We start from the raw sequence: 225,620 nt of genomic DNA, 5'->3' as shown, positions 1-225,620 counted from the left end.
CCGTCTGGCGCCCCGTTGGTGCATCTCTGCGCCGCCGGTATGGGGGGTTCTAAGGTTAGTGACGCAGACCCGCAAGCAGAAATTTGAGAAAAGGCGACATTTCTGGGAACTTATAGGTAAGTGACTGTTTATAAGGCTGTTTTATGGGCGCCAGCTGCTTGAATTCAGCCCCTGCCCTCGAAGTTACGCTATGCAGAGGCACCGAATGAGGGTGAATCGGCCGCGATTCCGGCGATGCCTGACTGAATCGCGGCGGACGAGATCAGATAGTCACGACTGCTTCGATGCCCCTGCCCTACACTACACTATATAGACATTAATCTTCGCCATCCTCTTGGCGTGGACGGGTCAGCGGCAAAGGCTCTTTGAAAGTAAGCGTACGGTAAGGGAATGGGATTTCCAGGCCGGCGTCGTCCAACCCACGTTTCACGGCCGTTACCACTTCGTCCTTTGAGCGCCGTTGCTCGACAGGGGTCGAACCCGTCCACCAAGTCACTTCAAAGTTAATGGATGAAGCCGCGAACTCTTGAGCGAAGATTTGGATCGGATGGTCGCCTTGCTCAACCGTCTCACAGCTTTCTACGGCTTTGGTGATAACGCTACGGGCCTCATCGACATCCACATCATAGGCCACACCGCAGATAATTGTTTGGCGACGGTGATCTTGGTCGGTTCTTACATAGACAGGGTTTTTGAAGAGCATCGCGTTGGGTACGATCACCAACTGTCCGTCGGTCTGACGGATGTGGCTTTCGCGGATGGCGATATGAGCCACCTTTCCCTCGATCCCCTCACATTCGATATGATCCCCCATACGCATCTCGCGACGAAAGAGAATGATGATGCCTGCAAGGAAGTTCTCAAAGACATCTTTAAACGCGAACCCAATGGCGACCGAGCCGATGCCAAGCCCTGCAAGAATGCTTGCTGGTGTCAGACCAGGGAAGACGATCACTGCCGCGATCATAATCCCAAACACCCAGATTAAAATCGAGGTCAAAAGAATGAACAGGTCTTGCAGACTGCGGCGCAGCTTGGTCCGGGACAGCGCTCTATTCACCAGCGACCGCCCAAGTGCGGCGAGAGCCCAGGTTAAGACCAGAACCACGACAGCGACGGCTATCTGCGGCAAAAGCGCAATCGTGTCCCGCGCCATCTCAGTCACTTGGCGCCACATGATCCTGACTGGCTCCATCTCGTCCCTCCTCCGGCTTTTTATACAGCCTGCAACAATTCCCGCGCTGCGGCGAATGTTTTATGCCGCCCGCCCAATATCCCCCGACTGGCCAAAGCCGGGGCGCGGGCTAGCTCTCAGCAGAGATTAGGTTTTAAGGAAAGGACCCCGGCCGAGCTGGGGTAACGCTATGGATATCATCCGCATCATCGTCGCGATCCTGCTTCCCCCGCTTGGAGTGTTCCTGCAGGAAGGACTGGGGAAACATTTCTGGATCAACATTATTCTGACGCTGCTGGGCTATCTGCCCGGTATCGTTCATGCGCTCTATATCATTATAAAGAGATAGCAGCGGGTCGACACCCACCTGAGAGAGCAAAAAGCGCGTCACTGAAAATCAGAGACGCGCTTTTGTGATCAATCGGACAGTTTGTCCTTCGCATCGCCAGCACCTTTTTGCACTTTACCTTCGACCTGATCGGCCTGGCCTTCGCGCTTGAGGTCTTCGTTGTTCGTTGCATCGCCAGCTTCTTCTTTCAGCTTGCCGCCGATGTCTTTTGCTTTGCCTTTAGCTTGGTCTTCATTCGCCATGGGTGTTCTCCTCTATCAATGTAGAAGAGCAACGTCGGAAAGCAGGATGAGGTTCCGCAATGTCGGGCTGAGCGCAAATCAAAAACATTAAGATAGCGGGGGCGTTGTGATCGAGATGAAACTCTTGCAGGTTATGTAGAGATGGCTGATGCCGAAGTGCTTCAAACACCTATCAAAGGGGTGGCAAGCTAATCGAAGCTTCTTTCAATCGTACATCTCTCCAAATATGCGATCTATGACACCAGAGTTTCAGTTGCTGAACCGGTCAGGCCGCTTAAGGCGCAGCCTGCTTCCGTCTTAGTCCTGATTTTGTAGATCGGAGGTGTCGGTTTTCTCATGCAAGCCAGTTACCGCGCTGGAATCACTACATGAATCCCTTAAGAGATTTGTACAACAGAGCCCTGTGCGGTTCTAAAGCCTGTCAGGGGGCGTTTCGCCTCGGAAGAAGGCGTCGAGGTTATCGAGCGCCTTGAACCCCATCGCGTCGCGGGTCTTGACAGTGGCGCTGCCGACATGGGGCATCATCACGATGTTCTCATGCACCGCGAAAGCTGGGTTGCCGCCTGGTTCAGCGACAAAGCAATCGAGTCCGGCGGCACCGATGTGGCCGCTTTCTATTGCAGCGATAAGCGCGCTTTCATTAATCAGGTTGCCACGTGCGGTGTTTACGATGACCGCGCCCTTGGGCAGGCGAGCAAGCCGCTCTGCATTCATCAGGTTAACGGTTTGTGGAGTGGCGGGGCAATGCAGCGTCAGGAAATCGGAAGCTGCCAGCAAGCTGTCGAGGTCGGCATGGTAGGTCGCGCCTGCCTCTTCATCCGCATCAAGGCGGCTTCGGTTGTGATAGTGGATCTCCATATCAAAGCCTTGGGCCTTTCGGGCAAAGGAGCGGCCGACGCCGCCCATCCCGATGATCCCCAGCCGTGCGCCCGTCACTTGCTTTCCGACCAAAAATGCGGGGGACCAGAAATCCCAAGCACCGGAACGCACGATCCGGTCGCCTTGAACCGCATGTCTGGCCGCCGCCAGCATCAACATCATCGCAAGTTCAGCAGTCGCATCCGACAGCACGCCAGGGGTGTTGGTGACCACAATGCCCTTGGCCTTCAGCGCGTCCAGATCGCAATGATCGACGCCGACAGAATGGTTCGCCACGATTCTAAGCCGTGGGCCCAACTGCCCAACGACTTGTGCGCTAAAATATTCGGAATGGCAGGGGATGATCGCGTCGACCTTTGCGCTCATCTCGATGATATCCTCAGCAGTTCCAGGGCGGTCCGCAGGGTCCCATATGACTGAGTAGTCGCGCTGCGCACGTTCCAGCGTGGCGTCAGAGAGGGTGCGCGTGATCCAGAGTGTGGGTTTCGTCATGCTATTTCAGTCCCGCTTGTTACGGCTGGATGTGGCGAAATCATAGGCGACGAAGCCAAGCGTGATGAGGATGATAATCACCAGATCGGGGCTTGACACGTTGACGGCGAGGATCAGCAGGAACGCTGCGATGGTTAAGAAGGCCAGAAGGGCGAGCAAACGGTTCATATCATATCTTCCTTATTGTTCCACGCCATCGGCCCAGTTGAAGAGCCATTGGGCAGTCCGCATCAGGCGCGCGTCATTATCGCGGGCGGCGACCAGTTGGACGCCCATTGGCAGCCCTTCTTCCGAGGTGAGCAGCGGCAACGTGATGCAAGGCGTCCCACAAAGTGTCCATAACCCGTTGAAGATCGGATCGCCGGTTGTTTCCAACCCATTGGGGGCGGGCCCGGTGGCAGCAGGGCAAAGGATCGCATCGCAGCGCGTCAGCATCTCGTCTAGGGCCGCGTTCAACAGTTTCGGCATGTCGCAGGCCGAAAGATAATCACGCGCCGGAACGGCGTTGCCTTCTACGATTGCGTCGCGTGTTACTTGACCCAAGCTATCGCCCATGTCGCGGGCGTAGGGGTAATAGTGATAGGCCATTTCGGCAAAGTTGATCTTTTTGCGTTGCTCTGCGGCGTCGTCGAAAATCGCAGGCAAAGGCATCTCGAACGCCTGATCGCCGAGAGCGTCGACCAATTCATCGAAGGCACTACGCATCTGCTGATCTGCCGTGTCCCAACTGGGCGGTTTTACGAAACCAAAGACTGGGGCAATGGGCGGCTTGGACAGCGCCGCCGTGTGCAGCGCCGGGGTGGGCAGCGGGGCCGTCGCACTGTCCTCGGGATCGTCACCGAACAGTATCTCGGCCAGCAACGCGGCACCGGCGGGGTCGGAGGCAAATACGCCAACAGTGTCTAGTGTCGGAGACTGCGCAAGAATACCGCGCCGGGGGATTGCGCCGTATGTGGGCTTATAACCCGTGACGCCGCAAAAGGACGCCGGCCTGATAATGGACCCGCCGGTTTGGGTGCCAATGGCAAGCGGCACCATACCGTCAGCGACAGCAGCGGCGGAGCCTTGGGAGGACCCGCCAGGGGTATGTGCCAGATTATGTGGATTTGCCGTCTTGCCGGGATGCATGAAGGCAAGCTCGGTCGTGACCGTCTTGCCCATGATAATAGCCCCTTCCTTCTTGAGCCGCTCCACGACGAACGCATCCCGCAGAGGAATCCGGTTCGCATCACGAGTGCAGCCGTTCTCTGTCGGGATTTTCGCCGTATCGATCACGTCCTTCAATGCGACAGGCAGCCCGTGCAAACGCCCAAGCGGGCGACCGCTTCGGCGGTATGCATCGAGATTGCGTGCCTGCGCACGGGCAAACTCGGGGTCGAACCATGCCCACGCGCCGACTTCAGCCTCGCGGGCCTCAATCCGCGCGATGTAGCTGTCTACCAGCGTCAGCGCGTCCAGCGCACCGGATGCCAGACGATCGCGCAGCAGCGTCACACTGGGTGACGCTGCTATGCCTGCGGATTGGGACCTATCAGCGGCCATAGAACAACTCCGGCAGATAGAATACGATCTGTGGGAAGGCATACATCAGAACCATCGATAGGATGACGCAGAACAGGAACGGCATGACGCCGCTGAAGATCTGGGTCAGTCGCAGTTCCGGCGGCGCAATCCCCTTGAGGTAATAGGCTGACATCGCCATCGGCGGGGTTAAAAAGCTGGTCTGCAGGTTCAGGGCAACAAGGATGCCGAAGAACAGCGGGTCAATTCCAAACACCTCAAGCAGCGGCAGAAAAATTGGCACAAAGATGATGATGATCTCGGACCATTCCAGTGGCCAACCCAGCAGGAAGATGATCAGCTGCGCAAGGATCAGGAACTGGATTGGAGTCAGGTTCATGGATTGCACGAACTCGGAAATCACATGTTCTCCGCCAAGGTACGAGAACACGGCCGAGAAGGTGTAGGACCCCACGAACAGCCAGCAGACCATCGCGGTTGTGCGAACGGTCAAATAAACGCTTTCGCGCATCCGCTGCCACGTCATCGCCCGGTAGATGAAGGCAAGGAAGATACCGCCAAGGGCACCGATCGACGCCGCCTCCGAGGGGGTGGCCAGGCCGAACAGGATCGAGCCCAGAACGGCGAAGATCAGGAAGGCAAGCGGCACGAATGACGTGATAATTAACCAAATCAGTTTGCCCATGGGCACATCCGGCACTTCGTCGTCCGTAGGCTTTGGGGCCGCGGAGGGCTGGAGGATTGAGCGACCAACAATGTAGACAAGATAGAGACCTACCAGCGTCAAGCCGGGAAGCAGCGCCGCTGCGTAAAGCCGCACGATGGAGACGTTGGTCGCCGCCGCATAGACAATGAGCATGATAGAGGGCGGGATCAGGATCCCCAAGGTGCCACCGGCGCAGATAATACCAGCCGCAAAGGACGGATCATAGCGCGCTTTCAGCATCGCGGGCAGAGCCAGCAGGCCCATCAGCGTCACCACCGCGCCAACGATACCTGTGGCCGTGGCGAAAAGCGCACAGGTGATCAGCGCCGCCACACCCATGGAACCCGGTATGTTCTTGGACGCGATGTTCAGCGTGGTAAACAGACGGTCCACGATGTTGGACCGCTCAACGATATACCCCATGAACAGGAACAGCGGGACAGCCGTCAGAACCTCGTTCGACATGACCGTGAAGGTCTGGTTCACGAATAAGTCGAATATTCGGTTATTATAGAACCCTTCGAACCATAAAGACCAACTGTCCCAACTGCTTGCAGTTTCATCCAGCCGGTCAAAGCTGCGCCACATGCGGCCCGCGTCGTAATAGGCGTAGTAGCCAAAGCCGATACCCATTGCCATCAGCGTGAACGCAATGGGAAAGCCGAGGAAAACAAAGATGATGAACAGCCCCAGCATCATCAGGGCAATTTGCGGATCGGTCATGTGATATGGTCTTTCTCGGCCTTGTTGGCAGCGCGCATCAGAAGATCTTCGGTCTCGAACACGTCTTCATAGGCTTCCAGCCAGTAGTTATTGCGCATAGCGAGGATGCAGCGGCAAACTTGTGCCATCCCCTGAATAAAAAGAAGAATTCCAGCAGCGACGATCACCGTTTTGAACTGATAGATCGGCACGCCCGCCGGACTGTTGACCGACACTTCGCCGTATTGCCAGGACCGCGCGGCATATTTCCAGCCAGACAGGATGAGAGCGGTTACACCGGGAAAGAAGAAGAATATGTAAAGCACGATGTCGATCTTGGCCTGCGTCTTGGGCTGCAATAGCCGGTACAGGAAATCGCCCCGTACGTGACCGCCCCGCGACAGGGTATAGGCTCCGCCCATCATGAACAGAGTGCCGTACATGATAAACGACACGTCCAGCGCCCAGGCAGTGGGGTCGTTCAGCACATAGCGCACGAACACCTCGTAACCTGTGCCCAAGGACATCAACAGGATCAGCCAGGCAAATGCCTTGCCGAACCATGCGGAAAGATTGTCGGCGAACCGAATGAATGAGACCATGATGCTGGGATACCTCGTGTGGAAACCCCGGCACAACAGGTGCCGGGGCTCGTTCCAATCTACTGCCTTAACGGATCACATCTTGATCTTGCCGGGGAAGTAATGCTCGTACGCGAGGCCGTAGTCGGGCGCGTTCATCAGCTCATAATAAGACACGCGGCTGACCCAGTCGCGCTGGCTGTCGAGTGTCTTTTTCATAAACGGATCGGATTCGAGCTCGGGGATCAGCTCGTCCCATGCTTTTAACTGTGCGTCCAGAATTTCCTTGGACGTCCGGTGTACGGTTACACCCGCTTCGTCCTGCAGGAATTGCAGATCGGCAGAATAGCGGTCCATCGCCTTGGCGGTGTTGGCTGTGGAAACAGCCTCAACGCCATATTTCAGAATCGCCTGCAGATCGGGATCAAGGTCTTCGAGGAACTGTTTGGAGAACAAGAACTCAAAGCTTTCCGATGCCTGATGGTACGAAGAGAGGTAGTAGTTCTTGGCAACGTCATGCGCGCCAAAGTCCTTGTCCGACGATGGGTTGTTGAATTCAAAAGCGTCGATCACGCCACGTTCCATCGCGGGGACGATTTCGCCACCGGGAAGCTGAGCAACAGACATGCCCATCTTCTGCAAAAGGTCGGCAGCAAGGCCTACTGTGCGGTATTTGAACCCCTGAAGGTCAGCGACTGTGTTGACCTCCTGCTTGAACCAGCCGAAGGGCTGCGCGAACATGGGGAAGCCAAGGTATCCCACGACGTCGAGGCCCATGATGTCCTGTGTTAGCTCGTTATAAAGCTCCTGACCGCCACCCTGATAGAACCATGACAGCATCGTTGTAGCGGAACCGCCGAAAACGGGGCCTGTGCCGAACAGGGATGCGGCCTTGTTCTTGCCGTACCAGTAGACTGGCACGGAGTGGGCCGCGTCAATCAGGCCGTCGTTCACAGCATCCAGCACCTGGAACGCGGCGACAACAGCACCGGCTGGCAGCACGTCGACCTTCATGCGCCCGCCAGACATTTCCTCGACCCGTGTGGCGTAGTCGCGTGCGAAATCCTGCCAAATGTTCGCATCATTCCAAGACGTCTGCATCTTCACGACGATTGGAGCTTGCGCCAGTACGGCTGGTGCGGCGAGCATGCTGCCAGCAGCAGCACCCCCGGCAACGGCGGATTTCGTCAGAAACGAACGCCGGTTGATGGTTCTAGATTCTTTCATTTTTTCTCCTCCCAGAGTCTTCGTTGGTCGATCTTTTTTGGTTATTAAAACTACCAATTGACTACATGTTAGTTGGTTGGAGCTTCATCGCAAGAAATATCTCAGAGCCGTTTGTGAAAGCACCCGCATGCAACCCTGGGCGGTCCTTCCGATGCGCGGGAGCAACTCACCGGGATGCTACTCGACCTTGGCGACAACACGGCGAGGCTTGTCCCAAGACACCGCCTGATACTCAAAGTCGTCATAGATACGCCTCACACCTTTTGGCGGACCCACCGGGCGCTTGACCATTTGGGCGGCCCCGCCCTGGAGAACACGATTGGTGCGGAGGCGAATGGGCGAAGGTAGCATCGCCCCGGAAGAACCGCATAAGGTGACGGTTCGCATCTCGCGCTATGTACATTAACGCGGCGCGGAGCGCAGCGTTCAAGGTGGCCATGTTGGTTGAAGACGAACAGCGGGTGATAACACATACAGCCGAAATGACTGTTCCATGACGTGCCTTCCTGTGCGCCGTGTTCTGGCTGACAGAAGTGTCCAACTCGAGTGTGATATACTTCGACGGCTTGCGCTCATGAAAACGGTTGATCCATTGTCCTGACATATCAGCCAGTGCAGTGCGTTTTACAGATGGGTAAGAGAACGTCTTTTCAAAGACTTACTTACAGGTCTCTATATCGAATTAGCCAGTAAGGACTTCGCGCGGTCACCAACATCGCCAAGCCTTCACGCAACTGCTTAGTCTTTAGTATTCGATTTTTGGAAACTTCGGCCAAAATGAGACCGTGATAGAAGGGTATAAATGTGTACTATCTTAAGGGCGAGCTCGAAAAACTTCAGAAAGCCAAAAATTCAATATTTTCAAGTAATTAATGGTGCCCGGGGGCGGAATCGAACCACCGACACGAGGATTTTCAATCCACTGCTCTACCCCTGAGCTACCCGGGCACGGGTTACCTCTTTCGAGGTTGGGTGAGCGGGTTCTAGGATCTGTGGCGCGGGGTGTCCAGCCCCATTTTACCCTGAAACTCACTTCTTTTCCCGAAACGGAAATTATCTCGCGTTAATGGGACCTTGCGGGGTTGTCTTGTGCTGCTTCGATGGCGTCGATGGCCGATTCAACGTCTTCAGGATCGCGCGAGGGAACCGCATAGCTGCCGTTGAACCAACGCCCCAAATCAATGTCGGCACAGCGGCGCGAGCAGAAGGGACGGTGCGCTTTGACGGTCTCGGCTTTGCAGATCGGGCAGCTCATTGATCTTCCCCCGCAAGAACCTCCGCCAGCACCGGGCGGGCGCGTTTGCGCTGCAGCTCGTAATGGCCCAGCGGCGTCCAACCGACCAGCGTCGTGTCCACCTCATCGGCGCGAAACGCGGCACGCAGGGCACTCTCGAAGGTGCGGCGATCTTTTTTGGGCATGGGGGCAAGATCAAGTGTGATCTGCCCGCCCAACCCGCGTAGACGTAGCGCACGTGGCAGCACGCGGGCGCAGGCCATGTTGGCTTTAACCCCGGCGGCGAGGGATGCGTCGCTGCCTGTGTTCACATCCACGGCAACAAGCGCGCGGGTCGGCTCTACGTAGATCGACGCGCCATTGCCGAGCGGCACCTGAGGCGAAGTCAGCCGGTCGAGCTCTTCCAGAACCCCGTGCTCTGCAAAACTTCCGGCCTCGGTCACGATCTCAGCAGGTGCTACCCAGTCGCGCCACGCCAGTAGATGTGGGCCATCACCTTCGCTCAGCACGTCCATCTCCTGCGCGTCGTCGTTGGCAACGGTGTCGGCCAAGGCCATCATATTGGCGATGTCTTCCGCGATGTCATCGGCATCAGCACCTGCGCAAGAAGACCGTAGGATCAGGCCCAATTCTGCTCCGCCCGCTGCTTCATGGGCGATTTCGAGCAGCCGGTCGCGCTCTTGCTCGTCCTTGATAGAGCGCGAGACATTCAACCCCGGCGCATCGGGCGTCACGATAGCATAGCGCGATTTGAACAGCAGTTTGTTCGTGACCGGAATCGCTTTGCCCGGCTCTGCATGGCCCGAGACCTGCACGAGGATCGTCTGACCGGGTGCCAAACCTTTGATCTGGCGCAGAAATGCCGCGCCGTCAGGGGTTTTTAGGAACATGCCCCCCTGCCCTTTCACTGGGCGATCCGCAATCGCGCGGTAAACGGTACCGACACGCGGCGCATCGCTGTCGATTAGAAAATCATCAAGTTTTCCGTCCACCATGAGTGCTGCGGCTTCAACATCGCCAAGATGGTCGAGAATAATCGTTCGGCCCTTCATGCGGCACCTCCGTCAAATGGGTAGCCTGCCGCTTGCAGCAGGTTCGCAGCCTCGGCCAATGGCAGGCCGACGATTGCAGTGAATGAGCCGCTGATCCATGGGATAAGCGCGCCAGCGGGGCCTTGGATCCCATAGCCACCCGCTTTGCCGCGCCAATCGCCGGTGGCGAGGTAGCGACGGATTTCAGGCTCGGAGAGGGATTTCATCTTTACGATACTTTGCACATCGCGCTGCCAGAGCTTTTCGTCGCGCTTCACCGCCACGGCGGTGATTACTTTGTGACGACGGCCCGACATCAGACGCAAAAAGGCCTCGGCCTCCGCTTCATCCGCTGGTTTGCCCAAGATACGCCGGCCAATTGCAACTGTAGTGTCCGCGCAAAGCACGATATCATCTGCCTCAGCAGGCACTGCCGCCACTTTTTCGCGCGCCATCCGGGCGCAATAGGGGCGCGGCAGCTCGGCCTTGTGGGGGGTCTCATCAATATCAGGAGCGCGGATCGCATCGGGGACCACACCGATCTGGGCCAAAAGCTCCAACCGGCGCGGTGATCCTGATCCGAGAATGAACTGCATCTTATGGGCCTCTTTGTCTGAGGCCGGCAGCCCGGTCGGGGCCGCGCACGGCCCCGCCTGCGCCGCGCAACGCGCGAACGCGGTGCCGCTTACTTGAAGCGATAGTTGATCCGACCCTTGGTCAAATCATAGGGTGTCATTTCCACCTGAACTTTGTCGCCAGCCAGAACACGGATGCGGTTTTTCCGCATCTTGCCTGCCGTATGCGCGATGATCTCATGGCCGTTTTCCAGCTCGACCCGAAACGTCGCGTTAGGCAGGAGTTCCTTCACGACACCGGGAAATTCGAGCGTATCTTCCTTGGCCATGGTCTCTCCTTGAGCATAAAACCCTCCAATTTGAGGGCGCAGGCTTAAATGGGCGCATTTTGCCGCTTTTTCAAGGGGGATTCAGCGCAAAGCGACGTTTATCGCCTTTCCGTCGCGGCCAAGCTGATCCTGCCAATCCCTGCGGTTCAGCACGATGCCATCTGCACGCACCTCGGCAACCTGTGCCAAATCGGCGTCTGCAATGGTCCAGCCGGGGGCATTCACCTCGCGCAGGCCCAAAATACCCGTCGGCGGGAAGCCCCGATCGGGCGGGCAGAAAATGCCACCCGCGCCAAAAGATTGACCCAACGCGTCTGACCAATCCGCCGCGCCGACCACCGAAGACATTGCCGTAATGCACTGATTCTCCAGCGCGCGGGCCATGGAGCCGATCCGCACACGCCAATAGCCTGCCAGTGTTTCTGTCACGCTTGGCACGCAGATCACATCGCAGTCCGCCAGCGCACGACCCAGCAAGGGAAACTCACTGTCGTAACAAATTAGGATGCCGATTTTGCCGATCGCCGTCTCGAAGACCTGGAGCGCATTGCCCCCGATCACGCCCCACTCTTCACGTTCGAACCGGGTCATGATCTGCTTGTCCTGCACGCCTACCCGCCCCGAGGGCGTGATCAGCCGGGCGCGGTTGACGGGGCGGCTGTCAGTAGCCGCGGGGCCGGAGCCTGCAACGATATGCACATTGTGCTCCGCCGCGAGTTTCAAATGCAGCCGATCAGCCTCTGGCAATTTTTCCGAAACGGAAAAGAGTGAACGCTCTAAATCCCCGGCCACCTCGGCCCCATCAAGCGTGGCCAATTCCATCGCGGCGTATTCGGGGAACACCAATAGGTCCGCCCCCTGCACTGCTGCCTCTGCGACCCAATGGGCGAGCTTGTCTTCGTACTGCGCCCAAGAGGTCAAAATTTCGAGCGGATAGGCGGCTGTGGCAATTTTCATTTCGTGCTCCGGGACTGCATTCGGCGCAGTCTGCGCGGCTTTGGCGGGGGCTTCAAGGGGCGGCTAAAGGGATCAGGTGGGGGCCTGCGCATTTTCGCCATTTCCAAATCCGGCCAGCCAGTTCCTCGGGCAAACACTTGACCTGAGCGGCCCGTAGTTTCACAAGATCTGAAAGAGATGGGACGCATATGCTTAACAAAGGCATCACCCTTCGGGGCATCGAAGTGTTTGAAGCGCTAGCGCGCAGCGGATCGGTGGCACAGGCTGCACAGGCCACGGGGCTCAGCCAACCCGCCGTCAGCCAGCAAATGCGCAACCTTGAAGCCGCCGTCGGCGCGGAACTGGTCGATCACACACGCCGTCCAATGCGTCTGACTCAAGCCGGACAGATGTTCCTACGTCGTGCCGGGTTGGCGCTGTCGGAGCTTCGGCAAGCGCAAAGCGAAGTGACCGTGATGGACCTCGCGCATTTAGACGCACTCAATCTCGGCGTGATTGATGATTTCGATGATGACCTGACGCCGCGCCTTGCCACGATCCTTGGCGATAGCCTGACCGGATGCCGCTTTCGCATGATCACTGCAGGCAGCAATGAGTTGGCCGATGCCCTGCGCGAGAAAAGCCTGCATATGGCGCTTTCTGCTCAGATCGACAGCAAGCTGGACGCGGTGCTGGAATACCCGCTGGCCCGCGATCCCTTTATCATCGTCACCCCTGCAGCGACGCCACATGATCCCGCGGCCCTGCTGAGCGGCGACACGCACCTGCCTTTCCTACGCTACGCCGAAGACCAGTTGATCGCGCGCCAGATCGAAGCCCATCTTGCCGCCCAAGGCCACAGCCTGCCCGCACGGTTCGAGATCGGCAGCCATTTGGCGCTGATGGCCATGGTGGCGCGCGGCATCGGTTGGGCAATCACAACGCCCTTGGGCTACATGCGCGCCGCGCGGTTTCACAACAAGCTGGCCGCTTGCCCCCTGCCCACCCCAGTGCCGGCGCGGACCATCTCGCTGTTCGCCGGGGCCGAATGGTCCGGCCCCGTGCCGCGCGACATTGCCCAAACCGTGCGGCAATTGATGCAGACCCATATGATCGCTCCCGCCATAGCAGAACTTCCGTGGCTGGCAGAGGGGTTTCACCTGCTTGAAGACGACAACCGGATCGGAGACTAATTAGACATGACCAAAATCGTGATCCTTACCGGCGCGGGCATCTCTGCCGAAAGCGGGCTTGAGACCTTTCGCGCCTCTGATGGCCTTTGGGCGCAGCACCGGGTCGAAGACGTGGCCACGCCCGAGGGCTTCGACCGCAATCCCAAACTCGTTGTCGATTTCTACAACGCCCGTCGCGCGCAGGCGGCAGAAGTGTCGCCCAACGCCGCACATCAGGCGCTGGCCCGGCTGGAAGCCGAGCTTGATGGTGAAGTCGTGGTCATCACCCAAAACGTCGACGATCTGCATGAACAGGGTGGCTCGCAGAATGTAATGCATATGCACGGTGCCCTTAAAGGTGCGCTTTGCGCTGCTTGCGATCATCGCTGGCCTGCCCCGATGGTTATGGCGCCCGGCGATCCCTGCTCCGCCTGCAACGCCCCTGCCGCGCGGCCCGATATCGTCTGGTTTGGCGAAATGCCCTATGAGATGGATACGCTTTTTCAGCACTTGGCCGAGGCCGACATCTTCGCCGCAGTCGGCACCTCAGGCAACGTCTACCCCGCTGCCGGTTTCGTCGCCGAAGCCCGCCGCGCCGGGGCGCATACGATAGAGTTCAATCTAGAACGCTCAGCCGTGGGCAATCAGTTTGAAGATCACCGCATCGGCCCCGCCAGCCAAACAATCCCCGCGTGGGTTGACGAAGTCTTGCGCAGTTAAGCGCAGGCGCGCCACGAAAAGGCGCGCCTGCCTGATTGTTTACCGCGGCTCGCTGCTGAGCCCTTTGTAAACCGTGTAGCACATCACCAGCATCAGGATGGCAAAGGGAACCCCCGTGGCCGTAACGCCGGCCTGCAGCGCAGATAGGCCGCCACCGATCAGCAGAACGATGGCAATCAATCCTTCAACAATGCACCAAAAGATTCGCTGAGGCACCGGCGCGTCGATCTTACCGCCCGCCGTGATCGTATCCACGACCAGTGAACCCGAATCCGACGACGTCACAAAGAACACCAGCGCGAGAAGAATCGCGATGGTCGACGCTACCTTGGTAAAGGGCAGTTCATTCAGCATCCCAAAGAGTGACAGTTCAGGTGAGTAGCTGTCGATCACATTGGCTTTGACCAGCGAGGTCTCAGGGCTGGTAAGGATTTGTTCAATCGCGATACCGCCAAAAACACCCATCCAGATGAAAATGATCAACGAGGGGATCAGCAAGACGCAGATGATAAACTCTCGCACCGTCCGCCCGCGTGAAACCCGCGCGATGAACATGCCCACAAAAGGCGCCCAAGAAATCCACCACGCCCAATAGAAGGCGGTCCAGCTTTCGCGGTACGCATCGTCCTCACGCCCGAACGGGTTTGATAACGGTATGATCTCTTGTGTATAGGCGACCAGACCGGTCCAAAAGCCATTGAGGCCCACCAAAGTCGGGCCAACGAAAAGCACGAATAGAAAGAACAAGATCGCCACGACCATGTTCACTTCGGACAGAATCTTGACCCCGCCGTCCAACCCACGCCAAACCGATACCAACGCCACAGCGGTCACCAATAGGATGATGATCACCTGTGCATTGGTCGAAATCTCAAGCCCGAAAGCAAAGTTAAACCCGGCGTTGGCTTGCTGTGCGCCAAGGCCGAGCGATGTGGCCAGTCCAAAAAGCGTGGCAAACACGGCCAAGATGTCGATGATATGACCCGGCCACCCCCAAACGCGATCACCGAGGATGGGGTAGAAACACGACCGGATAGAAAAGGGCAAACCCTTGTTATAGGTGAACAATGCGAGTGCCAGCGCCATGATGGCATAGACCGCCCAGCCATGCAGGCCCCAGTGATAAAACGTCGCTGCAAGCCCCATGGCACGTGCCGCCTCGACATTCTCAGGAATAATCGAGCCGTCTTCGGCAATCGGCAACGGCACCCCCAGAGGGCCGGAGACGTTCATATGATACACAGGCTCAAGCACACCGAAGAACAAGAGCCCGATCCCCATGCCCGCCGCGAAAAGCATGGCAAACCACGCGGGGTAAGAATACTCCGGCACAGCGTTTTTGCCACCCAGCCTAACTTTTGAGACGGGCAGAAAGATCAACGCGATACAGAAAATCACGAAGATATTTACGATGATCATGAACAGCCAATCCAGCTTGGTGGTGGCAAAATCCCGAACGGCGAGAAAGAGCACCCCCGCCTGATCCGGGAAGAGCATCGTGAGCAGAACGAAAGCGACAGCCGTCAATCCCGAGACCATGAAAACCGGGTTGTGGATGTCAAAACCAAGTGGCCCGAGAGTGCCGTCGATATTATCTTGACCGACTTCGAACTCTGTTTCGATCTCGCTGTTGCCGGGGGTGGGCTCAGTCATGATGTCTCCAATCTTGCACGCACGGTCTTGGCCCGCTGCGACAGCCCGCATGGCCAAACCACCAAAGGTCAGAGGGTTAACTAGCTCTGCTTACAGAGATTCCCCGAATAAAAACATCAATCTGCGAAAGAAAATCTACAGATGCAGCCGTATTGAGCGCACTTCTTAAACAAGAGCGAGGTTAACAAATCTTGAACCGGAAACAAAAAAGGCCCCGATCCTTTCGGATCGAGGCCCCAATCTCGTCTGTGTTAAGCCTTAGCTCAATACATCGGCAGTCGCGCTGGATTTCGCGATCGCTTTTTTGATCTTCAACGCATTGTCAGACAGTTCAACGTCCTTGGCTTTCGCCAGGAACTTGTCCAGACCACCGCGGTGATCGACGGTGCGCAGAGCTGCGGCAGAGATGCGCAGCTTGAACGCGCGGCCCAGTGCTTCGGACTGCAACGACACGTCGTTGAGGTTCGGCAAGAACCGACGGCGTGTACGGTTGTTAGCGTGGCTTACGTTGTTGCCCGTCATCGGGCCTTTTCCGGTCAATTCGCAACGGCGCGACATGGGTTCATCCTTTTGCTGTTGTGTCCTTCCAGCGATCCGGAAAAACACATAACGTGGGGGCCGCGCAGAGCCGACCCTGAATTGGTTCGCTGGCTTTAAGGGGAATCGCGGTAGCCGTCAACCCGAAGCGCAGGAGTTGAGCGCTTTTCCTGTGGGTTTGGCTGTGACGTCAAGGCCAGCCCCCCCTCCCCGCTACTCCTACGCCGGTTTTTGCCACCTGTAATTGAGTTTCCTTTGCATCCCCCTGACGGATTTGCGATGCAGACACATGACCACACAAATGCGCGCCCTTTTCGTTCACCTTTTTACTGCCACGGGCGCAGTCTTGGCGATGCTCGCCATGCTCGCCGCCGTGGAAGAAAAATGGGATCTGATGTTTCTCTGGCTGGTGATTGCCTTTTTCGTAGATGGCATCGACGGGCCATTGGCGCGCAAATACGATGTAAAGACCAACGCGCCCGAGTTCGATGGCGTCTTGATGGACCTTATCATCGACTACCTCACTTACGTCTTTATCCCGGCATTCGCCTTGTTCACTTCGGGCCTTATGGATGGGTGGAGCGGTTGGGCGATGATTATCATCATCACCTTTGCAAGTGTCATGTATTTCTCCGACACCCGCATGAAAACAAAAGATAATTCCTTTAAAGGCTTTCCCGGTTGCTGGAATATGCTGGTGCTGGTGCTCTTTGCGTTGCAACCCGAGTGGTGGGTCAGCCTGATCGTGGTGACGGTCCTTGCCGCGGCGATGTTCCTGCCGATCAAGTTCGTGCATCCCGTGCGAACGGAGCGCTGGCGTCCGGTGACATTGCCGATGGCGCTGGCATGGACCTTCTTTGCGGGCTGGTCCGCTTGGGTGAACTTTGACCCCGAAAGCTGGGCGCATTGGGGTCTGGTTGTGACATCAATTTACCTTGTTTTCGCAGGTGCTGCGCAGCAGTTGATGCCCATTGGCGAAGATTGAAGCCACTTAAATCAGCAAGCCCGCAGCACCTTCATGGCGCAGCAGGGCAACCTTGGTCTCGACCCCGCCTGCCCCGCTAAACCCGGTGAGCCCTTTTGCACCCATCACCCGGTGGCACGGGATAATGAGTGGGATCGGATTGCCGCCACAGGCTCTACCCACTGCTTGTGCAGGTACATCGAGATCACGGGCAATCTCTCCGTAAGTGCGTGTATCGCCGAACGGAATCGCGAGAATCGCGGCGCAGACCTCGCGCTGGAAATCGCTGCCCTCGACGCGCAGTGGTAGGTCGAAGCTCTGGCGCGCGCCTGTCGCGTATTCCTTGAGTTGGCCCAGTGCGGCATCAAGCAGGTCCGAGCGGTCCTGCCGCGCCGCCTGCCCCCAGCCGAGCGCCGTGATCGCGCCGTCGTCTTCGGTTAAGATCAGATCGCCAAAGGGCGTGGAGAGGGAGGCTTGTTTCATCGCCCCACTCTGCGCCAGAAACCCCGTCCGCGAAAGAGCGCTAAGGGCATCGCCCTCCCTGGCGGGCGTTAATACTTATTTGGTTGGTATGGGAGCGCAGAGAACGCCGAGGCAGCGATCTGTGGAGACGTTGCAAAATCGCCCTCCGGGGGAAGGGAGGGCGATGCCCGGCGTTCCACCGGGCGGGGCGGTTTGAGAGGTAGCAAAGAAAAACGGGCGGCGGCTAGACCGTCGCCCGTTCTATCAGTTCGGTCGCAAGGCTCAGGCTTCCGCCAAAGCCTCACGCACAGCCTCATCACAGCGCCCGCAAACGCCGGGATGTTCATGGGTGCCGACATCGGGCAGCACCTTCCAGCAGCGCTCGCATTTGGCGCCTTCGGCCTTTTCAAACACCACGGCCACACCTTGGGTCTCGGGCATCCGGAACGCCTCAGCCGGGGCCGCGTCGCCGGTCACGGTGATGTCAGAGGTGATGGCCACGTCTTCGAACGACACGCTTTCCAACGCTTCACGCTGCGCCGCGTCGTCGACATGCACCACGGGGGCGGCCTCAAGCGAGGCCCCGATCACCTTCTCGGTCCGCTGCACTTCCAACGCTGCGGTCACCACACGGCGCGCGGCGCGCACTTTGGCCCATTTTGCCGCCAGTTCAGGGTTCAACCATGCTTCGGGCGTCTCGGGCATGTCGATCAGATGCACCGAGGACTCATCTCCCGGGAAGCGCTCCAGCCAGACTTCTTCCATGGTGAAGACCAGCACGGGGGCAAGCCATGTCGTCAAACGGTGGAACAGGATATCCAGTACCGAGCGCGCGGCGCGGCGGCGCAGGGTGTCGCCATCGCAGTAAAGCGCGTCCTTGCGGATATCGAAGTAGAAGGCCGAGAGATCGACGGTCGCAAAGGTGAACACCGCCTGAAACACGCCTTGGAAGTCAAAGCGCGCAAAGCCGTCACGCACGACCTTGTCCAACTCCGCCACCCGGTGCAGCACCCACCGCTCCAATTCCGGCATATCGGCGGGATCAACGCGATCCGCCTCGCTAAAGTCATTCAACGCGCCCAACATATAGCGCATGGTATTACGCAGGCGGCGATAGCTGTCGGCCACACCTTTGAGGATCTCATCCCCGATCCGCTGGTCGGCGGTGTAATCGGTCTGCGCCACCCAAAGACGCAGGATATCCGCGCCATACTGCTGCACGATCTTCTCAGGCACGATGGTATTGCCGATGGATTTGGACATCTTCATGCCCTTGGCGTCCAACGTGAAACCATGCGTCACGACATTGCGATACGGCGCGCGGCCCGTGGTGCCGACCGATTGCAGCAACGAGGAATGGAACCAACCACGGTGCTGGTCGGTGCCTTCCATATAGACATCCGCGATGCCGTCCTCGGTTCCGTCCTCGCGGTCGCGCAGGGTGAAGGCATGGGTCGAACCGCTGTCGAACCAGACGTCGAGAATGTCCGTCACCTGATCGAATTCCGCCGGATCGACGATGCCCTCAAGGAAGCGCTCTTTGGCGCCCTCGGCATACCACGCATCTGCGCCTTCGGCCTCAAAAGCCTCGACGATGCGCTGGTTCACTTCAGGATTGCGCAGCAGGAAGTTCTCATCCGTCGGTGCGACACCCTTGCGCACGAAACAGGTCAGCGGCACGCCCCAGGCGCGCTGGCGGCTCAGCACCCAGTCGGGCCGCGCCTCCATCATCGAATGCAGGCGGTTGCGGCCAGATTTTGGCGTCCAATTGACGTTGTCGATCTCGGTCAACGCGCGCTCGCGGATGGTCTTGCCGTGCATGTCCAGCCCGTCGCCGACCTCTTTGTCGATGGCGGCAAACCACTGCGGCGTGTTGCGGTAGATCACCGGCGCTTTGGAGCGCCAGCTATGCGGATAGCTGTGCTTGATCTTACCGCGTGCCAGCAGGCCGCCGACCTCGACCAGCTTGTCGATGATGGCGCTGTTTGCGTTGCCCTCTTTGCCGTTGGGCTTGAGGATCGCCTTCCCGCCAAAGAACGGCAGATCGTCGCGGAAACGGCCGTCTTCCATGACGTTATAGGTGATCACCTGCGGTAGCAGGCCGAGGTCGCGGTAGAGCTCGTATTCTTCGAGGCCGTGGGAGGGTGCGCAATGCACGAAGCCCGTTCCCTCATCCGAGGTCACGAAATCAGCGGCACGGAAATCACGCAGATCGTCCCATTCGCCGTTTGCCCCTTCGGCCCCGGCCAGCGGGTGCAGGAGCGAGATTTTGGCCAACTCTTCATTCTCAATGCCCCGAACGCGGTTCCACATGCCCTCCTCAAGACGGGCACGGGCAAAGACATCCGTCGCAAGATCATCGGCCAGCAGGAAGCGCTCGCCGACATTGGCCCAGCATTCGTCCGGCGTCGCGGTTACTTCATAGAGGCCATAGGAAATGCCCTCGCCGTACACCACGGCCTTGTTGCTTGGCATCGTCCAAGGCGTCGTGGTCCAGATCACCACCTGCGCGCCGTCCAGATCGCTCTCGGTGCCGACGACCTTGAACTTCACCCAAACCGTGTGGCTTTCCTTGTCGTGATACTCAACCTCGGCCTCGGCCAGCGCGGTTTTCTCAACTGGCGACCACATCACGGGCTTCGAGCCTTGATAAAGCGTGCCGTTCATCAAGAACTTCATGAATTCCTCGGCGATCACGCGCTCGGCGTGGAAATCCATCGTGAGGTACGGGTTTTCCCAGTTGCCGGTGATGCCCAGACGCTTGAACTCTTCACGCTGCACGTCGACCCAGCCACGCGCAAACTCACGGCACTCAGCGCGGAATTCGTTGATCGGCACCTGATCCTTGTCGCGGCCCTTCTTGCGGTACTGCTCTTCGATCTTCCACTCGATCGGCAGACCGTGGCAATCCCAGCCGGGGATGTAGCGCGCGTCATAGCCCATCATCTGATGGCTACGCACGATCATGTCCTTGATCGTCTTGTTCAGCGCGTGACCGATGTGCAAATGCCCGTTGGCATAGGGCGGACCGTCATGCAGCGTGAAAGGGGTACGCCCCTCTTTCTCACGCAGGCGGTCATAGACGCCGATCTTTTCCCACCGCTCCAACCAGCCGGGCTCGCGCTTGGGCAATCCGGCGCGCATGGGGAAATCGGTTTTGGGCAGGTTCAGCGTGGCTTTGTAGTCGGGGGTCTCGGCGCACATGGGGGGCGTCCTCTAGGCATATGGGAGTTATTCAATTTGGTTCGGTGCGAGCGGCTCAAACACCTCTGCCCGGCGGCTCAATAGATCAGAGCGCCGGGGATATAATTCGAATAATGATCGCGGTAAGGCGTGTCATAGGGGCGCTTATAAACAGCCCCCCCTGCCCCGACAAGCCCCGGTCGAATGGCCGAACTCCGCCATGAAAGCCGCGCCGAACACCGCCAACAGATAATTTAACATTTATTATGATTTCCGGCCCTCTCTTGAATTTTTCGGTAAAATCAGCATCATACGCTATTCGATAGATTTATGAGCGCGCGGGCCTGATACGTACGGCATCCGCGCCATTTCGATTGGGCGGAAAGGCCTTCATGTGACCACAGAACAGCTCAATTATAACGATATGTCCGTCAAACCCTCTGGCATGGTCGATCACCTCAGTGATGCGCAGTGGGCCAAGGTTGCGCCCCTGTTGACCCAACATATGCACTTTGCGCCCGGTGAGGTCATCAGCCGCCGAGGTGATTTGCTGGATCACAGTCTTTTGCTCCTGGATGGTTTGATTGCGCGCAGTGTCCCAAGTGGCCAGCGCGCCCGGAATACGTTTGTCGCCCTGCAATTCCCCGGTGAATTTGTTGACCTACATGCCTTCCCGCTGAAGCGGCTTGACCACGATGTCGTATCACTGACCGATACCCGTGTGGCCATAGTTGCGCATGAACCGCTGCGCGAATTGCTGAATGGCGATGTTGAGTTTGCGCGGAAGTTGTGGCTGATGACCTTGGTCGATGCCTCCATTCACCGTCATTGGGTGATGCGCAACAGCGCCATGCGGGCCTTGGCGCGGGTCGCGAATTTCCTAAGCGAGTTTGACGCCCGCATGAGCATCGCGTATGGCACGGAGCGGCAGAGCCTGCCCTTCAGCCTGCGCCAGACTGATATCGCAGATGCGACTGGCCTTACGTCGGTGCATGTCAGTCGTACCCTGCGCGAGTTGCGCGAGCATGGGTGTTGTACGGTGGCAGGAGGGGAGCTTTTGATCCACGACCGAAAGGGGTTACATAAGGTCGGCATGTTTGAGGCCGCCTACCTTTATGCTCCCCAGTCCGAGATGGCCCCCTAACCCGCTTCGGCCAATGGCTGGCCAATCGCTTCCACCTGCAAGGCAATTGCCGGATATGTTGTGCGCGGCATGGCCACGTCATGTTGGGCGAGCGCCCCTCGGTAAAGCCGCTCGAACTTGGCAACCATGACTTGCGCATCGAACAATCGCGCCACCCGAGCGCGCGGCACCTCTGCCGGAATCGTACGCGCTTGGTGCAATGCTGCGGCCAAGGCTTCGGGACTGTCGTTTTCCGCAATCACCCCCGCATCGCCGAGCACTTCTTCCACAGCGCCATGCGGGGTCGCCGCGACCGGCAGGCCGGTTGCCATCGCCTCCACCGCAGCGAGGCCGAAGGGTTCCTCCCACTGGGGCGTGAAAAGCGCAACCGACGCCCGGCCATAGGCCCGCCCAAGCGCGGCTGTATCCAGATGCCCAACATAGGCCACATCGCCGTACAGATGCGGTTTTACCATATCGTTAAAGTAATCCTGATGCTCAACCGCGCCGTAGATACGCAGCGGCACACCGGCGATCTGCGCGGCCTCTGCCGCAAGATGCGTGCCTTTTGTCGGCGTGATCCGACCGGCCCAAACGGCACTGCCGTCGCCCGCCTCCCCTTCTGACCACTCAGAAAGGTCGATCCCATTGTGCACAACATGCGCCGTCTCGGGCGCGCCCTCGGGCCACCAGATGCCGCGCTGCCGCGCTGAAACGACGGTCGAAAAATGCCACGGTGCAGCCCCATCCATCAACGCGCCACGTAACACTTTGAACGGCGGGATATGCAGCGATGTCACCATCGGCATCCGCTCTGCCCGTGACAGGCGCGGCAAGTAGCGGTGCAGCGCGTTGTTGTGCACTACGTCAAAGCGCCCTTCTAGCAACAGCCGCGCCGCACGGGCATAGCAGGCATCAAGATGGTCATTCAGCGCCTCGGTGCCATGAAAATTATGCCATGGAAAACGGGCATCGTAATGAGCATCGCAAATCGGCAGCAGTTTTACCCCCGGTGGCAACCCTACCCCGCTATCGCCGCTGGCCAATAGGGTCACATCATGGCCCCGCGCGGCCAGCAGCCGTGCAAGCCCGTGTGTAAACGCCTCCATCCCCCCCTTAAAGGGAGGTGCGATGGGATGGCGGATATGGCCAACGATGGCGATGCGCAGGGTCATTCCGCCGCGATCTGCTCTTCGCCGCGCAGATGGCGAAGTACGCGCGCAGTATTGGCGTAGGGCTGATCCGACTGTTGTTCGCAAAGGGCAAAATCATCCGCATCCGGCTCGCGCAGCTGCACCAATGCATCCCCATCGCTGCCCACCAGCCCCATCAAACGAAAGGCCGTGAGCCAGTGGTTCATCGTGCGATGCCCCCATTTGTCTGCAAAAATCTCGGTGTTGCGCAGGATCGACGGGATGTGATGAATGGGCGGCATGCAATGCGCGTGGTGCTGGTGGAACACCTTTGCGCCCTTCGCCCAATGGATCGGCACGCCGCGCGCGTCCAGCTCTCGGCCAAAGTCGGTGTCCTCGCCCCCATACCCTGTAAAGCGTTCATCGAAACCGCCGGATTGGTCCCAGTCTTCGCGGTGGATGGCAAAGTTCAGCGACCAAAAGCAGCGGTAGTCATTGCAGCGTTTCAACCCTTCGGCGGGTGGCCCTTGGCGGTCAGAATGGCGCACGGCAACCGCTTCGAGTTTGTCATAGCTCCAGCCTTCGCTGGCCGTGCCTGCGGGCAAGTAGTTCACCTCGCCCATGATCAATCCATTGCCGGGCCGCCCATAGCCCATGTAATCGGCGATGAGGTCGGGCGCAGGAATGCAATCTACGTCAAGAAAGACGAGGCATTCGCCCGTTGCGTCAGCTGCAACTGCATTGCGAGCGCGCGACAGCGGCAGTTCGCGGCCTGTGACCTGCACCTGTCTGATTGGGAAATCGGTCTGCGGAAGATCATCATACAGGGCTTCCTGCATCACCCCAATCACCAGTTCATCCGGCTGCCGGGTTTGACGGGTAAGACCAAGGATCACATTGCGCAAATGTGCCGCGCGGCCCCGCGCAAGTGTCAGCGCGCTGACCAAGATGTCATCAGGCGCGGATGGGGTGAACGACGTCATTTAAATCTCCGGTTTCATTTGATGTTTTGGGAAGTAGCTGATTGACCAATCTGCACAGCCAATCAGCCGTTTCGGACGCGGCATTCTCGTTCACTAAAGACCGTTGCAGTGCCGGGTCATGGGTATCGAATGCGGTTTTGATCGCCGCGCGCCACGCATCGGCAGACGACGGGAAATGCGGTAGATGATGGGCGCCGCCGGCGCGGGCAAGCGCGTTGGCCTTTTCAATCTGCTCATCGAAATAGCGCCATTCTGGCACAGCCAGCCACGGCTTTTCCGCCGCGAGGATCTGATGACAGGTGGTATTGCCGGTAGAGGCCACGATCAGGTCTGCCGCCGCAAGGTAGTCTGGCGCGCTTTCGACCCAGCCATGGTGGTGCAGGTTCGCAGGCTCGGTTGCGTGCCAGTCCCGTGCCATTTGACCGATGGTGATAAACGTCGTTTCAGGCATGGCCCGCGCAGCGATCCCAAATGGGGCCGAGGCAAAGCCGGTGCCACCCCCTCCCGACATGACCACCACCAGCCGTTGATCAGCCGCGATGCCCATGCGTGCACGCAACGCCGCGCGCTGTGCCGGATCGGGCCGCTTTACGTCTACCCCAAGCCCGCCCGCAAAATGCGTCTTGACCAAATGCCTTTCTGGCCAATCAGGTTGAGCCAATGCCTGCGCGCCGGGGCAAAGAAGACCAACCGCCCCGTCATAGGCCGCTTGATGCCCCACATCCCCGCGCTGCCCATGCTGCAGCACTTTCACGTGCGGCACCGAGCATAGGCGCGCCAGCTGCGCCACTTCGGCAGACACATCGCTGATCATCAAAACTGGATTGGCGTTGGCAAACCAAGTTACTATTTGAGCCATTGCTTGCCGGATGCCGGGCCAGCCCAACGGGGCGCAATGCACTGTATCCGGCGCGCTCGTTGTGTCGTTTATATCCTCCGCCCCCGTGGCTTCGAAAAGCGATGGCAAAGTGATAACCTCAACCTGACGGGTGAAATCGGGGAATATGTCCGGTTTTGCGCAAAAGACAGTCACTGGCTGGTTTTCGGGCAATGCATTCACCACCGCCGCGCAGCGCTCGGCATGGCCTCGGCCCTGATGGTGCACGAAATACCCAATCGGCCGCGTCATTGCGCCACCATCTTAACCGGCGCTTCCATCGCGTTGGGCGCAAGGCCAAAGGTTTCCAACCCCTCCAACACACCCGCGGCATGGGCTGCACGCGCGTAGTAAAGTCGCCCGCCTCCCAAACGTTCGCGCAAACCGTCCACGGCATTGCCAACCAAAATGCCCCGACCCGGCCCGTCTTTTACCGCCTGCAGCATGTCGAAATCATTGCCACTGTCCCCGGCGACAACCAAACGGTCCATCGACATGCCCAACTGCCGGGCCGCAGCACAGACGGCGGCGCCTTTGCCCGCGGCCAAGGGCAGCACATCAATAAGCCGACCATGCGAAGCCACGATCTGCGCCGCCACATTCCGCCGCGCCAGATGGCGTTCCAGCCGCAGCGCGGTGCGCATGTCGCCAAATCCGCTCAGTTTCCATCGCCGCTGCTCGACCCGCGCTTGCCAATTAAACCCGAAATCCAGAAGGGCGCGTTTCACCCGATCACGCTCCCACCCTGCATCAAGTTTGCGAGCGAAACGCGCATCTAAACAAAGACGCCCTTGGCTATCGGGTAGGTAAACTTCAGTACCGACCGAGGTGATGAAGACACGCGGCATCGGCAGGTGCCACGCGCGCAAAATGCGACGGGCTTCGGGAAGACTGCGCCCCGTGGCCACGGCAAACACCGGACGATCACGCCGAACCCAAGCATCGAACAGAGCAGCCGATGGAGCGCAGCCGGTCAGGGTGTTGTCGATGTCGCTCGCCAACATGACCGGCGCGCCCTGAAGCGGCTTAGACTGGCGGATATCCTCGCAAATAAGCTGCACCTCATCGGCCCATTTCGACCAATCGTAGCGCCCCACATGCGCACGTCCGGCCTCTGCCGCCTGCTTCCAGACGGCCCGGTTATCCAACAGCTTCAGCAACGCAGCCTCGATAGCCTCTACGTCACGTGGTGGCACACAGATGCCATGGCCAAGGTCCGCCACGATATCGGCCGGGCCACCTTCCTGCGTGGCCACGACTGGCAAGCCATGAGACGCCGCTTCCAACATGGTCAGGCCAAAGGGCTCATGCAGAGCAAGGTTCACGAAAACCCCACCCGTCTGTGCCGCCATTTCATAAAGGGCTGCCACATCAGCTTGGCTATGACGCGGCGGAAGGGCGACCTGACCGCGCAGACGCGGTGTCCCCAAAACCTCGTGTAGTTGCGCCAACTCTGCGCGCGCCTCGGGATTGGCCTGCAAGGCATCGCCATGTTGTCCAGCAACGATCACAAGGTTCGCACGTTTCTGCAACGCAGAGCTGTCAGCATATACCTTTGCCAAAGTGGCTAGATTTTTACGGGCCACGGGGCGCGCCACTGCCAGCAGTATTGGGCGGTCGGGATCGCTGAGAGTGTCGGCCAGAAACGCGCGCCCTGCGCCCGCCCCTGCGGGGCGGCGCAACGAAACACCCGGAGAGACGCGATGAACCCGCGCTTGCGCGCCAGCCCCATAGGCCGCCACCTGAACCTCCGCCTCGTCGCGCGATGACAGCACGACGGCATCCGCCTCCAGCAAAGCACGCCGCTCGGCCTCGATCCGCGCAGTATCGACGACCGCTCCGGATTTGCTCAGTGCCAATGAGTGCGGCGTGTAGATCACCGGAATGCCGAACCGCTCCCGCGCCGCCAGGGCCAGTTGCGCTGCATCCGCAAAATGCGCATGGATCACATCCGGCCGTCGCGCCGCCTGTGCCAAGTCCGCCAGGAACGCGTCCACCAGCGCAGGGATTTCAGCGGCTAGATTTTCTTTGCTCAGATACCCCCGCTGCGCCGTCCACAACCGCCGGATCGACAAACCGCGGCCGACCTGTTGGTCGGTCTGTGCATGGACCGCCCCGAGGCTGGGGTCATCAAACGCACGGGTTACGATTTGTACCGCATCCACATCCCCCCGCGCCGCCTGTGCGCGGGCTGCCCCCAAGATATAGGCGATGTGACCGCCGGTATCTTCGGTCACGCCATAATTAACAGTCGGAGCTGTGAGACAGCCCCCGAGGGCGATGTGACAGATGAACATGATGGGTCTCCTTGTGAAAGGTGAACCCCCGATGACAGCCTTTGCGTTCCGATAACAAAAGTTAACCCCCCAGCCGCTGGAAAGGGGCGCCCACGGCACTAGTTGGCTACCCATAGCGCCGTGGGGCGCCCGTTAATGAGCAACTGATGGCCCCGAAAATTCCACCTCGTTATCTGTTTATCGGCGGGCTGCATCGGTCTGGCACATCCTTGGTCAATCGGCTGGCCAATGCCCTGCCCGGCGCGGGCGGTATCACCGGATCGGCAGCTCCTGAGAACGAAGGCGTCTATCTGCAGGGTGCCATCGCCCATACTGCGCAGTCCGGTCGGCCCATGCATTTCGCGACCAATCCGGCAGAGCATTTGACCGAAGGACATCCGCTGAACTCTTTAGAAACAAAGGCGCGGCTCGAGCGTGACTGGGCCCCGTGGTTCGACCCAGCCCTGCGCTGGCGGGTTGAAAAATCGCCGGTAAACCTCACCCGTATGCGATTGATGCAGCAGCTGTTTCCTATGTCGCAATTCATCGTTGTTCTGCGCCATCCCGAAGCAGTCGCGGCCTCGGTCGCATCCTGGGTCGATGCCCCGCCGCAGCAGCTGCTGGATCACTGGATCGCGGCGCAGGCACAGATGTTGGGCGACCTGCCCTACCTTCATGCGGTGATGGTGCTGCGCTATGAGGATATCGTTACCAATGCCCCCCGCAGCATGCGTCAGATCGCGCGGTTCCTTGACCTGCCCGAGGCGGGGTTGCCGGAGGGGATCGCAGACGGCAATCAAAACTATGCCGGGGCCGCGAAGATGACTGTGGCGCAGGCGAAGTGCGCTGCCCGCTGGGGCTATGAACCGGGGTTAAACGTGGCCCCGTGGCCGGGCCTGCTACAGCATCCTCTCCGGTCGGTACGTGACGCAGTTTCCGCCGCCTAACCCGTTTAGTTGTTGCCAAAAACCCCTGTAAGCGCACGTTTGACGATTCCCCGCACGCCGGGGCGCTTTTCACGGGCAAAGGGCAGCGGGCGGCAGACTTCAATCGCAGCCACGCCCACCCGTGCGGTCAATGCGCCATTTACCAAACCTTCCCCGAAACGTCGGCTCAATTTGGCAACGATGGACCCGCCCAAAAGCGGTTCGATCAGGTCATCGCCGACCGCCACAGCACCCGTTGCCACAAGATGCGACAGCACCGCGCGGGTCAGCCGCCATGAGCCAAAAAAGCCCGAGCGCCCACCGTAAATCTCTGCAATACGTCGGATCATCCGCAGGTTGCTGCTGAGTGCAGCGGCCACGTCGGCAAGCGCCAAGGGCACCAGCGCAGTGACGGCTGCGACCTGCCGCGCCGCTGCTTCGACTTCGCGGGTCGCGGCGCGGTCTAATGGGGCCAAGACCTCTCTCTCGGCCAGCCCCAACAAAGCCTCTGCGTCGAATTGGTCGCCGCGCAGTTCCGCCAATCGGTCGCGGCCCCAACGGGTGTCTTCGCGGTGTTTATACAGCGCTTCAAGCCGATCCGTCACGCTGCGCGCTGCGGCCAAATCAGCCTGCGCCAGTGCCTCGCCTGCGTCATGGCGCAGCCCGTCAAGCCGCGCAAGCCGGCCAAAGGCGGCCATTTCGCGCAAGGAAAGCAGCAGCAGGACCAGCAAAAAAGCCCCGAGCAGTAGGGTCATCGCCCACCCCAGCACCGGATAGCGCGCCATTAGATCAGTCACGAAGGTCCATGCGGCGATCGACACAAGCGCCGTCACCAATGCGCCCGCCAGCGCCCAGAACAGCCGCACCAGCCGCGAGGGTTTGCGTGCCGCAAGCTGCGCGGCAATCTGCATTGCTTGCCCCTTGGGCGGGGGGACGTCGGTGTCAAACTCCGGCACGGCGGGCGCATCGGCGACCGAGGGCTGGGGTTTGCTGTCTTCCTCTAGGTCGAATAGGATTGGTCCGCGGGCCATTAGGCGGCCTCCCTTTGCCAGTGCAATGTCAGATCGGGCAGCCCTTCGTCATTGGCGCTGCCATCGCCGCGCGCGGTCTCGGCAAACCCGTGGTGGCGGTAGAAAGAAATGGCAGGCGTGTTCGCCTGAAATGTCCAACATGTCAGCGCCTTATGACGGGTTTTTAACCCCCCGATAAGGGCGGAGCCTATGCCCTGCCCCCGCGCATCATCTGCAACATAAAGCGCATCCAACTCGCCCCCTTTGCAGGCTATGAAACCGGCGATCCGGCCTGCCTGTTCGGCGACAGTTACCCAGCCCCGTACTATCATCGCATCGGCATGGGCGATGTCTTCAGCCGCGGTATGAATGCGCGGCAACCAATTGGTCTGCCTTGCGAAATCGCTCATTATCCCTCCCACCGCGCCTGCGTCCAAGGGTTGTGCTGCGCGCAGCGTGGCGGGGCGTGTCAGCAGCGCGCTCAAAGCCGATCTCCGATCAGGAACTCTGCCGCGCGGTCCAGTCGAATATGCGGCGGGCCGTCACCGGGGCGTAGGTCCAGCACCGCCGGGGCAAAGCGCATGATCTGGTAATCCGCACCCAACCATTCCTGCGCGCCCTGCCGCGCGGGGGTCAGCAGATGCGCCGGGTCTTCGGGCAACTCACCAGGGTAGAATGCCGCCTGCCGCCCGCGTGTTTCATCGTCATTCAAAAGCGTCCCGCGCACCACATCAAGCGGCTCGCCCCCATGGGTCATCACATCTTCGGTCGTGGCGCGCAGGCTGGCGATGGCCATGGCCCGCGTGCCGGCCCCGGCGTATTGCGCCCGGTCCCGTGCATCGCGGATCAGCGCCTGCATGATGCCGCTTAGCCGCGGGTGCTGGCTGTGATGCAGATGGTCGGCCTTGGTGGCAGCAAAGAGTACTTTTTCAACCCGTTTGCCGCGCAGCAGGCTGGTCAGGAAGTTATTCTTCCCCGGCCTGAAGGCGCTTAAGATATCAGCCATCGCGCCGCGCAGGTCTTCGACCGCGCGCGGCCCTTGGTGAATCGCGCCAAGCGCGTCGACCAGCACGACTTGGCGGTCGATCCTAGAGAAATGATCGCGAAAGAAGGGTTGCACCACCTGTTTCTTATAGGCCTCAAACCGCCGCGCCATCTCGCGGATCAGCGATTTGCGCGGCGCGCCATCGGACCCGGGCAACGGCGCAAAGGTCAGCACCGGCGAGCCAGCAAGGTCTCCGGGCAGCAAGAAGCGCCCCGGCGTGCAGTCAGAATAGCCATTGGCGCGGGCGGTTTGCAGATATTCGGCAAAGCTGTCGGCAAGCCTGCGCGCTGTGGTCTCTTCCAACTCGCCATGGGGATCGGTTTGCTCAGCAAGCGTCCGGTAGCCCGCAGCCTCCTCGCGGTGCGCGATGCGTTCAATCACCTGCGCCGACCATTCGGCGTAAGTGACATCCATCAGCGCCAGATCCAGCAGCCACTCACCGGGATAATCCACGATATCCAAATGCAACGTGCGCGGCCCCTGCAGCCCCGCCAGCAGCCCATTGGGCCGCACCTTGAGCGACAGCCGCAGTTCCGAGATCGCCCGCGTGCTTTCCGGCCAATGCGGCGTCTTGCCGGTCAGCGCGGCGAGGTGGTTCTCATAGTCAAAACGCGGCACGGTATCGTCGGGCTGGGGTTGCAAAAACGCCGCCTCGATCCGCCCTTCAGAGGCCGCCAGCAGCCCCGGCATCCGCCCCCGGTCCAGCAGGTTCGCCACCAGCGAGGTGATGAAAACCGTCTTGCCTGACCGCGCAAGCCCCGTGACCCCCAGCCGGATGACCGGCTCGAAAAAGGTCTCGCCCACCGTGTCGGTGACATTCTCAAACTGCCGCCAAATGCCATCGGCAATGCCCGTAATACCCAAAGCTGCGCCCGTCCCTTTGTCTTTGCCGTTAACATAGGGTCGGCAGGCGGGGATTGCCAGAAGCGCCAACCCGCGCTAATCCCGCGTCCATGCCCAGATATGCCTTGAAAATCGAATACCACGGCGCGCCGTTCAATGGGTGGCAGCGTCAGGTTGATCAGCCTACTGTACAAGGGTTCATCGAAGCCGCCTTGGCGCGTTTGCAACCCGGCACACACACCATCGCCGCCGCAGGGCGCACTGACACAGGTGTGCACGGGCTGGGCCAAGTCGCCCATTGCGACATGTCGCGCGAGTGGTCACCGTTTCGGCTCAGCGAGGCGTTGAACTATCATCTCAAACCTCAGCCCATTGCGATCACCGACTGCGTGCTGGCACCTGAGGATTTTCACGCACGGTTCTCGGCACTAGAGCGACGCTATCACTTCCGCATCCTTTCACGCCGCGCCCCTGCGGTACATCAGGCGGGGCTGGTCTGGCAGGTCAAACACCAGCTTGATGTCGAGGCCATGCAGGCAGCCGCGAACCTGCTGGTGGGCAAACATGATTTCACCACCTTCCGCTCGACCATTTGCCAGGCGCAAAGCCCCGTGAAGACGTTGGATCGGCTGGATATCTGCGAGGTCGAGACCGTGGGCGGGACGGAATATCATTTCGATGTGCGCGCACGGTCTTTCCTGCACAATCAGGTGCGGAGTTTTGTTGGCTCTTTGGAGCGCGTCGGAGCCGGGTCTTGGAGCGTAGATGATATGAGCATGGCACTTGCTGCGCGGGATCGGGCCGCCTGTGGGCCAGTTTGTCCGCCTCAAGGACTGTACCTGGCGCATGTAACTTACCCGGTGGACCCGTTTGCCGAAGAATAACGAGGCCCATAGCCTGCCTGCGGGCAGGCGATAGTCTGGCGCCTATGGTTTACCTTCGGAACGGAGCAGCACTTTTACGGCAGAGGGTTCCACGTGCCATGAAATTTACCTTCGCCTTCTGTCCGCTCAAACCCATGCGCGCCAAAAAAATCGCGCTGCGCTTGGATCATGTTCGCCGTGCCACGCGCCCGCCGCATGCTGTCGTACCATGCGAGTGCAGCCGAAAGCGCGGGCAACGCCACCCCTAGCAACGCGCCCGCTGCCACCACACGGCGCAACGCTGGAATGCTTTCCTGCAGCCGTTTGCGCATGGCGGGCGCGAGGATCAGATGCCCGCCGGGTAATTCCCCGCGAAATGCGTCAGCAAATTCATCCAGCAGCGCCGAGCGGATGATGCAGCCCGCGCGCCAAATCTCAGAGATTCTTGCCATGTCGAGCGACCATTCAAACTCTTCCGAAGCCGCGCTTAGGATGCGAAACCCCTGCGCGTGGCCGATGATCCGCCCTGCCAGCAGCGCCATTTCCAAATCATCCGCCTCAGGCAACGGCGCATCTTGCACGCCTTCGGGCAAAAGCGGCTCGGCCATCTCGCGCACCGCCTTCTCGCTCGACCATCCGCGCGCACCGACTGCCGCCTCAATGGTATTGGCCGACTGCCCCATCTTGAGCGCTTCGATCAGCGTCCACCGCCCCGTGCCCTTCTGCCCCGCCTGATCGCGGATCACATCGACCATCGGCGTGCCGGTTTGCGTGTCGACTGACAAAAGCGCCGCGGCGGAGACCTCAATCAGATAAGAACTCAGCGGCCCCTTCTGCCATTCAGCAAAGAGGTTGCCAATCTCAACCGCGCCCTGCCCACCAGCGTCGCGCAGCAGGCCGTAAACTTCGGCAATCATCTGCATGTCGGCGTATTCAATGCCGTTGTGCACCGTCTTAACAAAATGCCCTGCTCCGTCGGGACCAAGATGTGCCACGCAAGGGGAGCCATCGAACCGCGCGGCAATCGCCTCGGCCATCGGCTGGAACTGCCGCCAAGAATGATCGCTGCCCCCAACCATCATAGAGGGGCCGTTGCGCGCGCCAGCCTCACCACCCGAAACGCCCATGCCCACGAAATGCAGCCCCGTACCGTCCAGTTCAGCACTGCGGCGGCGGGTGTCGTGGAAATCTGCGTTGCCGCCGTCGATCAGCGTGTCGCCTTTATCGAGCAGTGGTTTGATCGCCTCAATCATCGCATCGACCGGTGCGCCGGAGGGGATCATGAAGAGGATACTGCGCGGGCGCGCAATGGCGGTGACGAAATCTTCAAGGCTCTCGGCCCCGGTCAGACGCTCGGCCAGTGGCCCGGCTTCTGCCAGAAAGGGCGCGATCCACTCCGCCTCCCGGTTACTGACCGCCACGGTAAAGCCGCTGTCCGCCAAATTCAGCGCCAGCGCCGACCCCATGGTGCCCAGCCCGTAAACCCCGATATCGGCGCCCGTGCTCTGTGCCGCGCCCCCGCTCGCCTGCGTGCCAGTTGCCATATCGATTATGCCTCATCTTTAGCCGGTCATACTGTCAGCCCCCCGATCCGAAGCGCTGCAGTTTGATTTGCGTTTGGGAACACTATATAATGTGCTCATAACAAGAAAAACACCCGACCGAGGCATAGTCCAGTAATGACACACGTATTTAGACGCGCATGGGAGGATATGGTCCTCCCCATTTTTAAACGCCCCCGCCGTGTGCAGGTGGCAGCCCTTTGCTACCGCGCCACTGACGCGGGCAAAAAAGTACTGCTTATCACCAGCCGCGACACGGGCCGTTGGATCTTGCCCAAAGGCTGGCCAATCGACGGGCTGGACGGGGCCGGAGCCGCGCTACAAGAGGCATGGGAAGAGGCCGGGGTGACAAAAGCGGATATCGAATCCGATCCAATGGGCATTTTCGATTATGACAAGGGCCTCGGCGAAGGCTTGACCGTGCCCGTGACCACACAGGTCTATCTGACCCGCGTACGTGACCTGAGCGAAGAATACCCCGAAGCGGGCATGCGCAAGCGCGCTTGGTTCACGCCGCAAGAGGCGTCTGAGCTGGTGGATGAGCCTGATCTTAAAGCGATTTTGGCCGCATTTCATTGACGGATTTTGGCACCGGACCTCTGTTCGGTGCCCATTTAACTCCCCGCTGCCCTCAAAATTCCCCATATCCCGCATGTTACAATTTTGTGACAGGGTGACTTGCGCCCTCGATAGCCTTATGTCACCCCCCGCTGAACATAAGGATCTTTGGGAGATCATCTAGGAATGGCATCGGAACCGCAGGGCAGCCAGTGGAAGACACTGGACAAAGACCTTAACCGTATTTCTCAAGTCGAATTGGCCGCGACCTATGTCGCCCGCCCTCTCGTTGGGCCGGGCATCGCGCTGGCCTTTATCGTGGTGGCCGGGGCTGTCGCGGCGGTTTTCTTTGGGCATCAACCATCAAGCTTCGTCGTTATCGCCGCCGCCGCCTTTGGCGCTTACATGGCGGTCAACATCGGCGCCAATGACGTGGCCAACAATATGGGCCCGGCTGTGGGGGCCAATGCGCTGACCATGGGCGGTGCTATCGTCATCGCGGCCCTGTGCGAATCTGCGGGCGCGCTGCTCGCCGGGGGCGATGTGGTTTCGACCATTTCTAAGGGCATCATTGACCCGGCCAGCGTCGCTGACACGCGGATTTTTATCTGGGCGATGATGGCCGCGCTGATCTCATCGGCGCTTTGGGTGAACCTTGCCACATGGGTCGGCGCGCCGGTTTCAACCACGCATTCGGTCGTGGGCGGCGTCATGGGTGCTGGTATTGCAGCAGCCGGGTTTGGTGTCGTGAACTGGAGCTCCATGAGCCTGATTGCCGCGAGCTGGGTGATCTCGCCCGTGCTGGGCGGTACGGTGGCCGCGATGTTCCTTGCGTTCATCAAAGCCCGCATCATCTACCAAGACGACAAAATCGCTGCTGCGCGTACTTGGGTGCCGGTACTGGTCGGTATCATGGCCGGGGTATTTGCGGCGTATCTGGCGCTGAAGGGTCTGAAAAAGATCATCTCAATCGATATGCCCATGGCGCTGATCATCGGTCTTGTCGTGGGTCTGGTGACCTATGCGATCTCTGCCCCGCTGATCCGCAAAAAGTCCGAAGGGATGGAGAACCGCAACCGCTCGGTCAAAATTCTCTTTGGTCTGCCGCTGGTCCTTTCTGCCGCCCTTCTCAGCTTTGCCCATGGCGCCAATGATGTGGCCAATGCGGTTGGCCCGCTGGCCGCGATTGTTCATGCGACAGAGTTCGGCGGCTTTGAGGATAAAGTCAGCATTCCCACATGGGTGATGATCATCGGCGCCTTCGGCATCTCGTTTGGTCTGTTCCTTTTCGGTCCAAAACTGATCCGCATGGTCGGCAGCCAGATCACCAAGCTGAACCCGATGCGTGCCTATTGCGTGGCGCTCTCGGCGGCGATCACGGTCATTGTCGCCTCTTGGCTAGGCTTGCCCGTGTCGTCGACCCATATCGCCGTGGGCGGGGTCTTTGGCGTGGGGTTTTACCGTGAATGGCATATGGAGCGGCGCTTGCGCCTTATCGGCGGCCAAACCAGCGAAGTGAAACGCATCGCTAAAGAAGAACGCCGCCGCCGCAAGCTGGTGCGTCGTTCGCATTTTATGACCATCGTTGCTGCTTGGGTGATCACCGTGCCTGCCGCGGCGCTGCTGTCGGCGCTGGTCTTTTGGGTGCTTAATACCCTCGTGAGCTGAGGTCAGGCGCTGTTGCGCCTCACCGCTTCTGCTGGTCCTGCCCCGCTGCGATTTCTGCGCGCAGGGCGGTGACCGGCAAATGCGGCAACCCTTCGCCCGCAAGCTCTGCCCAGCCCATCACCCGCAGCACCATATCCGCCACCGGCGTCGCTCGGCCAAGCACCCGCCCGCGCCGCTGTACCTCGCCTTGCAGCGCGTCGATCTCGGTCGGGCGGCGCGCGGCGAGGTCTTGGGCCATTGAGGTCCGCGCCTGTGGGTCGATCTGCAGCATGGCCGAAGCGATGCGCGTGAACAGGGGCGTCGGCAAGCGCAGCAGCGCCGGGAGGAGCCGCGCAGGGATCGGCGTGGTCATGACAGGGCGGATTTTCTCGGCCCGCAGGACGGAAAACGCCTCAGCCCATTGATCGGCCATTAATTGGCGCCATGCCCGGTCACGCAACTGCGTCTGTAATGGCAGCCCACTCAACGCATTCAGCGCGTTGTTGAGATTCATCAGAAACTTGCCCCATTGCAGGGCGGTGATATCCGCGTGCTCAATCACCCGAAGATGGGGCAGCGACAACCGCGCGGCCAGATCCGCCGGGCCGCGCTCAATTACCAGATCACCCGAGCTCGCCCTATGGTAGCACCCCTGCCCCATGGCCACGACGTTAAACGGCACCAGCCCCGCGCGCAGATCATGCTGCGGCAGATGCTGGGCCAAGATCGCGCGGTTGCCCATGCCGTTTTGCAGGCTGATGACCTGCACGCCCTGCGCTGTATAGCGGGCGATAAGCCGGGCCATGTTTTCGGTATCGCGCGACTTGACCGTGACCAGCATGATATCGGCATCGCGCAGACAGGTCTCATCACTCGCTAGGGTCAGTTCATCCGACGACAGGTTGCGGGCCATGCCGCCAAAGTCCGTCAGGGTCAGCCCGTGGGCGCGAATCTCGGCCTGAATGCGGGGCCGGGCCAGCAGGGTTACAGAATGCCCCGCCCCGGCCAACAATCCACCGATGAAACAGCCGATCGCCCCCGCGCCCGCGACAACGATGCGGGGGCCGTCGCTCATGCGCCCAGACACCAGCGCATGACAGCTTTCTGAGCGTGCAGACGGTTTTCGGCCTCATCAAAGATCACCGAATGCGGCCCGTCCATGACCGAGCTTGTCGCCTCATCGTCGCGGTGCGCGGGCAAGCAGTGCATAAAGAGTGCGTCGGGCTTGGCCAGAGACATCAGCGCGTCATTCACCTGATAGCCGCGCAGCTGGTTGTGGCGGCGCTCGCGGGCCGATTGCGGATCATGCATGCTGACCCAAGTGTCGGTGACCACCAAATCAGCGCCCTCCACGGCCTTCTGTGGATCGCGCTCGACCGTATAAAGGCCATCAAGCGCCGCTTCCGGGTCCAGCGTCTCCGGCCCGGTAAAGACCAGCTCGAAGTCGAACTGTTTGGCCGCATGGGCGAGGCTTGCAAAGACGTTGTTACCGTCACCCGACCAGACCACTTTGCGCCCTTTGATCGGGCCGCGGTGTTCTTCGAATGTCTGGATATCGGCCATGATCTGACATGGGTGCGTGCGGTTGGTCAGCCCGTTGATCACTGGCACGGTGGCGTATTCGGCCATCTCGACCAAGGTCTGCTCTTCAAAGGTCCGGATCATGATCATATCGACATAGCGCGACAATACGCGGGCGGTGTCGGCGATGGTCTCGCCGTGGCCCAACTGCATATCCGCGCCCGACAGCAACATGGTCTGCCCGCCCATCTGGCGCACGCCCACGTCAAAAGAGACCCGCGTCCGGGTTGAGGGTTTTTCAAAGATCAGCGCGACCATCTGGTCTTTCAACGGCTGATCATCATCCGGCGCGCCCCGCGGGCGGCCTTGGCGCGCGGCCTTCATGGCGGCGGCATTGTCGATAATCTGCCGCAAATCGGCGGGGTCGGTTTGGTGGATATCTAGGAAATGGTTCATCTGTCGTCTCTGTCTTGCGGGTAACGGGAGCATTTGCCCCGACGCCCGAGGAATGTTTTAGGCGAAAGGCGCTTAGGCCGGGGTCAGTTCACGCGCGATGGCGTCAAGGCGGGTCACGGCCTCGGCAATCTCATCGTCGGAAATGGTCAGCGGCGGCAGCAGGCGGATCACATTGTCGGCGGCGGGCACGGTGATCAACTCGTTGGCATAGCCCGCAGCGACCACATCAGCATTCACCACCTTACACTTCAGCCCCAGCATCAGCCCCGCACCGCGGACCTCTTCAAAGACCTCGGGGTACTCCGCCACCAGCCCTTCAAGGCGCTGACGCATCAGCCCGGCCTTGCGGTTCACTTCGGCCAGAAATGCCTCATCAGCCACCACATCCAGAACTGCGCAGCCGACAGCGCAGCCCAGCGGGTTGCCGCCATAGGTCGACCCATGGGTACCTGCGGTCATCCCCGACGCGGCCTTTTCGGTCGCCAACACAGCACCCAAAGGGAAGCCCCCGCCGATGCCCTTGGCGACCATCATGATGTCGGGTGTTACCCCGGCCCATTCATGGGCAAAAAGCCGCCCTGTCCGGCCAACGCCGCATTGCACCTCGTCCATAATCAAGAGCAGCCCGTGCTGATCACAAAGCGCACGCATCTGCTGCAATTCCGCGTCAGGCACGGCGCGGATACCGCCCTCGCCCTGCACCGGCTCGACCATGATGGCGGCGGTATTGTCGGTGATGGCGGCCTCCAGCGCGTCGCTGTCGCCAAGGTCGAGATGCACAAAACCCGGCAGCAGCGGGCCAAACCCCTTGGTCATCTTCTCAGACCCTGCCGCCGCGATCCCAGCGGAAGAGCGGCCATGAAAGGAGCCGGAGAAGGTGATAATCTCAACCCGTTCTGGCTGACCCGCCTCATAGAAATACTTGCGCGCCATTTTGACGGCCAGCTCACAAGCCTCGGTGCCGGAATTGCAAAAGAACGCCGTGTCGGCAAAGGTTTCAGCAACCAACCGATCCGCCAGCGCCTCTTGCTGCGGGATATGGTAGAGGTTCGACGTATGCCATAGCGCCTGCGCCTGATCGGTCAAAGCCTTCACAAGCGCCGGATGCGCATGACCGAGCGCGTTCACCGCGATCCCCGCACCAAGATCAAGAAAGCGTCGCCCGTCCGCCTCGATCAGCCAAGTGCCTTCGCCTTTGACAAAGGTCAAAGGGGCGCGGTTATAGGTCGGCAGAACGGAAGCGATCATCTGTTTGTCCTTAGGAAGGGGCCATATCACGCCGGTAAAAGGGCATGGGGTTGGCGCCGGGTCAATGGGATTTGGAGGATTTTGAAAGGGTGCAGCAGACATGCTGCGTGATCAGGCCCCACAGGGCCGCGCAGTTATCGGACGGTGCGTCGTCGGATGGAATTTGTGGCGCTTTTGATCATAGGCCTTGCATAGCCGCCCTTCATCCCCCACGTAAAGCCCCAATCGCAGCCTGCCGCCCTTATGGGGATCGGCGCTTGCACCTGCGGCCCCACAAGATAAAATGGGGGCCGATACACTGACAAAGCGGTCCGGGCTATGGGGCCGCTTTTTAACTGGGGAACCCCGTATGTCCTGGACTGATGAGCGCGTAGAAACACTGAAAAAGATGTGGGGCGAAGGCCAGTCCGCCAGCCAGATCGCGAAAGAGCTGGGCGGGGTGACGCGCAACGCGGTGATCGGCAAGGTGCACCGTTTGGGCCTGTCGAACCGCACCGCCGGTGCGCCAGCCGCCGACGCAACGGCCAAGCCGGAGCCGAAAGCCAAGCCCACCGCCCCCAAGGCCGAAGCCAAGCCAAAGCCCGCAGCCAAGCCTGCGCCCGAACCCGAAGCCGCCCCCGCAGCGGAAGCTGAAGAGCCCGCCGCAGCCCCGGCGCCAAGGCCCAACCTGCCCGCGCGCAAACAGATCATCCCAGCGGGCCAGCCCCTTCCGCCGCAGCCGTCGGCCAATGAAATCAGCCCCGAGGCGCTGGCCAAAGTTAGCGAAGTTGAGAAGAAGGCCAAGAAGATCGGCCTGATGGACCTGACAGAGCGGACCTGCAAATGGCCTGTAGGTGACCCCGCGACCGATGATTTCTGGTTCTGCGGTCTGCCTGTGCAGCAGGGCAAACCCTATTGCGAGGCCCATGTAGGTGTGGCCTTCCAGCCGATGAGCGCACGGCGCGACCGCCGCCGCTAAGACCGGCTCAGGGAAATGAAGGAAGGCGGGCGGGCATGATTGCCCTGCCCGCCTTTTTCTTTGACCGGTGAAAAGATCAGCGCAGTTTTGGCGGTTTCGCCGGATCACTGCCCGGTGCCATCCGCGGGGTGTTCTGCAAAGGCTCCATCTGTGGCAAGTCAAAGCGCAGGCCAACGCGGGCCAGTTTCTCGACCACCGCATCCTTGGGGCCGAAAAAACCCACGTCCATAGCGCCCGCTTCGATACCTGAGAAGGTCAACGCCTCGGACGCTGCCCGCACCAGCGCGTCCTGCGCACGAGGAATCGCACCGACGAAGGCCAGCAGATGCCCCCGCCCGCCGCCTGTATATTCGACACCCACAAGAAATGCGCCCGCAGCCATGCCGGTCGCCGTCGCAAGCTTGGCATCAATCGCGGCGATCAGCGTTTCGGGCAGCCCCTGCGGTGGAAACACCCGGTCAATGCCCGCCTCAACTTCGCCGGGCGCATGGGCCAAGGTGCTGCGCAACCAATCCATCGCGTCTGCCGGCAACAGGATTTCCGAAGGCGCTACGCCGATGTTCACCGCCATGCCCAAGGGCTGCCCCGCGAGCATCGTGGCAATCGCCCGGCCCGAAAGCGCCACGTAGGGAGACGCCTCCCCCACATGCGCTGAAAGCCGGGCCGCGCGATCAAAGACCATGACATAGCTCTCGTCCAGTAGCACCGGGCTGATCTGATCGCCCTGCGGCTCATCCTCCAACAGCATAAAGAGTTCGACATCCGCGATCCGCTCGTAAAACCGCAGGCGGGCAGCATCATCGTCGGGAGCGGCCACCATCGCGGCATGGGCTTGGTCCAGCGGGGTCGGCTCAATCAGCCGGGCAGTTTGGGGGTCAGCTTGGGGATCGGTCATTCATCACCTCGGACACGGCGGCGCGCAGACGGGGCAAGACCTCTTCCGCGAACCAGGGATTCTTGTTCAACCATCCGGTATTGCGCCAGGACGGATGAGGCAAGGCAAAGACCCCCGGCGGATGGTCCCGCCAGCCCGCCACGGCCTCGGTCACATTGCGAAATCCGGGCAGGTGATATTTCATCGCATAGGCCCCGATCAGCACCGTCAGGCGCAGGTTGGGCAACATATCCAACACCGGTTCGCGCCATGTCTGCGCACAGATGCGCGGCGGCGGCAGGTCACTACCCTTGGTGTCATAACCGGGAAAACAAAACCCCATCGGCACGATGGCGACGCGGTTGCGGTCATAAAACGTCGCCTCATCCAGCCCCAGCCAATCGCGCAGGCGCGTGCCGGACATATCCCAAAAGGGCTTACCCGCTTCATGCACGCGCTTGCCGGGCGCTTGGCTTGCGATAAGCAGCCGCGCCCCGGGCTTGAACCAAACGATGGGCCGCGGGCGATGCTGCGTCGCCGTCACGGCAAACCGTTCGGCGCAAAGACGGCAGGCCGCCAGATCATTTCGGATATCCTTCATGGTCAGGAGATAGGCAAAAGGTTCAGAAGATAAAGGGGAGCGGCCCCTTACTTCTACATTTATCGAAATAAAACTTGCCTCAAGCCTATATTTCGATAATTCTAGAAACATGAAACATGAATCAGCAACCCCCGCCCTCACCCTCGCAGCCAGCAGCTTTGCAGCACTTGGATCAGAACAACGCCTTTTGGTACTGCGCACGCTGGTGCGCGCCGGATCAGCGGGGCTGAGCATTGGCACGCTGGGCGACCGCACAGGCGTGACCGGCTCAACGTTAACGCACCATCTCAAACTTCTCGCCTCGGCTGGACTGGTAAAACAGGAAAAGCAGGGCCGCAGCACGATCTGCGCAGCCGTCGCTTACGAGGAAGTGCGCGCCTTGGCGAATTTCCTTCTCACCGAATGCTGCGCAGACGCAATCGATGAATGCACGGAGCATGATCATGGCTGAAACCACTCAATCTGTCCCCGCCCTCCATCGGTTGGCGTTTCTGAAAAGCGCTTGGGGCATTATACTGGGCCTTCTAGCCCTCATCGCGCTGCTGGATCCCCCGCAATTTGTACCGACCGTTATCTTCACCGGCCAAGCGCTTTTGGGCACCGCCCCTTTCATCGCCTTCGCTGTGCTAGCGGTCGCCTACCTTAAAGCCAGCGGCGCCGAGAGCCTGCTCGCCCGCGCGTTTGAGGGAAACCCCGCCCGGATGGTCGTCATGGCGGCGACACTTGGCGGGCTATCCCCGTTTTGCAGCTGCGAGGTCATCCCCTTCATCGCCGCCCTGCTCGCCGTGGGTGCACCTTTGGGCGCGGTCATGGCCTTCTGGCTCGCCTCCCCGCTGATGGATCCGGCGATGTTTGCGATCACGTCCGGCACGCTCGGATTCGATTTCGCAGTTGCGAAAACCATCGCCGCGCTCGGCGTTGGAATGTTCGGTGGCTTCACCGTCTTGGCCCTATCACGAACCCCGCTCTTCAACGATCCGCTGCGTGCCCAGCCTGCGAAAAGCAGCTGCTGTTCGTCGGCCAAACCCTTCTCCGGCACGCCGGTTTGGAAGTTCTGGCAAGAGATCGAGCGCCGCGCGAGCTTTAACGACACGGCGTTGAGCAATGCGCTGTTCCTCGTGAAATGGCTCACGCTTGCCTATGTGGTCGAAGCCTTAATGCTGACCTATGTGCCCGCAGAGTGGATCGCCAATATCTTGGGCGGCTCCGGGATCATGCCGATCATCCTTGGCGCTTTGGTCGGCGCCCCCGCCTATCTCAACGGCTATGCCGCTGTGCCACTGATCGACGCGCTGCTGGCCCAAGGCATGACCCAAGGGGCGGCCATGTCCTTTGTCATCGCAGGCGGGGTGAGCTGCATCCCGGCGGCCATCGCGGTCTGGGCACTGGTGAAACCACATGTCTTTGCTGCCTACCTTGCCTTTGCCTTTGTCGGTGCGATCTTTGCCGGCATGGCTTGGCAGTTGGTGGCGTGATGTGATGGATCACAGGCATCCTCGCGTGATCCCTTGGGCGGCGACCCTAGTGTCGCCGCCCAAGGGATCAGCGGGCCCATCCGTGACGCAGGGCACTACGGGATGCTAGCTAACAGCTCGGCATCCAGCGCCAAGTCATCGGCTTTTTCACAGAGATAATCGCCTTAACGTTACTGTGATAATCGCCTTAACGTTACTGTTCGCAGCGCCTCCGGTCGCACGCCGCGCAGCAACTGACCTCTCGTGTTAGCGCAGATCGCTTAAATCACATTGGTCATGAAGAGTTTCCATCTCGTTAAGAAACCCCCACCGTTTTTCGCTGATCCGTCTCACGCCGCGAGATGGATCACTCTGGCGGTAACATTAACAGTAGTGGCCGTGGCCCTCGCTCGCCAATCGCAGATCACGTCGCCGCGCGTTAAGCCGCCGCGCGATCGCCTGTGGCTTTCTCTGCCTCTTCATCGCCAATCGGACCGGCACCGCTGACCATGTCTTTGATATGCATCCCATGCGCCAGTTCGCGACCAGTTCCGTTGCCCAGAGGCATATCGATGTAGAACGTCGTGCCGGGGCCTTCGTTCTTAAAGTAATCGATCTGCCCGCCCAGGGCTTCAATGATCCGCTTTGAGATATTCATCCCCAAACCGGTACCACCAACGGCACGCTGGTCGGACGAATCGATCTGCGAGAACTCGTCAAAGACCTTTTCCCGCTCAGATTCAGCAAGACCAATTCCCTCATCGATTACACTGATGCGCACTTTCTCGTCTTGCTTGACAGACGTGACCTTCACAGTCGATCCCGCAGGCGAAAACTTGGCCGCGTTGGACAAAAGATTGGACATCACTTGCTGCAGGCGCTTTTCGTCAGTGGCGATGCCCGCCGCGTCCGACGGTTTTGCATAGCGCAGCGTGACACCTAGGTTCGACGCAAACGCCTGATTAAGTTCAATTGCGTCTTCAATGATGGTCTGTACTTCAAGCGGTTCGATGTCGAAGCTCACCTTACCTGCCTCAAATTTTTGCAGGTCGAGGATCTCATTGATGATCGATGTGAGCCGCGCCGAATTGCGCTGCGCGATCTTCAGCACCTTTTCCATCTGCGGGGTCATGTCGCCCAAGACCCCCGCGCAAGCCATATCCAGCGACCCCTTGATAGAGGTCATGGGCGTGCGCAGCTCATGGCTGATGGTCGAGACGAATTCAGTTTTTACCTTAAAGGCGATCTTGGTCTTCTCGTGTTCTTCCTTCAGCTCTTCCAACTGCCGGAGGTTGGTGCGGTACATCTTCATAAAGATGCGGGAACAATCGACGATAAAATAGAGCACAAAAACAACGGTGAACAACTGTGTCCATAGCTCGGATTCTATACCCGCCCCCGTGCTCACGATGTCCCAGATGGGGATAAACAGAAAGGTTACACCATAAATCGCCAGTCGCAGCATTAGCACCGGCAGGATGTGGTAATTGTTCATCGACGCGAAAAGGGCCGCTGCAAACAGGAAGAACAGCGGCAAAAAGTGCGTCGTCGCCCCCTGCTGCAAAGCGATACCAAGCGCGAAATAACTGATCACACCCGCACTAAGCGCTGTGCCAAGGTAGATTCGGTTCATAAACACCCGCGCCAAGCGAGGGCTGCGCCCACGCCATCGGGTGATGCGTAGAAACAGAAGGTAATCAAATGTCTCGGAAATTGCGATGAGGACAAGCGTCGAGATCGACAGCCAAAGTTCGTAGTAGAACGCGGACAAGCAAATGGCCGCCGCAAAGATCATCTGCCGCTGCCAAAAAAGGCTGACACCGACTTGAGAATAGTCGCGCATCTGCTGCACCTTCCTGGCATCCGCCAGAAGGGGTGACTGTGTCGGCCCGTATGTTACTTTTTTCTGCGCCATCGCTCTCGTTTTTCTTCGGTCGGCTTCCCGTATCTCGGCATTCTGCCGTTTATTTGCACGTTCAACATGTTGCATTTCGGCACCGCAGTACATGTTAGACGCGATCATCCCCCCTTCTGCACATGGAAATGGGACATAAGTGTGGCCATTTCATGCAACTAGAGGTTAGCGTCCTGATAAGATGCATTTTTACAGCGATTTTTTGAGGCCCAATATGAGTCTGCAAGGACGACACTTTACCGGAAGATCATGGCAAGATGTTCTCCCTGAACTGACACCGCAGGACGCTAAGGCGTTAGAAGTTAAAAACAAACGCTTTCCTCAAAAGCTTATTAACACCAAAGGCGCTGAAGCCGATCCCTACAGCCCAGAGGCCCTCGCCCAGGCCAATCCGTATATGCGCGCGACGACTTTATCGTTTTTAAACATGCATCAGCACGGTGAATTATTTGTAAATTTCCTGCGTGCCCGGCGTCGAATCTTTATCGACGACAAGCAATGGGATCTCCCCCAGGTTGATGGGATGGAATTTGATCAATACGACACGCCGCGCGCGCGGTGGATCGTGCTGCACGAATATGGCGAGGTCATGGGCGGCGTGCGCCTGATGCCAACCACTTCGGTCTGCGCGCAATACAGCTACATGCTGCGGGATGCGCAGTTGGGCATGCTGCCCGATATTCCACAGGACGTGCTGTTCTTCAAAGCACCCGTACGCGACGATATCTGGGAAGCGACCCGCCTTTTCCTCACCAGCGCAGTGCCTGCACAGCGCCGCATTGCCGTACAACGTATGCTGATGAACCAGATGGCCGGCGCCGCCTATGCCATGGGAGCGAGCCATGTTCTGGGCATTGTGCCTGCAACGTTCAGCCGCTGGATGACGCGGCTTGGCCTAATGAGCGCCGTTCCCGTGGGCCCGGTGCAAAACATCGACGGCGACCGTACACAGGCAGCTTTGATGAATGTCAGCTATATCGGCGAGATGACCCCTACTGAAAGCACACATACGCTGCACTGACCTTCAGCGCTGCTGCACAAATCAAATTGCCGTACCCGGCCCTCTCCTCCAGATCACGCCGGGGCGGCCCGATATCATGCCGGGGCGGCATTTTACCCTTTCTTTGACAGCCCCTACCCCTTCCCGGAGGTGGCTCTTGCCTGCATTTCGACATATTGTGGTCAAATTCAGTGAATAGACGGTTAAGATACCTCTGATAAAAGAGGCGCCACGAGGCCGCGCTCAGCACCAACCGGAGCAGGGAATGCTGGAATTTGAAAATGTGTCCAAGTCCTATTGGACGGGATCGCAACATAAGGTTATTCTTGACCGGGTGTCTTTTCGCGTGGAACTTGGCCATTCATTGGGCATTCTGGCCCCGAACGGCACAGGCAAAACGACGCTGATTAACATGATGGCCGGGCTTGAGAAACCTGACGAGGGTGAGATCAGGCGCAGCTGTAACATCTCGTTTCCATTGGGGTTTATGGGCGGCGTGGTCAGTAAAGTCTCTGCTATGGAAAACGCCCGCTATATCGCGCGTCTCTATGGGCTCGACCCTGATTACGTCGAAAGCTTCTGCCGCTGGCTTTGTGGACTGGGCGAATATTTTGACCAGCCCCTTGGCACTTACTCCGCCGGAATGCGGTCCCGGTTCTCTTTTGCGCTGATGTTGGCGCTGGATTTTGATATCTATCTGATTGACGAAGGTATGCCCGGCACGACAGACGTGGAGTTCAACCGAAAAGCGGGTGATATTCTTAAAGAACGGCTGCGGACCACGACGATTATCATCGTTTCACATCAGGCCCATACGCTTGAGAAATTCGCCCGCTCCGCCGCTGTCCTTTTGGACGGTAAACTGCATATGTTCGACACCTTGGAAGAAGCGAAACAGCTCTATGACTACGAAACCCAAGGCTAGAAAATTCCGCATCCGCAAAGCGCCGCCACCTTCGGCGACCAGCGCGCCCACAGGCAATGCCGCAAAGGCACCGATCGCGCAAGCTGATGCCGAGCGGGCAGAACGAACGGCCAAGCTGCGCGCTGTGGCGGACGCGACCGATGTGAAACCTTCCTATAGTAAAGAAGCCCTAGAACATGCTGCCAAATCCGGCAAAGCCGACCAATCAGAGGCCAGCCGCGCGGGAGAGGTATCTTCGGCCAACGAGGTCTCGGCCGAGCAAGACTTGGATGCGATCCGACGAGAGGGCCTGACAGGCCGCCAATTGCGTATGGCGCGCCGCGTGGCACAAAAACATGGGCTTGCCCCCACCTCGGACTTTGATGCGGTACGGTTGCTGCGCGTCAAGGGGATCGACCCGTTCCAGCGCTCTAACATGCTGGAACTCGTGGTGCCGCAATCGGGCGATCAAGACGCTGCCGGATTGCCTGCCACCCGCGGCCAACCGGGGGTCGCGCGTGTGCAGTTGCCGCAGACAACACCAGCAGGCGGTCGCAACCTGCCCTCCACCGACGTCAGCCCTGCCGAGCGTCGCCAGCGCGAGATTTCCGATATTCAGCGCGACATTACCCGCCGCCGCCGTCGCAAAGCGACGATGCTCCTGGTGCGGCTGGCCTTCTTTGTCATGCTACCAACCTTTGCAGCGGGCTATTATTTCTACAAGATCGCCACGCCAATGTATGCAACCGACAGCCAGTTCTTGATCATCCAGAACGAGGGCGGCGGCGGGTCCAGCCCCTTTGGCGGGCTGCTGCCCACGCAATTCGCCAACAGCGCCGACAGCATCGCCACGCAGGCCTATCTGCAGTCCAAGGACGCGATGCTGCGTCTTGACGAAGATGCTGGATTCCGCGCGCATTTCGCCAACCCTGACATTGATCCGATCCAACGGTTAACTGAAAACCCAACCAGTGAAGAGTCTTATAAAACCTATAAAAAGAACGTCAAAATCGGATACGATCCGACCGAAGGCGTAATCCGGATGGAGGTCATTGCTGCCGACCCGCAGCTGTCCGAAGAGTTCTCCAAACGCCTGCTGACCTACGCCGAAGAGCGGGTCAACGATCTCAGCAAACAAAAACGCGAAGACGGCATGCGGGACGCGCTTGCAGGCTATGAAACTGCGTTCCAAAATCGCCGTGATGCGCAAGAGGCGCTGATCACATTGCAGGTTGATAACAACGTCGACCCGGAAGCGATGATCGCCTCAATTCGCACGCAGATCACAAGCTATGAAACGCTCCTGATCGAGAAGGAACTGGAACTCGCCGCCCTGCTCGACAACCAGCGCCCGAACCAAGCCAAAGTCGATGGCGCGCGTGGTGATGTGCGGCGACTGCGTGAACAGTTGACCAAACTGCGCGAACGGATGACCGCTGCCAATGAAGGCGAAAACTCGCTTGCCCAGCAGGCCGTTGCAGCGCAGCTTGCGCAAGCCGATTTGGCCGCTGCCGACATGGTGCTGCAAAGCGCGCAAACCGCAATGGATCAAGCCCGAACAGAGGCCGGGCGGCAGGTGCGTTACCTTACCGTAGCGGTCAATCCTGTGGCCCCGGACGAGGCCACCTACCCTCGCAAGTTCGAAAACACGATATTGGCTTTTCTTATCTTTGCAGGCATCTACCTGATGCTGTCCCTGACGGCGTCCATTCTTAGAGAACAGGTAACTTCATGACCCAGCTGCGCATCGGAAATCTGACTGTCGGCAACGACCGGCCCCTCACCGTGATCGCTGGCCCCTGCCAGTTAGAAAGCGAAGACCACGCGCAGATGATTGCGGGCGTATTGAAGGAAGCCTGCAACGCGGCGGGCGCGCAGTTCATCTTCAAGGCCAGCTATGACAAAGCCAACCGCACTTCCCTGTCAGGTAAACGCGGCTTGGGCATCGAAAAGGGTCTTCAGGTGCTACAATCCGTGGCCCGCGCCAATGATGTGCCGGTGCTGACGGATGTTCATAACGAGGCACAATGCGCGCAGGCCGGTGAAGTCGTCGACGTGCTGCAAATCCCCGCCTTTCTGTGCCGTCAGACGGACATCCTGCTCGCCGCTGGCGAAACCGGTAAGGCCGTCAACGTGAAAAAGGGGCAGTTCCTTGCCCCGTGGGAAATGCAGAACATCGTCGATAAGATCGAAAGCACCGGCAACAAGAACATCCTGCTGACCGAGCGCGGCACGACCTTCGGCTACAATACGTTGGTGGCCGACATGCGCAGCCTGCCGCAAATGGCCCAGACCGGCTACCCCGTGGTGATGGACGCGACACATTCCGTCGCGCAACCAGGCGGCAAGGGCGGATCGTCTGGCGGCCAGCGCGAGTTTGCTCCCGTTATGGCCCGCGCGGCAGCCTCCATCGGCGTCGCGGCGATCTTTATGGAGACACATGAAGACCCTGACCGCGCCCCCAGCGATGGGCCGAATATGATCTACCTTGATCAAATGCCGGGGCTGATTAACTTGCTCATGCAATTTGATGCGCTGGCAAAAAGCCATCCGCTGACATTCTAAATTTATTCAAAAAGCGAGTATTTGACGTGACCAAACCGGCTTCGACCGTAACCCCAAACACTTGGGAATTTCTACGTGATGCGATGATCACCCCCACGGGCTTCCGGGAGTATGACGCGCGGTGGAAGTATCCCGACGACATCAATCTGCCGGGCATCACGGCGCTCGGCCTTGGCCTTGGCACTCAGATGCACGCGCGCGGCATTGAGCCAGTCATCGCGGTAGGCAATGACTACCGCGACTATTCGCTATCGATCAAAAACGCGCTGATGTTGGGCCTAATGCAGGCCGGGATTACGGTTAAAGACATCGGCCCTGCCCTGTCCCCCATGGCCTATTTCGCGCAGTTTCACCTTGATGCGCCCGCAGTGGCGATGGTCACCGCCAGCCACAATCCGAACGGCTGGACCGGCGTTAAAATGGGCTTTGAGCGCCCCCTGACCCACGGGCCCGATGAGATGGCCGAACTGCGTGACATCGTGCTGAATGGCCGAGGCGAAAAGCGTCCGGGCGGCGCTTATGAGTTCATTGAGGGTGTGCGCGAAGCCTATCTCGACGATCTCGGGGGCGACTTCAAAATGACCCGGAAACTCAAAGTGGTTTGCGCGACTGGCAACGGCACTGCCTCGGCCTTCGCACCCGAGCTGTTCCGCCGTTTGGGCGTTGAGGTGGTCGATAGCCACAACGCGCTTGATTACACTTTCCCCCATTACAACCCGAACCCCGAAGCCATGGAAATGCTGCACGACATGGCTGACAGCGTCCGCGCTTCCGGTGCTGATTTCGCGCTTGGCTTCGACGGCGACGGCGACCGCTGCGGCGTGGTGGATGATGAGGGTGAAGAGATTTTTGCCGACAAAATGGGCGTTATCATGGCCCGCGATCTGGCCAGATTGTACCCCAACAGCACCTTCGTCGCGGATGTAAAATCCACCGGCCTCTTCGCCTCTGATCCCGAGTTGCAAAAGCATGGGGCCAAGGCCGACTATTGGAAAACCGGCCACAGCCACATGAAGCGCCGCGTCAAAGAACTTGGCGCGTTGGCAGGATTCGAGAAATCCGGCCACTACTTCCTCGCCGAGCCGATTGGTCGTGGCTATGACTGCGGCATGCGCGTCGCCGTCGAGATCTGCAAGCTGATGGACCGCAATCCCGACAAAAGCATGTCTGATCTGCGCCGCGCCCTGCCCCAGACTTGGGCCACGCCCACCATGTCGCCCTATGCCTCGGACACCGAGAAATACGACATCCTCGACCGTCTGGTGCAAAAGCTGGTCGCGAAAGCCGATGCCGGTGACAAGATCGGCGGTCGCGCGATTGCTGAAGTCATCACTGTCAATGGCGCGCGGGTTATGCTCGACAACGGCGGCTGGGGTCTGGTGCGGGCGTCCTCGAACACGCCGAACCTAGTTGTGGTTTGCGAAAGCCCCGAATCTGAGGCCGAGATGCGCGCGATTTTTGCTGATATCGACGCGGTGATCCGTACTGAGCCAGCGGTTGGCGACTACGACCAGTCGATCTGACCCGCGGGTGAGCTACTCATCAAAACGACGAAGGCCCGGGGCAATGCCACCGGGCCTTTTTGCTATCCTAGGTGTCGGTTCTTACTTGAGCGCGGCTTCGCAGAAAGCACGGATAAGGTTCGCATCCTTCACACCAGGCGCGCATTCCACGCCGGAGGAGACATCCACCTGTCGCGCGCCAGTGAGAGCAATCGCCTCGCCGACGTTGCCCGCATTAAGGCCACCTGCCAGCATCCATGGTTTCGGCCAACGACGGCCGGCAATCAGACGCCAGTCAAAGGCCAGCCCATTGCCGCCTGGCAAGACCGCGTCTTTGGGTGGTTTGGCGTCGACCAATAGCTGGTCGGCCACGTCAACATAGTCGTTCAACGCAATAAGATCATCACGATCCGCCACGCCTACGGCCTTCATGACTGGCAAACCATAGCGTGCTTTGACCTCAGCCACCCGTGCAGGACTTTCGCTTCCGTGAAGCTGTAGCATGTCCAAAAATGGCACCGCAGCAAGCAGCGCGTCCAGCGCCGCATCATCGGCATTAACTGTCAGCGCAACCTTGCAAATGCCATCGGGTGCCGCCTCGGTCATATGGGCCGCTGCTTCCAGCGAAAGGTGGCGTGGAGATTTCTCGAAAAACACAAATCCCAGCGTCCGTGCACCCGCCAACAAAGCAGCAGGCACATCGGCAGGATCGGTCAAACCGCAAATTTTTACGTTGATATTCTCAGGCATAGAAAAGGCTTAACCCGCTTCATCCAACAGCGCCAGAACCTCATCCTTGCCCTGATGTTTTTCTTCTTTCAGGCGGATCACTTCGCGCTCCAACCGGCGGCGCTCACGCGCCTGACGCGCAGCCTCTGCGCGATGGCCATGTTCGCGGATCCACTCCCAAACAAAGCCCACAAGAAGCCCGACAATGATGCTGCCTAAAATGACAATAAACAGCGGCAATTGGATGGACGGGTTCACCGCAAACCAGCCGGAAATCTCGACCGGCAAGACCTGCAAGGTCACAATATTACGGTTCGCCAGAGCAACAGAAACCAAGGCCACCGCAAATAGCGCGATGCAGGCATAACGAATATAACGCATCAGCTTTTCCCGTTCAGCCGGTCGCGCAGCAGCTTGCCAGTTTTAAAGAACGGCACATGCTTTTCGTCTACATTCACGGTCTCGCCGGTGCGCGGGTTGCGCCCCACACGGGCGTCACGCTTTTTCACCGAAAAAGCGCCAAAGCCGCGAAGTTCTACGCGGTCCCCACGTGACATGGCACCTGTAATCTCATCGAAAACGGTGTTTACGATCCGCTCAACATCACGTTGATAAAGATGCGGATTGTCGTCAGCGATCTTTTGGATCAATTCCGACCGGATCATGGCACGTCCCCCGAGAGTTTGTTGATGTCTTAACCGACTATAGGAAATAACGCTTCACTCGGGAAGGTGTTCCGCCCGTTCGGCGGTAGATTTTTTTGGGCGAAACCCCTGTTATTTCGGCTTTTTTCCGCCACCTTGCCGGACGTCGTGCTGCAAAAAGCAGCAGTTCCGCCACCCATACCCTCAAAGTCACCCCGATTCGAGCAAGCTCGATGAACAGCAAAAGGCCCCGCATGTTGCCATGCGGGGCCTTCGCTAACGTCACACATTCAACGTGGAATGTGCTTACTCGTCGTCGCCTTTCAGCGCCGCACCAAGGATGTCGCCCAAGCTCGCGCCGGAGTCGGAGGAACCGTACTGCTGTACCGCCTCTTTCTCTTCTGCAATCTCGCGCGCCTTGATGGAGACGCCCAGACGGTGTGCTTTCGCGTCGACGTTGGTGATACGCACGTCAACCTTGTCACCGACCGAGAAACGCTCAGGGCGCTGTTCGGCACGGTCACGGCTGAGGTCGGAACGACGGATGAAGCTCTTCATGCCTTCGTATTCGACTTCGATGCCACCTTCTTCGATAGAGGTCACGTTTACAGTCACGATCGAGCCGCGCTTCACGCCACCAACGGCTTCAGCGAACTTGTCACCGCCAACGTTCTTGATCGAGAGCGAGATACGCTCTTTCTCAACGTCGACTTCGGAGACAACGGCCTGAACCACATCACCTTTGCGGTAGTCCTGGATCGCCTCTTCGCCGCGCTGGTCCCAGCTGAGGTCGGAGAGGTGAACCATACCGTCGATGTCGCCTGGCAGGCCAACGAACAGACCGAATTCGGTGATGTTCTTGACTTCGCCTTCGACTTCGGTGCCCTCGGGGTGTGTTTCAGCGAACACTTCCCATGGGTTGCGCATGGTCTGCTTGAGACCAAGGGAAACACGGCGCTTGGCACCGTCGATTTCCAGCACCATGACTTCGACTTCTTGCGAAGTGGACACGATCTTGCCGGGGTGCACGTTCTTTTTGGTCCAAGACATTTCGGACACGTGAACGAGACCTTCGACACCCGGCTCCAGCTCGACGAATGCGCCGTAGTCGGTGATGTTGGTCACGCGGCCAGTGTGCACCGACTCGAGCGGGTACTTGGCGCCAACCAGATCCCATGGATCTTCCTGCAGCTGCTTCATGCCGAGGCTGATACGGTGGGTTTCTTTGTTGATCTTGATGACCTGAACCTTGATGGTCTCGCCAATCGCCAGGATCTCGGACGGGTGGTTAACCCGGCGCCATGCCATGTCGGTGACGTGCAGCAAGCCGTCAACACCGCCAAGATCAACGAACGCGCCGTATTCGGTGATGTTCTTGACCACACCATCGACGGTCTGACCTTCGGTCAGGTTGCCAATGACTTCGGCGCGCTGTTCGGCACGGGACTCTTCGAGGATCGCACGGCGCGATACCACGATGTTGCCACGACGGCGGTCCATCTTGAGGATCTGGAACGGCTGCTTGAGACCCATGAGCGGGCCCGCGTCGCGCACGGGGCGGACGTCAACCTGGCTGCCGGGCAGGAACGCAACTGCGCCGCCGAGATCGACGGTGAAGCCACCTTTGACACGGCCAAAGATCGCGCCTTCGACACGCTCTTCTGCGGCATAGGCTTTTTCCAGACGATCCCAGGCTTCCTCACGGCGGGCCATTTCGCGGCTGATGACAGCTTCGCCACGCGCGTTTTCGACTTGGCGAAGGAAAACTTCGACTTCGTCGCCAACTTCGATTTTGGGGGATTCGCCGGGATCAGCAAATTCTTTCAGATCAACGCGGCCTTCCATTTTGTAGCCGACGTCGATGATGGCCTGGCCCGCTTCGACAGCGATCACCTTGCCTTTAACGACTGTACCCTCTTCGGGTGTGTCCATCTCGAAGCTTTCGTTCAGAAGCGCTTCGAATTCGTCCATTGCTTTAGTCATGTAGCTTTTCGTTTCCTTATCAAATGTTTCTGGCCGCGCGGTTGTCTCCGCCGGTCTGGAGTTGCAATTGGTCATCGAGGTGGCACTGTGCTGATCATGCCGGAGGAACTCCGAAACAAAGGCACAGCGGTGAACCCGCAGTCGAACGCAAACAAAAGAGGGCCGGTTGAAACCGACCCTGCCCGTTATATCGCGTCCGAAGCTGTAACCGCCCCTTAGACAAGGCGCGTATAGGGGAAATTTTGCGCTCCTGCAAGGGCCATGGGTGCTCATGGCGGGTGATTTGCAGGGGTTTGCCGGAGGTGGCGTATGGGATTACGTTTGCAACCAAGGGGCTGCAAGAAGCGTCTCCCCAAAGCGCAGATCGAGTGTGGTTTTTTCCTTCGTTGCCGCTGTTTGCCCCTTTAGCAGGGCATCAAGGGCTTTACAAAACCGCCCCCGTTGAAAAACGCCCATGGCAAATAGCCCCGCAAAACAACTTCCTATCCAAGGCCCCCACCCCACCCGGCGCCCAGTCCCGGCGTCGGCTTTGGCGGATCGCTAAGATCCCCATCAGCAAGCTCACTGCCTTGAAAGCTCGCCAAATCCTCAACAAACTCCCACAGCCGCAAAAATGTATAGTCAACCTTGGCGAGCTCTTCCTCTATTAACGCGGGATTAGATCGATCGAGCGCGCGCAGGTCGCGCATCATGTCGCTGACCATCGGCTTGATCTCCTGCGCGCATTCTTTGGTGAATCGCCGCAGGACGCTTTGAACCTCAGTCCGTTTCTGCTCCTGCGTGGCGACACCCAATTGTAGAGCCGACTTTTGCAGCGCGTTGAAGGCAGAGCGCCGCAGGGTGCTTTGCGAAAGTTCATCCTTGGCGATGTAGTCGCTACAGCCGCCGCGCAAAGCCCCAATCGCCACGTCGGTCTGATCCGTTCCCGTGACCATCACTGTCGCCACATTGCCGTTCCGCGCATGATCCCTGATGAGCTGTAGCCCGCGTAAGCCATCCCCGTCCGGCAGGTTGTAATCCAGCAGGATCAGGTCAAATTCGCCCTCGTCCAACTGCTGGGCAAGTGCGGCAAGGCTCTCCGCCTCTGCTAGCCGCGTGGGAAAATCGAGGCCCCCGCATAGTCGTTTGATCCGCATTCGGTCAAACCGCTGGTCATCTACGATCAAGATACGCGCCGCTGCGCCCGGTTCAGCCGCGCCGCCTGCCCGACCCCCGCCCGTCTCTTGCTTGGCCACGCCCATCTGCCGTCCCCCTGCTTTGCCCCGCCATCTACGCCCATGGAGCCTAACAAATGTTTAACTTCGCCAAATCGTCGCCCCCAAGCAGAGGATTGTTGCGAAGGACCAGCGGGGCCGCTACATGAGCCGCCATGAGTGAAACAGCACGCCCCCGCCGCAACTTCTATGGCCGCCTCAAAGGCAAATCCCTAAAGAAGTCGCAAAAGACCTATATCGATGAGGATCTCGACGCATTGTCGCCGGGGGCCGTTGATTGGGAGAGCAATCCCGACCGCACACCGCTGGACCTCGACACGCTCTTTGGTGGGCGCAAGGTCTGGCTGGAAATCGGCTTTGGCGGTGGTGAGCATCTCGTGCATCAGGCGGGGCAGAACCCGGATGTCGGCATCATCGGCTGCGAGCCTTACATCAACGGCGTCGCCATGCTGCTGGGCAAAATCCGGCGGGCGGGCGTGGATAACCTCGCGATCCATCCCGGTGACGTGCGCGATATGTTCGACGTGCTGCCCGAAGCCTCGATCGACCGGGCGTTTTTGCTTTATCCCGACCCTTGGCCGAAAACACGCCACCACCGCCGCCGCTTCGTCACGCCCGAGCATCTAGAGCCGCTGGCACGCGTGCTCAAACCCGGTGCGATCTTCCGCGTGGCGACCGATATCGAAGACTACGTGCGCCAGACCCTCGAACAGGTGCCGCAGCACGGGTTTGATTGGCTGGCCGAAGGGCCGGAGGACTGGCGCGCGCCTTGGGACGATTGGATTTCGACCCGCTATGAGCAAAAAGCTCTGCGCGAGGGGCGCACCCCACATTACCTGACCTTCCGCAAACGCTGAGCCCGAGCGCCTGATACCACCCTGATTACAATCCATTGCACGCGCGGCGATGGACGCTGCCGTTCGCCTGCGATAATAGGGGCCTCAAGCAGATCAGAGGTACCTCATGTCCAGTCACGGCAGCCCCATTCCCATGTCATCGCGCGCCTGCGGGCCGCTTAGCGGCACTGCCGAGGTGCCCGGCGATAAATCCATCTCCCACCGTAGCTTGATCCTTGGCGCCATGGCCGTGGGCGAGACCACGATCACCGGGCTTTTGGAAGGGCAAGACGTGCTCGACACCGCCAAGGCGATGCGGGCATTCGGGGCCGAGGTGATTGACCACGGCGGCGGCTCTTATTCCGTGCACGGGGTTGGCGTTGGCGGCTTTGCCGAGCCTGACAATGTGATCGATTGCGGCAACTCCGGCACCGGCGTGCGCCTGCTGATGGGCGCCATGGCGACCTCTCCGATCTCAGTGACCTTCACCGGTGACGCCAGCCTCAACAGCCGCCCGATGGCGCGGGTGACCGACCCACTGGCCCTTTTCGGCACGCAATCCGTGGGCCGCGCCGGGGGCCGCTTGCCGATGACCCTCGTGGGCGCGGCTGAGCCAGTGCCGGTGCGCTATACCGTCCCGGTCCCTTCCGCGCAGGTCAAATCCGCCGTGCTGCTGGCGGGGTTGAATGCCCCCGGCAAGACCGTGGTGATCGAGGCCGAAGCCACCCGCGACCATACCGAGCGGATGCTGGCAGGATTCGGCGCCGAGATCACAGTTGAGGATACCGATGAGGGCCGCGTCATCACCCTGACGGGCCAGCCAGAGTTGAAACCACAGCATATCGACGTGCCGCGCGATCCCTCTTCTGCCGCCTTCCCCGTTTGTGCGGCGCTGATCGTCCCCGGCTCTGACGTGCTGGTGCCGGGCATCGGGTTGAACCCCACGCGCGCGGGGCTGTTCACAACCTTGCGCGAAATGGGCGCAGACCTGACCTATGAAAACGAGCGGACCGAAGGCGGCGAGCCTGTCGCTGACCTGCGCGCGAAATTCTCCCCCAATCTTTATGGCATCGAAGTTCCGCCCGCGCGCGCGGCAAGCATGATCGACGAATACCCCGTGCTCTCGGTCGTGGCGGCCTGTGCGACGGGAGACACCGTGATGCGCGGCGTCAAGGAATTGCGGGTCAAGGAAAGCGACCGGATCGAGGCCATGGCCAGCGGGCTGCGCGCCAATGGGGTCGAGGTCGAAGACGGGCCGGATTGGTGGATCGTCAAAGGGTTGGGCCACGGCAATATCCCCGGGGGTGCGACCTGCCAAAGCCATCTCGACCACCGCATCGCCATGTCTTTCCTGATCCTTGGCATGGTCGCGCAACAGCCGGTGCAGGTGGATGACGGCGGCCCCATTGCCACGTCTTTCCCGATTTTCGAGCCTCTGATGGCGTCCTTGGGTGCGCAGGTCGAACGGCTGCCTGCGTGACAGGGGACAGGCTCATTTGGCTCAGCATTTGCGCCGCGTTGGCCTTTGCCGCCCTTGCGGGATTTGCCGAAACCCAACTGCGCGCGGCGGGCATGGGGGTCTTGGACGGGCGGCTTTTGGGCTATGCTCTGGCCGAGGCGCGCGCCTATCTCGCCGCCCTCAGCCCGAGGCAGACAGCCCTTTACCTCGGCCAGTTCCGGCTGGCTGACACCGCCTTCCCCGCGCTTTTGGCGCTGGCGCTGTTGCTGTGGTTTCGGCGCTGGTCGGCGGGCGGGCTTCGGCTGACGCTGACGCTTGCCGTCGCACTCTACCTCGGGGCGGATTACACCGAGAATATGCTGATCGCGCGGCTGGTTGAACTGGGGTCAGAACGGCTGACTGAACAAGCGGTTGCGACCGCCAGCCTGTTTACGCAGGTAAAATGGACAATACTGGCCGCCTGTTTCGGAGCAGCCTTGCTGCTTGGCCTCAGGGCGCGCAACGAAAGGAATGTACAATGACGAAGAGTACCAATGGCGGCATGACCGTTGCCATCGACGGCCCCGCAGCGGCGGGCAAAGGCACGGTCGCAAAGGCGGTCGCGGCGCATTTCGGCTTTGCGCATCTCGACACCGGGCTTTTGTACCGTGCTGTGGCAGCCAAAACTCTCAAAGGGATTGACCCCGAAGAGGCCGCACGAACGCTCGCCCCTGTCGATCTCGAAGACCCCAGCCTGCGCAACCCGGATGTGGCGCAGGAAGCCAGTAAAGTGGCTGTGATTCCGGCAGTGCGTGCGGCCCTCGTGCGGTTCCAGCGCAGCTTTGCCACCCGCGCAGGCGGTGCAGTGTTGGACGGGCGCGACATTGGCACGGTGATCTGTCCCGACGCACCGGTGAAACTGTTCATCACCGCCAGCCCCGAAGTGCGCGCACAGCGCCGCTTTGCCGAGCTTTCGGGCAAGGGGATCGAGATCACTTATGAAACCGTCTTGGACGACGTCAAACAACGCGACCTGCGCGACATGAGCCGCGACCAAGCGCCGCTAAAACCGGCCGCTGATGCTAGGCAGATCGACACCACCGAAATGGCGATCGAGGATGCGGTGGCCGCAGCGGTGGCTTTGGTCGAGGCCAAACAGGCCGAGCGGGGCTAAGGGCCGCTAAGCTTAAAGGGTGGGCGCAATCGCCCACCCTGATAACTTTACACTGCCGCCTTCAGCTGATCGACCAGATCACGGCGTTCCCAGCTAAAGCCGCCATCCGCGTCAGGCGCCCGGCCAAAGTGACCATAGGCCGCCGTGCGCTGGTAGATCGGTTTATTCAACTGCAGATGCTCACGAATGCCGCGCGGGGTCAGATCGATGATCTGGCGGATGGCCTTCTCAATCGCCGCGTCATGCACATCGCCGGTGCCGTGGGTGTCGCAATAGATCGACAGCGGCTCGCTCACGCCAATCGCATAGCTAAGCTGGATGGTACATTTTTTAGCCATCCCCGCTGCCACGACGTTTTTCGCCAGATAGCGCGCGACATAGGCCGCCGAGCGGTCCACCTTGGTCGGGTCCTTGCCCGAGAACGCACCGCCGCCATGGGGGGCCGCGCCGCCATAGGTGTCGACAATGATCTTACGACCCGTGAGGCCCGCGTCACCATCCGGTCCGCCGATTACGAAAACCCCGGTGGGGTTCACATGCCAGACGGTCTCATCGTCGATCCAGCCCTCGGGCAGGACTTCGCGGATGTAGGGCTCAACAATATCGCGAATGTCGGCACTGGACTGGCTCTCGCTTTCATGCTGCGTCGACAGCACGATAGAGCTTACGCCAACCGGTTTGCCGTTCTCATAGCGCACCGAAAGCTGGCTTTTCGCATCCGGGCGCAGGGTCGGCTCGGTGCCGTCTTTGCGCACTTCTGCCAGACGCCGCAGCACCGCATGGGCATAGTGGATCGGCGCGGGCATCAGTTCGGGTGTCTCGTCGGTGGCGAAACCGAACATGATACCCTGATCGCCCGCGCCCTCTTCTTTGCCGTCAGCCGCATCAACACCTTGGGCGATATGCGCGGACTGTGGGTGCAGCAGGTTGGTGATCTCACATGTCGCGTGGTGAAATTCGTCCTGCTCATAGCCGATATCTTTGATGCAGGCGCGGGCGATGTCTTCGACCTTGCTGAGATATTCATCAAGCTTGGTCTTATTGGCCAAACCGACCTCCCCGCCGATAACGACACGGTTGGTGGTGGCAAAGGTTTCGGCGGCGACCCGCGCTTCGGGTTCCTCGCTGATGAAAGCGTCGAGGATCGCATCCGAAATCCGGTCGCAGACCTTATCCGGGTGCCCCTCGGAAACGGATTCCGAAGTGAAAGTATAGTTCTGACGGGACATGTAGTGCTCCAATAAAAATTACGCACCACGTCAGGAAGCCGTTGTGGTGCTGTGCCAACGGCTTAGACAACCGCTGGTGGATGGTCAATCGGCATTCCCGGGCCTGCGGCGGCGGGCCACGGCAAGCCCTGCAAAGCAAAGCCCCAAGAGCAGCGAAAGCGGCAAATCTCCGCTGCGGCTATAGAGTGTTGGCGGCAGTGGCGCGGGCAGCGGCGCGTCAATGAACCCTGCGGAATTGAGCGCCAGCGAAGCGGTCACGCGCCCCTGCGGGTCGATCATCGCCGAGATGCCTGTGTTGGCCGCACGGGCCATGGGCAGCCCTTGTTCAATCGCCCGCATCCGCGCTTGGGCAAGGTGCTGGCGCGGCCCTGCAGCCTTGCCGAACCATGCGTCATTGGTGACCTGCATCAAGAAGGCGGGCCGCGCCGGGGCGGCGTTCACATCATGGGCAAAGACGGCCTCATAGCAGATCAACGGCAATGCGGCGCCGAGCGGCCCCATATCAAGAAGCTCCGCGCCCGGCCCGCTGGAAAAGCCGTTGCCCTCTTGCGCGGCGAGGCCATGGATCCCGAAACGCGCCATCAGATCACCCAGCGGCATGTATTCGCCAAAGGGCACGAGGTGGTGTTTGTCATAAAGCTGATCGACAGCGCCATTGGCATCCAACACCACCAGCGAATTGTAATAGCGCATGTTAGACCGGCGCTGCACACCCAGCACCACCGGAACGTCAGAAGCCGCACCGATCTCGGCCAGTGCACTGCCCGCCATATCCAACGCCCAAGGGATCGCCGTTTCGGGCCAGATCACCAGATCAGGCGCTTGGCTTGCGTCTTTCGGCGCGGCGGCGGTGTAATCGAGCTGCCGTGAGAAAAAGAATTCAAATCTGTCCGCGTTCCACTTTTCCCGCTGCGTTGCATTGGGCTGGACCAAGCGCACCACCTGATCGGTCAACACCGCAGGCGGCACTTGCGGCGACAACAGCAAGAGCAGACCGGTCGACAGCGCCAACGTCCCCTGCCCCAAGCGCAGCGCCAAAGGGCCACGCAGCAACAAGGTCGCGGCAATGGCAAAAAGCCAGAGGTTCAGCGCATAGGGGCCGACCCAAGCCAACCCCTGCCCGGCCATCACGCCGACCAGCGCCTGCGCGGGCATGGCCCATGGAAAACCGGTGAAAATATAGGCGCGCAGCAGTTCCACCGCCGCCCAGGTCAGCGCCAAGGCAAGCCCGCGCCGTGGTGCAATCCATCGGGCAAGACCGAAGGCCAGTCCCCAGAACAGTGCCATTCCCGCCGCCAATAGGATCAGCGCAAAGGGCGCCATCCAGCCATGGCGTTCCACATCGACCATGAAGGGCGACACGATCCATTGCAGCGCGTGCAGAAAATAGCCGAAGCCAAAGCCCCAGCCCAAAAGCGCCGCGCGAAACGGGCCAGCCGATTGCGCACGATACAGCCAGAACGCCACCAGCAGCCCGGCAAAGAGCAGCAGCGGCAGCTCATAGGGCGCTTGCCCGAAGGCGGCAGCAGCTCCGGCGATCGGAGCCAGCAACATGCGGCCCCGCATCGCCAGCCGCTGCATCATCCCCCGGCCCCTTGGGTGCGGACCCGTAGACGTTTGATGCGACGCGGATCGGCGTCGATTACCTCAAACTCAGGGCCGTCGGGGTGCAAAACCACCTCGCCGCGTGCCGGAACCCGGCCCGACAGCATGAAGACCAACCCGCCAAGCGTGTCGATCTCCTCTTCGTCGACGGTCTCATGATCGGTCAGCGAATGGCCAATCTCAGCCTCGAAATCACCCAATGGTGTCTTGGCGAGTGCCAGATAGGTACCGGGTTTTTCAACCGTCCAATAGGTGCCTTCGTCGACATCATGTTCGTCTTCGATTTCGCCGATGACCTGTTCGATCAGGTCTTCGATGGTGACAAGCCCGTCAACACCGCCATATTCATCGATCACCAATGCCATATGTCGCCGCTCGGCCTGCATCTTGGTCAGCAGCACGCCGATGGTCATCGACGGCGGCACATAGACCAAAGGGCGCAGCATGGCGCGCAGATCGAATTTGGTGTTTTTACCATTAAAACCGTGGTTCAGCGCAAGGTCTTTCAGGTGCACCATGCCCACCGGCGTGTCCAGCGTGCCGTCATAGACGGGCAGCCGGGTCATGCCGCTTTCCTTGAACACCGCCACCAACTCATCCAGCGTGGCGCTGACCGGCACGGCGGTGATATCCGCCTTGGGCACCGCCACATCATCAACCCGCATCCGGCGCAGGTTGATCATGCCGTGCCCGGTGGGCCGCTCGGTCTCTGCCGATGCCTCGGGGGTGTCATCCTCGCTGTCCGATGGGCTTAATGCCTCGAACACTCGAGAAAAGAAATTGCCGGTGCGCATTGCACTATCATCCGGCAGCTCATGTCTATCTTCATCCGCAAGCGCGCTCTGCGCCGCCTCAGATGATCCGTCTGTATCGCCCATTGGGTCCCGTCTGTGTTACAAGCCCCCTAAGGGCCATTTTCCTTATATGGGTCATCATAACCCATTTTGCCAAGTATTTCGCGCTCTAACCCCTCCATCAACATGGCGTCGGGGTCATTTTCGTGGTCATAGCCCAGAAGATGCAACAGCCCATGTACGATGAGATGGGTCACATGCGCATTCAAAGGCTTGGCCGCCGCATTGGCTTCGGCGGCACATGTCTCATAAGCCATGGCGATGTCGCCCAGTTCAAGCATTCCGTCAATGCCGGGGGCGACGGGCAGCGGATCGCCGCCCGGCGCGGCGGCACCGCGTTCCTCCGCAGGCCAGCTGAGCACATTTGTGGCACGCGCCTTGCCACGAAAATCTTCGTTCAGCACTGCAATGCGCGCATCATCGCAGGCCAGTAGGGTCATCTCAGCGGTTTCCGCGTCCAGCCCCAGATGCCCAAGCGTGGCTTGCGCGGCGGCATGCGCCAGCGGCTCAAGGTCGACCGCCTCCCAGCGGCCGTCCTCAATCACGATATCGAAATCTTCAAGCATCACGTCAAGCGGCACCGCTATCCGCCTCATAAGCCTCGATAATCGCCGCAACCAGCGGGTGGCGCACAACGTCTTTAGAAGTGAAGTAATTGAAGCTAATACTCGGGATCGTTTTTAGCAAACGCTCGGCATCCTGTAACCCCGATTGCACCCCGCGCGGAAGGTCGATCTGGGTGCGGTCGCCAGTAATTACCATGCGGGAATTTTGCCCAAGACGCGTCAGGAACATCTTCATTTGCATCGACGTGGCGTTCTGCGCCTCATCCAACACGACAAAAGCATTCGACAGCGTCCGCCCCCGCATAAAGGCCAGCGGTGCGATCTCGATGCGCTTTTCTTCCAACAGTTTCGCCAGTTGCTTGCCCGGCAGGAAGTCATTCAGCGCGTCATAGAGCGGCTGCATGTAAGGATCGACCTTGTCCTTCATGTCACCCGGCAGATAGCCCAGCTTCTCTCCCGCTTCGACCGCAGGACGGCTGAGAATAATCCGGTCCACATGGCCACCGATGAACATCGATACGCCCACAGCCACGGCCAGATAGGTCTTGCCGGTACCCGCAGGGCCGATGCCAAAGGCCAGTTCATTGTCGAACAGCGACTGCACGTAAGCCTTCTGCGCGTCAGTGCGCGGCTCGACCCGTTTCTTACGTGTCTGGATCTCAATCGCGTCGCCCATTGGCATTTCCAGCTGGTCGCCCTGACGCACGCCTGTGCCAGCGCTGGAATTGCCCATGCGCAACATGCCGTCCACATCAGCAGCCTCAACCGAGCGGCCGCTTTCAAGCCGCACATAAAGCGCATTCAGCAGGCTTTCGGCTTTTTCAACGGCCTCGCCCTCACCCAAAATCTGCAGGTGATTGCCGCGCCGGATGATCTGCACCTCGAGCGATTTCTCGATAGCAGCCAGATGCGCATCATAAGCGCCGCAGAGGTCGATCAGCAGGCGGTTATCGGGAAACTCCACCACCCGTTCGGCTGCGGTTTCCGGTGTCATCAGATCAGTTGAAGGCAATGCGCGTATCCTTTGTTAAGCATTAAAAGGAGAGATAGGCAGGCGGGCAGGATTTACCAACCCGTTCCGACAAAAAGGGCCGAAGCGCAACGCGCTCCGGCCCGGTGTGTTTGATATGGACCACAGAGGTCAATTCGGGTCTTTGATGCTAGAGCCGCCTTTGAAATCTCCGGCGGTATGCGTGGGAGGGGCGACGCCCGAACAGACCGGCTTGCCGAATTTATCAAGCCGCGCCGAAAGATAGCCCTCAACCCCATCGTCGATGATCCAATGATCACAGCCATTTGGATCAACCCAGATGCCCGCCTGAAGCTGGCTGAGGTGCTTTTTGTCGATGCCCCGGTCAAAAGTCTTGTCCGAAGGATAACCCCGGCCCAGACCGCCTTCGTAGTCGGTACAGGCCGACAGGCCGACGGCACAGGCGGTGACCATGAGAAGTTTCGTCTTAATCACTTTTTTGGTCCCTTCAGCGAATGCAGATAATTTCGACACGGCGGTTTTTGGCCATGTTCGCAGCGGAATTGTTCGGCACGGCAGGCATCCGTTCGCCGTAGCCCCGTACATCGGCGATCCGTGCGCCAACTTGGTTGGCGACATGCGCGACCGAATTTGCGCGGTTGTAGGACAGGCGCATGTTATAAGCGTCCGACGCGCGGCTGTCGGTATGGCCGGTGATGATATAGGAAACCGCCCCGGTCGACTGGAAGAAATTCGCCAAACGCGCGCGGCCCTGAGCGGAGATGTTGTATTTGTCGGTGGCAAAGAACTGGTCCGCCTCCATCACACCGCAAACATCGCCACGGCGGCACACGGGGATGCCCTGACGGGTGGTGTGCGGGGTCATATACCCCTCGGCCCCGTCATCCATCACCCAATGTTCGCAGCCGTCGGGATCAACCCAGATGGTCGGCGTGTAGACGCCCTTGTCACGGCCCTGTTGTGAGCGCGTCTGCGCATCGGCCGACGTACTGGCAACGGTCAGCGCGGCTGCCATCGTCAGGCTGGCGATGGCGCGCAGCGCATTGGAAAAAGTGGGTCCCACAGCGTTAGTCCTCATTCTAAATTTTGGCAAATGCGGCCCCGCCCCGAAGCGGCATCTACATAATATGATGTCAGGTTAGGCAAAAACTTGCCTGCTGTGAAGCTGTGAAATCAACATTTTGTGGCTTGGACACTTTAGGTCACAACGAATCTGCTGCGGCGGGTGACTGGGGAAAGACAGGTCGCTCCGGGCCTCGCGCCTGAACCGCCGACTTAGAAAACACCCCATTGATCACTGCCCTAGCGACAATCAACCGCGGCCCTTCAAGATTGTTCGCAGCCCCCTGACAGTTCCATCGAATTTTCTTGAAATGCGCACGGTTGGGTCTAAGCCTCTAAGCATCGGATCGCGAGGGTGGGACTTTCGCGCGGCTTTGCTGATCTGGACTGACGCTGCAATAATCACTTGGGGGACCAACTCATGATGAAAACAATACTCGCCACCGCCGTCACCGGCCTGCTTGCCATGCCTGCTTTTGCTGGTGGTGTGACATACGCCTACCACCATCAGGGCAAGGCGCATCCAACAGGGAACGTGATCCATGTCAGCTGCTTTCGCGGCCCGTGGAAGGGCGTGATCTGGGACCGCCCCAATTCTGTCTTCGTGGATAGCCTCGTGGCCGTGGGCTACGATTTCTCGACCGCCCATGCCGTGGCCGAGCGCATCTGCCGCGACGACAAACTGGTGGGCAACCCTGCTGGCATGAAAGCGGAGATGGAGCGGATCTTTGCGGATGCGTCTTCTCACCGCAAGCACAACTACTGAAGCACTCAGGGTGCGCGGCAACGCGCACCCAAGGCGGCCCTAATCTTTAGACCTGAACAGCGGCCAGAGAGTTCGTCTTGGCCTCGGTCACCCGCACGCGCTGGATGTCACCAATCGCCGCCGTGCAGTTCTCAATATGCACCGCATGAAGATACTCTGACTTGCCGAGCATCTGACCGGGCAAACGGCCCTGCTTCTCAACCAGAACCGAGACTTCGCGCCCAACCATCGACTGCTGGATCTCACGCTGGTGCTGGGTAATCAGCCCCTGCAAGCGTTGCAGGCGGTCGTCCGCTACTGCCGGATCGACCAGTGGGCGCTCTGCCGCAGGGGTGCCGGGGCGGGTGGAATATTTGAACGAATAGGCATAGCCGTAGCGCACTTGGCGGACCAACTCCATCGTGGCCTCGAAATCGGCGTCGCTTTCTTCGGGAAAGCCGACAATGAAATCGCCTGACAGAAGGATATCAGGCCGCGCTTCGCGGATGCGTTCCAGCAGTTTCAGATAGCTTTCGGCAGTGTGGCTGCGGTTCATCCGTTTCAGGATGTGGTCGCTGCCTGATTGCACCGGCAGATGAAGGTAAGGCATCAATTCTGGCACCTCACCATGCGCCGCAATCAGATCGTCGCCCATGTCGTTGGGGTGGCTGGTGGTGTAGCGGATGCGCTCTAGCCCATCGACCTTGGCCAAGGCGCGGATCAGATCGGCCAGTGTCATGCCGCCGTGGTAGGCGTTTACATTCTGCCCCAGCAAGGTGACTTCTCGCACCCCTCGCTCAACCAGATCCCGCGCTTCTTCCAGCACTTTTTCAGCGGGCCGCGAGACTTCGGCACCCCGCGTATAGGGCACCACGCAGAAAGCGCAGAACTTGTCGCAGCCCTCTTGCACCGTCAGGAATGCTGCCGGCGCGCGTTTCGCCTTGGGGCGGCTCTTGAGGTGATCGAATTTGTCTTCGGCCGGGAAATCGGTGTCGAGCGCGCTTTGCCCGCTGCGCACCTTCGCCTCCATCTCTGGCAGACGGTGATAGCTTTGCGGGCCCACCACCAGATCGACTGCAGGCTGGCGGCGCATGATCTCGGCCCCCTCGGCCTGTGCTACGCAGCCCGCCACACCGATCTTCAGATCAGGGCGCGCGTCTTTCAGCGGCTTCAGGCGGCCCAACTCGGAATACACCTTCTCTGCCGCCTTTTCGCGAATGTGGCAGGTATTGAGCAGGATCATATCAGCGTCATCGGCCTTGTCGGTCGTGACATAGCCCTGACCGCCCAGGCTTTCGGCCATGCGTTCGCTGTCATAGACGTTCATCTGGCAACCATAGGTCTTGATGAACAGCTTTTTCGGTTGTGTCATGGCGGGGATCCAACTGGCTTTGGCAGTATATAGGCAGATGGCGTCGTCTAACAGCGGCAGCCGCGTCTTGCAATGCGCCCGGATTTGACCGACTTTGCCCCACGGAATTTCCAGCGGGGGCCTATGCGGTATCGCGATCTTGATCACCTTATCAAAGAGGCACGCACGGCGCTGAACGCGGGCCCCGTCGCGATGGTGCTGGTCGAGGACGATGTCGAGATCGACACCACCCTGCGCCATCACCAGCAGGCCGGTTTTGACACGGTGCTGGCGCTCATGCCCCCGCCGTTCGACCTGCCGCGCGATTTGCAGCAAAGCGTGCTTAGGGTCGATTACGACACCACCCGCGACGGCGCGTTAGAGCAGGCGGTGAACCAGATGATCGCGGCGCTGCCGGGGCAATGGCTTTATTACTGTTACAACGCTGAATACCTTTTCCACCCCTTCAGCGAGACGCGCAATATCAAGGAATTGTTGGCTTTTCACACTGAAGAGCGGCGCGATGCGTTGCTGGGCTATGTGGTTGACCTCTACGCGCTGGATCTCAAGCGGCACCCCGATGCGGTCTCACTTGATCAAGCGCACCTGGACCGCTCAGGCTATTACGCATTGGCGCGCAAGGACGCGGAGCAGCAAGGGCACCCAAAGGAACGGCAGTTGGATTTCTTTGGCGGCCTACGCTGGCGGTTCGAAGAACACGTCCCCCCGCAAAGCCGCAAGATTGACCGCATCCCCCTGTTTCGCGCCAAGCCGGGGTTAATGCTGCGCAGCGATCACACGTTCAATGATGAAGAATACAATACCTACGCCTGTAAGTGGCACCACAATATAACCACGGCCATTTGCTCGTTCCGCACTGCCAAAGCGCTGAAAAGCAATCCGGGCAGCCGCTATGATATACCCACTTTTCAATGGCATAACTCAGAGCCGTTTGAGTGGCATTCACGACAGTTGATGGATTTGGGTCTGATGGAGCCGGGCCAATGGTTTTGAACAGAGCCCGGCAACCACCGTGCCGCCTGTAGGCATCTGCAGGTTCATAGTCTGAGGCAAACCCTTTGCATAAATGCGATGTTGCTTATCGCCCTTCAACGACTGCGATGCCAAGGCTGTGCCCGCCCTGCCCAAACCCGCCGCTTTCCCAAAACCGACTTGCACTCGCGCGCTATGCACCTATGACGGAAGACAGCCACCACGGGAGGGTCCGATGTCCGTCAACATGCTCGACACATTCATCAAACCGATGCACCGCGAGGGCGTCAAATTCGTAGCGATCTTTGCTGCCATCACACTGGTACTTTTTGCCATCGCGGATGTGCTGGGCTGGATCGGCGTCGGTCTGACCGTCTGGTGCTACTACTTCTTCCGCGATCCAGAGCGTGTCACCCCCGATCGGCCCGACCTGATCGTCAGCCCCGCCGATGGCATCGTATCCCTGATCGAGCCTGCGGTGCCACCCGCCGAACTGGGGATGCCCGATGTGCCTCTGACCCGCGTCAGCGTGTTCATGAGCGTGTTCAACTGCCACATCAACCGCGCCCCCGTCGCGGGCAAGGTGCAGGCCGTGGCCTACCGCCCGGGCAAATTCTTTAATGCTTCGCTCGACAAGGCCAGCGCCGACAATGAGCGTAACAGTCTGTGTATCCGTATGGACGACGGGCGTGATCTGGCCGTGGTGCAGATCGCGGGCCTCGTGGCGCGGCGGATCGTCTGTTTCGTGAAATCCGGCGACGGGTTGGAAACTGGCGAACGCTTTGGCTTGATCCGCTTTGGCTCACGGCTAGATGTCTACCTGCCCGAAGGTGTCGACCCAATGGTGCGCATCGGGCAAACCATGGTCGCCGGGGAAACCGTGCTGGCCGAGTTGAAACAGCCGGTGGCCCAGTCCACCCCCGTCTAGGATTGCTGCATGCGCCCCTCTTCTGAAAAGTCCGGCGCAGACCTTGCGCTGATCCAATTGCTTCCGAATGCGCTGACCATCACCGCAATCTGCGCGGGGCTGTCTGCGATCCGTTTCGGGGTGCAGGGCAACTATGTGTTGGCCGTGCAGCTGATCCTACTGGCCTGTGTGCTGGATGGTTTGGACGGGCGGCTTGCGCGGCTGTTGCGCTCCTCCAGCCCGATGGGTGCGGAACTGGACTCGCTCGCCGACTTTCTGAACTTCGGCGTGGCACCGCCGCTGATCCTCTATTTCTGGGCGCTGCAAGATATGCGCAGCGCGGCTTGGATCTCGGTTCTGGTCTATGCAGTTTGCTGTGTGGTGCGGCTGGCGCGGTTCAATGTGAACGACAAGGCCGAGGCAGAGAAGGCCAAGAACGGGGATGCGGTGGGCGAATCCGGCTCCTACTTCACCGGCATCCCTTCGCCCGCCGGTGCCCTGCTGGTGCTTTTGCCAATGACGCTGTCCTTTGCTTTCCACAACCAGCCCATTCTGCCGGACTGGATGATTGCCGCGCATATGGTGCTGATCGGCTTTCTGATGATCAGTCGCATCCCCACATGGTCATTCAAAACCACCAAGATTTCGCGCCGCCATGTGAAATACCTGCTCGTCGGTGTGGCAATTTTTGCCGCAGCACTGGCGACCTATGCTTGGACCACATTGGTCGCAGTATGCGTGGCCTATATCGGCATGGTGATCTGGGGCCTGCTGCGCGGCAAAAAAACCAAATAAAACCAAAAGGAATTAAGATGGATATCAAGGCGGTCGAGACTTCTTATGCCCGCTGGGCGCCGATCTACGACAAGACCTTTGGCGCGCTCACCAGCGGTGGCCGTCGCCATGTGGTCGCCCATATCAACAAGGGCGAAGGCACCGTGCTCGAAGTCGGCGTTGGCACCGGATTATCGCTGCCGCATTACGCGCCACATCTTTCGGTCACAGGTATGGACTTCAGCGATGAGATGCTCGCCAAGGCCCGCCAGCGCGTTGCGCGCGAAGGGCTGACGCATGTAGCCGGCCTGCGCCAGATGGATGCCCGTGACCTTGATTTTCCCGACGCCAGTTTCGACACCGTCGCCGCCATGCATGTGCTGTCGGTCGTGCCCGAACCTGAGCGCGTGATGGAAGAGATCGCCCGCGTGCTCAAACCCGGCGGTCAGGTGGTCATCGCCAACCATTTTATGCGCACCAACGGCGTCTTGGGTTTTCTTGAAAAAGTGTCCGCGCCCTTTGCCAATACGCTGGGCTGGCACTCGGATTTTGAGATGGAAACCGTGCTGCAACAAGATGCGCTGCAAGTCGAAGACGAACGCGCGCTGCCGCCAATGGGCATGATGACATTTCTGGTGTTGCGCAAACGCGGCTAGCAAAGCAATCGGTGGGGCTTGCCGCCCCGCCGCTCAGGACTTCCGGCGCAGGCGGATCACCACATCGACCGAGGCAATTTCAGCCCCCTCCGGCGCATCGGGAAGCTGTGCAATCACCAACTGTTCTGACGGCGCGTCGGTCAGTTTGCTGTCGTCTTCCCAAAAGAAATGCGGGTGGTCGTGGGTGTTGGTGTCAAAATAGCTTTTGGAGCCATCAACGGTCACTTCCTGCAGCAGCCCAGCATCGCAGAACGCCCGCAGCGTGTTGTAGACCGTTGCCAGCGACACGGCTTCGCCCTGCCCTTTAGCCGCCTCAAACAGGCTTTCGGCGGTGACGTGACGGTCTTGACCATCGCCCACCAGCAGGCTTGCCAGCGTGACACGTTGGCGTGTGGGGCGTAGTCCAGCCTGCGCCAACCAGCGCGTCCCGACCTCTTGTTCCTGTTCGGACATCAATTTCCTGCCTTTCATGGTCATATAAAGGATGAAATCCCCGGTTTTCAATTGAAAACCTCGCACCAATCGTCGCAGCCGCCTTCGCGCGGCCCTTGCAGCATGCTGGAGCGCGATGCTAAACGGGACCCAAGTGATAACAGACCAGCAGGAGAGCCGCAGTATGGCCGACTACCCCACGAGTTTCGACAAGGAAGATCTGCTGAAATGCGCCCGCGGCGAGCTTTTCGGCCCCGGTAACGCGCAGCTTCCCGCCCCGCCGATGCTCATGATGGACCGGATCACCGATGTCTCGGCCGATGGCGGCGCCCATGGCAAAGGCCATATCACCGCCGAGTTCGACATCACCCCGGACCTGTGGTTTTTCGAATGCCACTTCCCCGGCAATCCGATCATGCCCGGCTGTCTGGGTCTTGACGGTCTGTGGCAATTGACCGGTTTCAACCTCGGCTGGCGCGGCTGGCAGGGGCGCGGCTATGCGCTTGGCGTGGGCGAAGTGAAGCTGACCGGCATGGTCCGGCCTGAGCGTAAGATGCTGACCTATAAGATTGATTTCACCAAAGCGATCCAAACACGCCGCCTGACCATGGGTGTGGCTGACGGCATCGTCGAAGCCGATGGCGAAGTGATCTATCAGGTGAAAGACATGAAAGTCGCGCTGAGCGAAAGCTGAGCCGACATCATCTTGGAATAAAGAAAAGGGGGCCGCGCGGCCCCCTTTTGCATCTTTGACATGACCTTAGAGGGACTGCATTTTCTGAACCCTACCGTTATGACGACCTGTCACTGCCGCCTCGGCCAGCACGGCAGCCACATCTGCGCGGCGGGCTTGGCCCTTTTGATCGACCCCCTCGCCCAAATTGATCGCATTGGTCTTGGGATCATCGGTCAGCGCCACGGGGCGCAGGATTGAATAGGTCAGTCCCGAGGCTATCAGATGCTCATCCGCCGCCTGTTTTGCCTTAAGGTAGTGGGTCATCTCTGTATCCTCGGGTGGGTTGTCGGCCCCGACCGAACTTAGCATCACAAACCGATCCACATTGGCATCGCGGGCCAGATCAATAAGATGCTGCGCGCCTTCTCGGTCGACCTTCTCGGTCATCTCTGGGCCGGTGTTGCCACCCGAGCCTGCGGCAAAAACAACAACATTAACACCATCGCAAACGCCTGCCTGCAGGTTGGTCAAATCTCCTTGGCGCTCAGCCGTGCCTTCGGGCAGAACGGAAGTGTCAGAGCCCTTCCGCACCAGCGCAATCGGCTCCGCCCCTCGATCTTGCAATTCACTCACAAGCAAACGCCCGGTTTTGCCGGTCGCACCGGCAACAAGTACCTTAATCGTCATTTGGAACCTCTCGAATAATCGTTAATACCACAGCGGGCGGCAGGAAGCCGCCCGCCTCAAATCTGCGAGTGCTGCTTATGAGGGCAGAAAGATCGCCTTGGCGTTGACAAATTCGCTCATGCCAAAGCCGCCATGTTCGCGTCCATAACCGGAGTTCTTGACCCCGCCGAAGGGCATATTCGGATCCGCCAACCCAAAACCGTTGATCCGGATCATCCCGGTGTCAAACTCTGCTCGGGCCAACTCCAACGCGCGGTCTTCGTCTTTCGAGAAGATACCGCCGCCAAGACCATAGCGGCTGTCATTGGCAATGCGCATCGCATCTTCGTCATCCTTGGCGCGGATCACCGAGGCAACGGGGCCAAAGATTTCATCGTCATAGGCGGGCGAGCCGGGCTTCACGTTGCCCAGGACGGTCGATGGATAATAGGCACCAGTACGGTCAGGCACGTCGCCACCGCAGAGCAGTTCGCAACCCTTCTCGACGCTTTCCTTGACCTGATCGCGCACCGTCTCGAACTGCTCTTGGCTCGACAGCGGGCCAAGGCCGGTGCTCTTGTCCATCGGGTCGCCCATCTCGATCGATTTCATCTGCTCGACAAAGGCTTTCACGAAGGCATCGTAGTTCTTGTCGGTCACGATAAAGCGCTTTGCCGAGATGCAGGTCTGACCATTGTTGTAAATCCGGCCAGCAGCAGAGAATTTCACCGCCGTGTCGATGTCTGCATCATCCAACACGATAAAGGCATCGTTCGAGCCCAGTTCCAGCACCGATTTCTTGAGGTGTTTTGCCGCCAAAGATCCGATGTGGCTGCCCGCTTTGTCCGAGCCGGTCATGGTCACGCCGCGCACCAGATCATGGGCGATCAGCTTGTCGCTTGTGTCATGGTCGATGATGACGACGTTAAACAGGTCTTTCGGCAGCCCTGCTTCTTCACAAATCTCCTTGAGACGCAGCGCGCTGCCGGTACAAATTTGGGCGTGTTTCAGGACGTTGCCGTTGCCCGCCATCAGGTTTGCCGCCAGAACGCGGACCGGCTGGTAAAAGGGGAAGTTCCACGGCTGGACCGAATAGATCACGCCAATCGGCTGATAGGTCACCACGCCGTTTTTCTTGCCATCCATCAACTCGCGGGTCTCGTCCTTAAGCTTTTCTGGGCCCGCATCGGCGGTCCAGTCGAAGATCGCGGCGCAGAGGTCAACTTCGTCAAGGCTGTCTTGATAGAGCTTACCCACCTCGCGGGTCATCAACTCGGCCAGTTCCTCCTTATTATCGCGAAGCTTTTCAGCAATCTTTTTTAGATAGGGCGCGCGCTCATCATGGGAGAGCTTGCGCCAGTCCTTAAATGCTTCATGCGTGGCCTCGACCGCGCGGATCGCCTCGGCTTCGGACATGACGTTGTAGGTGTTCAGGACCTCTTCGGTGGCGGGGTTTACCGTCTTGATCTCGGGCATTCTGTTCTCCTTTATGTCTCGTTGGGCAAACACCGCCCGTCCATCGCGCGTTCCATCACAGAACCTTGACCGGCAACTTCTGCGCATGTGGTTTCGGCAAACCGCTTGCGCCGTCCCGCCGTGCTGTCATACACCGGGGCTGATAAAACAAAGGAGTGCTGCCCATGCGCCGCGTCGTCGTCACAGGGTTGGGGATCGTCTCATCCATCGGAAATAACGCCGAAGAAGTGCTAGCCGCGCTGAAGGACGGCACCTCCGGGATCGAAGCAAGCCCGGAGATGGCCGAACACGGGTTCCGCAGCCGCGTGGCCGGGACGCTTAAGATCAATCTGGCCGATCATATCGACAAGCGCACGCTACGCTTCATGGGGCCGGGCGCAGGCTATGCCTATGTGGCGATGGATCAGGCGATCAAGGATGCCGGGCTGAGTGAAGATCAGATCAGCAACCCGCGCACCGGTCTGGTGGCAGGCTCGGGCGGTCCGTCGACAAGCGCCATGTTCGCCGCGCATAACATCGTGAAAGACACAGGCGCGACCAAGCGCATCGGGCCGTTTGCCGTGCCGAAATGCATGTCTTCAACCGTCAGCGCGAACCTCTCGACCGCTTTCAAGATCAAAGGCATCAACTATTCCATTACTTCGGCCTGCTCCACTTCGCTGCATTGCATCGGCAACGCGGCTGAACAGATCATGCTGGGCAAGCAAGATGTGATGTTTGCCGGTGGCGGCGAAGAGTTGGACTGGACGCTGTCCTGCCTCTTTGACGCAATGGGCGCGATGTCGTCCAAGTACAACGACGCCCCCGAAACAGCGAGCCGCGCCTTTGACGCGGACCGCGACGGTTTTGTGATCTCTGGCGGCGGCGGCATGCTGGTGCTCGAAGACCTCGACCACGCACTGGCGCGCGGCGCGAAAATCTACGCCGAGGTGACGGGCTATGCCGCCACCAGCGATGGGCACGACATGGTGGCCCCTTCCGGCGAAGGCGGCGAGCGTGCGATGCGTCTGGCGCTCGACACGCTGCCCGAGGGCCGCAAGGTCGGCTATATCAACGCACACGGCACCTCCACCCCCGTCGGCGATGTGGGCGAGATCGAAGCGGTTCGTCGCGTCTTCGGCCAGGGCAGCACGCCGCCCGTTAGCTCGACCAAATCGATGACAGGCCACGCGCAGGGCGCTGCGGGCGCGCTGGAAGCGATTTTCTCGCTGCTGATGCTCGACAACGATTTCATCGCCAAGTCGATCAACGTGCAAAACCTCGACCCGGCGCTTGATCCTTCCGAGATTGCGCTGGAGCGGGTCGACAACGCAGGGCTCGATTCCGTGATGACCAACTCCTTCGGATTTGGTGGCACCAACGGGTCGATGATCCTGTCAAAGTATAAGGGCTGAGGGCGCGTTATGTCGGGAATGCTTGCAGGAAAACGCGGCCTCATCATGGGTGTCGCTAACGAACGGTCCATCGCTTGGGGCATCGCCAGGGCGATGGCCGAGGCCGGGGCCGAACTGGCCTTCACCTATCAGGGCGAGGCCTTTGGCAAGCGTCTTGAGCCGCTGGCGCAGAGTGTCGGGTCCGACTTCATGGTCGATGTCGATGTGACCGATGACGCCTCGCTCGACCGCGCGTTTGACGAGTTGGGCGCGCGCTGGCCGACGATTGACTTCGTCGTGCATGCCATTGCTTTCTCGGACAAATCCGAGTTGACGGGCCGGTTCTTGAACACCAGCCGGGCGAACTTCAAGAACTCGATGGATATCTCGGCCTATTCCTTCATCGACGTGGCGCGGCGCGCCCATCCGCTGATGGTTGAGAATGGCGGCACGTTGCTGACGCTGACCTACATGGGGTCGAACCGTGTCACGCCGAACTACAATGTCATGGGTGTGGCCAAGGCGGCGCTGGAGAGTGCAACGCGCTATCTGGCGAATGATCTGGGGCCGGAGGGTATCCGCGTGAACGCGATTTCGCCGGGGCCGATGAAGACGCTGGCGGGGGCTGCCATCGGTGGCGCGCGCAAGACCTATAAGCACACGGATCAGAACGCGCCGTTGCGGTCGAATGCGACGTTGGAGGCTGTCGGTGGCACGGCGGTTTATCTGGCATCGGATGCGGGGGCCTGCACGACGGGTGAGATTGTCCGTGTGGATGGTGGTTTCCACGTGTTGGGGATGCCGCAGGCGGAGAACCTTTAAGGGTTTAACTATCTCGGCCCGGAATCAAGCCGTAGGCGCCGGGCCATCGCCTGCCCGTCCCCACGGGGAGGCGATTTGGTGAGGCCGGGCGCGCCTTTTCGAGGGTGCGCTAAAGCCGCACCATAAAGTGGGACGGATGAACGCTGCAATCGCCACCCCACGGGCAGGCGCTGACCCTCGGTCTCTACCGCAGCGCATCCGTCTGCCAGAGCCAAATCTTCATCCCGCCATGGGCAATCGCTGGCCCTTGCGGCTTCCACGGCAGCCCTGTCGCCCGTGCCAAGGGTGGCTCTGACGTCACCAGCCCCACGCGCCACCCGCGGAATCGCGTCTTCAGCGTCTCACCCAAAGTCCCATAGAGCGGATAAAGCAGCTTCTTATTCCCAATCCGCCCCCCATAAGGCGGGTTCACGATCACCAGCCCCGGCGGACCCTCTGGCGGCTGCACCTCCCCTGCCCCGTGGCAGGCGAAATGGCACCACGCACCCACACCCGCACGCTCGGCATTGGCCGTGCTCATGCGGATTGCGCCTGCGTCCCGATCCGAGCCGTAGAACCGCGCCGCAGGCTCGGCCACCGCCCCACCGCTGCGCATCTCCTCCCAAACTCCAGCATCAAAACTCGCCAAGTCCTCAAACGCAAAGCTCCGGCTGCGACCCGGCTTCACCCCCGCCGCGATCTCTGCGGCTTCGATCAGAAACGTCCCCGAGCCGCACATCGGGTCCACCACCGGCTCGCCCGGCGTGTACCCACATGACCGCAGCATCAGCGCCGCCATATTCTCGCGCATCGGCGCCTTGCCCACCGCCTCCTTGTGGCCGCGCTTGTGCAACGCCTCGCCCGAAGTATCGATGCTGAACATCACCGCGTTGTCGTCGATCCGCACCTTCAGGACCAAGGCCGCCTCCGCATCCACCGTAATCCCGTGGCTTTCACGCAGCGCGGTCTCGACCCGCTGCTGCGCGGCCCCGGCGTGGTAAATCTTCGACGCCTTGCACGTCACCTGCACCTTCACCGGCACATCGGCACGCAGCACGTCACCAAAGGGAAACTTGCGGCAGCGCTTGTCCAACTGCGCCAGATGGAAGGCCATAAAGCCTCCGATCCGCGCCAGCACCCGACCCGCGCCGCGCAGCTCTAGGTTCGCGCGCCAGACCTCGGGCCAACTGCCCTGAACGGTCACGCCACCGGGCTGGGCCTGCGCTTTGGCAAAGCCTTTTTCCTGCGCCTCGGCGCAGAGCAAATCCTCAAGCCCGGGCGGGCAGACAAGGAAAATCTCGAATGTATCTGGGGTATCCATGGCCCTTACATAAGCGCCTGCGCGGCGCGGTGCGAGGGGAAAAAGACGCGCATCGCGTCTTCTAGGCCCACCGGGGAGGCATCCCCCCCGGCAGGCAATGTCAGATCGCTCAGGCGATTTTGACCAGTTCGATATCGAACTGCAGGTCTTTGCCCGCCAGCGGGTGGTTGGCGTCGAGCGTCACGGTGGTCTCGTCCACTTCCACGACGGTTACGGGCAGCGCCTGACCTTCGGGCGTCTGCATCTGCAACTGCGTACCGGGATCAAGCGGGATGTCCGCTGGGATACCGTCGCGCGGCACCGACTGGCGCATCTCAGGGTTCACCGGGCCGTAGGCTTCTTCGCTGGGCACCTGAACGACCTTCTTGTCGCCTTCGGTCATGCCGGGCAGCGCGCTGTCGAGACCGGGGATGATCTGACCCGAACCCACAACGAATTCCAGCGGGTCACGACCCTCAGAACTGTCAAAAGTGGTGCCGTCCTGCAGCGTGCCGGTATAGTGAATCTGTACTGTGTCGCCGGATTTGACCTCAGCCATTGTCGTCTCCAATTTGTCAGGGGAAAAGGGAAGGAGGCCGCGTATCTGCGCGGGTGCTCCAAATTCCGCGACAGCATGAAGATTGTGCGCCTGAGAGTAAACCCCCAGTCCTGGCCGATTGGGGAATTCGCCCCTTTTCGCCGCTGCGCCTGCGTGCAACTGTGCCGCGACATGGAAAGGGAGAGCCAGTCAGATGCCTATCACCACCTGCGTTTTCGACGCCTATGGGACCCTGTTCGACGTGGCCGCCGCCGCCCGTGAGGCGGCCAAGGAGCCTGCCTTTGCCGCCATCGCCGACACTTGGCCGCAGCTGGCAGAACACTGGCGCCTCAAGCAGTTGCAGTATTCATGGTTGCGCGCCGTGACCGGGGCGCATGATGATTTCTGGCAGGTGACCCAAGACGGGTTGGATTGGTCGCTGGAGAAATTGGGCGTGGCGGGTGACCCTGCCCTGCGCGAGCGCCTGCTGGCGCTTTACTGGGAGCTTCAGGCATTCCCCGAAGTTCCCGCCATGCTGCGCGCCCTGAAAGACGGCGGCATGAATACCGCGATTTTATCGAACGGCACACCCGCGATGTTGGATGGCGCGGTGCAATCGGCGGGAATCAGTGATCTCTTGGACGTGTCGCTGTCGGTCGAAAGCGTGGGCGTCTTCAAACCGCATGCGTCGGTCTATGATCTTGTGGGGCAGCACTACGGCTGCACCAAGGACGAGGTGCTGTTCGTCTCCTCCAACGGCTGGGATGCAGCGGCGGCCACGGGCTATGGTTTCACAACCGCGTGGGTCAACCGGGGCGGTGATCCGGTGGACCGGCTGCCATGGAAACCGGCGCATCAGTTGCATGAACTCAGTGGCATCCCCGCATTGGCAGGTCTCTGATGGCGCGGTTCACCACCTCCGACGGGCTGTCGCTGCATTACACGGACGAAGGCGACGGCCTGCCCATCCTCTGCCTTGCGGGCCTTACCCGCACCGGCGCGGATTTCGACTATCTGGCCCCGCATTTGGCCGATCATCGCCTGATCCGCATGGACTACCGTGGCCGAGGGCGTTCGGATTTCGACAAGAATTGGCAGAACTACACGCTGCCGGTGGAATGCCGCGACGTGCTGGAATTGCTGGCGCATCTGGGGTTAGACAAGGTCGCCGTCATCGGCACTTCTCGCGGCGGGCTTAACGCTATGGGGCTGGCTATGGTGGCGCATGATCACCTGCTGGGCGTAGCGCTGAATGACGTGGGTCCCGAGCTTGACGCCAAGGGCATTGAGTTCATCATGGGCTATCTGGGCCGCAACCCCGCCGCTAAGACCTATGAAGAGGCCGCCGCCGCCATGGCGCGCGCCTTCCCTGAATTCCACGATGTGCCGGAAAGCCGTTGGATGGAAGAGGTGCAGCGCCACTACACGGCGACCGAGGACGGGCTGAAAATCACCTACGACCCTCACCTGCGCGATGCCGTCGCCACGGCTGGCCAGCCCACACCTGACCTTTGGCCGTTTTTCGAGGCGCTCCAAGGCATGCCGCTGGCCGCGATCCGCGGGGTCAATTCCACCTTACTTAGCCACAAGACGCTTCTGCAAATGCAAGAGAAACGACCCGATATGATCGTGGCCGAAGTGCCGGGCCGTGGCCATGTGCCATTTCTCGACGAACCCGAAGCGCTGGCCGCGCTGCACGAATGGATAGGACAACTGCAATGAACATCGACATGATCCGCGCCTCCGCCGCCCGTGCGGAAGGCCATGTGCGCCGCACGCCCCTGCTGAACTCGCATTTTCTGGACGAGATCGCGGGCCGCCGCGTCTGGGTCAAACCTGAGTGTCTGCAACACACCGGCAGCTTCAAGTTTCGCGGCGCGTGGTCAGCGCTCTCGGCGCTAGACCCCGAGGCGCGCGCCAAGGGCGTCATCGCCTATTCCAGTGGCAACCACGCGCAAGGCGTCGCACTTGCGTCGAAAATGCACGGCGCGCCTGCCGTGATCATCATGCCAAAAGACAGCCCGCGCCTGAAAATCGCCAACACCCGCGCCTATGGGGCCGAGGTGGTGCTATACGACCGCGCGGGCGAGAGCCGTGAAGAGATCGGCGCGAAATTGGCCGAAGAACGCGGTCTGACGCTGATCAAACCCTATGACAATCCGCAGGTCATCGCGGGCCAAGGCACCACGGGGCTCGAGATCGCCCAGCAGGCAGCCGAGGCCGGGATTAAGTCTGCCGATGTGATCGTTTGCTGCGGCGGCGGTGGCCTGACCTCTGGCATCGCGCTGGCTTTGGAGGCCGAGGCCCCCTCTCTTCGTGTGCGCCCGGCAGAACCGGAAGGGTTCGACGATGCGGCCCGGTCGCTGGTGCAGGGGAAGATCGTGGGTAACGACCGCCCCCTCGGATCAATCTGCGATGCCATCGTGACGCCACAGCCGGGTGATCTGACCTTTCCGATTATGCAGCGCTTGGCCGGTCCCGGCCTGGTGGTGAGCGACGACGAGGCTTTGCAGGCGATGGCGCAGGCGTTCAACCGGCTGAAACTGGTGGCTGAGCCGGGTGGGGCTGTGGCGCTGGCGGCAGCCCTGTTCCGCGGCGATGAGATTGAAGGCGAGGATGTGATCGTCACCATTTCTGGCGGGAACGTGGATGCGGACATGTTCGCCCGCGCGCTGCAGACGTTGGGGTAAAGACAAGGGTAGCGCCGACCCGCGGGGTGGTGCTGAAAGCGCCGCCCCATGGGGGCGGGTCATGCCGGAGGCATGCCTTTGGCATGACGCTGCCCGGTGTACCACCGGGCGGGGCATTTCTAGATTGTCGTATCTTTGACCTTCCGCGTTCGCGCGATATGCTAGCCACCACAGCCACCCACAGGAGACACCCCATGCAGATATTCGACACCGGCGAGGTGCAACTCCACTACCGCGTCGACGGCCCCGATGATGGCGCGCCCGTGGTCTTCGCCAATTCGCTCGGCACCGACATGCGCCTGTGGGATCCGATCCTGCCGCTGCTCGCCCCCGGCCTGCGCATCATCCGCTTTGACAAACGCGGGCACGGTCTGTCGTCCTGCCCGCCTGCGCCCTATTCAATGGGGTCGCTGATCACCGATACCGAGCGTCTGCTCGACCACCTCAACGTCCGCGACTGCGTCTTCGTCGGCCTATCGATTGGCGGCATGATCGCGCAGGGACTGGCGGTTAAACGCCTCGACATGATCCGCGCGCTGGTGCTTTCCAACACCGCCACCAAAATCGGCAACCGCGATATGTGGGCCGAGCGGATCGCGGCGGTGGAACAAGGCGGTATCGAGAGCCTTGCCGATGCGGTGATGGAACGCTGGTTCTCTGCCCAATTCCGCGCCACGCCGGAACTGGCGCTGTGGCGTAATATGCTCACGCGGCAGCCTGACGCGGGCTATGCGGGCTGTTCGGCGGCGATCTCGCACAGTGACTTCATGACCCCGACCTCTGGCCTGCGCCTGCCCGCGCTTGGCATCGCCGGGACCGAGGATGGCTCCACCCCGCCCGATCTGGTGCGCGAGATGATGGACCTGATCCCGGCCTCCAAGTTCAAACTGATCCGCCGCGCGGGACACCTGCCTTGCGTCGAGCAGCCCCAAGAATACGCCGAGACGCTGAACGAATTCCTCGCCAGTGTCGGGCATATCTCTAAATCGCGGGGCTAAAAGTGGCCGCCAGCGTTTTCAACGGTTCCCTTTGCGCGCGTCTTTTCGACTGTGGCGCGGTTGGACGGCGGTTCACAGACAGTGCTGCCGTGCGTGCCATGCTGCTGGTCAAAAGGCGCTTGCCAAGGTCCAAGCTGTGATCCCCGAACTCAGCGCCGCCGCCATCCACCGCGCCAGCTTGGAGAACCGGATCGAGCCCGGTGCGCTGGCCGAGGCGACGGGACAAGACGGCGTAAGCTTGCCTCCCCTGATCGACCGGTTTCGCTCTGAGACGCAGGCCCCCAAACCTGCGCAAAACGTCCCTTGGGGCGCGACCGCGCAGTACAGCATCGACACAGTGCTGGTGCCGCACCTGCGCCAAGCCCCCGCCGATGCCCTTGCCTTTGCCACTCGCGCGGACCACATCTAACCGGATGCCGCTGCCGCTGATCTTTATTCTTCTGACCGTGATGATCGATGCCATGGGCGTTGGTCTGATCCTGCCGGTGATGCCTGACCTGATCCGCGAAGTGCGGGGCGGCGGGCTTAGCGATGCTGCGCTCTGGGGGGGTGTGTTGGCGACTGGTTTCGCCGCGATGCAGTTCCTATTCGGCCCCGTTTTGGGCGGGCTTTCCGACCGCTTTGGCCGCCGCCCGGTCTTGTTGCTGGCGCTGGTGGTAATGACTTTGGACTATGGTGTCATGGCGCTGGCGGGCAGCATCTGGCTGCTGTTGATCGGGCGGCTGGTGGGCGGTGTAACGGCGGCGACCCATGCCACCGCCTCGGCTTATATGGCCGATATTTCTTCCACACAGGACCGCGCCGCGCGGTTTGGGCTGATCGGTGCGGCCTTTGGCGCAGGCTTTGTTCTGGGCCCGTTGATGGGCGGCATCTTGGGCGAATATGGCACCCGCGCACCCTTTTGGGCGGCGGCGGTGCTGGCGGCGGGCAATGCAGCGCTTGGCTGGGCAGTGCTGCGTGAGACCCTACCCCAAGAGCAACGTCGCGCGTTCGACTGGCGGCGCGCCAACCCGCTGGGCGCATTGCGCGTCCTTGGCCGCCTGCCGGGCATTGGCCGGATGCTGTTTGTCTATTTCATCTATCATGTGGGTTTTGCTGCCTACCCGGCGGTCTGGGCCTATTTCGGTGTGGAGCGTTTTGGCTGGTCACCGACGATGATCGGCCTGTCGCTGGGTCTGTTCGGGGTGCAGATGGCACTGGTCCAAGGCGCGCTAATCGGCCCGGTTATCCGCCGCCTTGGCGCGCGCGGGACGGTCATCTTGGGTCATGTCTTTGCCATTGCGGCCTTTGCGGCGCTGACCCTGCTGACCTCGGGCACTTGGGCGCTGATCATGACCCCACTTGCATCCCTAGCTGGCGTCATCCCTCCCGCACTGCAAGGCATCATGTCGGCCCGCGTCAGCGCAGATGCGCAGGGCGAGCTTCACGGCGCGCTCAGTTCCTCCACCGCGCTTGCAATGATCATCTCCCCCCTGACGATGACAGCGGTCTTTGCCTATTTCACCGCGCCAGAGGCGCCTCTCTATCTGCCCGGCGCGCCCTTCCTACTCGCGCTTGTTCTGACCTTCGGTGGGCTGGTGATCTTCGCCAGCCGCCCTACCCCTACGTCACAGGCCGATTCACGTGCGTCCTAAGCCATTCCCAGTCTTGCACCGCGCGTCCATCCGGGCCACGCTGAGCCAAATTGAGATAAAAGGACAGGCCATTGCAAACCATAAAAGCCGCCGTCTGCCACGCCTTTGACAGCCCGCTGAGCGTCGAAGATGTATTGCTCCGCGCGCCGGTGTCGGGCGAAGTCGAAGTCACCCTTGATGCCGTGGCGATCTGCCACTCCGACATTTCTTTTGCGGATGGCGCTTGGGGTGGCAGCTTGCCTGCCGTCTATGGCCACGAGGCCGCAGGCCGCGTCAGCGCCGTGGGGCCAAACGTACAAGAACTGGCAGAAGGCGATAGCGTGGTGGTGACCCTGATCCGCGCCTGCGGCAGCTGCCCCAGCTGCGCCTCGGGCCAGCCAACAATCTGCGAAACCCCACAGGATCCCGAAGGTCCATTGCAAACCGCCGATGGCACGCCGTTGTATCAAGCCATGGCGACAGGCGGCTTTGCCGAGAAGGTCGTCGTGGACCGCTCACAAGTCGTTAAAATCTCGCATGACATCCCCAAAGAGGCCGCTTGCCTGATCGCCTGCGGTGTCATCACCGGGGTCGGCGCGGTGGTCAACGCGGCGGGGCTGCGCGCTGGCCAAGACGTGGTGGTGATCGGCGCGGGCGGCGTTGGGTTAAACGCGATCCAAGGTGCGCGTATCGCCGGGGCGCGGCGGATCGTGGCGGTCGACATGACCGAAGACAAGCTTGCCATCGCGCGAGAATTTGGCGCCACCGACACGGTGCTGGCCACCGATGCCAAACCTTGGCGTGCGGCGACCGAGGCGATGGGACGCGGGGCAGATGCCGTTATCGTCACCGTCGGCGCGATCCCCGCATATGAGACTGCCATGCGCTATCTCGCCGCCGGGGGCCGTGTGATCATGGTCGGCATGCCGCACAGCGGGGCGCGTGCCAGCTATGAGCCGGTGATCCTTGCCGCGATGGGCCAAGGGATGGTCGGCTCGAAAATGGGTGATGTAGTGATCCAGCGCGATATTCCGTGGATGGTCGACCTCTACCTACAGGGCCGCTTGCAACTCGACAGCCTCATCTCAGGGCGCTGGCGACTGGATCAGATCAACGAGGCGATTGCCGATACCAAAACCGGTGCCGCGCGGCGCAATGTAATCCTGTTCAATCAACTCGGCTGACTTAGCTCTCCGGCAGATCGCCGATCAGGATCGCGCGAAAATCATTCACATTGGTCCCTGTGGGGCCAGTTTGAAACAGCGCTTCAATCGCTGCAAACGCGCCATAAGCATCGTTGCGCTGTAGCGCGCCGCGCGGATCCACGCCTGCCCCACGCATCGCGCGCGTCGTGCCGCCGTCGACAAAGGCCCCGGCATTTTCCTCTGACCCATCGATACCATCTGTATCTGCGGCCAAGGCGGCAATCTCCGCCTGCCCCTCTAAGCCGAGCGCCAACGAGAGGGCGAACTCGCTGTTGCGCCCGCCGCGGCCCTTGTGGCGCAGGGTCACTGTCGTCTCTCCGCCCGAAAGCAGGACCAAAGGCGCGCGATGCGGGAAACCGCTTTGGGCGGCCTGTCGGGCCAAAGCCGCATGAACCAACGCCACATCCCGTGCCTCGCCTTCGATAGCATCAGACAAAATCCAAGCGTTCACCCCCCGCGCGCGTGCGGCTTTGGCGGCGGCGGCGAGCGACTGACCGGCAGAGGCGATGACATCTGTGCGCGTGTTGCTTGGTGCGTCCAACGATGGCAGCAGCATCGCCTCCGTCAGAAAGGTCATGCAGCGCGGTGGCAACTCCAACCCACGCGCGGCCACCTCCTCCAACACATCCCCTGCGCTGCGCCGTCCCGGCACGGTGGGACCAGAGGCAACAGCGCCCGGATCATCTCCCGGCACATCCGACACGACAAGGCTCACCACCTGCGCCGGATAGGCCAATTCCGCCAGCCGCCCGCCGTTCACGGTGCTAAACTGTTTGCGAATGTCATTCATGACTGAGATCGGTGCCCCTGAGGCCAAGAGTGCGCTGTTCAACGCCTGCAAATCCTCCAGCGTCAATCCCTCGGGCGGCGCGGGCAACAGCGATGACCCACCGCCACAGATCAGCGCGATCACCTGATCCTCTGGCCCCAAGCCTTGCAAAGCACCTTGCAATGCGCGCGCAGCCTCTACCCCGGCCTGATCGGGCACCGGATGGGCGGCCTCCAAAACCTGAATGCGCTGACACACGGCGCCGTAGCCATAGCGCGTTACCACCACGCCTTCATAGGGATGCGGCCAAAGCGCTTCGAACGCTTGCGCCAATTGCGCCGCCCCCTTGCCCGCGCCGATCACCACTGTGCGCCCCTTGGGCGGCGGCGGGAGCCTGTCCTTCAAGATCAAACGCGGGTCGGCCGCGGCAACGGCAGTGTGAAACAGCTCTGCCAAGAACTGACGTTTCGGGCTATTGAGGTTGGACATAGGGCAAGGGCACTCCGACGGCTGCGGCAATCTTGGCGGTGTGCGGCCTGCTGTCAATCCGGCAGAGGGTGATCGCGATCCGCAAACAGACAGTTGCGCGCCCCAAGCAGACCAAAATCCGGGTCATGGCACAGGCCAAGTGGCAGCGCTTCGCGCCATCTGCTGTGCCGCCCGCCTGCGTTGAACGCCGCGAGAAAGGCCGCGTCAAATATCCATGCATTCTGCTGTGCCACGCCGCCCGTCAAAAAGACCCCGCCCCGCGCGCCCATAACCAAACCCAGATCCCCCGCAACACCCGCCAGATAGCGCGCCATCAATCCCACCGCGCGGCACGCGTTGGCATCCTCTCCGGTCTTGGCCGCCGCGAAAATTGCCGCTGCCCCGTCCAACGTCGCCGCTTCGCCGCGTGCCTGAGCAATGGCACGATACCAATAGGGCATACCGGTGCCTGAAAGGATCGCCTCGGCCTCGACCGCCAATGCGTAGCCCATCTGAACCTCAGGCCAAAGCGCGATCAGCGCCTCGAAATAGGCCACTTCCTCGGCGCTATGCGGGGTGAGCCGCACATGCCCCCCCTCGCCCGGCACTGCCACTGGCCGCGCGCCTTGCCAGACCAAAGCCCCGACGCCCAAGCCCGTCCCCGGCCCGACGATCACCCGCGGGCCCGGCTGCGGGGCGGGACCGCCCTGTAGATAGGTTACTTTCTCCGGGTCCAATGTGGCCAGTGACCATGCCGCCGCTTCAAAATCGTTAAGCAGCATCACTTTGGACGGCGCGATCCTACAAGCCTTCGCCAGATCACCGCGCGAGATTGTACGATTGGCATTGGTCATACGGACCCGGCCATCGACAACGACACCGGCCACCGCAACTGCGACCCCCTCTGGCGCGCCACTCATCTTCGCACAGAAGTCGGCGCAGACCTCAGGCAGCGCTGTCCGACCGTCAGTGGCATGCTCGCTTCGGCTTATGACCGCGCCTGCCGCATCGACCGCTGCCAGCCGCAGGTTCGTGCCGCCGATGTCCCCTACGAGATACCACATATGTCTGCCCCGATGCCCTGAATGCTGACGCAAGATGGCCCACCCGCGCGGCAAAGGTCAAACAGCAAAAAACCCGAAAGCTTTTGGCTTCCGGGTCTGAATTTTAATCAGGCCGAGGTGCTGTCAATCAGGTGCGACGGGCACGGTTGTAGTACTCTCGCCCTCGATTGCAGTGCCGTCATCAACAATCACCTCTTCTTCGGTGCCCGGCGCGGTCGCGACTTCTTCGCCGGTCCAAAACACAATGATCCCGATGCCAAAGATCACGACGATCGCCATACCGATCAGCGGCCATTTATGACGGCTTTCTTGCTTTTTCAGATTTGTGTCTGGTGGACTCATGATCCGCTCCCTTTCGATTGCTTCGATCTGCGCCGCGAAATATGCGTCGCGCGACCTTGTTATAGGGCAAACCCGGCAGACCATGCCAAAGTTCCCAGAGGCTGGAAGGTTTCCGCGGCGCGCCGTCAATTCCACAATGGCACGTCGAAACCTGACTTCAGTTTATCGCGTGCCGGTGCCGCCCGTCCGTCACAGCGTGAGGGCCTGCCCAAGCGCCACATTCTGCTCCGTAAGGGTGGAAATCGCCGGGTCGAAGGTACAGGACTTGCCTCACCAAGCGTTTGCTGAAAAATTGCCAGCCAAACAGCCCACTGCTTTCGGAAGGTCATCCATGCGCGCGCAATCTCGGAAACTCACGACCACCGTCCTAATCATGGGCCTTGGCCTGCTTGCTGCCTGTGGCAAATCGCCTGAGGCGGCTTCGGTGCCTGCGCGTGATGTTGAGTGTATGGCACGCGCGATGTATTTCGAATCTAACCGCTCCAGCCGGGATGGGATGATTGCCGTGGGCACGGTGGTGATGAACCGCGTACATTCCGACGCCTTCCCTAACACGATCTGCGGCGTGGTTGGGCAGGCGAACCAATTCGCACCGGGCGTCATGAGCAAACCCATGAACGACCGCTCTGCCCCGCTGGCGCGCGCCACGGCACTGGCGGTGCTGCAAGGCGAACGTCATCCCAAGGTCACGCGTGCCAAGTTCTTCCACGCCGCGTGGTACAATGCCAATTACAACAACATGCATTACGTTGTGACGGCAGGCGGGAATGCCTTTTACGAAAAGCGCCGCCCGGCCCTTGTGACCACGCCCAACCCGCTGCCGCCGCTTGAGGGCATCACACCGCTTTGATCCTCACAAATAACCACGTGCGATCAGGATCAGCACAAGGTAGCGCCCACCTTTTGCAAGTGTGACGATCAGGATAAAGCGCCAAAGCGGCTCGCGCAGAATACCCGCAGCCAAAGTCAGCGGGTCGCCAATGATGGGAACCCAACTGGCCAGCAGGCTCCAATAGCCCCACCTCTGGTACCCGTATGATGCGCGTTCCATCTGCTTGGCCGAGAAGGGAAACCAGCGGTGATCAGCATGATGGCTAAGGTAACGCCCAAGCAGCCAATTCAGCACCGACCCCAGGACGTTTCCCACAGTCGCTACCAACCACAAAAGCGCAATCGCATGCGACCCCGACCACATCAGCCCCAGAAGCAGCGCTTCGGATTGAGCGGGGATCAATGTCGCCGCCAACAGCGCCGCGAAAAACAGGCTCAGAAGGGCCAACACGTCAGCAGCTATCTTTGTGTAGGATAAAGGGGCCAAGCATGGCGCTCAATTAAAGATGGCGCGCCGTCAAAGCAAGCCACAGACGCACCATGCGGCACCGAGCTGAGAGCCGCCCCAAAGAGAGCCGCAGCTTACTTCGTCAGGATCAATTTCCCCGCCCGTGTGATGCGCAACGTATAGGTTTGACCGTCCAGCACAATATTGGCCGTGGTGCCGTTGGGCACCAATGCACGGGCATCATGAACGGCCTGCTCGACCGGTTGGTTTGCAGGTGACAGATCGGGTAGCTTTTGCATAAGGCTCATCGTCCTACCTCCGCCCGGCGCAGCGGCTGCTGGTCAATGAGATGCCCAGGCGCGAGGTCGCGCAGATTTCTGTGTTGCGCGGCGCGCAGGGCATGGGATGGCAATTCGGGGGTGGTTAAGGATGTTTTCACGGGGGCGGGCTCCTTTGCGGTGACATCCCGGCTGCCGGAAGCGGTGGCTTGGACGGTATCAGCGTAAATTGTCTAAGCGCCCGAGGTTTTTACCGGGCCTCTGAACAAGTTACTTAATCCGATTATTTTAGTCAAGTATCGATGCTGGCCCTATCAAGTCCTTACTCTAGCTAAGAAGCTTCAATCTTTTGAATGGCGCGGAACCCCTCGAAACGCGGCGACCCCTCGTGCAGCTTGCGGGTTTCTCCTGCCCGCGCATGGGCAGCACGAAAAGCGTCGCTGGTTGTCCACGCCCGAAAATGCGCCTCACTCTCCCAAACCGTGTGAGAGGCATAGAGAACCTGCCCCTCCTCCTCTGGCCCTTTGAGCATGTGGAACGAGATAAACCCTTCGGTACCTTTCAGACGGCTCTCGCGGCCCAGCCAAAGGTCTTCGAAATCGGCGGCGTTGTCGTGCAGCACGGTAAAGCGGTTCATGGCGAGGTACATGGGATGTCCTTTAGTCTTTTATCAAGGATTTGCAGGGATCTTCCCGCTTAGCGGGCGGAATGATATGGGTCTCGTCATAGGGGGCGGCGCCCCGGGCTTCGACAAAGCCGATGGCATGGGTCGTCACCTCAGGTGCGGCCAGAGCGATCAGGGCCGGAATGCCCCAATCGGTGCGGGCATGACCGTTGCCAGTTATAACGGCAACGGGTGGGCCATAGAGTTTCAACGCGTCCAACGCCGCGCGGGCGAATGTGGCGTCGCGGTAGCGTTGCACCTCGACCATGCCGCCCAACATCTCACGCGGCATCGCTTCGCAGTGGGCTGTGAACTGCAGCTCAATACGCGCGGTTTGCTCAATGTCCGGCAGCGGCTGGTCAAGACCAAAACGCCCAGCCTCAGGCCCAAATAACGCCGCCGCCCCATCACGATAGACAGCACGCACCGCCTCGCGCGGGGCAGCGGCGCCGATGATGCGCGCGGCCCCCATTGCATCAAAGATCGGCGCGTAGATATCGAATTCCTGCCAGCCGCTGGCGCGCCAAGCTTGTGCGATCTGACTACGGTCGGCATCGGCTTTTGCCCCCTGCTCGGCCGTCAGCATCTCAAACACAACAGCCGTAGGGTGCAGCGTTTCCAACACGGCGGCCTGTTCAAGATGTGCATGGGAATTGTCGTGGACCTCGCCCAAGATAACGATGTCGGCGGTGGGGGCAGCACCGGCTGGCAAGGCAAAGCAAAATAGAAACGCACTCAGGCCTATGGGCGTCATTTCAGGGAACGAGATGCGGAAGGGTGCAAAATACTGTGGCAGGCAATTGTCTCGAACCATGTAGTTGAGCTCCAGCAAGGTGAGATACGTCTTCGTCCGTCCGGCGCCGTCTTTTTCGTTGCAAAGCATAGAGGTTTGTTCAACCACCACCCAAACATGGCACACCTGCATTCATGAATCTTACGGCAATATGCCTGACAACCGCAAAGAAGGCGTTCGGAAGATCACCAACGTCGCTCTATTCCCCTTCAGCCATCCGAGACGTCCCTCCCCAGATCAGGCCTTGGGCAGTTCCGTTTCAACCTGCGGGTCGATATCGTTTTTCACTTCAGGATCGTTGTAGTTGTTGGGGTCAAAGTCATCAGGATCATACGGGTCCTCATGATCAGCAATGCCGCTCACATGGGTCGTGCCGCTTTCCTCATCGTAGACCAACCCATAGCTCGCCTTACCCTCGCTTTTATAGCGCTGAAACTCGTGGATGCCTGCATAGATAAAAACCAATGTGATCGGCAGCAGAATCAGAAATGCGATAACTTGTGCGCTCATAAATGCGCTCCTTTTTTTCGTTTGCGGGGGCCGTATCACCGATGGGGCGCGTGGGATGGGCGCTGCACAAGCCGGTGATTTCGCCTAAGATGATTTAGCCTGCGCGACATTGCGCAGCTGGACAAGATGTGGCCCTATCTAAACGGCCCTACGAGTGAAAGCCCGTATCGCGGTATTTAGTTCCATAATCCCTTATTTTTCTGCGCCTCGGCGCTGAAAATTGGTTGCCTTACGAGCCAAGAAAACCGCACCCGCAAATCCCCAAAACCACGCTCTGCACAGCTGCCCGCGCCAGACCGAACGCGCTACGTGCTCCGCAGGTTTCTCAAAAAATGGCGCGTTACAAAAGCTTCGCTAAACTTAAACATTCGTGACATTCACCCCTGCGATAGCTCGCCCCGCAAACCCCGGGGGACTTATGCTCGTCATTTCTGAACTGACCAAAACATTCGGCGCGAACACAGCGGTAGCCCGCGCCAACCTGCAGGTCGACAAACCGCAGATGATCGGGATCATCGGCCGCTCCGGCGCGGGGAAATCCACGCTGCTGCGGATGTTGAACCGGCTGACCGATGCCTCCTCTGGGCAGATCCTGTTCCAAGGGCGAGATGTGACCGCCCTGCGCGGCGCCGCCCGGCGCGGCTGGCAGGCGGAATGCGCAATGATCTTTCAGCAGTTCAACCTCGTCCCACGGATGGATGTGGTGTCGAACGTGCTGCACGGCACGCTCAACCGCCGCTCGACGCTCAGCAGCATCTTCAACCTCTACCCCGACGCCGACATCACCCGCGCGATCGAAATCCTCGACCGGCTGGGCATCGCGCAGCACGCACCCAAACGGGCTGAGGCGCTCTCGGGTGGCCAGCAGCAGCGCGTCGCCATCGCCCGCGCCCTGATGCAGGACCCGCAGATCATTTTGGCCGATGAACCCATTGCCAGCCTCGACCCGATGAACGCGCAGGTGGTGATGCAATCGCTGCGCCGCATTCACGAGGAAGACGGCCGCATGGTCATCGCCAACCTTCACACGCTGGATACCGCGCGCCGCTATTGCGACCGCGTGGTGGGGATGCGCGACGGGAAAATCGTCTTTGACGGCACGCCCGAGCAGCTGACCACCAGCATGGCCCGCGAAATCTACGGTGCAGACAGCAGCTTTTCCGAAGCCGCCACCTCAACCGAGATCGAAACGCTGGACAAGGTGCCAGCCTGACACGACCCGCCCCAAGGGGCATATTTTCAAACTGGAGACGACAAAATGAAGAAGCTCATCGCCGCCGCACTGGCAACCACTGCCCTGACCGGCGCTGCACTGGCTCAATCCGCCGATGTCACCGAATTTCGCATCGGCATCCTTGGCGGGGAAAACGCGCAGGACCGGATGAACTCCTACGAATGTCTGCGCGGCTACACCGAAGAGCGCCTTGGCGTTCCGGCCAAACTCTTTGCCCCTGCCGACTATAACGGCGTGATCCAAGGTCTGCTGGGCGGCACGCTCGACATGGCATGGCTCGGTGCATCGGCCTATGCCGCCGTTCACCTGCAAGACCTCGAGGCGGTTGAGCCGGTGCTGGTCAAGATCAACCTTGATGGCTCCTACGGCTACCACTCCATCGGCTTCGCGCGCAAAGATGCGGGCATCAACACGCTTGAAGACATGCAAGGCAAGGTCTTTGGCTTTGGCGATCCGAACTCCACCTCCGGCTACCTGATCCCTTCTATCGAAATCCCCCAGACAACCGGTGCCACCATGGAATCCGGCGACTACTTCGGCGAAGTGAAATTCACCGGCGGGCATGAGCAGACCATCGTCGCGGTCAACAACGGTGATGTGGCGGGCGGCGTGACATGGGCCGACGGTCAGGGCAACTGGGAAGACGGCTACAACTCCGGCGCGCTGCGCAAAGCCGTGGACGCGGGCCTGATCGACATGAACGATCTGGTGGAAATCTGGCGCTCCAAGCCGATCCCCGAAGGCCCGGTCGTGCTGCGCAAAGATCTGCCCGAAGAAGTCAAAGCGACCATGACCCAACTGGTGGATGAGCTGCACGAGATGGATGCCGACTGCGCCTACGGCGTGGCCGCGGGTGAGAGCCTTGGCTTCGATCCGATTGCCCATGACGCGTATGTCTCGATCGTCGAAGCGCGCAAGGCGAAATCCAACTGATCCTAAGGGACAAAAGACATCTGGCAGGTCCCGGCAACGATTGTCGGGGCCTGTCGTCATAGGGGGACGACAGATGCACCAGACCACCACCGCGCCGCAGATCACGGCGGATTACCTTGCCCATACCCGACAGAAGCGGGTGATGAATATGATCCTGCTGGTCGTTTTCGTGGCCCTGCTGATCGGCGGTTTCGGCACCGCCAATGCCCGCAACGCTGGCGGGTTCTGGAACGGGCTGCCCAATGTCTTTGACTTCCCTGCCGATGTGCTGAGCGAGGCGTGGGAGCGCGTCCATCTGCTACCCGGCTACTTTGTGAAATACATCCCCTCCCTCATCGAGACGGTGAACATCGCCGGGGCCGCCACACTGATCGGCGCACTTTTCGCGTTCTTCGCCGCCCTTCTGGCCACCCGTGGCCTTGCCCCCGCGCCATGGCTCGTCGGCCACCTGCGCCGCCTGCTCGACGTGCTGCGCGCGGTGCCTGAGATTGTTGTAGCCCTCGTGCTGATCTTCCTGCTCGGCGGCGGCCCGGTGCCTGCGATGATCGCCATCGCGCTGCATACCGTGGGCGCGCTTGGCAAACTTTTCTCTGAGGTGAACGAGAACGCCTCCCTCAAACCTGTCGACGGCCTTGCCTCCGTCGGGGCGGGCTGGCTGCAACGCATGGTGCTGGGCGTCGTGCCGCAGGTCGCGCCCAACTACCTCTCCTACGCGCTGCTGCGGTTCGAGATCAACATCCGCGCCTCTGCCATCCTCGGCTTCGTCGGCGCAGGCGGCATCGGCTATGACCTGCGCAACACGATGTCTTGGGGCCAAGGCAAATTCGACGAGGCGGCGGCGATCTTTTTGCTGCTCTTCGGCACGATCATCATCGTTGACCAAGTCTCAAGCCATTTCCGCAACCGGCTGACCCATGGCCGCGCCTATAAGGACAAGGGAGCCATCCTGTGACCGACCTTACCGCTTCCACCCTCCCCGCTCAGCAGGTCGCCAGCCGCAGCTTCCGCCGCAAGCGGATGGCGAGCCTTGCCGCTCCGGTGCTGATCCTTGCCTACCTCACCTACGTCTTCTTTGCCTTCGACGTGGCGGGGCTGGGCGATCGCATCAACGTGTCGAACATGAAGACGCTGGTGGCCGACAGCTACAGCTACAAAACCCATGTCGCCCGCGACAACCGCAACGGCGAGATGGAGATCGCCATCGAGGGCGAGCGCAAAGGCCGCTATGCCCCCGGCACCGCCCCTGATTGGGTCACTTTGGGTGCGACTTCTATCGTCGAGCTGGGCAACGGCCATACCGTCGAACTTGGCCCCGAAGTGCGCTATGACGTGCCGGGCTACGGGCTGATCACCGCCACGCCGGGGCGCAGCGGCGTCAACGCCACCCTGCCGGGTGGCCCCCTGCCCGAGTGGATCAACGCCTCCAAAAACCGCCTTGCGGTGACCACGGAGGCAGGCCGCCTGACGATCACCCGCAACCGGGCCGAAGTGTTCCGCTATTTCAACGGGTGGGAGCTGTTCTTCTTCACGCTCGACAGCCCCTATCACGGCATGTCCCCGCTGGAACTGCTGCGCAGCGGCGACTATGGCGCGATCTGGCAGGACTTCTGGACCAACAAAATGTGGCGTCACGGCGATGTTGCTTGGGCATTGGTTGAGACCATTCTCATGGCTTTCCTCGGCACCTTTGGCGCGGCGATGATTGCCCTGCCGCTGGGGTTCCTCGCGGCCAAGAACTTCACCCCTCTGGGCGGCCTGCGCTTCGCCGCGCGACGGCTCTTTGACTTCCTGCGCGGTGTCGACGGGCTGATCTGGACCATCGTTCTCTCCCGTGCCTTTGGCCCCGGCCCGCTGACCGGATCACTGGCGATCCTGCTGACAGACACCGGCACCTTCGGCAAAATCTTCTCAGAAGCGCTGGAGAATGTGGACGACAAGCAGATCGAGGGCATCGCCTCCACCGGGGCAGCACCCGTGCAACGCTACCGCTTTGGCGTCATCCCGCAGATCACCCCGGTGCTGCTGAGCCAAGTGCTCTACTATCTGGAATCGAACACCCGTTCGGCCACCATCATCGGCGCGATCACCGGCGGCGGCATTGGCCTGCTGCTGACCCAAGCGATCATCACCCAGAAGGATTGGGAGGAAGTCAGCTATTACATCGTGCTGATCATCCTGATGGTCGTGGCGATGGACAGTTTCTCGGGCTGGCTCCGCCGCAAGCTGATCGCGGGCACCGAGGCGGGCCACTGATGGCGCGTCTTAAACCCGACGCGCCCTTCCTCCACCCCGACTGCGAAATAACGGACACGCAGTTCGGGCGCTATGTCGAGATTGGGCGCGCCAGCCGCCTCGCCCATTCCGAGATCGGCGACTACTCCTATTGCGACCGCTGGTGCGACATCGCAAACACCCAAATCGGCAAGTTCAGCAATATCGCCGCCAGCGTGCGCATCGGGGCCACCGATCACCCGATGGAAAAGGCCAGCTTGCACCATTTCCACTACCGCGCCGGGGACTGCTTCGACGGGGCCGAGGATGACGCCGACTGGTTCGCCCTGCGCCGCAGCCGCCGCACGGTGATCGGCCATGACACATGGTTGGGCCACGGCGCGCAGGTCCGGCCCGAAGTGACCATCGGCCCTGGCGCGGTTGTCGCGGGCGGAGCCATTGTCACCCGCGATGTGGCGCCCTATATGATCGTTGCTGGCATCCCCGCCAAACCCCTACGCCGCCGCTTTTCCGAAAGCATCGCCACGCGGATGGAGGAATTGGGGTGGTGGGATTGGCCCCATGACCGGCTGCAAGCATCGCTCAAGGATTTCCAGACCATGCCCGCCGAAGCGTTTTTGGAGAAATACGGCTAGTCGCCGGGGTTGAGGGTCAGCGTCACCCGATCACCCGCGAACCACGTCACCCCGTATTCCACCGGCACGCCCTCGGGGTCCACGTTGATCCCGGCAGAGCGCAGGATCGGCGCGCCTTCGGTCAGCCGCAAATGCAGCGCCTGCGTGGCATTGGCAAGCTTCGCCGTCAGCCGGGTCGAGGCGCGGGTGTAATCCGCCACCCCGCCCTGCGCCAAGGCCGTGGTGACCGAGCGGCTGGCCTCAAGCGCCGCCAACAGGTCGGGGAACCGCGCGGCGGGAAAGATGCTGCGAAAGATCGCGATGGGCTGCTCATCGGCCAGCGAAAGCCCTTCATAGACATGCACCAGCGCCTCCCCATCCAGCCCCAACTGCGCGGCCTCATGGGCCGAGGCCGCGCGGGTCTCCAAGGTCAAAACCTCCTTGGCCGGCACCCGCCCCGCCGCCGCGAGGTTCTGGTGAAAGCGCACCCGTTTGCCGATGGGATAATCCGTGGGCCGCTGCGCCACGAAGACCCCCGCACCCCGACGGCTATAAGTCAGCCCGCTCTCGTTCATATCGCTGATTGCGCGGCGCACCGTGTGGCGGTTCACCCCGAACCGCGCGGCCAACTGCGCCTCTGTCGGGAGCCGGTCGCCGGGGGCGTATTTCCCCGTGGCGATGTCATGGGTCAGCGTGGCGGTGATGGTTTTCCAGATCGCAGTTCGGGCCATGTCGCAGAAGTTTCACATATCCAAGCTTGCGCCAGCAGGAGGCCAGCGGCTAATACTTGTCTAGTTGTATAGTAAATTAGACAAATGCACAAGGTGTCTAGATGACGGTTGAAACCAAAGAAAAGACCCGCGATCGGCAGGCTTGGATGGGCCTGCTCGCGCGGGCCGAGGCCGCTGATCTGGCCCAGCTCTGGGCGCGCTACGGCGCAGTCCCCGCCCATGACCTGCTCCGAGCGCCAGAGATCGGCGGCGTCATGCTGCGCGGCCGGATGGGCGCTGTGGGCGACGCCTTTAACATGGGCGAAATGTCGGTCACGCGCTGTTCGGTCCGGCTGGCGGAAGGCCCCGACGGCCACGCCTATGTGCAAGGCCGCAGCCGCGACAAGGCGCTGCAAGCCGCCCTCGTCGACGCGCTGATGCAAAGCGAAGCCGCCGATGAGGTCCGCGCCAAACTGCTCGACCCGCTGGCCGAGATTGAGGCCCAACGCCGCGCCAGTCGTGCCGCCAAAGCCGCGGCCACCAAGGTCGATTTTTTCACCATGGTCAGAGGAGAAGACTGATGCAGACCCTATCGCTGGCAGGCGGGTTTCGCGACGCGCCCAAAGACGCCGCTTTTGCCTTTCGCGCCGTGATGAACGCCATGGCCAAACCGGGTGAGATCAGCAGCGTTGCCGGAGCCGAACCGCCCGCGGGCCTGTCGATCGCTGCCGGGGTCGTTCTGCTGACGCTCTGCGATCCCGAAACGCCTATTTACCTCGCCCCAAGCCTCGACCGCCCCGAGCTGCGCGACTGGATTACCTTTCACACCGGCGCGCCCTTCGTCCCGGCCAGCGCCGCGCAATTCGCCTTAGGCACTTGGGCAGAGCTGCCCCTCAGCGACTTCCCCCTCGGCAGCGCGGCCTACCCTGACCGCTCTGCCACGCTGATCGTCGAGGTGGATGATCTGCGCAGCGATGGCGCGACCCTCTCCGGCCCCGGCATCAAGGACAGTGCTGCGCTGTCGCTGCCCGACCGCGCGGCCTTTCAGCAAAACGCGGCGCTCTTCCCGCGGGGATTGGATTTCATTTTCACCTGCGGCGACCGACTGGCGGCGCTGCCCCGAAGCACGAAGGTGTCCTGATGTATGTAGCGGTAAAAGGCGGCGAGCGGGCGATCGACAACGCCCACGCATGGCTCGCCGAAGAGCGGCGCGGAGACGCAAGCGTGACCGAACTCAGCGTCGCGCAAATTCGCGAACAGATGACGCTGGCAGTGAACCGGGTAATGGCCGAAGGCTCGCTCTATGATCCCGACCTTGCTGCGTTGGCGATCAAACAGGCGCGCGGTGATCTGATCGAAGCGGTGTTCCTGATCCGTGCCTATCGCACCACCCTGCCGCGTTTCGGTACCTCGCGCCCGATGGACACTGGCACCATGGCCTGTGACCGCCGCGTCTCGGCCACCTTCAAGGATGCGCCTGGCGGTCAGGTTTTGGGGCCGACATTCGACTACACACACCGCCTGCTGGATTTCAAACTTGCCGCCGATGGTGAGGTGCCCCCCGCCCCCGAGGTGACCGATGCAGAGCCGCCCAAGGACACACCGCACATCATGGAATTCCTCGACCGCGAGGGGCTGATGCAGCGCGATACAGATAGCACGACCCCGCCGCGCGACTTAACCCGCGAACCGCTGGAACTGCCCGCCACCCGCGACCTGCGCCTGCAAGCGCTGACCCGCGGCGACGAGGGTTTCGTGCTCGGCATGGCCTACTCCACCCAGCGCGGCTATGCGCGCAACCACGCTTTCGTCGCGGAACTGCGCATCGGCAAGGTCGCGGTGGAAATGGACATTCCCGAACTGGGTTTCGCCATCGAGATTGGCGAGGTTGAGCTAACTGAATGTGAAACGGTGAACCAATTCACAGGCTCCAAAACCGAACCGCCGCAGTTCACCCGCGGCTATGGGCTGGTCTTCGGCATGTCTGAGCGCAAGGCGATCTCCATGGCCCTGGTGGACCGGGCACTGCGTTGGGAGGAGTTGGGCGAGGACAACGTCGGCGCGCCTGCGCAGGATGCGGAATTCGTGCTTTATCATGCGGATAATATCCAAGCGACGGGGTTCTTGGAGCATATCAAACTGCCCCATTACGTCGATTTTCAATCCGAGCTTGAACTGATCCGCAAGCTGCGCCGCGAGGCGACAGCGGCCCAAGACGCGCCCCGGGAGGCCGCAGAATGACGCAGGCCATGACCGAAAGCGAACAGGACACGAATGAGGATAGCGGCATGAACGACTACAACTTTGCCTATTTGGATGAGCAGACCAAGCGGATGATCCGCCGCGCGATCCTGAAAGGGCTGGCGATCCCCGGCTATCAGGTGCCCTTTGCCAGCCGCGAAATGCCGATGCCCTACGGCTGGGGCACGGGCGGGGTGCAGGTGTCTGCCGCCGTGCTGACGCCCGAGGATACTTTCAAGGTGATCGACCAAGGGGCAGACGACACGACCAACGCCGTCTCGATCCGCCGCTTTTTCCAAAAGACCGCCGGGGTCGCCGTGACCGAAGCCACGACAGAGGCCAGCGTCATCCAAACCCGCCACCGCGTCCCCGAAGCCGCGCTGCGCGAAGATCAGGTGTTGGTCTATCAGGTGCCGATCCCCGAACCGCTGCGTTTTCTTGAGCCTTCGGAGGTTGAGACCCGCAAAATGCACGAGCTAGAGGAATACGGGCTGATGCATGTGAAGCTTTACGAAGACATCGCCCAGCACGGCGCGATTGCCACGGCCTATGCCTATCCGGTCAAGGTCGAGGGGCGCTATGTAATGGACCCCTCGCCGATCCCGAAATTCGACAATCCGAAACTGGAAATGGCCGCGATTCAACTCTTCGGTGCAGGGCGCGAGCAGCGGATCTATGCGCTGCCGCCCTATACGCAGGTCGTGTCGCTAGATTTTGAGGACTACCCCTTTGAGGCTAGCAAAGCCGATCATCCCTGCGGCCTCTGCGGGGCCGAGGACAGCTATCTGGATGAGTTGATCGTCGATGACGCAGGCGGGCGTTTGTTCATGTGCTCCGACACCGATTACTGCGCGGCGCGTCAGGCGGCTGGGCATCGCGGCGCGGAAGCGGCCCCCGTGTTGGAGGGCGTGGCATGACCCCCTTGTTGCAAGTTGAAAACATCGCGAAATTCTATAGTGCGCGGATTGGCTGCACCGATGTCAGCTTTGACCTCTACCCCGGTGAGGTCATGGGCATCGTCGGCGAAAGCGGCTCGGGCAAATCCACGCTGCTCAACACACTGGCAGGGCATCTGACCCCTGATCGCGGGGCGGTGCGTTTCGATACCCGCGCCGATGGCCTGCGCGACACGGTGACCATGAGCGAGCCGGAGCGCCGAATGCTGTCGCGCACCGATTGGGCCTTTGTGCACCAACACGCCCGCGACGGGCTGCGCATGAACGTGAGCGCGGGCGGCAATGTGGGCGAGCGGCTGATGGCCGTGGGCGCACGGCACTACGGCGACATCCGCGCCAGCGCCACCGATTGGCTGGGCCGGGTGGAAATCAACGAAGATCGGATCGACGACCGGCCTTCGGCCTTTTCAGGCGGGATGCAGCAGCGCTTACAGATCGCCCGCAACCTCGTGACCGGGCCGCGACTGGTCTTCATGGACGAACCCACCGGCGGTCTGGACGTGAGCGTTCAGGCGCGGCTGCTCGACCTGCTGCGCGGATTGGTGCGCGAGATGGGGCTGAGCGCCATCATCGTGACCCATGATCTGGCGGTGGTGCGACTGCTCGCCGATCGGTTAATGGTGATGAAGGACGGCCATGTGGTGGAAACCGGGCTGACGGATCAAGTCTTGGACGACCCGCAGCATGGCTATACGCAGCTTTTGGTCTCTAGCGTGCTACAGGTTTGACAGCGCAGGAAAATGTTTCGCACGCGAAACAAATGACAAACGTTAACAATAAGTTAAACAAGGCTGAACCCATGATACGCGTGGAAAATGTGAGCAAATCCTTCACCCTGCACAACCAAGGTGCGGCGGTGATCCCGGTGATGCGCGGCGGTGAATTGACCGTGGCGCGCGGCGAATGCGTGGCGCTGACCGGGGCCTCGGGGGCCGGGAAATCAACGCTGATGCGGATGATCTACGGCAATTATCTGACCGCTTCGGGCCGGGTCATGGTGGGCGATCTGGATGTCGCCCGCGCCGCCCCGCGAGAGATTTTGGACCTGCGCCGCAACGTGCTGGGCTATGTCAGCCAGTTCCTCCGGGTGGTGCCGCGGGTGGCCACGCTTGACGTGGTGGCCGAACCGCTGCGCGCGGTGGGCAGCAGCGAAGCCGACGCACGGGCGCGGGCCGGAGAGTTGCTGGCGCAGCTCAACATCCCGCAGCGGCTTTGGCAGCTCAGCCCCACGACCTTCTCGGGCGGGGAGCAGCAGCGGGTGAACATCGCGCGCGGCTTTGCACACCCCTACCCAGTCTTGCTGTTGGATGAGCCGACAGCGAGCCTGGATGCCACCAACCGCGCCACGGTGCTGGCGCTGATCGAAGAAGCCAAAGCCCGCGGCACGGCGATCTTGGGCATTTTCCACGATGAGGCCGCCCGCGATCAGATCTGTGACCGCGAAGTAGACGTGACCCGCTTCACTCCCGGATTGGCCGCATGAGCGGGCGTTTCATCGCGGTGGTCGGCCCGTCAGGCGTCGGCAAGGACAGTGTCATGGCAAAGCTGGCGGAAGGGCGGCCAGACCTCTTCCTCGCCCGCCGCGCCATCACGCGGCCCAGCGAGGCTGGCGGCGAGGATTTTGACGGGATCAGCGAGAGCGAATTCCTGTCGCTTAAGGCGGAGGGTGCCTTTGCGCTGAGTTGGGCGGCGCATGGGTTGCATTACGGCATTCCCATCGCGATCGAGACGGCGCTGGAAGACGGGCGCGATGTGCTGGCCAACCTCTCGCGCGGGGTGTTGGCTGAGGCAAAGCTTCGGTTCGCGCGGTTCGAGGTGCTGTCGCTCACTGCCTCCCCTCAAGTGCTGGCCGCGCGGCTGCGCGGGCGTGGGCGCGAAACGGAAGAAGAAATCACCGCCCGTTTGGCACAGGCCGAGCGCGCCCTGCCCGATCATATCGCAGCGATCAAGATCGACAACTCTGGCCCGCTGGAGCAAACCGTGGCGCAGGCGGCGGCGGCACTTTACCCCGAGAGGGTGGCGCGATGAACCTCGTGGAACATACCGTCCTTGGCCTGCCCCACCAGCGTCAGGCTGTCCAGCATGAAGGGCTGCGGCAGATGTGGCGTGATATAGGGGGTCAGCGCTGCTGTGACTTGTGGCAGGTCGGCTTTGGGCAGTTTGCTGGTCAGGGTGATGTGGAAGCGGAAAGCGTCCATGACGTAAGGATAGCCCCATTGGATGAGGTTCGCCTCCTGCGCCGGGGTCAAGCTGGCTTGGCGGCGGGCGGCAAGGTCAGCCTCAGCCGGGGGCGCGCGGAAGGTATCGAGGCCACGCACCACCTCGGCGGCCATGGCGTTGAGCGCGGCGGTATCGCCCTCGGGCGTCAGCGCCAGAAAGCGACCCAGCCGGGTCAGGGTAAGCCTGTCCAGCGTGACGGGCGCAAGCCGCGTGCAAAGCGCCTTGAACGCGGCTTGCAGGTCGTCCGCCATGACCCCCTCGGCCAAAACGAAGGGCGGTTTGATCGTCGCATGCAGCCCGTATTTGCGCGGCGTCTCGGTCAGGGCGGCCACGTCCAGCCCGGCCACATTCGGATGTGCCACAGTCTGCCCGCGCGCCACATCCCAGCCCAGCCACGCGGCACCGGCCTCGGCCAGACCGCCCTGCGGCGTATAATAGATCGCATAGCGGTCAAACTTCATTCATCTTCTCCTTGCATCCATGGATGCGCAACTAGCGTGACGTTCTCATGACAAAAGAAACCATTCTCGCCAATGCAAAATTGATCCTGCCCGATGCGGTTATGACCGGCAGCGTGGTGCTGCGTGACGGGGTGATCGCGGATATCACGGAAGGCACCGCCGTGCCAAAGGGGGCAGCCGATTGTGAGGGCCGCTACCTCGCGCCCGGTTTGGTGGAACTGCACACCGATAACCTTGAGCGCCACATGAAGCCGCGCCCAAAGGTCGACTGGCCACATCGCGCAGCAATCATCGCCCATGATCGGGAACTGGCGGGCACCGGGATCACCACGGTCTTTGATGCGATCCGGGTGGGGTCGATCGTCTCGGACGACGGGCGCAAACGCTATGATAAATACGCCCGCAACATGGCCGATGAAATTCTGATGATGCGCGACAGCGGCGCGCTGTCGATCAGCCACCATATCCACCTGCGCGCCGAGGTATGCTCGGAAACGCTGGAAGAGGAATTGGCCGAATTCGGCCCCGACGACAAGGTCGGCATTGTTAGTCTGATGGACCACACGCCGGGGCAGCGGCAATTCCGCGATGTGCAAAAGTTCGAGGATTACGTCTGCGGCAAGAACGGCCTCCCGCGTGAGGACTTTGGGGACTACGTCACCTTCCTGCGCGGGCTGCAAGACCGGCTGGGCGCGAAGCATGAGGCGGCGGCGGTGGCGGCAGCCAAGCGCTATGGCGCGGCGCTGGCCAGTCATGATGACACCACGGCCCAGCAGGTTGCCACGAGCCACGCTCATGGCGCGCGCTTGGCCGAATTCCCCACCACCCGCGAGGCGGCGCAGGCTTGCCATGCCCAAGACATCGCCACGATCATGGGCGCGCCCAATCTTGTGCGCGGTGGATCGCATTCGGGCAATGTGGCGGCGCGGGAATTGGCCGAACTGGATCTGCTGGATATCCTTTCGTCAGACTACGTGCCTGCTGCCCTCCTCTTGGGCGCGGTGCAACTGGGCAACCTTTGGGGCGATATGGCCCGCGGGCTTGCCACCGTCACCCGCACGCCTGCACATCATGTGGGGCTGACCGACCGGGGGGAGATTGCACTTGGGATGCGGGCCGATCTTATCGAGTTCGAGGTGATGAAAGACGCGCCGATCCTGCGTTCAGTTATTGCCATGGGCAAGCGTGTCGCCTGACCGGCGCAGATGGCTATTTCAGCGTACCCGCCCCTCAAGGCGGGTGCCGCCACGCGCATCACCCTCCCTAACCTCAGGGGCAAGCAGCACAAAAATTTGTTGCTAAGCGGAAAAGTGGCCCTTTTCGCTCGCCTTGCCGCGCCTTAAAGCTAAATTACACCCACTCTGCATCTCGCAGGTGGATGTCAGCCGGTTATTGCAATCGACAAGCTTGAGGGAAAAGGTGCAAGAAGCAATCAAATTGGCGAGCGATCGTCTGGGTCAAATCGTCGAAGACGCGGCGAGCGAAGTTTACCTATTTTCAGCCGAAGACTTCACTTTCACTCTCGTTAACCGCGGCGCGCGTGAGAACTTGGGCTATTCGATGAGTGATCTGCGCGACATGGTCGCGTGGGACATCAAACCCGAACTGTCGCGCGACAGCTTTTTAAGCCTTGTGCAGCCGCTATTGCGGGGCGAAAAAACCACCCTTGAGTATGAGACCGTACACCAACGCAAAGATGGTTCGCGTTATCACGTCTTGACGCATTTGCAATTGATCGTCACCGAAGGCGAGAAGGTGTTTTATGCGGCCATTCAGGACATCACCAAACAAAAAGAGACCAACGCGGCGCTGACCAAAGTCTCGACTAGGCTGGACGCGATCCTAAGCAACACCACCATGGCGATCTTCATGATGGACGACCAACAGCAATGCGTCTTTATGAACCGCGCGGCGGAAGAACTGACCGGTTATAAGTTCGAGGAAACCGTCGGCAGGTCACTGCATGATGTGATCCATCACACCCACCCCGACGGGCGGCACTTCCCCATCGAAGACTGCGCCATCGACCGCGCCTTTCCCGAAGATCACCAGACCCAAGGCGAGGAAACCTTCGTTCATAAGGACGGCAGCTTCTATCCCGTAGGTTTCACGGCGTCGCCAATGAAGAACGAAGACGGCAAGACCGTTGGCACGGTGATCGAAGTCCGCGACCTGCGCGAAGAGCTTCGCGCCCGCAATGCGGAGATTGAATTTAGCAACGCGTTGAAGACCAAGATCGAAGAGGCCATGGCCGAGCGTGACCGGCTAGAAGCGCAGCTGGTACAGGCCCAAAAAATGGAAGCCGTCGGTCAACTCACCGGTGGTATTGCCCATGATTTCAATAACCTGCTTCAGGTGGTGGGCAGCAACCTTCAACTTTTGTCGAAAGAACTGGCCGAAGGCGACGCCAAGCGACGTTTCGTCGATAATGCGATCGCAGGCGTGTCGCGCGGGGCGAACCTTACGTCGCAACTGCTGGCCTTTGGGCGACAGCAGCCCTTGGAGCCGAAACCGCAGAACCTTGGCCGTTTGGTGCGGGGCATGGACGACATGCTGCGCCGCACCTTGGGCGAAGGGATTGAGATTGAGACGGTAATCTCAGGCGGGTTGTGGAACTGCCTTGTCGATCCGGCACAATTGGAAAACGTGATCCTTAACCTTGCGATCAACGCGCGTGATGCGATGTCGCATCATGGCAAGCTGACGATTGAGGTGGGCAACGCATCCCTCGATGACGCCTATGCACGGAGCCAACCCAATGTGACCCCCGGCCAATATGTGATGCTGGCGATCACCGATACCGGCTCTGGCATCGCGCCCGAGATTATGGAGAAGGTTTTTGACCCCTTCTTTACCACCAAGGAAACCGGCGAAGGCACGGGGCTTGGCCTCAGCATGGTGTACGGCTTTATCAAACAGTCCGGCGGGCACATCAAACTTTACAGCGAAGAGGCGCAGGGCACGACTGTGCGTGTCTATCTGCCGCGCACACAGCGCCAAGAAGAGAGCGTGCGCCAGCCAGTCACAACCGAAACGCCCATTGGCAGCGGTGAGGTGATCTTGGTTGTCGAAGACGACGCCGCCGTACGTGAGACCGCCGTCGATCTGCTGCGCGATCTGGGCTATGCCGTGCTAACGGCTGAAAATGCCGACAGCGCGCTGGCGATTGTCAAAAGCGGTGTGAAGATCAACCTGCTGTTCACCGATGTGGTCATGCCCGGCAAAGTCCGCAGCCCCGAGCTTGCGCGCGAAACCAAGGCACATTTGCCGAACGTTGGCGTTCTTTTTACCTCTGGCTACACGCAAAACGCCATCGTTCACGCCGGCCGGCTGGATGAAGGTGTCGATCTGCTGAGCAAACCTTACACCCGCGAACGGCTGGCGTTGAAAATTCACGAGATCCTGTCCCGCCATGCCAGCGCCGAAGCGGCGCTTTCGGGGCGGCAAGCCGAGCAGGCCCAAACCAGCGATGCTTTGAAAGTCTTGTTGGTCGAAGATGACGCACTGATCTGCATGGCTACGGCAGATATGCTTTCTGATCTGGGGTATGCTGTGACCGAAGCGGACAGTGTGGCCACCGCCGAACACTGCCTTGCGCAGGAGCGTTTTGACATCATGTTTACCGACCTTGGCCTACCGGATGGATCTGGCATGGTTCTTGTAGAGCAGGTCACGCAACTGCGGCCAGAGATCGCGGTCATCATCGCGTCGGGGGCCGATCCGCGAGAATATGCCGAAGGCGAGACCATCGCGACGCGCTTTGTAAGCTTGATGAAACCCTATGATGAGCATTCGTTGAAACGCGCGCTCGAGCAATGCAAGGCGAACGGGGCATAAGGAGGCTAGGATCAGCCCGGTTTTCGATCTATGACGGGAGAAAACCAAAGAGAGGCAGATCATGCGCGGGATCACATTCGCAACCGTTTCCACCCTTATGTTCGTCGCAGGTTGTGCGGGCATCGCCGCCGATCAGGTGATGGTGCACCGCACCGGGCCGGATGAGCTTTTGAAACTGCGCAGCGGCCCCGGCCTCGACTTTGGGGTCATCATGGGGCTGCCGGATGGCACCATCCTGAACCGTCGCGATTGCGTGACTGAGACTGGCCAGCTTTGGTGCCGTGTGTCCTTGGCCGATGCGCCAGAGGTGAGCGGCTATGTCTCGGCTGATTATATTTCCGACATCTGACGCGAAAGCCGGAGCGGGGCGGCGCACGCCCCCCTCCCTTTCAGACGGTCCTACGGCGCCGCTGTCCGGCACTTGGCTAGATTTACCTGCACATCACTCTATCTGAGGGCTTCACACCCGCTGTGACAGTCAGTGAAACCTCTCAAGAGTAAGGACAAATATGTGCCGCTTCCTCGCCTATATCGGACCCGAACTACCAATCGACGCGCTGCTCCTTGCGCCTGAGAACTCTCTGCTGAACCAAAGCCTTGATCCTGAGCTTCACCCAAGCCTGCAACTGGCGGGCTGGGGTTTTGCCGCGTGGAGCGACCATCTGCTGAAACCCGAAGCGCCGCTGCTGTACCACCGGCCCAAAGCGGCCTTTCACGATGACAACGCCAAGACTTTGATCCCAAGCCTGCAAGCGCACACGCTGCTGTCGCATATCCGCGCAGCATCTTATGACGCGAGCGTTGTGCAGGCCGATGAGAATTGTCACCCGTTTTCCTTTGAGCATACGCCGTGGATCATCGCCCAGAACGGCGCCCTGCCCCATTGGCGGCAGCTGCAGCGCGAGCTTTTGCAGCATTGTGAAGATCGCTATCTGACCCAAATGCGCGGCACGACTGATACGGAATTTCTGTATGTGCTGCTGCTGTCCCTCTTGGAAGGCGACAGTGACGATGATGTGCAACGCGGATTTGAAAAACTGTTGCGGGTCATTTGTGAGGCTGCGCGAAAACTTGATCTGGCGGCACTGACCAAGCTCAAAATCGCGCTGGTCAGTTCAGATCGCATTATCGGCGTAAACTATGGCTGCGGGCATGACGGCGAGACGGATGTGACCGGCGACTGGAAGAAGCTGCGCGACGAAGACTTGCCCCTCTCTATGCTGCTTGAGCCGGTCTATGTACTGACAGGCGCGAACTTCGAGGATCATGCAGACTCCTATAAGGTCGACGCCTGCCCCGAGGGCGAAGCCACATCGGCGATCTTTGCCTCTGAGCCGCTGACCGAAGACGGTGAGGAATGGCAGAAAATCGAGTTTGGCGAGATCGTGTTTCTGGAGCGGAAAGACGGGCGTATCTCCAAAACGGTGCGCAAGCTCGACGTTTGATCGCCGCCCCCAGCCGACAGGAGCCAATTCATGACGGATCGTTTCCAAAACTATGCCGACCTCTCTGCCGAAATGCTGCGCGATGATGATTACCAGATACGCGCCGAGGATCGTGAAAGCGCAGTCATCATCATCGCGCCCCATGGCGGAACGATTGAGCCTGAGACCAGCCTGATCGCTGAGGCCATCGCGGGGCGCGATTATTCCTACTATCTGTTTGAGGCGTTGAAAGCCGGGGCGCATGGGGATTTTCACATCACCTCGCACCGCTTTGACGAGCCGCAGGCGTTGGAACTTGTGGCAAGCGCGCAGGTCGCCGTGGCCATCCATGGCCGCAGGGATGATGGCACCGAGACGGTCTGGCTGGGCGGGCGGGCCGAAGGTTTGCGCGACGCAATCGGCACGGCCCTGCGTGATGCGGGGTTTGAGGCGGCGTTGAACACCACGCTACCCGGTGTGCATGAGACGAACATCTGCAACCGAACCCGCTCTGGCGAGGGGGTGCAGCTAGAACTGCCCCGGTCGTTGCGGCGCACGCTTGCCGAAGATCCCGACCTGTTGGAGAGCTTCAGTCAAGCGGTACGGAAGGCGCTGTAACCAGAGAGCGGCAGGCCCAGCGCGGGCCTGCCCTCTTATCATCCCCGTTTTTGAAACAGGATCAGCATCAGCGCCAAAAGCGATGAGCCCAGCATCAACAGCAGTGACACGGCGTTCAGCAGTGGGGTCGAGCCTTCCTTCAACCGGTCGAACATCGCAATCGTCAACGGCGCGTCAGAGCCTACCAGCATCAGCGTGGTATTGAAGTTCTCAAAGCTCATGAGAAACGCCACTACGACCGCGCCAATCATCGCAGGTGCAAGGAACGGCAGCGTGATCGTGCGCACAGCCGTCAAACGATCCGCGCCAAGGTTCAGCGCCGCCTCTTCCAGGGTGCGGTCAAACTTTTGCAACCGGGCCGAGATGACGAGTGTGGCGATGGTGGTGATAAAGCTGAACTGCCCCAAGATCACCAGAAGCAGACCGGGGCGCAGCGCCTGAATGTCAATCTGCGCAATGTCCCAAACGCCATTGGCCAGCGTGGATGAGAACACCAGCACCGAGATGCCCAGCACGATGCCAGGGATCACCAGCGGCAGCAGCATCAGAACATAGAGAAACCCTTTGCCGCGAAACTCATAGCGGTTGAACAAAAAGGCGTTCGTCGTGCCCACGCAGACCGACATGACCGCCACGCAAAGCGCCACGAAAGCAGAGGTGCCGACCGACCGCAGAATGCCGCGTTCTTGAAAGACGCCAATCTGCGGGCGTTCCTCGCCAAAGAACCAGTTCCACGTGAACCCCTCCCACGGGAGGGAGGGGAACTGGCTGTCGTTAAAGGCAAAGACCGCCACCACGGTCAGCGGCAGGGCCAGATAGAGAAAGAACAGCGCCACATAGCCGGCATAGAGGATGCGAAAGCTGCGCGATTGCGGGATTGTCGGGATCATTGGATCACCCCATCGTTTCCTTGAGGGTCCGGCCCGTGAGCCAGAGCATCCCCCAGACGATCACCGAAGACAGCACCAAAAGCATAAAGCCAAAAGCGGCGCCAAGCTCCCAATTGGAGCGCACGATGAACTGGTTATAGATCATTTCGGTGAACCACAGGCTGTCCTTGCCACCAAGCATTGTTGGCGTCAGGTAGTTTCCCAAGCTCAGCATAAAGACCACGATACAGCCCGAGACGATGCCGGGCATGGCATGGGGTATGATGATCTCGCGCAAGACCGAAAGCCCGCTTCCGCCCAGATCATAGCCTGCTTCAATCACACTGTCGTCGAGGCTTTCCAGCGTGGTGACAAGCGGCACGACCATGAAAAGCATCGAGGTATAGACCAGCCCCACCATCATCGTGGCATCGGTATAAAGCATCTCAACCGGGCGATCCGCCAGACCCACCCATTGCAGCAGGTTCGAGACGAGACCGGTCTCACGCAGCAGGATCATCCAGCCAAAAGTACGCACCAGCTCAGAGACATAAAACGGGATCAGGCAGAGCAGGAACAGCACCTGTTGCAAGCGCCCCTTGGCCATCTTGGCGATGTAATAGGATACCGGAAAGGCGATCAGTAGCGTCAGCGCGGTTGCCAGCACCGACATCACCGCCGTGCGCCAGAAGGTCCGCAGATACAGCGGTTCGGTCAGCGCCTTTTCAAATTGCGCAAGACTTGTTTCATAGACGCCAAAGCTGATCCGCTCGCGCAGCGAAATCAGCAACATGTCGATATGCGGAATGATGATAAGCAACCCCAGCCAGAGCACCAAAGGCGTCAGCAGCAGGTAGAATGTAATTCGAGATTGGCTGCGCATCAGGCGGCCCCAAAGCAGGTCGCCTGCCCCGCGCCCCAGCCGATATGCACCGCATCGCCACGTTGCAGGCTTGAGAATTCTCCCGATTGCGGCAGCGTGACTTCGAGAGTTTCGCCAACATCGTCCTGCACCAACACACGCGAGGCCGCGCCGTTGAACAGCAGGCTCGTGACAGTGCCCGTCAGTTGATTGTCAAAGCCCGAGAGCGCATCGGCGCTGGCGGCCAGGCGAATGGATTCAGGCCGCACGAAAATCTCGGCCCGTGCGCCTTGGGCAAGGCCCGCGCCCGTCGCCCGCATCGCCAGCCCGCTGTCGGTGCGCAGTTGCAGCGCGTCGCCCTCAACCCGCTCGATCCGGCCCTTCCAGCGGTTCGATTCACCGATGAAGCCCGCGACGAAGGGCGTCTCGGGGCGGTAGTAGAGATCTTGCCCCTTACCGACCTGCTCAAACTGGCCATTGCTCATGACAGCGATTTGGTCGGACATCACCAGCGCTTCGGATTGGTCGTGGGTGATATAGACGAATGTCGTGTCAAAGGCGGCTTGCAGCGATTTCAGCTCAACCTTCATATGCTCGCGCAGTTTCAGATCCAGTGCGCCCAGCGGCTCATCCAGCAGCAGCACGTCAGGCTCCAACACCATGCAGCGCGCGATGGCGACCCGCTGTTTCTGCCCGCCCGAAAGCTCATCCACCTTGCGGGCGCCGATCCCCGGTAGGCCGATCCGGTCGAGCGCCTCATCAACCTTGTGCGCGATCTCTCCCTTCGCCATGCCGCGGCGGCGCAGGCCGTAGCCGATATTCTCGGAAATCGTCATCATCGGGAAAAGCGCTAGATGTTGAAACACCATGTTCACCGGGCGCTTGTTCGGTGGCGTGTCGAGCACTGAGCCGCCCTTGATCCGAATGTCGCCCGAGGTCGGGTCAAGAAACCCCGCGATCATCCGCATGATCGTCGTCTTGCCGCAGCCCGAAGGCCCGAGGATGGAGAAGAAACTGCCCGGCGGCACCGTGAAGGAGACGTTGTTAACAGCGGTGGTATCGCCGAACCGCTTCACGAGGTCGACGCATTCCAGATCTGGGGTCATGTGAATTCCGTGTAATGGAGCGACACCCCCAAGATGAGGGTGCCGCCCGATGGTCAGTTATCAGTTGGCAGCTTGGACGCGGTCCAGCACTTCGCCTTCGATCGTTTCCAGACCGGCAGGCACCGGCGGATACCATTTGATGTTGTCGATCGCTTCTTGTGGGAAGCTGGCCTGATACTTGGCTTTCAGGCTGTCTTCGGCAAACTCATCCGCGCCGGCGGAGGCGGTGAAGTTGCCCGCCGCTGCGGTGATCATCGCCGCGACTTCGGGCTGCATGACAAAGTTGATCCACTCATAGGCCACATCGTCGGCCTGCCCTTTGGCGGGCAGAACGAAGGTGTCAATCCAGCCCAGAGCGCCCGAGGCCGGGGCCACGAAGGTCAGGTCAGCGTTGTCGTCGTTCAGCTTCCAACCGCCGGTGTCCCATGCCATCGACGCGGTCACTTCGCCCGAGCGCAGCAGGTTCATCAGCTCATCGCCGCCGCCCCAGTAGGTTTTGACGTTCGCTTTGCATTCGATCAGCTTGGCTTCGACCTTGCCCATGATCTCGGCGTATTTGGCTTCGTCGCCATAGGCGGCAAAGGGGTCTTCGCCCATGGCGAAGGCGAAACCGATGAGCGTCGGACGTTTGAGACGGTAGGAGACCTTACCCGCCACTTCCGGCGCGCAGAGGTCGGTGTAATCCTTGACCGTCTCGCCCGCTTCGGCGGTGTTTATCACCAGACCGGAGGTGCCCCAGACATGCGGCACGCCGTAGACGTCGCCGTTTACAGTGGTGTTCGCCATGGTCGAGTCGAGCATGGAGGTGATGAAAAGCTCTTTGTTCAGCTTGGAGACATCAATCGGCTTGTAGATGCCGAATTCCATCTGCGGGCCCATGATGCGGTCTTGCGACGGCTGAGCGAGGTCAAAACCACCGCCGCCCGTCGCGCGCAGCTTGGCGATCATTTCTTCGTTGTTGGATTTCGTGACTTCGACGGTATGGCCGGTCTCTTCTTCGAATTTCGCGACCACGTCCTCAGGTGCGTAGCCGCCCCATGTCAAAAGACGCAGCGTGTCGGCTTGGGCCACGGAGGCGAGACCCGCCAGCATAGTGCCGGCCAGCAGAATGGTTCGTGTCATGGGAAATCCTCTTTCTAGTGTACTAATTGTCGGCAGAATGCGCGCGTTAGACCGTTTGGTCAATTTATACTTCAGCGCGCATCGGGCCCTTGTCGCCTGATATTGCGAAACATTTGTGACAGAGGGGGAGATTGCCGTTTGTTCTGGCATGGTTGTCTTGGAAGCAGGCTTCGCCACGATGCCTCTTAAAACTGAGCGATCATCCTCGCTCTGGTTCTGGGACGTTGAAGCGAAAGACCCTGCGCCAGCGAAGCGGTCGCTTTACGGGTCGAGACCGTGCTAAGGCTTATGGGCCAGTTCAGTCCAGCGGCAAAGATAAATCCGGTTTCGACCAGGAATGCCGGTTAAAAGCACAGAGACCGAAGACCGTCGGCCCCCATTATTGTAAGAATTAGTAAGCCATATTGCGCTGATAACGACTAAATCTTACTAATCTGACGATTATACATTACAAATATTGACATATCTCTCTTCCTTATGTAGCTCCAAGGCTCAATGCTCTTGGAGGAGCGGGCAAAAATTCGCGAGACTTCGCGGCCAGTGTCGTTCGCGGCGACGGCCTGGGGGAGAGCACTCTAGCGCCTGATCTTTCCAAAAATGCAAAACGCTACACCATGGGGAAGAAAAATGAGCGATTATAACTTGTCAGACGAAACCCGCGACAAATTGCGCAAGGTGTCGACGGCCTCCGTGGCCACGGCGCTTTACAAACGCGGGCTGCGCAATCAGTTCGTGCAGGGTGTTACCCCGGTCGAGCGTAAGGCGGTGACCATGGTCGGTCAGGCCTTTACCCTGCGCTACATTCCGGCGCGCGAAGATCGCAATCCGATCACTGTGTTCCGCAACCGCGACCACAAACAGCGCGTCGCTGTTGAGACTTGCCCTGAAGGGCATGTTTTGGTGATGGATGCGCGCAAAGATTGCCGCGCGGCGACGGCGGGCTCAATCCTTATTACCCGGTTGCAGCAACGCGGCGTCGCGGGCGTGGTTTCCGATGGCGGTGTGCGCGACGCGGCAGGCATTGGCGCGCTTGATATGCCCGCCTATTTTGCCCGTCCTTCGGCCCCAACGAACCTGACCCTGCACGAGGCGATCGACATTAACGTGCCGATTTCCTGCGGCGATGCGGCGGTCTTTCCCGGTGATGTGATGCTGGGCGATGGCGATGGCGTCATGGTCATCCCGGCTCATCTTGCCGACGAAATCGCAGCGGAATGCATTGAAATGGAAGCCTATGAGGATTTCGTCCTGGAGCAGGTCAACGATGGGGCCGGGATTATCGGTCTCTACCCGGGCACCGACGACGAGAGCATCGTGAAATTTAACGCATGGCGCGAACAGAAAGGCCGATAAACATGACATTTACCCCACATGGCGACCACCTGATTGCTGGCGAGCGCGTGAGTGCTGAGGCGAAATTCACCTCTTCTCCGGCCAGTGGCGACGCCTTTGAATATTCAGCCGGCTCGCCCGAGCTGATCGCCGAGGCCTGCGATGCCGCGCATAAAGCGTTCCGGGCCTTTGCTGCAACTTCGCGCGAAGAGCGCGCAGTGCTGCTGGAAACCATCGCCGACGAGATCGATGCGCGCGGTGAGCAAATCACCGAGATCGGCACAGCCGAAACCGGTCTGCCCGAAGCCCGGCTTCAGGGTGAGCGTGGGCGCACCACGGGCCAACTGCGGTTGTTCGCGACCCATATCCGCGATGGCGCCTACCTGGACCGTCGTCACGATACGGCGCTGCCAGACCGTCAACCGTTGCCCCGGCCTGACCTGCGCATGATGCAGCGGCCCATTGGCCCGGTGGCAGTGTTTGGCGCGTCCAACTTCCCGCTGGCCTTTTCGACCGCTGGTGGTGACACCGCCGCGGCATTGGCGGCGGGTTGTCCGGTTGTCGTCAAAGGCCACTCCGCGCACCCCGGCACCGGCGAGATCGTCGGCGACGCCATTGTTGCGGCACTGTCCAAGCTCGGCATGGACGGTGGCATCTTCAGCTTCGTGCAGGGCGGCAGCCGTGCAGTTGGCGAAGCGCTTGTGACCGATCCCCGGATCAAAGCCGTTGGCTTCACCGGCAGCCTTGGCGGCGGGCGCGCATTGTTTGACCTCTGCGCCAAACGCCCCGAGCCGATCCCGTTCTTTGGCGAGTTGGGCAGTGTAAACCCGATGTTCGTACTGCCTGAGGCCGCCGCTGCACGGGGTGCCGACCTTGGCACGGGCTGGGCTGCAAGCCTAACCATGGGCGCGGGCCAATTCTGCACCAATCCCGGCATCGCGATCGTGGTGGACGGGCCAGAAGCGGATGCATTTGTGACTGCCGCCAGCGAAGGTCTGAAAGCCGTGGCCGCCCAAACCATGCTGACCGATGGCATGGCCGATGCTTATCGCAGCGGCGCGCGCCGCGTGTCTGAGGGCGCGGGTGTGAAATCGTTGTTGACCACCGCCTGCGAAGGCCGCTCTGCCGCGCCGTATCTGTTTGAGGTTTCAGCCGAAGACTGGACGTCAAACGAAGAGCTTTCGGAAGAGGTGTTCGGCCCGTTGGGTCTGGTGATCCGGGTTAGGGACGCGGATGAGATGCAGACCGTTGCCGCCAGCTTTAAAGGTCAATTGACCGCGACCTTGCAAATGGACGAGGGCGACACCGATCTGGCGCGCGCGCTTTTGCCGGTGCTTGAGCAGATGGCCGGGCGCGTATTGGCCAATGGCTTCCCCACCGGGGTCGAAGTCGCCGACACTATGGTGCATGGCGGGCCATATCCGGCATCGACCAACTTTGGTGCAACCTCGGTCGGCACCCTGTCGATTCGCCGGTTCTTGCGCCCGGTTTGCTACCAGAACCTGCCCGAGGCGCTGTTGCCTGCCGATCTTCAGGCAGACTGACAAACGGCGCAGATACGAGCCCGCCGACCCCATGTTGGCGGGCTAATACCGTTCATTCTGACGCGCAGCTTTACAACTTTCCCAAATCGCGCCGTCTGCTGGCAAGAATTTGGCAGGAATTGTAAGTATGTGTATGTTTAATGAACAAATACTAGGCGATATAGCGCTATTAATACGCCTTATCTGTTAAATTTGTGTTGATTTGTAAATATACGCTGTTTAATGTGACCAAAGCTTCACCGTACCCGCCCCAGCAGGCGGCCACCCGGAGAGGCAATTTGCCGAAGCGGAAGGGGGAGGATCGCAACAGTCGCATCGGAGACACAGCCACCTGTGTATCCACGCGAAGAATAAGTCGGGACAGGCGCAGTTCGTGCCCACACCGCGACCAGATCCAGCCAAAGCCGTACAACAGCCAGTCTATCTGGCCCGATGGCAAATCCCACTGACGACAACGCTGACCAACGTCATGACGCCGAACCGGTAAAGCCCCGCTTTTCCGGACCAGTCGGTGCACGCAAGACGCCAGACCTTGTCTGGCACACGACATCTGTAGAGGAGGAACAGATCTATGTTTTACAAAAGCTTGAAAACCACCCTTGGTGTTGCGCTTGGCGCAGCCATCCTTGGCACATCCGTCGCGGCGCAGGACTTTCCGATGCGCGACATTCGCCTGATCGTCCCTTGGCCCGCCGGCGGCGGCGCTGACGCGATCTCGCGCAAAATCAGCAACCTTGCCGAGCAGGATCTGCCGAAATCCATCTATGTGGAAAACATCGCTGGTGCGGTTACCGCGACGGGCCTGATCCAGATGACCAATGCACGCCCCGATGGGCATACGGTCGGTGTGCTGACCTATGACAGCGTCATCACCCTGCCCCGTGGCCAAATGGTGCCGGGCTATTCGCTCGACAATATGAAGCCAATCGCGCGCATCACCTCTGAGGCTGATGCGATTGTCGTCTCCAAACATTCGGGGATTGAGAGCTACGAAGACCTAATCGCCCGTGCCAAGGAGAACCCCGGCCAAGTGCGTGTCGGCGTGGCCCCCAAAGGCTCCGGCCCCTACCTTTCGGTGATGCAGCTGGAAAAACTGCTGGATGTGGATTTCAACGTCATCACCTATGCAGGCTCATCCAGTGCCGAAGCCGAGGCGCTGCTCTCGGGCGAGCTGGATGCGGCCATCTCAAGCCTTGGTGACTTTAGCGGCATCCTAGCCTCTGGTGACGCCAAAGGTGTGGTCGAACTGACGGGCGTGCAGAATGCCACCTACACCGACGTGCCGACGCTGAAATCCAAGGGCCATGACCTGCAGACCGGCAGCTTCATTGTACTCGCAGCACCGGCCAACACGCCGGATGAGGCGGTCGAGACGCTGGAGACCACGTTCAAGACAGCCTATGACAGCGCGGAATTCCAAGACTGGCTGGCACAGATTGGCGTGACCGCCGATTGGCTGGGTTCTGGCGAAGTCAACGCTTGGATCGACGAGCTGCAAACCAAGACGTTCACGCTGATGGACGAACTGGAATTGTAAGCCACCACGCCCACCATGTCTTCGGTCCCGAGGGGCCGAAGACATGCTCCCCTGTCGGGGTCAGAGACGCAGAGTCACTGACCACAAGCCGGTTTTTCATACTTTGGGATCGAACAAGTGGCCACCTGCCGCAATCGCACCCACCGCACTGACAGCCGCCTTGCGCAGACGCCCCTATCACACCCAGTTCGGGAGACGACGATGCTTTTAAACAGGCAATTGGTATTTCTGTATGTCACTCTTGCAGTGTCTGTTGGCTATTTGGTGACGGCGCTCAGCCTGGGCGCACCGATCGCCGACAACGGGCTGACGCCGGCCTTTTTTCCGATCCTTGTAGGCTGTGCGGCGATTGTTTTTTGCAGCATCCTCATTGTGCAGGCGCTGCGGGTCCCGCCCGAGGCTGCGCCCGATACCGAGACCGCGGACGAGGCGCGCAGCTACACCCATGTTTGGGTGGTGGTGGCGATTTTCTTCTACATCGTCGCTTTCAGAACCTTAGGCTATTTCCTGTCGTCGGGCCTGTTCGTCTTTGCCCTGATCCTGCTGTTTTCAAAGTTCGAAAAGCTGGTCCTCAAGGCTGTCATATCGGCGGCGATCGTTGGGGTCGCCTTTGTCATGTTTCAACAATTGTTCGGGGTTCGCCTCCCGACACTGTGGGGTTAAGTCATGGATTTCATCATCCTCGTTTTCAGCAGCTTTTCCCTGCTGGCCGATCCGGTCAACTTTACTTATGTGATCCTTGGCTTTGTCATCGGCACGATCTTTGCCGCCGTTCCGGGGCTGACCGCGACACTGGCGATGGCGCTCTTGCTGCCCCTCACCTACACACTTAGCGTTGAGACCGCGCTGATGGCCTGTGCCAGTATCTATATGGCGGGCATGTGCGGCGGGTCTATCACCGCGACCACGATCAATATCCCCGGCGCACCATCCTCAATGATGACCGCGCTCGACGGCTATCCGATGCAGCAGCAAGGCAAAGGCGCGCTGGCGCTTGGCCACGCGGCGCTCGGCTCAATGTTCGGCGGCGCAGTCGGTGCGCTTTTGTTGATCGCACTCGCGCCTTTCGTGGCCGAACTGTCGCTTTACGTCAAAACAACGGGCAAGTTCTCTCTCTTGGCCTTTGCTTTGATCGTCGTCGTGATCGCGCAACGGGGACGCATTCCGCAAGCCGGTCTTGCGGCTTGCATCGGTCTGATGCTGGCGACGGTCGGGCTTGATGCCATGGAGCCGATCACCCGGTTTACCTATGGCTATTCCAGCCTCACGGCTGGAATCGATCTGATGCCCGTCATCATCGGCACCTTCGCCATTGCCGAAGTGCTGACCCAAGCAAGCGCGCGCACGGATATCACTGCCGCCGCCGCAGCCGCCGGTAAGGTCAAGATCCGTCGCCGTGACTTCCTGCCGCCATGGTCGGACATCCGCAAAATCGGTTTCGGCTGCTACTTTAAATCTTGCTTGATTGGCTATTTCGTCGGCACGTTGCCGGGTGCGGGTGGCTCGATGGGATCGTTCCTCGCCTATACCGAAACCGTGCGCACCTCGACGGAGCCTGAGACCTTTGGCAAGGGAAACCCCAAGGGCATCGCCGCCTCTGAAAGCGCCAACAATGCGGTCTGTGGCGGCGCCATGGTGCCGATGCTGACCTTTGGTATTCCCGGCGATCCGATCACCGCGATTATGCTGGGCGTGCTGGTGATTAACGGCATTCAACCCGGACCGCAGTTGATGACCGATCAAGCGGGGCTTATTGCGCCGATGCTGGCCGCCTTGTTGTTCAGCGCGGTGGTACTGATCCCCCTAACGCTGTGGCTGATTGGGCCATACTTCATCAAGATCGTCTCAGTCCGTAAAGATGTGCTTTATGCGGTGATCGCGCTTTTGGCGGTCGTGGGCAGCTATGTCGCCACCTACTCGACCTTCCAGATGTTCATGGCGCTGGCGATGGGGGTTCTGGCCTTCTATCTGCGCCGTAACGGCTTTCCGGTCATCACCATGCTGCTGGGGTATATCCTTGGGCCAAATCTGGAAGAGTTCCTGCGCCGCTCGCTGGCGCTGTCGAACGGTGATCCGACGACCTTTTTCACCAATCCCGACAGCCTGTTCTTTGTCGCGCTGACGCTGGTGTTCGTCTACTTCTTGGTCATCCGCACGCCGGCAAAGAAGCCAGCTGTCGTCAATAGCAAGTCGTAACCAATGCGGGGACCGCCTCTTTCTGAAGGGGCGGTCCCTTAGATTGCTGTCCCGCGTGTGCCGCCCCCCTGTATTTTAATCAAATGCGGTTTATAAGGGTCACTCCGAACGCCGGGCCACAAGCAAGGAGATCACTTTGTCAGAGACACGTCGCCCCTCACTGGCAGATCAAGTGTACGATCAGCTCCTGACAAAGATCCTCGAAGAGGAATATCCAGTACACAGCCGACTACCGACCGAAGAAATGCTGGCCGAAAGCTTTGGCGTGTCGCGACCCGTTGTGCGCGGGGCGCTGTCGCGACTTAGAGACGATGGCATCGTCCAATCACGGCGGGGGTCGGGCAGCTACGTTCTGCGCCGTCCCGACCGCGAATTGATTAGCTTCGTGCCTCTGGAATCGGTTTCAGATGTTCAACGCTGCTATGAGTTTCGCATTGATGTCGAAGGTGCCGCCGCCGCTTGGGCGGCACGGCGCCGCGATGATGAGGATCTGGCCGCGATGGATGCGGCCTATCTTTTGATGGAACAGACCTATCAACAAAACGCTCTTGGGGTTGATGCGGATCAAAGCTTGCATTTGGCAATTGCCCGTGGCGCCAAGAACCCGTTTTTCTCGTCTGTGCTGGAGTCTCTGAGCGAGCAAATTGCCTATGGCGTTAGGCTGTCGCGTTCACTCACCCTTCTGGACGCCCCCGTCCGGCAAGAGCTGGTTTTGGCAGAGCATCGCGCGGTACTCGAGGCGATCCGCCTAAAGCAACCCGACGTGGCACAAGCCACAATGCGCCACCACATCACCGCCGCAAAGGACCGGATGTTTGTGGATGCACAAGAGGACTAGCGTAGTAGCGCGCCGCTCGATGAGGCAAGAAGCGGTATGGGGTATCTAGTCAGAAAATGCCGGAACGGTCGTGCGCGCGGTTTGCCCCTTTTGGAAACAGAGTTGAGTTGCGCAAGACGCTGAACTATCCCCTACACGTTGGCTTCCGAGGCGTCGATCGACAAAACACTCCGGTCCCAAAGGTGCTGACATCAGACACCTTGTCGCTTCGTATAGGTATCGAGCTTTGTTGCCTTCCCACTGCTCAATAAGTAACAACTGTCAGGGTGCATGCAAATCGCAACCACTTCGCCCTCCTCTGGGCCCCGTGACGCCGAAGTTAGCATAGCCTCATGCACTTCATTCTTCTCTCGCCCCAGAACTTCCGAGTTCTCAGCAACGAGGCGCTTTAAATGAGAACCGCATTTGTTACCGGGTCGTCCGGGTTCATAGGGTATTTTGTCTCTCTGGCCTTTCTTAGATTGGGTTGGCGTGTCGTCGGTATCGACAGCCTTTCGAATTATTATGACCCCAATCTAAAACTGGAGCGTCAATCTCAGCTCTGCGCATACGGTGAGTTCAGCATCGTGAACGAAAAGCTCGAAACGCCGCAAGCGCTGATGTCTCTCTTCAAAGAGCACCGTCCGGAGATGGTGATCCATCTGGCGGCGCAGGCAGGCGTGCGGCACTCCATCGACGTGCCGCGTGCCTATGTAGATGCCAATATCATCGGTACCTTCGAACTGCTTGAAGCCGCACGAGCATTCCCGCCCGCTCATATGCTACTGGCCTCAAGTTCTTCCATTTTTGGTGCAAACAGCCAGATGCCATACAAGGAGGCGGACAAGGTAGATACCCAGATGTCCTTCTATGCCGCGACCAAGAAGGCGACCGAGAGCATGGCGCATTCCTACGCGCATCTTTACAATCTGCCGACAACTATGTTCCGTTTCTTTACCGTGTACGGGCCATGGGGGCGCCCCGATATGGCATACTTCAAGTTCACCAAAGCCATCCTAAACAGGGAGCCGATAAACGTTTACAATCATGGCAAGATGAAGCGCGACTTCACCTATATCGATGATCTTGTCCACGCTATTATCGCCCTAGTTGATGCCATTCCCGACCCTGCCAATCCGGTAGCCAACGACAGCATTTCACCTGTCGCCCCGTTTCGGGTCGTCAATATTGGCAATGCGTCCCCAGTGACGCTGATGGATTTCATCGCGGCGATTGAGACCGCTTGCGGGCAGGAGGCAATCAAAACATTTCTCCCGATCCAACCCGGCGATGTGCCCGCGACATGGGCCGATACCACTTTGCTACAGACCCTCATCGGCAAGCAGCATTCGACACCGGTCAGTGAAGGGCTGCAGCATTTTGTCGATTGGTACCGCGCGTTTTACAACGTTTGAGCGGAGCAAAGGCGAGCGCTGAGGCGCTTCAATGAATTTTGATGTTGAGCAACACGCATTCCGAATAGAGCATGTCGATCTCGCTTGGGTCCAAAAGCCCCTGCTGGCAATATCTGGGCGTCGCGAACGCCCTGACCTCGTCGCAGACAATACCCTCGCGCGCAAAACGGCGATCCAAGGACAAAATTGCAGCCTCTGAAGGCAGGACCGAGCGGGCGATCTGTTTCGCGTGCCGGGCAAAAAGCGGCTGATCCGCAAGATACATGATTTCATGGGTCACATAGTCGTCATGCTTTTTCTGCGGGTAGATCACCATCGTACAAAGCCCCTCAGGGGTCTCCACCGCCAAATGCCGCAGCCGCAGCCCTTGATGGTCAGCAATGATCCGGCGGTCCTTTGCGGGCAGACGGTCGCCTAAGGATAGCGGGTCTTCATGCACTTGAAAGCCTGCCCCTTGCGAGGGAAGCCAGACCAGACGTTCCCGATCCAACTCCTTCAGCCCCGCCTTTTCCAAGACATTGACTGCCGCTTTTGCACTGGAGAAATTTGTCACCGTCACATCCGGGTCCTGGGTCGCCAAAGCGATCATCTTTTTGCCGATCCCCTGCCCCCGGTAATCCTTGAGAACATACCATGAGGTCATATCAGCCGTGGTTCTTAGCCCCCGGGAGGTTTGGCGCTCCGCATAGACCAATCCCAAAACACCGATCAGCTTTCCGGCATCACGCACCGTAATGGCATAGCGCCCCTCCGGGCCGCACCATCTGCCGGCCAGCAAGCCGCGCCAGCTTTCGATGCCCCATTTTGCGCGAACAAAGACCGCGTTCATGAACTGGGCAACTTCCTCGCGTTCAGCGGGGGATGCATAGGCAATGTCTAACATGTCGGGCTCATCTTATGTGGCGGTCCAAGGATATCCACCGGGTCGCGGCATCCCGTGTCAGTCGCTGCATCAAGGCTTCGGTGAATTCCCACGTGTCCGCATCGGTTTGCAGGTGATGGCTCACAAACCCCGTCGGCTCGTCTTTGTATGTGGTTTCCATGCGGCGCTTTCGCAAATGGCGGACGCATTGCTCCAATGTCTTTTCGACACCTGCAAACTTGGCCCCCTCTTTCCATCGGATCGGGTCGATGTGGCCGTTGAAATGTTGCAACCCCGCGACCGGCTCGGGATGGGGGCGCGCGTCGAACCCCGAAACGGCGGCATAGCCCCATTGAGGCAAAAGGGGGAGGACCTGTTCGCCGATCCGGTTCCACGGCGGGACAAAGACCGGCAGCAGGTTTGGCAATTGCGCTTGCTGCATACGCCGCCAGCCCTCGCGCAGGTCCGTTTCGATCAAGGCCATATCGCGCAGCCTGCCAACCTCGGAGGCGCGGGTGCCTTTAGGTTCGTGGTTCTTATGCGCATAGCCATGCTGCAAGCAATAGACCTGCGGGGAGGCGCGCAGGCGATCCGCAAGGTCGGGAGCAATCGCAACGGGGATGACCGCGAGGTGCAAGGGCGCGGCAATGCGCTCGGACAGAGCAATCAACCTCTCCAAGTCGGCCGTGCAGGCCTCGGTGTCATCGTCGCGCCACCAGAATGTCGGTGTTTCCCCCTGCGCGGCCCAAGTTTCGAGTTCTCCGTCTAAGTCCGCCCAAGTCGCCAAGAGGTGCCCCTTTCAGGTGCTGTCTGCAGATCAATTGAACCATCCAAGCGGCTCAATGTACACTCACTTTTCCCCGCAGACCCTTTCGGCGCCCGTCTAGGTCAAATATGGGGCCAACAGCCTCGTGAGACTGGACGCCCCCCCGCAAATCGGCTTCACTCCTTTTGCGAACCGCGCTCTTGCGGACCTAGAATGGGACTGCGATGGCACCTTTATTGGAAGTTGACGGATTGACGATCGGCTTTGGCAAGGCCGACCCGGTCGTGCGCAACGTCAGCTTTTCGCTCGACGCCGGGGAAACGCTGGCCTTGGTCGGAGAAAGCGGCTCGGGCAAGACCCTGACCTGCCGCAGCGTGCTGCGGATCCTGCCCGATGCCGCAGACATCCGCAGCGGCCGGATCGTCTTTGCAGGCGATGACGCGCCGGTCGATATGCTGGCACTGGCAGAGCCCGCGATGCGCCAGATCAGGGGCAACCGCATCTCAATGATCTTTCAAGAGCCGATGCGCTCGCTCTCGCCGCTGCACCGTTTGGGCAACCAAGTGGCCGAAGTGCTGCGTTTGCATCGCTCCATGGGCCGCGCGGAGGCCAAGCGCGCCGTCCTCGCCAAGTTCGAACGCGTCGGCTTTGCCGATCCGGAGCGGGTCTGGCGAAGCTATCCCTTTGAAATGTCCGGCGGCATGCGCCAGCGCGTGATGATCGCCATGGCGATGGTGGCCAAACCCGACTTGCTGATCGCCGACGAGCCTACGACGGCGCTTGATGTGACAACACAGGCGCAGGTGCTGGGTCTGATCAAGACCTTGCAATCAGAAACCGGCATGGGGGTGGTTTTGGTCACCCATGACCTTGGCGTGGTCGCCAATATGGCCCAACGGGTCGTGGTCATGAACGGCGGCCGGGTCATGGAAAGCGGCAGCGCAGCCGAGGTCCTGGGCAGCCCGCAACATGGCTACACCCGCAAGCTTTTTGCCGCCGCTACCATGATCCCCGAAGTCGCGGCCCCGGCCCGTGCGCTGCCCCATGAAGACCTGATCCTCGATCTGCGAGAGGTGAACAAAACCTATGCCATGCGCAGCGGTGGATGGCGCAAACCGATTGCAATCACCGCCTGCAAGGATGTCAATCTGCAGGTGGTCCGGGGCAAGACGCTGGCGGTGGTCGGGGAAAGCGGCTCGGGCAAGACGACCTGCGCACGCATGGCGCTTGGCGCCGAGCTTCCCGATCCCGGCGGCGAGGTTCTGTTCTACCCCGAACCGGGCGCCCCGCCCCTGCCGGTACACGATATGTCCAAGGCGCAACGCACCGCCTTTCAGCGCCTAGCACAGATGGTGTTCCAAGACCCTTATTCCTCGCTGTCGCCGAGGATGCGCATTAGGGCTGCGCTGACAGAACCGCTGGACATTCACGGCATCGGTACACGCAGTGACCGGCGCGACAAGGCGGCCCGGATGCTGGAATTGGTGGGCCTCAACCCCGATATGATGACCCGCTATCCGCATGCGTTCTCAGGCGGACAACGCCAACGTCTCTCGATTGCCCGCGCCTTGACGCTGGACCCCAGACTATTGATTTGTGACGAGCCGACCTCAGCTTTGGATGTCTCCGTGCAGGAGCAAATTCTGAGCTTGCTGGAGGAGATCCGTGAACGCGCCGCGCTGAGCTATCTGTTCATCAGCCATGATCTGGCCGTCGTGGCCCGCATCGCGGACGAGGTCGTGGTGATGCGCGCAGGCGTGATTGTGGAACAGGCCCCGCCCGAGACGCTGTTTTATGACCCGCGCCATCCCTATACCAAAGCATTGATCGCAGCACAGCCCGAACCGGACATGGCGCGACCGATTGACCTCGATTTGGTCGCCAAAGGGGCCGGGGCGCCCTCGACCTGGCCCGAGATGTTCCGCATTGATGGGGCTAGCGTGCCGGGCCTGCAAGACATCGGCGCCGGCCATAAGGTCCGCTGTCATGTCTAGGCTTCTCGCCTTGTTGGTCTGTCTGGCCGCACCGGCATGGGCCATGCCGCCCTTGCAAGAAACGGTCTTTTGGGCGGCCGAAGTGAAAGACGGCAATTTGCCTCCGATCGCCGAACGCCTGCCCGAGCAGCCCCTGATTGTGGATCTGGAAGCCAAGGGGCGCAGTTTTGGCACCCAAGGCGGCACCCTGCGGACCTTTGGCACGCGGTCTAAAGATGTGCGTCTAATGTCGGCCTATGGCTATGCCCGGCTTGTGGGCTATGCAGCTGATTATACGCTCGCCCCGGATATCCTGCGCGACGTCGAAGTGACCGAAAACCGCAGGTTCACGCTGCATCTGCGCCCCGGTCACCGATGGTCGGACGGCGCCGCCTTTACCTCCGAAGATTTCCGCTATTGGTGGGAGAACGTGGCGCAGGACCCCGACATCACGCCCTCTGGTCCGCCGGACTTTATGTATGTCGATGGTGTCTTGGGGACAGTCACCTTCCCCGATGTTCATACAGTGGTTTTTGAATGGGCGAACGCAAACCCCAATTTCCTGCCGCAGCTGGCCCAAGCTAGCCCGCCCTTCATCTACCGCCCCGCGCATTACCTGAGGCAGTTCCACCAGAGATTCACCGGCCCCGAGGCGCTGCATGACGCCATCACCAAAGCGCGCGTCAAAAGCTGGGCGGCGCTGCACAACAAGCGCGACAATATGGGCAAATTCGACAACCCCAAGCAACCGACCTTGCAGCCTTGGATCAATGCCACGGCTTCGGGCAGGTCCCGGCAGTTGTTTGTGCGCAATCCATATTACCACCGCATTGACGCGCGCGGGGTGCAGCTGCCCTATATTGATGTGGTCGAAATGACGATCGCCACAGGCGGTCTGATCGCCGCAAAGGCCAATGCGGGTGAAACGGATTTGCAGGCGCGTGGCCTCGATTTCCCCGATATCTCGATCCTTAAAAAGGGTGAGGCGGATGGCGGCAACTACCGCACGTTGCTGTGGGAGAACGGGGCGGCAAGCCAAATCGCGATTTTTCCCAACCTCAACTTCGCCGACCCGGTCTGGCAGGAGGTGATGCGCGATGTGAGGTTTCGCCGCGCCCTCAGCCACGGCATTGACCGGCATATGATCAACCGCGCGCTTTATTTCGGACTGGCTAAAGAAGCCGGTATGACGGCGCTGTCGACTAGCCCTCTGCACGATCCCCAAAATGCCTCTGCCTACGCCGAATATGCGCCCGCCAAGGCAAACGCTTTACTCGATGAAATGGGCCTGACCCAACGCAGCCAAGCTGGCATCCGCAAGCTGCCCGATGGCCGTCCAATGGAATTTGTCATTGAGACCGCAGGCGAGCGACAAGAGGTAGAAAATGCCCTGGCGATCGTCACCGACACTTGGCGGGAATTGGGGATCAAACTGGTGATGCGGCCCTTGGACCGCAATATCCTGCGCAACCGGGCCTATGCCGGCCTCAGCATGGCCTCGGTCTGGTTCGGCTGGGACAATGGCTTGCCCACCGCCGAAACCTCTCCGATGTATCTTGCGCCCACCCATCAAGAGTTTTTCGCTTGGCCGATGTGGGGGCAATATTACCAATCCAAGGGCGAATTGGGCGAGAGACCGCAGGGCACAGCGCCGAACCATCTGCTGGCCTTAGCTGACCGCTGGAACCGCGCGACCGACACGGCCACAAGGTCCGCTATATGGCGCGAGATGCTCCAGATTCACGCCGAGCAAGTCTATGCCATTGGCGTTCTTTCGGAAGCACCCCAGCCCGTGGTTGTCTCAAAATTGCTGCGCAATGTCCCCGAACAGGGGGTCTGGGCCTATGATCCGGGCGCCCATTTTGGGGTTCACCGGATCGACGAATTCTATTTCGAGGAACCATTCCAGCAGGTTGTCCAATGATGTTCCTCCGCTACGCACTCTACCGCTTTGCCACGATGTTGCTGACCCTATTGGTGGTCTCGGTCCTGATCTTTGTGATCATCAACCTGCCGCCGGGCGACTTCCTGTCCAACCAGATCGCCGAATTGCGCGCCACCGGTCAGGCCGAAGGCGTTGCCAAGGCGGAATTCCTGCGCAGCGAATATGCGCTCGATCGCCCGCTTTGGGAGCAATACCTGATCTGGGTGGGCTTTGCTCCCGGCCCGCAGGGATTTTCCGGTCTGATTCAAGGCGATTTTGGCTGGTCTTTTGAATTTGATCGCCCCGTCGGCGAGATCGTCGGGGATGCGCTGTGGCTGACGGTCTTGATCAATCTGGCCGCTGTGCTCTTTGTCTATGCGGTGGCTTTGCCCTTGGGTGTCTTTGCTGCCGCCAAGGCCGAGACTTGGGCCGATTACACGGCAGGGTTTGTTGGCTATCTGGGCCTTGCGACACCGAACTTCCTCTTGGCGCTGATCTTGTTTTATTACGGTCATAAATACCTCGACCTGCCGATTGGCGGCCTGATGGACCCGGCATTTGAGGGCGCTCCGATGTCTTGGCCCAAGGTCAAATCCATCCTGTTGCATATGATCGTTCCCACCTTTGTCATCGGCACCTCAGGTGCGGCGGCGATGATGCAAAGGCTGCGCGCGAATATGCTGGATGAACTGAGCAAACCCTATGTCGAGACCGCCAAGGCCAAGGGCATGGGCCCAGCGCGTCTGCTGGCCAAATACCCGCTGCGGATGGCCTTCAACCCCTTCGTGGCGGATATCGGCAACCTGCTGCCGGCGATGGTCTCGGGGTCGGTGCTGGTCTCGGTTGTGCTGGGCCTGCAGACGATCGGACCGTTCCTGCTGACTGCACTCAAGTCGCAAGACCAGTTTCTGGCCGGTTTTGTGCTGATGTTTGTGGCCTTACTGACGCTGATCGGCACGATGGTTTCTGACATGCTGCTGGTTCTGCTTGATCCGCGCATTCGCTATGGGGGGCGCGCCAAATGAGTACCCAGCCTTCCAATCGTTTTGTCGACACGACACCTTGGGTCGATAGCCCAGACATCTCGGCGCCGGAGCGGTCAGATATGGACGCGCCCGCATGGCGTCTGATGTGGCGCAGTTTTCGCCGTCACAAACTGGCGCTGATCTCCGGCATCTTCTTGCTCTGTGCCTACCTGATCCTGCCCATTGCCGGATTTATCGCGCCCTATACGCCCAACGAACGCAGCGCTGATTATCTCTACGCGCCCCCGCAGAGCGTCAACCTTTGGCACGAGGGGTCTTTCATTGGCCCCTATATCTATCCGATCACCGCTGAGGCCGATCTGGAGAATTACCGCTGGAGATATACCACCGATGAGACCCAGCCCCTGCCCCTGCGGTTTTTCTGCGAGGGCCAAAGCTACAAGCTTTTTGGCCTGATCCCCTCGGACACCCATCTAGTCTGCGCGCCCGAGGGCGCAAGCCTGTTTCTGTGGGGCTCTGACCGGCTGGGCCGCGATGTGTTCAGCAGGATATTATACGGCGCCCAACTGTCGCTCACCGTGGGGCTGATTGGCATTTCCGTGTCCTTCGCACTTGGGATAAGCTTTGGGGCAATGGCGGGTTATTTTGGCGGCAAGACCGATTGGATCATCAACCGCGCCATCGAGATCTTGCGCAGCCTGCCCGAATTGCCGCTCTGGCTTGCGCTCTCGGCGGCGGTGCCGTCCAGTTGGGGACCGGTGGCGGTGTTTTTCATTATCTCGATCATTCTTGGAGTTCTCGACTGGCCCGGACTGGCGCGGTCGGTGCGCGCCAAATTCCTGTCCCTGCGCGAAGAGGAATACGTCAAAGCTGCCGAGATGATGGGTGCCAAGCCGGGTCGAGTCATTCGCCGCCATTTGCTGCCCAACTTCATGTCGCATCTGATTGCCAGTGCGACCCTGTCGATCCCCGCCATGATCTTGGGTGAAACGGCGCTGAGTTACCTTGGCCTCGGCCTGCGTGCGCCGGCCGTCAGCTGGGGCGTAATGCTGAATGATGCCCAAAACCTCGCTAGTATCGAGATCTACTGGTGGACGGCCATTCCGATGCTGCCGATCATCGTGGTGGTCCTGGCGTTCAACTTTCTCGGCGATGGGCTCCGTGCCTCTTTGGACCCTTACAAGAACTGATCCGGCAGCGCTGCGCAGGGCGCAAAAGAGGGTCGCCTGCGGTCTTAAAGCGCCGCTCAGCGGTCGTCCCCGCTGCTTTCGCCCGCATCGTCTTCGTCCAAAATGTCCTCGTCGAGCGAAGCATGGGCAGCCGCCGCAATTTTGTGCTTTTGCGCCTCGGTCAAATCCTCCGCCTTGGCATCGGCCAAACGTACCGTCACCTCCCGGTGCGCAAACTTGATGCCTTCGCGCTCAAACAAATCGCGGATTTCTTGATAAACCTTCTTGCGTACCAGCCATTGGTCCCCCGGTTTGGTCATGAATTTGACCCGGATGATCATGGCGCTGTCTTGCATTTCGATGACGCCCTGAGATTTCAACGGCAGGATGAAGGCCTCTCCGATTTCAGGATCAGTCAGAAGCTCCTGCCCTAGTTTCTTGATCAGCTTGCGCACCTGCTCCACATCCGTGTCATAGGTCACCCGCAACGGCAGTTTCATCATCACCCAGTCGCGCGAGTAATTGGTGATCACCTGCAATTCGCCAAACGGAATGGTGTGCAGCGCCCCCAGATGATGACGCAGTTGAAAAGACCGCACCGAGATTTTCTCGACCGTCCCTTTGACGTCGCCGACATCCAGATACTCGCCTTTGCGAAAAGCATCATCAAATAGGAAAAACGCCCCTGCAAAGACGTCGCGCACCAGCGCCTGACTGCCAAAACCGATGGCGATGCCAATGATCCCAGCACCGGCAAACAGGGGGCCGACATTGACGCCAATCTCCATCAGCACAATCAGCAGGATCGTGATGATCACAAGGATCAGGGTGAAATTGCGGAACAAGGGCAACAGGGTCGCCAAACGGCTGGCGCCCGAGCCGCCGCCCTCGTCGCCCGGTTGGATCTCAGCCTCTTCGGGTGTTTCTTCCTTGATCTTGCTGTCGATCCAGATCCGGAAGGCATGATAAATCACATAGCCGATAAAGATGACGACCAGGATGTCCAGAAGCTGGGTGGCAAAGTTCTCCACCATCTCGGCGCCGTCATTGTCCCAGATATAGAAAAACGCATAGGTGCCCGCGACAAAGGACAAGATGCCTGCCACCCGGCGGGCCAGTTCTTCAAACGTCGTCAGGGACGGCTGCAGCGCCAGCGCCTCCGCCTTCAGATCGTCTTGGGCGGGTCTTGAGGGCTCAGTCTCTGGAGCCAAAGCATCCGGCGCGCTTTGGTCCACTGCGGCCTCGCGCGGCGGGGCGCTTTTCGTGTCGCGTTCGGCATTCAGGCGCGCGAACGCGCGAGAGCGGGCAAAGCTGCGCTCGATTGCAAAGTTGATCAGCCCGTAAACCACGATGATTGTGATCAAAATCCCGTAAGCGCCTGCGATCAGCGGGATCGAACTGGGGTTGCCCAAGACAAGATCAACGGTCAGTTCAAACCACGCGAAGATGACATAGAAAAATACAAACGGCGCCCAGGCCCGCGACAGCAGGCGGACGATGGTCGAAGTTTCCTCAGGTGGCTTGCCGTTGCGCAGCGCGCCGCTGATGGCGCGGCCATTGACCACCACCAAAAGCATGTTCAAAATCACCAGCACGGCGGACAAGACCGAGGCAAAAAACGCATAGGCTTCGTAGTTCAGTCCAAGCTCCGCGATCCAGAAGCTGAACAACAGCGCGCAGATGTCGAAGGACCCCATTAGCCAGAGCCAGAGGTGCAACCTCTTGGCGTCGCGGTCGTTCAGCGCGGGAATACGGTACTGGGAGAGGAAGGGCGATAAGATCATGCGCCACAGGCCCGCCACAAAGCGGCAGGTGAAATAGCCGATGTTAATCAGGGTTACGGTGTATTGCATTGCCGTGTCGGTGAGCGGGCCAAAAATTGCCGCGCCCAGCAGATAGGCCACCGCCATGGACACAAGCACGCCGCCCAGCCCGACCACAAAGCGCAGCACGAGAAAGGGGATTTTATCGCGGTAGCCCTGCGGGTCCTCGTTAACCCGCCGCGTGACCAGCCCCCGCATCAGGCGTTTTCCATAGATCTGGCGCTCCACAAGGACGCCGACGCCAAACATCAGTAGACTGAGCAATAGGGCTTCGGTAAAGGCCCAGAGCGTACCGTCGGGACTGGCGGCGCGCAGAATGTAGAGCACTTCGTTAAAGGCGACCGGGAGGGTCAGCACCCGCTGCACAAGCGCGTCGCGAAATTTGGCCGCGTTGTCCTGCATGCGCATCAGTGAAGACGGGCTGTCGGCCTCGGCCAAGGCGGGTTCAGTCCCGGGCGCGTCGCTCAAGAGTTGACCGGTGCCGTCGATCACCACCACGCCAACACCGGTCTCAGCCGCGCGGCGCATCAGCTGGTCGATCTCAGAGGCCGGCGCGCCGTCTGCCGCTTCGCTGTCAAAGAACATCGAGCTGACGCCCTGCGCCTGCCCTGCAATCGGCAGCAGTAAGATTAGCGCTAAACACAACAGGCCGGCATTGAAAATGGTGCGCATGTTATTCCTAACCAGATCCACCCAGACCACTATCAGGCTATGCCAGAGCGACCGACCTTGCAATTCTGCAGGTGCCAATCTATCCGTTATTGCGCGCGGCGACCCGCTTTTTGCCTCTGCATACTGGGCTGCGCGGACTGACACGACCCCAAGGATATACCGTTGCCCAGCCCCGCTCCTGATACCCGCATCGCAGTTTTGGGCCTTGGATACGTCGGCCTGCCCCTCGCGCTGGCGCTCGCCAGAAACCAGTTTGACGTCGTTGGGCTCGATTCCAGCGCTGCAACAGTGCAGGCCCTGCGCGGGGGACGTGATCCCAACGGCGAAGTGTCTGACGCTGCCGTGGCCGGAAGCACCGCAACCTATACCGATAATGCCGCCGATCTGGAGGGATGCAGCGTTTTCATCATTGCCGTCCCAACCCCGATCACCGACGCTAAAGCCCCCGACCTGAACCCGATCCTGAACGCCTGCGCCACCATTGCCCCGCATCTGACCGACGGGGCGATGGTGATCTTGGAAAGCACTGTCTATCCCGGTGTGACCGAAGAGGTCTGCGGCCCGGCGCTGGCGGCGGGCAGCGGTCTGGACGCGAGGCGCCAGATCAAGCTCGCCTATAGCCCCGAGCGGGTGAACCCCGGCGATGCAGAACATTCGATGGAGAATGTCGTCAAGATCATTGCCGCGCAAGACGCCGACACTCTGGCCCGGGTCGAGGCGATTTACGCCCCCGTGGTCAAAGCCGGGTTGCACCGCGCCTCATCGATCGCAACGGCAGAAGCGGCCAAGGTGATCGAGAACACGCAACGCGATTTGAACATCGCGCTGGTCAATGAATTTTCGCTGATCTTTTCGCGACTTGGCCTGGATACCCTGGAAGTCCTTGAGGCGGCAGGCACCAAGTGGAACTTCCTACCATTCCGTCCCGGTCTTGTTGGCGGACATTGCATCGGGGTCGATCCCTATTACCTCACCTACCGGGCCGAGCAGATGGGTTATCACCCGCAGGTCATCCTTGCAGGAAGGCGCATCAACGACCAGATGGGCGTACATGTGGCGCAGACGCTGGTAAAGGCGATGCTGGGTCGCGATATTGGCGTGCGCGGCGCCCGGGTTTTGATCATGGGCTACACCTTCAAGGAAAACTGCGCCGACACCCGCAACACAAAGGTCGCCGATATCGCGTCAGAGCTTGCTGCCTATTCTGTCAGCGTTGATGTGCATGATCCGTGGGTCGGGGTAGAGAAACTGCAATCAGAGCACCGCGTGAACGGGATAGAGGCCCCAGAAGCTGGCGTTTATGACGCCGTGATCGTGGCAGTGGGGCACGCAGAATTTGTCGAATTGGGCAGCGACGCCCTGCGAAAATTGGGCAAACCCAGCGCGGTATTGTTTGACATCAAGGGTATTTTCGGAAAGTCCGGTAGTGACTTGCGGCTTTGAAGGCGGTTGAGATGGATAAACGCGCGGACCAAAAAGCTGCCCAACATCACCGTGAAGACTTGCCGCCGCGCCGGATCATGTTCTACAGCCACGACACTTTTGGGCTGGGCCATCTGCGCCGCTCTCGCACCTTGGCGACCGCGCTGACGCAAAGTGATCCCCGCGCCTCGGCAATCATTCTGACGGGTTCTCCGGTGGCCGGGCGTTTCACCTTTCCCGAACGTGTCGATCACATCCGTCTGCCGGGGGTGACCAAACTGCCCGATGGCAGCTATATCAGCCAGTCCCTCGGCACCGGCATCGACGACACGACCTCATTGCGCGCAGGTCTGATACAGGCGGCGATTGAACGCTACGAGCCTGACCTACTGGTGGTGGACAAGGAACCAACAGGGTTTCGCGGCGAATTGCTGCCTTCACTTGAGGGGCTGCGCCAGCGGGGACAGACCCGCTGCGTTCTAGGGCTGCGCGATGTGTTGGACGAACCGACCGCCTTGGCCGCCGAATGGGCGCGTAAAGGCGCTGTGCGTGCGGCCGAGGAGCTTTATGACGAGATCTGGGTTTACGGCATGCGCGAGATGTATGACCCAACCGAAGGCTTGCCGCTGTCGAAAGAAACCCGGGCGCGGATGCATTGGACCGGCTATCTTCGACGCGAGATCGCGAATGAGGCAGAGATCCCCGCGACGCCCTATGTGCTGATCACTCCCGGGGGCGGCGGCGATGGGGCCGCGATGGTCTCGCTTGTCTTGTCGGCTTACGAGCAAGACCCGACCCTGAAACCAAACGCCGTGCTGGTCTATGGGCCCTTCCTGTCGGGCGATCTGCGCGAAGGCTTTGAGGCGCGGGTCGCCAAACTGGGCGGGCGGGTCACGGCAATCGGCTTTGACAGGCATATCGAAAACCTCTTTGTCGGCGCCGAGGGCGTGATCAGCATGGGCGGCTACAACACCTTTTGCGAGGTGCTTTCCTTTGACAAACGCGCCGTGATCGTGCCGCGCACCACCCCACGTCTCGAACAATGGCTGCGCGCCAGCCGGGCTGAGGAGATGGGTCTGGTGCGGATGCTGGACGAGACCCGTGACGGCATGACCCCGCAGACCATGATTGATGCGATCCGCAATCTGCCGCAGCAGGGCAAACCCTCTGAGGCCGGGGCCAATGATGTGCTCGGCGGGCTTGAGACGGTGATCGCGCGGGCCGATGCGCTGATGAGCAAAAGAGAGCCACGATGACCCAGCCCCGCCTTGCCGTCGTCGTCAAAGGATGGCCCCGCCTTTCAGAAACCTTCATCGCGCAAGAACTTGTGGCGCTGGAGGAAGCGGGCCTTGAACTGGACATCTGGTCGCTGCGCCACCCCACAGATGTAAAGACACATCCGCTCCATGCCCGCTTGCAGGCGCCAGTGCGCTATCTGCCGGAATACCTCCGAGACGAGCCGCGCCGGGTGGCAGAGGCCATCGGCGCCGCGGTCGCCCTGCCCGGTTTTGATGCTGCCGCCGAGGCCTATGCTCGGGACGTCGCCCGCGATGACACGCCAAACCGGCGGCGACGCTGGGGGCAGGCCTGCGTCATGGCACATGAGATGGGCCATGATGTCGCTGGTCTCTATGCGCATTTCCTGCACACGCCCGCATCGGTGGCGCGCTATGTGTCGATCCTGCGTGGCTTGCCGTGGTCTTTTTCGGCTCACGCAAAGGACATCTGGACCTCTCCTGAATGGGAGTTGCGCGAGAAGCTGTCGCCGGATCACTATGGCGCGACATTCGGCGCGACTTGTACTGGTTTCGGAGCAGAGCATCTGCAAGGGTTGGCCGACAATCCGAGCCGCGTCAGCCTTGTGTATCACGGGTTGGACCTTGCCCGTTTTCCTGCCCCGCCAGATCGCGCTATGCGCACGGATGGCAGCCCAATCAGGTTGATGTCGGTCGGTCGACTGGTGGAAAAGAAGGGCTTTGACAACCTGATCGATGCGCTTGCGCTGCTGCCGGGCACCCTTGATTGGCATTGGACCCATATCGGCGGTGGCACTCTGGATGTGCAGATGCGCGACCGCGCCGCCGACCGGGGTGTCGCAGACTGTATCACGTGGCGGGGCGCGTGTGACCAACTTGAGGTGATTGAAGCGATGCGTGCCCATGACCTGTTCGTTCTTCCGTCTCGGGTGGCCGAAGATGGCGACCGGGATGGTCTGCCGAATGTCTTGATGGAAGCCGCAAGCCAGAAACTCCCTATTCTGAGCACGCCGGTTTCCGCCATCCCAGAGTTCATTGAGGATGGCACCCACGGGTTGCTGCGCAGCGACGACCCGATCGTGCTGGCACAGACCATCGCCGCCTTTGCTGCCGACCCTTCCACCGGGCCCCGTCTGGCCGAGGCCGCGCATCGGCGCTTGATCCGAGACTTCACCATGGCGCCCGGCATCGCACAGCTTGATCACCGTCTGCGGGCCATGCTAGGCCAAGCGACCGAATGACCCTGGCCTTTTATGCGCCGATGAAGCCACCGGACCATCCGGTGCCGTCTGGTGATCGCACAATGGCGCGCGCGCTGATCCGGGCGCTAGAAAGCGCGGGGCATACCGTCATCCTTGCCAGCCGCTTGCGCAGCCGCGACGGCAAAGGCGATGCGGCGCGACAACAGCAGATCATGGCAGAGGCGGATGCCACCCTGCCCGCCCTGATCGCCCGTGGCCGGGCGGAAGGCTGGCGCGCGTGGATCACCTACCACACCTACTACAAAGCCCCTGACTTGATCGGCGGGCCGGTGGCACAGGCGCTTGGCATTCCGTATGTACTTGTCGAAGCCACCCGCGCGGCCAAGCGGCTTAGCGGGCCGTGGGCGCATTATGCAATGGCCGCCGAACGCGCCTGCGATCTGGCGGATGCTATCTTTTATCTTACCGTCCGCGATGCCGAAGCCCTGCGGAAAGACGCGCCGCCTGCGCAGAATTTGATCCACTTGGCTCCCTTTCTGACAGATGACACACTAGCTGCCGCACCCTTTGCCCCAGATGGCCCGATGCTGAGCGTGGGCATGATGCGTGAAGGCGACAAGATCGCCTCCTACCGCATCATCGCCCAGACACTGGCGCTGCTGCCGGACGATACTTGGCGGCTTGAGATTGCAGGTGATGGCCCCGCGCGGGATGAGGTAATGGCCCTGATGGCCCCCTTTGGCAAGAAGGTGACTTTCCTTGGCAACCTAAACGCCGCAGAACTCGACGCGGCATATGCCCGTGCGTCACTGCTTTTCTGGCCGGGGGTGAACGAAGCCTTTGGGTTTGTTTATCTTGAGGCTCAGGCCGCAGGGCTGCCGGTTGTGGCACAGGATCGCCCCGGTGTGCGAGAGGTGCTGGCACGCAGAAATTATCCATCCGCAGAAGATGGCCCCGTAGCCCTCGCCGCCAATCTGTCGCGTCTGTTAGATGATCCTGAAACCCGCCGTATTGCAGGACGTGCCGCGCACAAACACGTGGCCGAAAATCACCTGCTGCCCACTGCCGTTGCAACCTTGACGCGAGGCCTTGCCAGCGTGGGAGTCACCTGATGCCCCGTTTGGCACTTTTGCGTCATGGGCATACCCCTTGGAACCGGGAGGGGCGGATACAAGGCCGGACGGATGTGCCGCTCGACGATGCGGCGCGCGCGCAATTGCAAGGGTTTTGCCTGCCTGCGCCATGGGACAGCGCAAAGGTCTGGTCAAGTCCGCTGGCCCGCGCCTTTGAAACGGCCCAGATTGTCAGCGGCCAACACCCAGTGACTGATCCAGCTCTTATTGAGATGGATTTCGGAGACTGGGAAGGACGCAAGAGCCATGACCTCTTCGCAGACACCACTTCCGGGTTTCGCCACATTGAGGACTGGGGCTGGCAGTTTTCCCCGCCGGGGGGCGAGCGCCTAACAAACGTGAAAAACCGCCTGAACCGTTGGGCAGAGGCACTGACGGAAGACGCGCTTGCGGTCTGCCATATTGGTGTGATGCGTGTCTTGATGGCGCAGGCAACGGGCTGGGATTTCGACAGCCCGGCCCCGTTTCAGATCAAGCGCAATCGGCTCTATACCATACACATTGCAAAGAGCAGCTGGCAACTTGAGGACGGTTTCACCCGCCTTGTGGAGCGTGGCTTATGAACGTGATGATCGTCGTCACCCATCTGCTAGGAACGGGCCATCTGGCCCGCGCATTGAACCTTGCCCGCGCGTTTCAGGATGCGGGGCACGCGGTTACTGTCGTGTCGGGCGGCATGCCGGCCCCTTTGCTCGATCGCGGCGATGTGCCCCTCGTACAACTCCCCCCGCTGCGGTCGGATGGCGTGAATTTCTCCCGGCTGTTGGACGCAGATGGCACTCCGGCTCATCCTGCGTTGCTGAATGCCCGCAAGGCCCAGATACTCGACGAATTTGAGCAACTATGCCCCGATGTTTTGATAACCGAACTTTTCCCCTTCGGTCGCCGCATTCTACGCCCCGAATTCTTCGCCTTGCTTGAAGCAGCCGATGCGCGGGCCGACCGCCCGCTCATTTGTGCTTCGGTGCGCGACATCTTGGCGCCGCCCTCATCACCGGAAAAAGCTGAAAAAACGCATAATATTGTTGACCGGTTCTATGATGCGATTTTGGTTCATGCCGACCCGCAGGTCATGAAGCTTGACGCATCTTGGCCTGTTTCCGATGGCCTGCGTACAAAGCTGCATTACACAGGTTTCATCGCTCCAACCGCCGCCGCTCGGCACAGCGAACAGGTCGGCAAAGATGAAATCATCGTCAGCGCGGGGGGCGGCGATGTTGGCGCGCATATCTTTCTTGCGGCTCTGCGCGCTGCTTTGAGCGGCGGGCGGGTATGGCGACTGTTGATTGGTGGGGCACAGGCAGACCAGCGCATCGCCCAATGGCGCGCAGACGCGCCTGCCAACGTCATTATTGAAGCCGCACGGCCTGATTTTCGGTCGCTGCTCCCTCATGCTGCCGCTTCGGTTTCGATGTGCGGATATAACACCGCGATTGACGTATTGCAGGCCGGGTGCAAGACCGTTTTCATCCCCTTCGATGCAGGGGCAGAGGTTGAGCAAACCATCCGGGCAAACGCGCTGGCCCAATTGCCGGGGATTGAGGTTCTGGCCAGTGCCGACCTGACGCCCGACAGCTTGCTGGACACACTCAGCCGTCTTGCGCCTTTGCCCGAACGCGCAGGAGTGAGGACCGGTTTCGATGGTGCGGCTGAGACTGTTCGGCGTGTAGCGATGATGCGGACACAGAAAGCGTGACGGTTAACTGGTCCCCTTTGCGGACGGAACTGGCCCGCTATCGCGCGGAGGGGTTGAGCCTGCCAATCTGGTGGCGGGACGATGATGCAACCGCCCCTACCCCCGCTTTGCACAAGCTGTTGGGGGTCAGCGAAGAAATCGGCCTGCCCGTACATATTGCCGTGATCCCCAAAACAGCCACGTCCGCGCTGGCCGAGATCGCAAAAAACAGACGTTCCATGATCCCCGTTATCCATGGCTGGGCGCATGAAAATCTTGCGCCAGAGGGGTCTAAGAAGGCTGAGTTTGGACACCCACACCCAGATGCAAGCACCAGAACCCAAGCCGGTTTGGCGCGCATGCGGCAGCTTTTCGGCCACGATATGCTGGCGATGTTCGTCCCGCCGTGGAACCGGATTGACGCAGAAGTGACAGCGGGCCTCGCCGCGCAAGGCTATGTGGCGCTTTCGACCTTCACGCCCCGCCGCGCCCGACACGTAGCGGGGCTGGTACAGATCAACACGCATGTCGACCCAATCGCTTGGCGCGCAGGCGGGGGGCTGGTGCCACCGGACGAGGTGATCGCTAAGACGGTCGCGCTCTTACAAGACCGGCGCGCGGGGCGGACGGATGACACTGAACCATTGGGGTTTCTCAGTCACCATCTGGTTCATGACAAAGCGATCTGGGATTTCTCGCGCGAGTTCCTGACCGAGCTGCTGGAAGGCGGCGCAAAACCATGTGACTTTCTACGACAGCCTATTGACCTGCCTTAGTTTTTCATGGCTAACGCCTCTTCCCGCACGCTCGGCTAAACAACTCTGCCCCTAAGCCGGAAAAATCGGTATATACCTCTGACCCTAGAATAACGGATGGCCTTGATGGATAAGAGCCTCTTTCAGTTCATCTGGAAAAACTCCAAACGAAACCAGTTTGTGTTGCTGGCCATCACATTGCTGACGTTTCCGTTGCTTTATATCTCGCTAGAGCTGCCCAAGCGTATCATCAACGATGCGATTGGCGGCACCGGCGCGGATATCGATGTTCTGGGGATCACCCTGACCCAAGTGGAATTTCTCTTGGTTCTCTGTGTCGGGTTTCTTCTATCGGTACTGGCGAACGGGCTGCTGAAAATGCGGCTCAACACGATGAAAGGTGTCCTATCCGAGCGGTTGCTACGGCGGTTCAGGTTTCAGCTTTTATCGCGCATGGTAAAGTTTCCGCGCCCATTCTTCCGTTCGACCAGTCAGGGCGAACTGGTGTCTATGGTGACATCAGAAGCCGAGCCGATGGGTGGCTTGATGGGCGATATGCTCTCGCAACCCGTCTTTCAGATCGGGCAGATGCTTACGATTCTGGTGTTCCTCTTCGCCCAAAGCTTTTGGTTCGGGCTGGTGTCCATCGCCCTTATCCCCTTGCAAGCCTGGATCATTCCAAGATTGCAGCGTCAGGTCAGCTTGCTCAACAAAGACCGAATTCAAGAAGTGCGCAAACTGGCCGCCGAGATCGGTGAGACGGCAGCCGGTGTAAGCGACATTCGCAGAAATGGTGGCGCGCGCCACAGGATGTCGCTGTTTTCCAACCGGCTTGGTTTTTTGTTCAGCATCCGCCTAGATCTGTACAAAAAGAAGTTTTTCATGAAGTTTTTGAACAACTTCATTAATCAGCTGACGCCATTTTTCTTCTATTCTGTCGGGGGATACCTCGCGATCATCGGGGAAATCACCGTTGGCGCGCTTGTCGCGGCATTGGCGGCCTATAAAGACCTGTCGTCGCCGTGGAAAGAGGTGCTTACCTACTACAACCAAACCCAAGATATGTCTCTGCGTTGGGAAGTCGTCACCGAAAAATTCGCCCAAGATACGATTGTAGACGAAGCATTGTTCGAAGGCACGCCCGACACCTTACCGGATCTAAATGGCGATATTGAACTGCGCAATGTGACTGTGCTGAATGACAACGGCTTCCCGGTTCTTGAAGACATCAACCTCGTCCTGCCTAAAGGCGCGCGCATTGCTATCAAAGCCCGGAATGAGACCGCTGCGTTGGCGCTTGCTGATGTCCTAACGCGTGAGGTTATCCCCTCTCGTGGTGAAGTGCGGATCGCCGGGCAGGCGCTGAATGACCTGCATCAAGCCACTATTGCCAACAAGATCGGTTATGCCAGTTCGACCCCCTATATCTTTCAAGGGACAATTGGCGAAAACCTGTTGATGCCTTTCAAAAACAAGCCCGTCGTCGCTGAACCCTTTCGGGATGACATAGCCCTTTGGCAAGCAGAAGCCGCCCTTACAGGCAACAGTACCGACCCGTTCGGCATGGATTGGATTGAGCCCGGGCTTGCGGGTCTGACCACCTCAAACGAAATCCGCGACTGGTGGTTCCACTTGGTCGAGGCCATGGGCATCGACGATTTTATGGTGCGGCGTGCCTTAAGCTCTTGCGTGGATCCCCACACCCAATGGGAGTTGACGAATGCGATTGTCCGGCTCCGTCCAAAGATCGCCAAACGGCTGTCTGAGGCAGGGCTAAATGATGCCGTAGATGCTTTTGACCCGGCCAAGTTCAGCCCGGTATCGCCGTTGGGCACCAACCTCCTTTATGCTCTCCCGACCCGCAGGCTTCCGCAAGAGACGTTGGCACAGGAGAAGAAATTCATCCAGATTTTGCGCGATCATGGACTTGTCGATGAACTGGTTCAGATTTCGGCAGGGGTTATCGAAGGGCTGACCGCGACCTTCGGCACAGAAGACATGAACCACCCGCTGTTCCGACGTCTTAATCTGTCAGATGAACTGTACCTCCGTCTGGGCGAGATCGCGGCAAAGCGACGAGAGGTCGGCGACGCTGGGCTGCCACCAGAGGATTTTGCCCTGATGCTGACAGTGCCATTTGCGTTTTCCGCAGAGCAAATCGGCCCCACATTCCGCGATGCTTTGCGGGAACGAATTCTTGATATCCGCAGGGAAAGCGCCGCGCAGATGGTCGCTGAACTTGATGGATTATTCGAAAAAATCGACCCGAAAAAATACATCCCCGTGATGTCGGTCTTGGGCAATGCAATTTTCGGAAGAATCTCAAGCTTGGCCGGTGCCCGGGAAAAGCAGGTTGAGGACATCGTTGTCGCGGTGCTTGATGAACATGGGCTAAGGGGGTTGGTCGCCCAAAGCATCTTCGATCTGCCAACCACCCCCGGCGGCGACAACATCCCATCCGTTTTCCGCGAGCGCATCTCGTTCAGCCGTGCGGGGATCAAGAAGCCGGACATTCTGATCCTGCAAAACGCCATGGCCAATCATGACAGCGACATGCGGTCCAAAATGCGGGAACGGATCAGTGAGCTTTTGCCCGATGCGACCAAGATCTTCATCGAAAAGAAGTTCTCCAATCCGGAATTCTATGACCTTTTCGTTGAGATTGAGGATGGCCGGATAGACGGCGCAACCCGTGATGTCGAGAGACTGGACGAAGACGCGCGTAAGGATTTGAACCGCAAACTACGCGCTGTCGCCCAAGCTGAGCTTTTCCAAGGATTGGACCGCAAGCAGCAACGCCTTTTGGCCTTTAGCGCGCAGTGGTATGAGCCAAAAACAGGACAGGTAATCTTCAGCGCGCAGCAAAAAGCAGACGCCGCCTATCTCTGCGTGTCAGGCTCGGCCGGGTTGTATTGGCCAGAAAGCGAGATATCGAACGTTCTTCTGACTGAAATCGTGCCCGGACGGCTGATCGGCGATCTTTCCGTGATCATGAACGAAGACCGCACGATGAATTTGGTCGCTCTCGAAGATAGTAAATTTTTGCGGGTTGGCGCGCAGGAACTGCTGGCAGTGATCGAAAACGATGCCGCAGTCGCCACAAGCCTGCTGCGCTCCGTTGCCAGCCACCTGACAGGCGCGGCGGAAAGGTTGCGCGAAACGCGGGTGTTTGCAGTCGAACAAGGGGTGGACCTTGCGGAATTGAATACAAGAACGATGGAGCGGCGTTAGATGCTCCCAACGCAAGCGTTAACGTCCGATGAGGCATCCGAGCACATATTGTCCCGGTGCTATTGTTTTCAACGCGAATGTCGATCTGGCGGTAGCCTTCGGCAAGAGCCGCTTTGGTGATCTAACGCGCCTCGCCCGCGTTCATCTCAAAGGTGCCAAAGCTTAGTGCGGGAATCCCTGTGGGGCCGATATGTTCAATTGTCATGCTATGTCCTTTCATTCAGCCGCGACGGTGCGCCGTGGGGCTACAGGAGTGTCCAGCCGACCCAACAGGCGGGTCAGCGCGATGCCCATTGCCACGATCAGCGCGCCGAAATAGGGGGCAGCGGCAAGGCCCATGCCTTCAACGATCAGACCGCCAAGCCAAGCGCTAAGGGCGATGCCGAGGTTGAAGGCGCCGATGTTCAGGCCCGAGGCCACATCGACGGCTTCCGGGCCACCTCAGGAGCGATCTGCACCACGTTGGCTTGCAGTGGCGGCATATTGGCGAAGGCAAAGCCGCCCCAGACCGCGACCGCCGCCACGGTGGCCACCGGCGAAGTCAGCACCAGATCGAGGCCCAGCAGCACTACAGACAGGCCCGCGAAGATCACTGTGAGCGCCGGCACCGGCCCGTTGCGATCGATAGCTTGCCGCCGAGGATGTTGCCCGCCGCGACCGAGGCGCCATAGAGCAGGATGATGACGCTTACGCTGATCGCGCGGAACCCGGTCACATCGGTGAGCATTGGGGCGAGATAGGTGAAGGCGACAAAATTACTGCCATAGCAGATGGCCGTGATCAGATAGCGCGGTGCGGTCAGCACCCGGGCCTGTGCGCGCAGACCGGGGGCCGCGCCCTGCGGAAGATTGACGGGCACCAGCAGCGACAAGAGCAGCGTCTTGCGCGGTAGGCGTGCGGTCAGCGCCGTGAGCACTGGCGCGCCAATGGTGACGCCAAGCGCGTAGAGGCTGACAAATAGGCCGGCAGAGGGCAGGCTGACGCCAAGGTCGGCGGCGATGGTGGGGATCAGGCCGACGATGACGAATTCGGTCGTGCCAACGGCGAAGATGCTGATCGTCAGCGCCCAGAGGGCAAGGGGCGTGGCAAGTTTCCTGCTTTTGCTTGTCCCCGCCCAGATGGACCGGATAGGGCCTTGCGTGAACAGACAGGTTTCCAAAGGATCATTGCGTTTCGCGCACAAATTTCCCCAGACACGGGATCTCGCGGCGTTTGCAGCGGTGGTGGAGGGCGGCGGCTTTGCCACGGCCGGGCGGCGGCTGGGGGTGGCACCCTCGACCCTGTCGCGCACAGTGACGCGGCTAGAGGCGCTCTTGGGCGTCACGCTGCTGCGCCGCTCCACCCGTGCGATCGAACTGACCCCGGAGGGACGGCAGCTGTTGGAGGCGGCGCAGGAGAACCTGCGCCAGACCGAGGCGCTGTTGGATATCGCGCAAGGAAGCCGCACCCCGCGCGGGCCGCTGAGGGTGGCGAGGTTTTCCGATTACATGGTGGCCGACGAACTCGCGGCAGGACGGCTGGTGGAGCTGGTCCCCGGCCAGCTGGACACGCCCCCGCTCGACATCACCGCGCCCTACCTAACGCGCACCTCCGGCCTGCAACGGCTTGCCGTGTCTCTCGACTGGCTGCGCGAGGTGCTGCCGGGAAGGGCGTGAGCGGGCCTTGCTGATCGTGCTGCTAGTGGTGGACTGTACGATACCGCCAACCAAGAATAACCATGCAGGTCTTGTCGCGTGGTTCAGCCAATGGGGCAGAACGCGCGTGAAGTTCGCCAAATAGTTAAGTGCTTCGTTTCATTGCTGGTGGGCAAGCGACGTGCCGCTCCATTTTTCTGTGGCCTCAAGCTCCACTCAGAGACCGCCGTGAAGTGAGTCCCAAGCGTTTAAAAGCGCTGCGTTTATAAGCCTCTTTCCAGTTTGGTGCGGCCCTTTCTCGCGGCAAAGCTCGAAGTGCTTTCTGGCCGAGTCTTAAGGGCTCGGTTGAAACTGTGACGTAGACTATGGCCATCAAGACCTTTCGGGTTGCCATCCAACTGACCCTCGCGAAGTTTCCGCCAGTTGTATCTCAGGGCAGACATGAACTTTTTCTTTGCGCTGGTCGGGCGCAGTTCCGGAAACAACAACCTCTCCCCTTTGGACGTCATCCTGTCGCGATGGTCCAGCAAACCGAGTTCGAGTAGATGCTCATGGAGCGGGATCAGGCGTGCGCTGTGCGCGTTTTTGATCCGGCGTTCCTCATGGGAGCGAATATCAAACCCGTATTGGCCATCGACCTCGACGATGGCATCCACGGTCAGACCTGCGATCTCCTCCATCCGTCCGCCCGAATAAGCGACCATCAGTGGCACGAAAAACAGTCCGTCTTTGATGACTTGATTGCCGTGCTCGTGCCGCCGCGCGTCACTGCGGCAGCCCTGCCAGACCGGTTGCTGGAAGAGCGCGTTGATCTCGTCAGGCTGGAAAGCGGAGCGCTTGCTGCGGGCGCGCACATCCTCCTGCCGGCGTAGCAGCGGTCTGCACCTACGGCAGACCGCTCGTTGGCCCGCGCATGTTTCAACACAGCACCAATTTGATCAAGATACGAATTGTAGGTCGAGGCAGCGCGACCCAGTTGTTCATCTTCCAATTCCTGTGCTTCAGTCTCGATATCCGCCCAGGTCAGGAAGGCATCGTCTCTTCGTTTTAAGAAGTTCTTTCTGAGATCCTCAATCCGTTCTTCGAAAATCCGCAAATGATACTGTTCCACCTCCGTGACGGTCTGAATGCCTGTCAGCAAACAAAATGTTTTGACCCGAGAGCGCCGCTGGTCGGCGGGCTTGCCGTCCATTTCGCCCTTTGCCTGCGCGATCTTGATGCTTCGCTCGCAGGTGCCTGCGATGTCTACGCCGTAAGGCTGTTTGGCGGGCGAACGGTGTAGCGGTTCATTGCAGTCTCGCGCTGCCTCGAACTGCTCCGTCAATCTTTGGATGGTCAGCGGCTCCTCAGAAAGCTGAACGCCGGGCGTCAGACACACGGGAGTAGGCTCAGCAATCGCAGGCTCAGGTTCAATCTGTTTCGCCGCAACGGCAACACTCGCGGGCGGTGCCTTAGTTTACGGATTAGCGGCCTCCTGCATTGGGATGCCCTCGGAAACGGGCTTCGCGATTTCGCGGAGCATGCCTTGGTACGTTTCACGAACAGACACCTGGTCCGTATCGAGGCAGTCCAGAGAGGCAAGCCGCGCCTCCAGATAGACCTCCATGATTTGAGCGCGATGTTCCATCGACCTCGGAATCATTCCTGTGGCGTTGATAAACTCCTCTGTAAGTGCTTTCATCGTTTCCGGTGCCGAAAGGGCATGGGCCTCTGCTCGGTGACACCGCATGACGTTCGCCAGCATGTCGGGCGACCATTCCGGATTGATTTGGCTAGTCGGAAACGCTTTCCCAACGCCGTTCTGCAAGAGAGAAGCTAATGCGATCCGGAGAGGCTCACGGTTTTCCGGAGCGGCAAAACCGGACCGGCCCAAGACCCATTCAAGTCGCCCGCTGACGACGCGACTTCTGGATCGACCGCGTCAACCGCACCTTCATGTGACGGTGCAGCAGATCTTCTGGTATCTCGTCCAGAACAAAGGTAAACGCATCCAGCACGTTTTCGAACCCCATGGTCAGCATCCCAACACATGTAAGCGCAAAATTCGGGTCTTTCGTCCCTAAGGAAACCAAGACGGGCGAACGAGATGTGGATAACTCAGGGATACGCCGACGAAAATAGTATTGTCCGCGTTGCTGGTAGAGGTAACTCGAAAGGGGTATGCAATCTCCGGATTTCGGAGATCCTGCTTCGATGAGGGAAATGAAGCGGAGGCAACCTCATGTGCAACCAAATCTGCCAAATCAGTGGAACAACATCAGAGCCAAACACGAAGTGTGTTTATCCTTAGATGCTTGCAAAGAAATTGGCTCCGGCGGTAGGGGCAGGCGCCAAACAGCAAACCCCTCTGATATCAAAGGGAAATTTTCTCCGAGTCCGGACCGATTCCGGCGGTGTGTACTTGAATGTGCAGTAGCCCGTGCACGTAGTCAAGATTGCAATCCGATTGAATGGCCCCAGTACATCTCGGGGGATCGGATAGGACAGCAAGAAAAACAGACAGAACATATCAGAGCTTGCCGCTGTGCTCCAAACTCGGACACACTTCCCCATGCTGGCGATTAAGATCGTTTTATTCATCCGCTCCCGAAGCACGGCGCCGAACGGGCAAAGGTCCATTGAATTTGAGGCGATCTGAAACTGCGTTATTAAAATCCGCGGTAGTTCCCTTTCGCTTCCGATGTTTTTTGTCTTCGCCTGCTGTGCCGATCTGCCGCCAGACAGCGCCGAACAGCCCACCCAGTGATACAAGTATTTCGTTTACCGCCTCTACGGGATTCGCTGGCGGCATTGCCCCTCGACGACAAGCTCGCCCCTCGGTGTGGCCGCCAGTGCATCGATCAGGTCTGTGCTTCCTCCGAACGGTCTTCCCAGGTGATGCGGAACTCATCCAGATACAGCGAAGGCCGGAAAAGTCTGCATTGCCTACCAACATCAAGCATCGAGACATCCTTTTGCGCGCACCCTACCCTGCTGCCAATCGCTGCTGTCGCCGTAAAAGTTTTGCCGCCAGCGTCTCTCCCACCCCAGGACGTGACCAGGGGCAGACCGCGATGCAGATCGCGCAGCCATGAGTCTCGTTAAAGAAGGGCAGACAGCGGTCGAAATCGACGTACCATTTGTGATCGCCACGTACGGTCTGTTTCTCAGGTAGGATCGCCTCAGCGGGACAGGCATCCTCACAGATGCGACAGTCGATGCAGAAATCATCGACCCAATGCGCACGTGGCGGGGTCAGCGCAAAGGACGCGTCGGTCAGCACCGCGGCAAGACGGAAATTAGAGCCCAACTCAGGGTTGATTAGCGAACCATGTTTGCCCAACTCGCCGAAGCCGCAGGCCAGCGCCGGCGGGATCAGAGTGAAGGCCCCGGTCATCGGCCCGGTGACAGGGTCGGCTTCCCAACCCTGTGCGCGCGCAGCCACGATGCGATGGTCTTGGCCGCCGCGGCTGCACGCCCGTATTGGCGCACCACCTCGGCCCCGGCCTCGGGAGCGGGGGCTTGGCTCAGTGCCTCGTAGTCATGTTTGACCGCGATCATGATCACCTTAGACTGCGTGACCTGTTCACCTTCGTAAGCCCATGCCGGATCCATCTCGGCAACACCGACCTTTTCGCAGGTACTTTCATCGACGAAGCGCGCAAGCCTCTCAGTCCAATCTTCAGGACTGCGGTTTACCTGACTTGCGGCCAGATCGGCCAACGGCGTATCGAGGACTTTCTGGCGGTCCTGCCGCGCAGCAATCAGTGCCGGGTGATCAGGGTTCACTGAATAGAACCATCGCTGCATTTCCCCGTGCGGAATGTCGTCCGGATCGGGCGCCCAATAGACCAGCCGCGGCTGACGCTGCGCGGTCTCGTTCAAACCGTTGATTTCATTGCCCGAGGTTTTGGGCCGCAGCGCCAATTGGGCGGGCTGAGGTGTAAAGGGGCGATGGGGGGGCTTTCGTGGCATTCGTGACGGATCTCGAACAGAAAATAGGCAACAATCGTCCGCCAAGCCAACGCAAATGTAAAGGCTGCCGCCCGTTTGAACTTAGACAATGATCCTCGTTCCCTCCTTCCGAGGCACGATGCTAAGTTGCCAAGGGTCGCTTGGCTGGAGGGGCCTTTTTCCTAAGCAATAAGACGGGCAGATGACGGTCCCAAATCCCTTGATGCACCCTCGAAGCACGAGGCGTTCGCCGATCGTGCCAGTGCTGCAGCAACCGAAATCATCGAGAAGGAAACCGGCAAGCGATCGGATAAGACCGCTCGGTTGCATGAGACGTGCTTAAGCCTAAGTTCCGTTTGGGCGATCGCAGTCAAAGCTACCAGTTCTTCGCACTCGATAAATCCGCGCTGGACTGAGCCCCGGCCCCGCTCGACCCGCGCTATGCCGTGCCCTGAGGGGGCGGCGTGGAGACGCGTTTCATAGGCCAGCGGCCTCTTTCATCACACGACCAGGCTGCGGCAGACCTCGTTTGCCTCGATGACAATCAGATTTTCTGCTGATAGAGCCTCACCGGCGCGCCAGCGGTAGGCGCAGGGACTTGCCGGATAATCCAAGCAAGCCGCATTGGGCGTTTCAACGCATGGCGGGCCGCTCATCTTGTAGTGCCCCACAAAAACCGGAGGCGCATCGGCGTGGTAGAGCAAGGCCGCGGTATCAGGCGGGAGCGCGCCAAAGGGCAGTTCGTCGGGCTTAGGAACGGAGAGGCACGCGTCTTGCCACGTGGTTGCGTCCGGGCGCCACCAGGCCAGGCGCACTGTACGGCGTTCATGGTTGTTTGTGTCGTGGAACATGTAGCCATCGGGCAGCGCAACTTCTGGACCCGACAGCAGCCGTTCGACAGCCTTGCCAAAGGGTGACGTGGCAGCAGCCACTTCGGAGAGGTCATCAAGCTGCAACCGCCCACCAGGACGTCGGGCCCTGATGATCTTGATCGCAGCCTCGTCCCAGCAGGCGTGAACCAGTCGCAAGCCGTCCCGCTCGTACCAGAGCGGGAGCGTCAGGAACCAATCCGTCCATTCTTTGGCGTCCTTACTCCCGACACCGAAGGCCTCTATGAAGCTTTGATGTTGCTTGGTTTTGGCCGCTGTATGCGACCGCAGCCAAGCCCCTTTGGCATCCTTGCGGTGGTAGAGAATTGCGTTCAGCTCGTGGTTGCCCATGACGGCGACAGCACGGCCGCTGTCGACCAAGCCCCGCACCCGCGAGAGCACAGCCTCCTCATCCACCTGCTTCGTCACTCTCCCGGCATCGATAAAGTCGCCCAGAAAAGCGACCGGGGTCTCACCTGCGACCTTCAGGGACCGATCAAGGCGGTCAATATCGGCGTGAGTATCGGGGATGATGATATATTCGTTCATAAGCCCCTCTCTAACGGGGCAGAGCTTGCCCCGTCCACCCACGCCGTAGGGCTTGGCCCCACGGCGTGGCTCAAAGCATCAGGGTCCCATCACTCTCGTGGAGCGTAGGCGTGTTCAGATCCTGCTGCTGCAGTTTCTCGATCCCGGTCGATATCTCCTCTCCCCCCCCCCCGCTCCCGAGGGTCCTGGCCCGCTGCCGGATCACAGCCCGGGTATGGGGGGGGGGGTGACGGGCCAGAAACACGCCAAGATGCCCCGACTTTGTGAACCAAGTGAGGTCAGACGTCCGCGCGGCGTTCCGATTCAAGGCTCACGTCGCTGATGGGCCGGACCATTGAAGCTTGAGGGCCCATCGCCCCTTCGCCCTCGGCCACGGTCAACTCCACAGGGGATCCAACCTCGAGCCCTTCAAATCCTTCGTTCAGCACAGCATTGGGCGCAAAATAAATCTCTTGCCCATCACTCATCCGGACAAAGCCATAGGTATCAAACATCCTCACAACCACACCATGGGGCGGCCCGGAGATGGTTTTGATATCGCCCCGCACCTTCTGCGAATGTGTTTCAAGCCGTCTTTCCATTGCGTCAAAAGCGTCCCGGATTGCGATATTGGGGTCAAAATGATCTTTCCGGTCGCCGGGATCATTGCTGATAACAAGTACATGTTCTGGCACGCGCACCTCGATCCGAAGGTGGAACTCCTTGCCCTGATATTGGCTGCGATGCGGCCGCTCTACAACGATATGGCAGCTGTTGATCCGGTTAAAATAGCGATGCAGTTTGCTCACGCGCTCTCGAATGCGCTCTTCAAGCGGCTCTGACTTTTCGAGATTGTGCCACGCAATTTCTAAGGGGGTGTCCATTTCGGTCCTTCCTTCTTTGTGTTGTGCAAGGCGGCGGTGTATCTGCTCACCAGCAGCGCCTCTGTTAAGGAAGAGAAACTTTTGCTCTTCCCAGGAGAGAAACGACCCGCAAAAGTTCTGTGTTCCGCCTTGCCCGCAGGCCAGCAAGCACCCGCCAATGCAGGTGGAGGCGCACCAGGAGCGCGCAAAAATTGAAAGAAATGGGGTGGTATCCCACCCTCTTGGTGACAATTATCTGGTGAACTTCAGACAGACAAAGAGACCTTAGCGGATTTACGATGACCCACAGCGGCGACCCCGAGCACCCCCTTTGCCCGCCCCCTCTTGGCGAGCGTATCGGCGTCATATCCGACACCCACAGCCTGCTCCGCCCTGAGGCGGTGGAGGACCATAGAGGCGTCAGCCATATACTCCACGCAGGCGATATCGGTGATCCCACACATCTCGATGCGCTGGCGCGCATTGCTCCAGTTACGGCTATCCGCGGCAACATTGACCGCGGCGCCTGGGCTGAGGCCCTACCCGAAACGGTAAGTCTCATGATTAAGGGGCTGCACATCCACATGATCCATGACCGCAACGATTTATAGGCCGTTCCCGCAGCTGAGGGATGGGACGTCGTGATTTCCGGCCACTCCCACAAGCCTGGTATAGAACATACTGGCCTCCCTCTTTGGCTGAACCCGGAGGCAGCGGACCCACGCCGCTTTCGCCTTCCGATCTCGCTGGCTTTTCTTTGGAAGGAGGCCGGTCGTCCCCGCGCCATGATCCACCCGCCACTTGCATGAGCGTGTTGCGTGAACATGGCCTCTTTGACCGCCCTTCCGGTCAGGCTTGATGGGTGTGATGCTGATCTAACCCCGAACATCGCGGAACTGGTGTTATGTTCTGCACGTTTTGGGTCAAATATGGCACATGGCGAAGATCGACTGGAAGGCCACATTTACCAAAGAGCGCTTCGCCCACATTCCGTAATTCATTCTGAACCAACGGCTTTTTACATTATATATTGGAGATGAAATTTATGAGCAGAAATCAATTTGAAGGCCTTGTGAAAGGCGAGAGTATTTTTGACCTCTACCCAAATTGCGTCCGATTTCGGATAACATCAAGCACGCCTTTTCCGGAAATACCTGAGGCAGTGGTATCAACCGAGATTTGGAAGGGGGAATTTCCAGTGTCATTTCGGATAACATCGAGCACAGTGAAAAACTCTGAGGCGTCACTGGGCAGTTTGAAAATGCATGGCATCGCTTCGACGTACCCATCATTTCCATCATCATTAAATAGCGAAATTGTGCTGGATATATCCATACCTGTTGCAGGGGAGCTCTCGCGTTTCGATTCACTGTTTGGGAATGATCTATGGCTTCACTCTCACACCGCTTCGCAAGAAGTGATCCTATGGGAGTTGAACCGAATAGTTGACTTAGCAAGGCACAATACTGAGCCTCAGTACATGCTACGCAACATCTCTGTGTTCGATATGGGGCAACAGAAAATCAGCGAAGTGAACGATGGTGTTGAGATTTTTAAATCCATTCTGTTTCCACAGGTTACGGGTGGTTCAATCGATGTGAGCCTCGAGCACGTTAAGAACCGCGCCGTGCTTCCTTTCTACTTTCGAAACTATCTTGATGCGAGACGTCACTTTTCGGAGTTCCGGTTTCGTGAATTGCAGATCGCAGCTTCTAACTCAATTGAAGCGGGTTCGTGGTTCCTTTGGGATTTAGCTAAACCCAAACTAACGTTACCGGCCGGACCTTCAGATCACATGCAGCGATTCAAAGTCGTTTCAAAAGCGATAAGAAATGAGATGAAGGAAGAAAACGGGGTGCCCACGAAGGCGATCAATCGCGTTTGGAAAAGACGGCAAAAGGCAATGCATGGGGAGGAAGTGATTATGAGCCATGCTGACGCTGCGAGTGTGCTAACCCACCTTGGGAAAGTTATGGACTATGTGGATAGGACAGGAAATTTGCTTCGCTCCTAAACCATCGACATCGGACATTTGAGTGCGCACAGCAGACCTTGGCGCAGTCCGCAGCGAATGGCAGCTTCTGCCCCTCGTGTCGACGAAGAGCCCAAAGTCATCAACGGCCCTTAGCTGCCCTTCCTGTCAAACGCGTCTAATGACCGCTTTCAGGCCTTGATTGCAGGCTGGAAATTCGTCGCATTCTATACCTAAGAGAGGTGGCGTTCAGCGCTTTCGCCGCCACAAACCAAACTTTCGGTAACACCCCAAAAAATTGGAGAAGGCCGTACACACACACTCAGAAATATTTCAAACTCTCTTCGCAAAGTCACCGACTTCTGCGTCGCTAAAAGGCCTTAAGGTCTTCTCAGGCTCTTCAATGACCTCTTCAGATGGCATGGCGAGCGCACTTCCAATAGCCCATAAAGCGCTATGGGAGTTCCTTGAGAATTTTCGCACAACCTTTCTGCCGGAATCTTTGACTTCCGAAGACTCGAGCGTGCAAATGCGGTCTTGAGCGTGGGTGACGGTCCCTCGGCCTAATATTTGTTCATAGGCGCCGAGGGACTCTCCAGTATCTGGGTCAAGAATATCTTCGCCAACCCGATAGAGGATATAGTCGTCTCCAATGTCCACGCCGTCTTCTGAGCCAACGTTCAATACAACCATATAAGTATTGACGACCTTAGCTACCTTCGGCTGCTTATTCTGTGACATCTGTCGGCATCCCAATTTTAACTCGTATGTTTGACAATTGATCAGTTTCACCAGCGTCCAGTCGTCTCCATATCTCAGCACCGCCATCGGCCCTTGCAAGCGTGACAAGCTGAATAAGACCGTTATTTTGTATCATCAAGTACTTCGCTACTCCGAGCAACTGTTCGTAGCCGTCCTCTTGTTCAAGAACTATCGCGTAGCTCAAATTTTGGTTTAGCCATTCAGATGGTTTAACTACGAACCCACCATTCGGAAAATGATCAGGTAGGATGTACCTAACCACTTTCGGCTCGGGAATTTTTGTCTCTATTGGTATGAGGCGATGACAAAGTCCCTGGCCAAGCACAAGTAGAACTGAGAAAAAAGTGAACAGTAGGAAGTAATCTCTCGCAAGAGAGAACTCTTTAGGCAGCAATAAGCCGAGCACCCAAGCCGCTGAGCCTGCAAGCGCTAATGCGAAACCCCAACCCGTAATTCTTGCCTGCAGCAAATCTTTATTCACTCTATCGTATTCTCAAATCTATTTTCTGCTACACGATTAGGGTCGGCAGTATGCCGTTCGCTAACCGTAGGCTACTTGCCAGATGCATATTGCGCAATGATATTTCTCCGGTGGCCGGATTGCTTGCGCAGCAGTGAAACGATGGAAAGCCACCTGTTGATAGCTGACTTTGCTCTCATACGCAGCGAAAGGCCGCTTCCCGCCCTTGGTGCCGCAGGGCACGAACGGCTGTTTTATTGACAGAGGCTCAAGCCCAGTTGCTGTTTCAGCCCGCCGAAAGATGTCGCGTCGCCCATAGCCTTGCGGTTGTTGAGCAACTCAACCGCATCATTGCGCACACGGTAGCGTAGCGTGAAGGCACCGTCGGTTCCGGCTTGCCGCATTACATTGGCGACGACCTCCGTTCACAACCAAAGCGCAAACGTCACCACCAAAAATGGGGCTCAAGCTATTCGCTCGAGCCCCATAATTATAGACTGTCGTCCTGAGAATAGCTTCGTTTAGTTTTTTTTGATTGCGTCGGTCATGATCTGAGTTGCTTCGCTCACCCATTCTTCGCCGCCGATATCCGCTGCAAAGCTGGGCCAAAGCGCTTTGGCAGCCTCTTGCCATTTCTGTTCGTCGGCCGGCGCCCCAGTGAGGGTCATGCCAAGTTCTACGAGTTTTTCTTTCGCAGCAGCCGTCTCGGTGGCAGAGACCTCACGCTCATAAGATGCTGCCTCTTCGCCCGCCTTGTCGAGAGCAGCTTGCAGGTCTTCCGGCAGGCCCTGGTAAAAGCGATCTGAGACGATGATCGGTCCTGACCAGATCAGGTAGTGAACCTCAGTGATATATTTCTGTACCTCGTAGAATTTCGAAGAGATCGCCGTTGTATAGGGATTTTCTTGTCCGTCGATCACACCCTGCTGCAATGCAGGGAAAACTTCCGCCCAAGCCATTGGGATTGGGTCCAAGCCCCAAGACTTGAACGTCTCAATGGCAATGTTATTTTTTGAAACGCGGATTTTCAGACCCTTTAGGTCGTCGAGAGTTTTCACCTCACGTTCGCCATTGGTCAGGACACGAAACCCTTTCTCGAAAAAGCCCAGCACACGCACACCAGCCTCTTTCGGCAGACGCTCGTTAAGCGGACCTTTTAGCGCATCCATCGCGGCATGGGCTTCCTCGTTCGACGTGAATGCATAAGGCAGCATCATCACGCCAACGGAGGGGGCCAGCGGGACGAGGTTACCCGTATAAAGAATTTCAGACTCGATCGATCCCATCCGCAGCGCCTGCGCTACTTCCTGTTCCGAGCCAAGTTGGTTCGAGGGGAAAATTTGCACATCAATTCGACCGTTGGAGTATTTCTCGACAAGCTCTTCAAATTTCAACGCACCCTTGTGGGTTGGGTTGTTCTCGTTGTCACCATGGCTCAGGCGCATGGTATACTCGGCTGCTGCCGCTGGTAGTGCGACCAACATGGCAAGCGCCGCCGTGGATAGTCTCTTGGTTAGGTAGTTCATGGTTTTCTCCTCCAGTAAAAAATCAATTGATGAAGCCCATCAGTCTGGGCAGCCAAAGCGTCAGTTCTGGGATGAAGGCGACGAGCACCATCACCAGTATTTCTGCGCAAAGGAATGGGATTGATGCTTTCGACACGCGCTCAACCGTAGTGTTCCCAATCTCTGCCGCGACAAAGAGGTTCACCCCCAATGGCGGCGTGGAATAACCGATTTCACAAGCGATGACGAAAATAATGCCAAACTGAATCGGATCGATTCCGACATTTGCCACCACGGGCAAAAGCAGCGGAGTGAGGATAATGATCTGCGTAAGAGTCTCCATCCACATCCCGATAAAGACCAGCATCAGCAACACCAGCAGGATCAGCAGAATCGGGTTCGAAACGGCATCAATCAGGTAGCCAGATACCATCTGCGGCACTTGGAACATCGACAACATCCGCCCGATGATCCGCCCTGTGACCAGCACCAGCATCACCGTCCCGGTAATCCGCACCGCATAGACGACGGCATCGATGAACAACCCGAGCTTGATTTCACGGTAGACGAATACACCGACCAGCAACGCATAAAGCACAGCCACGACCGATGCTTCGGTCACCGTAAAGACACCGGTATAAATTCCGCCCAGAATGATAATGGGAGCGGCCAAAGCCCATTTCGCTTCCCATGCAGCCTGCCGGATATGGGACAGGCTACGCTCATTCACACCACCAGAGCTATAGCCGCGCTTGACCGAGATGAAGCGGCTGGTCATCCAAAGCGCCACGGCCAACATCAGTCCGGGCACGACGCCCGCCACAAACAACGCGCTGATCGATGTTTCCGAGGTGATGCCATAGATAATCATCGGGATCGAAGGTGGGATGACCACGCCGATCCCTCCCGCCGAGGAGGTGATCGCTGCGCCAAACCCCTTGTCGTAGCCATCCTTAATCATCGCGGGGATCATGATTGACCCGATGGCGGCGGTCGTCGCCGGACCAGACCCCGAGATTGCCGCAAAAAAGGTACAAGCGACGATTGTCACAGTCGCCAAACCGCCCGGCGCCGGGCCGACGATTGCCCGACTAAAGCCGATGAGCCTGCTCGTCAGGCCGCCCTTCTCCATCAAGGTGCCCGCCAGAATGAACATCGGCACGGCGATGATGGTGAACTCGTCTACCGCTGAGTAAGCGGTCTGTACGAGGTAAGACATGGGCATATTGGCCGAAGCCATAGTGACCACGGCGGCAAATCCGATGGAGACTGCGACAGGAACGCCCAGCAGCAGCAGCACAACAAAGGAGCCTGCCATCAAAAGTGTGGGATCCATCGTTATTCTCCGATCCGCGAGTCGACGGGCCCCTGCCCGGTTCGCCATCTGCGCAGCATGACTTGCACGATACGGACCGACATAAAGGCAAAGCCCAGCGGCACGATCATCTGAACCCAAACGAGATTGATGCCCGTCGTTTGCGAAATATAGGGGAACTCAAACATCGATACCGTGAAATGGTAGCCGTGCCAGATCACCACCGCATTGAATCCAAGCCAGATCACGTCTGCCAGCGTTAACATGACCAATCGGGCCTTGGGCGGCAGCATTTCAATATGCAGCGACACACGGATGTGCCGGTCACCTGCAGCGGCAATGACAAAACCAAAATAGACGGCCCAGACAAAGGCAAATCGGCTTACTTCTTCGAGCCAGCTAAACGACCGCCCCATGCCGAACCGAGCAATAACCTGAAAACCCAGCAACACGACCACAAGGGTCATCAACAGCGCCCCTAACCATTCTTCGGGCGTGCGGCCTCCAAGGTACCTACGCATTCATTCTCTCCTTTGAAAACGCGCCTATCCCTGCGCGGCAGGTGGCAGGGTTTGCGCTGGCAAAGGTCTTCACCCATTTAGCAACGTCCGCAGAAAACCCGCTATCCGCCTGCAACCGAGGAGACCAGATCGGCAGGGCAAGAACTGCCTGGGCAAGATCTGCGGCAGAACCCTCATGGCGGCCTCTCAATTCGGCGACCTTTCGGCCCAGCGGATCTTGCGTGACCACGCCGCCTGCATCGGGGGTCATATTGCCTGCTTGCAAGGCCCATCCTGCCAAGACCATAGCCTGCAGTTCAGCGCAGAGCCCGCGTTCGATCCGCTCTGCGGCTGGCGCCCCAATTCGCTGGGGCAACTTGAAACTTGCGTCACTGGCAATCTGGTTGAGCGAGTGATGAATGGTCGGGTTTTGCAAGCGCTTTAGACTTGTGCCTGCATAGTCCGAAAGGTTCTCGCCAGTCGGGCAATCTAACGTGTCAGATTGCGACGCAAAGAAGATTGCTGCCCAATCTTGCAAGACAGGATCCATTGCGGCGCCATGCGAACTCTCGTGTCCACAAAGACGCCCCAGTTCGGCATAGGAAGATTGGATACCGTTCAGCAGGCGGTGCTTCATATGCTCATAAGGCGCCAGCACATCGACGATCTGGACGCCAACATGTTCAAAGGCCGGGCGATCAGAGGCAAAATGATCTTCGATGACCCACTGCCGGAACGGTTCAGCGACCACGCCCAGCGAACTGCGATGACCACAAGCTGCCTCAAGCCGTGCGCGCCCCGCGACTGACATAGCCGGAACAATGCGATCCACCATCGACGTGGGGAATGCCACGTTCGCTTCAAGCCATTTGGAGAGGTTCGGGAAAGTGCGCGCTGCATAGTCCCGCAGGACAGACCCCAGCAAAAGCCCGTTGTCAGCGACGTTGTCACAGCTTGCCAAGGTAATCGGGCGCCCGCCGCTGCGACGACGTTGTTCCAGCATCCATGCAAGATAGCCAATCGCTGTAGCTGGCGTTTCTGGATTGGCCAAATCCGCACCAACTGCATTCAGATCAAGGTCCATGCTACCTGATAAGTGACAATATCCCTTTTCAGTGATCGTCAGCGTGGCGAATTCAATGTCGTTCCAATCGACGCCATGCGCGTCTTGCGCATCCCAAAGTTGAAGCAACGTACCGATAGGTCGACAGACGGCGCCATCGTCATCTTCTTTAAGAAGTACATAGTTCTCGCCTTCAGCCGCATGGGTGCCTGCGATATACGGTGGCGTCAGATTGATGCCAACCACGCCCCAGCTTGGGCCATTCGCCCCACGCGCAAGATCGTCATAGTACTCTTGCTGGTGCGCGCGGTGAAATGCACCCACCCCGATATGCGCGGCACGCGGACGCAGTTTGCTGCGATCATAGGGGAAGTTACTACTCATCAGAAATGTACCATGACCTTCAGCGCGTCGGCCTTTTCTAATGCGCGGTCAAAGGCGGCGTCCGGGTCATCGAGTGACATGTCTGCCGATATCATTGGGCGCAGATCGACCTCTTCTGCAACAATCTGCCGGACGGCTTCTGCAAATTCATCGATAAACCGATATGTGCCAACCAGCTTGATCTCTCGGGTTAGCAGTTTGGCGAAATCCACCGGCGCTTTCGCGGGCAAAAAGCCGACCTGAACCACTGTGCCGCGCGGTTTTGACGCCGAGATTGCCATGCTAAGAGCGGGGGCCGCGCCTGATGCCTCAAAAACAGCATCGCAGCGGGGCGTATCGGTCAGTCCAGCCGTCGCCGCTGGTTCAGTCGCATCAAACACTTCATCTATGCCAAGTGCTTTGGCGCGCTTAAGTGCTGCCGGTGCAATATCACTCATCAAAATGCGGGCGGCACCCGCTGCGCGTGCAGCGGTAGCACACATCTGCCCAATCACCCCTGCCCCTGTGACCAACACAGTGGCCCCGCGCAGATCACCCGCCATAGAGACAGCATGCAGGGCGACGGCATAAGGCTCAGCCATCGCCACATGGCGCATATCAGTGCCCTCTGGCAGCTTGATGCACTGGCGCGCTTCCACCACCAAGTCGCTGGCGAACCCACCGTCACAATGCGGAAAACGTGCTGCGCTGCCCATAAAGGACATGTCAGTGCACAAGTTGGACAGACCCCGCTGGCAATAATCGCATGTCTGGCAAGGCAGCGCGGGAGTTACCGCGACTTTATCGCCAGGGGCAAAATCCACCACGCCTTCGCCCACACCGGAAACGATGGCTGATAACTCATGCCCCAAAATCATCGGACCGCGCAGGATCGAATCGCCGACTTGGCCGTGCTCATAGTAGTGGAGGTCGGAACCGCAGATGCCGCCGTAAGCGAATGAAAGTAGAAGCTGACCCGGCATGGGCGCAGGCGTCGCACATGTTTCTATCGCGACATTACGCGCCCCGTGAATCACACACGCTTTCATAAATCCCCCTCCTCGTTCATCAAAGTTAGCCCTTGATGTGTGACGCCTTAGAACATAAAGTTCACACACAGGTCAATATAGAATACAAATTCCAAGACAGAAAGCGGAGGGCCGGGAAGTCAGTGGGAAACAAGATGACAACCGACGAGGACGCCCCTCAACTCGATTTCAAAGCGCTGCGTGAAGAGATCGCCACATCTTACGATCATCTCAGCAACCGCCTGAAACTTATCGCGGATTTCACGCTCCGCGATCCCTCCGGCTTTGCCCTGCGCACCGCTGCGGTATTGGGGGATGAGATCGGTGTCGCACCATCTGCCATCATTCGTTTTGCCAAGCACTTCGGGTTTTCAGGCTTTTCAGAGCTTCAGTCTGTCTTCCGCGATGAGCTTCAAGCCAGTTCCACGCCCTATCAGGACCGTATCAGAAACCTCGAAAAAAGTGGTGCCGCCCGCGATACGGCTGAGATGACCGACCGCTTTGTCGAAGCGGGCATCGCCTCCCTGCGGGAGTTGCAGCGCAGCACGCCGATCGACAAGATTGAGACAGCAGCCCGTTTATTGGCAGATGCGCGAATCGTGCATGTTCTGGCACAAAAACGGACATTCACCGCAGCCACCTACCTTGTATATAATCTGGCACGCCTCGAAGTCCCCGCCAACCTTCTGGATGGCAGCGGGGGGACCTTGGACCAACAGATGATGATGGTCAGCCCAGAAGATACGGTGGTGGCTATCTCATTCCATCCAAGCGCAGAAGATACTGTTCAGTCTTTCGAACGCGCCCGCGCCGTTGGTGCCCGCACGATTTCGATCACTGACCTACCCCGTGCCCCTTTCACCAACGCCGACATATGCTTCCAAATTTCCGAGGCAAGCGTCGACGGTTTCAGATCCCTAAACGCAACCATCTCACTCGCACTCATACTGGCGATCCGCGCCGGGACGCTCTGCGGCGAACAACGACCCCAAGTAGATTGAGGACCCACCATGGCCACCAAGCCTATGCCCATTTATGATATCATCACAATCGGTCGCTCTTGCGCCGATCTTTATGCTGACCAAATCGGCTGTCGCATGGAAGATGCACGTAGCTTTTCTAAATATGTTGGTGGATGCCCGACCAATATCGCAGTCGGGGGTGCCCGTCTTGGCCTTAAAACTGCGCTTCTAAGCCGGGTCGGTGACGACCAGATCGGTCGGTTCGTCCTCGAAACCCTCAAGGCCGAGGGCGTAGAGACCCGCGGTGTTGCCACCGATCCAGAACGGTTGACTGCAATGGCCTTTCTCGGGATCGAAGACGATCGGAATTTCCCCTTGCTCTTCGTGCGCACGGATTGTGCCGACGCTGCATTGTGCGAGGATGACGTTGACCCGGATTTCATCCGGTCCGCCAAAGCCATTGTCGTATCAGGCACACATTTTTCGAAACCTCATTTGGAAGCCGCAAGCTTCAAAGCGATGCGGATCGCCAAAGAGGCTGGCCGCAAGATCATATTTGACATCGACTATCGCCCCAATCTCTGGGGGCTGCTCGGTGCGGGCGCTGGCGACGTTCGCTTCATTGCGGATGAGAAAGTGACTGCCCGAGTCCAGAGCATCCTGCCCGACTGTGACGTTGTCGTAGGCACGGACGAAGAGGTGCATATCGCAGGGGGCTCGACCGACACGCGCACGGCACTCCTGAAAATCCGCAAACTTACGAAAGCGACGATCGTACTCAAGACCGGTCCCAAAGGATGTCTCGTTTTCCCTGATGCAATTCCACAGAACATCGAGAATGGAATTTCATCCGAAGGCTTCCCCGTCGAAGTGTTTAACGTGCTGGGGGCCGGAGATGGCTTTATGGCGGGCTTCCTCCGTGGATATGTCCGTGATTTACCGTTGGAAGACTGCTGCCGCATCGCAAACGCCTGCGGCGCGCTGGCCGTCTCTCGCCATGGCTGTGCGCCAGCCTATCCAAGCTGGGAAGAACTGGAGTTCTTCCTCGAGCGAGGCGTCGTAAACCCCCGCCTGCGCGAGGATGCTGATCTTGAGCACGTCCATTGGGCCACCACCAGACGCGGACACTGGGACAACATATGTGCGTTTGCCATTGATCACCGCATGCAACTTGAGACGATGGCCAAAGATGTCGGTGCTGACCCAGAGCGTATTGCAAAATTCAAGGATCTCGCGCTCGATACAATGTTGAGTGCGCGGCGCCCGGATATGAACCTCGGTACTCTGCTTGATAGCAAATATGGGCGCCAAGCCCTATTCCGGGCCGAAAAGGAAGGCCTTTGGATTGGTCGCCCAGTCGAACTGCCGGGTTCGCGTCCACTGCAATTCGAAGGTGCAGCGTCCCTCGGGGCCGAGGTAGCTTCGTGGCCGAACGATCATGTCATCAAGTGTCTTGTCTTTTACAATCCCGACGATCCGGAAGCCTTGCGGCGTCAGCAGCTGGAACAATTGCACCGCCTCGCCTCCGCGGCTCGTCTCAGCCGCCATGAGTTTCTAATCGAGGTGATCGGAACAGCAGAGGGCAAGATGGGCGAAATGGCCACCTCAGAGGCCATGCAGCAGATCTATAACGAGGGCATCCGCCCGGACTGGTGGAAGCTAACCGACCAAACCGATGCGGGCTGGGCGGCGATCGGCGCGGTGATTGAAATCAATGATCGGTGGTGCCGAGGCATCCTATTGCTCGGACTGGATGCACCATTCGACGAGCTTGAAAGCAGTATCGCGCGCGCGGCAGGCAGCCGCCATGTGCGCGGTTTTGCGGTCGGACGCACGATTTTTGGCGATGCCGCGCGGGGCTGGCTTGCAAACGATATTGATGATCCGACCGCTCAGAAGATGATGAAAGAGCGTTTCGAGCGTCTTATCAGTTGCTGGGTAGAGGCACGTCGACAGGAAGCGGCCTAAACGGTTGAGCGGCAGGTAAAGGGAGTAGGCAGTGCTTCAGTTACAGTTCGCTTGGACCTAAGTGGCAGCTTTCGAACTTTGACAACTAATGCTTTGCAGAAGAGGCGAACGGCCGCTAACCGCCCTCCTTGTAGCCCGCCGCTTCCGGTCATAACCTGACCTTAATCCCGCTGTCGCATTGCTGCGATGCGGCCCGTTCATGCAGCCATCTACGCTTGGTGAGCTTTTGGGTTACTCAGGTGTTTCTGAGCAGGCAGGGTGAGCCTCCGCAAAGATTTAACGAATGGCTGCTTACAGCTCGGCGAAAACGATTCCTTTCGTTCTGAAAATTTGCACAAGCAGAGGACGTTTGCGAAGGCCTTCCCGAGGTATCCGGTGGGTTAACAGCAACAACGCATCAAGCCACCGTCACGACTGATTTCCGGGCCGCTTTCTGCGATACGGAGGCACAGACAAGTAGCTGCGCCATATGGTACATCATAAGCGGCAAAACGATCGCAGCCAGGTCGGCAGGCGGAAAGAGCGCGGTCGCGATCGGCAGACCAGAGGCGAGGCTCTTTGTGGACCCGCAATAGAAAAGGACCGCCCTGTCCTCGATCGCGAGGCCGCAGGCACGCCCGGTCCACACCATGAGCGACATGGTGATCGCGAGGAATGCCAGAACAGCGACCGCCAGCATCGCCAATGTCGTGAGCGGTAGTGAGGCCCATAGGCCCGAGACCGTGCCGGCGCTGAACGCGGAGAAGACAATCAGCAAAATCGCACCACGATCCACGATCAGTGTCAGGGTTTTGTGTTTGCGGACCGCTTCGCCGACCCAGGGCCTGGCGAGTTGTCCCAGTACGAAGGGGAACAGGATTTGCGTTCCGATCTTCATCACCGGGTCCAATCGGATTCCGCCCTCGCCGGTATGCAGGAAGAAAGCCACCAGCAGCGGCGTCAGCAAGACACCCACAAGGTTTGACACCGAAGCCGCACAGATCGCGCCCGGTACGTTGCCACCCGCCATCGCCGTAAAGGCGATGGAGCTTTGTACCGTTGACGGAAGAACGGTCAGGAACAGGAAACCCAGTGTGACGGTGGCGCCAAGAAACGGCCCGCAGACGATGCTGAGCAACAGACCGACCAGTGGAAACATCACATAGGTCGCGGCGAGGGTCAGTCCCTGCAGCCGCCAATTGGTCAGACCCGCCTTTACTGCGCCAGAGTCGAGCTTGGCACCGTAGAGGAAGAACAAGAGGGCCACGGCCCAAAATGTGATCTGTCCAAGCGCCAATGCCGCGAGACCCTCCGCCGGGGCCAGAAGACCGAGTGTCATCGTGCAGAGGAGGAGGATCATGTAGCCGTCAATACCAACGCGATTGAGAAAGGTCATGTTGGGAAGGTCCTTTAAAGTTAACAGTCAAGTTTTAAAAGCCAGCGGTTTGGCTGTCCTTGCGCAATTCCAAACCGGCGGCGTATCCATCGTTCGGCAGGCGCCGCAGCTGCAGGTCGCTCCAGAGATTGCAAAAGGCATCAGCGCCAAGCCCTTTAGTGGACTCAGCAATGGTCAACGCCGCTGCGGCGGAAATCGCGGCGTTGACGGCGGTGCCCCTCAGCTGCAGGATGCTCGCTCCGGCAAGCGGGGCCAACGGTTGCGCGGTGGCGACAATGTTTTCGATCCGCACTGGCAGGCGCCGCGAAGCGTCGACCGGATTATGCGTGAAATGCATGTTGAGCCCTTTTGGAGCGATGTGGTTTGGAACGGCGCGGACGGTAAGCGGTTGTGACGACTGCCCCCGCCGGGCATGAGTTCTCTTACCCGGCACTGCACGCAGCAAGGCGATCTAATATCCCTCAGGCCGCAGAGTACCTAACCGCACGCGCCTTTGGTTGATGCGCGCGGCGTAGGTATCCTGCAGCACCCCAAACCGATACCAACAGGGGAGACTCACGAAGGATCAGACCAGTTCGCCGACCTGCACGGTCAAGTCTCCAAGCCCTTCAATGGCGCCCACCATGGTATTGCCAGGCACGACAGGTCCGACACCGTCGGGCGTTCCGGCCATGATGATGTCGCCGGGTTGCAGCGCGTAGTATTTGGACAAGGTCGCGATGATTTCAGGCGTCTTCCAGATCATTAACTCCAGATCGGAGTCCTGTCGTATCTCACCGTCGACCGTCAGCGTGATGCGGCCCGTGTCGCGATGGCCAACTTGGGACACAGGGTAGATCTCACTGCAGGGGGCCGAATGGTCGAAAGACTTTTTCAACTCCCAAGGCGCGTTCGGTCCCGACTCGGTCTCCAGCAGACGGCGCCTCGTCATGTCGATGCAGACGCCATACCCAAAGATGTGGGACAGCGCCTCGTCTTCGGGGATGTTGTAGCCACCGGATTTCAACGCGACCATCAGTTCGATTTCAAAGTGGAAATCATCGGTGCGCGGCGGATAGGGTACGATGCCACCGTTCTGAACGATGGAATCCGACGGTTTTTGAAAGATGATGGGGAAATCCCGCGAGGCTTCGCCACCCATTTCCAGTACATGCGCCACGTAGTTCTTGCCGATACAGTAGATACGGCGCACGGGAAAGCGGGCTGCGCTACCGACAACGGGAAGGGACACCTGTTCAGGAGCGGGAACGACGTAAGACTTTGAAATTTCCATGAGATTCCTCAATTGGTTGACTGGATTATGATCATCGATAGCGCATTAAAACTGATCTTACCAGAAAAAATGCATTATTCTTGACTGACGGAGCAAATAATGCACTCTGCTCATTATCAAACAACAGAGAGGGACAAAACATGAGACGAACAGGATTAAAGCTGGCGACCGGCGTGGCCGCGATTTCCATGGCCGCGATGAGCTTTGCAGCACAGGCGCAAGACCTGACAGAAGTTACACTCGCCATTCCCAGCCCAAGCGGTCTGGGCTACTTCGCCCTCTACAACGCCATGGGCGAAGGCTACATGGAAGAAGAAGGCATCGAAGTTGAAGTTCAAAGCGTGAACGGCTCCGCGCAAGTGCTGCAGGTTCTCGCCGCAGGTCAGGCCGAGTTCGGACACCCCGGCCCCGGACCGCTTCTGAACGCGCGCGAGAATGGGGAAGATATCGTATATATCTACAACTACTTCTCGACGAGCCAGTTCAGCTTGGTTGCAGAAACCGGCTCTGGTTACACCCGTCCAGAAGACCTTCAAGGCAAGGTCGTGGGTGTTGGCACGGCAGACGGTGCCGAAGTGGCATTCGTTCGCTCGATCTTCGATGCTGCTGATATGCAGGAAGGTGAGGACTACAGTTTCATCACCATCGGCGAAGGCGGCATGGCGGTTGCGGGCTTTGCGCAAGACGCCATCGATGCCTATGCGTCTGACACGATCGGCATGGCGACGCTGCGCCTGCGCGGTGTCGATCTGGTCAACCTGACACCGGCGGAGTTCCAGACTTACTTTGGCAACGGCTATGCCGTGACCCGTGCGTATCTGGACGAAAACCGCGAGCTGATTGAAGGCTTTGGGCGGGCGCTGGTGCGCGGCGCGCGGTTCGGGGCGAATCCTGAAAACCTCGAAGCAACGCTGGACCACGCCAAGATCGGCAACCCCCAGCTTCTGGAAGACCGCGACTTCGCACGTGCGCTGCTGCAGACCTATATCATCCGGACGGCACCGGCCCATCCTGAGCACGGCTATGGCTACCAGCATCCGGACTCATGGCAGAACTGGCACGACGCGCTTGTAACATCGGGCGATCTTGAAGCGCCGATGGAAAATCTGGCAGAGGCCTACACCAATGAATTCATTGACGTGTGGAACGCGGAATGATCGCGCAGAAAATACAACAGCCGGCCGGGGGTGAACCCCGGCCAGTTTACCAACTGAGCAATGTCTCGAGATACTTCAACAACAAAGAAATCACCGCCCTTGACGGCGTTGGCTTCGAAATTGCTCAAGGAGAATTTCATTCCGTGATCGGGTCGAGCGGCTGTGGCAAGACCACCCTGCTCAAGATCATGGCGGGCCTAATGCCGCCTTCGGAAGGTCGTATTATGCTGAACGGTAGACCGGTGCTTGGTCCGCGCGACGATATCGGAATGATGTTCCAGCACGCCACGCTGTTTCCGTGGCGCACAACGATTGAGAATATCCTGCTGCCGATTGAAATTCGCAGCGGTCGCAAGGCGGCGATGGCAGCACGTTCGTACGCCGAGGAACTCTTGCGGGTGGTGGGCTTGGGCGGTTTCGAAGACACCTACCCCACCTCTTTGTCCGGCGGCATGGCCCAGCGGGCCGCAATCTGTCGCATGCTCATTTCGGAACCAGATATGTTGCTGCTGGACGAGCCGTTCAGCGCACTTGATGAAATCACCCGCGATTTCATGAATATGGAGCTGCAAAAGGTTTGCATGGAGCGCAATGCGTCGGCCTTTCTCGTTACGCATTCGATTTCCGAAGCAGTGATTCTGTCGGATGTTGTGCATGTCATGTCTGCAAGGCCGGGCCGGGTCATCACATCGATCAAGATCGATCTGCCCCGCCCCCGTACGCTCGAGATGATAACCCTGCCCGAATTTGGCGCCTATGCCACCACGATCCGCAACCTCCTTGATAAGGGCGCATTCCTATGAGCACATCAGAAGTGGAACTGTCACAAGCAGTCGAAACCGGTCTATATCCTGGGGATACCGTCTGGCAGGAAAAGGCATCATGGTCGGCCCGGGTGCCGCGCTGGCTCTCAATGGCGGTTATAATGGCAGTCTTTCTTGGGCTGTGGCATCTGGTGACCTCATTGGGGATTGTTTCCCGTCTCATTCTGCCAACAGTGCCCGATACCTTTGCCGACATTTTCTTTGTGGGCAAAAGCCTATTGTCGGGAAATTACATGCTCGCGGCCTTTTGGGTGACCACGCAAGAGGTGCTCGTCGGCTTCGTGATCGCGGTTTCAATCGGCGTTAGCCTGGGCGTGCTTGTGGGCGAAACCACCATCGGCGAACGGGCCGTAATGCCCTATATCGTCGCCATCGACACGATGCCAAAGCTTGCGTTCGCGCCTCTTTTCGTATCCTGGCTGGGCTTCGGCATCGGCTCCAAGGTCGCTTTGGCGGCCTTTATTTCTGTGTTTCCAATCGTGGTTGGCACTGCAGCGGGTCTGCATGCCGCCGATGCAAACAGCCGGATGCTGTTCCAAAGTATCGGTGCCTCGCGGATGCAGACTCTGATAAAGCTCAAGATCCCAACGGGCCTTCCCCAGTTCTTCACCGGTCTGAAAATTGCCTCGATCAGTGTCGTCGGCGGCGCAGTTGCGGGCGAGCTTCTGGGCGGCGGTCAGGGTTTCGGAGAGCTGATCCGGGCAGCGGCCGCACAATTGAGCACCGCGCGCGTCTTCTCGTTGATAATCTATCTCAGCCTTCTGGGTGTGTTGATGTTCGGATTTGTTTCATGGATGCAGCACAAGTTTGTTTTCTGGCACCGCAGCAGTACCACTCGGCCGCCTGAAAAGTGATACTCATGCCTGAACAGACTCCGAAAGGTCAATAAATGTCAGACACGGATCGCAAAACAACCCGCGCGACGCAAGTTTATGACCGTCTGCGCCGTGAAATCCTGACAGGGCATTTCCGGCCATTGGAGAAACTGCGCATTGATGCCATCGCCGATGAATATGGTGCTGGCAACAATGCGGTCCGCGAAGCGCTCTCCCGCCTCGCGGCAGAGCGCCTTGTGGATCGCCAGGAACGGCGCGGCTTCACCGCGCCTGCGATGGACCTTGAAGCCTGGCAGACCCTGGCGCGGACGCGGTCTTTGGTGGAATCGCTTGCCTTGCGTGAATCGATGCTCAACCGCACCGATGACTGGGAAGAACGCATTGTTCTCGCCTATCACCATTTGGCAAAGGCCGGCCGCGCCGAGGGCTTTCAGCAGGATCTGCCCAAATGGAATGTCGAACATCGCAATTTCCACCGAGCCTTGATCGCGAACTGCGGATCGCATTGGCTTCTGGATTTCTGCGCCCAGCTAACAGATCAGGCCCAGCGGTATATCTATGTCTCCAACCTTTACCGCGTGTCTCCGCGGGATGGTCTGGCAGAGCATCGCGAACTGATGGAAGTCGTTCTGGATGGCGAGATAGCGCGCGCAGAGGCTGCCCTCGTCGCCCATTACGAGAAGACACTCGTTGCACTGGAAGAACTTTTCCAGATTGAGGAATTCTTGACAACTTTGGTTGCGGACGCGCCGAGTTGACAGTCACGTCCGACTTGTTGATTTCCCAAGGTGCTCCCGGTCCGGCCAGCATTTCAAGCAGCGCCCTGTCTTGGACCCCGGTAGACGCGCCACAGGTTTTATTGTTGAACGGCTATTAAAGTCATATTGCTTCCTACATTGATCGGCAGAGGGTGTGTCTCACCTTTGCTAATTGCAAACTATATCCTGCTAATTACGCAATCTTTATCCGAAGTTCGCAGGATTATCATATTTGACCGCGCCGCCTAAAGCTCGAAGCAAGCTCGAGGAGCGTTCTAAACGTAGCATGGGCAGCCGATGGGGCGGACCTTGCTGAAAGCGAATGTTCGCTAAAATTGGTTGCGGGAGCCTGACCCCACCGAAATCTGTCAACAAACACTCCAGACAGGCACAGTTCCGGTAGGAGGTTACAAAGCTCAACCAAATAAAAGCGAAACTCACCATAGCCTTGACGCGATCGGCCCTAAGCAGCCGTAAGCTTAGATAACCTTCTCTGCGGCGCAGCATCCCCGAAGCTGACATTAGTACGGTCTGCGTCGCATCCGTCGACGTAACGCCCGATTGCCGTTAGATTCCGGCTCATCCCCAGGGTGCCTGCCTCCACCTTTCCACTCATCACTGACAAGCCACTCTTCAAAATAGACCAGCCAGAGGTGGGTCCATGGAACGATTGTTAGGTCTAACCTCTTAGATGCGTCCCATTGACCCGTTCCAGGAAGGTAGAGGCAGAGGCGATCCGGATTGTGGTAAATGTGGGGTAAGTCTCGCCCTTCTGAAAGCACACGGAGATCGGGATCAACAATCTTAACGTCTGGTGTGCCACCTGGTTCCAAAACAAGACTTACCCGATAGCTTCGCGACAATGGCGTTGGTTGGGCGTCGAAACACCATTTAAGGCGGCGGGCGTTCAAAGCGCCCTCACCACCTACTGTCTTTGAAGCTTTCAGAAAAAGAAACTGTTGCGGTAGCGAGAGGTCTTTTATAGCAGGCGTAATCGTCACAATTCTCAATCCCCAAAGAAGTCGTTCTTCGGAACCGGCGTGCTCGCAGCTGCCTTCTGAGTGGTCAGTCCAATCCCTGCACCAAGAACAAGCGACCCGGATTTCCGGCTGTCGCCGAGTGTTTCCATGCGCCGATTCATTGTACGTGCAACAAGCTTGTCACCAAGACTGTCTTTCATGGTGCCAACAATAGTGTCCAATCCGACAAGATCCCGCAGGGCTTCAAAATCGGCTAACGCCTTGGCGTGCCATTCATAGAACGCGTTGACACGGGCGGGTTCATCATTCCAACGTTCGGCAAAGTTCTCGCCTTGCGTTGTTTCGTTCCAAACGGCGTAAATCTGACGACCGTTCTCAAGAGGCCGCTCGATGAACAATGGCATCAGACGGATAGTATCGACAAGAACTTCAAGCTCATCAGCAAAAACATGACGCTGAACGCACATTTCGTAGGACTTCATCGCGAGTGTTGTGATGACCACGGAAATCGGTGCAACTTCTTCAACAGTCTCCAAAAAATGTTGGTCGCGGTGCCGCTTCAAGAGTTGGACCGTCCGCCGCAGAATGCCTTTAACTGATTGACGGATCGGGAACGGTTCGACCGAAGCGGAATCCTTTTGCATGGCGATGATCGATTGCGTCATCCGTGGCATCAATTCAGCGCGCTTATCAAAGAGAGCCCGATAGGCGCGCGGGTTCGTCGCATGCCAGTTCCGCATTATGCGATCCGGAACGAACTCGCCGCCGTTGAAACAACGCGGATTGGCAATCGTTGGCGATATATCGAGATGGAACTCGCCCGCATAGTCCAAACGCCAGCACCGCTTTTTCTCGTCCAAGATCGTCGCATAGTATGAATGCTCGCGGAGGCGTGCACCGACCGCTGCCTTTAGGCGGCCTGGCGCAACTTCGGGTCCAAGCCCCGAAATGAAGCTGATAAGATCAACATCAAATTCATCGCGCCCAATCGGCTTGATCGATGTACCCAAGGCACCAGAACCGTGCAGATAAACATGCAGAGATGCAAGTAGAGGATCGCTCGAGCCGGCGAGCCAATCAGCAACAGCCTCATAACTTGTGCGTGCGCGCTCAAACTGTGACTGCGTCCATTCCAAATCCTGACAGATTTCTTCCAGAATGGTAAAGACCTGCGCACGCCGTTGGATAGCAGTGTCGTTGAGAGTTGGGCGAAATACCTGGTTCATGCTGCGCTCCGTTCTGTGTAGTGCGCGGGCACGAACGGCTCGGCTGGATGTTGAAAGAAGATCGGGGAAAGCGTTGGTGTCGCGTGACGTGCGCTGGATGCACCAAGACCCTTGAGCCTCTGAATTTTGCTTGTATCGTCGAGGCTAAAGAAGTCAGCCGGCACAGTCGGCGAATACCGATGAACAACCGTGCGTTCATACGGATCACCAGTCAGTTGCCGTGCGATGCCAAGCGCGCCGCGCGACTGGCCATCCATCAACAGACTGAGCGCTTTGACACCGAGACCCACCTTCCCAGGCGCCTCAGGCAACATATAGACCTCATCCACACAACCGAGACTGAGGATGTTTAGTTCACTTGGGCTCCAACCCAACATCGAGATTGCTTCAACAGTGACAACTCCGACTGGGTTGTTGCACCATGTGCCGCCATCAAGAAGACCGATGTCATCAACCGTCTTGTGAGACGCGAAGTATGACGGTGCAGCCGATGTGGCCAGTGCGGCGTCGAGCGCGGGTTTGCGATGATCGGTAGTCAAACGTGGATGATGCGCGGTTTTGTAGATGTAGACGCTGCGCTGATCAGCGTCCCATGCGGGCACCATAAGACGGGTTTGCGCATCTCCAATGAGCCGATCACCCAAGACGCCGTAGAGCTCGTCACGCAAAACAGACAGTTCGTGTTTGGGTTTTACCCAGTGCCGCATAGCTGCACGCACATCACGTGTTTTGCGGCCCAGCCATCCTTTTTCTTCGGCTTGCCCGAAAATCGTTGGCCCGCGCGTTTCATAAAGAGCGAGGAGGGTTTTAGCGCTGATCCCCATAGCCAAGCCGATGGCGAGAATTCCACCTGTCGATGTGCCTGCGATCAGGTCGAAATAACGCCCAATCGGTTGATCAAGGTCTTCTTCAAGCTTTGCGAGGAATGCCGCTGGCTGCGTGCCTTTGATGCCCCCGCCGTCAATACTCAGGATACGTTTCATAGTTTTCTTAGCCTTCTGGTGGATACGGATCTTTGCCGTATGTGTTGCGTTCACGAATGCGCCCATTGGTGCCATGGATCAGCATTTCAGAGCTTTGGTTACGTGCGATGTCGCGTGCTTCGCTGATTGCGGAACGCTGTGTTGAGTGGATAGACGTTGCTTTTCCGTTTCCAGCGCCTTTGACGGCCCAGCCCCCCGAATGCGGCACAACATGTTGATTTTTATTGCTCATATCGGTCTCCAAATTCCTTTTTTCCTTGACTGATTCGTCAATTCATGGTTTATGTTTACATTATAAACTGTCGTTTATCAACTGTCAGTTTGCGCTGGAGGATAAGCATGTTTGGACAAAGATTGCGATTAGCCCGCAAGAAGGCTGGCCTATCGATGCAAGGCTTGGCGGACCGCACATCACCGAAGGTCACTGCACAAGCCATCAGCAAGTATGAAGCAGAGAAAATGAACCCGTCCTCTTCGGTTTTGGTCGGCTTGAGCAAGGCGCTTGGCGTCTCCCTCGACTTTCTGATGGGTGGTCAAGTTGAAGCGCTTATCGGGGTAGAGTTTCGAAAGCACTCGAGCACCTCGGCGAAGGATCGCGCCCATGCTGAAGCCATCGTCATTGAAAAGCTCGAAGACTATTTGGCGGTTGAGGATATTCTTGAGGTCGCTCTACCAAACGATCCATTCGGCGATCTCGTGACTGACCGTATCGATGCGTGGGCTGATTTGGACAAGAAGGCCCGCGCTCTCAGAAAATTGTGGGAGCTTGGGAATGACCCAATTCCAAGCATGTCACGATTACTGGAAGACAAGGGGATTAAAGTGATTGAGGCAGATTTTGCCGAACGCTTTGATGGCTTGGCTTGCGAGGTTGAGCGCAGTGGTGATCTTCCAAACACGGATGTTGTCGTCGTTTCGAGCCGCACCAATGTTGAGCGAAAACGTTTCAACTTGGCCCACGAGTTGGCACACCGTGTCGTCAGGCAAACTGGCAACACATCGATCAAGCTTGAAAAGGCAATGAACCGATTTGCTGGAGCATTTTTAATCCCAACCGACCACTTGATTGAGGAAGTGGGCCGAGCCCGAAGTGGTATGACCAATATGGAGCTCATGCGCCTTAAACGGCTCTACGGCGTCTCAGCTGCCGCTATGCTAATGCGTCTTGGCCAGGCAGGTATTCTACCACAATCAAGCATTGACTATGCGTTTAGAACCTATGCGAGGAAGTGGCGCAGTAGCGAACCAGATCCGATCCGTGATGACGAGGGATTTGGCGAGTTTGAGCACCCACAAAGGTTTGAGCGACTTGTGTGGCGTGCGCTTGGAGAGGAACTTATTTCACCCGTCAGAGCCGCACAGATGCTTCGTTTGTCGCTGGCAACTGTTGAAGAGAATATCAGAGGGTAGCAGCGTCCGTGGCACGTGTGATTATCAATGATGCAAGCTGCCTGATTGATCTCCGCAAAGGTCGCTTATTACACGTTCTGTGCAGGCTTCCCGTCGAAGTAATCGTGCCGCTGCCAATCCGCGAAAGCGAGCTTCTGGATTTCACACCGCAAGAATGGGCCATGTTGGACGGCGATGGTCTAATCACTTACGACTTGCCACCCGATGAGGTTGGTGAGGCCTTTGCCATCAAACGAGCACACGGGCGGCTATCGGCAAACGACTGCTTTTGCATCGTCACAGCAAATCATTTTGATGAAGCCATCTTGCTCACTGGTGACAGACTTTTGACGCGTGTTGCGCGTGATCGTGAGCTTCAGGTGCATGGCATTCTCTGGGTAACAGAACAACTTAGATTACTCGAGTTGTGCGACCATGACTTTCTCCACACTGCTTTAACTCTTTGGCGAAACGACAAATCCGTTTTCGTTCCCAACCGATTTATCGATGCACAGCTGAACAATCTCAAGTAGATCAACTGTTCTTTCTGTGCCTATCTGTTCGAAAGCAAAACGTCACAAGGCTGATGGACCCCGAGCGTTCGACAGTCAGGGCTCCCCAAACTTTTCCGCAACTGTAGCGGGTAATTTCTGGCCAACTCCACATCATTTGATGGCGGAAAGATCAAAGTTATCCAGCGCTCACTCGTGATAGCCATCGTACATCAAGCTGGGATCATAGGCATCAATCTTGATGCGTCTAACTGTATGTCGTGTCAGCGAATTTTGCCTCAGCGACAGCGAGGGATTGAGGTCACCGCTCTTCCAACTGAATCGATCAGCCTTGGACGGTTCTTGAACAACAAGGCCTGCGCTTCCAAACAGCACGATGTTCTTACCTTCTGGGTTTTGCGCAGATCTGAAAATTAGTCCGTCAATATGGCGTTCTTGACCAGCGACTTTGACCAAGTGTTCGTGTACGAGATACTCAGCAACAACTTGGGTTGGAATGTAATCAAGATGTTCATCATTAGGTAAACATGGCAGTGAGATTTCCGTCATGAACTCTGCCATGAACCCCCACAAGCTCAGTCGCTCATTGTAGGCCTTTGCAAACATATTGAGTGGTTTGGGCGGGCTTTCAAATTTGGTCGTATCAAGAACAATGATCGGCTGCAAAAGGTCGAATTCTGCGGCGACGACAGTTTCGCCGACTGCCGGCCGCAACTCGGCAAGACTGGTTTCGATGTCAAATGCCCCATAAAAAACGGGGATCCCTGATGGATTCATGCGTCCGGCACCCCGCAGCTTCTCCGGAGGTGGGCCAAGCTCCTTGGCTGGTGCTTCCTCGATACGACGACGCTCTGATAAACTGTTCGCTTTGCGACCCCGAAATAGTGTCAGGCTTCCCGCTTCGAATGTTCGAATGGCTGGCTCGTTCCGATTGTCACGTAACAGATGCAGCCCATCGAAAAGTTCGGACAAGATAACTTTCGCCTGAGCGCTGAAGAAGCGACGCCGACTGACAATCTCCTGGCGAAAATTGCTCCATTTCGCAGAGCGACCATCGTCTTGATACTGCGTAATTTTGGAGTAACCCGCCTCATCAGAGAAGAACGCTTCATCACCATCTGCAGGCCACCAAGTATCTCCGTCAATTAAGGCAGCCTGCAAAGCTTCTATTACGTCATGGTTGTCGGTCTCGGTAAGGTCATAGAGAACCGAAATGAGATCATCTCCGGTAGGTTCACCGTTGTGATCAAATCCAGAGTGATGATAGTTGTTCTCGATAACTTCTCTGAGGATTTCAGCCACCTCTGTCGTCGGCACACCTTTCTTGGTTTCATGATGGTCGCATTTGCCCTCATCAAACTGCGGACGTATTTCCACGATACGCTTTTGCAGACCTTCGGCCTCAAAACAATCTGGACAGACGAGCAATGGGATCGGCCTCCTGCTGACATGTGTTTCTGAGTACTTCACAGGAACGATGTTACCCTGTCACCTGAACCTATGTGCTTAGCTTAGTAAATGTCTGCTCTACAAGCGGGCACCGCGAACGGGTGCAAGTGCAGCGAATGACCGGTTTCCGCCCTTTTTGTAGAGAACATCTTCGCTGCAACTGCGAATTTCGGGAATGTAGGGATTCGCTCTCTAACAGGCAGATTTCGCGCCGTGACGCTGTAAAAATTTGAGTAGTTCGCAATTGTCATCGCCCAGATTAGGCTCCAACGCGGTGTAGAAAAGTCTTTTCAACACAATCCACCCGACCTACGAAGCGCCGGTACAACCCTCCGTGTGTACATCTCAGGAGCCAAGGCACTGATTGAGATGGATTGGCCCATACTCAGCGAAGCCAAATACTCGCCTAAAGAAGGTGATTATAGGCTGAACGTTGACCAATTCTTGGGTGCGCCCAGCCTACTCAACCAACATGTCCGTCAGGCTACAGCGCGCGACAGCCTCCTGTAATTCCCGCGCCGCGGCGTTGAGGATCGCGTCTTCGTCCAGATCGGTCTTACGGTGCCGCATGCGGATGTCTCCGTTGACAATCACGGTGTCCACGTCTGCCGCATTCGCAAACTGCGCCACGGTCGTCAGCGGCATCATCGGCGGATAGAGATGCGGCTTTCTGCGGTCGAGCATGACGATATCCGCCTTTTTGCCCGGTTCCAGTGACCCCAGATCATCCTCCAATCCAATCGCTTTGGCCGCATGGATCGTACACATCTCCAGAACGTCGAGCGGCATCATCACCTCAGGATCGCGGAAGTGGCGGCGGTGGTAGTGCAAACACTGGGCCATGTGGCGGAACATGTCATAGCCCCGATCCGGCGCGGCGGCGTCTGACCCCAAGGCCACATTGACGCCCATGTCGCGCAGTTCGGGCGCGGGGCAGCGGCCAAGGACGGACATGATCGCCGACGGGTTATGCACGATAGACGCGCCGCTGCGTTTCGCGGCGGCCATGTCTTCCGGAGTAAGGTCGACAGAATGGGAGAGGTAGGCCCAAGGGCCGAGGATGCCGAGTTCTTCGGCCAGCGCGATGGAACCTTCGCGGTGGCCGTCTTGGGTAAACAGCAAACCGTGCTTTTCGCGCAGTTCCATCGCCGCGCGGCACATCTGGCGGATTTCGTCCGAGTTCTGGGCGACTTCATCAGGGGAATAGACCGGCATGATAAGACAGATGCCGGTGCCCTCCCCCAACAGATCGCCATGCGCCTCGGCCAACTGCCCGCATACTGCAAGCTGGTCCTTAAACGTCAGGGTGACATCCCGGCCAAGGTCGAGGCTGCGGTAGGTCTTCGGGAAAGGCCGACGGTTCAGCCCGACTGCCAGCATGGTGCGGATGCCGATCTCTCGCGTGGCGGCGCAATGCAGATCGCCGGCCTCTGTCGTATCGGTGCGGTAATGGTCGGCGCCGCCGCCGAGCAGCATGGTGCAAGTGGTGATCCCCGCCTTGAGCCGCTCCAACCCGGAAAGCCGGGCTTCGGCCTGCCAGAATTCAGGGGTAGACCCGCGCGTGTAGATGTCTTCGCAGGCCTTAAACCACCCATCACCATCGCCCCCGCCAAGGTTGCGTGTCAGACCGTGGCCTGCGTGAGCATGGCTGTCGATCAGTCCCGGCAGCGAAATCATATCCGCGCCCTCGATCCGCTCTGCCCCCGCAGGCACGGCAATCTCATCTGCCAAACCAACAGCAGTGATGCGATCATTCTCAAAAAGGATCGTCGCGTTTTCAATCACCCTTCGGTCGGTGTCCATCGTAATTGCGGTGGTGTTGGTAATCGCATGGACAGTCATTCTTAACCCTCGCTCAAGGCCGTGCCGAGGACATCGTCCTGCAAGACGTTGCCTTCACTTGACGCTTCCAATTTCAATGTTCTTTCCGCTTCCTGCAGATGTTCATCCATCGCAGTTTTAGCAGTATCAAAGTCCCCCGCAGCCAGTGCGGCGACGATGGCGGCGTGTTCATCCGGGCCACATTGCGTGTCGCATTTCGGTTGGAAAACCGCTGTGACCAAGGTGCTCTTTGACACAAGGTCGCGCAAGATATCTGCAAGCAAGGGTGAGGCCGCGAGTTCGGCCAGCAGCATGTGAAAGGCACCAGAAAGGCGGATGATCCGGGCGGTGTCCCCCTCGGCCAAAGCTTCGCGTTCCTCGGCGATATGGGTCTCGAGCGCCGCTAACTTATCTTGCGCGCCATGTTTTTTAAGCGCGTCGATAACGCCCCGTTCAACTACCCGGCGGGTGAAGAAGACATCGCGCGCCTCATCCACCGAAGGCGTCGTGACAAAGGCCCCCCGATTAGGGATGTGACACACCAACCCATCGTGGGTCAGCTGGTCCAGCGCCCGGCGGATTCGCGGACGACTCGCGCCAAAGATTTCACACAACCGCTCTTCTTTCAGGCGGGTGCCGGGCGGCAAACGGCGTTCTGCGATCGATTTCCAGATCCGTTCATAGATCTGTTTTTCCGTGAGTTTGGTTTCCGGCAACTGCTTATCCCCACCCATAATTTTTCTGCTCATATCTTTTGCAACAGTCGCCGAAACGACAGCAGAAGTGCAAGCATTTAATGTTTGCAAAAATTGTTAACAATAATTGTAGACAGAAAAAATGATTTGTGCCAGCCTTTCTTCAGTTGCTGAACTGCAGGCCGCTCAGGCCCGCTTGGCGACAGAAACAGGGAGACAATAATGACACCGCGCAACCTATTATTCACGGCGACTTCGGCACTGGCGCTGGCCTGTGCAGGGGGGGCTCAGGCCGAGACGTTCCGGCTGGGCACCAATGGGGATCTCTACGGCCTCGACCCACATTCGATGACAGACAGCTTTACTGTCTCGTTCCTCAACCACGTCTATGAGGCGCTGGTGCGCTATGACGCAGACCTCAAGATTGAACCGGCCTTGGCCACAAGCTGGGAACAGATCGACGAGACCACAGTGCGCTACACGTTGCGCGAGGGCATCAAGTTCCACGACGGTCAGGACTTCTCGGCCGAGGATGTTGTGGCATCTGTCAAACGCGCGGCGCATGAAGACTCGCCCATTCGCGGCAATATTGCCGGGTTGGTTGACGCCAAGATGGTCGATGAGATGACCGTTGACCTGATGCTCGACGGACCAAACCCGCTTCTGAACAACTTCCTGACCAATGTCCTGATCTTTGACAGCGGCTGGCTGGAAGAGCATGACGCGCTTGACCCGATCGACGCGCAGAAGGGCGAAGAGGGCTACACCACGTCGAACGCCAATGGCACCGGCCCCTTCCGCTTAGAATCCCGCACCCCGGACGCGCAAACCGTGCTGACCGTCAACAACGACTGGTGGGACGAGCCGCAGCACAACCTGACCCGGATCGAGCTGAACCCAATCAACTCCGACGCGACCCGTGTGGCGGCGATGCTCTCGGGCGAACTCGACATGATCTTCCCCTCGCCGCTGCAGGACGCCAAGCGGATTGAGTCCACCGACGGTATGCATGTGCTCGAAGCGCCGGGACTGCGGGCGATCATGATGGGCATCAACATGTCCGACAAATCGAACAATCCCAACCAGGAAGGGAATCCGCTGCAAAAGGTCGAAGTGCGTCAAGCGCTGGTTCATGCGATCAGCTATGACCTGCTGCGCGACAAGATCATGCGCGGTAAGTCTCGCAATCTTGGCGGGCTGGTCGCCCCGCAGGTGCCGGGCTTTGACGAAAGTGTCGATGCGATTCCCACCTATGACCCCGAAAAGGCCAAGCAGATGCTGGCCGATGCCGGCTACCCTGAAGGCTTCAGCCTGAACATGAACTGCCCCAATGACCGCTACGTCAACGACGCGGCGATCTGTCAGGCGCTGGCAGCGATGTTCGCACGCGTCGGTGTGAAGGCAGATCTGACGGCAGAAACCAAGTCGATCCACTTCGAGCGGGCCCGTTCCAATGAGACGGATATGTTCATGCTCGGCTGGGCGACCCTGCCAATGCTGGACGGCTACTCGGTCCTCTCGGCCATGCTGCACACGCCCGGTGGACAGATGGGCACATGGAATCCCGGTGGCTATTCCAACGCCGAGGTTGACCGTTTGACCCAAGCGGTGGCCACCGAACTCGACGCTGAGAAACGTCATGAAATGATGGTCGAAGCCTTCCGTATTGCCGATGACGAAGTTGCATGGTTGCCACTGCACGCACAGCCCCTGTCTTGGGCCGCACGCGACGCAGTGAAGATCCCCCAGACCGCGGATGACAAGCCGCGCCTCTGGCTCGCACGGATCGAGTAACCTCCCCCGGCGGGCGACCTCCCCACGCCCGCCACCCTTCCCTTGCCAGCCGGAGGCCAGCATGTTTGCCTTTCTTATCCGCCGTATCATTCAGGCCGCGCTGGTGATGCTCGTCGTCGCCTCGATCGCCTTTCTGATGTTTCGCTTTCTGGGCGACCCGATTTCCAACCTTCTGCCCGAAGATGCCACCGTCCAAGACCGCGCCGAGATGCGCGAGAAGATGGGGCTGAACGATCCTGTTCTGGTGCAGTACGGGCGCTTCATCGTCGATGCCGCCCAAGGCGACTTCGGTCAATCCTACCGTAACAACCGCCCGGTCTCGGACCTTCTGGCCGAACGCTTCCCCGCCACCGCTGAACTGGTGCTGGTCGCGGCAAGCCTTGCATTGGCGCTTGGCATCCCCCTGGGCATCTATACCGCGCTGAACCCACGCGGCTGGCTGAGCCAGGGGCTGCAGGTGGTCTCTCTCTTGGGGATTTCCGTGCCGACTTTCGTGACCGGCATCCTCCTGATCCTCGTTTTCTCCGTCACCCTCGGCTGGCTGCCCAGCTTTGGTCGCGGCACTGTCGTTGATCTGGGCTGGTGGACGACGGGGTTCCTCACTATTTCAGGCCTCAAAGCGCTGATCCTGCCCGCGATCATGCTGGCATTGTTCCAGATGACGCTGATCATGCGGCTGGTACGTGCCGAGATGCTGGAGGTGCTGCGGGCCGATTACATCAAGTTCGCCAAGGCGCGGGGCATTCCCAACCGGATACTGCATTTCAAATATGCGCTGAAGAACACGCTGATCCCGGTGATGACCATTTTTGGTCTGCAACTGGGTGGCCTCATCGCCTTCGCCATCATCACCGAGACGGTCTTCCAATGGCCGGGAATGGGGTTCCTGTTCATCCAAGCGGTAAACTTCACTGACGTGCCTGTCATGGCCGCCTATCTGGTGCTGGTGTCCTTCATCTTTGTGGTCATCAACACGCTGGTCGACCTTTTGTACAACGTCGCCGACCCGCGCCTGCGGGCCGAGAGAACGCCCGCACGCGGCGTCTGAGGAGCAGAATATGTCAAACTTCATGCCCATGCTGTACGCCTTCTGGGACAGCGATATCACCTACAGCTTCCGCAAATCGCGGGTGGCTGTCATCTCGGCGCTGGTGTTGCTGGCGATGTTCCTCACAGCGATCTTCGCGCCCAGCCTCGCCCCGCAAGACCCATTCAACATCGCGGAACTGGACCTTTTCGACAGCGAATTGCCTCCTGCTTGGGTAGAAGGTGGAAGCACCGCCTATCTGCTGGGGACCGACACACAGGCCCGCGATGTTCTTTCGTCGATCATGCATGGGATGCGGATCTCGCTCCTGGTGGGTTTCGCCAGTGTGATCCTCGCCGCCGTCATGGGGGTGGCGCTTGGCCTCCTGGGTGGCTTTCTCGGCGGGATCGTCGACGCGGTGTTAATGCGGATCGCCGATGTGCTGCTTAGCTTTCCGCCGATCCTCGTGGCGCTGCTGATCAACGGCGTGCTACGCGGCGCGCTGCCCAGTTCGGCGCAAGCGGAGTCGGCCCTCATCGTGCTGATCCTGTCGATCGGCCTGACCAACTGGGTGCAATACGCCCGCACGGTCCGCGGCTCGACCATGGTCGAACGCCGCAAGGAATATATCGAAGCGGCCCGCACGCTTGGCACTGGGAAGCTGGCGATCATGATGAAGCATATTCTGCCCAACGTGCTCGGCCCAGTGCTGGTGATCGCCACCATCAACCTTGGCATGGCGGTGCTCACCGAAGCGACACTTAGCTTTCTTGGTGTCGGCATGCCGCCCACCCAGCCCTCCCTCGGCACACTGATCCAAATTGGCAATGAATTTCTTTTCTCCGGCATCTGGTGGGTCGTCGTTTTCCCCGCCGCAGCACTGGCGATCCTCGTGCTGGCGGTGAACCTGCTGGGCGACTGGCTGCGCGATGCGCTCAACCCCAAACTGCGCTGAGGTACCCCAATGTCACTTCTTGAACTGGACAATATCGTTGTCGAATTCCCCACCCGCCGCGGACCGTTAGAAGCCGTCAAAGGTCTGAGCCTTGATCTCGACGAGGGCGAAATCCTCGGACTGGTCGGTGAATCCGGCGCAGGGAAGTCGATCACGGGCGCTGCGATCACCGGGCTGATCGAACCGCCAGGTCTAATCCGCTCTGGCGAGGTACGCCTGCGTGGGGAGCGCATCGACAACCTGCCCCCCGAAAAGATGCGCCGAATCCGGGGCAAGGAGATCGGCGCGATTTTCCAAGACCCGCTGACCAGCCTCAACCCGGTTTATACCGTGGGCGAGCAGTTGATCGACACAATGCGCGTGCATCTGGGGTTTGACCACAAGACTGCCCGCCAGCGCGCCATCGATTGGCTGGCCGAAGTCGGCATCCCCGCCCCTGAGGCGCGGCTCGACCAATATCCGCACCAATTCTCTGGCGGGATGCGGCAACGGGTGGTGATCGCGCTGGCGCTCTGTGCCGAGCCGAAGCTAATCATCGCGGATGAGCCGACCACGGCCCTTGATGTGAGCGTGCAGGCGCAGATCCTCGCCCTGCTCAAACGGCTCTGCCGCGAGAATGGCACGGCAGTGGTGTTGGTCACCCACGACATGGGCGTGATCGCCGAAACCGCCGACCGCGTCGCGGTGATGTATGCCGGGCGACTGGTCGAGATCGGCGATGTGAAGCAGGTGATCGAAGAGCCGCTGCACCCTTATACGCGGGGCCTCATGGCCTCGATCCCGCAGATCGGCAACCGCGACCGCCGCCTCACGCAGATCGAAGGCGCGATGCCGGGCCTGCGCAACCCCGCGCCCGGCTGCGCCTTTGCCCCGCGCTGCCCGCGTGCGATGGAACACTGCCACAGCTTGCGCCCCGTCCCACAGGATGCAGGCACCGGCCAAGTCGCCTGCCACCTTTATGGAGAGACAGCATGACCCCCGAAATCGCCCCCGACGACATTCTCAGCGTCCAAAATATCTCAAAACGCTTCGACGTGTCCGAACCGTTCCTCAATCGGGTGCTGGAACGCCGCCCGCGCCGCATCCTGACGGCGGTGAACGACATCAGCTTTGACGTGCCGCGTGGCAAGACCTTTGCCGTGGTGGGCGAGTCCGGCTGCGGCAAGTCCACCGTGGCGCGGCTGCTGATGGGGCTGCACACCCCAAGCGCAGGCGCGATCCGCTTTGAAGGGACAGACATCACCCATATGCCCCCCGGCAATCCCCCCGAACTGCGCCGCCGGATGCAAATGATCTTTCAAGACCCCTATGCCTCGCTCAACCCGCGCTGGCGGGTGCGCGACATCATTGGCGAGCCGCTGAAAAACTTCGGCATCTGCAAGACCCGCGCCGAGGTCACCCGCGAGGTAGAAAAACTGCTGAGCCAAGTGGGCCTGAACCCCGCCGACGCCAAGAAGTTTCCCCATGAATTCTCGGGCGGCCAGCGCCAGCGCCTGTCGATTGCCCGTGCGCTGACAACACGGCCCGAGCTGCTGATCTGTGATGAGCCCACCTCGGCGCTGGATGTAAGCGTGCAGAGCCAAATCCTCAACCTGATGAAAGACCTGCAGGATGAGTTCAACATGAGCTACATCTTCATCAGCCACGATCTGGCGGTGGTCTGGTACATGGCCGATGTGCTGGCGGTGATGTATTTGGGCAAGATCGTCGAGGTCGGCCCCAAGGAGCAAATCTTCGAGAACCCGCAGCACCCTTACACGCGTCTGCTGATGGAAACCGTGCCCAAGCTCACCGTTGGCGGGACCGAGCGTGCCCCAGTATCGGGCGAAGTGCCAAACCCTATCTCGCCACCCCCCGGCTGTTCGTTCCACCCACGCTGCCCGCTGGCAAACGACACCTGCCGCAGCGTGGCACCGGCGTTGAACCTGCGCGCGGGCGGTCAGAAATCGGCCTGCCACGCGGCGGATGAAAGGCGGTTGCCAGCATGGCTGCGGCTGGCGGCGGAATAAAGGGATGGAATTTGATTTCACCACCCTGCCCGAGCGCGACCGCTACCGCCTGCTGTCCAGCTTCGTCGCCCCACGCCCGATCGCACTGGTCACGACGCTTTGCCCCGATGGGGTGGCCAACGCGGCCCCCATGAGCTTTTTCAACGTCTTCTCGCAAGAACCACCCATCGTGATCCTTGGCATCCAGACCCGGCCTGATGGCACGGTCAAGGACACGGTCAACAACATCAACGCGCGGCAGAGTTTCTGCGTCAACATGGTCGACATGGCGCTGGCGCAAGCGATGATCACCTGCGGCATCAGCTACGCGCCGGACGTGGACGAAATCGCCACCGCCGGTCTGACCATGACGCCCGCCAGCCAGATCGAAGGCGGCTGGATCGCGGAAAGCCCCTGCGCGATGGAATGCGTGGTGGCCGAGACCATCCGATATGAGCGGCGCGAGATCATTCTGGGCCGGGTCGTGCAGATGCATATCCGCGACAACTGCCTTGATGATGCGGGCCGCTATGTGCGCCCTGAGAACTACCAGCCCATCGCGCGGCTGCACGCCGACAATTACATCACCACTGACCGGCAGTTTGAGCTGAAGGCCCCTGCCCAGCCTCCCGCTGGCGTGACACGGAAAGCCGCTTCATGAAAATCCACCTTATCAATCCAAACTCGACCGTGGGGATGACCGAAGCCATCGCCCGCACCGCCCGCGCGCATGCCGGGCCGGGGATCGAGATCATGGCCGCCACCGCACGCGGCACGCCGCCCAGCATCGAAGGCTACGCCGACGAGGCCCGCGCCGTGCCCGCGATGCTCGACGCCATTATCGCTGCCGAAGCACAGGGCGCCGTTGCCCATGTGATCGCCTGTTTCGACGATCCCGGCCTTGATGCCGCGCGCGCTGTAGCGATGGGGCCAGTGATCGGCCTGTGTGAAGCCGCGCTGATCGCGGCGGGCCGGATCGCCAAGCGTTTTTCGGTTGTCACAACCCTGCCCCGCGCCGTGCCGATCATCGAGGACCTCGGGGATCGCTATGGCTGTGGCCGGGCGCTCTGCGCAGTTCATGCCGCCGACATCCCCGTCTTGGACCTTGAATTTGCGCCCGTTCAAACCCTCCCGCTGATCGCCCGCAAGATCCGCCAGTCGGTCGAAGAAGACCGCGCCGAAGCTGTGGTGCTGGGCTGCGCAGGCATGAGCGCGCATTTGGAACAACTGGGCCGCGACGCCGGGGTGCCGGTGATCGACGGCGTGGGCTTTGCCATCCGCATGGCCGCGGGCTTGGCCGCAACGGGACTGGTGACCGCGAAAACCGGCGCCTATGCCCTGCCCCGCATCAAGGAGGTGGCTGCGCCCACCCCCCGCATCGCGCCCCTTACCCGATAGACAGGACCAGACATGACCAAGCCACTGCTGCTGAAGAACCTGCGCCTGATGGGTGCCGCGAAAACCGATGTATTGATTGATAATGGGCGCATCGCCCGCATCGCCGCCGAGATCACCCCGCCGGCGGGTGCGCTCATTGAGGACTGCTGTGGCGCGCTCGCTTTGCCGGGGCTGGTCGATGCCCACGCACATCTCGACAAGACGCTCTGGGGCATGCCATGGCATCCGCATCAGCAGGGTAAAAGCCTGCAGCAGATGATCGACACCGAGCGCCATCTGCGCCACGAGTTGGATATGGACGCGGAGCGCCAATCGTCGCGGCAGGTGGCACTGGCGCTGTCCAAAGGTACCACGGCCATCCGCAGTCATGTCGATATCGATACCGACCACGGGTTGAGCCTGTTTGCAGGGGTTGCGGCAACACGAGCGCGCTATGCCGAGGTCATGCAGGTCGAGATCGTCGCCTTCCCGCAATCGGGCATGATGATCCGCCCAGGCACGGTAGAGCTGATGGACCAAGCCCTGCGCGACGGGGCGGAAATTGTCGGTGGGTTGGACCCCTGCGGCATCGACCGTGACCCCAAAGGGCAGCTTGATGCCGTCTTTGGGCTGGCTGAGAAACACGGCAAGCAGATCGACATTCATCTGCACGAGCCGGGGGAAATGGGCGCATTCAGCCTTGAAATGATCCTCGACCGGACCGAGGCGCTGGCGATGCAGGGCAAGGTGACTGTCAGCCACGCTTTCTGTCTTGGCATGAACGATCAGGCGCGGGTCGCCGCATTGCTCGACCGGATCTCGGCGCTGGACGTGTCGCTGGCCACCACCGCGCCCGCCTCACGCCCGGTACCATCGGTCGCGGCCTGCCGTGAGCGCGGCATCGCAATCTGCGCGGGCAACGACGGTATCCGCGATACTTGGACACCTTACGGCAACGCCTGCATGCTGGAACGCGCAATGCTCGTCGGCCTACGCAACAACCTCCGCGCCGATGTTGAGGTGGCTTGGGCGCTCGACACCTGCACGACCGAGGGCGCGCGGGTGATGGGGCTCAAGGATTATGGCCTCACCGAAGGCAGCCGCGCCGATCTTGTGCTGGTAAATGTTGAGGCTCTGTCTGAGGCGATCACCTTGCGCCCGCCGCGGCGGCTGGTCGTTTCGGGCGGACAGATCGTGGCACGTGATGGCGTGACGGAGGCAGCATGGCACGCAGCATGAAACGCACCGCCCTGACCGCCGCTTGGGTCGTCGGCCATGCAGACGACCAGCACTGCCTCTACCACAACGGTACAGTCATCGTTGAAGGGGAAAAGGTACTGCACGTCGGCCATGATTTCGATGGCGATGTGGCCGAAACGATAGACTTCGGAGAGGCGCTGATCGGGCCGGGTTTCATCGACCTCGATGCGCTGGCCGACCTCGACACCACAGTGTTGGGCTATGATAACCATCCGCCTGAACTTAAGGGCCGGGTCTGGCCTGAAAGCTACATGCAGGCCGGGCCGCGGGAGATGTACAGCCCCGACGAATTGGCCTTCCAGAAACGCTATGCCTTCACCCGGCTGATCCGCAACGGGATCACCACCGCCCTGCCCATCTCTTCGCTTTTCTACCGCGCCTGGGGCGAAACGGAAACGGAGTTCGACGCGGCGGCGGGTGCAGCGGCGGACCTCGGGCTGCGCGTCTACCTCGGACCGGCTTACCGCAGTGGCAATCTGGTGGTGAACGCCGAGCGGCAAATCGGTTTTCATTATGAAGAGGCGCGCGGGTTTCAGGGGCTTGCAGATGCAGAAGCCTTCATCACCCGCCATGAGAACACTCACGGCGGGCTGGTCCGCACCATGCTGGCCCCTGACCGGATCGAGACCTGCACGCCCGAACTTCTGCGCCGCAGCGGTGCCGCCGCCCGCGATCACAACGTGCCGATCCGCCTGCATTGCTGCCAATCGCGGCTGGAATATGATTTGGTGCTTCAGCAGCATGACAAGAGCCCGCTGGAATTGTTGCGCGACACGGCGTTCTTTGCGCCCGCTACGATCCTGCCGCACGGGCTGTTTCTGTCAGGTATTAACGGGATTACTCATGAGGCGCCTGACCATGAAATTTTGATAAGCTCCGGCGCCGCACTGGCCCATTGCCCCTTGGTGATGGCACGCGGCGGCAAAGTTCTGCACTCTTTCGCGCGCTTCCGTGATCTTGGGGTGACCATCGGCATGGGGACGGACACGCACCCTGCTGATATGATCCAGAACATGGCCCTTGGGGTGATGACCGCGCGGATCGCAGAGGGAAACCCCACCTGCGTCGGCGCCGCCGATTTCTACGATGCGGCAACCTTGGGGGGCGCGGCGGCGCTAAACCGGCCTGATCTGGGTCGGCTCGCGCCAGGCTCTGCGGCAGACTTAAACGTGATCCGACTGGATTCCCCGGACATTGGCCAGCGCATTGACCCGATACAGACCTTATTGCTCAACGGCTCAGGCCGGGACGTGTCGGACGTGATGATCGCCGGGCGCTTTGTTATGCGCGATGGCGCAATTCCGGGGGTGGATGAGGCTGCATTCCAGCAACAGGCACAGTCACAATTCGATCGGATGGTGTCGCAATATCCAGATAGGACGTTGTTCCACCCGCCGGTAGATGAAATTTTTCCGACGAGCTATCCATTGCGTGGTCATGCGCCTGCAGTCAGGCGAGGCGGTTGAGGGACTGAAAGGTCGCTCGTGACTTTGCGAGCCGCTATGACAAGATTAGAGCGGCTCGTTTTGACTCAAATGCTATTCGAGAAGCACAACCATCTCTTCGTAACCGCGCGCCCGTGCGTGATCGAAGTTGGCTCACTGCTCGCAAGTGCGTTCTTAATTGCAATATATCGGCTAATATCCTCTTAGATTTCCGCAGCGGCCTTGGTGTTGAAGGCAGCGAACGGCCCAGAGCCGCCATTGATCAGATGTCCAATTGCTGCATCGCAGCTTCCCCGAAGCAGACATTGACTCATTAGCGCAGCATTTTGACGTGTTGGATGGCTGCATCGCGGACAAAGCACCATTTCGCTGCGGCTGCACGAAGGGCGGCTTTTGGTCAGGCGGCATTACGTTACGAATGAGTTTACGTAGTTGCTTACATGGACACCAAATCTGCGCTGAAAGGCGCGGCGCATGCGTTGAAGGTCGCCAAAACCGCTGAGCCGTGCAACCTGCTTCAACGGTAGTTTGTCAGCCATCAGCCCCCTTGCATGATCAATACGTATCCGTTCCACGAACTGCGCAGGATTTTCTTGCAGATCCCGTTTAAAGTGACGTGATAAAGTCCGTGGGTTCATACCTGCGGCGTGAGCTAATGCATCCAATGACCAGTTTAAATGTGGTTCGGCGACGACTTGTTCGATCAGTCGGGTTAGCGCATCGTCTTTGGTGAATTGCCCTGCCAAATGAATGGCGTACTGACTTTGCCCGCCTGTACGCCGCAACTGAACAACCAGCTCGCGTGCGACTGCCAATGCAACCGTCGGGCCGCAGTCTGCGCGAATGATGGAAAGGGCAAGGTCAATACCTGTCGTAACACCTGCTGACGTGAAAACACGGTCTTGCGCTGTGGAAATCTGATCAAGGTCCCACAACACGCGGTCATATTTTTTGGTATCTGCCAAACGTGACCAATGTGTTGTTGCTGCCCGTCCATCCAACACGCCTGCCGAAGCAAGCAGCAATGCGCCGGAACAGATCGAGATGACACGCCCGTTGGGCTTGCGGTTGAGGTGGTTCGCAACGACTTCACAGACCATACTATTGGGGATCAGCGCATTAACACCTGCCCCACCTGGGATCAAAAGATCGTCGCTGGTAGTTTCTGGCGACAGCGCTGCATCAGGGATCATACGCAACCCGCAACCAGCTCTGACTGGACTACCATCAATCGAAACATACCGAACATCGTATCGCTTTTCGCCATCCACCATTGCGGTATCAAATGCCTGAACTGGACCAGAGACATCCAGCAGATTGACATCATCAAATAGCAAGACGTCGATGGAGCGGTTTTTTTGTGTGGTGTCTATATTTGATGCCATATTGACATATTAGACAGAAAAGAAATGGATTACCAAGTCACTAACACAACCAGATTTGGATATTTAAAATGCGCACCTCGTTCATTTCTCGGAACGGCAACTATTTAGGCCTGCTTGTGGCGAACACGATTCTTGGGTCTGCCATGCCGATGCTGATTATCTTGGGAGGTCTGGCGGGATTGATGCTGGCCCCTTCAACTGCACTGGCAACACTCCCGGCATCACTTCAAACGCTTGCAGGGTTGTTCGCCGCTGCCCCGTTTTCGCTTTTGATGGGTAGACGTGGGCGAAAAATTGGTTTTGTCACGGGCGTTGTCTGTGCAGTCTTCGGTGCCTTACTGGGAGTTTGGGCCCTATATATCGGCAGCTTTCTTCTTCTGTGCATCGCACATCTTGCATTGGGTGCAGCACTTGCGTGTTACCAGTATTTTAGGTTCGCGGCTGCTGAGACCGTAAGCGCAGAGTGGCAGCCTGTTGCAATCTCTTTGATGCTGACGTCGGGATTGATTGCTGCCTTTGTCGGCCCTCAGATGTTCATCGCTGCTAAAGATACGCTCGCGCCAATTCCCTTGGCAGGCGCATATGCAGCACTCGCAATTCTTTCTATAATAGGCTTGGTCCCATTGGCGTTAACGAGGCTGCCCGCCCCGACAAACGGTTCTCCGCAAAGCCTCAGAGAACGTTTTGCCTCCCTATCGATTCTGAAACGTAAACCCGTCCGCCTTGCGGTTGGGCTTGGGGCCGTCTCTCAGGGCATTATGGTTTTCTTGATGGTGCCGACACCGCTCGCTATGATCGGATGCGGCTTTAGCGAAGCCGTGGCGGGTGACGTCATCCGTTGGCACGTTGTGGCGATGTTTGCTCCGAGTTTCTTTACCGGGTTCTTGATTAAACGATTTGGCGTGCATCCAATTGCTCTCATTGGACTGGCACTACTGGTTATGTCTTCGATTGCGGCGCTAAGTGGTCTGACATCTGTTCACTTTTATGGATCGCTCGTTTTATTGGGCATCGGATGGAACTTCGGCTTCATCGGTGCGACAACGATGCTCGCAAATTCTGTGTCGGAAGACGAAAAGGCGCTGGTGCAAGGCGCGAACGATACAATGATCGCGCTGGTGTCAACATTGTGTGCTTTCGCAGCCGGTGCAATCATCGCTGGGTTCGGTTGGGCTATACTTGCCGCTGTTTCGCTTGGGTTATTAGTGACCGCATCTGTGATGTTCGTGAAGGAAATTCGCGCGGTCGCGTAGCTTCATCGAGAAGAACGAAGCAGACATTGGCGGCTGCCGCAGCATCGGTCACAAAGGGCTCAGACCCGACCTTCGCGGCGGTCTGAACCACAGGCAGCAATGCGGCCAAAGCTGACTTAAAATTCAGAGAGTTTTGACCAACCGATGAAGCTCTTGCTGATTATTTCCAACGACGCTCATCCCACTTAGCCCAGTTGCGACAAAACCTTCTCGCTCCCAGAAAGCGCGGCCTTTTGGATTGGTGGACATGACTGCGAGATACAGATTTTTAGCGCCGCCTACTTTTGCGATTTCTTCCACATGAGAGAGAATGATCTGTCCAATGCCTTGATTCCGTGCCCACGGGCCCAGCATCATAAGTCCGACATAGGCGTCACCAAGTTCAGGAAACCCAAAGAACAGATCGGCGATGCCCGACAAATGTTCATCCAAAAAAACGCCAAAGCGGCATGTTTCGCTCGGATCGCAGTTTGGCGGATTATCTTCGAAGAACTCTTTTGCTTTTTCAAGTCCGGGCGGATGGCCCTCCGCAGCTTCCCAATAATCGGGCGCCGCGGCGTAGAATGCTTCAACCGTATGCAGGTCAGAAGCCTTATCGAGATTCTTTATCTCTATGGTCATTGCAGAGCCTCTTTAAGCTTCTCTGGAAGCTGTGGTCGAACGCCGGGAAGTTGTCAAATTGGGCTCTGAATTGCCGTTAGCTGCATCGAGAAGGAAAGACCTGTTTTGCTTGGGGGTGTCCGCAAAGCGTGTTGGTCCGCTATGCGGACGAAGCCGACCTTAACTGAGGCTTACTGCGCCCGCTTAAATGCGGCCGTCGCAACACCCATTGCAATTAGCGCACTACCGCCAAGACGGGAGAACCAAGCCAACACCGATGGTCGTGCAATCTTGGCCCGCAGCTTGTCCGCCAACAACGCATAGGCAAGTGCATTAATTGCAGCCAGACCGACAAAGGTAGCGACGAGTATGGCAAACTGAGGCAGGAGCGGGCTGTCCACGACAACGAATTGCGGCACAAACGCAATAAAGAATACTATGGATTTTGGATTGAGCGCAGTTACAGCCGCAGCATGGCCGAAAACGCTCGATGCGCTGGTTTCCGTCACCTTTTCCAGATCACCAAGCGAAGCTGTAGATGCGCTTCGAAATAGCTTAATGCCCAAATACACAAGATAAACAGCCCCTACCCATTTCAGGACGGTAAAGAGTGTGGCGGACGCCAGAACCAAAGCCCCGAGGCCAGCGAGCGAAGCTGACATTGCGATGAAGTCACCAAGAGCTACGCCGCCGACCGTCGCAAGAGCAACCCGCTTTCCTTGGCTGATAGCATAGCTGAGAACGAGCAATACCGTCGGCCCCGGAATGAGCAAAAGAGCGATTGAAGCCGCAACGAACGCCAACCAAATCTGAAAATCCATAAGAATACCTTTCTGATTTCTGGTTTAGCCAGCCACAGTCATTTAAGACTGTAAAGGGGCAACGGCTCACCTACACATTGTGATGCAGCATCCGTCAAAGGGCTCGTTCCTGCCATTTGCTGCATCGAGCACTGCGGCCTGCTTGGCGGGACGAAGCGACCATCGACTTGAACGATTTCAGGCGATATTCAGCAGCCATGCGTTTGACCATTATAGATACTCTGACAACGGTGGTGTTCTTCACTACATTGGCCAGTCTGACCGAACTCTACATTGCAAGTATGGAACCAGTTGAGGTCGTAAGGACACGCTTGATCATGATACCGATGATGGTGCTGACGGGACGGCCATATGGAGCGTGGCGGGATTGGTTTTTCGCAACCACAAAGCCTACAGTCTCATGGAGCAAATCCCTGATTGATGGCTTAGCGTTTTTGACATTCCAGCTTCCCGTTTACGGGCTGACCTTGTGGATCGCAGGAGCGGAGCAAGACGAAATACTCACACTCCTCGCAACAACGGCAGTGCTCATGCTGATTGTCAGTCGTCCCTTTGGTCTGGTTCTTGAGGCTGCACGCAGGGTCGCAGGTGAAAAAGGAGACTAAAGTGACGTCAGCGGATATTACACTTTGGGCTCGAGGCTGACGTTTGCTATGATGAACACGCGGGGCGGCTCAGCGCAACATTGCTGTCTTTCAAGTTAGACGTTTGGTGTAGCGATGAGTGTCCGCGATGAACACGCTCACAGCGTTTTGAGGAAGCCAGAGTTTATCGGAAAACGTCTGAGTCAGAATCCAACCTTCGCGCTCATAGAACCTTTCTGCACGGGCATTCCCAGCAATGCAAAATAGGACACTATCAACCAAGTTTTGATCGTGAATCCTTCTTTCGGCAAAAGAAAGCAATTTGGCCGCTGTTCCATTTCCTCGTGATTGGACATCGACATATAGTTTGACGATCTCTGAACCTTGCATCGAAACAAAGCCGAGGATTTCACCTTCAACTGCGACATAAAACTGATCGGTGGAGCAATGTAGCCAAGACCAAAAGTGATCAATAGCCCGATAGTTGAGGACACCCTTCGGCACGAGTCCTGCATGTGCATCATGCCAACCTCTATGCCAGATATCGACAATTTTGCGGTGGTCATCGGATAGTAATGGGCGGATGCTCAACATGGCAATTCCTATGATCCCTTGCTGTTCAATACGAAGTCCAAGAAGGGCTCGTTCCTGCCCTTCGTCTCTTTCGCAAACGAAAATAGCGCTGAGGTAGGCAGGTCAAGGTCGGCACTGCGGACCTTGCTGCCGTTCACGTTCTCAATTGGAACGTCCACTTCCGCTGCTAAATTATCCGCTGATCCAGCTCTGTCGGGTCAGCGACATCGACATGCCAGAACTCAGCGGCACCGTGAGGGAGCTGTGTCAGCATTCTTTCGAAATCTCGGTTGTCGGTGCAACGCCGGATTGCCCAAGCCGTCGCTTCGATGGCGTTGTCTGGTGTCAGGTTGTGGTTGGCGCGGACCTGCTTGGACTCGTCGGTGAGAGCCTGCCGCTCCGCAAATGGAAGCGGTGGTTTGGAAACGTCCCAACCCTTCACAAAAATCGCACGGAGGACAGCCGGAAGCACGCTTGCGAAAGCAAGTCCCTGTTCTGCCGTCAAACGGCGCCTAAAGACCTGCAATACGGCATCCACAGCAGTGTAGGCCATATTGTCGGACTCAAGAGACATGCATTCCTTCACATCATCAAGGAAGGCGCGCCACTCTTTGGACGCATGGCGGTATGTCCACGGCATCGGCATTTATGGTCTCGCCTTCTCTACTTTCAGCCATCACCAAGTATAGCCGGAAGATAACCGAGCCGTCGAGCCGAGACCTCCGCAAGAGCAGACCTTAGGGCGCTTTGCAGCATCGGTGACTCAGGGCTCATTCCAGCCCTTTGCTGCGGTTGCACACGAAATGACCGCCAAATAGGAAGGCGAAAGGCGGCAATGCGGAACATGGCTGCCGTTCGCGCCGACAGTGACTGCGTCCGCTTATCCAACCATTGCGGACGTTCCCGAGACTTACTAAAATCATGACATGCCAATACGTGTCGCCACATATTCGGATCTTTCAGGCTGGATCGAACTCCGTGCCCAGCTTTGGGACGATACATCGCTTGACGAACACAGAGCCGAGGCCGTAGCGATGCTCGCCAAATCCCCTAACAAGTGCATTGCCTTCTTGGACGTAATAGATGGGGAGGGCATTCGGGCGTTCGCCGAAGCGGCGTTGAGGCATGATCACGTAAATGGATGCGAGACTTCGCCGGTGGCTTTTCTGGAGGGCATCTTCGTACAGCCCAACGACCAAAGCTCTGGCATTGGCAAGCTCCTGCTGAAGGCGGTTCAATCTTGGGCGCGAGACAAAGGCTGCTTGGAGCTTGCGTCCGATGCGCATGTCGACAATTTGGCGAGCCATGCGTTTCACAGTGCTACAGGATTCGAAGAAACGGATCGTGTCGTCTATTTTAGAAAGACACTGTAGGTCGGCTTTTTTCAGCTGGACTCTTTGGTGTCTCGCGCAGCATCGGACGGGTTGGGCTCTTGCTGCCGTTCGCCGCGGGTGAAAGTGCCACAAGCTACCGAACGTCTGCTTTCTCATACGATTAGCCTATACTTTGCAACTGCAGCGAATGACCGCAATCCGCCCCTCTTTGACATCATAAGGGTTCAGTCTGGGTTTGGGGCTCAACAAGTGGATTCGAATAGACGTCCGCCAAAGTCTGCGACCATCTCGCATTTACTGTGACCCATCGTCTTCCTTTTTAGCTCATGTGATCAACCCATTGAGCTGCTGTTCTACACGGTCTGCGTCGAAGCGCTTGCGCTCTCCAATCAGTACAAGTTGGCAACCCTGCTGGGCGGCGCTTGCCACCTCAGGCGCACGTGAGAGAGTGGCGCGGGTGCCGGTCATCTGGAATAGCAAGCTACCCTCTGCCACCCAAACAAACCCCTTTGCACGTAACAAGTCGGGGGCAAGCGCGGACATTACACTTTGAAATCTGCGCAAATCTATTTTGCCATTGTATTGCCATTCGAGGTGGGCAAACCGGTCATCCTGTAATGGCTTATTCAAAGCTGTGTGCTTACGAGGTTCGAGGGGGAACACCGCCATATGGGGAAAACCTTTGGAAAGGTCGAATACATGCTGTTTGCCCAGATCAGCAAGAGTTTCGTGAACGGCGGTAAGTTCGGTTAGTGTCGTTCCTTCCGTCTTGGCCAAACAATGGATGTCTGACCCGGACACCTGAGCTTTCCAAAGCGGGTCATCAACACGCGCAGCCAGATCGGGTACGTCGATCAGACAAGCTATGGTCTCAAGTCGGACTTGCGACCACAGCACCGGGTCGGTCAGGGACTGCGCTATCCCAGCAGGATCCGCAACGCCGCTGGCCTCGATCACGATGTGGTCGGGCCCGGGATTTTGGTTGAGGACGATCTTTAACGTCCGCAAAAGATCGCCTTGCAGCGAACAGCAAATGCAGCCGTTTTTAAGCCCGATCACCCCGTCCGCGGCCCCTTCGAGAAGCGCTGCGTCGATGTTAATAGAGCCGAAGTCGTTGACGATGGCGGCGATGCGCAGGCCGTGGTCCGCATGTAGGAGCTGATTGATGAAACTTGTTTTGCCCGCCCCCAAAAATCCGGTGACCAACAGAACCGGAACGCTCATGTTGGTTGGCAGCGGATCGGGCGCCCGGGGGACGCAGCAGTATCGAGTGCGCCTTCCGCAATCACCGCAACGCCGTTTACAAAGAGATACCGCACCCCTTCGGACGCGCGATTCATCGCTGTGAACTCGGCCTTATCGGTCAGCGTCTCCAGATCAAAGACCACCAGATCAGCATCGCACCCCTCCTGTACCCGCGCCTTTTTACGGATTTGCGGGACACACCCCTCAATAACCCGCGCAGGCAGGATTGTGCATTTCGCCAACCCCTCAATCAACGTCATGACCGCCCGGTCGCGCACGTAATCGCGCAAGAAGCGGGTGAATGTCCCAGATGACCGGGGATGCGCCGAGAGACCATCGGGCAAGGGCCAGTCGAGCCCTTCATAGATGCTACCATCTTCATTGATCCAAGGCATCGCATCCGAGGCGATCGAGCCACCCGGATAGGTAACCGATAGATCCAGCAGACGTCGGTGCTCATCATTTAACTCTACATCGAGGAAATGCCACATGACCAGATCGGTCGGCGAGGCATCGCGCGCTCGCACCACATCTTCGCGGTCAATAAAGCGGTGGTGGTTGTGGATCAATTCGACATTTGAATAGGCGCTGCCGGTGCGTTTGGTAAAATCTGGATCCATGAAGAATCCCGCGCTGACGACTGTCGCTCCGGTACCATAGGGGTAGGCTTCGGTTGTGACGGGCAACCCCTGTTCTTGAGCCTTGGCCACCAGCTCGGTCACCCGTTCGATGTCCATCAGCGAGGTCGAGTTCAAATGACAGATGTGCATATGCGCGCCGGTCGCTCCGGCAAGACCGATGAGCCGCACGTAGCTGTCGACTGAGCTTTGTGGGTCAATATTGCTGAGGTAGGCGATATGAGTATAGGTCGGCGTTCCGTACTCGAAGGCCAGATCGCAAATGTCGCTCATTTCCTTGACCCCGGCACCGGGAGCATAGCCATTCGGCAGACCAATACCGATAGCACCCTCATCAAGCCCCTGCCGCACATGTGCAACAATGGCGCGGGTTTGCACGGCGTCTGCGGCCTCGGTTGACCAGCGCATATCGTCGGCTCCGGCGCCCATCTGGTCAATCGGATGGACGTCGGGATCGAGATCAAGCCCGCCCATTACCGCCTTACGAGCAAATATCCACGCCGCCGCAGTGCCGTAGTTTAGCGCGCGCGGGATGCCCGCCTGCCGATCATACCAGCCGGCTACCGGTAATGCCCCCACTTCGAGCTCAAGCGTGGTGGTGACCCCGTCAAAAGCCTGCATACGGTCTGCCGCCACAGATTGGCCGTGCGCGTGCAGATCAATGAACCCCGGTGCCACGATCAGCCCCCGGGCATCAATCTCTTGTTCGGCCCCGCCTTCGACGGTGCCGATCTTTGCAATCATCCCGTTTGCAATGGCCACGTCGCATTCCCGGTCAAAACCGGTTTCGGGGTCCATGACGCGGCCGCCGCGCAGAATTATCTCGTAGGGTTCGGTCAACGGGGCATCTCTTTAGGCAAAAGGGTTTTCTGTTTTAGGCCAGTAGTTCCCATCACGCTTGGTATAGGGCACGATTGTAAAGTCGGGCGTGATCGCGCCGGGCGTGCCAAGGTGTATGACCTCTGCGGCAATCGGCGCGAAACCGTCGTAAAAATGCTGCGAGGATTTCACCACGACATACTTCATCTGACTAAGATCGATGCCGAGGTTCTCGAAGGCTTCGGGATGGAAGGTCTGGGTGCGTTTGGTGTTTACAACGACGTGAAGCCCATCACTTTCCATCCAGACGCAGTCGCCCATATTCATTGCCGCCGTTCCCAGATGCTGCACCGCATCACGCACGATGCCACGGACAGTGATCCTTAGATCAACCGGGTCGCCCGACATCGGGCCGATCTTGCCGCCGAGCCTTATGTCCATTTCTGCCCCAATACCTGCGTCAATGCACATTCCGACCAAGACCGGATCCCAAAAGGTGCCGAAGGCGATGTCGGTTAGGCCACGGTCAAGCGCTGCCTTCAGAACAAAGGTCGAATCTGAGGGAGCACCCCCGCCTGCGTTGTCTGCAAAGTCCGCTAAAACGATGGGCGCACCCTCTAAGGTCATGGCACGATCCAGCCCCTTCTCCATGGTCGGGAAGGTGCGCAGCTCATGCCGCATGTCCCAAAGCTCGCAACCAAGCGCCTCCGCACGTGAGGCTGCAAGATCGGCATCACCGTCGGTCACAACCAATACCCGTGTGCCGGTGCGCGGGTTGTCTCCCCAAGGGAAACCATGGACAAGCGAAACGGACAACACCCCCTCCCTGCCCTCCTGCGCTGACATGCGATCAACGTAGCTGCGCACCGGCTCGAAAGGCGTGTGGTACATTGCCATCATGCGGCAGTCATAATCGCGCATGACTGGCGTGATCTTTCCCGCAGCGGCGTCGGCACAGAGCGTAAAAAGCTCTTCGGCCCGAGGCACAACATCGACATGGGGGTATTCTTTATAGCAGATGATCGCGGTGGTGTTCTCGAGCATCGTCTCGGTCAGGTGGCAGTGCGGGTCGAGTTCCAGCCCGATATTCGCCTCCGGCCCCACGATCTCCCGGATGCGGGCCATCATGTCGCCTTCGCAATCGTCATAGCCCTGCGCGATCATCGCGCCGTGCATCGACATCAGCACGACGTCAACCGGCAATGCCGCTCGCAGATCGTTGAGAATGTCGTCTCGCATGGTTTCATAGACTGAACGGACAGTCGGGCCAGCGGGCTGCGCATAGGTCGACAGGCTTTCGACGACCTCCCACCCGAGTGCTTCGGCGCGGCGACGCCAGACTGTGACTGCGGCAGCATAGAGCCCCGCCTCTCCCTGCGAAGCAGTCTTGGTATGAAGGTGTTCCTTGAAACCGCTCCATCCGGTAGGAATGGGGGAGAAGGAATTGGTCTCGGTGGCCAAAGAGGCCATGAAAAGCTTCATTGTGTGTTCCTCAGCTGAGTGAGCGCCTTCGCTACATCAGCAATCACATGCAAAAGGATTAGACTGAATGCCAGTGGGATAGCGATGCCGAAGACCACCATGGGCAGGTCCATCGTCTCGGTCTGCCGTCCAGCGAGCCGCGCAAGATAGCCGCGCGCCGGGTTCGCGCCGGGGCCAAAAAAGCAGAACCATAGGATCGGCAGCGCGAAACAGAGGACGCCAAGGGCCCGAAACAGAGTAAAGGCCAAGCCCCGAGCGCCCTTTATGGCAAGCGCTTCGGGAAACAGCGTCGGATCGAGCCTGTAGCGAAAGGCGCAGGAGGCACCAAGCAGTCCGCCCCAGACCATTGAGAAACGCGCCAATTCCTCTGTCCAGATCGGCGGCTGGTTAAGGAGGTAGCGGGCGATGACCTGCCAGCCAGCAGCGGCCAGCATGAGGGCAACGGCCAGCGCCGCCCCCACCAGTGCCGCCCGGTTCAGACCTGCAGAAAGCCGATCAAGCAGATGTGCCACCGCACGCATCAGTTCAGCGACCGACCGCTGTGTTCCAAGCCTCAAGCGCGCCCTCGGGCATGTCTGTGGCTTCATAGATCGGCTGGCTGGCGGCGCGGAACTTTTCACGTTCTTCCGCGGTCAGTTCGATCACTTCGATACCGGCCTCTTCAAGCTGTTTAAGCACCGCGGAATCGTCCGAAACCAGTTTGCGGTTCGCTTCATGGGCCGCATTAACCGCCTGCTCAACGATCTTACGCTCTTCATCAGAAAGGCTCTGGTACCAGTCCTCCGAGGCAATAGCGACGCGCACCGAAGGGCTCATCTCAGCATTGGTGAAATACTTGATGAAGGCCGTGTGCCCATAGGTCAGTGGTACAAAGGCGGGGTTGATGTAGCCACCCGCAACACCGGTCTGCAACGCGTTGGGAACTTCGGACCAAGACACGATGGTGCCTTTGGAGCCCCATTGCTCGAAGGTGTTGATCTGGACCTCGTCCAAGGCGCGCATCCGGACATTCTGCATGTCCCCAAAAGCACGGATCGGCACTTCGGTTGTGAAAATGCCGGTTGCCGTGCCGGTCATTACCAAGTCAAGCACGCGCACGCCTTTGGGAGTCGTGCCCTCGTTGATCCGCGCCAACATGCCACCTTTGTCCAGCGCCATGTCCAATTGATCGAGATCGTCAAAGAAATAGGGCATTGAGGCGCCCGAAACCGTGCCGTCCAACGTGCCTGCGGATTTGGCATCCGACATCGAAACTTCGAGAAGACCTTGGCTCACCTGATCGAGCCGCTCTGCTTCTTCACCGAGCGAGTTGCGCTCGTATTCTTCGGCGTCCATGCCGTGTTCATTCAGGTAATTGCCGAAAGTATGTGCCCAAACATAGGTGCCGGACTTTTCCAAGTCTGGCGGGCTATCGAGGGCGATTTTGACCTCTGCAGCGGCAGGCATCGAGACTGCCATGGCCAGAGCGGAGAGTGCGGATACATGTGTTAGTTTCATTGTATTTCCTTCCCTGATTGGTTCTTCTTTTGTTATTTCCACAGCCCCAGAGTACGGGGCAGCCAAAGACTGATTTCTGGCGTGAAAACGAGGATCCCCAGAACGATGATCTCAGCGAATACGAAAGGCATGACCGCGCGGGCGAGCTTCCAATAGTTCACCCCGGTCACCGTTGAGACGATTAGCAGGCACCCTCCTAAGGGCGGCGAAACCAGCCCGATGCAGAGGTTGAAGCAGATGACGATGCCCAGATGCACGGGGTCAGCGCCATTGGCGAGCGCCACGGGGGCGAGCAAGGGTACAAGCAGTGCCAGTGCGACGGGTACGTCCATCACCATGCCTGCAAAGATGAAAATGACATTCATCAACAGCAGGAAGCCAACTGGACCCAAGCCCATCTGCTCAACCAGACCGGCTATCGCCTGCGGGATGCGCTCCAACGCTGCCAGGTGACCGAAGGCTGCGACCGCGCAAAGGATCATGAAAATCGATCCCGTCAGGATCGCGGTCCGGGAAAAGCTTTCCCAAATGTCCGTGGGGGTTAGCGGGGAGTAGAAGAAGGCTGCAACGACAGCGGCCAGAACGGCTACGGCGGCAGCTTCGGTTGGGGTCATCCAACCCAGCACGATGCCGCCCACGATGATGACCGGTAGGCAGAGCGCTGGCAGCGCTGTGAAGATAGCGGGTAGCAGTGCAGGCGCTTCGCCCTTCTCGACACGCGGATGGTCATCGCGCCAAGCATAGAAACCGTTGACCAGAAACAAGACCGCGGCAAGAACAAGCCCCGGCAGTATCCCCGCGACAAACAGCGCGGCGACCGAGGTCTGCATCAACGCGCCATAGAAAATCAGGATGATTGACGGGGGAACAATCGGCCCGATGATGGAAGAGGCCGCCGTAATCGCTCCGGCATATTCGGCTGTATAGCCGCGCTCCCGCATCGCTGGCACGAGCGTATTCGACAACGCCGCGGCATCCGCCACCGCGGAGCCGGAAATCCCAGCAAAGAAAACGGATGTCATGATGTTCACATGCCCTAACCCGCCGCGCATGCGTCCAATCAGCGCCATGGAGAGGTCGATGAGAGATTTGGTAACACCGCCTCGATTCATGAGTTCGCCCGCGAGAATGAAGAGCGGCATCGCCAGAAGCGAAAAGACGGATATCTGTGAGAAGACCTTTTGCGGCAGCACGGCCAGATATCGCGTGTTGTCGGATATCACGAAAGCCAGCACAGCCGCGCCGCCGATGACATAGGCCAGCGCCAATCCCGATGCGAGCAGGACCGCGGCGACAAGTGGGACGACCCAGATCATTGCACGATCCCCGCTCGGTCAGGCGCAACACTGGCCAGATCGAAACCGGCGGTAACGATATGATCAGGTATTGGCTTTCCCTGCACCAGCGCCGCTGCCAAATTTGCGGCGGCGGGTGCCGATTGGATTCCATAGCCCCCCTGCCCGGCCATCCAAAAAAATTCCGGCGCGCATTTCGAGAAGCCGATCACCGGCTCCTTGTCCGCGACGAAGCTGCGAAGTCCGGCCCATTTGTTTTCGATGCGTCGGATGTCGAGGTCAAAAGCCGTCATGATCCGGTCTGCGCAGATTGCTACATCCATCTCATCAGGCTGCACGTCGCAGGGATCGCATGGCGTTTCATCAGCAGGCGAGATCAGCAACCGCCCAGCGTCGGGCTTGAGGTAGAATTTCTCATCAATATCAATTGTGATCGGCCCGTCGCGGTGGGTGAAACCATTCGGCTCGGCCACAACCATGGCAGTGCGGCGCTTGGGTACGAGTCCAATCTTCTCTGCACCAGCCATCGCTCCGACTTCGCCGGCCCATGCCCCAGCGGCGTTTACCACCACGGGCGCCACGAACCGCCCCTGCCGGGTCTCGATAGTCCATCCCGCACTATCACGTGTTAACGCTTCCACCGCAGCCTTGGTGATTAGAACTCCACCTGCCGCCTTGAACTGACGCAAATAGCCCTGATGCAGCCCGGCAACGTCAATATCTTGGCCGCCCGTATCCAGCATCCCAGCTGAGGCATAGCCTGTGCGCAAAAGCGGTTGTTGCGCCTGCATCTCTTCAGCACTCAGCAGCTCAACGGGGCTAACGCCCGCGGCTTCTTCGTACAGTGTCTGAAGCGCGTCGACCTGATCATCTCGAGCGATCATGAGAATTTGGCGCGGGGTCAGCAGCGGTGCGGCGGCAAAACCTTCGGGCGGCGCGTCGAAGAACGCCCGCGAGGCCCGTGTCAAGGCGCGCACGCCGGATGGCCCGTAATTCGGCGCGAATACTGCCGCGGAGCGCCCGGTCGTGTGATAGCCAGGCTGAGCCTCCATTTCAACAAGGATAACGCGCATCAACGGTGCAAGACCGGCTGCCAGAGAGGCCCCGGCGATGCCTGCGCCGATGACGACCACGTCTGATTTCTCCGCCATCTGATGCAACCTCAAGCCCCCAGTGTCGATTCCCTTTCTCAAACGCTACCCGGATTTCCCCATTAGGCAATAAAAATTTTCCGATACGAAAATATTTCCCTTTCCGACAACCTGTGGGTAGTCTGTGTTTTTATAGCCAGAAGGACTATCGCCTATGACCACTGCCCATGCCTTGGGCGCGAGACTCCGCCACCTTCGCAAGTCCCGCAAACTTACCTTGAGCGCGCTGGCATCCTTGTCAGGAGTCGCTGTTTCCACCATCTCCAAGATCGAAAACGGCGCGCTGTCACCAACTCTCGACAAGGTGTTGCGGTTGGCCGATGGGCTCGACTTGTCGATCGGCCAGTTGATTGGAGAAGAACAGATCGACGATCACAAAAGCCAACCAAACAGCCGTCTCCTGCCCGCGCGCGCCGACGACGGGATCGTAATCGACACGCAGAATTACGAATATCGCTATCTCTGCGCTGAGTTGACGAATAAACGCATGGTCCCGATACACGCGCGTATCAAGGCTTCAGGCTTGCAGGAGTTCGGCCCGTTGGAGCGCCATGGCGGAGAGGAGTTTCTGATTGTACTTGATGGTGAGATTGCAGTGCATACTGAGTTCTATGCCCCTATTCGGCTAAGCCGCGGCGAGAGCATTTACCTCGATAGTACGATGGGCCATGCCTACGTTAGCGTTGGCGACCAAGAAGCAGAAGTATGCTGCATTTGTACGGAGCCTCTCCGCGTCACCGTCGACGGTCAGAGAGATCACGACAGCATTTAATCGCCGGTCGTCAAGGTTTGTTAACCCCTGCTCTCCAATAATCGTATCGGCTGCTTGTGTAAGTGCGGATCGGGTTCGACCAGTTAGATTGGTATATTTGCCGACACGTCACCTATCCACAATATGTCCGTTCTCGGCCCGTTGCGGACCTTGGCCATGACTTCAAGATGCTGCGGTGCGGCCCGTCATTGCGGCCATTCATTCATAGTGCAGCATTTTGTTGAGTTAAACGTCGCACAGCGGACCAATACAATGTGCGGACACCCCCAACAACAAACGGCGGAGCTGGTCTGCATTTCCCAAAAACGCCGCCCTTACCATGGAAGGAAACCAAAGGTTCAGTTATTCAACGAACATTGTGTCGATAGGCCCTTCGAACTGAAGGTATAGGATCGTTTCTTCATCCGTCGGAAAGCTGTCTTGGTGCTTCTGCCCTGCTTCTTGGAACCAATAATCGCCGGGCATCTGCAGCGCTGCTGCGGCTTCGGTCTCGTCATTGCCCCAATGTTTTGACGCACCACTCACCACAACCGCATGGTACGCGTAAGTGTGTGTGTGCATGCCTCCAGGAAAATTGGGTGGAAATTTCATCATTACAGCTGAAGGTCCCTCCTGAGGGTTACCCCAAAGTACAGCGATTTGAATTGGCAGATCACCGATGGGGAAAAATTCGAGTTCGGCAAGTGATTTTGCCGAATAGCCGCTATGGCCGTCGGCCAATGCTGGCGAGACAGCTAATGTCGCTACAAATGCCGTCATAAATCCCAGTGTTCTCAATTTGGTCATTGGTTCACTCCATAATTCTGCGATCGCCGAGCAACAATTTGATGCTACGACCCGTTGCGTCATGACACTGATTGTAGTGGGAACAAATTTGGAGGGCAGGAAATCAGTATGAAATTTGTCCGAAATTTCACACTTAAAGCAATCAGCAAGCACTATCAGGACGTTGCCGGATACCCAGCGAGGGCCAGCCGCTCTTCCAACACTTCGACGTCGCGTGAGTTGGTGAACGGCAGGTCGCGAAAATGCGTGAAAGGCAAGTCGGTGCTAACAATCATGCGCTTGAAGTCTTGGGTTGTTGTTATCTTTGGGCTCGACGCGGCGGCTGTCGCGTAGACATATTTACACCAATGGTCACTGGGCGCACGATCATGACTTTCGCGCGATGTCTGCACTGCTGCGCTCTCGTGCCCTGCCAAAATCTGGCCCAAGGCCAGCAACGTCAGGTAGTGCGGGTAACGCGGGTTGGTCGCAGGGCTGAGGTCTATGAACTTTTTCACTCGCTGTATGCCCAGTTCATGTTCCCCTGAAAGAATTTCGCTGGTCGCTAAGAACTGATGTGCCAAATGGAACGCTGGGCTAATTTTGAGGGCACGATTGAAATCGGCTCGTGCCCCGTCATGATCGGCGTTAAGCCACATCCGTACACACCCCCGCGTGAGCATCACGAAGTCAATATGCGAGGCGATGCCGACTGCACGATTGGCGAGCTCCATTACGTATTTCGGAGGATCCGGAACTTTCTTTGGGCCTTCCTGTAATACAGATATGACAGATGTCGAAGCGCGCATTGCCAATGCAATAGCATTTTCAGGCTCGCGTTCGATAGCCACCGACATCGCATCTCGGGCCACATCCCTGTTATGCATCTGGATCCGTGACATGTGATAGGCCGCCTTGGCCAACAGTTCTTGAGTGTTTAGCTCGTCATTCTTTCGGTCAATATGTTTCTCACCTGCAAAGTTAAACATGTGGACGCGTAGCACATTATCGACTCGTTCAGCGATCTGGCGAGGGAGGTCCTCCGCCTCCGCCTCCGACAACAGAGAGTTCCAAGTCTCAGCGAAAGCAACGTCACCCGACTTGCCTCGGATCAACTGCACAAACACGCGGAGGTGTTCACCTGACTGGCTCACTCGTCCATCAATGGCGTAGTCAGCATCCTTGCGTTGCTCCTCATCGGAGGTAACTATAAGGCCTGATCGAGGGGATAGCCCCATGATGAGCTCTTCGGTGATGACTTCGGCGATTTCTGCAAGTTCAGGTGAATGGGCCGTAGCGCGCAACATGGAGATATAGAGCTTTGGCAGCTCCCCCGGTTCGACGGGTATTTCGCTCACGCCATGAAGGCTGTAGCCACGTCCAATGGCAGTGCGTAAATACTGACGGCCGCTGTCTTCTAATGCGGATCGGATATCCTTGATACACTGCACGAGACTGTCGTCGGAAACAAACTTTCCTGACCATGCGGCATTGATAAGTTCGTCCTTTCCTATCGTTACTTCATTATGCGCTGCCAATTTACCAAGTACGCGCAAAGATTTGTCTCGCAACGCAATCGGACGACCCTCTTGGTCGATCAGCTGACACGCAGTTAGATCATAGATGACATGACCAAAGCGAAGGCAAGGTTCGCGATCATTCGTGTCATTCATCAATCGACACTCCCTTTCGGTATGTACCGATCATGACCGCCACCAACATTCACGGCAATGTTTTGTTTAACCCGTGAGCGGGCCAATAATGGGAAGTTCGACCAGAGGTGCCGCCCAGCAAACATCAAAGGACTAACTCGCTGCCAAATGCTGGATGGATCAAGAAATTCCTAATCAGTTTGGTTCTGGAGGCCTCTTTGTAAGGCAATCACATAAGCCGACATTCACTACGTCACAGAATATCAGTAAGATGGGCTCAAAGCAGACCTTCTGCGGTGCGGTAGGATCGGCGGGCCGTGATCGCACAGTAGCAGAGCGGGCCTGGTATACTTCGGCGTGGGCATATTGCCGGAGATGTAGCGTGCATGGTGGATTGAAGGACCCACCATGCCAACTCCAGACTTGTCAGCCATTCGTGCCTTCCGTTCGGCATGAAATGAGGGCCGCATTGTCGGCCAAAAGGGGTTACTCAAATAGCTGCAGCTAATGCAAGGTGGTCGATCTTTCATTTCGTCTGCAGCCCAACCGGCGGGCTTAGAGAAGTTCCTGTATCTCCATGGTTTGGAAGATTTAGCGTAAGCGATGATTAGGAAGAGGGTATCTTCTCTCCCCCCATGAATAAGCTGCGCTCGGGGTCCATGGGCACTGCCGATAAGAACTTGAAAGCGGGCTTACGTTAGTGCCCTTACGCGTTTCACGAAGGCATGCCCGCGGCCTCCAGCGATTCCAGCCAGCGATCTGCCAACCCTGGCGCTGTCCACATGCCGATTATCAGCGCCCGTTCGCGCGCCACGGTCCATTCGGAATTTTCGTCGAGGAAAGCCGCCATCGCGGCCTTCGCCCTGTCCACATTGCCAAGACAAAGATAGATTGCGGCCAGCGTCTTGTTCGCGGCCACGGGCATCGAAGGCGCGGCTGTGAACGTGTCCAGCGCCTCGTCGCAGGCACCTCTCTGCCACTGGATGCGCGCTTTGGTCCAGTTCGTGTCATGCCCGTAAAGCGGATCAATCAGCTCGATGTCGGCGATCTCTTCGAGCGCTTCTTCGGTTTCGCCGACGAAGGCGAGCGCTTGCGCCAAAGCGTTGCGGGCGAATGACGACGACGGATTCAAGTCTACCGCTCGGCGGAAGGCACTGATTGCACCTTCAACATCACGGTTGAACATCAGCACGCGCCCCAACGCATGAAAGGCAAGGAAATTGTTGGGGTCAAGTTCCACCCCCCTACGGGCAAGATCGTCCATCCGCTGGCGGATCGCATTCTCCTCCCCCTCAACCCAGCCGTAGCGCAGCCCGATGCGAAGTGACAGAGCCTGGCCCAGCGGTCCCCAGGCGGAATTGGGATAGTCCCTGATGGATTGCTCCTGCTCCGCGATATTAACCAGCAAACTGTCTCGTGAGAAATTCCGCATGATCCGGCTCTGTGCCGCGTTCGCGATCAGCAAGGCGCTGACATCGCCGTCGGACATCTGTGGCTCGGCCATGTCGACTACCTTTTCCCCCACCGCACTTGCAATTTTACGGCTGATCCGGCTGTTCGCGCGCAAGAGCTGGTCCAGGGGCACGTCGAATTCATCGGCCCAAAGGTTCGCTTCTGTCGCACCGTCGATCAACCGGGCCGTCGTGCGCACATGAGTGCCGTCGTATTGCTGGCTGCCCTCCAACACGAAATCGGCACCGAGCCGTTCAGCGATGTCTGACACGGCAAGGTCTGAGTTCCGAAAGCTAAAGCTGGACCTCTGGGAGATGATGAGGAATTGCGGATAGCGCGCCAACAGAGTCGTGATGTTGTCGCTCACCGCATCGCTCAGGTAGCCTTGATATTCCGGGGGACTGAAGTCGTCGAACGGCAGGACCGCGATCACCGGCGGCCCTGGCGGCGCTCCGGGTCTCAGCAAGCCGAATGCAAGCGCGCATACGCAAAGGACCATGACGGCAAGCAGGGCCAGTTGTTGCCTACGTGGCGACCGATCCGGCTCGGCCGCGGTGGGCGGAACCAGCCGATACCCCTTACGCGGCACCGTTTCCACGATGCGCTTGTCGATGTCCTCCAAGACCCGCCGAATCTCTGCGATGCATTGCGCGACGCTGTCGGGGGTTACCGCGCGGCCCTGCCAAACCTCTTCGATCAGCGCATCTTGACTCACGGTCTCACCCGGCACCCTTGCAAGCGCCATGAGCACCTCGCGCGACTGATGCCGCAGGTCCAGTTCCTTGCCATCATGGCAAAAAAGCCGTCCGACTGAGTAATCGAGAAACGCTATCCCAAGATCGATTTCAGAGGATTTCGAGTCTCTTCGTTTGACGAAACGCACCTCCCTGACCTCCCATCAAGGCCACCACCGCCCCGCATGTCGGATTTGGCCTTTCCAAAGAAGATACCCTGCCGGGTGAAAAATATTAACCCCGAACCCGAAAGGAAACGAAATGCGACTTTCGAAATTGACCCAGGCTGCGACGATACTCGTCCTCGCCACGAGTTGCGCCGCCTCGGCAGATCAATTCGCGATCCGGACGAACAAACCTGTGTCAGGCGCATCCGAGAGGCTGCTTGAAACGTTGGATGTCCGCGAGATCGAGGCCGTTGAGATCAACGGCGCCTATTTTATCGTGCTCGAAGCGAAGAACGAGGGCTATGTCGAAGCCTACATCTTCGGGCATGGCGTCGATGCCAAGGCCCTTTACCGCCTTGAGGCCGACTGGACCGGGCCCGGACTATCCTCGCTGTCTGTGGAAGCGCGGGGCGCCTTCTTCAAGGAAACAATCTGCGAGTTCTGCACGAGCTGAAGCATTCGCAGCAGAACGCACTTCGAGGGGCGCCATCCCCTTCTGAAAGAAAATACGCCATAAGGTAACTGTATTGCCGCAAATGATGCGGGCGCCGTAAGGCATGCAGAAGAAAGCGGCTGTTCGGACAGCCGCTTTCGAACAATGTATTCTTTAGATTGCGACGGTGAGAATGGGCTGGAATGGCCGACTTGCGGCGATGCAGCATGAATCTCAGTCTGGATGCCGCTCTAAGGTCTGCTTCCAATGGTCCGGCCAGTTCGCTTCGCGCCTGCAGCGAAGGTCGGCTTCCCACCCTTCGTGCAGGTTGCTGCTTCCGGCCCTTAGCAGCCATTGGGCGGCTTATCGTTTGCTTCATCGCAGCTTCCCCAAAGCGGCCTTCAAGGCATTGCGCAGCACATGGAACTGCATGCGGCGATCAGCAACGGGGACAGGGAGAGCGAGACGCTACGCACTAAACCAGATCACACAGTTGATTACTTGTCTTCCGGCATCCTCACATTGATCCCAACCTCTGCCAAACGGTGATAAGGGGCGTTCTTAACAGCGGCTTCGATATCTATTTTCGGACGTTTTTCCTTCCGGGGAAAGATAGCGAGGAGAGATCCTATAATTATTAAAGCGCTGATGCTTAAAAGGCCGCCGGCAACAATAGCTTCGGAAGTGATTTCGTTCATTACGTGTCCTTCTTTCCCGCCCGGATCAGTACAATGATTGGCAGCTATAGACCGACCTAAGCAAGGTCTTAGGTGTGCTGCCCTGTTCGACATGGCCTTTGAAGCTTCTGTTATTTTTGCAGCATATACTAAAGATACTGCGAACGCTCCCCGAAACGATTTTAGTTCGTGGGACCACCTATCACCATAAGATGCTCAGGCGTTCTCGCACCTTCGATTACATCGGCCGCCGCGATCAATGTTATGCTATTATCTGATAAGGTCGGCAGAGCCCGGATTGAGAAAGTCAGGGATGGCGGCTCGAGACAAACGGGAAAGGTTGGGCTGTTCTCGTTGGCGGAGTCGAACGCCAATAAACCGGGAAGAGAAGCAAAGTTCTTTGTATTTCTGTGTGTTGGCCAACCTCAATGATACCGGGGTAAGTTGGTAGCTCACGCGCGCGAGCAAAACGACGAATTTTCGCCGGGAGTTTTTTGTTTGCCTCTCAGGATCCCATCTACTCATCATGACACATAAACAGCCCTCCCTAAACCTTGCCGAACTCCGTGCCCGGATCGAAAACGGCACCGTAGCAACATCCAGCAAGCCATCGATCTTGGCATTTCTTGACTTAGCGAACTTAGTCATTGGCCCCGAAGCGTTCTGCAATCCAGCAGTGCTTGAATCCCCCGCCTCCTTCTCGAAGTGGTTTCCCTCGGCACCGGATGAAAATATCGTCAAAGCTTATGGCGACGCAGCGATGTATGATCGTTGCCGAGATAGCATCCAGAGGCATGTACGGCTCGCCGGAGTTTGGCCAGATGAGGACCCCTTCTCTTTGCTCAACCAGCTCGCGCGCGAATACCGCATCAACGGCGTGAACCGTAAATTGATCGAGGCCGTACTTCCCGGGGTCACCTTGCGCTCGGTAACGCGGGAAAAGGCCGTCGCGGCAGACCGCGGTCTTCGCGGAAATGAAAGGAATGCGCTCCGAAACTCTTTCTCGTCTATTGACCAGCTGAGGGATGATCCCCGGGTGATAGCAGCAGGCATCCTTAATCGGGAAATGATTGGCCCAATGCCATTATATCGTGACGGCGACAAACTTCCCATTACATTGCCGGTCACGCTCGCAGCTGTGCTGCCACACATTGATACACACAATGCGAGACGCGCGCGGCGTGCGTTCGAACTTGCCGTGGATGTCGGTCTTTTTAAACAAGATGGGCCTGCGTCTGGATGGACGCTAACCATCAATGACGCGGTGAGATACCACAGACAAATGGCGGCAACAATCTCCGCAAACTCAGCGGCTCTCTACCTGCGCGCACTAATCACTGTGCTTAGTGCCGCGCGTCCGCAATCTGTGCCCGAGGATGTTACCGCCAATAGGGTGCTGTCGCCGAAGCGTTATGCGACAGACACCAAGGCTCCCCCAAAAAAGCAACAAGAAACACCGGTGATCCTACCTGCCTGTATTGAAGCGGAGATAGCAGAATTTTCTAAGGACCGATCCACTTCCCCTCGACGGGTGCGTGAGTTGCGCCGTTTGTTGTTTGAGCTGCAGGAGGCAGGCATCGACATCAATGGCGTCAACGCCTACGACTGCGCTGTGGACGTCTTCAAGGTAAGATTTTCTAATCGCGCCGAGCTCACATTGCGGTCGTATCGAACGACACTGCACACATTTCTTGCACACACAAATCGTCTTGCACCTTGGGAATGTTTGATCTCGCGTGCCCGAATTTCGAAAGGGCAAGACGTCAACCTCTCAGGTCTTCTCTTAGTCAGAAAATATGCGGAAAGTGTTGAACCTGAAATCGCTCCGGCCAGAATCGACATAGACGTTGCGCGCCGATTTCTCCTAAGAGCACAAGAGTCTGGCGATGTTTCGAGATGTCTCGCCGGATTTGGAGCCCTTGACGCCCTGCGCCAAGAGCATCTCGGCCTTCTGCCCGGGTCAGCTATTGGAGATCAACAGCCGTGGTTGAGGTGCGCAAAGGGGGAGTTACCTCTTGCACTAAAGAACGATCTGAATTCAGACGCCGAAGCGGCGGGGTACGGCGAGTTCGGGATAAAAGAACTGATTGTCGCAGCTCGGCGGCTGTATGCGCTTACAACCGACAAATCGATATTCAACGATCCGTTCGATGTCATCCCCTGGCGCAAGCTGACAATGGAAGCCGATGCGAATTATCCACAAGAAATGGCGTATTATCGCACCGCATTGCTACGTCTGGCTGATCGTGTCGATCGCGAGTTGACGCCGGGGTGGCATGCTCTTCAGGCAGAGATCGCGGAATGCGGTATCCCGAGAGCAGAGAACCCTGTTGATACTTTATTTGACGTCGCATCAAAATCACACCTCGAGCCTTGGCAGCTTGATCGTGAATGGGCGTGGATGCATGAGCGATCTCTGCGCCCAGATCTGCGGAGAAAATGGAACCGAGCAATAGCCAACTTCGATACCCTTCGAGGGGTAGAGGAAATTTTCAGAAGGAAGCTACTGCCGACAGAGCGCGTCGGACCGATGCCCAAGATCGGGGCCCGACTAAAGAACGCGTATTTTCCGTTGCCCCGCAGGGTAGAAGCAGCTCTCGAAGGTGAGACAAAGCAAGTTCTGGAGGCCGCACATTTTGTCTGGCGGTGCCTACGAGATTTTGGTGTCTTTTCACGCGGCGATGATCCCGCGCCCTATGATTTGTTTGCTGAAACAAATTTGGAACGTATTTTGCAAGAGCAGACCTTTATGACACGAAGCTCTGCCAAGATACATGGCGAGCAGATCCGCGATTGGTGCAGAGCTTGGCCCGGCAATACGGCTTAGTCGATAAAAATTACAGAACAGTGGTGATTTTCTGCTTCGTCCGGAAAGGGAATGGCCAATATAGATATAGCAAAAGATAAAAGGACCTGTGGAAAGACAGACAAACCGACAACTCCCGTGCGCAGAACTGACGCCGAAGAATAGGCAAAGCCACCATTCACGCATGCAGGGAGTAAGACATGCTTAACAACAGTACCACTAACCTCAGCCAAGCCCGCTATGATGCGGTTGCTGCTACTGAGCAGCATCTGCGACGACACGGCGCAGGTCTTTGCGATCTTTTAGATGCGTTGGACGACCCTGCAGGGTTTGAAGCGCTATTGAGGCTTCACTCGGCATTTTCGGACCGCTTTCCAGATTCGGATGCAATAGAAGACGCCCTGTGGGACATTGTTCGTTACCTTGCAGACCAGACACCCTCAGCACTCGACAGCACCGGGCGCGAACGAAACTTCCCTGCGCCTGATATGGCACGGTGGCACGGGGCAAGGGTCAGCGAACTTTTTAACCGGTTTCGCTTTGCGAGATAATCCCGATGGACGCGATGTGTGCTGCAAATCACAGACATGCCGTCTCGGAATTCAAACGGACGGACCCTGCCCTGGCAAAACTTTAGCGATGTGAGGCAATGGCTTGCTGAAAAATCCCGCTGGGCGAAAACTTGCGACCTGATCCGTCGATGCAGTACGGTCAAGAGGTCAGAAGCATTTCGGTCAGGAGTGGGGGGCCCATACCAGTTTCACTTATCTCGTTTGCAAGGGAGGCTTTTCGCGCGTTGGACGATACGGCCCGGAAACTGGCGATAACTTCTGTAAGTTACCAGCGCGTTCAGGCTGAAATCTTAAACAGGACGAGATCACTGCTTAAGGCTGCACCAAATGCGGTCTTAAAAATGGCACGCTTCTAAACTTCGCTAACTACCTCTGACAGGGCGGCGCAAGCCGCCCTGTTTCTTGTGCGAAAGACGTTTGCGATAAAGAGGTGTCCCAGGCGCCGTATCGGATCCCGTACCACTCGAAATTGATATTTCTTGCTGATTACTTTTCCGTATCGCTGTGACGGGAACCATCTTCTGTAAAACAGGAGATACGAATGCCAACCTTTGAAAAGTTTCATCCCGCCACGCTTAAGGATCTTGCGACTTGGTCGACGCTTTCGCGCAATGAAGTAGGGCCGCTTCTGACGCGGCTTGGGGTCAAGCCGCTCAACTCCAAATATCCAATGCTGCGGGTTTACGAAACCATGCTTGGTCTTTCACCGCATGATAAGATTGACGAAGCGGCACTCGGAAAGGGCCTTCTGCGGATAAGCGAGATTGCCAGAATGGTTGGCTTGGCCCCCGAGGCTCTGCTCGAGAAACTGCGCGCTAACAACAACGACTATCCCCCACTTTACGTATTTGGGCCCCGGCGGAATCTGATGCTGCGGGCGCAAATCGAGCAGATGCTGATGAGCCCGCGAAATGCCTGGCAGCCTATCGAGCCTCTTGAAGAGCATGCATTGCCAGAAGCTCAACTGGCCCGGTATCTTAAGGTCCGGCAATCCCAAATCGACACTCTGCTTCGCAATAAAGATAATCTACCCGCCCGTATTCTCACCCACGGGCGGGTGCGCTTCATCGCAGCGGACGTCGCGCAACGTCTCAAGGCACTGAACGCCGGTGAGAAAAAGGCCTCGGAAGATGAGTTGCATCAGTCCGATCTGCCGGTTGACCCGTTTGACACAGCGCCCGCCTCTCCTTGTGCACCGACGCATGGCCTATTCGCCAATGCCACGGAACGCGCAGCTGAACGGCTTCCAACATCGAATTCCCGCACCGGATCCGGGTCTAACGCACGCGGAGGCGATGGCGCGCACGGAGCGTCGGCGGAGGCGAAACTATCGGGAACATAAGGGGTGGCTTAGTTCCTGTAAATTTCGCCTCTCACGCACATTTTCGCTTCGTTTGCACGCGAAGCGGCCAATCTCTTCCTCGAGCCTAACAAAGGATTTCCCATGGTTTCCAAGACAAAAAGCCGCAATCGCATCATAGCGCGCTCGTTCACCCGGACGCCGGTCACGCTACAACAAGTGCACGATCACGAACCAGATCCGCGTTTTCAGTCCGCCCTGCGACGGTTGAGTTCTGTCCTCGACGACTCTCTCAAGGCCATGCCTGCAGATATCGGCTGGTTCGATGCACACTTTCCAAAAGACAGGCTTGACGGAGCGAAGGCTCACTGGAGCAGTGCCCAAGCTTACAATCGCTGGCGCAACACCATCCGCGGCACAATCCGTCAACGAGCTGCAGGTTGCGGCACTTTGAGCGTGCCACTGAGCCCGCTCCGGGTGCGCCACCTGGTCGTGACTAAAGCGCATATTCGCCCCTCGCCCCCAGCATCTCAGATCCATGGGCATGGGGATATCAGCGAAGTCAGGGCCTATTGCGCGCATTTCCGCAAGGCCGCTTCCGGTCCTAAGTCCGACTAAACCGTAAAATTACGCAGCTGACAGCAAGGGCTGCCATGTCCAGTCAATTCATTAAGGAAAATAGAATGGGTTTATTCTCCAGTGCCACTCAAGCCGCTACGGCTGTCGTGATGCCAACTCCAAAAACCATGCAGACCGTGTTCGACGAGACCAGCGACGGGACCGAACGCAAACGCATCGCCAGATTGAGCAAGTTTTTCGCCGCCCCCCTTTCAACCTTGGACGGTGGCGGTGTTGATCTGTTGACTTGGTTCGAGAACAATTTTCAGACCCTCAAACAGATCGGTACGAGACCGCTGCCCGGGTCCGATCGCGAATTCTGGAAATCAGAAAGCAGTTACGCCAAATGGCGCGAAGTCGTCTGCCGCAGGATCAAGACCACCCTTGGCATGATCGCTGCGAAGCAGGTATTGCGGAAGCGCATAGACGGCTGGAGACCTTTCCTCGCGCTCCTTGAGGAACTTTCCAAAGATCATGGTCCTGTACATCCTGGGACATTTGGCTCAATTCGTACCTTTTCCGACCGGGCGCGAGCGGCGGGCATCGACCCGATGGATTTGACCCCTAACATCATCCCAGCGTTCTTAGATGGAATGCCAGCGCACGAGAGAGAGGCATCCATCAAAGCCCTCAGGGCGCTTGGACGTCACCGCATTTTCCCACAGGTTGCGGGTTTTCTGCCTGAAAACTTCGACACTGACTATCTTATTCCTACGGCACGCACTCCAGTGCCCGACACCGTCCGCGAGATGATCGCGGAGATGGTCGAGGCGGCGCGCTACGACCGGAAGACTTTTGATGACGTATCTCAGACTTGCAGCGAAAATTTCAACGCGAAGACAGCACAAACATATACCGCTGCACTTGTCGCTTTGGCCCGAGCTGGACAAGAAACAAACATGGTGAACCTCTCATCATTGAACTGCCTCGACCAGCTGTTCAAAAGCGATGTTCGCATCGCTGTCATACGTCACTGGATCGACATGTCGGAAACGGATGCCAGGTTCAGTCTGAGAACCGCGGCGGGTTACGTCCGCATCATTGCACAGATTGGCAAGGCCGATGGCCTTAAAACGAAGAAATGGGTTAACAGTCTGAAGAAGAACCCGCATCTCAGAGAAGGTCACGCGTCTGGCGAGAAGATGTCCCCGAAGAACCGAATCTTCTGCGAGAACCTCATTCACAACTCTGCCGATGTAAGAACTTTTCTCCGACAGCATGTGCTTTACCAAGACCGCGCGAAAGATATTCTCGCCACCGACAAAACTCTTACGACGTTGCAGCTTCGTAGCGCCCGGAGGTTTGCAACATGTGCGGCTTTCGCCGCCATCGAAATCCGCGGGGCAGGTTTGAGAAAAGGCAGCGCGCTAACCGGGGAATGTGGTGGCACCACGCAAAATTTCTTTCGGAAAACGGTCGGCGAGGAAAAGTATTTCGAACTGCGGGTCGCGCAGAAAGATATGAAAGGCGAATATATTGAAATGCCACCCATACGAATCCGCGATGACCAGTACTGCGGCTACGAAGTCCTTGACTGGTATCTAAAAGCTGCGCGCCCGCTTTTTGATTTTGCAAACCCAGAGCACTGTGAAGCGCAGAAATGCCCGATGGCCACACATCTATTCGTCTCAGAACAATCTGCTAATCCGCTGAACGGGGCGATGCTCTACAAATGGTTCCGCAGAAGCAGCGCCGAGATTGGGTTGCCGATGTTCCCGCATAATTTCCGACATGGGTTCGCCACGCTGTTGCTCGCGCGTTCCTGGAGCAACCGCGGTCGTGCTGCCGCTTATCTCGGCTGCTCAACAGGCGTGCTTGAAACCTATTATGGCTGGATCGACAAGCGGCAGAAGCTCGAAGAGGTGCAGGACCTGCTGGCGGAGGCTTTGGCCGGAAAATGACCCGACACATAATTCTCGCAAAGCCGCATTGGCAGCCCAACGCCGCTTCGACCACCCTGCTCAGCCTGCCGCTCAACCAATTGCAGGCACTCGACAGTCTCGTCGAGTTCATGTCTGAACATGGCTGCACGAAATTGACACTATCCGACTGCCATGTCTGGGCGCGCCTCAACGGTGGGGCAAGCACTGTCAACGAAGCCATTGCTGCAATGATCAAGACCGATGGCCCGGCGGCTGCGCCCCTTGCGTCACTTCGAGCCGCGGAAAAGGCCCTGACTGCTTGTGCGCACTTCGCGGGGGTTACACGCGAACCGCGTCGCGATTACGAGCGAAAGATCTCTCTCTATTTCGATGACTTACCCGACGACTGGAAACAAAACCTTGCACAGATTCGAGACCGCAAAGATGACGGCGAAATCAAGCTGGTATCCGATCTGTACGACCGCATGATACGCAAACTCTGTCAGTACGGCTGGTATCTGAGGGAAAGCGGCCTGGCGCTGGAGTTCGACATCGTGTCACTGCGCGGATTTTATGCGTACGAGACGACGAGAATTTCCGCTCGGGGGGCACCCTTGAGAACTTCAACAGTGATTGCGACATTCGCCGACCTCCGGGATTTCTTGCGCTTCTCGAAGGCGTATCCGAAACATCTGATCAGAGAGCTGGACAAGCTTCTCAAGAAACTGCGGGATCGAGCTAACGTTGAAACCGCCCAGAAATATGCGGCTCTTGCCGCCATCGATATAACGGCCCTTATGCCCCGTGCCGAAGTCATCCTTGCAAAGGCAACCGGGCCGGCCAATCCGGCGCAACGCCTCATCCAACGAAACAGAGCTCTCGCAATAGCCTTGCCTCCGATGACCCCGCTTCGACGCGAATGGCACGATCTCAGGTTCGGCCGCGATCTGGTCTGGACCAAGGGCCGCTATCGTCTCCGCGACTACAAGCTGCGCAAAACCCGCCATCGCATCGGTCGAGAGAAGTATCCAGGTTCCGTACATCCAAGCGTGCAGCACTTTGTCGATGCACGGTTGCTGCAAGATGATGACCCGAAATATCTTGCAACATTGCGGGCAACTGCTGAGGAGCAGCAATGGCCGCTGTTCGTCCATCCAAACGGTATGCCCGTCTCTGAGAATTATGTTTCGCAGGTCTGGTCGACAGAGTTTGGCACCGGAGGGCACATCTGTCGATCTATCGTCTATGACGTGGTGTTTGCCATTAGTGAAGATGCGACGCTGGGAGGCATGTTGGTGAACGATCACACGTCGCAGCAAGCGCGTAAGAAATACACCGGGGTTCGGGCAAAACAAGCCGCGCTTGCTGCCGCGGCCAAGGAAATCGACGACCTTTTCGATGCTTTCGGTGCATGAGGAGGCCACACGTGCCGACGTCGAAGGCACGGGGCGACACGGAAAGGCTTAAGGAGTTGTTGCGGGTTTTTCTAAGGGCAACGACAGCCTTGGCGTCATTCTTTGGCCTGAGTTGAGGATGTAGCCGATAGCTTTCAGGCCGCATAGCACGAGCGGTGTCGACACCAATTCACTCGGCTAAATCAAGTTTAGCGATACCTGACCACACATATTGCAGCTGCGCATCAAGCCGCAATCGAGCCAATTTGCTCCAGATGATAGGGGGAGCGCGAAGTCCCGGTGCGGCCGTTTTCGATGTTGTCTGCTCTGGGACCGCACAGTACCTTTGACCCAATGTAACATTTAATAGCGCCATTTTAGAAACTGACCAGAAACGATGTCTCCCATCGGATACTGATCAAAGAAACTCTTTTCTTAGGCTGCGAATACTGCGGGCTTAACTTGAGAAGCGGCCCCGGGGGGCAGCCCTCTGGTGAGCCGCGCCAGATGTTACAGGCGGCGCGGATAGCGGCACAATCATTGTCTGGCGGTGCAGGACCGTCCTTTTCCAAGGGTCATGGTGTCACAATGCGCCCCACTCTTCAGATGCGCGCCAGGCAAGCACTCTCCCTGCTAAATTGACCTGCTCCCCTGAAATGTCCGGCCTTTTAGGTTAGCCTGTTCTCCAACTGAGGAGACAGACGATGAAGAGAAGCTGTTTCAGCGATGAACAGATCGTTGGGATATTGAAAGAGCATCAGGCCATGCTGTCTGTCTTTCTTTCTGTGCAGATCTATGGGTAGCCCTGACCTCTTAAGATGTCATTTGCGGCACTTCGTTCGGCCTTTAGCCTTTCGATGTCGACATACGCCTGTTTTCTGGCGCATATCGACGCCTTTGTTGGAAACGGTCATTCGAGCCGCAGGATGCTTCCTACCCGACCACGCGAAGGTGGTTTTTTTGACCGGGCTGAGGAGCGGTATTGTCAACTTCCTCGAAAGGAGGTTGGATCATGCTAATATCAACGACCACAGACTTCAGCCGGTTGGCGAGCTTGGAAATGTTTAGACTCTGTCCATAACTCTGATCTCCTTCATCGTTACGAGTATGTCCCATGAGCCGGCATCGAATGGCGTCTGATTGGTCGTCACCCAGAAGGTCATGGTGGAATGTCGTGCGCAGGGAATGGAAGTCCATTCCAGGCCAGTAACAGTCGTTCGTGCGCCGATAATAGCCGAAAGCCTTGCTAAAGTTCGCAGAGAACGTGCCTTTTTGCTTACCGCGGTTGAGGAAAGGGAAGAGCCGGATATGATCCTGTTTTTTACGGAGGTTGACCAGTTTTAAAAGGCCAAGTTCGATCAATTGCGGGTGGATCGGCAAGGTTCTTTCGCTGCTCAGTGTCTTCAGACCGTTGATAATTGTGTTGCGGACGCGCAGGTAAGGAATCCCCTTGTCCGACCCGAAGTCTTCTGGGCCGAGCTGAAGAATTTCCTCCATCCGCATGCCCATGAATCGCGCAATGAGCGGAGCCCAGAACAGCGGATCACCGACGTCTTTAAGAGGGTTCTGGTAGATCGGAGACTGTAGCAAGTTGTCAAAACGATCATCCCATGGCTCCCTCTGACGCCGTCCTTCGTCGCTCTTCAGCTCTTTCACATCATCGTTGGTCCAGCTGCAGATCGCGAAGGGGTCGTGGTCAATAAGCTGCATGTCCCAGAGCATTTCGCCGATGGCGCGCAACACACGCCCATGCTTGATATAGGTGGTGACCGAAATTCGCGGCAGATGTCCCTCCAGCCGCATCTTGTCGATCTTCTCAGCAGTTGCGCCCTCAGCCACGGCTGCCTTGATATCATCTTTGAGTTGCGCCCTCTGCAAATCGGCGCGTTCGACCCGTTCGAGCAAAGTATATTGGTCGCGGTCTTTCGCGGACCGCGCGTGATTGGCAGGGACCCGCCAAACTACCTCGAGTGCATCATTCATTTCGTCGGTGCTGATTTCGTCAACCGGCCCGTCGCCCAACAAGGCCGGCCAGAGGTCACGGGCAAGCCGGAGTTTGCCCCGGTGGTCTTCGTTCAGACGATCTTCAAGGGAAGCTGACTTGAGTTCCTCCGGGACGGGCTTGACCCTCTGAGCCTTTGAGAAAGGCGCACTGTACCCCCAGCTCTGCAGCTCGAAATAGAGCTCGATCGCTTCAGTAAGTGTTATGCCGCGCTGCTTCTCCAAAGCGGCACGAGACCCTTCTGACAGCAACGATCGGTTAACAAGAATGCGCGGCGGTCGGGCTGCAATGCGGGCCTTCTGCCAGCTTTCTTCATCATATCCTTGCGGCATATCGAGGTCGGCCGGAACAACACAGGGCGTCAAGGCTGTCGTGCCCTTGAACTGGCCCACCATCTCGGTGGAGGCCGTTGCGGCTTGCTCAGGAAGGTCCCCCGCCATGGGCGTAGCTGTTGCCTGTACAGGGATCGCGGCTGTATCAGGCTCTGCTTTTGTCGTTGGTGCGGTATGCCGTGATGCAGACAGGGGATCATCGGAGGCAAAAGCCGCCGGCGAGATATCCAGTTCCGTCTGTCCAATGGGTCTCGCGGCAGCCGCAGCCACTTCTGTACTGAGGGCGCGGCGGAAGAAAACGGTAGGCTGGTTGTATATACCCTGCTGACGGCGCGCTCTCTCCTGGCTCACATCGAGCAAAACCCTGGTGGCTTCATAGGCGAGCGCCGTCCAATCTTCATCGCGGTCGTTAAGCTCAACCCCAAGTTGCGTCGCCACGTGGCGGAGAGGATTGCGCGCAATTTCCCGGTCTCCGAGATAGAGGGCTTCCCGCAACGTCCGTTGTAGAACTTCTTCACGCCGCAAGTCTGACGCGGCTGCTTCCAAGCAGCGCGGCGCAGCGACAGCGCGCGTACGCTCGAAGGCCTCGATTTCGAACCGTGCAAGGTTCTCGAGCATAATAGCCTGAATGTCGGGCGCAATTGCCATCATCTTCTCCGCATCTGCGGCGAAGACCAGGTCGCTCATCTCGGTGAGGCGGCGGGTCAGGATCTTCGCTTCAGAGAGGACATGGATACGAAGCGAAAAGCACAAAAACATTTTTTTTGGCATGCGCACCGTCGTACCTCCCGGTGCGCTATCCGCAGGGCCGCCCCGGTCCCGTAGGGACCGGGGTAGACGTCTGCGCCAAAAGTAGCCGGATCGACGGATTTCGAGATGTGGCGGTAAGCTCCGATTCCGAGGCATGGGAATGCGCTCCTGTGCACGTGTTGTGCACCGCCGAGTGCACCTAAATGTGCACCTCGTCAGAGAGCTTCGAGTCTGGAAGGAGAAAATCTAATGATTTCAGGGGTTAGCTGAACATATGGCTCCGGCGGTAGGGATCGAACCTACGACCAATTGATTAACAGTCAACTGCTCTACCGCTGAGCTACGCCGGAATGCCTATGTCTGTCTGATGGGTAACGCCACCGGACAGCGGCTCTTTAACGTGGGCGGTCCGGTGTGTGCAAGAGCAATTGGTTAGGAATGTCGAATTTTTTTCGATTATCGATATTCCCCAGCGAAATCGATTTGCTAGGTGGATAGTAAGGTACGCTCCGTGATCACAGCTGTGTGACAATGCCCCCTCCCCGCGCTTCGGGCTGGACGGATCACGCTGACTGCGATTGATACTCGCTCAGCATTCGCAACCCAAAGATCAATAAAGGAAAATCATGACCTTTCTCACCCCCTACCAGCCGCAGATCCTATCGCTGTTCCGCATCATGTCGGGCTTGTTGGTGCTACAGCACGGCACAACAAAGATCCTCGGATTTCCAGCAAGTCAAATGTCCGGCGCATCAATCACGTCAATGGGCGGCATCGCGGGTGTCATTGAGCTGATCTTTGGCATCCTACTGGTGATCGGCCTTTTCTCGCGCCTATCGGCTTTCATCCTGAGCGGTCTGACGGCCGTGGCCTATTTCATCGCACATATGCCGCAGGGGTTCTTCCCGATGCTGAATGGCGGCGAACTGGCGGCACTTTATAGCTTTGCCTTCCTTTACCTCGCCACTGCAGGCCCGGGGCCATGGTCGGTCGACGCAATGCGCAGCAAGGGCTGAGGCCCGATACAAAAAAGGCGTGGCCCGCCAGGGGCCACGCCTATCTCTCAAAGACATTCTGTGCGGCTTAGAAGCCCGCAGCCTGCCCATCTTTACGTGGATCGGACCCAGCGGAATATCCGCCCCCGGGCAGACGCTGCACCAACTGCGCCCCGCCAAAACCGAAAGCGTTGTCAGGCGCTTCGACATGGATGACATGGCCCAGATCGCGCAGCCCTAGCAGCAACTCCGGCTTCATCGACGGCTCGCAAGCCACCTCTAGCCCAGACAGCATCCGCCAGCGCGGCGCATCGGCAGCAACCTGTACGTCTTGCCCCCAAAGCTGCGTGCGCAGCAGCAGTTGCATGTGGCCTTGCGCCTGAATTGGCCCGCCCATCATGCCGTAAGCCATCAGCGGTTGGCCGTTCTTCATGGCGAAACCGGGGATGATGGTATGAAAGGGGCGCTTGCCGCCCGCAACGATGTTCTGGTGTCCGGCCTCAGTGGTAAAACCAAATCCCCGGTTCTGCATCGACACGCCCGTCCCCGGTACCACAACGCCCGAGCCAAAACCGGCATAGTTCGACTGGATAAAGCTGACCATCATGCCCGACGCATCAGCCGTGCTCATCAAAACCGTGCCGCCCTGCTTAGGCGCACCGGCACCGAAATCCTGCGCTTTCTCAGATGAGATCAGCGCCGCGCGGGACTTGAGGTAACTAGGATCAAGCAGTGCCTTTTCATCCACCTCGGTCATCGCCGGACGGTCGCCGACATAGGCGTGCAAGTCGCGATAGGCGAGCTTGCAAGCCTCGATCTGCAGGTGCACAGACATAAGATCATCGGGGCCGTGATCGCGAATTTTGCTATGCTCGAGAATGCCGAGCGCCATCAATGCGGCGATCCCCTGCCCGTTTGGCGGAATCTCATGCAGCTCCACGTCGTCGAAGCTTTGGCTGATGGTGCCACACCATTCGGGCGCGTTGGCGGCCAAGTCCTCCATAGTCATCGCACCGCCATTGGCCTTGGCATGGGCGACGATCTCTTCGGCGATTTCACCCTCGTAAAAGGCGCGGCCGTTGGTCTCGGCGATCAGGCGCAGGGTGCGTGCGGCACCTGGATTGCGAAAACGTTCACCCGCCTTTGGGGCGCGCCCATCAGGCAGGAAAGTCTCGGCAAAGCCCGGCTGTTTGCCCAAGACCTCGGCCCCGCGCGCCCAAAGCGTGGCGATCGTCGGCGAAACCAGAAAACCTTCTTCGGCATAGCGTATCGCCGGGGCCAGCACGGTCGCCAGATCAAGCTTACCGAACTTTTCCATTAACTCGACCCAGGCGCTGACTGCGCCCGGCACCGTGACACTGTCCCAGCCATGCTCGACCATGCCATCGGGGAAACGCTCAGGAGACCAAGCCGCTGGCGCGCGCCCCGAGGCGTTCAGCCCGTGCAGCTTTTCCCCATCCCACAAGATGCAAAACGCGTCTGAGCCCAGCCCGTTGCCCGTAGGCTCCACCACCGTCAGCGCCGCGGCGGTGGCAATCGCCGCATCCACCGCATTGCCCCCCTGCTGCATCATCAAAAGACCGGCCTGCGTGGCCAGCGGCTGAGAGGTCGCGACCACGTTGTCGGCAACCACGGGGGATCGGTGGGACGGGTAGATTGGATCGTGACGAAGCATAGCTGTCCTTTGCTAGGGTAAGGCCAGCGGCACGGCAAATCCGGCCGCCTGCGGCGTTACTGGCAAACTGGACGTGAATGCATCTGCATGCAACTGCCCTGAGACGATATTTTAGGGCCAATGGCATCGCAGGTTTCCGAAAGGGGTCTGAGCCTTAGCTCGGTTCTCCGTTCCGTTTACGCGCTTTCCTATACAGAAGCGTCCGATGGTGCCGGAAGCTACGCTCGCAATGAGATGGGGTAAACACGACAACCCAAGCGGCCCAAAGACGGCTCTTTTCGCGATACTGCCATGCCCTTGCACAAAGCGACTGGTCGGCATCCGAGAAGATGCAATTATGAAGGATGCGAGACCAATCTCTAACGTTAACCAACATCTGGAACCTCCCTTTCGCATAGCGTCAGGACGATTTGTTGCCCCTGCCGCCAAGGATTTGGTCCCCCCGGATGAATTGAATGCTGACTTACGATTCTGCCGAGAATAAGGCGGAGGGTGGCAAAACCATGCCGCGCGGATGTAAATTTTCCGCGTAAGCTGCGTACGGAGGGTCGGTTGGGATGGGTGCCTAGGCACACCGAAACACGAGGCAATGGGCCGAGGTTTCTGGTGTGGGTGGCGGAGACGAAGAGATTCGAATATCTGCTGGTTTCTGTCCAAAAATCCTTATTTTTTAAGAAAAAATTCATTTTCGGGTTTCAGCAGGCACCCCGAATGTGTAGCAAAATGTGTAGCAGGCAACTGACCCGCTATTCCGATCAGAAATCATAAAGAAACGGTGGCACGAATGGCAGGACTGATCAAGCGCGGTAACACTTGGCACCTGCGGATGCGGGTGCCCAAACGGTATCTCGCCGTCGCAGGCCGCACCGAAATCCACCGTAGTTTGGAAACCGACAGCGAGCGCCGTGCGCGCGAGTTGCTGCCGGATGTGAAGGCAAAACTTCTGACCGAACTCGAGGAGATGACCACCATCAAAGAACGCCCCGAAGAGGCCGATGCCTACCGCGCGGCACAGAAGATTGCCCAAGCGCGGGGCTTTACCTACCGGCCACTTTCCGACTTGCTGGAAGCGCCTCTGGAGGACGTGCTGGAGCGTGTGGAGGCGTCGTCGGTCGAACCTACGTCAGCAGCCACCAAGGCGCTTCTCGGGGCTATCGAAGAGCCCGCTCTGCGGCTTTCCAGCTTGGTCGATGAGGTCGAACGGATCGCAGCCCACGACAACCGCTTCAAGAGCGAGAATCAGATGCGCCTCTGGCGCAATCCGCGCAAACGCGCGGCCGCCAATCTACAAACCGCGCTTGGGGGCCGCGATGTGCTTGTGTCAGAGATCGACCATGCCGCAGCGCTCAAGCACAAGGCGTGGTGGCAGCGTAAGGTCGCCGCTGAAAATCTTTCGACCGAAAGCGCCAATAAGGATTTCGCCAATATGGCCGGAATGCTGCGGCGCTATTATGACAGCATTGCACAGCCAGACCCGCCATTCCCGTATCATCGAGTATCGTTGAAAGACCGGCACAAGACCGAGAACCGCAAGCTCGAGATCCCCGTGGATTGGATCACCGAGAAATGGTTTGCCCCCGGTGCATTTGACGGCGCGAACGATGAGGCGCGAGATATTCTGCTCATCTCGGTCGAGACGGGGTGCCGGCAGTCCGAGATCTACGACCTGCCGCCGGGAGCCTTCGTGCTGGATCATCCTTTCCCGCATTTCGAGATCAAGTTCGAGGCCGGGGACAACCGGCGCGAGATCAAAAATACCGCATCCACACGGCTTGTTCCTTTGGTCGGTGTGGCCTTGGCGGCCGCCAAGCGCCATCCAAGCGGCTTTCCGCGCTATCGCGGTAAAAGCACCTACTCGGCGACGATGAACCAATACATGCGCAACAACGGACTGATGCCATCCCCGCAGCATACAATCGGCGGCGTCCGACATACCTGGGAGAGCCGATTGCTGGCAAAAACGAAGCGGATGGACATCAGCGGAGAGATGATGGGGCACAGCGTGAAACAGATTCGACAACGCGCAGTCTATGGCGATGCGATGGGTTTGCAGGACAGGCACGCGCTGGCGAGGCGCGTGATGCTGCCCGTGCCGGTGCATCTGGAGTAAATGGGGGATAAGGCACTTATGGACCGCGTTAAAATCGGAGACCAAGGCGCTAAGGTCCGCTTCGAGCCCAGAGTCACTAATGCTGGGAGCCGAATAAAGGGCCGATTCAAGCATTCCTTATATGTCTAGGCCCACCACCTGCTCTGTTCCAAAATGAAAAAACGACCATGACGGAACGGGCAATGTGTTTCACGGTGGCATGTTGTGAAGGTACGGACTCACCCTACAGATTTGGCCGCCACATGGAGATCTCATCGCTGGACGGGAGTTGTACTGACCCTCCTGAAACGAACCCGCGCCGTGACACGACCAAGCTACGGAATGACGCGCGTTCGCGACGATAACCCAAAACTACAGCCCTTCTAGAAAGTCCCGCAGCGCCGCGTCAATGTTCCTCTGCCGGTTCGCGAGGATGCCCGTCCCCGCATGGACGTAGCCCGAACTCGCAAGCAGTGCGTGGACCCCCAGATCGGCCCGATAGCCCGCCAGCAGCGCCGCAGGGTCGGCCGTTGCGCCGCCGCGGTAGTTCAGGTCCAGGAAATAGCCGTGGATCACACCCGCCAGCACCTTGGCCGAGCGGGCCGGGTGCCCGGCGATCCCCGTGGCCCGGAAAAGGGCGGAATAGAGCATCCCGACAGGGCTCGTACGGACCGGCTTGTTGACGATTGCGGCGAGGTAGCGAGCGTAGAGCCCAATATTCTCCCTCAGAGAGAGCAGTGTGTCGTGGGACGGTGCTGTGGATCCGATCCAGAAGCCAAGGTTAGACGGCAGGGGCAGCAGCCCCCGCTCGCCCAGGCTGTGGTTCGCCTCGGCATCCATGACACCCTTCTGGAATCCGGCCTCGCAATAGATCATCACAATCAGGTCAAGTTCGGTCAACAGCAGCGCACCATCGCCGTGTCGGTCGGCCGACCAGGCGTTCACCTCTGCCAGTAGGGCGCGAATGCGTCCGGCATTGGCGGAGAGGAAGGCGGGCTTGTCCAGGCCGCGCCAGAGCCACTCGCCGCTCGCCGAATCGAATGCGGTCGTGCCCAGCATCGTCTCGACCTTGGCCTCCAGCCTGCGATCGAAGCCGCGCATCTCACGCGTCGCCGCCATGCTGTGGAGCGATAGGCGCACGCCATGGGGGCTCGCTCCTGTCAGCGCGTCGACGAAGCGTCCGCTGAAGTTGCGGTCGATCTGCGTGACCATGCCGTCGTCGTCGCCCACCGTCTCCGTGCCTTGAGGCACGAAGAGCTGCGCGAGCTGAGAGTCCTCCCCGCGCAGATAACTGAAGCCGCCCCATGTCTGGTCGATCGCCAGCAGCGGACGGAAGCCCGTCTCGGCTATCTCCTCGATGCGGGTCCGGCGCAGTGGCGTGTTCACGTCGCCAACGATCAACCAGTCCTGATCCAATGGCACGTCCTTCAGCATCTCGGCCGAGACCAAGGTCATCAGCCGGGCAGCGGCATAGCGACGGACTGCCGCGTCCCCGGTCGCGCCGATGAAGATCGGGAGAAGGGTGACAGTGAAGGCCGGGTCGCGCTCCGGCACGCCGATGATGAAGCGCGCAGGGAAGCTGGGAAAGATTGGTCCCTCTAGCCTTTTCAGCTCCAAGTCCTTCTGCGCCGTGATCCGCCAGAGACGCTCGATCCTCGGGGGCCAGGCTTCGCGTCGTACGGACACGGATCGCGGATTGTGGAACAGCGTCGTCAGCGG

Annotated in this window: 219 protein-coding genes, 2 tRNA genes, 1 pseudogene and 1 riboswitch (1 of these 223 only partly in view); of the genes and pseudogenes, 106 read left to right on the top strand and 116 right to left on the bottom strand. The window is 58.8% G+C overall.

Annotation, left to right across the window (positions count from 1 at the left end):
• Positions 1-316: 316 nt before the first annotated feature.
• Positions 317-1,195, bottom strand: coding sequence for a mechanosensitive ion channel family protein (locus WNY61_RS08920; RefSeq protein WP_342851101.1), 879 nt, complete (start codon positions 1,193-1,195; stop codon positions 317-319).
• 169 nt (positions 1,196-1,364) lie between these two features.
• Between WNY61_RS08920 and WNY61_RS08915 the strand changes: the two genes are divergently transcribed.
• The gene (locus tag WNY61_RS08915) at positions 1,365-1,523 is read left to right on the top strand and encodes a YqaE/Pmp3 family membrane protein (RefSeq protein ID WP_342851100.1); all 159 of its coding nucleotides are present in this window, start codon (positions 1,365-1,367) and stop codon (positions 1,521-1,523) included.
• Between the two features lie 68 nt (positions 1,524-1,591).
• Here the strand turns inward: WNY61_RS08915 and WNY61_RS08910 are convergent, their stop codons facing one another.
• From WNY61_RS08910 to WNY61_RS08845, 14 genes and pseudogenes are all read right to left on the bottom strand, one after another.
• The gene (locus tag WNY61_RS08910) at positions 1,592-1,765 is read right to left on the bottom strand and encodes a CsbD family protein (protein WP_342851099.1); all 174 of its coding nucleotides are present in this window, start codon (positions 1,763-1,765) and stop codon (positions 1,592-1,594) included.
• Between the two features lie 411 nt (positions 1,766-2,176).
• Positions 2,177-3,136: a D-glycerate dehydrogenase gene (locus tag WNY61_RS08905; RefSeq protein WP_342851098.1), complete on the bottom strand. Its 960-nt coding sequence runs from the start codon at positions 3,134-3,136 to the stop codon at positions 2,177-2,179.
• A 6-nt stretch (positions 3,137-3,142) separates the two neighbouring features.
• Positions 3,143-3,304, bottom strand: coding sequence for a hypothetical protein (locus WNY61_RS08900; RefSeq protein ID WP_342851097.1), 162 nt, complete (start codon positions 3,302-3,304; stop codon positions 3,143-3,145).
• Positions 3,305-3,316: 12 nt separating this feature from the next.
• Positions 3,317-4,678: an amidase gene (locus WNY61_RS08895; RefSeq protein ID WP_342851096.1), complete on the bottom strand. Its 1,362-nt coding sequence runs from the start codon at positions 4,676-4,678 to the stop codon at positions 3,317-3,319.
• The gene (locus tag WNY61_RS08890) at positions 4,668-6,086 is read right to left on the bottom strand and encodes a TRAP transporter large permease subunit (RefSeq protein ID WP_342851095.1); all 1,419 of its coding nucleotides are present in this window, start codon (positions 6,084-6,086) and stop codon (positions 4,668-4,670) included. Before WNY61_RS08890 ends, WNY61_RS08895 begins: the two co-directional genes overlap by 11 nt.
• Positions 6,083-6,667 carry a TRAP transporter small permease subunit gene (locus WNY61_RS08885; RefSeq protein WP_342851094.1) on the bottom strand — a complete coding sequence of 195 codons (585 nt, stop codon included), beginning with the start codon at positions 6,665-6,667 and terminating at the stop codon, positions 6,083-6,085. The genes WNY61_RS08890 and WNY61_RS08885 overlap by 4 nt, the downstream gene beginning before the upstream one ends.
• A 75-nt stretch (positions 6,668-6,742) precedes the next feature.
• Positions 6,743-7,873, bottom strand: a complete 1,131-nt coding sequence (locus WNY61_RS08880) for a TRAP transporter substrate-binding protein (protein ID WP_342851093.1) — start codon at positions 7,871-7,873, stop codon at positions 6,743-6,745.
• Positions 7,874-8,053: 180 nt separating this feature from the next.
• Positions 8,054-8,495 (bottom strand): annotated as a pseudogene (locus WNY61_RS08875) (transposase); the annotation flags it as partial.
• A gap of 251 nt (positions 8,496-8,746) precedes the next feature.
• Positions 8,747-8,821 (bottom strand) — tRNA-Phe (locus WNY61_RS08870).
• A 115-nt stretch (positions 8,822-8,936) separates the two neighbouring features.
• Positions 8,937-9,128, bottom strand: a complete 192-nt coding sequence (gene yacG / locus WNY61_RS08865; protein ID WP_342851092.1) for a DNA gyrase inhibitor YacG — start codon at positions 9,126-9,128, stop codon at positions 8,937-8,939.
• Entirely contained in the window at positions 9,125-10,159 is a 1,035-nt protein-coding gene (locus tag WNY61_RS08860; RefSeq protein WP_342851091.1) for a ribonuclease E/G, read from the bottom strand. The genes yacG and WNY61_RS08860 overlap by 4 nt, the downstream gene beginning before the upstream one ends.
• Complete coding sequence (locus WNY61_RS08855) at positions 10,156-10,734, bottom strand: Maf family protein (protein ID WP_342851090.1); 579 nt, start codon at positions 10,732-10,734, stop codon at positions 10,156-10,158. Before WNY61_RS08855 ends, WNY61_RS08860 begins: the two co-directional genes overlap by 4 nt.
• A gap of 89 nt (positions 10,735-10,823) precedes the next feature.
• Positions 10,824-11,042 carry a translation initiation factor IF-1 gene (gene infA / locus WNY61_RS08850; RefSeq protein WP_005978431.1) on the bottom strand — a complete coding sequence of 73 codons (219 nt, stop codon included), beginning with the start codon at positions 11,040-11,042 and terminating at the stop codon, positions 10,824-10,826.
• Between the two features lie 81 nt (positions 11,043-11,123).
• Positions 11,124-11,999 carry a carbon-nitrogen hydrolase family protein gene (locus WNY61_RS08845; protein WP_342851089.1) on the bottom strand — a complete coding sequence of 292 codons (876 nt, stop codon included), beginning with the start codon at positions 11,997-11,999 and terminating at the stop codon, positions 11,124-11,126.
• Positions 12,000-12,187: 188 nt separating this feature from the next.
• Here WNY61_RS08845 and WNY61_RS08840 point away from each other — a divergent pair, with 188 nt between their 5' ends.
• Both WNY61_RS08840 and WNY61_RS08835 read left to right on the top strand, forming a co-directional pair.
• Positions 12,188-13,171: a LysR family transcriptional regulator gene (locus tag WNY61_RS08840; protein ID WP_342851088.1), complete on the top strand. Its 984-nt coding sequence runs from the start codon at positions 12,188-12,190 to the stop codon at positions 13,169-13,171.
• A gap of 6 nt (positions 13,172-13,177) precedes the next feature.
• Positions 13,178-13,870 carry an NAD-dependent deacylase gene (locus tag WNY61_RS08835; protein WP_342851087.1) on the top strand — a complete coding sequence of 231 codons (693 nt, stop codon included), beginning with the start codon at positions 13,178-13,180 and terminating at the stop codon, positions 13,868-13,870.
• Between the two features lie 39 nt (positions 13,871-13,909).
• Here WNY61_RS08835 and WNY61_RS08830 read toward each other — a convergent pair whose 3' ends face one another.
• Both WNY61_RS08830 and rpmB read right to left on the bottom strand, forming a co-directional pair.
• Positions 13,910-15,523, bottom strand: coding sequence for a BCCT family transporter (locus WNY61_RS08830; RefSeq protein ID WP_342851086.1), 1,614 nt, complete (start codon positions 15,521-15,523; stop codon positions 13,910-13,912).
• A gap of 258 nt (positions 15,524-15,781) precedes the next feature.
• A complete protein-coding gene (gene rpmB, locus WNY61_RS08825; protein WP_007120535.1) occupies positions 15,782-16,081 on the bottom strand; it encodes a 50S ribosomal protein L28 in 300 nt (99 codons plus the stop codon).
• 268 nt (positions 16,082-16,349) lie between these two features.
• On the opposite strand from rpmB, the gene WNY61_RS08820 reads away from it, so the two are divergent.
• Complete coding sequence (locus tag WNY61_RS08820) at positions 16,350-17,045, top strand: CDP-alcohol phosphatidyltransferase family protein (protein WP_342851085.1); 696 nt, start codon at positions 16,350-16,352, stop codon at positions 17,043-17,045.
• Positions 17,046-17,051: 6 nt separating this feature from the next.
• On the opposite strand, the gene WNY61_RS08815 is transcribed toward WNY61_RS08820, so the two are convergent.
• Together WNY61_RS08815 and ileS are read right to left on the bottom strand one after the other, a co-directional pair.
• Positions 17,052-17,507, bottom strand: a complete 456-nt coding sequence (locus tag WNY61_RS08815; RefSeq protein ID WP_342851084.1) for a methylated-DNA--[protein]-cysteine S-methyltransferase — start codon at positions 17,505-17,507, stop codon at positions 17,052-17,054.
• A gap of 261 nt (positions 17,508-17,768) precedes the next feature.
• Entirely contained in the window at positions 17,769-20,690 is a 2,922-nt protein-coding gene (gene ileS / locus WNY61_RS08810) for an isoleucine--tRNA ligase (protein ID WP_342851083.1), read from the bottom strand.
• Positions 20,691-21,063: 373 nt separating this feature from the next.
• On the opposite strand from ileS, the gene WNY61_RS08805 reads away from it, so the two are divergent.
• A complete protein-coding gene (locus WNY61_RS08805) occupies positions 21,064-21,813 on the top strand; it encodes a Crp/Fnr family transcriptional regulator (protein WP_342851082.1) in 750 nt (249 codons plus the stop codon).
• Here WNY61_RS08805 and WNY61_RS08800 read toward each other — a convergent pair.
• Genes WNY61_RS08800 through WNY61_RS08785 form a run of 4 tightly spaced genes read right to left on the bottom strand, consistent with a single transcriptional unit; the run spans position 21,810 to position 27,082 of the window.
• The gene (locus WNY61_RS08800; RefSeq protein WP_342851081.1) at positions 21,810-22,967 is read right to left on the bottom strand and encodes a glycosyltransferase; all 1,158 of its coding nucleotides are present in this window, start codon (positions 22,965-22,967) and stop codon (positions 21,810-21,812) included. The genes WNY61_RS08805 and WNY61_RS08800 overlap by 4 nt on opposite strands.
• Positions 22,964-23,908: a galactosyltransferase-related protein gene (locus WNY61_RS08795; RefSeq protein WP_342851080.1), complete on the bottom strand. Its 945-nt coding sequence runs from the start codon at positions 23,906-23,908 to the stop codon at positions 22,964-22,966. The genes WNY61_RS08800 and WNY61_RS08795 overlap by 4 nt, the downstream gene beginning before the upstream one ends.
• Positions 23,880-25,037, bottom strand: a complete 1,158-nt coding sequence (locus WNY61_RS08790; RefSeq protein WP_342851079.1) for a glycosyltransferase — start codon at positions 25,035-25,037, stop codon at positions 23,880-23,882. The genes WNY61_RS08795 and WNY61_RS08790 overlap by 29 nt, the downstream gene beginning before the upstream one ends.
• Positions 25,034-27,082: an HAD-IIB family hydrolase gene (locus WNY61_RS08785; RefSeq protein WP_342851078.1), complete on the bottom strand. Its 2,049-nt coding sequence runs from the start codon at positions 27,080-27,082 to the stop codon at positions 25,034-25,036. Before WNY61_RS08785 ends, WNY61_RS08790 begins: the two co-directional genes overlap by 4 nt.
• Before the next feature lie 146 nt (positions 27,083-27,228).
• Between WNY61_RS08785 and WNY61_RS08780 the strand changes: the two genes are divergently transcribed.
• Positions 27,229-28,008: a sulfotransferase gene (locus WNY61_RS08780; RefSeq protein ID WP_342851077.1), complete on the top strand. Its 780-nt coding sequence runs from the start codon at positions 27,229-27,231 to the stop codon at positions 28,006-28,008.
• Between the two features lie 5 nt (positions 28,009-28,013).
• On the opposite strand, the gene WNY61_RS08775 is transcribed toward WNY61_RS08780, so the two are convergent.
• The 3 genes from WNY61_RS08775 to WNY61_RS08765 form a co-directional block, all read right to left on the bottom strand.
• Positions 28,014-29,018, bottom strand: coding sequence for a TIGR01620 family protein (locus tag WNY61_RS08775; protein WP_342851076.1), 1,005 nt, complete (start codon positions 29,016-29,018; stop codon positions 28,014-28,016).
• Positions 29,018-29,407: a GNAT family N-acetyltransferase gene (locus WNY61_RS08770; RefSeq protein ID WP_342851075.1), complete on the bottom strand. Its 390-nt coding sequence runs from the start codon at positions 29,405-29,407 to the stop codon at positions 29,018-29,020. Before WNY61_RS08770 ends, WNY61_RS08775 begins: the two co-directional genes overlap by 1 nt.
• Positions 29,408-29,478: 71 nt before the next feature.
• Positions 29,479-30,906 (bottom strand): YcjX family protein, encoded by a 1,428-nt coding sequence (locus WNY61_RS08765; RefSeq protein WP_342851113.1) that lies wholly within the window; start codon positions 30,904-30,906, stop codon positions 29,479-29,481.
• A gap of 89 nt (positions 30,907-30,995) precedes the next feature.
• Between WNY61_RS08765 and truA the strand changes: the two genes are divergently transcribed.
• Positions 30,996-31,769 (top strand): tRNA pseudouridine(38-40) synthase TruA, encoded by a 774-nt coding sequence (gene truA, locus WNY61_RS08760; protein ID WP_342851074.1) that lies wholly within the window; start codon positions 30,996-30,998, stop codon positions 31,767-31,769.
• 74 nt (positions 31,770-31,843) lie between these two features.
• Here truA and gndA read toward each other — a convergent pair whose 3' ends face one another.
• On the bottom strand, positions 31,844-33,292 hold the full coding sequence (gene gndA / locus WNY61_RS08755) for an NADP-dependent phosphogluconate dehydrogenase (RefSeq protein WP_342851073.1): 1,449 nt from the start codon (positions 33,290-33,292) through the stop codon (positions 31,844-31,846).
• 135 nt (positions 33,293-33,427) lie between these two features.
• Here gndA and WNY61_RS08750 point away from each other — a divergent pair, with 135 nt between their 5' ends.
• Together WNY61_RS08750 and WNY61_RS08745 are read left to right on the top strand one after the other, a co-directional pair.
• Positions 33,428-33,889, top strand: coding sequence for an NUDIX hydrolase (locus WNY61_RS08750; RefSeq protein WP_342851072.1), 462 nt, complete (start codon positions 33,428-33,430; stop codon positions 33,887-33,889).
• A 165-nt stretch (positions 33,890-34,054) separates the two neighbouring features.
• Positions 34,055-35,536: an inorganic phosphate transporter gene (locus WNY61_RS08745; RefSeq protein WP_342851071.1), complete on the top strand. Its 1,482-nt coding sequence runs from the start codon at positions 34,055-34,057 to the stop codon at positions 35,534-35,536.
• Positions 35,537-35,555: 19 nt separating this feature from the next.
• Here the strand turns inward: WNY61_RS08745 and WNY61_RS08740 are convergent, their stop codons facing one another.
• The 3 genes from WNY61_RS08740 to WNY61_RS08730 all read right to left on the bottom strand — a co-directional run bounded on the left by WNY61_RS08740 (position 35,556) and on the right by WNY61_RS08730 (position 38,740).
• A complete protein-coding gene (locus WNY61_RS08740; RefSeq protein WP_342851070.1) occupies positions 35,556-36,590 on the bottom strand; it encodes a 2-dehydropantoate 2-reductase in 1,035 nt (344 codons plus the stop codon).
• Positions 36,587-37,492, bottom strand: a complete 906-nt coding sequence (argF, locus tag WNY61_RS08735) for an ornithine carbamoyltransferase (protein WP_342851069.1) — start codon at positions 37,490-37,492, stop codon at positions 36,587-36,589. Before argF ends, WNY61_RS08740 begins: the two co-directional genes overlap by 4 nt.
• A gap of 72 nt (positions 37,493-37,564) precedes the next feature.
• Positions 37,565-38,740 (bottom strand): aspartate aminotransferase family protein, encoded by a 1,176-nt coding sequence (locus tag WNY61_RS08730; protein ID WP_342851068.1) that lies wholly within the window; start codon positions 38,738-38,740, stop codon positions 37,565-37,567.
• Between the two features lie 349 nt (positions 38,741-39,089).
• On the opposite strand from WNY61_RS08730, the gene WNY61_RS08725 reads away from it, so the two are divergent.
• Positions 39,090-39,698, top strand: a complete 609-nt coding sequence (locus WNY61_RS08725) for a GcrA family cell cycle regulator (RefSeq protein ID WP_342851067.1) — start codon at positions 39,090-39,092, stop codon at positions 39,696-39,698.
• 76 nt (positions 39,699-39,774) lie between these two features.
• Here the strand turns inward: WNY61_RS08725 and WNY61_RS08720 are convergent, their stop codons facing one another.
• Both WNY61_RS08720 and WNY61_RS08715 read right to left on the bottom strand, forming a co-directional pair.
• On the bottom strand, positions 39,775-40,557 hold the full coding sequence (locus WNY61_RS08720) for an SseB family protein (RefSeq protein ID WP_342851112.1): 783 nt from the start codon (positions 40,555-40,557) through the stop codon (positions 39,775-39,777).
• Positions 40,558-40,573: 16 nt separating this feature from the next.
• On the bottom strand, positions 40,574-41,173 hold the full coding sequence (locus WNY61_RS08715; protein ID WP_342851066.1) for a uracil-DNA glycosylase family protein: 600 nt from the start codon (positions 41,171-41,173) through the stop codon (positions 40,574-40,576).
• Between the two features lie 109 nt (positions 41,174-41,282).
• Between WNY61_RS08715 and WNY61_RS08710 the strand changes: the two genes are divergently transcribed.
• On the top strand, positions 41,283-41,624 hold the full coding sequence (locus WNY61_RS08710; protein WP_342851065.1) for a metalloregulator ArsR/SmtB family transcription factor: 342 nt from the start codon (positions 41,283-41,285) through the stop codon (positions 41,622-41,624).
• Positions 41,611-42,648, top strand: a complete 1,038-nt coding sequence (locus WNY61_RS08705; RefSeq protein ID WP_342851064.1) for a permease — start codon at positions 41,611-41,613, stop codon at positions 42,646-42,648. Before WNY61_RS08710 ends, WNY61_RS08705 begins: the two co-directional genes overlap by 14 nt.
• Positions 42,649-43,066: 418 nt before the next feature.
• On the opposite strand, the gene WNY61_RS08700 is transcribed toward WNY61_RS08705, so the two are convergent.
• Positions 43,067-44,635, bottom strand: a complete 1,569-nt coding sequence (locus WNY61_RS08700; protein ID WP_342851063.1) for a HAMP domain-containing sensor histidine kinase — start codon at positions 44,633-44,635, stop codon at positions 43,067-43,069.
• An 88-nt stretch (positions 44,636-44,723) separates the two neighbouring features.
• Here WNY61_RS08700 and WNY61_RS08695 point away from each other — a divergent pair, with 88 nt between their 5' ends.
• The 5 genes from WNY61_RS08695 to WNY61_RS08675 all read left to right on the top strand — a co-directional run bounded on the left by WNY61_RS08695 (position 44,724) and on the right by WNY61_RS08675 (position 50,534).
• Positions 44,724-45,563 carry an acyl-homoserine-lactone synthase gene (locus WNY61_RS08695; RefSeq protein WP_342851062.1) on the top strand — a complete coding sequence of 280 codons (840 nt, stop codon included), beginning with the start codon at positions 44,724-44,726 and terminating at the stop codon, positions 45,561-45,563.
• Positions 45,564-45,807: 244 nt separating this feature from the next.
• Positions 45,808-46,467 carry an ATP-binding cassette domain-containing protein gene (locus WNY61_RS08690; RefSeq protein ID WP_342851061.1) on the top strand — a complete coding sequence of 220 codons (660 nt, stop codon included), beginning with the start codon at positions 45,808-45,810 and terminating at the stop codon, positions 46,465-46,467.
• Positions 46,445-48,181, top strand: a complete 1,737-nt coding sequence (locus WNY61_RS08685) for a capsule biosynthesis protein (RefSeq protein WP_342851060.1) — start codon at positions 46,445-46,447, stop codon at positions 48,179-48,181. The genes WNY61_RS08690 and WNY61_RS08685 overlap by 23 nt, the downstream gene beginning before the upstream one ends.
• Complete coding sequence (gene kdsA, locus WNY61_RS08680) at positions 48,178-49,011, top strand: 3-deoxy-8-phosphooctulonate synthase (protein ID WP_007120789.1); 834 nt, start codon at positions 48,178-48,180, stop codon at positions 49,009-49,011. The genes WNY61_RS08685 and kdsA overlap by 4 nt, the downstream gene beginning before the upstream one ends.
• Before the next feature lie 26 nt (positions 49,012-49,037).
• Complete coding sequence (locus WNY61_RS08675; protein WP_342851059.1) at positions 49,038-50,534, top strand: phosphomannomutase/phosphoglucomutase; 1,497 nt, start codon at positions 49,038-49,040, stop codon at positions 50,532-50,534.
• Between the two features lie 81 nt (positions 50,535-50,615).
• Here WNY61_RS08675 and WNY61_RS08670 read toward each other — a convergent pair whose 3' ends face one another.
• The 5 genes from WNY61_RS08670 to WNY61_RS08650 all read right to left on the bottom strand — a co-directional run bounded on the left by WNY61_RS08670 (position 50,616) and on the right by WNY61_RS08650 (position 55,110).
• Positions 50,616-51,263 carry a phosphoribosylanthranilate isomerase gene (locus WNY61_RS08670; RefSeq protein ID WP_342851058.1) on the bottom strand — a complete coding sequence of 216 codons (648 nt, stop codon included), beginning with the start codon at positions 51,261-51,263 and terminating at the stop codon, positions 50,616-50,618.
• A gap of 9 nt (positions 51,264-51,272) precedes the next feature.
• On the bottom strand, positions 51,273-51,623 hold the full coding sequence (locus WNY61_RS08665; RefSeq protein WP_007120792.1) for a lipopolysaccharide assembly protein LapA domain-containing protein: 351 nt from the start codon (positions 51,621-51,623) through the stop codon (positions 51,273-51,275).
• Positions 51,623-51,907, bottom strand: a complete 285-nt coding sequence (gene ihfB, locus WNY61_RS08660) for an integration host factor subunit beta (RefSeq protein WP_007120793.1) — start codon at positions 51,905-51,907, stop codon at positions 51,623-51,625. Before ihfB ends, WNY61_RS08665 begins: the two co-directional genes overlap by 1 nt.
• A gap of 285 nt (positions 51,908-52,192) precedes the next feature.
• The gene (gene rpsA, locus WNY61_RS08655) at positions 52,193-53,944 is read right to left on the bottom strand and encodes a 30S ribosomal protein S1 (protein WP_342851057.1); all 1,752 of its coding nucleotides are present in this window, start codon (positions 53,942-53,944) and stop codon (positions 52,193-52,195) included.
• A 407-nt stretch (positions 53,945-54,351) separates the two neighbouring features.
• A complete protein-coding gene (locus tag WNY61_RS08650; RefSeq protein WP_342851056.1) occupies positions 54,352-55,110 on the bottom strand; it encodes a response regulator in 759 nt (252 codons plus the stop codon).
• Positions 55,111-55,238: 128 nt separating this feature from the next.
• Between WNY61_RS08650 and WNY61_RS08645 the strand changes: the two genes are divergently transcribed.
• The 4 genes from WNY61_RS08645 to WNY61_RS08630 all read left to right on the top strand — a co-directional run bounded on the left by WNY61_RS08645 (position 55,239) and on the right by WNY61_RS08630 (position 58,531).
• Positions 55,239-55,940, top strand: a complete 702-nt coding sequence (locus WNY61_RS08645) for a tRNA (guanine(46)-N(7))-methyltransferase TrmB (RefSeq protein ID WP_342851055.1) — start codon at positions 55,239-55,241, stop codon at positions 55,938-55,940.
• 106 nt (positions 55,941-56,046) lie between these two features.
• A complete protein-coding gene (gene aroA, locus WNY61_RS08640; RefSeq protein ID WP_342851054.1) occupies positions 56,047-57,399 on the top strand; it encodes a 3-phosphoshikimate 1-carboxyvinyltransferase in 1,353 nt (450 codons plus the stop codon).
• A complete protein-coding gene (locus WNY61_RS08635) occupies positions 57,396-57,899 on the top strand; it encodes a hypothetical protein (RefSeq protein WP_342851053.1) in 504 nt (167 codons plus the stop codon). Before aroA ends, WNY61_RS08635 begins: the two co-directional genes overlap by 4 nt.
• Complete coding sequence (locus WNY61_RS08630; protein WP_342851052.1) at positions 57,896-58,531, top strand: d(CMP) kinase; 636 nt, start codon at positions 57,896-57,898, stop codon at positions 58,529-58,531. Before WNY61_RS08635 ends, WNY61_RS08630 begins: the two co-directional genes overlap by 4 nt.
• Before the next feature lie 47 nt (positions 58,532-58,578).
• On the opposite strand, the gene metK is transcribed toward WNY61_RS08630, so the two are convergent.
• The 7 genes from metK to WNY61_RS08595 form a co-directional block, all read right to left on the bottom strand.
• Entirely contained in the window at positions 58,579-59,760 is a 1,182-nt protein-coding gene (metK, locus tag WNY61_RS08625) for a methionine adenosyltransferase (protein WP_342851051.1), read from the bottom strand.
• 4 nt (positions 59,761-59,764) lie between these two features.
• Positions 59,765-59,813: riboswitch (SAM-SAH riboswitch) on the bottom strand.
• A 31-nt stretch (positions 59,814-59,844) separates the two neighbouring features.
• On the bottom strand, positions 59,845-61,344 hold the full coding sequence (gene lnt, locus WNY61_RS08620) for an apolipoprotein N-acyltransferase (RefSeq protein WP_342851050.1): 1,500 nt from the start codon (positions 61,342-61,344) through the stop codon (positions 59,845-59,847).
• The gene (locus WNY61_RS08615; protein ID WP_067939931.1) at positions 61,341-62,243 is read right to left on the bottom strand and encodes a hemolysin family protein; all 903 of its coding nucleotides are present in this window, start codon (positions 62,241-62,243) and stop codon (positions 61,341-61,343) included. Before WNY61_RS08615 ends, lnt begins: the two co-directional genes overlap by 4 nt.
• A gap of 26 nt (positions 62,244-62,269) precedes the next feature.
• On the bottom strand, positions 62,270-62,815 hold the full coding sequence (ybeY, locus tag WNY61_RS08610; protein ID WP_342851049.1) for an rRNA maturation RNase YbeY: 546 nt from the start codon (positions 62,813-62,815) through the stop codon (positions 62,270-62,272).
• Positions 62,790-63,779 (bottom strand): PhoH family protein, encoded by a 990-nt coding sequence (locus tag WNY61_RS08605; protein ID WP_342851111.1) that lies wholly within the window; start codon positions 63,777-63,779, stop codon positions 62,790-62,792. The genes ybeY and WNY61_RS08605 overlap by 26 nt, the downstream gene beginning before the upstream one ends.
• A gap of 147 nt (positions 63,780-63,926) precedes the next feature.
• Positions 63,927-64,250: a hypothetical protein gene (locus tag WNY61_RS08600; protein WP_342851048.1), complete on the bottom strand. Its 324-nt coding sequence runs from the start codon at positions 64,248-64,250 to the stop codon at positions 63,927-63,929.
• 13 nt (positions 64,251-64,263) lie between these two features.
• Positions 64,264-64,791 (bottom strand): OmpA family protein, encoded by a 528-nt coding sequence (locus tag WNY61_RS08595; RefSeq protein WP_050770441.1) that lies wholly within the window; start codon positions 64,789-64,791, stop codon positions 64,264-64,266.
• Positions 64,792-65,259: 468 nt separating this feature from the next.
• On the opposite strand from WNY61_RS08595, the gene WNY61_RS08590 reads away from it, so the two are divergent.
• Positions 65,260-65,604: a hypothetical protein gene (locus WNY61_RS08590; RefSeq protein ID WP_243254250.1), complete on the top strand. Its 345-nt coding sequence runs from the start codon at positions 65,260-65,262 to the stop codon at positions 65,602-65,604.
• Positions 65,605-65,650: 46 nt separating this feature from the next.
• On the opposite strand, the gene miaB is transcribed toward WNY61_RS08590, so the two are convergent.
• Complete coding sequence (gene miaB, locus WNY61_RS08585; RefSeq protein WP_007120808.1) at positions 65,651-66,955, bottom strand: tRNA (N6-isopentenyl adenosine(37)-C2)-methylthiotransferase MiaB; 1,305 nt, start codon at positions 66,953-66,955, stop codon at positions 65,651-65,653.
• Between the two features lie 123 nt (positions 66,956-67,078).
• On the opposite strand from miaB, the gene WNY61_RS08580 reads away from it, so the two are divergent.
• The 4 genes from WNY61_RS08580 to WNY61_RS08565 all read left to right on the top strand — a co-directional run bounded on the left by WNY61_RS08580 (position 67,079) and on the right by WNY61_RS08565 (position 70,264).
• Complete coding sequence (locus WNY61_RS08580) at positions 67,079-67,948, top strand: hypothetical protein (RefSeq protein WP_342851047.1); 870 nt, start codon at positions 67,079-67,081, stop codon at positions 67,946-67,948.
• A gap of 214 nt (positions 67,949-68,162) precedes the next feature.
• Complete coding sequence (locus WNY61_RS08575) at positions 68,163-68,855, top strand: phosphatidylserine decarboxylase (protein ID WP_342851046.1); 693 nt, start codon at positions 68,163-68,165, stop codon at positions 68,853-68,855.
• A gap of 9 nt (positions 68,856-68,864) precedes the next feature.
• On the top strand, positions 68,865-69,629 hold the full coding sequence (gene pssA / locus WNY61_RS08570; RefSeq protein WP_342851045.1) for a CDP-diacylglycerol--serine O-phosphatidyltransferase: 765 nt from the start codon (positions 68,865-68,867) through the stop codon (positions 69,627-69,629).
• Positions 69,630-69,646: 17 nt separating this feature from the next.
• Complete coding sequence (locus WNY61_RS08565; protein ID WP_342851044.1) at positions 69,647-70,264, top strand: class I SAM-dependent methyltransferase; 618 nt, start codon at positions 69,647-69,649, stop codon at positions 70,262-70,264.
• A gap of 33 nt (positions 70,265-70,297) precedes the next feature.
• Here the strand turns inward: WNY61_RS08565 and irrA are convergent, their stop codons facing one another.
• Positions 70,298-70,717, bottom strand: coding sequence for an iron response transcriptional regulator IrrA (gene irrA, locus WNY61_RS08560; protein WP_040701812.1), 420 nt, complete (start codon positions 70,715-70,717; stop codon positions 70,298-70,300).
• Between the two features lie 163 nt (positions 70,718-70,880).
• Here irrA and fabA point away from each other — a divergent pair, with 163 nt between their 5' ends.
• Positions 70,881-71,390, top strand: coding sequence for a bifunctional 3-hydroxydecanoyl-ACP dehydratase/trans-2-decenoyl-ACP isomerase (gene fabA, locus WNY61_RS08555; RefSeq protein ID WP_007120814.1), 510 nt, complete (start codon positions 70,881-70,883; stop codon positions 71,388-71,390).
• A gap of 66 nt (positions 71,391-71,456) precedes the next feature.
• On the opposite strand, the gene WNY61_RS08550 is transcribed toward fabA, so the two are convergent.
• Both WNY61_RS08550 and WNY61_RS08545 read right to left on the bottom strand, forming a co-directional pair.
• Positions 71,457-72,059, bottom strand: coding sequence for an SDR family oxidoreductase (locus WNY61_RS08550; RefSeq protein ID WP_342851043.1), 603 nt, complete (start codon positions 72,057-72,059; stop codon positions 71,457-71,459).
• A gap of 75 nt (positions 72,060-72,134) precedes the next feature.
• Positions 72,135-73,514 (bottom strand): NAD-dependent succinate-semialdehyde dehydrogenase, encoded by a 1,380-nt coding sequence (locus tag WNY61_RS08545; RefSeq protein WP_342851042.1) that lies wholly within the window; start codon positions 73,512-73,514, stop codon positions 72,135-72,137.
• Between the two features lie 164 nt (positions 73,515-73,678).
• On the opposite strand from WNY61_RS08545, the gene fabB reads away from it, so the two are divergent.
• Entirely contained in the window at positions 73,679-74,908 is a 1,230-nt protein-coding gene (gene fabB / locus WNY61_RS08540; RefSeq protein WP_342851041.1) for a beta-ketoacyl-ACP synthase I, read from the top strand.
• Positions 74,909-74,917: 9 nt separating this feature from the next.
• Positions 74,918-75,709: an enoyl-ACP reductase gene (locus WNY61_RS08535; RefSeq protein WP_342851040.1), complete on the top strand. Its 792-nt coding sequence runs from the start codon at positions 74,918-74,920 to the stop codon at positions 75,707-75,709.
• 184 nt (positions 75,710-75,893) lie between these two features.
• Here WNY61_RS08535 and WNY61_RS08530 read toward each other — a convergent pair whose 3' ends face one another.
• Both WNY61_RS08530 and WNY61_RS08525 read right to left on the bottom strand, forming a co-directional pair.
• The gene (locus WNY61_RS08530) at positions 75,894-77,009 is read right to left on the bottom strand and encodes a class I SAM-dependent RNA methyltransferase (RefSeq protein ID WP_342851039.1); all 1,116 of its coding nucleotides are present in this window, start codon (positions 77,007-77,009) and stop codon (positions 75,894-75,896) included.
• A gap of 109 nt (positions 77,010-77,118) precedes the next feature.
• Complete coding sequence (locus WNY61_RS08525) at positions 77,119-77,547, bottom strand: peptidylprolyl isomerase (protein WP_259982050.1); 429 nt, start codon at positions 77,545-77,547, stop codon at positions 77,119-77,121.
• Positions 77,548-77,740: 193 nt separating this feature from the next.
• Here WNY61_RS08525 and WNY61_RS08520 point away from each other — a divergent pair, with 193 nt between their 5' ends.
• From WNY61_RS08520 to WNY61_RS08490, 7 genes are all read left to right on the top strand, one after another.
• Positions 77,741-78,427 (top strand): haloacid dehalogenase type II, encoded by a 687-nt coding sequence (locus tag WNY61_RS08520; protein ID WP_342851038.1) that lies wholly within the window; start codon positions 77,741-77,743, stop codon positions 78,425-78,427.
• Complete coding sequence (locus WNY61_RS08515) at positions 78,427-79,248, top strand: alpha/beta hydrolase (RefSeq protein ID WP_342851037.1); 822 nt, start codon at positions 78,427-78,429, stop codon at positions 79,246-79,248. Before WNY61_RS08520 ends, WNY61_RS08515 begins: the two co-directional genes overlap by 1 nt.
• Positions 79,245-80,216 (top strand): threonine/serine dehydratase, encoded by a 972-nt coding sequence (locus WNY61_RS08510; RefSeq protein WP_342851036.1) that lies wholly within the window; start codon positions 79,245-79,247, stop codon positions 80,214-80,216. The genes WNY61_RS08515 and WNY61_RS08510 overlap by 4 nt, the downstream gene beginning before the upstream one ends.
• A gap of 194 nt (positions 80,217-80,410) precedes the next feature.
• The gene (gene pcaD / locus WNY61_RS08505; RefSeq protein WP_342851035.1) at positions 80,411-81,214 is read left to right on the top strand and encodes a 3-oxoadipate enol-lactonase; all 804 of its coding nucleotides are present in this window, start codon (positions 80,411-80,413) and stop codon (positions 81,212-81,214) included.
• 136 nt (positions 81,215-81,350) lie between these two features.
• Complete coding sequence (locus WNY61_RS08500) at positions 81,351-81,623, top strand: hypothetical protein (protein WP_342851034.1); 273 nt, start codon at positions 81,351-81,353, stop codon at positions 81,621-81,623.
• 4 nt (positions 81,624-81,627) lie between these two features.
• Positions 81,628-82,848: a TCR/Tet family MFS transporter gene (locus WNY61_RS08495; protein ID WP_342851110.1), complete on the top strand. Its 1,221-nt coding sequence runs from the start codon at positions 81,628-81,630 to the stop codon at positions 82,846-82,848.
• 71 nt (positions 82,849-82,919) lie between these two features.
• Entirely contained in the window at positions 82,920-84,011 is a 1,092-nt protein-coding gene (locus WNY61_RS08490) for a Zn-dependent alcohol dehydrogenase (protein WP_342851033.1), read from the top strand.
• Between the two features lies 1 nt (position 84,012).
• On the opposite strand, the gene WNY61_RS08485 is transcribed toward WNY61_RS08490, so the two are convergent.
• The 3 genes from WNY61_RS08485 to WNY61_RS08475 all read right to left on the bottom strand — a co-directional run bounded on the left by WNY61_RS08485 (position 84,013) and on the right by WNY61_RS08475 (position 86,675).
• The gene (locus WNY61_RS08485; RefSeq protein WP_342851032.1) at positions 84,013-85,290 is read right to left on the bottom strand and encodes a glycerate kinase; all 1,278 of its coding nucleotides are present in this window, start codon (positions 85,288-85,290) and stop codon (positions 84,013-84,015) included.
• 53 nt (positions 85,291-85,343) lie between these two features.
• A complete protein-coding gene (locus WNY61_RS08480) occupies positions 85,344-86,333 on the bottom strand; it encodes an ROK family protein (RefSeq protein WP_342851031.1) in 990 nt (329 codons plus the stop codon).
• 123 nt (positions 86,334-86,456) lie between these two features.
• Complete coding sequence (locus WNY61_RS08475) at positions 86,457-86,675, bottom strand: hypothetical protein (RefSeq protein ID WP_342851030.1); 219 nt, start codon at positions 86,673-86,675, stop codon at positions 86,457-86,459.
• A 331-nt stretch (positions 86,676-87,006) separates the two neighbouring features.
• Here WNY61_RS08475 and WNY61_RS08470 point away from each other — a divergent pair, with 331 nt between their 5' ends.
• Positions 87,007-87,525, top strand: a complete 519-nt coding sequence (locus tag WNY61_RS08470; protein WP_342851029.1) for a cell wall hydrolase — start codon at positions 87,007-87,009, stop codon at positions 87,523-87,525.
• A gap of 3 nt (positions 87,526-87,528) precedes the next feature.
• Here WNY61_RS08470 and WNY61_RS08465 read toward each other — a convergent pair whose 3' ends face one another.
• The 5 genes from WNY61_RS08465 to WNY61_RS08445 form a co-directional block, all read right to left on the bottom strand.
• Positions 87,529-87,957, bottom strand: a complete 429-nt coding sequence (locus WNY61_RS08465) for a YqaA family protein (RefSeq protein ID WP_342851028.1) — start codon at positions 87,955-87,957, stop codon at positions 87,529-87,531.
• A gap of 131 nt (positions 87,958-88,088) precedes the next feature.
• Positions 88,089-88,253, bottom strand: a complete 165-nt coding sequence (locus WNY61_RS08460; RefSeq protein WP_342851109.1) for a hemin uptake protein HemP — start codon at positions 88,251-88,253, stop codon at positions 88,089-88,091.
• Positions 88,254-88,563: 310 nt separating this feature from the next.
• Positions 88,564-88,881 carry an antibiotic biosynthesis monooxygenase gene (locus WNY61_RS08455; RefSeq protein ID WP_342851027.1) on the bottom strand — a complete coding sequence of 106 codons (318 nt, stop codon included), beginning with the start codon at positions 88,879-88,881 and terminating at the stop codon, positions 88,564-88,566.
• A 10-nt stretch (positions 88,882-88,891) separates the two neighbouring features.
• Positions 88,892-89,710: a ChaN family lipoprotein gene (locus tag WNY61_RS08450; RefSeq protein ID WP_342851026.1), complete on the bottom strand. Its 819-nt coding sequence runs from the start codon at positions 89,708-89,710 to the stop codon at positions 88,892-88,894.
• A gap of 216 nt (positions 89,711-89,926) precedes the next feature.
• Entirely contained in the window at positions 89,927-90,199 is a 273-nt protein-coding gene (locus tag WNY61_RS08445; RefSeq protein ID WP_342851025.1) for a hypothetical protein, read from the bottom strand.
• A gap of 418 nt (positions 90,200-90,617) precedes the next feature.
• Between WNY61_RS08445 and phnC the strand changes: the two genes are divergently transcribed.
• The 5 genes from phnC (at position 90,618) to WNY61_RS08420 (ending at position 95,233) form a co-directional block, all read left to right on the top strand.
• A complete protein-coding gene (gene phnC / locus WNY61_RS08440) occupies positions 90,618-91,412 on the top strand; it encodes a phosphonate ABC transporter ATP-binding protein (RefSeq protein WP_120350549.1) in 795 nt (264 codons plus the stop codon).
• Positions 91,413-91,457: 45 nt separating this feature from the next.
• A complete protein-coding gene (gene phnD, locus WNY61_RS08435) occupies positions 91,458-92,366 on the top strand; it encodes a phosphonate ABC transporter substrate-binding protein (protein ID WP_342851024.1) in 909 nt (302 codons plus the stop codon).
• Between the two features lie 73 nt (positions 92,367-92,439).
• Complete coding sequence (phnE, locus tag WNY61_RS08430; protein ID WP_342851023.1) at positions 92,440-93,318, top strand: phosphonate ABC transporter, permease protein PhnE; 879 nt, start codon at positions 92,440-92,442, stop codon at positions 93,316-93,318.
• Between the two features lie 65 nt (positions 93,319-93,383).
• Entirely contained in the window at positions 93,384-94,619 is a 1,236-nt protein-coding gene (phnE, locus tag WNY61_RS08425; RefSeq protein WP_342851108.1) for a phosphonate ABC transporter, permease protein PhnE, read from the top strand.
• Positions 94,619-95,233, top strand: coding sequence for a chloramphenicol acetyltransferase (locus tag WNY61_RS08420; RefSeq protein WP_342851022.1), 615 nt, complete (start codon positions 94,619-94,621; stop codon positions 95,231-95,233). Before phnE (WNY61_RS08425) ends, WNY61_RS08420 begins: the two co-directional genes overlap by 1 nt.
• On the opposite strand, the gene phnF is transcribed toward WNY61_RS08420, so the two are convergent.
• Positions 95,230-95,943, bottom strand: coding sequence for a phosphonate metabolism transcriptional regulator PhnF (gene phnF, locus WNY61_RS08415; protein WP_342851021.1), 714 nt, complete (start codon positions 95,941-95,943; stop codon positions 95,230-95,232). The genes WNY61_RS08420 and phnF overlap by 4 nt on opposite strands.
• A 101-nt stretch (positions 95,944-96,044) precedes the next feature.
• Between phnF and phnG the strand changes: the two genes are divergently transcribed.
• From phnG to phnN, 7 genes are all read left to right on the top strand, one after another.
• Positions 96,045-96,503, top strand: a complete 459-nt coding sequence (phnG, locus tag WNY61_RS08410; protein ID WP_342851020.1) for a phosphonate C-P lyase system protein PhnG — start codon at positions 96,045-96,047, stop codon at positions 96,501-96,503.
• A complete protein-coding gene (phnH, locus tag WNY61_RS08405) occupies positions 96,503-97,063 on the top strand; it encodes a phosphonate C-P lyase system protein PhnH (RefSeq protein ID WP_342851019.1) in 561 nt (186 codons plus the stop codon). The genes phnG and phnH overlap by 1 nt, the downstream gene beginning before the upstream one ends.
• Positions 97,063-98,163: a carbon-phosphorus lyase complex subunit PhnI gene (locus tag WNY61_RS08400; protein WP_342851018.1), complete on the top strand. Its 1,101-nt coding sequence runs from the start codon at positions 97,063-97,065 to the stop codon at positions 98,161-98,163. Before phnH ends, WNY61_RS08400 begins: the two co-directional genes overlap by 1 nt.
• Before the next feature lie 47 nt (positions 98,164-98,210).
• Positions 98,211-99,080, top strand: coding sequence for an alpha-D-ribose 1-methylphosphonate 5-phosphate C-P-lyase PhnJ (locus WNY61_RS08395; protein WP_342851107.1), 870 nt, complete (start codon positions 98,211-98,213; stop codon positions 99,078-99,080).
• Positions 99,077-99,847: a phosphonate C-P lyase system protein PhnK gene (gene phnK / locus WNY61_RS08390; RefSeq protein WP_342851017.1), complete on the top strand. Its 771-nt coding sequence runs from the start codon at positions 99,077-99,079 to the stop codon at positions 99,845-99,847. Before WNY61_RS08395 ends, phnK begins: the two co-directional genes overlap by 4 nt.
• Positions 99,848-99,918: 71 nt before the next feature.
• Positions 99,919-100,602 carry a phosphonate C-P lyase system protein PhnL gene (phnL, locus tag WNY61_RS08385; protein ID WP_342851016.1) on the top strand — a complete coding sequence of 228 codons (684 nt, stop codon included), beginning with the start codon at positions 99,919-99,921 and terminating at the stop codon, positions 100,600-100,602.
• Entirely contained in the window at positions 100,599-101,147 is a 549-nt protein-coding gene (phnN, locus tag WNY61_RS08380) for a phosphonate metabolism protein/1,5-bisphosphokinase (PRPP-forming) PhnN (RefSeq protein ID WP_342851015.1), read from the top strand. The genes phnL and phnN overlap by 4 nt, the downstream gene beginning before the upstream one ends.
• On the opposite strand, the gene WNY61_RS08375 is transcribed toward phnN, so the two are convergent.
• The gene (locus WNY61_RS08375) at positions 101,123-101,800 is read right to left on the bottom strand and encodes a DUF1045 domain-containing protein (protein ID WP_342851014.1); all 678 of its coding nucleotides are present in this window, start codon (positions 101,798-101,800) and stop codon (positions 101,123-101,125) included. The two genes, phnN and WNY61_RS08375, sit on opposite strands and share 25 nt — an antisense overlap.
• Positions 101,801-101,847: 47 nt before the next feature.
• Here WNY61_RS08375 and WNY61_RS08370 point away from each other — a divergent pair, with 47 nt between their 5' ends.
• The 5 genes from WNY61_RS08370 to WNY61_RS08350 all read left to right on the top strand — a co-directional run bounded on the left by WNY61_RS08370 (position 101,848) and on the right by WNY61_RS08350 (position 107,679).
• Positions 101,848-102,996, top strand: coding sequence for an alpha-D-ribose 1-methylphosphonate 5-triphosphate diphosphatase (locus WNY61_RS08370; RefSeq protein ID WP_342851013.1), 1,149 nt, complete (start codon positions 101,848-101,850; stop codon positions 102,994-102,996).
• A gap of 223 nt (positions 102,997-103,219) precedes the next feature.
• Positions 103,220-105,637, top strand: coding sequence for a PAS domain S-box protein (locus WNY61_RS08365; protein WP_342851012.1), 2,418 nt, complete (start codon positions 103,220-103,222; stop codon positions 105,635-105,637).
• A gap of 61 nt (positions 105,638-105,698) precedes the next feature.
• Positions 105,699-105,986: an SH3 domain-containing protein gene (locus tag WNY61_RS08360; RefSeq protein WP_342851011.1), complete on the top strand. Its 288-nt coding sequence runs from the start codon at positions 105,699-105,701 to the stop codon at positions 105,984-105,986.
• 160 nt (positions 105,987-106,146) lie between these two features.
• Entirely contained in the window at positions 106,147-107,082 is a 936-nt protein-coding gene (locus WNY61_RS08355; protein WP_342851010.1) for a class II glutamine amidotransferase, read from the top strand.
• Between the two features lie 30 nt (positions 107,083-107,112).
• Positions 107,113-107,679: a poly-gamma-glutamate hydrolase family protein gene (locus WNY61_RS08350; protein ID WP_342851009.1), complete on the top strand. Its 567-nt coding sequence runs from the start codon at positions 107,113-107,115 to the stop codon at positions 107,677-107,679.
• A 38-nt stretch (positions 107,680-107,717) separates the two neighbouring features.
• Here WNY61_RS08350 and WNY61_RS08345 read toward each other — a convergent pair whose 3' ends face one another.
• Genes WNY61_RS08345 through WNY61_RS08330 form a run of 4 tightly spaced genes read right to left on the bottom strand, consistent with a single transcriptional unit; the run spans position 107,718 to position 111,638 of the window.
• Positions 107,718-108,569, bottom strand: coding sequence for an ABC transporter permease (locus tag WNY61_RS08345; protein ID WP_342851008.1), 852 nt, complete (start codon positions 108,567-108,569; stop codon positions 107,718-107,720).
• Positions 108,570-108,573: 4 nt separating this feature from the next.
• On the bottom strand, positions 108,574-109,431 hold the full coding sequence (locus tag WNY61_RS08340; RefSeq protein ID WP_342851007.1) for an ABC transporter permease: 858 nt from the start codon (positions 109,429-109,431) through the stop codon (positions 108,574-108,576).
• A complete protein-coding gene (locus tag WNY61_RS08335; RefSeq protein ID WP_342851006.1) occupies positions 109,431-110,516 on the bottom strand; it encodes an ABC transporter ATP-binding protein in 1,086 nt (361 codons plus the stop codon). The genes WNY61_RS08340 and WNY61_RS08335 overlap by 1 nt, the downstream gene beginning before the upstream one ends.
• A gap of 60 nt (positions 110,517-110,576) precedes the next feature.
• On the bottom strand, positions 110,577-111,638 hold the full coding sequence (locus WNY61_RS08330; RefSeq protein WP_342851005.1) for an extracellular solute-binding protein: 1,062 nt from the start codon (positions 111,636-111,638) through the stop codon (positions 110,577-110,579).
• Between the two features lie 627 nt (positions 111,639-112,265).
• Here WNY61_RS08330 and WNY61_RS08325 point away from each other — a divergent pair.
• The 7 genes from WNY61_RS08325 to WNY61_RS08295 all read left to right on the top strand — a co-directional run bounded on the left by WNY61_RS08325 (position 112,266) and on the right by WNY61_RS08295 (position 120,479).
• Entirely contained in the window at positions 112,266-112,991 is a 726-nt protein-coding gene (locus tag WNY61_RS08325) for a ribonuclease activity regulator RraA (RefSeq protein WP_342851004.1), read from the top strand.
• Positions 112,992-112,993: 2 nt separating this feature from the next.
• Complete coding sequence (locus WNY61_RS08320; protein ID WP_342851003.1) at positions 112,994-114,514, top strand: aldehyde dehydrogenase (NADP(+)); 1,521 nt, start codon at positions 112,994-112,996, stop codon at positions 114,512-114,514.
• A 571-nt stretch (positions 114,515-115,085) separates the two neighbouring features.
• Positions 115,086-116,051 carry a tripartite tricarboxylate transporter substrate binding protein gene (locus tag WNY61_RS08315; RefSeq protein WP_342851002.1) on the top strand — a complete coding sequence of 322 codons (966 nt, stop codon included), beginning with the start codon at positions 115,086-115,088 and terminating at the stop codon, positions 116,049-116,051.
• 201 nt (positions 116,052-116,252) lie between these two features.
• Complete coding sequence (locus WNY61_RS08310) at positions 116,253-116,714, top strand: tripartite tricarboxylate transporter TctB family protein (protein ID WP_342851001.1); 462 nt, start codon at positions 116,253-116,255, stop codon at positions 116,712-116,714.
• A gap of 3 nt (positions 116,715-116,717) precedes the next feature.
• Complete coding sequence (locus WNY61_RS08305) at positions 116,718-118,247, top strand: tripartite tricarboxylate transporter permease (RefSeq protein ID WP_342851000.1); 1,530 nt, start codon at positions 116,718-116,720, stop codon at positions 118,245-118,247.
• A gap of 136 nt (positions 118,248-118,383) precedes the next feature.
• The gene (locus WNY61_RS08300) at positions 118,384-119,085 is read left to right on the top strand and encodes a FadR/GntR family transcriptional regulator (protein WP_040700182.1); all 702 of its coding nucleotides are present in this window, start codon (positions 118,384-118,386) and stop codon (positions 119,083-119,085) included.
• Between the two features lie 392 nt (positions 119,086-119,477).
• Positions 119,478-120,479: an NAD-dependent epimerase/dehydratase family protein gene (locus tag WNY61_RS08295; protein WP_342850999.1), complete on the top strand. Its 1,002-nt coding sequence runs from the start codon at positions 119,478-119,480 to the stop codon at positions 120,477-120,479.
• A gap of 28 nt (positions 120,480-120,507) precedes the next feature.
• On the opposite strand, the gene WNY61_RS08290 is transcribed toward WNY61_RS08295, so the two are convergent.
• Together WNY61_RS08290 and WNY61_RS08285 are read right to left on the bottom strand one after the other, a co-directional pair.
• Positions 120,508-121,362 carry a GNAT family N-acetyltransferase gene (locus WNY61_RS08290; RefSeq protein ID WP_342850998.1) on the bottom strand — a complete coding sequence of 285 codons (855 nt, stop codon included), beginning with the start codon at positions 121,360-121,362 and terminating at the stop codon, positions 120,508-120,510.
• 7 nt (positions 121,363-121,369) lie between these two features.
• Positions 121,370-122,128, bottom strand: coding sequence for a polysaccharide deacetylase family protein (locus WNY61_RS08285; RefSeq protein WP_342850997.1), 759 nt, complete (start codon positions 122,126-122,128; stop codon positions 121,370-121,372).
• A 203-nt stretch (positions 122,129-122,331) separates the two neighbouring features.
• Between WNY61_RS08285 and WNY61_RS08280 the strand changes: the two genes are divergently transcribed.
• Genes WNY61_RS08280 through WNY61_RS08265 form a run of 4 tightly spaced genes read left to right on the top strand, consistent with a single transcriptional unit; the run spans position 122,332 to position 128,180 of the window.
• Positions 122,332-124,101: an ABC transporter ATP-binding protein gene (locus WNY61_RS08280; RefSeq protein WP_342850996.1), complete on the top strand. Its 1,770-nt coding sequence runs from the start codon at positions 122,332-122,334 to the stop codon at positions 124,099-124,101.
• Positions 124,094-126,004, top strand: coding sequence for an ABC transporter substrate-binding protein (locus tag WNY61_RS08275; RefSeq protein WP_342850995.1), 1,911 nt, complete (start codon positions 124,094-124,096; stop codon positions 126,002-126,004). Before WNY61_RS08280 ends, WNY61_RS08275 begins: the two co-directional genes overlap by 8 nt.
• Positions 126,001-127,029, top strand: a complete 1,029-nt coding sequence (locus WNY61_RS08270) for an ABC transporter permease (protein WP_342850994.1) — start codon at positions 126,001-126,003, stop codon at positions 127,027-127,029. Before WNY61_RS08275 ends, WNY61_RS08270 begins: the two co-directional genes overlap by 4 nt.
• Positions 127,026-128,180 carry an ABC transporter permease gene (locus tag WNY61_RS08265; protein ID WP_339638335.1) on the top strand — a complete coding sequence of 385 codons (1,155 nt, stop codon included), beginning with the start codon at positions 127,026-127,028 and terminating at the stop codon, positions 128,178-128,180. Before WNY61_RS08270 ends, WNY61_RS08265 begins: the two co-directional genes overlap by 4 nt.
• Before the next feature lie 56 nt (positions 128,181-128,236).
• On the opposite strand, the gene WNY61_RS08260 is transcribed toward WNY61_RS08265, so the two are convergent.
• Positions 128,237-130,654, bottom strand: coding sequence for a mechanosensitive ion channel family protein (locus WNY61_RS08260; protein WP_342850993.1), 2,418 nt, complete (start codon positions 130,652-130,654; stop codon positions 128,237-128,239).
• A gap of 162 nt (positions 130,655-130,816) precedes the next feature.
• Between WNY61_RS08260 and WNY61_RS08255 the strand changes: the two genes are divergently transcribed.
• The 8 genes from WNY61_RS08255 (at position 130,817) to WNY61_RS08220 (ending at position 141,328) form a co-directional block, all read left to right on the top strand.
• A complete protein-coding gene (locus WNY61_RS08255) occupies positions 130,817-132,097 on the top strand; it encodes a nucleotide sugar dehydrogenase (protein ID WP_342850992.1) in 1,281 nt (426 codons plus the stop codon).
• Positions 132,098-132,108: 11 nt separating this feature from the next.
• Positions 132,109-133,332 (top strand): glycosyltransferase, encoded by a 1,224-nt coding sequence (locus tag WNY61_RS08250; RefSeq protein WP_342850991.1) that lies wholly within the window; start codon positions 132,109-132,111, stop codon positions 133,330-133,332.
• Complete coding sequence (locus WNY61_RS08245; RefSeq protein WP_342850990.1) at positions 133,329-134,573, top strand: glycosyltransferase; 1,245 nt, start codon at positions 133,329-133,331, stop codon at positions 134,571-134,573. The genes WNY61_RS08250 and WNY61_RS08245 overlap by 4 nt, the downstream gene beginning before the upstream one ends.
• Positions 134,570-135,646, top strand: coding sequence for a glycosyltransferase family 4 protein (locus tag WNY61_RS08240; protein ID WP_342850989.1), 1,077 nt, complete (start codon positions 134,570-134,572; stop codon positions 135,644-135,646). Before WNY61_RS08245 ends, WNY61_RS08240 begins: the two co-directional genes overlap by 4 nt.
• Positions 135,646-136,230, top strand: coding sequence for a histidine phosphatase family protein (locus tag WNY61_RS08235; RefSeq protein ID WP_342850988.1), 585 nt, complete (start codon positions 135,646-135,648; stop codon positions 136,228-136,230). Before WNY61_RS08240 ends, WNY61_RS08235 begins: the two co-directional genes overlap by 1 nt.
• The gene (locus tag WNY61_RS08230) at positions 136,227-137,363 is read left to right on the top strand and encodes a glycosyltransferase (RefSeq protein ID WP_342850987.1); all 1,137 of its coding nucleotides are present in this window, start codon (positions 136,227-136,229) and stop codon (positions 137,361-137,363) included. Before WNY61_RS08235 ends, WNY61_RS08230 begins: the two co-directional genes overlap by 4 nt.
• A complete protein-coding gene (locus tag WNY61_RS08225) occupies positions 137,360-138,118 on the top strand; it encodes a polysaccharide deacetylase family protein (protein WP_342850986.1) in 759 nt (252 codons plus the stop codon). Before WNY61_RS08230 ends, WNY61_RS08225 begins: the two co-directional genes overlap by 4 nt.
• 105 nt (positions 138,119-138,223) lie before the next feature.
• On the top strand, positions 138,224-141,328 hold the full coding sequence (locus tag WNY61_RS08220; protein WP_342850985.1) for an ABC transporter transmembrane domain-containing protein: 3,105 nt from the start codon (positions 138,224-138,226) through the stop codon (positions 141,326-141,328).
• A gap of 216 nt (positions 141,329-141,544) precedes the next feature.
• On the opposite strand, the gene WNY61_RS08215 is transcribed toward WNY61_RS08220, so the two are convergent.
• The 3 genes from WNY61_RS08215 to WNY61_RS08205 are packed head-to-tail and all read right to left on the bottom strand — an operon-like array spanning position 141,545 to position 142,487.
• On the bottom strand, positions 141,545-141,748 hold the full coding sequence (locus tag WNY61_RS08215; RefSeq protein ID WP_342850984.1) for a hypothetical protein: 204 nt from the start codon (positions 141,746-141,748) through the stop codon (positions 141,545-141,547).
• Complete coding sequence (locus WNY61_RS08210; protein WP_342850983.1) at positions 141,733-141,921, bottom strand: hypothetical protein; 189 nt, start codon at positions 141,919-141,921, stop codon at positions 141,733-141,735. The genes WNY61_RS08215 and WNY61_RS08210 overlap by 16 nt, the downstream gene beginning before the upstream one ends.
• Positions 141,918-142,487, bottom strand: coding sequence for an MFS transporter (locus tag WNY61_RS08205; RefSeq protein ID WP_342850982.1), 570 nt, complete (start codon positions 142,485-142,487; stop codon positions 141,918-141,920). The genes WNY61_RS08210 and WNY61_RS08205 overlap by 4 nt, the downstream gene beginning before the upstream one ends.
• On the opposite strand from WNY61_RS08205, the gene WNY61_RS08200 reads away from it, so the two are divergent.
• Positions 142,468-142,983, top strand: coding sequence for a LysR family transcriptional regulator (locus WNY61_RS08200; protein WP_342850981.1), 516 nt, complete (start codon positions 142,468-142,470; stop codon positions 142,981-142,983). The two genes, WNY61_RS08205 and WNY61_RS08200, sit on opposite strands and share 20 nt — an antisense overlap.
• Positions 142,984-143,225: 242 nt before the next feature.
• Here WNY61_RS08200 and WNY61_RS08195 read toward each other — a convergent pair whose 3' ends face one another.
• From WNY61_RS08195 to WNY61_RS08160, 8 genes are all read right to left on the bottom strand, one after another.
• Positions 143,226-143,675 (bottom strand): hypothetical protein, encoded by a 450-nt coding sequence (locus WNY61_RS08195; RefSeq protein ID WP_342850980.1) that lies wholly within the window; start codon positions 143,673-143,675, stop codon positions 143,226-143,228.
• The gene (locus WNY61_RS08190) at positions 143,666-144,340 is read right to left on the bottom strand and encodes a hypothetical protein (RefSeq protein WP_342850979.1); all 675 of its coding nucleotides are present in this window, start codon (positions 144,338-144,340) and stop codon (positions 143,666-143,668) included. Before WNY61_RS08190 ends, WNY61_RS08195 begins: the two co-directional genes overlap by 10 nt.
• Before the next feature lie 78 nt (positions 144,341-144,418).
• Positions 144,419-144,706 carry a hypothetical protein gene (locus WNY61_RS08185; RefSeq protein ID WP_342850978.1) on the bottom strand — a complete coding sequence of 96 codons (288 nt, stop codon included), beginning with the start codon at positions 144,704-144,706 and terminating at the stop codon, positions 144,419-144,421.
• A gap of 136 nt (positions 144,707-144,842) precedes the next feature.
• Positions 144,843-145,124: a DUF6538 domain-containing protein gene (locus WNY61_RS08180; protein ID WP_342851106.1), complete on the bottom strand. Its 282-nt coding sequence runs from the start codon at positions 145,122-145,124 to the stop codon at positions 144,843-144,845.
• A gap of 803 nt (positions 145,125-145,927) precedes the next feature.
• Positions 145,928-146,386, bottom strand: a complete 459-nt coding sequence (locus WNY61_RS08175; protein WP_342850977.1) for a 4Fe-4S dicluster domain-containing protein — start codon at positions 146,384-146,386, stop codon at positions 145,928-145,930.
• The gene (locus tag WNY61_RS08170) at positions 146,335-146,916 is read right to left on the bottom strand and encodes a hypothetical protein (protein WP_342850976.1); all 582 of its coding nucleotides are present in this window, start codon (positions 146,914-146,916) and stop codon (positions 146,335-146,337) included. Before WNY61_RS08170 ends, WNY61_RS08175 begins: the two co-directional genes overlap by 52 nt.
• Positions 146,917-147,395: 479 nt before the next feature.
• Positions 147,396-148,313 (bottom strand): metallophosphoesterase, encoded by a 918-nt coding sequence (locus WNY61_RS08165; protein WP_342850975.1) that lies wholly within the window; start codon positions 148,311-148,313, stop codon positions 147,396-147,398.
• A gap of 278 nt (positions 148,314-148,591) precedes the next feature.
• The gene (locus tag WNY61_RS08160) at positions 148,592-149,176 is read right to left on the bottom strand and encodes an HPF/RaiA family ribosome-associated protein (RefSeq protein ID WP_342850974.1); all 585 of its coding nucleotides are present in this window, start codon (positions 149,174-149,176) and stop codon (positions 148,592-148,594) included.
• 278 nt (positions 149,177-149,454) lie between these two features.
• Here WNY61_RS08160 and WNY61_RS08155 point away from each other — a divergent pair, with 278 nt between their 5' ends.
• Together WNY61_RS08155 and WNY61_RS08150 are read left to right on the top strand one after the other, a co-directional pair.
• Positions 149,455-149,766 (top strand): metallophosphoesterase family protein, encoded by a 312-nt coding sequence (locus tag WNY61_RS08155; protein WP_342850973.1) that lies wholly within the window; start codon positions 149,455-149,457, stop codon positions 149,764-149,766.
• Positions 149,767-150,200: 434 nt separating this feature from the next.
• On the top strand, positions 150,201-151,169 hold the full coding sequence (locus tag WNY61_RS08150; protein ID WP_342850972.1) for a hypothetical protein: 969 nt from the start codon (positions 150,201-150,203) through the stop codon (positions 151,167-151,169).
• 291 nt (positions 151,170-151,460) lie between these two features.
• Here the strand turns inward: WNY61_RS08150 and WNY61_RS08145 are convergent, their stop codons facing one another.
• From WNY61_RS08145 to WNY61_RS08110, 8 genes are all read right to left on the bottom strand, one after another.
• Positions 151,461-151,868, bottom strand: coding sequence for a hypothetical protein (locus WNY61_RS08145; RefSeq protein ID WP_342850971.1), 408 nt, complete (start codon positions 151,866-151,868; stop codon positions 151,461-151,463).
• On the bottom strand, positions 151,855-152,370 hold the full coding sequence (locus tag WNY61_RS08140; RefSeq protein ID WP_342850970.1) for a hypothetical protein: 516 nt from the start codon (positions 152,368-152,370) through the stop codon (positions 151,855-151,857). The genes WNY61_RS08145 and WNY61_RS08140 overlap by 14 nt, the downstream gene beginning before the upstream one ends.
• A gap of 233 nt (positions 152,371-152,603) precedes the next feature.
• Complete coding sequence (locus WNY61_RS08135) at positions 152,604-152,753, bottom strand: hypothetical protein (protein WP_342850969.1); 150 nt, start codon at positions 152,751-152,753, stop codon at positions 152,604-152,606.
• A gap of 117 nt (positions 152,754-152,870) precedes the next feature.
• On the bottom strand, positions 152,871-153,875 hold the full coding sequence (locus tag WNY61_RS08130) for a TRAP transporter substrate-binding protein (RefSeq protein WP_342850968.1): 1,005 nt from the start codon (positions 153,873-153,875) through the stop codon (positions 152,871-152,873).
• 22 nt (positions 153,876-153,897) lie between these two features.
• Positions 153,898-155,190 (bottom strand): TRAP transporter large permease, encoded by a 1,293-nt coding sequence (locus tag WNY61_RS08125; RefSeq protein WP_342850967.1) that lies wholly within the window; start codon positions 155,188-155,190, stop codon positions 153,898-153,900.
• 2 nt (positions 155,191-155,192) lie between these two features.
• Positions 155,193-155,690 carry a TRAP transporter small permease gene (locus WNY61_RS08120; RefSeq protein ID WP_342850966.1) on the bottom strand — a complete coding sequence of 166 codons (498 nt, stop codon included), beginning with the start codon at positions 155,688-155,690 and terminating at the stop codon, positions 155,193-155,195.
• On the bottom strand, positions 155,683-157,116 hold the full coding sequence (locus WNY61_RS08115) for a mannitol dehydrogenase family protein (RefSeq protein ID WP_342850965.1): 1,434 nt from the start codon (positions 157,114-157,116) through the stop codon (positions 155,683-155,685). Before WNY61_RS08115 ends, WNY61_RS08120 begins: the two co-directional genes overlap by 8 nt.
• The gene (locus tag WNY61_RS08110) at positions 157,116-158,144 is read right to left on the bottom strand and encodes an L-idonate 5-dehydrogenase (RefSeq protein ID WP_342850964.1); all 1,029 of its coding nucleotides are present in this window, start codon (positions 158,142-158,144) and stop codon (positions 157,116-157,118) included. Before WNY61_RS08110 ends, WNY61_RS08115 begins: the two co-directional genes overlap by 1 nt.
• A 134-nt stretch (positions 158,145-158,278) precedes the next feature.
• On the opposite strand from WNY61_RS08110, the gene WNY61_RS08105 reads away from it, so the two are divergent.
• Together WNY61_RS08105 and iolC are read left to right on the top strand one after the other, a co-directional pair.
• Positions 158,279-159,124: a MurR/RpiR family transcriptional regulator gene (locus WNY61_RS08105; RefSeq protein ID WP_342850963.1), complete on the top strand. Its 846-nt coding sequence runs from the start codon at positions 158,279-158,281 to the stop codon at positions 159,122-159,124.
• A gap of 9 nt (positions 159,125-159,133) precedes the next feature.
• Positions 159,134-161,053 carry a 5-dehydro-2-deoxygluconokinase gene (gene iolC, locus WNY61_RS08100; RefSeq protein WP_342850962.1) on the top strand — a complete coding sequence of 640 codons (1,920 nt, stop codon included), beginning with the start codon at positions 159,134-159,136 and terminating at the stop codon, positions 161,051-161,053.
• 397 nt (positions 161,054-161,450) lie between these two features.
• Here iolC and WNY61_RS08095 read toward each other — a convergent pair whose 3' ends face one another.
• The 3 genes from WNY61_RS08095 to WNY61_RS08085 all read right to left on the bottom strand — a co-directional run bounded on the left by WNY61_RS08095 (position 161,451) and on the right by WNY61_RS08085 (position 163,701).
• Positions 161,451-162,428, bottom strand: a complete 978-nt coding sequence (locus WNY61_RS08095; protein WP_342850961.1) for a bile acid:sodium symporter family protein — start codon at positions 162,426-162,428, stop codon at positions 161,451-161,453.
• A 34-nt stretch (positions 162,429-162,462) separates the two neighbouring features.
• The gene (locus WNY61_RS08090) at positions 162,463-162,765 is read right to left on the bottom strand and encodes a hypothetical protein (protein WP_342850960.1); all 303 of its coding nucleotides are present in this window, start codon (positions 162,763-162,765) and stop codon (positions 162,463-162,465) included.
• A gap of 228 nt (positions 162,766-162,993) precedes the next feature.
• Complete coding sequence (locus WNY61_RS08085) at positions 162,994-163,701, bottom strand: fumarylacetoacetate hydrolase family protein (protein ID WP_342850959.1); 708 nt, start codon at positions 163,699-163,701, stop codon at positions 162,994-162,996.
• 140 nt (positions 163,702-163,841) lie between these two features.
• Here WNY61_RS08085 and WNY61_RS08080 point away from each other — a divergent pair, with 140 nt between their 5' ends.
• The 4 genes from WNY61_RS08080 (at position 163,842) to WNY61_RS08065 (ending at position 167,276) form a co-directional block, all read left to right on the top strand.
• Complete coding sequence (locus tag WNY61_RS08080; RefSeq protein ID WP_342850958.1) at positions 163,842-164,858, top strand: ABC transporter substrate-binding protein; 1,017 nt, start codon at positions 163,842-163,844, stop codon at positions 164,856-164,858.
• On the top strand, positions 164,855-165,661 hold the full coding sequence (locus tag WNY61_RS08075) for an ABC transporter ATP-binding protein (protein WP_342850957.1): 807 nt from the start codon (positions 164,855-164,857) through the stop codon (positions 165,659-165,661). Before WNY61_RS08080 ends, WNY61_RS08075 begins: the two co-directional genes overlap by 4 nt.
• Before the next feature lie 254 nt (positions 165,662-165,915).
• Positions 165,916-166,536 carry an ABC transporter permease gene (locus tag WNY61_RS08070; protein WP_342850956.1) on the top strand — a complete coding sequence of 207 codons (621 nt, stop codon included), beginning with the start codon at positions 165,916-165,918 and terminating at the stop codon, positions 166,534-166,536.
• Between the two features lie 35 nt (positions 166,537-166,571).
• Positions 166,572-167,276, top strand: coding sequence for a GntR family transcriptional regulator (locus tag WNY61_RS08065; protein ID WP_342850955.1), 705 nt, complete (start codon positions 166,572-166,574; stop codon positions 167,274-167,276).
• 1,006 nt (positions 167,277-168,282) lie between these two features.
• Here the strand turns inward: WNY61_RS08065 and WNY61_RS08060 are convergent.
• From WNY61_RS08060 to WNY61_RS08050, 3 genes are read right to left on the bottom strand one after another with little or no spacing between them, the layout of a single operon-like run.
• On the bottom strand, positions 168,283-169,482 hold the full coding sequence (locus WNY61_RS08060) for a nucleotidyltransferase (protein WP_342850954.1): 1,200 nt from the start codon (positions 169,480-169,482) through the stop codon (positions 168,283-168,285).
• On the bottom strand, positions 169,479-170,540 hold the full coding sequence (locus WNY61_RS08055) for a CBASS cGAMP-activated phospholipase (protein WP_342850953.1): 1,062 nt from the start codon (positions 170,538-170,540) through the stop codon (positions 169,479-169,481). Before WNY61_RS08055 ends, WNY61_RS08060 begins: the two co-directional genes overlap by 4 nt.
• A complete protein-coding gene (locus WNY61_RS08050) occupies positions 170,473-170,697 on the bottom strand; it encodes a DUF2188 domain-containing protein (RefSeq protein ID WP_342850952.1) in 225 nt (74 codons plus the stop codon). Before WNY61_RS08050 ends, WNY61_RS08055 begins: the two co-directional genes overlap by 68 nt.
• Positions 170,698-170,804: 107 nt before the next feature.
• On the opposite strand from WNY61_RS08050, the gene WNY61_RS08045 reads away from it, so the two are divergent.
• Together WNY61_RS08045 and WNY61_RS08040 are read left to right on the top strand one after the other, a co-directional pair.
• A complete protein-coding gene (locus WNY61_RS08045; protein ID WP_342850951.1) occupies positions 170,805-171,875 on the top strand; it encodes an XRE family transcriptional regulator in 1,071 nt (356 codons plus the stop codon).
• 8 nt (positions 171,876-171,883) lie between these two features.
• Entirely contained in the window at positions 171,884-172,387 is a 504-nt protein-coding gene (locus WNY61_RS08040; RefSeq protein ID WP_342850950.1) for a type II toxin-antitoxin system VapC family toxin, read from the top strand.
• Positions 172,388-172,555: 168 nt separating this feature from the next.
• Here WNY61_RS08040 and WNY61_RS08035 read toward each other — a convergent pair whose 3' ends face one another.
• The 3 genes from WNY61_RS08035 to WNY61_RS08025 form a co-directional block, all read right to left on the bottom strand.
• Positions 172,556-173,836, bottom strand: coding sequence for an RES family NAD+ phosphorylase (locus tag WNY61_RS08035; protein WP_342850949.1), 1,281 nt, complete (start codon positions 173,834-173,836; stop codon positions 172,556-172,558).
• A 438-nt stretch (positions 173,837-174,274) separates the two neighbouring features.
• Entirely contained in the window at positions 174,275-175,657 is a 1,383-nt protein-coding gene (locus tag WNY61_RS08030) for an amidohydrolase family protein (protein WP_342850948.1), read from the bottom strand.
• A 2-nt stretch (positions 175,658-175,659) separates the two neighbouring features.
• Positions 175,660-176,370 carry a GntR family transcriptional regulator gene (locus WNY61_RS08025; protein WP_342850947.1) on the bottom strand — a complete coding sequence of 237 codons (711 nt, stop codon included), beginning with the start codon at positions 176,368-176,370 and terminating at the stop codon, positions 175,660-175,662.
• A gap of 183 nt (positions 176,371-176,553) precedes the next feature.
• Here WNY61_RS08025 and WNY61_RS08020 point away from each other — a divergent pair, with 183 nt between their 5' ends.
• The 9 genes from WNY61_RS08020 to WNY61_RS07980 all read left to right on the top strand — a co-directional run bounded on the left by WNY61_RS08020 (position 176,554) and on the right by WNY61_RS07980 (position 186,198).
• Positions 176,554-178,125 carry an ABC transporter substrate-binding protein gene (locus tag WNY61_RS08020; RefSeq protein ID WP_342850946.1) on the top strand — a complete coding sequence of 524 codons (1,572 nt, stop codon included), beginning with the start codon at positions 176,554-176,556 and terminating at the stop codon, positions 178,123-178,125.
• 61 nt (positions 178,126-178,186) lie between these two features.
• Positions 178,187-179,173, top strand: coding sequence for an ABC transporter permease (locus tag WNY61_RS08015; RefSeq protein WP_342850945.1), 987 nt, complete (start codon positions 178,187-178,189; stop codon positions 179,171-179,173).
• Positions 179,174-179,183: 10 nt separating this feature from the next.
• Positions 179,184-180,107: an ABC transporter permease gene (locus WNY61_RS08010; RefSeq protein ID WP_342850944.1), complete on the top strand. Its 924-nt coding sequence runs from the start codon at positions 179,184-179,186 to the stop codon at positions 180,105-180,107.
• A gap of 9 nt (positions 180,108-180,116) precedes the next feature.
• Positions 180,117-181,082, top strand: a complete 966-nt coding sequence (locus WNY61_RS08005; protein ID WP_342850943.1) for an ABC transporter ATP-binding protein — start codon at positions 180,117-180,119, stop codon at positions 181,080-181,082.
• A complete protein-coding gene (locus WNY61_RS08000) occupies positions 181,079-182,116 on the top strand; it encodes an oligopeptide/dipeptide ABC transporter ATP-binding protein (RefSeq protein ID WP_342850942.1) in 1,038 nt (345 codons plus the stop codon). The genes WNY61_RS08005 and WNY61_RS08000 overlap by 4 nt, the downstream gene beginning before the upstream one ends.
• Before the next feature lie 4 nt (positions 182,117-182,120).
• Positions 182,121-182,756, top strand: a complete 636-nt coding sequence (locus WNY61_RS07995; protein WP_342850941.1) for a flavin reductase family protein — start codon at positions 182,121-182,123, stop codon at positions 182,754-182,756.
• Entirely contained in the window at positions 182,753-183,493 is a 741-nt protein-coding gene (locus tag WNY61_RS07990; protein ID WP_342850940.1) for an aspartate/glutamate racemase family protein, read from the top strand. The genes WNY61_RS07995 and WNY61_RS07990 overlap by 4 nt, the downstream gene beginning before the upstream one ends.
• A gap of 12 nt (positions 183,494-183,505) precedes the next feature.
• Positions 183,506-184,711 (top strand): amidohydrolase family protein, encoded by a 1,206-nt coding sequence (locus WNY61_RS07985; RefSeq protein ID WP_342850939.1) that lies wholly within the window; start codon positions 183,506-183,508, stop codon positions 184,709-184,711.
• The gene (locus WNY61_RS07980) at positions 184,696-186,198 is read left to right on the top strand and encodes a chlorohydrolase family protein (protein WP_342850938.1); all 1,503 of its coding nucleotides are present in this window, start codon (positions 184,696-184,698) and stop codon (positions 186,196-186,198) included. Before WNY61_RS07985 ends, WNY61_RS07980 begins: the two co-directional genes overlap by 16 nt.
• Positions 186,199-186,584: 386 nt before the next feature.
• Here WNY61_RS07980 and WNY61_RS07975 read toward each other — a convergent pair whose 3' ends face one another.
• Positions 186,585-187,562, bottom strand: coding sequence for a DJ-1/PfpI family protein (locus tag WNY61_RS07975; protein ID WP_342850937.1), 978 nt, complete (start codon positions 187,560-187,562; stop codon positions 186,585-186,587).
• Between the two features lie 68 nt (positions 187,563-187,630).
• On the opposite strand from WNY61_RS07975, the gene WNY61_RS07970 reads away from it, so the two are divergent.
• Entirely contained in the window at positions 187,631-188,815 is a 1,185-nt protein-coding gene (locus tag WNY61_RS07970) for an MFS transporter (protein ID WP_342850936.1), read from the top strand.
• 123 nt (positions 188,816-188,938) lie between these two features.
• Here WNY61_RS07970 and WNY61_RS07965 read toward each other — a convergent pair whose 3' ends face one another.
• Complete coding sequence (locus tag WNY61_RS07965; protein WP_342850935.1) at positions 188,939-189,436, bottom strand: GNAT family N-acetyltransferase; 498 nt, start codon at positions 189,434-189,436, stop codon at positions 188,939-188,941.
• A 170-nt stretch (positions 189,437-189,606) separates the two neighbouring features.
• Positions 189,607-190,236 carry a LysE family translocator gene (locus tag WNY61_RS07960; RefSeq protein WP_342850934.1) on the bottom strand — a complete coding sequence of 210 codons (630 nt, stop codon included), beginning with the start codon at positions 190,234-190,236 and terminating at the stop codon, positions 189,607-189,609.
• Positions 190,237-190,433: 197 nt separating this feature from the next.
• Between WNY61_RS07960 and alaE the strand changes: the two genes are divergently transcribed.
• The gene (gene alaE, locus WNY61_RS07955) at positions 190,434-190,841 is read left to right on the top strand and encodes an L-alanine exporter AlaE (protein ID WP_342850933.1); all 408 of its coding nucleotides are present in this window, start codon (positions 190,434-190,436) and stop codon (positions 190,839-190,841) included.
• A 90-nt stretch (positions 190,842-190,931) separates the two neighbouring features.
• On the opposite strand, the gene WNY61_RS07950 is transcribed toward alaE, so the two are convergent.
• Both WNY61_RS07950 and WNY61_RS07945 read right to left on the bottom strand, forming a co-directional pair.
• Positions 190,932-191,414 (bottom strand): GNAT family N-acetyltransferase, encoded by a 483-nt coding sequence (locus WNY61_RS07950; protein WP_342850932.1) that lies wholly within the window; start codon positions 191,412-191,414, stop codon positions 190,932-190,934.
• A 166-nt stretch (positions 191,415-191,580) separates the two neighbouring features.
• Positions 191,581-192,039: a DUF2267 domain-containing protein gene (locus tag WNY61_RS07945; protein WP_342850931.1), complete on the bottom strand. Its 459-nt coding sequence runs from the start codon at positions 192,037-192,039 to the stop codon at positions 191,581-191,583.
• A 280-nt stretch (positions 192,040-192,319) separates the two neighbouring features.
• Between WNY61_RS07945 and aac(6') the strand changes: the two genes are divergently transcribed.
• The gene (gene aac(6') / locus WNY61_RS07940; RefSeq protein WP_342850930.1) at positions 192,320-192,766 is read left to right on the top strand and encodes an aminoglycoside 6'-N-acetyltransferase; all 447 of its coding nucleotides are present in this window, start codon (positions 192,320-192,322) and stop codon (positions 192,764-192,766) included.
• Between the two features lie 285 nt (positions 192,767-193,051).
• Here the strand turns inward: aac(6') and WNY61_RS07935 are convergent, their stop codons facing one another.
• From WNY61_RS07935 to WNY61_RS07905, 7 genes are read right to left on the bottom strand one after another with little or no spacing between them, the layout of a single operon-like run.
• Positions 193,052-193,951: a GTP-binding protein gene (locus WNY61_RS07935; protein ID WP_342850929.1), complete on the bottom strand. Its 900-nt coding sequence runs from the start codon at positions 193,949-193,951 to the stop codon at positions 193,052-193,054.
• A complete protein-coding gene (locus WNY61_RS07930; RefSeq protein WP_342850928.1) occupies positions 193,948-195,450 on the bottom strand; it encodes an amidohydrolase family protein in 1,503 nt (500 codons plus the stop codon). Before WNY61_RS07930 ends, WNY61_RS07935 begins: the two co-directional genes overlap by 4 nt.
• 12 nt (positions 195,451-195,462) lie before the next feature.
• The gene (locus WNY61_RS07925; protein WP_342850927.1) at positions 195,463-196,911 is read right to left on the bottom strand and encodes a M81 family metallopeptidase; all 1,449 of its coding nucleotides are present in this window, start codon (positions 196,909-196,911) and stop codon (positions 195,463-195,465) included.
• Positions 196,908-197,468, bottom strand: coding sequence for a TRAP transporter small permease subunit (locus tag WNY61_RS07920; RefSeq protein ID WP_342850926.1), 561 nt, complete (start codon positions 197,466-197,468; stop codon positions 196,908-196,910). Before WNY61_RS07920 ends, WNY61_RS07925 begins: the two co-directional genes overlap by 4 nt.
• On the bottom strand, positions 197,437-198,408 hold the full coding sequence (locus WNY61_RS07915) for a TRAP transporter substrate-binding protein (protein ID WP_342850925.1): 972 nt from the start codon (positions 198,406-198,408) through the stop codon (positions 197,437-197,439). Before WNY61_RS07915 ends, WNY61_RS07920 begins: the two co-directional genes overlap by 32 nt.
• A gap of 32 nt (positions 198,409-198,440) precedes the next feature.
• A complete protein-coding gene (locus WNY61_RS07910) occupies positions 198,441-199,724 on the bottom strand; it encodes a TRAP transporter large permease (protein WP_342850924.1) in 1,284 nt (427 codons plus the stop codon).
• Positions 199,721-200,854, bottom strand: a complete 1,134-nt coding sequence (locus WNY61_RS07905) for an FAD-dependent oxidoreductase (protein ID WP_342850923.1) — start codon at positions 200,852-200,854, stop codon at positions 199,721-199,723. Before WNY61_RS07905 ends, WNY61_RS07910 begins: the two co-directional genes overlap by 4 nt.
• Positions 200,855-201,008: 154 nt before the next feature.
• On the opposite strand from WNY61_RS07905, the gene WNY61_RS07900 reads away from it, so the two are divergent.
• Positions 201,009-201,626 (top strand): XRE family transcriptional regulator, encoded by a 618-nt coding sequence (locus WNY61_RS07900; RefSeq protein WP_342850922.1) that lies wholly within the window; start codon positions 201,009-201,011, stop codon positions 201,624-201,626.
• A 342-nt stretch (positions 201,627-201,968) separates the two neighbouring features.
• Here the strand turns inward: WNY61_RS07900 and WNY61_RS07895 are convergent, their stop codons facing one another.
• The 3 genes from WNY61_RS07895 to WNY61_RS07885 all read right to left on the bottom strand — a co-directional run bounded on the left by WNY61_RS07895 (position 201,969) and on the right by WNY61_RS07885 (position 206,378).
• Entirely contained in the window at positions 201,969-202,412 is a 444-nt protein-coding gene (locus tag WNY61_RS07895) for a cupin domain-containing protein (RefSeq protein WP_342850921.1), read from the bottom strand.
• 155 nt (positions 202,413-202,567) lie between these two features.
• Positions 202,568-204,064 (bottom strand): winged helix-turn-helix domain-containing protein, encoded by a 1,497-nt coding sequence (locus WNY61_RS07890; RefSeq protein ID WP_342850920.1) that lies wholly within the window; start codon positions 204,062-204,064, stop codon positions 202,568-202,570.
• 694 nt (positions 204,065-204,758) lie between these two features.
• Complete coding sequence (locus WNY61_RS07885; protein ID WP_342850919.1) at positions 204,759-206,378, bottom strand: winged helix-turn-helix domain-containing protein; 1,620 nt, start codon at positions 206,376-206,378, stop codon at positions 204,759-204,761.
• A 112-nt stretch (positions 206,379-206,490) separates the two neighbouring features.
• Between WNY61_RS07885 and WNY61_RS07880 the strand changes: the two genes are divergently transcribed.
• Positions 206,491-206,850: a hypothetical protein gene (locus tag WNY61_RS07880; protein ID WP_342850918.1), complete on the top strand. Its 360-nt coding sequence runs from the start codon at positions 206,491-206,493 to the stop codon at positions 206,848-206,850.
• Between the two features lie 476 nt (positions 206,851-207,326).
• Here the strand turns inward: WNY61_RS07880 and WNY61_RS07875 are convergent, their stop codons facing one another.
• Positions 207,327-207,527: a hypothetical protein gene (locus WNY61_RS07875; RefSeq protein WP_342850917.1), complete on the bottom strand. Its 201-nt coding sequence runs from the start codon at positions 207,525-207,527 to the stop codon at positions 207,327-207,329.
• A 505-nt stretch (positions 207,528-208,032) separates the two neighbouring features.
• Here WNY61_RS07875 and WNY61_RS07870 point away from each other — a divergent pair.
• The 6 genes from WNY61_RS07870 (at position 208,033) to WNY61_RS07845 (ending at position 216,079) form a co-directional block, all read left to right on the top strand.
• The gene (locus WNY61_RS07870; RefSeq protein WP_342850916.1) at positions 208,033-210,333 is read left to right on the top strand and encodes a hypothetical protein; all 2,301 of its coding nucleotides are present in this window, start codon (positions 208,033-208,035) and stop codon (positions 210,331-210,333) included.
• Between the two features lie 179 nt (positions 210,334-210,512).
• Positions 210,513-210,863, top strand: coding sequence for a hypothetical protein (locus WNY61_RS07865; RefSeq protein WP_342850915.1), 351 nt, complete (start codon positions 210,513-210,515; stop codon positions 210,861-210,863).
• 562 nt (positions 210,864-211,425) lie between these two features.
• On the top strand, positions 211,426-212,226 hold the full coding sequence (locus WNY61_RS07860; RefSeq protein WP_342850914.1) for a hypothetical protein: 801 nt from the start codon (positions 211,426-211,428) through the stop codon (positions 212,224-212,226).
• 102 nt (positions 212,227-212,328) lie between these two features.
• The gene (locus WNY61_RS07855; protein WP_342850913.1) at positions 212,329-212,802 is read left to right on the top strand and encodes a hypothetical protein; all 474 of its coding nucleotides are present in this window, start codon (positions 212,329-212,331) and stop codon (positions 212,800-212,802) included.
• Positions 212,803-212,867: 65 nt separating this feature from the next.
• Complete coding sequence (locus WNY61_RS07850) at positions 212,868-214,703, top strand: hypothetical protein (protein WP_342850912.1); 1,836 nt, start codon at positions 212,868-212,870, stop codon at positions 214,701-214,703.
• Positions 214,700-216,079, top strand: a complete 1,380-nt coding sequence (locus WNY61_RS07845) for a hypothetical protein (RefSeq protein ID WP_342850911.1) — start codon at positions 214,700-214,702, stop codon at positions 216,077-216,079. The genes WNY61_RS07850 and WNY61_RS07845 overlap by 4 nt, the downstream gene beginning before the upstream one ends.
• A 912-nt stretch (positions 216,080-216,991) precedes the next feature.
• Here the strand turns inward: WNY61_RS07845 and WNY61_RS07840 are convergent.
• Both WNY61_RS07840 and WNY61_RS07835 read right to left on the bottom strand, forming a co-directional pair.
• Positions 216,992-219,163 (bottom strand): hypothetical protein, encoded by a 2,172-nt coding sequence (locus WNY61_RS07840; RefSeq protein WP_342850910.1) that lies wholly within the window; start codon positions 219,161-219,163, stop codon positions 216,992-216,994.
• 254 nt (positions 219,164-219,417) lie between these two features.
• Positions 219,418-219,492, bottom strand: a tRNA-Asn gene (locus WNY61_RS07835).
• 276 nt (positions 219,493-219,768) lie between these two features.
• On the opposite strand from WNY61_RS07835, the gene WNY61_RS07830 reads away from it, so the two are divergent.
• The gene (locus tag WNY61_RS07830) at positions 219,769-220,158 is read left to right on the top strand and encodes a DoxX family protein (RefSeq protein WP_342850909.1); all 390 of its coding nucleotides are present in this window, start codon (positions 219,769-219,771) and stop codon (positions 220,156-220,158) included.
• A gap of 67 nt (positions 220,159-220,225) precedes the next feature.
• Here the strand turns inward: WNY61_RS07830 and WNY61_RS07825 are convergent, their stop codons facing one another.
• Positions 220,226-221,812: a gamma-glutamyltransferase family protein gene (locus WNY61_RS07825; protein ID WP_342850908.1), complete on the bottom strand. Its 1,587-nt coding sequence runs from the start codon at positions 221,810-221,812 to the stop codon at positions 220,226-220,228.
• Between the two features lie 784 nt (positions 221,813-222,596).
• Here WNY61_RS07825 and WNY61_RS07820 point away from each other — a divergent pair.
• Positions 222,597-223,922 carry a DUF6538 domain-containing protein gene (locus WNY61_RS07820; RefSeq protein WP_342850907.1) on the top strand — a complete coding sequence of 442 codons (1,326 nt, stop codon included), beginning with the start codon at positions 222,597-222,599 and terminating at the stop codon, positions 223,920-223,922.
• 351 nt (positions 223,923-224,273) lie between these two features.
• On the opposite strand, the gene WNY61_RS07815 is transcribed toward WNY61_RS07820, so the two are convergent.
• Positions 224,274-225,620 carry the 3' portion of a serine protease gene (locus WNY61_RS07815; RefSeq protein ID WP_342850906.1) on the bottom strand. Its footprint extends 1,311 nt past the window's final position, so 1,347 of the gene's 2,658 nt are visible here — the last part of the coding sequence; its start codon lies beyond the right edge, outside the window — the gene reads right to left on this strand; its stop codon occupies positions 224,274-224,276.

It is taken from the genome of Sulfitobacter sp. AS92, from assembly GCF_038900015.1.
Classification (GTDB): Bacteria; Pseudomonadota; Alphaproteobacteria; order Rhodobacterales; family Rhodobacteraceae; genus Sulfitobacter.
This window is presented reverse-complemented; position numbering and strand designations above follow the sequence as displayed.

Coding starts and splice junctions, on each gene's coding strand:
- WNY61_RS08525 (WP_259982050.1), bottom strand. CDS start 77,547: ATGGCTGAGGTCAAATCCGGCGACACAGTACAGATTCACTATACCGGC.
- WNY61_RS08795 (WP_342851080.1), bottom strand. CDS start 23,908: ATGACGTCGTTCACCCCATCCGCGCCTGATGACATCTTGGTCAGCGCG.
- WNY61_RS08280 (WP_342850996.1), top strand. CDS start 122,332: ATGGCACCTTTATTGGAAGTTGACGGATTGACGATCGGCTTTGGCAAG.
- WNY61_RS07970 (WP_342850936.1), top strand. CDS start 187,631: ATGCGCACCTCGTTCATTTCTCGGAACGGCAACTATTTAGGCCTGCTT.
- WNY61_RS07820 (WP_342850907.1), top strand. CDS start 222,597: ATGGCAGGACTGATCAAGCGCGGTAACACTTGGCACCTGCGGATGCGG.
- WNY61_RS08780 (WP_342851077.1), top strand. CDS start 27,229: ATGGCCCCGAAAATTCCACCTCGTTATCTGTTTATCGGCGGGCTGCAT.
- WNY61_RS08750 (WP_342851072.1), top strand. CDS start 33,428: ATGACACACGTATTTAGACGCGCATGGGAGGATATGGTCCTCCCCATT.
- WNY61_RS07935 (WP_342850929.1), bottom strand. CDS start 193,951: ATGAGCGTTCCGGTTCTGTTGGTCACCGGATTTTTGGGGGCGGGCAAA.
- WNY61_RS08565 (WP_342851044.1), top strand. CDS start 69,647: ATGGATATCAAGGCGGTCGAGACTTCTTATGCCCGCTGGGCGCCGATC.
- WNY61_RS07950 (WP_342850932.1), bottom strand. CDS start 191,414: ATGTTGAGCATCCGCCCATTACTATCCGATGACCACCGCAAAATTGTC.
- phnE (WP_342851108.1), top strand. CDS start 93,384: ATGGCGAGCCTTGCCGCTCCGGTGCTGATCCTTGCCTACCTCACCTAC.
- WNY61_RS08470 (WP_342851029.1), top strand. CDS start 87,007: ATGCGCGCGCAATCTCGGAAACTCACGACCACCGTCCTAATCATGGGC.
- WNY61_RS08160 (WP_342850974.1), bottom strand. CDS start 149,176: ATGGACACCCCCTTAGAAATTGCGTGGCACAATCTCGAAAAGTCAGAG.
- rpmB (WP_007120535.1), bottom strand. CDS start 16,081: ATGTCGCGCCGTTGCGAATTGACCGGAAAAGGCCCGATGACGGGCAAC.
- WNY61_RS08855 (WP_342851090.1), bottom strand. CDS start 10,734: ATGCAGTTCATTCTCGGATCAGGATCACCGCGCCGGTTGGAGCTTTTG.
- WNY61_RS08350 (WP_342851009.1), top strand. CDS start 107,113: ATGACGGATCGTTTCCAAAACTATGCCGACCTCTCTGCCGAAATGCTG.
- WNY61_RS08170 (WP_342850976.1), bottom strand. CDS start 146,916: ATGCCACGAAAGCCCCCCCATCGCCCCTTTACACCTCAGCCCGCCCAA.
- WNY61_RS08020 (WP_342850946.1), top strand. CDS start 176,554: ATGACACCGCGCAACCTATTATTCACGGCGACTTCGGCACTGGCGCTG.
- WNY61_RS08395 (WP_342851107.1), top strand. CDS start 98,211: ATGAACGACTACAACTTTGCCTATTTGGATGAGCAGACCAAGCGGATG.
- WNY61_RS08030 (WP_342850948.1), bottom strand. CDS start 175,657: ATGACTGTCCATGCGATTACCAACACCACCGCAATTACGATGGACACC.
- phnG (WP_342851020.1), top strand. CDS start 96,045: ATGACGGTTGAAACCAAAGAAAAGACCCGCGATCGGCAGGCTTGGATG.
- WNY61_RS08135 (WP_342850969.1), bottom strand. CDS start 152,753: ATGCGGCAAGCCGGAACCGACGGTGCCTTCACGCTACGCTACCGTGTG.
- WNY61_RS08670 (WP_342851058.1), bottom strand. CDS start 51,263: ATGCCTGAGAATATCAACGTAAAAATTTGCGGTTTGACCGATCCTGCC.
- WNY61_RS07830 (WP_342850909.1), top strand. CDS start 219,769: ATGACCTTTCTCACCCCCTACCAGCCGCAGATCCTATCGCTGTTCCGC.
- WNY61_RS08250 (WP_342850991.1), top strand. CDS start 132,109: ATGGATAAACGCGCGGACCAAAAAGCTGCCCAACATCACCGTGAAGAC.
- WNY61_RS08915 (WP_342851100.1), top strand. CDS start 1,365: ATGGATATCATCCGCATCATCGTCGCGATCCTGCTTCCCCCGCTTGGA.
- WNY61_RS08005 (WP_342850943.1), top strand. CDS start 180,117: ATGTCACTTCTTGAACTGGACAATATCGTTGTCGAATTCCCCACCCGC.
- ihfB (WP_007120793.1), bottom strand. CDS start 51,907: ATGATCCGGTCGGAATTGATCCAAAAGATCGCTGACGACAATCCGCAT.
- WNY61_RS08880 (WP_342851093.1), bottom strand. CDS start 7,873: ATGAAAGAATCTAGAACCATCAACCGGCGTTCGTTTCTGACGAAATCC.
- rpsA (WP_342851057.1), bottom strand. CDS start 53,944: ATGACCAATTGCAACTCCAGACCGGCGGAGACAACCGCGCGGCCAGAA.
- WNY61_RS08370 (WP_342851013.1), top strand. CDS start 101,848: ATGACAAAAGAAACCATTCTCGCCAATGCAAAATTGATCCTGCCCGAT.
- WNY61_RS08220 (WP_342850985.1), top strand. CDS start 138,224: ATGGATAAGAGCCTCTTTCAGTTCATCTGGAAAAACTCCAAACGAAAC.
- WNY61_RS08235 (WP_342850988.1), top strand. CDS start 135,646: ATGCCCCGTTTGGCACTTTTGCGTCATGGGCATACCCCTTGGAACCGG.
- WNY61_RS08460 (WP_342851109.1), bottom strand. CDS start 88,253: ATGCAAAAGCTACCCGATCTGTCACCTGCAAACCAACCGGTCGAGCAG.
- WNY61_RS08155 (WP_342850973.1), top strand. CDS start 149,455: ATGACCCACAGCGGCGACCCCGAGCACCCCCTTTGCCCGCCCCCTCTT.
- phnD (WP_342851024.1), top strand. CDS start 91,458: ATGAAGAAGCTCATCGCCGCCGCACTGGCAACCACTGCCCTGACCGGC.
- WNY61_RS08420 (WP_342851022.1), top strand. CDS start 94,619: ATGGCGCGTCTTAAACCCGACGCGCCCTTCCTCCACCCCGACTGCGAA.
- WNY61_RS07905 (WP_342850923.1), bottom strand. CDS start 200,854: ATGGCGGAGAAATCAGACGTGGTCGTCATCGGCGCAGGCATCGCCGGG.
- metK (WP_342851051.1), bottom strand. CDS start 59,760: ATGTCCCGTCAGAACTATACTTTCACTTCGGAATCCGTTTCCGAGGGG.
- phnL (WP_342851016.1), top strand. CDS start 99,919: ATGATACGCGTGGAAAATGTGAGCAAATCCTTCACCCTGCACAACCAA.
- WNY61_RS08895 (WP_342851096.1), bottom strand. CDS start 4,678: ATGGCCGCTGATAGGTCCCAATCCGCAGGCATAGCAGCGTCACCCAGT.
- WNY61_RS08820 (WP_342851085.1), top strand. CDS start 16,350: ATGACCACACAAATGCGCGCCCTTTTCGTTCACCTTTTTACTGCCACG.
- WNY61_RS08000 (WP_342850942.1), top strand. CDS start 181,079: ATGACCCCCGAAATCGCCCCCGACGACATTCTCAGCGTCCAAAATATC.
- WNY61_RS08050 (WP_342850952.1), bottom strand. CDS start 170,697: ATGAGCAATAAAAATCAACATGTTGTGCCGCATTCGGGGGGCTGGGCC.
- WNY61_RS08860 (WP_342851091.1), bottom strand. CDS start 10,159: ATGAAGGGCCGAACGATTATTCTCGACCATCTTGGCGATGTTGAAGCC.
- WNY61_RS08905 (WP_342851098.1), bottom strand. CDS start 3,136: ATGACGAAACCCACACTCTGGATCACGCGCACCCTCTCTGACGCCACG.
- WNY61_RS08400 (WP_342851018.1), top strand. CDS start 97,063: ATGTATGTAGCGGTAAAAGGCGGCGAGCGGGCGATCGACAACGCCCAC.
- WNY61_RS08550 (WP_342851043.1), bottom strand. CDS start 72,059: ATGACGATTAAGGTACTTGTTGCCGGTGCGACCGGCAAAACCGGGCGT.
- WNY61_RS08090 (WP_342850960.1), bottom strand. CDS start 162,765: ATGCATTTCACGCATAATCCGGTCGACGCTTCGCGGCGCCTGCCAGTG.
- ybeY (WP_342851049.1), bottom strand. CDS start 62,815: ATGAGGCGGATAGCGGTGCCGCTTGACGTGATGCTTGAAGATTTCGAT.
- WNY61_RS07925 (WP_342850927.1), bottom strand. CDS start 196,911: ATGAAGCTTTTCATGGCCTCTTTGGCCACCGAGACCAATTCCTTCTCC.
- WNY61_RS08455 (WP_342851027.1), bottom strand. CDS start 88,881: ATGTACCTCGCCATGAACCGCTTTACCGTGCTGCACGACAACGCCGCC.
- WNY61_RS08125 (WP_342850967.1), bottom strand. CDS start 155,190: ATGGATCCCACACTTTTGATGGCAGGCTCCTTTGTTGTGCTGCTGCTG.
- WNY61_RS08515 (WP_342851037.1), top strand. CDS start 78,427: ATGGCGCGGTTCACCACCTCCGACGGGCTGTCGCTGCATTACACGGAC.
- ileS (WP_342851083.1), bottom strand. CDS start 20,690: ATGTGCGCCGAGACCCCCGACTACAAAGCCACGCTGAACCTGCCCAAA.
- WNY61_RS08325 (WP_342851004.1), top strand. CDS start 112,266: ATGAGCGATTATAACTTGTCAGACGAAACCCGCGACAAATTGCGCAAG.
- alaE (WP_342850933.1), top strand. CDS start 190,434: ATGCGTTTGACCATTATAGATACTCTGACAACGGTGGTGTTCTTCACT.
- aroA (WP_342851054.1), top strand. CDS start 56,047: ATGTCCAGTCACGGCAGCCCCATTCCCATGTCATCGCGCGCCTGCGGG.
- fabB (WP_342851041.1), top strand. CDS start 73,679: ATGCGCCGCGTCGTCGTCACAGGGTTGGGGATCGTCTCATCCATCGGA.
- WNY61_RS08835 (WP_342851087.1), top strand. CDS start 13,178: ATGACCAAAATCGTGATCCTTACCGGCGCGGGCATCTCTGCCGAAAGC.
- WNY61_RS08785 (WP_342851078.1), bottom strand. CDS start 27,082: ATGTTCATCTGTCACATCGCCCTCGGGGGCTGTCTCACAGCTCCGACT.
- WNY61_RS08335 (WP_342851006.1), bottom strand. CDS start 110,516: ATGACCCCAGATCTGGAATGCGTCGACCTCGTGAAGCGGTTCGGCGAT.
- WNY61_RS08450 (WP_342851026.1), bottom strand. CDS start 89,710: ATGGTTCGAGACAATTGCCTGCCACAGTATTTTGCACCCTTCCGCATC.
- WNY61_RS08150 (WP_342850972.1), top strand. CDS start 150,201: ATGAGCAGAAATCAATTTGAAGGCCTTGTGAAAGGCGAGAGTATTTTT.
- WNY61_RS07875 (WP_342850917.1), bottom strand. CDS start 207,527: ATGAACGAAATCACTTCCGAAGCTATTGTTGCCGGCGGCCTTTTAAGC.
- WNY61_RS08605 (WP_342851111.1), bottom strand. CDS start 63,779: ATGACACCGGAAACCGCAGCCGAACGGGTGGTGGAGTTTCCCGATAAC.
- WNY61_RS08085 (WP_342850959.1), bottom strand. CDS start 163,701: ATGGAAATTTCAAAGTCTTACGTCGTTCCCGCTCCTGAACAGGTGTCC.
- WNY61_RS07975 (WP_342850937.1), bottom strand. CDS start 187,562: ATGGCATCAAATATAGACACCACACAAAAAAACCGCTCCATCGACGTC.
- WNY61_RS08580 (WP_342851047.1), top strand. CDS start 67,079: ATGCGGTATCGCGATCTTGATCACCTTATCAAAGAGGCACGCACGGCG.
- WNY61_RS08355 (WP_342851010.1), top strand. CDS start 106,147: ATGTGCCGCTTCCTCGCCTATATCGGACCCGAACTACCAATCGACGCG.
- phnH (WP_342851019.1), top strand. CDS start 96,503: ATGCAGACCCTATCGCTGGCAGGCGGGTTTCGCGACGCGCCCAAAGAC.
- WNY61_RS08265 (WP_339638335.1), top strand. CDS start 127,026: ATGAGTACCCAGCCTTCCAATCGTTTTGTCGACACGACACCTTGGGTC.
- WNY61_RS08110 (WP_342850964.1), bottom strand. CDS start 158,144: ATGAAAGCGTGTGTGATTCACGGGGCGCGTAATGTCGCGATAGAAACA.
- WNY61_RS07990 (WP_342850940.1), top strand. CDS start 182,753: ATGAAAATCCACCTTATCAATCCAAACTCGACCGTGGGGATGACCGAA.
- phnE (WP_342851023.1), top strand. CDS start 92,440: ATGCACCAGACCACCACCGCGCCGCAGATCACGGCGGATTACCTTGCC.
- phnN (WP_342851015.1), top strand. CDS start 100,599: ATGAGCGGGCGTTTCATCGCGGTGGTCGGCCCGTCAGGCGTCGGCAAG.
- WNY61_RS08330 (WP_342851005.1), bottom strand. CDS start 111,638: ATGACACGAACCATTCTGCTGGCCGGCACTATGCTGGCGGGTCTCGCC.
- WNY61_RS08705 (WP_342851064.1), top strand. CDS start 41,611: ATGATCATGGCTGAAACCACTCAATCTGTCCCCGCCCTCCATCGGTTG.
- WNY61_RS08575 (WP_342851046.1), top strand. CDS start 68,163: ATGTCCGTCAACATGCTCGACACATTCATCAAACCGATGCACCGCGAG.
- WNY61_RS07910 (WP_342850924.1), bottom strand. CDS start 199,724: ATGATCTGGGTCGTCCCACTTGTCGCCGCGGTCCTGCTCGCATCGGGA.
- WNY61_RS07850 (WP_342850912.1), top strand. CDS start 212,868: ATGGGTTTATTCTCCAGTGCCACTCAAGCCGCTACGGCTGTCGTGATG.
- WNY61_RS08590 (WP_243254250.1), top strand. CDS start 65,260: ATGATGAAAACAATACTCGCCACCGCCGTCACCGGCCTGCTTGCCATG.
- WNY61_RS08315 (WP_342851002.1), top strand. CDS start 115,086: ATGTTTTACAAAAGCTTGAAAACCACCCTTGGTGTTGCGCTTGGCGCA.
- WNY61_RS08185 (WP_342850978.1), bottom strand. CDS start 144,706: ATGCTGGCGAACGTCATGCGGTGTCACCGAGCAGAGGCCCATGCCCTT.
- WNY61_RS08745 (WP_342851071.1), top strand. CDS start 34,055: ATGGCATCGGAACCGCAGGGCAGCCAGTGGAAGACACTGGACAAAGAC.
- WNY61_RS08105 (WP_342850963.1), top strand. CDS start 158,279: ATGACAACCGACGAGGACGCCCCTCAACTCGATTTCAAAGCGCTGCGT.
- WNY61_RS07985 (WP_342850939.1), top strand. CDS start 183,506: ATGACCAAGCCACTGCTGCTGAAGAACCTGCGCCTGATGGGTGCCGCG.
- WNY61_RS08115 (WP_342850965.1), bottom strand. CDS start 157,116: ATGAGTAGTAACTTCCCCTATGATCGCAGCAAACTGCGTCCGCGTGCC.
- WNY61_RS08145 (WP_342850971.1), bottom strand. CDS start 151,868: ATGTCACAGAATAAGCAGCCGAAGGTAGCTAAGGTCGTCAATACTTAT.
- WNY61_RS08260 (WP_342850993.1), bottom strand. CDS start 130,654: ATGCGCACCATTTTCAATGCCGGCCTGTTGTGTTTAGCGCTAATCTTA.
- gndA (WP_342851073.1), bottom strand. CDS start 33,292: ATGGCAACTGGCACGCAGGCGAGCGGGGGCGCGGCACAGAGCACGGGC.
- WNY61_RS08130 (WP_342850968.1), bottom strand. CDS start 153,875: ATGAACTACCTAACCAAGAGACTATCCACGGCGGCGCTTGCCATGTTG.
- WNY61_RS08070 (WP_342850956.1), top strand. CDS start 165,916: ATGCTCGCGGCCTTTTGGGTGACCACGCAAGAGGTGCTCGTCGGCTTC.
- WNY61_RS08830 (WP_342851086.1), bottom strand. CDS start 15,523: ATGACTGAGCCCACCCCCGGCAACAGCGAGATCGAAACAGAGTTCGAA.
- WNY61_RS08725 (WP_342851067.1), top strand. CDS start 39,090: ATGTCCTGGACTGATGAGCGCGTAGAAACACTGAAAAAGATGTGGGGC.
- WNY61_RS08065 (WP_342850955.1), top strand. CDS start 166,572: ATGTCAGACACGGATCGCAAAACAACCCGCGCGACGCAAGTTTATGAC.
- WNY61_RS08240 (WP_342850989.1), top strand. CDS start 134,570: ATGACCCTGGCCTTTTATGCGCCGATGAAGCCACCGGACCATCCGGTG.
- WNY61_RS08270 (WP_342850994.1), top strand. CDS start 126,001: ATGATGTTCCTCCGCTACGCACTCTACCGCTTTGCCACGATGTTGCTG.
- WNY61_RS07945 (WP_342850931.1), bottom strand. CDS start 192,039: ATGCCGATGCCGTGGACATACCGCCATGCGTCCAAAGAGTGGCGCGCC.
- WNY61_RS08685 (WP_342851060.1), top strand. CDS start 46,445: ATGACTACGAAACCCAAGGCTAGAAAATTCCGCATCCGCAAAGCGCCG.
- WNY61_RS08095 (WP_342850961.1), bottom strand. CDS start 162,428: ATGACCTTTCTCAATCGCGTTGGTATTGACGGCTACATGATCCTCCTC.
- WNY61_RS07860 (WP_342850914.1), top strand. CDS start 211,426: ATGCCAACCTTTGAAAAGTTTCATCCCGCCACGCTTAAGGATCTTGCG.
- WNY61_RS07915 (WP_342850925.1), bottom strand. CDS start 198,408: ATGAAACTAACACATGTATCCGCACTCTCCGCTCTGGCCATGGCAGTC.
- WNY61_RS07865 (WP_342850915.1), top strand. CDS start 210,513: ATGCTTAACAACAGTACCACTAACCTCAGCCAAGCCCGCTATGATGCG.
- WNY61_RS07845 (WP_342850911.1), top strand. CDS start 214,700: ATGACCCGACACATAATTCTCGCAAAGCCGCATTGGCAGCCCAACGCC.
- WNY61_RS07870 (WP_342850916.1), top strand. CDS start 208,033: ATGACACATAAACAGCCCTCCCTAAACCTTGCCGAACTCCGTGCCCGG.
- WNY61_RS08700 (WP_342851063.1), bottom strand. CDS start 44,635: ATGTACTGCGGTGCCGAAATGCAACATGTTGAACGTGCAAATAAACGG.
- WNY61_RS08885 (WP_342851094.1), bottom strand. CDS start 6,667: ATGGTCTCATTCATTCGGTTCGCCGACAATCTTTCCGCATGGTTCGGC.
- WNY61_RS07900 (WP_342850922.1), top strand. CDS start 201,009: ATGACCACTGCCCATGCCTTGGGCGCGAGACTCCGCCACCTTCGCAAG.
- WNY61_RS08770 (WP_342851075.1), bottom strand. CDS start 29,407: ATGAGCGATTTCGCAAGGCAGACCAATTGGTTGCCGCGCATTCATACC.
- WNY61_RS08445 (WP_342851025.1), bottom strand. CDS start 90,199: ATGAGCGCACAAGTTATCGCATTTCTGATTCTGCTGCCGATCACATTG.
- lnt (WP_342851050.1), bottom strand. CDS start 61,344: ATGATGCAGCGGCTGGCGATGCGGGGCCGCATGTTGCTGGCTCCGATC.
- WNY61_RS08345 (WP_342851008.1), bottom strand. CDS start 108,569: ATGATCCCGACAATCCCGCAATCGCGCAGCTTTCGCATCCTCTATGCC.
- WNY61_RS08495 (WP_342851110.1), top strand. CDS start 81,628: ATGCCGCTGCCGCTGATCTTTATTCTTCTGACCGTGATGATCGATGCC.
- WNY61_RS08615 (WP_067939931.1), bottom strand. CDS start 62,243: ATGGGCGATACAGACGGATCATCTGAGGCGGCGCAGAGCGCGCTTGCG.
- WNY61_RS07980 (WP_342850938.1), top strand. CDS start 184,696: ATGGCACGCAGCATGAAACGCACCGCCCTGACCGCCGCTTGGGTCGTC.
- WNY61_RS08480 (WP_342851031.1), bottom strand. CDS start 86,333: ATGTGGTATCTCGTAGGGGACATCGGCGGCACGAACCTGCGGCTGGCA.
- WNY61_RS08840 (WP_342851088.1), top strand. CDS start 12,188: ATGCTTAACAAAGGCATCACCCTTCGGGGCATCGAAGTGTTTGAAGCG.
- phnC (WP_120350549.1), top strand. CDS start 90,618: ATGCTCGTCATTTCTGAACTGACCAAAACATTCGGCGCGAACACAGCG.
- WNY61_RS08535 (WP_342851040.1), top strand. CDS start 74,918: ATGTCGGGAATGCTTGCAGGAAAACGCGGCCTCATCATGGGTGTCGCT.
- WNY61_RS08165 (WP_342850975.1), bottom strand. CDS start 148,313: ATGAACGAATATATCATCATCCCCGATACTCACGCCGATATTGACCGC.
- WNY61_RS08120 (WP_342850966.1), bottom strand. CDS start 155,690: ATGCGTAGGTACCTTGGAGGCCGCACGCCCGAAGAATGGTTAGGGGCG.
- iolC (WP_342850962.1), top strand. CDS start 159,134: ATGGCCACCAAGCCTATGCCCATTTATGATATCATCACAATCGGTCGC.
- WNY61_RS08025 (WP_342850947.1), bottom strand. CDS start 176,370: ATGGGTGGGGATAAGCAGTTGCCGGAAACCAAACTCACGGAAAAACAG.
- WNY61_RS08730 (WP_342851068.1), bottom strand. CDS start 38,740: ATGATCGCTTCCGTTCTGCCGACCTATAACCGCGCCCCTTTGACCTTT.
- phnK (WP_342851017.1), top strand. CDS start 99,077: ATGACCCCCTTGTTGCAAGTTGAAAACATCGCGAAATTCTATAGTGCG.
- fabA (WP_007120814.1), top strand. CDS start 70,881: ATGGCCGACTACCCCACGAGTTTCGACAAGGAAGATCTGCTGAAATGC.
- pcaD (WP_342851035.1), top strand. CDS start 80,411: ATGCAGATATTCGACACCGGCGAGGTGCAACTCCACTACCGCGTCGAC.
- WNY61_RS07855 (WP_342850913.1), top strand. CDS start 212,329: ATGGTTTCCAAGACAAAAAGCCGCAATCGCATCATAGCGCGCTCGTTC.
- WNY61_RS08815 (WP_342851084.1), bottom strand. CDS start 17,507: ATGAAACAAGCCTCCCTCTCCACGCCCTTTGGCGATCTGATCTTAACC.
- WNY61_RS08245 (WP_342850990.1), top strand. CDS start 133,329: ATGACCCAGCCCCGCCTTGCCGTCGTCGTCAAAGGATGGCCCCGCCTT.
- WNY61_RS08230 (WP_342850987.1), top strand. CDS start 136,227: ATGAACGTGATGATCGTCGTCACCCATCTGCTAGGAACGGGCCATCTG.
- WNY61_RS08690 (WP_342851061.1), top strand. CDS start 45,808: ATGCTGGAATTTGAAAATGTGTCCAAGTCCTATTGGACGGGATCGCAA.
- WNY61_RS08080 (WP_342850958.1), top strand. CDS start 163,842: ATGAGACGAACAGGATTAAAGCTGGCGACCGGCGTGGCCGCGATTTCC.
- WNY61_RS08665 (WP_007120792.1), bottom strand. CDS start 51,623: ATGCGTTATATTCGTTATGCCTGCATCGCGCTATTTGCGGTGGCCTTG.
- WNY61_RS07880 (WP_342850918.1), top strand. CDS start 206,491: ATGCGACTTTCGAAATTGACCCAGGCTGCGACGATACTCGTCCTCGCC.
- WNY61_RS08715 (WP_342851066.1), bottom strand. CDS start 41,173: ATGAAGGATATCCGAAATGATCTGGCGGCCTGCCGTCTTTGCGCCGAA.
- WNY61_RS08710 (WP_342851065.1), top strand. CDS start 41,283: ATGAAACATGAATCAGCAACCCCCGCCCTCACCCTCGCAGCCAGCAGC.
- WNY61_RS08920 (WP_342851101.1), bottom strand. CDS start 1,195: ATGGAGCCAGTCAGGATCATGTGGCGCCAAGTGACTGAGATGGCGCGG.
- WNY61_RS08530 (WP_342851039.1), bottom strand. CDS start 77,009: ATGGATACCCCAGATACATTCGAGATTTTCCTTGTCTGCCCGCCCGGG.
- WNY61_RS08310 (WP_342851001.1), top strand. CDS start 116,253: ATGCTTTTAAACAGGCAATTGGTATTTCTGTATGTCACTCTTGCAGTG.
- WNY61_RS08510 (WP_342851036.1), top strand. CDS start 79,245: ATGAACATCGACATGATCCGCGCCTCCGCCGCCCGTGCGGAAGGCCAT.
- pssA (WP_342851045.1), top strand. CDS start 68,865: ATGCGCCCCTCTTCTGAAAAGTCCGGCGCAGACCTTGCGCTGATCCAA.
- phnF (WP_342851021.1), bottom strand. CDS start 95,943: ATGGCCCGAACTGCGATCTGGAAAACCATCACCGCCACGCTGACCCAT.
- miaB (WP_007120808.1), bottom strand. CDS start 66,955: ATGACACAACCGAAAAAGCTGTTCATCAAGACCTATGGTTGCCAGATG.
- kdsA (WP_007120789.1), top strand. CDS start 48,178: ATGACCCAGCTGCGCATCGGAAATCTGACTGTCGGCAACGACCGGCCC.
- WNY61_RS07825 (WP_342850908.1), bottom strand. CDS start 221,812: ATGCTTCGTCACGATCCAATCTACCCGTCCCACCGATCCCCCGTGGTT.
- WNY61_RS08295 (WP_342850999.1), top strand. CDS start 119,478: ATGAGAACCGCATTTGTTACCGGGTCGTCCGGGTTCATAGGGTATTTT.
- WNY61_RS07995 (WP_342850941.1), top strand. CDS start 182,121: ATGGAATTTGATTTCACCACCCTGCCCGAGCGCGACCGCTACCGCCTG.
- WNY61_RS08630 (WP_342851052.1), top strand. CDS start 57,896: ATGACGAAGAGTACCAATGGCGGCATGACCGTTGCCATCGACGGCCCC.
- argF (WP_342851069.1), bottom strand. CDS start 37,492: ATGAACCATTTCCTAGATATCCACCAAACCGACCCCGCCGATTTGCGG.
- WNY61_RS08775 (WP_342851076.1), bottom strand. CDS start 29,018: ATGGCCCGCGGACCAATCCTATTCGACCTAGAGGAAGACAGCAAACCC.
- WNY61_RS08545 (WP_342851042.1), bottom strand. CDS start 73,514: ATGCCCGAGATCAAGACGGTAAACCCCGCCACCGAAGAGGTCCTGAAC.
- WNY61_RS08055 (WP_342850953.1), bottom strand. CDS start 170,540: ATGGCACCAATGGGCGCATTCGTGAACGCAACACATACGGCAAAGATC.
- WNY61_RS07965 (WP_342850935.1), bottom strand. CDS start 189,436: ATGACCATAGAGATAAAGAATCTCGATAAGGCTTCTGACCTGCATACG.
- WNY61_RS08790 (WP_342851079.1), bottom strand. CDS start 25,037: ATGACGCGGCCGATTGGGTATTTCGTGCACCATCAGGGCCGAGGCCAT.
- WNY61_RS08375 (WP_342851014.1), bottom strand. CDS start 101,800: ATGAAGTTTGACCGCTATGCGATCTATTATACGCCGCAGGGCGGTCTG.
- WNY61_RS08845 (WP_342851089.1), bottom strand. CDS start 11,999: ATGAAAATTGCCACAGCCGCCTATCCGCTCGAAATTTTGACCTCTTGG.
- WNY61_RS07890 (WP_342850920.1), bottom strand. CDS start 204,064: ATGAATGACACGAATGATCGCGAACCTTGCCTTCGCTTTGGTCATGTC.
- truA (WP_342851074.1), top strand. CDS start 30,996: ATGCCCAGATATGCCTTGAAAATCGAATACCACGGCGCGCCGTTCAAT.
- WNY61_RS08060 (WP_342850954.1), bottom strand. CDS start 169,482: ATGAACCAGGTATTTCGCCCAACTCTCAACGACACTGCTATCCAACGG.
- WNY61_RS08650 (WP_342851056.1), bottom strand. CDS start 55,110: ATGGGCGTGGCCAAGCAAGAGACGGGCGGGGGTCGGGCAGGCGGCGCG.
- WNY61_RS08045 (WP_342850951.1), top strand. CDS start 170,805: ATGTTTGGACAAAGATTGCGATTAGCCCGCAAGAAGGCTGGCCTATCG.
- WNY61_RS08645 (WP_342851055.1), top strand. CDS start 55,239: ATGAGTGAAACAGCACGCCCCCGCCGCAACTTCTATGGCCGCCTCAAA.
- WNY61_RS08910 (WP_342851099.1), bottom strand. CDS start 1,765: ATGGCGAATGAAGACCAAGCTAAAGGCAAAGCAAAAGACATCGGCGGC.
- WNY61_RS08015 (WP_342850945.1), top strand. CDS start 178,187: ATGTTTGCCTTTCTTATCCGCCGTATCATTCAGGCCGCGCTGGTGATG.
- WNY61_RS08900 (WP_342851097.1), bottom strand. CDS start 3,304: ATGAACCGTTTGCTCGCCCTTCTGGCCTTCTTAACCATCGCAGCGTTC.
- WNY61_RS08695 (WP_342851062.1), top strand. CDS start 44,724: ATGCATTTTTACAGCGATTTTTTGAGGCCCAATATGAGTCTGCAAGGA.
- WNY61_RS08290 (WP_342850998.1), bottom strand. CDS start 121,362: ATGTTAGACATTGCCTATGCATCCCCCGCTGAACGCGAGGAAGTTGCC.
- WNY61_RS08520 (WP_342851038.1), top strand. CDS start 77,741: ATGCCTATCACCACCTGCGTTTTCGACGCCTATGGGACCCTGTTCGAC.
- WNY61_RS08740 (WP_342851070.1), bottom strand. CDS start 36,590: ATGAGCGACGGCCCCCGCATCGTTGTCGCGGGCGCGGGGGCGATCGGC.
- irrA (WP_040701812.1), bottom strand. CDS start 70,717: ATGTCCGAACAGGAACAAGAGGTCGGGACGCGCTGGTTGGCGCAGGCT.
- WNY61_RS08340 (WP_342851007.1), bottom strand. CDS start 109,431: ATGCGCAGCCAATCTCGAATTACATTCTACCTGCTGCTGACGCCTTTG.
- WNY61_RS08360 (WP_342851011.1), top strand. CDS start 105,699: ATGCGCGGGATCACATTCGCAACCGTTTCCACCCTTATGTTCGTCGCA.
- WNY61_RS08320 (WP_342851003.1), top strand. CDS start 112,994: ATGACATTTACCCCACATGGCGACCACCTGATTGCTGGCGAGCGCGTG.
- yacG (WP_342851092.1), bottom strand. CDS start 9,128: ATGAGCTGCCCGATCTGCAAAGCCGAGACCGTCAAAGCGCACCGTCCC.
- WNY61_RS08595 (WP_050770441.1), bottom strand. CDS start 64,791: ATGGCAGCCGCGCTGACCGTTGCCAGTACGTCGGCCGATGCGCAGACG.
- WNY61_RS08890 (WP_342851095.1), bottom strand. CDS start 6,086: ATGACCGATCCGCAAATTGCCCTGATGATGCTGGGGCTGTTCATCATC.
- WNY61_RS07840 (WP_342850910.1), bottom strand. CDS start 219,163: ATGCCAAAAAAAATGTTTTTGTGCTTTTCGCTTCGTATCCATGTCCTC.
- infA (WP_005978431.1), bottom strand. CDS start 11,042: ATGGCCAAGGAAGATACGCTCGAATTTCCCGGTGTCGTGAAGGAACTC.
- WNY61_RS08010 (WP_342850944.1), top strand. CDS start 179,184: ATGTCAAACTTCATGCCCATGCTGTACGCCTTCTGGGACAGCGATATC.
- WNY61_RS08305 (WP_342851000.1), top strand. CDS start 116,718: ATGGATTTCATCATCCTCGTTTTCAGCAGCTTTTCCCTGCTGGCCGAT.
- WNY61_RS08475 (WP_342851030.1), bottom strand. CDS start 86,675: ATGAGTCCACCAGACACAAATCTGAAAAAGCAAGAAAGCCGTCATAAA.
- WNY61_RS07960 (WP_342850934.1), bottom strand. CDS start 190,236: ATGGATTTTCAGATTTGGTTGGCGTTCGTTGCGGCTTCAATCGCTCTT.
- WNY61_RS08275 (WP_342850995.1), top strand. CDS start 124,094: ATGTCTAGGCTTCTCGCCTTGTTGGTCTGTCTGGCCGCACCGGCATGG.
- WNY61_RS08800 (WP_342851081.1), bottom strand. CDS start 22,967: ATGACCCTGCGCATCGCCATCGTTGGCCATATCCGCCATCCCATCGCA.
- WNY61_RS08075 (WP_342850957.1), top strand. CDS start 164,855: ATGATCGCGCAGAAAATACAACAGCCGGCCGGGGGTGAACCCCGGCCA.
- WNY61_RS08485 (WP_342851032.1), bottom strand. CDS start 85,290: ATGTCCAACCTCAATAGCCCGAAACGTCAGTTCTTGGCAGAGCTGTTT.
- WNY61_RS07895 (WP_342850921.1), bottom strand. CDS start 202,412: ATGACCAAATTGAGAACACTGGGATTTATGACGGCATTTGTAGCGACA.